Genomic DNA, 186,431 nt, shown 5'->3' on the forward strand with positions numbered 1-186,431 from the left:
CGCGCTGGGCCATGGATGGCCCTTCGCGGCGGCCCACGGAGCAATGCCTGCGTTCGGGCATGCCGAGCCCTAGCGAGGCACCGAGTGGTGGGGCATATAGCGTTTTGCTTACTTTTGCGCTTTTCAAAAGTGAGCCGCTGTAAGAGCGGAACCCTAAGTGGCCGTTACCGCAGAAACGGATATACACACCAATCCACCAATAAATGCAGCCAAAAAAAAATGCCCACATCTCTCGACACAGGCATTTTCCTCAGCGAACAGATCACCCGCTCCGCTACTTCACCACCTTAAGACTAGGCCTACCGCTAGGCCGCGGCGGCTCGTCATCCGGTGGTGGCAGGTCGTCATCCGGCTCGAACTCTTCTTCACCGTCCAACGGCGCTTCCAGCTCAAACACCATGCCCTGGCCATTCTCCCGGGCATAAATCCCCAGAATCGCAGCAACTGGCACGTACAGGGTGTGCGGCACACCACCGAAGCGCCCTTCAAAGCTGACGGCGTCATTATCCATGTGCAGGTGACGCACAGCGGCTGGCGACACGTTCAGGACAATCTGCCCATCATTGGCAAAACCCTGCGGCACCTGCACCGACGGAAATTCGGCATTGACCAACATGTGCGGGGTGCAATCATTGTCCACAATCCACTCGTAGAGCGCGCGGACCAGATAAGGTCGACTGGAGTTCATAGCGGCTCCCTAAGCCTTAGCGCATGTCACGTTCGACACCAGACAGACTCGCCTGGAAAGCCTCACGCGCGAATTGGCGCTCCATATAATCAAGCAGCGGCTTGGCAGGCCGCGGCAGTTCGATACCCAGAATCGGCAAACGCCAGAGTATGGGCAATAGGCAGCAATCCACCAGACTTTGTTCCTCACTGAGGAAAAACGGCTTATCGACGAATAGCGGCGATACGCCAGTCAGGCTTTCACGCAATTCCTTGCGTGCCACGACCCGCGCCGGCTCCCTGGTCCGGGAATCCAGGATCAGATCCACCAACCCGCACCAGTCACGCTGGATGCGATGGATCAGCAAACGGCTATTGGCACGCGCGACAGGGTACACCGGCAGCAAAGGCGGATGCGGATAACGCTCATCCAGATATTCCATCACCACGGTCGACTCCCACAATGCCAGGTCACGATCGACCAGCGTAGGCAGGCTGCCGTAAGGGTTCACCTCGATCAGCTTCGGCGGCTGACGGCCCGCTTCGACGTAAATGATCTCGGCGCTGACACCCTTCTCTGCCAGTACGATGCGTACCCGGTGGGAATAGTGGTCGGCGGGGTCGGAGTAACAGGCCAACCGATTGGTCACGCCCATGGCGATCCTCCTCGCTTGTTGAAATTATCGAAAAACGGAAAAACGAGCGCGCCCAGAGGGCGTCTCCCGTAACACCTGGCTGGCCAGGCTCGTTACATTAGAGACGCCCTTGGGCGCGCACGATTAACAGCAACGGCTTACAGCTTTATCAATGCACGTCTTTCCAGTATTCACGCTTGAGCAGGTACGCGAATACGAAGAAGAACGCCAGGTACAGCAATACATAGGTACCGATGCGCTGATGCTCCAGCTTCACCGGATTGGCCGAGTAGGCCAGGAAGGTCACCAGGTTCTTGACCTTCTCGTCGAACTGCTCCGGCGTCAGGCTGCCGGTGTTCGGCAATACAGTCAGCTGGTCGCAGGCTTCATGAGTCAAAGCAGTGCCGGTCAGCGGGTCGAATTGCTTTTTGCCGCCCTCAACGATCTGAACCTGTTTGCAGCCTACCACCTGGCGCCCCTGGAGGCCGACCAGTACGTTAGGCATGCCGACGTTCGGGAAGACCTTGTTGTTCACGCCCCATGGACGCGCAGGATCTTCGTAGAACGAACGCAGGTAACCATAAAGCCAGTCAGTCCCACGTACACGGGCGACAAGGGTCAGGTCCGGCGGCGCGGCACCGAACCAGGTCTTGGCATCCGTAGGCTGCATGCCGATGGTCATGTGATCGCCCAGCTTGGCACCGGTGAACACCAGTTTCTCGAGCATCACTTCATGAGGAATGCCCAGGTCATCGGCAACACGCTCGTAGCGCTGGAACTTGGCACTGTGGCAACCCATGCAGTAGTTGGCGAACGTACGTGCGCCGTCCTGCATGGCAGCTTTGTCGGAAACGTCGATGTCGACCTTTTCCAGCTCTGGACCACCGTGTTCAGCCGCGAAGGACAATACAGGCATGGCAGCAAGAATCAGTACAGCAAATAGCTTTTTCATCAGCCAGTCACCCTTTCCGGAACCGGTTTGGTCTTCTCGAGCCTTGTGTAGAACGGCATCAGAATGAAGTAGGCGAAGTACAGGAAGGTGCAGACCTGCGACAGCAGCGTCCGACCCGGCGTTGGCGCCAGCACACCCAACACACCCAGGATCACGAACGAGATGCAGAACACCACGAGCCAGATCTTGCTCAGCCAGCCTTTGTAGCGCATCGACTTGACGGGGCTGCGGTCCAGCCACGGCAGGACGAACAGCACTGCGATGGCCGCGCCCATGGCGATAACGCCCATCAGCTTGTCCGGGATCGCCCGCAAAATCGCGTAGAACGGCGTGAAGTACCAGACCGGGGCAATGTGCTCAGGGGTCTTGAACGCGTTCGCCTGCTCGAAGTTCGGCTTCTCGAGGAAGTAACCACCCATTTCCGGGAAGAAGAACACGATGGAACAGAAGATGAACAGGAAGACCACCACGCCGACGATATCTTTCACGGTGTAGTACGGGTGGAAGGCGATGCCATCCAGCGGTACGCCGTTCTCGTCCTTGTGCTTCTTGATGTCCACGCCATCGGGGTTGTTCGAGCCGACTTCGTGCAAGGCCAGGATGTGCAGAACCACCAGGCCAAGGATCACGATCGGCAGGGCGACCACGTGCAGGGCAAAGAAGCGGTTCAGGGTAATGCCCGAGATCAGGTAGTCACCGCGAATCCACTGGGTCAGGTCGTCACCGATGACCGGGATCGCACCGAACAGCGAGATGATCACCTGGGCACCCCAGTAGGACATCTGGCCCCACGGCAGCAGGTAGCCCATGAAGGCCTCGGCCATCAGCGCCAGGTAGATCAGCATGCCGAAGACCCACACCAGCTCGCGAGGCTTCTGGTACGAACCGTAGAGCAAGCCACGGAACATGTGCAGGTAGACCACGATGAAGAACGCCGAAGCGCCGGTGGAGTGCAGCAGACGCAGGATCGAGCCGTACTCGACGTCGCGCATGATGTATTCGACGGAGGCAAACGCTTCTTCCGCCGACGGGGTGTAGCTCATGGTCAGCCAGACACCGGTGACGATCTGGTTGACCAGAACGAGCAGCGCCAGGGAGCCAAAGAAGTAGAAGAAGTTGAAGTTCTTCGGAGCGTAATACTTGCTGAGATGGTCTTCCCACATTTTGGTCGCGGGAAAGCGCGCATCAACCCAATCCATGAATTTGCTCATCACGCTTTCTCCGTATCGACGCCGATGACAATGATGTCGTCGGTCTCATAGGAATGCGGGGGAACTGGCAGGTTCAGAGGCGCAGGCTGCGACTTGTAGACGCGACCAGCCAGGTCGTAGTGGGAGCCGTGGCAAGGGCAGAAATAACCACCGACCCAGTCCTTGCCCAGGTCGGCAGGTGCCACTTCAGGGCGGAACGTTGGCGAGCAACCCAGGTGCGTACAGATCCCGATCAACAGCAAAACCTCTGGCTTGATCGAACGCGTTTCAGGATTGACGTATTCCGGTTGGACCGAGTTCTTGGAGGACGGGTCGGACAACTGACCCTCGATCTTTTTCAGATTCCCCAGGATTTCCTCTGTACGGCGGACGATGAACACCGGCTGGCCGCGCCACTCAGCAATCATCTGCTGGCCTGGCTCGATCTTGCTGACATTCACTTTCACCGGTGCACCTGCGGCTTTCGCCTTGGCACTGGGAAACCATGACCCCACGAACGGGACCGCAGCCCCCACCGCTCCTGCAGCACCCACCACGGATGTGGCTGCTACCAGGAAGCGACGCCGGCCTGCATTCACGCCGTCATTGCTCATTCAGTCCTCTCCCATCAGCTTTGTGGCCTGTTAGATCAGGCGTCTACTAAGTAAAAATCTGAACTTATAAAAATTTTGCCGAATGGTAATGAAAAGCCCCAATTCTGACAAGGTAATTACCAAGCGGCCAAACCGCCAAGCCTTGTAGTATAGGGGCTCTACGAATGTGGCAAGTTGTCACAGAGCAATTCTTTTGCCCATAAAAAAACGCCCAGCTCCGTGAGGAACTGGGCGCCTTTTGAAAGCGGAAGCGAAATTAACGCTTCGAGTACTGCGGACGCTTACGCGCTTTACGCAGACCGACTTTCTTACGTTCAACTTCGCGAGCATCGCGAGTTACGAAGCCGGCTTTGCGCAGAGCACCACGCAGAGTCTCGTCGTAATCCATCAGGGCGCGAGTGATGCCGTGGCGGATTGCGCCAGCTTGACCACTTACACCACCACCGATAACGGTGACGTAGATGTCGAATTTTTCGACGGTCTCGGTCAGTTCCAGCGGCTGACGAACTACCATGCGGGCAGTTTCGCGGCCGAAGAAGTTATCCAGGGAGCGGTTGTTGATGGAGATATTACCAGTGCCCGGACGCAGGAAAACGCGTGCGGTTGCAGTCTTGCGACGGCCAGTGCCGTAATTTTGAGTCGCCGACATAATGAACTATTCCGTTAAAACTTCAGTTCTTGGGGCTGCTGAGCAGTATGAGGGTGAGCAGCGCCCGCATAAACCTTCAGCTTACGATACATGTCGCGACCCAGTGGGTTTTTAGGCAGCATGCCTTTAACCGCGGTCTCGATCACGCGCTCAGGGGCTTTGGCGATCAGCTTTTCAAAGTTGATCGACTTGATGCCGCCAGGAAAACCGGAGTGGGAGTAGTACATTTTGTCAGTGGTTTTAGCGCCAGTAACACGTACTTGCTCAGCGTTGATCACGACGATGTAGTCACCGGTGTCAACGTGAGGGGTGTACTCAGGCTTGTGCTTGCCACGCAGACGGCTCGCGATTTCGGTGGCCAGACGACCCAGGGTCTGACCAGCAGCGTCGACGACAAACCAGTCGCGCTTTACTGTTTCCGGTTTAGCAGTAAAAGTTTTCATTCTTTATAGCCTCAGGGGCCGCCCTGTAAATTAGACGGCGGATCTTACTGAATAGTGCGTACTTTGACAAGTCAAAGGCAGCCGGATACAGACGCTTTCGGGGGCTCGGGTCGGCGCGTCCGTTCAACGGCAAGATTCTTCGGCGGCGGCGCATCACTTCCACTGCAGAAAGAGGTGCGCAATTATGCAGATTGCGAAAAATATTTCAACCTGCTTTTATGATTGTTTTGCCCAAGGAGTTCCCGATGGACTATCGCCCGCTAGGCCGTACCGATCTGAACGTGAGTGCCCTGTGCCTCGGAACCATGACCTGGGGTGAGCAGAACAGCGAGGCCGAGGCCTTCGCCCAGATCGAACGCGCCAAGGGTGCCGGCATCAATTTCATCGACACCGCCGAGATGTACCCGGTGCCGCCCAAGGCCGAAACCTACGCCACCACCGAGCGCTACATCGGCAATTACTTCAAGAGTCGCGGCGATCGTGCCGACTGGATCCTGGCGAGCAAGATCGCCGGCCCCGGCAACACTATCGACTACATCCGCGACAAGAACCTCAAGCACAACCGCCGCCACATCGTCGAAGCCGTGGACGCCAGCCTCAAGCGCCTGCAAACCGACTACATCGACCTCTATCAGTTGCACTGGCCGGAGCGCAGCACCAACTTCTTCGGTCAACTGGGCTACCAGCACAAGGCCGACGAAACGTTCACCCCGCTGGAGGAAACCCTCGAAGCCCTGGACGAACAGGTTCGCGCCGGCAAGATCCGCCATATCGGCCTGTCCAACGAAACGCCGTGGGGCACCATGAAGTTCCTTGCCCTGGCCGAGGCCCGTGGCTGGCCGCGAGCGGTGTCGATCCAGAACCCGTACAACCTGCTCAACCGCAGCTTCGAGATCGGCCTGTCGGAAATCGCCATTCGCGAGCAATGCGGCTTGCTGGCTTATTCGCCACTGGCGTTCGGCTTCCTGTCGGGCAAATACGAAAACGGCGCACGGCCAGCCAAGGGCCGCCTGACGCTGTACAGCCGCTTCATGCGTTACTTCAACCCGCAATCGGAAGCGGCGTGCAGCCGTTATGTGGCCCTGGCCCGCGAACATGGCCTGGACCCGGCGCAGATGGCCCTGGCGTTCGTCACCCGGCAGCCGTTCGTGACGAGCAACATCATTGGCGCCACCACGCTGGAGCAACTGGACAGCAACATTGCCAGCTTCGACCTGAAGCTGTCGGACGCAGTGCTGGCGGGGATCGAGGCGATCCACAAGGATCAGCCCAACCCGGCCCCTTGATCGATTCATAGGCCCCATCGCGAGCAAGCTCGCTCCCACAAGGGTTCTGTGCTGGTTACAACACAGTGATCAGACACAAATCGCCTGTGTGCGAGCTTGCTCGCGATAGCGGCCCCAAGTTCACCACCGCATCAAAGCGACCGCGCAATGATCTCCTTCATGATCTCATTGGTCCCGGCATAGATCCGCTGCACCCGCGCATCCGCCCACGCCCGGGCAATCGGGTATTCCCACATGAAGCCGTAGCCGCCATGCAACTGCACGCACTCGTCGAGCACCTTGCATTGCAGGTCGGTGCCCCAGTACTTGGCCATCGCCGCCGTCGGCACGTCCAGCTTGCCTTGCAGGTGCAATTCCAGGCAGCGGTCGACGAAGACCCGGCCGATCTGGATTTCGGTGGCCATTTCCGCGAGCTTGAAACGGGTGTTCTGGAAGTCCGCGATGGATTTGCCGAATGCCTTGCGCTCGCGGGTGTAGTCCAGAGTCCATTGCAGCGCCGCTTCAGCCGATGCCAGGCCGCCGATGGCGACGGTCAGGCGCTCCTGGGGTAGCTCCTGCATCAAGTAGGCGAAGCCCATGCCGGCCTGCCCCAGCAGGTTCTCCTTCGGCACGCGGACATCCTGGAAGAACAATTCCGACGTGTCCTGGGCCTTCATGCCGACTTTTTCCAGGCGTTTGCCCTTTTCAAAACCCAGCGTGCCCGCCTCCACCAGGAACAGGCTGGTGCCCTTGGCGCCGGCCTTCGGATCGGTCTTGGCGACCACGATCACCAGGTCCGCCAGGAAACCATTGGTGATGAACGTCTTCGAGCCGTTGATGACGTATTCGTCGCCGTCCAGCACCGCCGTGGTCTTCACCCCTTGCAGGTCGGAACCGGCGCCCGGCTCGGTCATGGCGATGGCCGTGACCATTTCGCCGGACACCAGTTTCGGCAGGTACTTGTGTTTCAGCGCCTCACTGCCGTAATGCAGAATGTACGGCGCGACGATGTCGGAATGCAGCGAGAACCCGATCCCCGTCAGCCCCAGGCGGCCGATTTCCTCGATCACCACCGTGCTGTAGAGAAAATCGGCGTCCAGCCCCCCATAGGCTTCAGGAAGGTGCGAGCACAACATGCCCGCCTCCCCTGCCTTGTTCCAGAGCTGGCGATCGACATGTCCCTGTTTTTCCCACTGGCTGTGGTACGGCACGGCTTCTTTTTCGAGGAAGGTTCGTACGCTTTCGCGAAACAATTCGTGCTCGGGACTGAACAGTGTTCTGGGGATCATGGCGCACCTTTGGTTTTTGTTGGGCGTGGTTATCCGACAGAGCCTAAGCCTGCGGGGTACGACAGGACACTGGACACATCCGACAAAAAATAAGACGATCCAGCCGTCTGGTGACCACTTTCCCCTATAAAAATAAAGATGAATTATGTCTATGCACGCCTCCACGCCCTTGCGGCGCGTCAGCATCCTGGCAATCGACCGGGTCTTCGCCTCAACCCTCATGCAAGCCAAGGATTTTTTCCACCTGGCCAGCCTGCGTTATGGCAAACAACTGGGCCACGGCCTGACGCCGGCTTTTGAAACCCGACTGGTCAGCCCCGATGGCAAACCGGTGAACAGCTTCAGCGATGTAATCATGCCGGTGGACGGTGGCCTGGAAAACACCGATGTCATCATCCTGCCGGCCTTCTGGGATGATTTCGCCACCCTCTGCCAACGTTATCCCCAGGTCCTGCCTTGGCTGCGAGAACAACACGCGCGCGGCGCGGTACTCTGCGGCGAAGCCACCGGGGTGTTCTGGCTGGCGGAGGCCGGGTTGCTCGACGGCAAGGAAGCCACCACCTACTGGCGCTTCTTCAATGCCTTCAAGGAACGCTTCCCCCAGGTACACCTGAACCAGGACAAGCACCTGACCGACGCCGACAACCTGTTCTGCGCCGGCGGCACGACCTCAGCCTGCGACCTCTACATTTACCTCATTGAACGCTTCTGTGGCGCCAACGTCGCCCAGGCCGTGGCGCGGGACATCTTGTATGAGGTGCAACGCAGCTATTCGCCAGGACGGATCGGCTTCGGCGGGCAGAAACTGCACCAGGACGTGATCATCCTCCAGATCCAGCAATGGCTCGAAGAGCACTTCGCCGATAAATTCCGCTTCGAGGATGTTGCCCGGGAACATGGCATGAGCATCCGCAATTTCATGCGCCGCTTCCAGACCGCCACGGGCGACAAACCGCTGCATTACCTGCAACGGCTGCGGATCGAAACCGCCAAGGGCCTGCTCTCCGGCAGCCGCAAGAGCATCAAGACCATCAGTTATGAAGTTGGCTATGACGACGCGAGCTTTTTCGCCCGGCTGTTCCGGCAACATACCGACCTATCGCCGAACCAGTATCGGCAGCAGTTTCAGCAGGCGGCGTAGCCCGAGGGCTGGCAAGCTCCCTCCCACAGGGTTATGCCGTGAACGGCTGATTCCACGGGCACAAAAAAGGCCTGCAATCGCAGGCCCTTCTTTTTTCCGAATTGCCCTACGGCTTATGCGCCCGCGCCAGGAATTCGTGGGACTGCATTTCCAGCAGGCGACTCAGGGTCCGCTGGAATTCGAAGGTCAAGCGGCCGCCGGTGTAGAGGTCCTTGAGTTCGACTTCGGCCGAAATGATCAGCTTCACGTTACGGTCGTAGAACTCGTCGACCATGTTGATGAAACGGCGGGCGATGTCGTCGGTGGTGACGCTCATCTGCTCGACATTGCTCAGCAGCACGGCGTGGAAGATCTTGCCCAGTTCGATGTAATCGTTCTGGCTGCGGGGGCCGTCGCACAGTTCGCGGAAGTCGAACCAGGCCACGTCATCGCACGTACGCACGGCGCGGATTTCGCGATTTTCGATGACCAATACATCATTTTCCACGGCCTGGGTGCATTCCGGCGTCAGGGCGCGGAAGCTCTTGCGCAGGCTTTCTTGGGCAGCGGCATCCAACGGAAAGTGGAACAGCTCCGCTTGTTCGAGGTGACGCAGGCGGTAGTCGACGCCGCTGTCGACGTTGACGATTTCAGTGTGCTCCTTGATCAGCGCGATGGCCGGCAGGAAGCGCGCCCGCTGCAGGCCGTCCTTGTACAGGCCGTCCGGCACGATGTTCGAGGTGGCGACCAGGGTCACGCCGTTCTTGAACAGTTCTTCCATCAAGGTGCCCAGGATCATGGCGTCGGTGATGTCGGACACGAAGAACTCATCGAAGCAGATCACCCGGGTCTCGTTGGCAAAACGCTTGGCGATGATGGTCAGCGGGTTCTTCTCGCCGCCCAGGGTCTTCATTTCCTCGTGCACGCGCTTCATGAAGCGGTGAAAGTGCGTGCGTGTCTTTTCCTTGAACGGCAACGCCTCGAAGAAGGTGTCCACCAGGTAGGTCTTGCCACGGCCCACGCCGCCCCAGAAATACAGGCCCTTGACCGGTGCCTGGTCTTTTTTGCCGAACAGTTTGCCCAACAGGCCCGGCTTGTTGTTCGAGGCCGCGACCAGGTCGTCGTACAGGCGCTGCAAATGCCGCACCGCCGTTTCCTGGGCTGCGTCGTGGAAGAACTCCGGGCGTTTCAGATCAGCTTGATATCGTTCTAGGGGCGTCATATTCGTTAGCAAGGCAACAAAAACGGGCCGTCACTGTAGCGACGGCCCAGAGGAATGGCAATCGGCCCTTACTCGGGCCGATGGTCGGATGACGTGCCGGATCAGTCCTGGGCAGGCGTCAAGGCAACACGCAGCGCATCGACGGCGGCATCCCGCGCGGCGCTGTCAGCAAAAGCCGGGCTATTCGCCACGCACTCGCCGTCGAGCCAGACGCTGAAACCCAGGTCGTCGCTGCGTACGTCCAAGGGCTGGCCGGACTGCAATTGCTTGGTCACCTGCCCCGCGGTCTTGCCGTCGGCAAAATGGTTCGACAGCAACAGTTGCTCGCCGTCGGCGGACAGCAGTCGGAAGCGGAAACTGCCGTCGTCTTCGCGAAAACTGACGAAGCGTGCTGTCTTGGCGGCTTTCTTCTTGGTGCTGGCGGCCACCTGGACCTGGCTGACAAACGAACGCAGGCCAACAGCCTCGCGCAGTTCGTTGAGGAACGGCGTTGCCACGGCCCGGGCTTTTTTCGCGCCCAGTTGCAGGATGTCTTCAAGGTCCGATGGACGCTCGATGAACTGGTGATAGCGCTCGCGCGCTTCACCCAGCTCGCCGTCGAGCAACTGGAACAGGCGGTTCTTGGCTTCGCCCCAACCCAGGCCCTGCAGCAGTTCGTTGCGGAACTCGGCAGACTGTTCGGCAGTGGCGAAGGCCTGGAACAGGGTGAACAGATGCGAATTGTCCGGATCCTTGGCTTCGCCCGGGGCACGCGAGTCGGTGACGATCCGCGAGATCGCGTCCTTCATGTCCTTGGCGCTGCTGAACAACGGGATGGTGTTGTCGTAGCTCTTGGACATCTTGCGGCCATCGAGGCCCGGCAGCGTGGCGACGCTTTCTTCGATCAGCGCCTCGGGCATGGTGAAGAACTCCTTGCCCTGGCCGAACAGGTGGTTGAAGCGCTGGCCGATGTCGCGGGCCATTTCCACGTGCTGGATCTGGTCGCGACCGACCGGCACCTTGTGGGCGTTGAACATCAGGATGTCGGCGGCCATCAACACCGGGTAGCTGTACAGCCCCATGGTGATGCCAGCGTCCGGGTCTTCGCCGGCCTCGACGTTCTTGTCCACCGACGCCTTGTAGGCGTGGGCACGGTTGAGCAGGCCCTTGGCGGCGACGCAGGTCAGCAGCCAGGTCAGCTCCGGGATCTCGGGAATATCGGACTGGCGATAGAACGTCACGCGGTCCACATCCAGGCCACCGGCCAGCCACGTAGCGGCGATTTCCAGGCGCGAACGCTGGATACGCAGCGGGTCATCGCACTTGATCAGGGCGTGGTAGTCAGCCAGGAAGTAGAACGAATCGGCGTTGCTGTCGCGGCTGGCGAGGATCGCCGGACGGATGGCGCCGGCATAGTTGCCCAGGTGCGGGGTGCCGGTGGTGGTGATGCCGGTCAGGATACGGGTACGCGTCGTCATGGGTTATCGCTTGTCAGACTGCTGTCAATTCGAGAGGCGCGGCAGGATCAGATCCTTGAGATCGGTCAGCTTGCCATGAAAAAAGTGTCCGCATTCTGCCACTTTCAGCAGCTCATGGGGACGTTGGAGCGTGTCGGACCATTCGTAAACCAATTGCGGATCGACCACTTCGTCGGTTTCCGGCTGGATCACGGTCAACTGGCCGCTCATCGGCAAGGGCGACTGCTCGTCCAGGCGCATCACCGCCGGGGCCACCATGAACAGGTGCTTGACCGGCTGCCCCTGGGCTTCCAGGCGCCCGCCCAGGCTGGCGGCGACGAAGCCACCGAAGGAAAAGCCGAACAGTGTCAGGGGCAATTGCGGGTATTTCTCCCGCAGCCATTGCGCGACAGCCTGGGCGTCGTCCACTTCTCCGGTGCCCATGTCATGATTGCCGGCACTGGCACCTACGCCACGATAATTGAAACGCAACGTAACCAGGCCAGCATCGCGGGCAGTGCGTTGCAGGGTCGAGACCACTTTGTTGAGCATGGTCCCACCCTGCACCGGGTTCGGGTGGCAGATCAGCGCCAGGCCACGGGGAGCCTCGCTGTCCAGGTACAAGGCTTCCAGTTGGCCCACCGGGCCATCGATGACTACAGGGGTTTCGCGCATAAGCAAGGGAAAGAACTCCGTGACCTCGAATAGGATCGACTCGTCTAGCTAAAGTCTGTGCCTGGCATGATTGCGATGTTCTTCGCGGTATACAGCGCAGGTCCGAGCCGTTAACGTAAAGCAAAGCCGTTTATAGAGGAAGGACTCGTGGAACACTCGCTCTTAGTTTGGTTGTTGCCGACTCTTGCCCTGGTTGCCGGTGTCGCCATTGGATTCCTGCTTGCCCGACTGCTGCCCAACGCGGTGCCCAACAGCACGCAACGTCAGCTGGACGACATCCAGGAACGTTTCGACAGTTATCAGAATGAAGTGGTCACTCACTTCAACAGCACCGCGTCCCTGGTGAAAAAACTCACCCAGAGCTACCAGGAAGTCCAGGATCACTTGTCCGAGGGTGCCAATCGCCTGGCCCTGGATGAGCAGACTCGCCAACGCCTGCTGGCTGCCCTGCACGCCGATTCAGCGCAGGCTCCACGGGAACGCCTGACCCCGCCAAAGGATCAGGAACCGCCCCGGGACTACGCCCCCAAGGCCCCGAATTCGCCCGGCATGCTCGATGAGCATTACGGTTTGAAGAAGTAATCGCCAAGCAACAACCAAAAGCCCGCCCGATCACATGATCGGGCGGGCTTTTTTATGGGTTTCAGATCCGTTGTGGAGAGGGAGCTTGCTCCCGCTCGATTGCACAGCAATCGCAAAAAAGGGACCGCTTCGCGGCCCAGCGGGAGCAAGCTCCCTCGCCACGGGGTGTTGTTGTCCTGAAGTATTTTTTCTCAGCTTAAGCCAACACCTCACCCGCCACTTGATCGACAGCACCTTTGGTGATGTCGACGATCAAGTCCGCATCCTCGCGGGTCAGGATCAATGGTGGGGCGAAGCCCAGGATGTCACCGTGGGGCATGGCGCGGGCGATCATGCCGCGTTCCAGGCAAGCCGCCGAGACTTTCGGGCCGACCTTGAGTGCCGGGTCGAACGCCGTGCGCTGTTCACGGTCGGCCATGAATTCCACCGCCGCCAGCATGCCATCACCGCGCACCTCGCCCACCAGCGGATGACCTTCAAGGGTTTCACGCAGGCGACGATTCAGGTAGCCGCCAACATCCTCGGCGTTGGCCGTGAGGTTTTCCCGTTCAAGAATGTCGAGGTTCGCCAGTGCCGCCGCCGCGCAAATCGGGTGCCCGGAATAGGTCCAGCCATGGCCCATGGCCCCTTCGGCCTGGGAGGCTTTTTCAATCACGCTCCAGACCTTTTCCCCGATAATCACTGCCGACAAGGGTGCATAGGCACTGGTCAGGCCTTTGGCGGTGGTGATCAAGTCCGGCTTCATGCCGTAGCGCTGGCTGCCCATCTTCGAGCCGAGGCGGCCGAAGGCGCAGACCACTTCATCGGCGATCAACAACACGTCATATTTTTTCAGCACGGCCTGGATCGCATCCCAATAACCGGCCGGGGGAACGATGATGCCGCCGGTGCCCATCAGCGGTTCGCCGATGAACGCCGCCACGGTGTCCGGGCCTTCGGCGAGGATCATTTTTTCCAGCTCATCGGCGCAGTAACGCACGAACGTCGCTTCGTCCATGCCCGCCGGGGCCTTGCGATACCAGTGGGGGCACACGGTGTGCTTGACCCCTTCCACCGGCAGGTCGAAATGTTGGTGGAAGGTCGCCAGGCCGGTCAGGCTGCCGGTCATGATGCCCGAGCCATGGTAGCCACGGTCGCGGGAGATGATTTTCTTCTTCTGCGGTCGGCCCAGCACGTTGTTGTAGTAGCGCACCAGCTTGACCTGGGTTTCATTGGCATCGGAGCCGGACAAGCCGTAATAGACCTTCTTCATGCCCTCCGGCGCCCAGTCCATGATGCGGCTGGACAGCTCGATGATCGCCTCGCTCGAATAGCCGACGTAGGTGTGGTAGTAGGCCAGTTCCTTGGCCTGCTTATAGATGGCGTCGGCCACCTCGGTGCGGCCATAGCCGATGTTCACGCAGTAGAGGCCGGCAAAGGCGTCGATGAACTCCCGGCCTTCATGGTCGCGAATGCGAACGCCTGACGCACTCTTGATGATCCGCCCCTTGAGCGCGCCGCTGGCGTGGTCGTGAGCGTGGGTCGAGGGGTGCATGAAATGCGCACGGTCTTGTTCGAACAGCGTATTGAGTTCTTGGCTCATGCGGGCTCTCCTGGGAACTGGCCTTGATGGTGCAGGCAGAAATATTTGGTTTCGACAAAGGGCTCGAAGCCGTCGCTGCCACCCTCGCGGCCGAGGCCCGAGGCTTTCATGCCACCGAAGGGAATCGGGTGGCCGGTGAACTTGACGCCGTTGACCGCGACCATGGCATGGTCGAGACGGCGGATCAGCGGATAAATGACGTCCAGGCGGTTGGAACAAATATAGGCCGCCAGCCCGTACTCGGTGTCGTTGGCCATTTCGATGGCTTCGTCCAGGGTGTCGAACGGCATCACCCCGGCAATGGGCGCGAAGTTTTCTTCACGGTAGATGCGCATCTGTGGCGTGACATCGGCCAGCACAGTCGGTTGGTAGAACAACCCGCCCAAGGCATGGGCCTCACCGCCCACCAGGCGTTGAGCGCCAAGGGCCAGCGCATCGGCGACGCGGTCAGCGGTCGCATCGAGCGCCGCCTGGTGCATCAACGGCCCGACCTCCACGTCCTGCTCCTGTTGATCGACCATGGCCGGCCCGACGCGCAAGGCGCGCACCGCTGCGGCGAAACGACTGAGGAATGCCTGGTATACCGGGCGCTGCACCATGATCCGGTTAGCCGCACAGCAGTCCTGGCCGGAGGTCTGGAATTTCGCCTCCACGGCGACTTTCACCGCCAAGGCCAGGTCGGCATCGGCGCAGACGATAAATGGCGCGTTGCCGCCCAGTTCCAGCGCGACTTTCTTCACGTCATGGGCTGCCGCCTGCAACACCAGCTTGCCCACCCGGGTCGAGCCGGTGAAGCTCACCGAGCGTACGCGACGATCCTTGACCAGGGTTTCCATGGCCATTTGCGGCTCGCCCAATACCACGTTGAAAACCCCGGCAGGAAAGCCTGCCTCCTCGGCCAGTTGCGCCAGGGCCAGTGCCGAGTAAGGGGTTTCGTGGGCCGGCTTGATCACCACGGTGCAACCGGCGGCCAGGGCGGCGGCGGCCTTGCGGGTGATCATCGCCGACGGAAAATTCCACGGCGTCAGCAGCGCACAGACGCCTACTGGCTCCTTGATCGTACCCAGGTGCGCACTCGGGATATGGCTGGGGATGTTCTGCCCGTACAGGCGCCGGGCTTCCTCGGCGAACCACGGGATGAAGCTGGCAGCGTAGGCGATTTCGCCACGGGACTCGGCCAATGGCTTGCCCTGCTCCAGGCTGAGAATGTGCGCGAGGTCTTCGCTGTGTTCGACGATCAATGCCGCCCAGCGCCGCAGCAGTGCGCCCCGGCTCTCCAGGCTCTGCTCACGCCACGCCGGGAATGCGCGATGCGCCGCGTCCACCGCCGCGACAATCTGCGGCTGATCGAGCATCGGCACATGGCCGATGACCGTGCGGGTGGCGGGGTTGTGCACAGCGATACTGTGGCCGCTGTCGCTGTGGACCCAATGGCCGTCGATGTAGCAAAGCGCCTTGAACAGTAGCGGATGTTGGTAAGTCATGACGTTCACTCCAGAGCGTGTGCGTGAAGCCATGCTAGGGCAGCGGCGCTTGGGTAATCGGCTGTTTGCCGTGGGGCAAACCCTGGTTTTTTTCTGAATCGAGGGCGGCAAAAACAGGTTTTCTGCGGTGCTCAGGACGGCTCGGCCAACTCCGCCGGCAAGGCGCCGCTGGTCTTGATGGTCTTGGTGACGATGTAGGTGAAGTAGCGTTCGATGCCGAGGTCTTCCAGCAGCAGTTGATCGACGAAACGCTGGTAATAGTCGACGTCCGGTGCCTGGATCATCGCCAGGTAATCGACCCCGCCCCCGGTGGCGTAACAGAACGCCACTTCTGGCGCGGCGATCATGCGTTGCTCGAACCGGCGCATGTCCTGGGCGGTGTGGCGGGCCAGGGTGATCTCCACCAGCACCTGTTGGCGCTTGAACACCGCGCCCCAGTCGATCTGCGCCCGGTAGCCGTTGATCAACCCGGCCACCTCCAGCTTGCGCACCCGTTCCCAGGCCGGCGTCACCGACAGGCTGATGGCTTCGGCCAGGCTCGACTTGGTGATCCGTCCATCTTCGGCGAGGATTTGCAGGATCTTGAGGTCGTAGCGATCGAGTTTGTGCATGGGCGGCGCTCTCCAGTCAGTTCAGGCATCACACCGATTACTGTGGCGAGGGAGCTTGCTCCCGCTGGGGCGCGCAGCGGCCCCGATCTCGGTTCCGTCTGCCCCAGGCCGAAAAGCGACGACTGCTTCGCAGCCGAGCGGGAGCAAGCTCCCTCGCCACAGGGGGTGTGTCAGTTGAGGTGTATCAAGCCAACACATCGGCAATCACCACCAACGTATCGCCACACTGCACCAGCCCCGGAAAATGCCGGGCCGCCAGCAGGCCGCTGCGGGCGGCGCGGTATTCGACTGGGGCGATGCCGCTGCGGGTCGTGTCGTAGATGCGCGCCACCACCTCGCCCAGGGTCACGTGGTCCCCCAGGTCGCGGCACATTTCCAGCAAGCCATCGTGCTCGCTGGCGATGAAGCAACTGGCGTCCGGCATGTCGAGCACCAGCGACGGCTGCAACTCGATCGTGCCCCGCAGGATGCCGGCGTGAATCAACAGGTTGCGCACCCCACGCTCGGCAATCGCCACGCTGCGGGCCGTCGACGAACCGCCGCCGCCCAGCTCAGTGGTGACGAACACCTTGCCCTGGGACTCGGCCGCCGTGTCGTACATCGCCCCGGCGTCCAGCTCCAGCATGCGCATGCAATACGGCGCGTTGAACGCCAGCATCCCGGCCTCGCAGCGCGCTTGCTGCTGTTTGTCCGGCAAGACGTGGCAGGCGGCAAATGGCAGGAAATCCAAGGTCCGCCCGCCGGAGTGAATGTCCAGGACAATGTCGGCCAAGGGCAGCAGCGTGCGATTGAAATAGTCGGCGATTTTCTCGGTGACGGTGCCGTCCGGCCTACCGGGAAAACTGCGGTTCAGGTTGCCCTTGTCGATGGGCGAAGTCCGGCGTCCGGCGTGGAAGGCCGGGGTGTTCATGAACGGCACGATGATCACCCGCCCACACACGTCTTCAGCCGTCAGTTGCTGCGCCAGCTTGCTCAGGGCCACCGGGCCTTCGTATTCATCACCGTGGTTGCCACCGCTGAGCAGCGCCGTCGGACCGCTGCCGCGCTGGATGACCGTGATGGGAATCATCACCGCGCCCCAGGCCGAATCGTCCCGTGAATACGGCAGCTTGAGAAAGCCGTGCTGCACGCCTTCGCGGGTGAAGTCGATCGTGGCGCTGATGGGATTATTAGGCTGATCGGGCATGGCTCAATCCTTCACGAACAATTGACGGGGCACGTTGCACAGCGTCTCGACGCCAGTCTCGGTGATCAGGATGCTTTCGGTGATTTCCAGGCCCCAATCGTCCATCCACAGCCCCGGCATGAAATGGAAGGTCATGCCCGGCTGCAACACGCTGTTGTCGCCGGGGCGCAGGCTCATGGTGCGCTCGCCCCAATCCGGCGGATAACTGATCCCGATGGGGTAGCCGCAACGACTGTCCTTGTGGATGCCGAATTTCTCCAGCACCTTGAAAAACGCCACGGCGATGTCGCCCGTGGTGTTCCCTGGCTTGGCCGCGTCCAGGCCGGCGGCGATGCCCTCGACCACGGCTTTTTCGCCGTCGAGGAAATGTTGCGGCGGCTTGCCCAGGTAAATGGTGCGCGACAGCGGGCAGTGGTAACGCTTGTAGCAACCGGCGATTTCAAAGAAGGTGCCGGCGCCCTTTTCGAAGGGTGAATCGTCCCAGGTCAGGTGCGGCGCACTGGCGTCGGCCCCGGTAGGCAACAGCGGCACGATGGCCGGGTAGTCGCCGCCATGACCGTCGGCGCCGAGGATGCCGCTGCTGTAGATCTCGGCCACCAATTCGTTCTTGCGCATACCCGGTTCGATGCGTTCCAGGATCCGGCTGTGCATGTTTTCGACGATGCGTGCGGCGATGCGCATGTAGGCGATTTCCTGGGGCGACTTGACGGCCCGCTGCCAGTTCACCAGGCCCACCGCATCCACCAGTTTTGCCTGGGGCAAATGCTTTTGCAGCGACAGGTACGCGGCGGCGCTGAAGTAATAGTTGTCCATCTCCACGCCGATGCTCAGCGCGCCCCAGCCACGGGCGATGATCACCTCGCGGGACAAGTAGTCCATGGGGTGGCGCTCGCGGGACTGCACATAGATGTCCGGGTAGCCGACGATGTTATCGGCCTGCATGAACACCGTGCGTTTTGCACCGTTGGCATCCTGGCCACGACCGAACCACACAGGCTCGCCCTCCAGTGCCACCAGCACGCACTGGTGCACATAGAACGACCAACCGTCATAGCCGGTGAGCCAAGCCATGTTCGACGGATCGGTGACCAACAGCAGCTCCAGGCCCTGGGCCTGCATGGCCGCGCGAACCTTCGCCAGGCGTTGGGTGTATTCCTCCCGTTGGAACGGAAGATTGACGACTCTCTCTGACATCCCTCTGCCCTCTGATCAATGACGCACGAATGGAAAATGGTTAGCGACCGAATGGGAAACCCTTGCCCGCCGCCCGTGCCCGCTCGAACGCCAGGTTGGCGATGGCGGTGTCCTGGGCACCGGTGCCAGTGAGGTCGCACAGGGTGACCTGCGCCTCGTCGGTACGCCCGGCCCGCTGCCCTGTCAGCACCTGGCCCAGCTCGTGCAACGCGACCTCATCGCCAACGGTGCCGGCCAACAGGGCGTGATGCAGTTCGCCGAGCACGCGGGTCTGGCTCAGGCGATCGGCGACATAACAATCGACAGCCGCCAGGGCTTGCGGGGAAATCTCGTTCTTGTGTTCCGCGTCCGAGCCCATCGCGGTGATGTGCAGGCCCGGGTGCAGGTGCCGAGCTTCGATCAGCGGCTCGCGGCTGGGGGTGCAGGTGATGGCGATGTCCACGCCTTCCAGCGCGGCGTCGACACTGGCGCATGGCGTGACCGCCAGCCCTGTGTCGCGGGCCAGTTCGGCGCTGAACGCCCGGGCCTTTTGCGCATCGCGCGCCCAGACCCGCACTTCTTCGACGGGCCGCACCAGGCGCAGCGCCTGAAGTTGCAACGCCGCCTGCTCGCCGGCACCGATCAGCGCGACGCTGCGGCTCTCCTCACGAGACAGGCAGCGCGCCGCCACCGCACCCGCCGCCGCCGTGCGTACGGCAGTGAGATAACCGTTATCCAGCAACAGCGCCTCCAGCAGACCAGTGCGCGCCGACAGCAACATCATCATGCCGTTGAGGCTGGGCAGGCCGAGCTTGGGGTTATCGAAAAAACCCGGACTGACCTTGATGGCGAAGCGTTCCAGGCCCGGCAGGTAAGCAGTCTTCACGTCCACTTCACCGTTATGTTCGGGGATGTCCAGCCGCAGGATCGGCGGCATCGCCACAGCCGCCGTCGCCAACAGCACGAAGGCCTGTTCGATGGCGTCGATGCTGGCCAGGTCGAGGGCCACGCAGCTGCGCAGGTCGGCTTCGCTCAATAGGGTGACTTCACTCATGACAGGCTCCGTTAGGGGTTATCAGGCGTTGGCGCCAGCGATCACGCGGGCATGGTGTTCGGTGTCGACGTTGCGCCCGCTGACCACCAGGACAATGGGGCCGCGCGGCTCGACCAGGCCGTCGAGCAGCGCCGCGATGCCCATCACGGCAGCCCCTTCGAGCACCAGGCGTTCGTGGTGATAGGCGTGGCGGATGGCATTGGCGATAGAGGCTTCCGAGAGCAGGTGTACGTCATCGCTCAGTTGCCGGGTCATGGCGAAGGTGTAGCGGTTGTCCAGGCCGATGCCGCCACCGAGGGAGTCGGCCAGCGTCGGCAGTTCTTCGATGTCCACGGGCTGCCCCGCGGCGAGGCTGGCGTGCATCGCGGCGCCACGGGCCATGCTGATGCCGTGGACTTGAATCGCTGGGTTCGCACTTTTGAGGGCCAGGGCAACACCGGCGAACAAGCCGCCACCGGACAACGGCACCAGGACCTGGGCCACCTCCGGTTGCTGCTCGAGGATCTCCAGGCCGAGGGTGCCCTGCCCGGCGATGATCGCCGGATGATCGAAGGGCGGCAAAAAGGTCGCGCCCTGCTCCCGGGCGATGCGCTCGGCCTCGCGCTGGGCATCGTCCTGGGACTGGCCGACGATGCACACCTCGGCGCCCAGGTCGCGAATCGCCTGCACCTTGTTGGCCGGCACCAGGTTCGACAGGCAGACCATCGCCTTGACGCCTTGTTGCGAAGCGGCATGGGCCAGTGCCCGGCCATGATTGCCGGTCGAAGCCGTGACCACGCCTTGGGCCTTTTGCTCGGCGCTGAGCTGCGCCACTGCGTTGCTCGCCCCGCGCAGCTTGAAGCTGCCGGTGATTTGCAGGGCTTCGAGCTTGAGGTACACCGCCACGCCCATCAACCGCGACAAACTCGGGGAGTGCTCCATGGGTGTACGTCGCACCAGCGACTCGATGCGCTGGCGAGCACGGTAGATATCCTGAAGCTGCAACACTGCCATGACCGCGTCCCGAGCTGATGTGTTGCGCGCAGTCTAAGAGGGCTGGATTGTGGCGATGAATGTACTAGGGCAATTTAATTTGCATTCATTGCCGCCGGGAGCGATGAACAAAATCCATCAGGCGCCCCCTACCCCTGTGGCGAGGGAGCTTGCTCCCGCTGGGCTGCGCAGCAGCCCCTTCTCAACGGTCACTCAGTTGACATGGTCCACCATGTCGCCGGTTGTAGGGCCGCTGCGCGCCCCAGCGGGAGCAAGCTCCCTCGCCACAAAAGCGCTCACACATTCGCTTGCGCAGCGGGCGATGTGGGGCATCAGAAATCATGAATCTGCGGGTACTGGTTGAAGATCTGCCGCATGCCGATCAGCGCATGGCGCATTTCTTCATCGCTGCATTCGGCACCGACGCAGACCCGCACCGCGCGGGGCCTGGGGGTGCCGCGGACGGTGAACGGATCGGGGGAAGTCACAGCGATGTGCTTGTGCCGCAGGGCCCGCACCAAGCTGTCCACTTCCCAATGGGACGGGATGCCAACCCACGCATTCAAGGCATGCGGGTGCTGGCCCAACACGTGCTCGCCCATGTACTCGGTGACCATCGCCTGGCGCCCGGACAGCAAGCGGCGCTGCAGATGCACCAACGATTCGGCGCGTCCATCGCGAATCCAGCGGGTGGCGATCTCCGAGACCATGGGCGTGGCCATCCAACTGTTGACCCGCAGGATGCTCTCGGTGCGCAACGCCAGGCGCTTGGGCACCACCAGGTAGCCGATGCGCAGCCCCGTGAGCACCGACTTGGTCATGCTCGTGCAATAGAACGACAGCTCCGGCAGGTAATGGCTGATGGGCGGCGCCCGGCGTTCGTCCAGCAGCGGGCCGTACACATCGTCTTCGATAATGTGCACACCGAAGCGCCGGGCAATCTCGGCGATTTCCCGGCGGCGGGCGTCGGGCATCAGGCTGGTGGTGGGGTTGTTCAGGTTTGGCGTGCACACCAGCGCGGTGATGCGCTCGTTGCTGCACATGTCTTCGAAATGCTCGGGGTCGATGCCATAGCGGTCCATCTCCAGGCCCTTGAGGGTGAAACCCAGCACCTGGGAATTGCCGATCACGCCGTGGTCGGTCAAGCCTTCGCAAAGCACCACATCATCAGGGCCCGCCAGCGAAGCGAGAGCCAGGAAAATCCCGTGGGCCGCACCATTGGTGATCAGCACATCGTTACGGTCGACTTTCAGCCCTTGCCGACCGATCCACTGCGCCGCCGCTTCGCGATGGGATTCGAAACCGGCGATGGGGCGAAACGCATGAATCCACGGCTGATCCTCTTCAGTACTCAGCGCCGCGCAGGTATCACGCCAGGCCTGGTCATGCTCGCGGGTGTGCAGGATGCGGGTGATGGAAAAATCCACCAGCGCTCGCTCGGGACTGTCGAGAATGTACGTCGCCACCCGGTCGCTCATGCGCCGCGAGACGAAGCTGCCACGCCCGACTTCACAGCGCACCAGGCCCTGGCGCTCCAGTTCCTTGTAGGCGTTGGTGACGGTCTGCACGCTGATGCCCATGGCGTCGGCCACCTGCCGTTGCGGCGGCAGGCGCTGGTCATTGGCCAGGGTGCCCTGTTCGATATCGTCGGCAATGGCCTGCACCAGAATCTTGTATTTGGATTCACCGCTACGGGCGAGGTCCAAGGCTGACTTCCACTTATCCATGACAGCTGCAACCGGCGTGTTTAGGGGTGCGCACAGCATTGCGCGGCCATCGCGGCAAAGCAATTGTCCTAGTGCAATACAATCGATGCCGGGGCTTTTGTATGCTCGGTCCAAGGTCGTCATCCAGGCGGGTTCATCACCCTGACAAAAAGCCGGATCGACCTGTACCGGTGCCGCTCCCGATCCATGGCCCAGCCTGGATCAGCCGCAGTACGCTTTGCTCTTGTAACACTGCCTCCTACCACAGAGCCGTCAAACGACGGATCCACAAGAAACAGGAGATTTTATCGATGAGCAATTTTCTTCCCCGCACAGGCGCGCCCTTGCGTCGGCTTTTGCTGACCTGTGCCGTGCTTGGCCTGGCCGGCGGCGTCCAGGCGGCGACCTTGGATACCGTCAAAAGCAACAGCAGCATCCGGATCGGCTACGCCAACGAAACCCCGTTCGCCTTCACCGAAACCGACGGCACCGTGACCGGTGAATCGCCGGAAATCGCCAAGATCATCTTTGCCAAGATGGGCATCAAGCAGGTCAACGGCGTGCTGACTGAATGGGGCTCGCTGATTCCCGGCTTGCGCGCCGGCCGTTTCGACGTGATTGCCGCCGGCATGTACATCACCCCGGCGCGTTGCAAGCAGGTGTTGTTCACCGACCCGCAATACCAGTTGCCCGATGCCTTGCTCGTGGCCAAGGGCAACCCGAAAAACCTCCACAGTTATGAAGACATCGCCAAGCAACCGGACGTGAAGCTGGCGATCATGGCCGGCACGGTGAACCTGGCGTACGCTCGAGATTCCGGGGTCAAGGACGAGCAGATCCTCCAGGTTCCCGACACCACCGCACAGTTGCAAGCGGTGCGCGCCGGTCGCGCGGACGCCGCCGTCGGCACGCAACTGACCATGAAAGGCCTCGCCGGCAAAGGCGGCGAGAAGGTCGAGGCGATGACCGAATTCAAGGACGATCCGTCCCACATCGGTTACGGCGCCCTCGCCTTCCGCCCCGAAGACAAAGACCTGCGCGACGCGGTCAACGCCGAGCTGAAGAAATGGCTGGGCTCCGAAGAACACCTCAAGACGGTTGCGCCGTTCGGTTTCGACAAATCCAACGTGACCAGCAAAACCGCGGCCGAGCTCTGCGCTCAGCCATAGTCGAAACTGACGTGCCGAAACAGGCGTGACGCGCGCTGCGTGATGCCTGTTCCCCTGCTTCATCGGATATCGGGTCGAACCATGGGCGAATTACTTCCGTTATTGATTCAAGGGGCCTGGGTCACGCTGCAGGTGACCTTCTTCGGCTCGCTGCTGGCGATTGTCGCCGCGGTCTTGGCGGCCCTCGGGCGGCTGTCGCCGTGGCGCGCGCTGCGCTGGTTCAGCATCACCTACATCGAAGTCTTCCGTGGCACCTCGCTGTTGGTCCAGCTGTTCTGGCTGTTCTTCGTGTTGCCACTGCCGCCGTTCAACGTCGAACTGAGCCCCTACGCGGTGGCGATCGTCGGCCTGGGCCTGCACATCGGCGCTTATGGGGCCGAGGTCATGCGCGGTGCCATCAGCTCGGTGGCCAAGGGGCAATACGAAGCTTGCACGGCGCTGAATTTCAGTAGTTTCACGCGCTTCAAACGGATCATCTTGCCCCAGGCCTTGTTGGCAGCGATTCCGCCGGGCACCAACCTGCTCATCGAGCTGCTGAAAAACACCTCGCTGGTGTCGCTGATCACCTTGTCCGACCTGAGCTTCCGTGCCCGGCAACTGGACCAGGCGACCTTCCAGACCCTGGAGATCTTCAGCCTGGCCCTGGTGATGTATTTCATCCTCGCCCAAGCCATCAACTTCGGCATGCGCCACGTCGAGCGACGACTGAGCCGGGGCCGGATGCGTGGAGGTCTGTCATGACGCTGTTCGATTGGTCCTACGCCGCACACATCCTGCCGGACCTGCTGCGCGCCTCCCTCAACACCGTGGGCATTACCCTGATCGGCTTCCTGATCGCGATTGTCCTGGGGCTGTTCCTGGCGATTGGCCGGCGCAGTCGCACATTCTGGCTGTCGTGGCCGGCCGCCGCTGTGATCGAGTTCATCCGCAGCACGCCGCTGCTGATCCAGGTGTATTTCCTCTACTACGTACTGCCCAACTACGGCTTGAGCCTGACGGCCATGCAGGTCGGCATCCTCGGCATCGGCCTGCACTACGCCTGCTACATCGCCGAGGTCTATCGCAGTGGTCTCGACGCGGTGCCACGAGCGCAGTGGGAGGCGGTGACGGCATTGAACATCGCGCCGTACGACGCCTACCGCAACATCATCCTGCCCCAGGCGCTGCGACCGATCGTGCCGCCGCTGGGCAACTACCTGGTGGCGATGCTCAAGGACACGCCGGTGCTGTCGGCGATCACCGTGGTGGAAATCATGCAGCAGGCCAAGAATATCGGTTCCGAGAATTTCCGTTACCTGGAACCGATCACCATGGTCGGCCTGTTCTTCCTCGCCCTGAGCCTTGCCTTGGCCTATCTGGTACGGCGCCTTGAAACGCGCATGGAGCTACGCTAATGACTTTACCTCTGTCCACGCCCACCGATTTGTCCCGGCGCAGCACGCTGGCGTCGCAGCAGGAGGCCCCGGCCATGCAAGATCCCACACCGTCCCGGCCGATCGTGAGTTTCCAGGACGTGACCAAAAGCTATGGCAGCTTCACCGTGCTCGACCATCTGAACCTGGATGTCGCCCCCGGTGAAAAGGTCGCGATCATCGGCCCCAGCGGCTCGGGCAAGTCCACGCTGCTGCGGGTGTTGATGACCCTGGAAGGCATCAATCAGGGCCAGATCCGCGTAGAGGATGACTCCCTGACCCACATGCCCAACCGCAACGGCGTGCTGGTGCCGGCCAACGACCGACACATCCGCCGGGTGCGCGGCAAGATCGGCATGGTGTTCCAGAGTTTCAACCTGTTCCCCCACATGACGGCGCTGCAAAACGTGATCGAGGCGCCGGTGCAGGTGCTGGGCATGAACCCGAAAGAAGCCCGGGAGCGCGCCGCCGACCTGTTGGAACTGGTGGGGCTGGGCAACAAGCTCGACCATTATCCGTCGCAGTTGTCCGGCGGCCAGCAACAGCGGGTGGCGATTGCCCGGGCGCTGGCAATGCGGCCCAAGGTGATGCTGTTCGACGAAGTGACCTCGGCGCTTGACCCGGAGTTGTGCGGCGAAGTGCTGAATGTGATCCGCAAACTGGGGGCCGAACATAACCTGACGATGCTGATGGTGACCCACCAGATGGGCTTCGCCCGGGAGTTCGCCGACCGGGTGTGCTTTTTCTATAAAGGGCAGATTCACGAACAGGGCACTCCGGCGCAGATCTTCGAACATCCGCAACAAGAACGGACGTGCGCGTTTTTGAGTGCGGTGAAAGAGGCGAATTGATCCCATCAAATGAGCTGAGTACACCTTATTGTGGCGAGGGGATTTATCCCCGTTGGGCTGCGAAGCAGTCCTGAGCTCAAACACCTCGGTGTGTCAGTCCGATTGAGCGGACAGTTTGGGGGCTGCTTCGCAGCCCAGCGGGGATAAATCCCCTCACCACAGGGTTTGGTATCAGCCTGAAGGGAAATGGCAGCCATAAAAAAACGGGGACCATGTCTGCATGGCCCCCGTTTCATTTACTGCCCAGCGATCAAGGGTACTGCTGGTAAGTCTGCCCCTGCTGCTGCGGCGCCTCCTGATATTGCTGGCCGGGAATCGCCTTGAGGTTGACCTCGACACGACGGTTCTGCGCACGGCCATTGACGTCGGCGTTGCTGGCCACCGGGTTGTCCGGGCCGGCGCCACGGGCCGACAGGTTGGCACCGCTCACGCCCTGGGACGTCAGGTAGGTCGCCACGCTCTGCGCACGACGCTGGGACAGGTCCATGTTGTGCTGGCGGCTGCCGGTGCTGTCGGTGTAGCCGACGATTTCGATCTGGTTCTGGTTGAACTCCTTGAGGGAGTTGGCCAGGTTGTTCAGCGGCTGGTAGAAACTGGACGCGATGTTCGCCGAGTCGGTGGCGAAGGTGATGTTGCCCGGCATGATCAGCTTGATCTGGTCGCCCTGGCGCTGCACTTCAACGCCGGTATTGGCCATGCTGGCGCGCAGCTTCTTTTCCTGCTGGTCGGCGTAGTAGCCGTAACCGGCCGCAGAAGCCCCCACCACCGCTGCACCGATCAACGCGCCCTTGCCACGGTTATCGTGACCGATGGCCGCACCGGCCAACGCCCCCGCCAGTGCACCGAGGCCGCCATACTTGGCGGTTTTGCTCATGCCCGAAGATTCGGTAGAGGCCTGGCCCTGATTGTCATAGGGGTTAGGCGACGCACAGCCGGACAACAAGGCCACAGCAGTAGCGACAACGATCAAGCGACGCGAGGTGAACATGAAGATGCTCCTGGGTTTTCAGTCTGAATGCCAAAGTGTAGGCAATCGACTCTGGCAGGCGTTGGAACGCGGCAATCGTTAAAAATTCCGTCGCGCTGCGTTGCGCTTCGCCCGGCTGACCGATAAAAAACCGGCGTCCGGGCGAATGCCCCTCACCCCTGCGCCAGGCAGCGGCTCACGCCCCTGACAATCATCTCCACTTCCCGTCCATCGATCGTCAACGGCGGCAGCAGGCGGATGGTCTGGCCTCGAGTGATATTGATCAGCAGGCCGTGGTCCCGGGCGGCGCGAAGGGCCAGATCGCGGACCGGTTGCTTGAGTTCGATGCCGATCATCAACCCCTGGCCGCGGATCGCCAAGACATTCGGGGTGTCCGCCAACTCGATGCGCAGCCGGCTCAGCAATAGGTCGCCCTGGTGCCTGGCGTTGTCCACCAACGCTTGTTGCTCAATGATCTCCAGCACCGTGCAGCCGACCCGACAGGCCAGCGGATTACCGCCAAAGGTGCTGCCATGGCTGCCAGGGGTAAACAGCTCGGCCGCCTTGCCCCGCGCCAGGCAGGCACCAATGGGTACGCCATTGCCCAGGCCTTTGGCGAGGGTCATGACGTCCGGCACGATGCCCTCGTGCTGGAACGCGAACCATTGGCCAGTGCGACCGATGCCGGTCTGGATCTCGTCGAGCATCAACAACCAGGCGCGCCGGCTGCACAGTTCACGCAAGGCCTTGAGATAGCCCGGCGGTGCGAGTTGCACACCGCTTTCGCCCTGGATCGGTTCTACCAGTACTGCGACGATGCGCTCGGCATGAGCTTGCTGGATCGCTTCAAACGCCGCCAGATCGCCGAACGGCACCTTGATGAAATCCCCCGGCAACCGATTGAAACCCAGCCGCACGGACGGGCCGTCACTGGCGCACATCGTGCCCAAGGTGCGCCCATGGAACGCATTGTCCATGACCACTACCAACGGCTGTTCAATGCCTTTATGCCAACCATAGAGGCGCGCCAGTTTCAATGCGGTTTCGTTGGCCTCGGCGCCTGAGTTGTTGAAAAACGCCCGCTCCAGCCCAGACAGCTGGGTGAGCTTTTGCGCCAGGCGTTGTTGCCAATCGATGCTGTACAGGTTCGACGTGTGCAACAGCAGGCCGGCCTGCTCGCTGATGGCGGCCACCAACCGTGGGTGGGAATGGCCGACATTGGTCACCGCCACGCCCGCCACCGCATCGAGGTACTCGCGGCCATCCTGGTCCCACAGGCGCGTACCCAAACCATGGGTGAAACTCAGCGCCAGGGGTTGGTAAGTGGTCATCAGGCAGGCAGCGGTCATGGCATCAAGCTCCATTGGGTTGGTTTTTTCCAGTATGGTTAGCCACCAAGACTGGATAAACGCTGCTTTACTTCAATCATTTAAAAGCCGAGCTTGATAATGGACTTGTTCCAAGCAATGACCGTTTACGTGAAGGTAGTAGAAACCGGAAGCCTGACGGCGGCGGCCCAGGCGTGCGAAATGTCCACCACCATGGTGGGTAATCATCTTCGTGCACTGGAGCAACGTCTCGGCGTACGCCTGATCAACCGTACGACGCGGCGCCAGCGCCTGACTGAGTTTGGCTCGACCTACTACCAACGTTGCCTGGAAGTGCTGGGGCTGGTGGCCGATTCCGAGCGCCTGGCCGAACAGACCCAAGGCGAGCCCAGCGGCACCCTGCGCATCACCGCGCCGCTGACCTTTGGTACCGAACGCCTATCGCCGGCGCTGGCCGAATTCAGCCAGCGCTTCCCCCAGGTCAAGCTCGACGTGATGCTGACCAATCAGCGGCTGGACCTGCTCGAACATGGATTCGATGTCGCCATTCGCCTCGGCCATCCCGACCCGAAACTGATTGCCCGTCCGTTGGTGGACTACACCCTGACCATCTGCGCCTCCCCTGCCTACCTGGCCCGGCGCGGCACACCGGAACAACCGGCGGACCTGCAACGACACGACTGCCTGTCGTTCGCCTATTCGGCAGCAGACGAATGGCGCTTCGCCCAGGAACACTGGCCCATCAACGGCCCGGACGGCGAGATCAAGGTCCCGGTAAACGGACCGATGCTGATCAACAGCTCCTCGGGCCTGCATCGCGCCGCCTTGGCCGGGATGGGCGTGGTGATGCTGCCCGATGCGCTGGTGGCCCAGGACCTGAAGGATGGTCACCTGGTGGCGTTGTTGCAGGACTATCAGTTGCCCCATCGCCCAATGAGCCTGATGTACGCGCAGGACCGCTACCGTTTGCCGAAACTGCGCAGTTTTGTCGAGTTCGCACTGGAGAAATGGGGCAAACCCCAACCCAATGATGCTGTGGCGAGGGAATTTATCCCCGCTGGGTTGCGCAGCACCCCCAAGACTGTCGGTTCACATCGCAGGTGATGTCGGGTTTGATGATTTTTGGGGGGCCGCTACGCGCCCCTGCGGGGATAAATCCCCTCGCCACCAAAGCAAACCCCGTCTGAACATCCGCCGCTAGTTCCCCACTCCCCCCATCAGCTACTCTTCCTCCTTGGACGAGCATTTTGATATCAAGGTTGATGAGGAAACGATGATGGGAGATGCCTCGAACATCGATATGCTGCGGTTCGACCTGTCCGATCTGGACGAAGGCGTACTGCACACCATCCTGGAACTGGTCAGCGATGGCATCTGGGACTGGAATGCCAACACCGGCTTCGTCTACCGCAACCCCGGCTGGTACACGATGCTTGGCTACCTGCCTCATTCACTGGACAACAACGTGCTGACCTGGGAGAGCGTGATCCACCCGGATGACTATCCACGGGTCATGGCGTTGTTCGACGACTACCTGGAACAACGCTCCCACGGTTACCAGGCCGAATACCGCTGCCGCAAGCGCGATGGGGCCTACATCTGGATCGAGGATCGCGGCTACGTGATCGCCCGTAATCCGGACGGCACGGTGGCGCGCATGATCGGCGCCCATCGCAGTATCGACGACAAAAAGCGTCTGTTCGAACAACTGGAACAGCGTAACCAATCCCTGGAAGTCATCATTGAAGAACGCACCCGCGAACTGTCCCGGGTCAACCATCAGTTGCAGATCCAGCTCGACGAGAATCGCCGGCTTGCCGAAACCGATGCGCTGACGCGGGTCGCCAACCGTTATCGCCTGGACCAGGCACTGCCGCTGGCCTGTGAGCGGGCACAGCGTTTCCGCGAGCCGTTGTCGCTGATCGCCATGGACGTGGATGATTTCAAGGACATCAACGATCGCTACGGCCACGCCTTTGGCGACGCAGCGCTGGTGCAAGTGGTGCAGAGCGTCAAGCGTTGCCAGCGCGACGGCGATTTGCTGGTGCGCTGGGGCGGTGACGAATTCATCATGATCTTGCCCAATACCACCCTGGCCGACGCCCGCCTGCTGGCGGAAAGCATTCGCCGGGGTCTGTCCGACCTGCTGCCGGTGGGCGACTTCCAGATCACCATGAGTTTTGGCGTGGTGCAGCGACTCGAGAATGAACAGCACGCGACGTTGCTGCACCGGGCGGATCAGGCGCTGTATCGCTCCAAGATGTCGGGCAAGAATGTGATTTGTGAATGAACCGGGCCCAAAAAAGAATGCAGATATGAGGCGCTGGCAACGGTCATAGGCTGTATCCCTAGCAATCAGGCTTTCACCCTTGCCGATTCGATCCCCCTCCTTCCCACGCCTTTACCTGGGCTGCGCCGGCTGGTCGCTGCCCCGGGAGCACTGGCCGGCCTTTGCTGTCGACGGGACTCATTTGCAACGCTATAGCAGCCGATTCCCGGCCGTGGAAATCAACAGCTCGTTCTACCGCCCTCACCGTCCCGCCACGTATGCAAAGTGGGCAGCCAGCGTGGCCCGGAATTTTCGTTTCTCGGTCAAAGTGCCCAAGCAGATCACCCATGAACGGCGACTGATCGACTGCGAAGGACTTGTGGATGAATTCCTCGGGCAATGCTCGCAACTGGGAGAACAGCTTGGCTGCCTCTTGATTCAGTTGCCTCCGTCGCTGGCCTTCGATGCCGCGGTGGCCAGGGCGTTCTTCAAGGCCGTGCGAGACCGTTATCAGGGTTACGCAGTGCTTGAGCCGCGACACCCGAGCTGGCTCGAGCCCCAGGCCGCAGCGATGCTGCAAGACGAATGCATCGGCCGTGTCGCCGCCGATCCGTCCCCCTTGCCCGGCGGCGATCAACCCGCTGGCTGGCCTGGCATTCGCTACTACCGCTTGCACGGTTCTCCACGGATTTACTACTCAGCTTACGAAGACGCCTGGCTGGAGCGCCTCGCCCGAGCATTGAAAGCTGACCCCGACACGCCGACCTGGTGCATCTTCGACAACACCGCCAGCGGCGCCGCGACGAGCGATGCCTTGCGATTGATGGACCTGATGCACAACTGAAACCCGCTACCGACAACAAATGGTCAGCTGCTACCGGTCCGCCCGTGACAACACCGCCCGCGTCCAATAGATTAGGCGACCGGAAAAAAGCTCAATGCCTTTCTCGCCTCATCCCGCTAACAGAAGTAGTGAAATTTCAATGTCCGATTCCAACACCGCTGAATCCGTAGTCACCCTGTCGTCCAAAGCGGAATACGAAAACTCCATCAATCTTTCACAGCATCTGCCCCAGGCCAAAACCATCAGCGAAATGGTCCTCGATGCATTCCAGTCGAACCGCGAAAGCGACCAGATCCGCGAACTGCGCAACGCCATCCGCCAGGCTCACGATGCGTTCGACGACGACAAGGCCTACGAACTGATGGGCCAGCTCAAACAACTCAAAGACGCCGAAGCCGCCGATTTCGCGGCCCTGGAAGACCTGAGCAGCCGCTTCCCCATCAGCCGTATCCTCTCCAGCTACAAGGACGACCCGTCGTTTCAGGAACTGGTCTACGGCCTGGCCCTGAAAGTACTGAACCAGACCCATCAGGCCATCAGCAATCCGAGCGGCAGCAAGGGCAAGGCCTCACGCGCCAAGAAAGAAGCCGAAGTGTTTGTCATCAGCAAGGACGGCATCAGCGTCACCCTGCCCCTGCGCACACCACGCTCCAAGCCGAACGTCGACCGCGAGGCCTTCGAGTTCCTGGGCTTCAACTTCGTAGGCGAAGGCGACGAAGCCGAGCTGGAAAGCGAAACTTTCCTGGACAATGACGGCACCGAACAACAGGCCACCCGCAAAAGCATCGTCACCGCCCTGCAACAGCAGAAGGCATTCGACGGCTACAGCATCGCCCAGCAATAAGCCATCGCCCAACGATCGTTCCCACGCTCCGCGTGAGAATGCCTCCTCGGACGCTCCGCGTTCGGCTTCTTGGGACGCCGAGCGTCCCTGGCTGCATTCCCACGCAGAGCGTCCAGGCAACGCCCATGAAAAAGCCCCGCTCTTCTCTCAAAGGCGGGGCTTTTTCATGGGGATGAGGAGATCGTCTCAAACAGCTCCGAGCCGCTCGACCATGTCTGGAAATTTCTCGACCAGCCTGATCAGAAGAGCCGCCTGGGCATTGGGTTTGGACTTCTCCTGCTCCCAGTTCCTAAGGGTGCCAGGACTGGTCCTGATGCTCTTGGCAAAAACGGCCTGAGACATATGGAGCTTGTCGCGCAACGCTACGATTTCTTGCGCCGACACCTCGGGAACCGGTTTGTCTTCGATCGATATCTGGCGAAGGGTAATCTTGCCCTCACGGTGAGCAGCCATCTCCTCGACGCCTTGCATCATCTCGGCAAACAGATCACGTTTTTTCATAAGGTACCTCGCACTTTCAACTCTGCTTCTATGGCGCGCTTGAGCGTCTTCTCTTGCTCGGAGGTGAGGTTTTCCAACTCGTCCTTGTCATAAATCGCGAACATCCAGAACTGACGATCATTCATGAGCCAATAGTAAATGACTCGCAACCCACCTCGCTTCCCTTTGCCACGGCGTTCATCGAACCAGCGCAGCTTACGAAAGCCGCCGGTACGTGGCATGACGTCCCCGACCTCAGGATGCTGCAGCATATAGGACTGAAGCAGGCGATATTCATCGTCAGTCAGGTAATGGCCAACCGTGGCGGTGAACGTAGTCGTTTCAAAAAATAGGGTACGCATGGCAGAAACTATAGGCAAATTGCTTATAGTTCAACAAACCAAAATCTATTGCGACGAATGACAGCCAATCCATGCCCCACCTAGACAAAAAACCCCGCGCTTCTCTCGAAGGCGGGGCTTTTCGTGCAGCTTCTGAAGCTTAAGGCGCGTACGTCAGCAGCAGCTCACTCGGCACTTTGAAGTCCAGGGACATCATGACGCTCAGGGCGGTGATGGTGAAGATCGAGAACACGAACAGCTTGCGTGCCCAGACCGTGTCGTCCACCGCCTTGTAGCCGGTCCAGGCCATGTACAGCCAGTACATGCCCATGGCGGCGGCGACGGCGAGGTAGCTCATGCCGGCGTAACCGCTGAAAGTCAGCATCAAGGTCGCCACCAGGAAGGCCAGGATGTAGAGCAGGATGTGCTTCTTGGCCACGCGGATGCCGCGCTTGACCGGCAACACCGGAATCGACGCTGCCAGATAGTCATTGAAGCGGAAGATCGCAATGGCGTAGGAATGCGGCATCTGCCACAGGCTGAACATCACCAGCAGCGTCAGCGCCGCCATGTCGAAGCTGTTGCTCACCGCCACGTAGCCGATCACCGGCGGCATCGCCCCCGACAGGCTGCCCACCAGCGTGCCGTGGACCGACTTGCGCTTGAGGTACAGGCTGTAGAGGCCGACGTAGATGACAAAACCGATCACCGCGAACAGCGCCGCCAACGGATTGGCCACCCAGTACAACAGCGCCACACCGGCCACGCCCAGCACCGTGGCGAATGCCAGGGCCAGTTGCACCGGAATCAGGCCTTGGACCAGCGCCCGATTCTTGGTGCGCTCCATCTTGATGTCGATATCGCGGTCGATGCAGTTGTTGAACACGCAACCGGACGCCACCACCAGGGAAGTGCCGATCATCGCCGCCAGGAAGATGGCCAGATCGACATGCCCTTTCGAGGCCAGGAAAAACCCGCCTGCCACAGAAAGCACGTTACCGAAAATGATCCCCGGCTTGGTGATTTGGATAAAGTGCTTCAGGGACATCCGGACTTTCCTCAGTGCGCCATCATGTTGGTGTGGATGCTGAACATGATCCACAACGACAGGCCGACCAGCAGGACAATCACGATCGCGGCAAAGACAAACGCGACCACGTTGTTACGTTGGGCGGCGGAGCGGTCCAGGTGCAGGAAGTACACCAGGTGCACCAATACCTGGACCACGGCGAAGATCAGGATGATCCACAGGGTCAGGCTCTTGGGCAGCGACGGGTACATCACCAGGCCGAACGGAATGACGGTCAGGATCACCGACAGGATGAAACCGATGGCGTAGGACTTGACGCTGCCGTGGCCGGCGTCGTGGCCATCATGGGAATGTGCGTTAGCCATTTACAGGGTCCCCATCAGATAAACAACGGTGAATACGCAGATCCACACCACGTCCAGGAAGTGCCAGAACAGGCTCAGGCAGCTCAGGCGCGTCTTGTTGGTGGCGGTCAGGCCGTTTTTGTGGACCTGGTACATCATGATCGCCATCCAGATCAGGCCGCTGGTCACGTGCAGGCCGTGGGTGCCGACCAGGGTGAAGAACCCAGACAGGAAACCGCTGCGGCTAGGACCGAAGCCTTCGGAGATCAGGATGTGGAACTCGTTGATCTCCATGCCGATGAAGCCGGCACCGAACAGGAAGGTCATGGCCAGCCAACCCAGTACCTGGGTTTTCTTGCCCTTGAACAACGCCAGCATGGCGAAGCCGTAGGTGATCGAGCTGAACAGCAGCAGCGCGGTTTCGCCCAGTACGTACGGCAGTTCGAAGATGTCGTGGCCCGATGGGCCACCGGCGACGTTGTTAACCAGCACCGCGTACGCTGCGAAGATCGACGCAAACAGAATGCAGTCGGTCATCAGGTAGAGCCAGAAACCGAATACGGTCATCTCGCCCGAATCGTGGTGATGGTCATCGTGCCCATGGTCATGACCATGGGCGTGTCCAACAGTGGTCACTAAGTTCGACATGGTTTAAGCCTGTTCCAACGAGGTTTCAACACGGGTGGCGTTTGCGGGGACTTTCCCGGCCGCGACCAGACGTTTGTGCTGCTCGGCTTCGATGCGCTCGATGACATCCACCGGCACCATGTAGCCCTGATCGTCACGGGCAGCATGGATAGCGAAATACACCACGGTGCCGACCAGGCTGGCGATGGCCAGCCACCAGATGTGCCAGATCATCGCGAAACCGAACACGGTCAGCAGCGCGCCCATGACCACACCGGTAGCCGTGTTGTTGGGCATGTGGATCGGCTCGTACTTGGCCGGGACCGGGTACGCGGTACCGTTTTCCTTGGCTTCGGTGAACGGGTCGATGACGTCTGCTTTTGGCAGCACGGCGAAGTTGTAGAACGGCGGTGGCGAAGAGGTCGACCATTCCAGGGTATGGGCATTCCACGGGTCGCCGTGTTCGCACATGTTCTCTGGCTTGTTGCGATCGCGCACGCTGACATACAACTGGATCAGCTGGCAGGCGATACCAACAGCGATCATCACCGCACCGAACATGGCGACGTACAGGTACGGCACCCACTCAGGGTTGGTGGTGGTGTTCAGGCGACGGGTCATGCCCATGAAGCCCAGTACATAGAGCGGCATGAACGCGACGAAGAAGCCGGTGATCCAGAACCAGAACGCTGCCTTGCCCCAGCCCTCGTGCAGCTTGAAGCCGAAGGCTTTCGGGAAGTAGAAGGCGAAGCCGGCGATGTAGCCGAACACCGCACCGCCGATGATCACGTTGTGGAAGTGCGCGATCACGAACAGGCTGTTGTGCAACACGAAGTCAGCACCCGGGATGGCCAGCAATACGCCGGTCATGCCGCCGATGGCGAAGGTCACCATGAAGCCCAGGGTCCACATCACGTGGCTGGTGAAACGCAGACGGCCCTGGTAGATGGTGAACAGCCAGTTGAACAGCTTCACCCCCGTCGGGATCGAAATCAGCATCGTCGCCAGGCCGAAGAAGGCGTTGACGCTGGCACCCGAGCCCATGGTGAAGAAGTGGTGCAGCCAGACCATGAAGCCCAGTACCGAGATCGCGCCGGAAGCGTAGATCATCGAGTGGTGGCCAAACAGTTTCTTGCCGGAGAAGGTCGAGATGACTTCGGAGAAAATCCCGAACGCTGGCAGGATCAGGATGTACACCTCAGGGTGACCCCAAGCCCAGAACAGGTTGACGTACATCATCGGATTTCCACCCAGTTCATTGGTGAAAATGTGGAAATCCATGTAGCGGTCAAGCGTCAGCAGGGCCAGGGTGGCGGTGAGGATCGGGAAGGAAGCGACGATCAGCACGTTGGCCCAGGTGCAGGTCCAGGTGAAGATCGGCATGTCCATCAGCTTCATGCCCGGGGTACGCATCTTCACCACGGTGGCGAGGAAGTTGACCCCCGTCAGCGTCGTACCCAATCCGGAAAGCTGTAGCGCCCAGATGTAGTAATCCATCCCCACGCCCGGACTGTATTGCAGGCCCGACAGCGGCGGATAGGCAACCCAGCCGGTCTTGGCGAACTCACCAACGCCCAGGGACAGGTTGATCAGCACCACGCCGGACACCAGCAACCAGAAGCTCAAGGAGTTCAGGAACGGGAAGGCCACGTCACGGGCGCCGATCTGCAGCGGCACTGCGAGGTTCATCAGGCCGGTGAAGAAGGGCATCGCCATGAAGATGATCATGATCACACCGTGGGCGGTGAAGATCTGGTCATAGTGTTCAGGCGGCAGGTAGCCAGGCGAACCCTCGGTGGCCATGGCCAGCTGGGTACGCATCATGATGGCGTCGGCAAAACCACGCAGCAGCATGACCATGGCGACAATGATGTACATCACGCCGATTTTCTTGTGGTCGACCGAGGTCAGCCACTCGGTCCACAGGTAGGTCCACTTCTTGAAATAAGTGATGCCTGCAAACAATGCCAGACCACCGAGCGCGATGATGGCGAGGGTCACCATGACAATCGGCTCGTGGAACGGGATCGCTTCCCAACTTAATTTACCAAACATCGTTTACTCCTCTGCCCCGGCAGCTGAATGCGAGCTCATGTCCATCCCTTCCATGTTGTGAGCCACTTCCTTCTCGTTCTTCTCGTGGTGCATCGGCTTGCCCGGATTCATCCCTTCATACTTGTCGATGATGGTCTGGAACAGGTTCGGCGTAACCGACGAGTAGAGTTCGACTGGGTTGTTCTGGCTCGGCTTGGAAAGGGCTTCGTATTCAGCTTTTTCAAGCTGTTTAGGTGCCTTCTTCACATCGTTGACCCAGGCGTCGAAATCTTCCTGGGTCGTGGCGATTGCTTTGAACTTCATGCCGGTAAAGCCCGCGCCGCTGTAGTTGGCGGAGATACCGTCGAGTTCGGCGTTCTGGTTGGCGATCAGGTGCAGCTTGGTCTGCATGCCCGCCATCGCGTAGATCTGGCCGCCCAGGCCCGGGATGAAGAACGAGTTCATCACGGTGTCGGAAGTGACCTTGAAATTGATCGGCGTGTGGGCCGGGAACACGATCTTGTTGACCGTGGCGATGCCTTGTTCCGGGTAGATGAACAGCCACTTCCAGTCCATGGAGACCACTTCAATGGTGATCGGCTTGACGTCCGAATCCAGCGGACGATAGGGGTCCAGGGCGTGGGTCGACTTGTAGGTGATGTAACCCAGGGCAATGATGATCAGCACCGGGATGGTCCACACCGCCACTTCGATCTTGGTCGAGTGCGACCACTTCGGCGTGTAGGTGGCATTGGTATTGGTTGCGCGGTACTTCCAGGCGAACAGGAAGGTCATGACGATGACCGGCACAACGACCAGCAACATCAGCAGCGTAGCGGTGATGATCAGGTTTCGTTCGTCCAGGCCGACCTGGCCCTTGGGATCGAGCAAGGTCATGTTGCAGCCTCCCAGCAGCAACGTGCCGAGCAGCGGCAACAAGCCTAGTAATCGGGGGTACCTGTTTTTACTCATCTCACGACCTCTAAAGCAGCTTGCGCAATGCAGTTGGGTTTTGATCGCCAACACTTCACCCTGCCAAGGGTTGGCATTTTCTTGGATTGAATAAGGGCTGCCCGTCGAACGTCAGCGGCAGTTCGACACATCCTGGGCCAGCAGTGAGTTCTTATTCGTTGGTCAAAGGCCTAGTTCAAGCCCAATTCCATTTGGTGCGGGTAGTTGGAGGCACCGACACCTGGGGTCGCATGGGGCGCTGGCGCCCTTCGACCACTCTCGTGCTCAAGCTTGAGCCGGGTCGGAAAATCGGTGCGGGCGATTGTAGTGAGCTGACGCGCTGTAGACCATGTCTCATCTCGAAATAATTTTTATCCGATCCGGCAACAATCTCTTGCCGATATTGCAACGAGCCAGCATGTTATCGAAATTCATTCTCAACAAGAACCCCAAAAAACGTAGGCCTACTACGCCCGATTTAGACAGCTCGAGAGGATCATCAAGAGGTTTTTTGCCCGGCAAGCGCCCAGTTTTCGGGGCCTGCGGCGCCTGACGCGGCGCTGTTAAAAATGCCTGCTGCAGGCGATACCCTGATTGCGAAACCAGACATTTTTTTGTTACAGGAAAGCGTGCTTTATCTCCCTCGCAAGGGCTGAGCGCCGCAAGATATGTGACAACGTGTCGCACATTGCCGCAGGTCATTCTTGCCTCGGATCAAGGACGCTCCGGCTTGAGCGTGAAACGTGAAACGCCCCGGCTCTCCAGAAGAGAACCGGGGCGTTTCATCGAGGCGTTTCAGCGAAGCGGTTTGCGGTTACGTGACACCAGCAACGGCACCAGCACCACTGTCAACACAAAGGCCACCAGTGCCCACTGTGCCAGGGACAGCCCCAGGATCGGTGGGTAGGGGGTGGAGCAAAAGCCGTCGACCTGGAATCCCAAGGGAAAGATCTTCGCCAACGGCAGGTCATCGACAATCGGTTGCAACACGTCGATGCCGCAACTGACCGCCGGGAAGAACTGGGTGTACACGTGATGCCCCGCCACACCGGCACCGGCCAGGGCGCTGAGCACCACGAGGCCTTCGAAGATCGTCAGGCTGCGGCGGGTGCGCATGGCGGCACCGATGAAGGCGAAGATTGCGATCAGCAACAGCGCATAGCGTTGCAAGATACACAGCGGGCACGGCGCCTCACCGAGGGCCACCTGCATATACAGCGCACCGCCAATCAGCGCCAGGCAGATCAGCCCCAGCAGCACCAGATAGCGCCGCTCACGCCCTAACCGCATCATTTCCTCACTCATTGCGTTTCCCTTTGTCTGCATGGATCGACGCGCGGCACGGCAACATTCGGGCGCGCGGTCGGATGCCCGAAGTCTACACGCAGACCATGACAGTGAACGAGCAGCGGGCGTCGACATTGAAGGGGAATAGACCGCAAGAAGGTTAAGTGCGGATTAATTCTGGCAGTTGGACAAGGATGGACCTGCCGCCGCCATCGCGAGCAGGCTTGCTCGCGAAAGCGATGGGTCAGCTTGCATCAATGTTGGATGTGCCGCCGTCTTCACGAGCAAGCCCGCTCGCACAAGGGATCTGTGGCGGGCGTGGAGACCTTATTCCAGCGCTGCCGCCGGGCCGAAGAATTCGTAACGGCTCTGCTGCTCCGGCACGCCCAAGGCCTTGAGGTGACGCTTGACGGCACCCATGAAGCCCTTCGGGCCGAGGAAATAGGCGTCCACGTCACGTTGCTGCGGCAGCCATTGCGCCAGTTGTTCCTGGCTCAGCAGCCCCACCTTGTCGGCCGCCGGGCTCAAGCCGTCGTCTTCGTCGTAGCAATAGAAGCGCTTGAGCTGCGGATGCCGCTTGGCCAGGTCGTCGATCCAGTCGCGGAAGGCATGGGCACGGCCGTTGCGCGCGCAATGAATGAAATGCACCGGCCGCTCGGTTTGCAGCGCCGCCTGCAACATGGCCAGGGTCGGTGTGATGCCGACGCCGCCACTGATCAGCACCAGCGGTTTGTCGCTGGCAGTCAGGTAGAAATCCCCGGACGGCGGGAACAACTGGATGCGGCTGCCGACGTCGAAATGATGATGCAGGTGGTTGGACACCCGCCCGCCCGGCTCGCGCTTGACGCTGATACGGTATTGACCGTTGTCCGCCAGGGCTGACAATGAGTAGTTGCGGCGTACTTCCTCGCCATCGAGCATGAGCTTCATGCCGATGTACTGGCCCGGCTCGGCCAACAGGATCGGGCCCTTGTCCGCCGGTTCAAAGTAAAACGAAGTGATCTCCGAGCTTTCCTGGACCTTGGCTGTCAGGATGAATTCACGCTCGCCACGCCAGCCGCCCGGCGCCTGGGCCTTCTTGTCGTACATGCCAGCTTCGGCGCCGATCAAGATATCGGCCAACTGGTTGTAGGCTGCGCCCCACGCCGCAATCACTTCGGGTGTGGCGATCTCCGCGCCCAGCACTTCGGCGATTGCTCGCAGCAGGCACGCACCGACAATCGGGTAATGTTCCGGCAGGATCTGCAGGGCAACGTGCTTGTTGACGATCTTCGCCACCAGGTCGCCCAATTGATCGAGTTGGTCAATGTGCCGCGCATACATCAACACACCGTTGGCCAAAGCCCGCGGCTGATCGCCACTGGCCTGGTGAGCCTGGTTGAACAACGGGCGTACCTGCGGGTATTCGGACAGCATCATGCGATAGAAGTGAGTGATCAGCGCCTCACCACCACTTTCAAGCAACGGAACGGTGGAACGAATGATGGCGCGTTCTTCTCGACTGAGCATAAGGTGACTCCTGGCGTATGACCGATAACAGTTAGGTAAGTCTTATCAGTTTCCATGCCATTAATTTTTTTATTGAATATCAGTCAGTTACATACAATGTAGTCATATCGACACGGTTCATCTTATAGTCGTTAAGACTACATGGAGTCATTATGACCGCAACCGCCCTGCTGACCTCCCTACTGCCACTGGTGGCCGATCTGTCCCGCGAACTGCCTGAAGGCGAACGTTATCGGCGCCTGCTCGGCACCTTGCGAACCCTGCTGCCCTGCGATGCGGCGGCGTTGTTGCGCCTGGACGGCGACTGCCTGGTGCCGCTCGCCGTGGATGGCCTGAGCACCGATACACTGGGCCGGCGATTCCGGGTCAGCGAACACCCGCGCTTCGAAGCGCTGCTGGCCAACCCACAGCCCACCCGCTTCGCCGCCGACAGCGGCCTGCCCGATCCCTACGACGGACTGGTCGAGGGGCTCGCCGAGCATCTGGAGGTTCACGACTGCATGGGCTGCCCGCTGTTCGTCGACGAGCGGCCCTGGGGCCTGCTGACCCTGGATTCGCTGGATCCGGAGCGCTTCGAGCCCATCGACCTGAGTGCCCTGCAAGCCTTCGCCAGCCTCGCCGCCGCCACGGTCAGCGCCGCCGAGCGCATCGAGCGCCTGGCCCTGAAGGCCGAGGACGAGCACCGCCGCGCCGAGGTCTATCGCCAGGCCAGCGGCCAGCAACCTCGCGACATGGTCGGCCAGAGCAAGGCCCACAAACGCCTGGTGGAAGAGATCACGCTGGTGGGCAGCAGCGACCTGACGGTATTGATCACCGGCGAAACCGGCGTGGGCAAGGAACTGGTCGCCCAGGCCATCCATGCCGCGTCGAAACGTGCCGAGCAGCCACTCATCAGTCTCAATTGCGCCGCCCTGCCCGATACCCTGGTGGAAAGTGAACTCTTCGGCCATGTACGAGGCGCCTTCACCGGGGCCACGAACGACCGGCGCGGCAAGTTCGAACTGGCCGACGGCGGCACCTTGTTTCTCGACGAAGTGGGCGAGTTGTCCCTGGCCGTCCAGGCCAAGTTGTTGCGGGTACTGCAAAGCGGCCAACTGCAACGCCTGGGCTCGGACAAGGAACACCGGGTCGATGTGCGCCTGATCGCGGCCACCAATCGCGACTTGGCCGAGGAAGTGCGCAACGGCCGTTATCGGGCCGACTTCTACCATCGCTTGAGTGTGTACCCGCTGCAGGTGCCGGCGCTGCGCGATCGTGGACGTGATGTGCTGCTGCTCAGCGGTTTTTTCCTGGAGCACAACCGTTCGCGCATGGGCCTGGGCAGCCTGCGCCTGACCGGCGACGCCCAGGCCGCGCTGCTGGCCTACGACTGGCCAGGCAATGTGCGCGAACTGGAACACCTGATCGGCCGCAGCGCCTTGAAGGCCTTGGGCCGGTGCGCGACGCGCCCGAAAATCCTCAGCCTCAGCGCCCAGGACCTGGATTTGCCCCAGGCGCCTGTGGACAACCCCACTCCTTCGTCCATCAGCCCGGCGTCGACCGCGCAGGGCGTAACGGGGGACTTGCGCGAAGCGGTGGACGAGTTCCAGCGCACGCTGATCGCTGCCTGCCTGGAGCGTCACCAACACAACTGGGCCAGCGCCGCCCGGGAGCTCGGGCTGGACCGGGCGAACCTGGGGCGGATGGCCCGGCGGTTGGGGCTGAAATAATCCCGTCTGTTGCCGCCGACCGCTGTTGTGGCGAGGGGATTTATCCCCGCTGGGTTGCGAAGCAGCCCTGAAACCTCTCGCCTCGGAGTGCCAGACTAAATGCGTTCAACCTTTCTGGGGGGGTTGCTACGCAACCCAGCGGGGATAAATCCCCTCGCCACAAATAAATCCCCTTGTCACAGATAAATCCCCTTGCCAGAGATAAATCCATTCACCACAAGGTGTGTACTCACAGGTCATTGACTTGAAATTGACTGTCGGCGGCTTTCGCCCTAAAGCCTGCCCCCGACAAGTCGATAACCCAATATCAAAAGCTGTTTTGGCGAGCGGTATGCTCGCCCCACCTTTTTCCACAGAAGGTTTTTATGTCTTCCAACAAAGCCCGCGCAGATTCACTTTCGCTTCTGCTGTTTACCTTGCGCAGCGGCAAGCTGATGGCAATCAACCTGCTCAAGGTCAGCGAAATCATTCCCTGCCCACCATTGACCAAGCTGCCGGAGTCGCATCCGCACGTCAAAGGCATCGCCACCCTGCGCGGGACATCGTTGTCGGTGATCGACCTGAGCCGCGCCATTGGCGAGCGACCGCTGGAAGACCCGGATGGTGGCTGCCTGATCGTCACTGACGTCAGCCGCTCCAAACAGGGTTTGCATGTGCAGGCCGTGAGCAAGATCGTGCATTGCCTGACCACCGACATCAAACCACCGCCCTACGGCTCCGGCGGTGTGCGTTCGTTCATCACCGGCGTGACCTCGGTGGACGGCACGCTGGTGCAGGTGCTGGACATCGAAAAGGTCATCCACGGCATCGCGCCAGCGCAGATCGAAACCGCGCCGACCGAACTGAGCATGGAAGACGCCGAGGTGCTGGGCAACGCACGGATCCTGGTGGTCGATGACAGCCAGGTCGCGCTGCAGCAATCGGTACACACCCTGCGCAACCTGGGCCTGCAATGCCACACCGCCCGCAGCGCCAAGGAAGCCATCGAATGCCTGCTGGACCTGCAAGGCACGGCCGAACAGATCAACCTGATCGTCTCCGATATCGAGATGTCCGAGATGGACGGCTATGCCCTCACCCGGACCCTGCGCGAAACGCCTGACTTCGCCCACCTCTACGTGTTGCTGCACACCTCGCTGGACAGTGCCATGAACAGCGAAAAAGCCCGGCTGTCGGGTGCCAACGGCGTGCTCACCAAGTTCTCTTCACCGGAACTGACCAAGTGCCTGATCACGGCGGCCAAGGCCGTTGCCGAGCAAGGTCACTGAGTCATCTCGGTTGCTCGCTTCTGCGTTCCAGCGCGGGAGCGATCACCGTCCGACAACCTCAGGCATACTCTTGTCCTGGCTTCCCGGAACAAGGCTCCCTGATGAAAATCCGTCTGTTGATTCTCCTTGGTCTCACCGTCCTGGCCTCCCAGGCTCATGCCTCCAGCCCGGACGCCTGGGCCACCCACGATAAAGCCGTGCTGGCCAGTTGCATCAAGGCCAGCAGCTTGAAGAGCGCTGAGCCGGTGGGTAGCGCCGCTCAATTCGACGACCGGGTCGGCTACACCGCGCTATTGCTGCAAGGCCAATATCCGCAGGAACACATGAAAGGGGCGATCGGCACCGAGTTGTGCCTCTACCGCAAAAAAACCAAAACCGCCTACGTGACCGAGTGGGACTCGATCCACCCTGCCGCTACCGACCGGTGAGTGGCGCATAACTTGCTTCGCACGGTCCATCACGGCGTTTTTCTGTCGCCGTCCCCAGCTTTCTGCGACCGGGCGCTCAATGAACACAACGTTTTCCTGTGTAGGGTGCGGCAAATGCTGCACCGATCACCACGTCCCCCTGACCCTCGACGAGGCCCGGATGTGGGCGGACGACGGCGGCCAGGTGATTGTCCTGGTGGAAGCCTTCCTGCCCAATGGCCTCGGCCTGCCGGCAGGGCAACGCGAGCATGCCGAACGACGCTCGGCGGTGGTCCGTAGCGGCACAAGCGACGCGCTGGTGGCGATCACGCTCGCCGCTTATAACGTGGGTCGTTGCCATAATCTGGACGACGAAAACCTGTGCCGCATCTATGAGCGCAGACCCTTGGTGTGCCGCATCTATCCCATGGAAATCAACCCACACATCCCGCTCAATCCCGCCGCCAAGGATTGCCCACCGGAGTCGTGGGAAACGGGGCCGCAGTTGATACTTGGCGGTGAATTGGTGGACCAGGAACTGGCCCGGTTGATCGAGCGTTCACGCCAGGCCGATCGTGAGGAAATCGCGATCAAGGAACGCATCTGCATGTCCCTGGGTATCCACACGACGGCGTTGAAGGGCGACGGATTCACGGCCTACCTGCCGAACATGGCTGCGTTTGCCGCCGCCATCGATCAAGCCCGCTCTCGGCCGTTGGACCAAGCGGCTGGCGAATGGCAGTTCCACCTGTCCGGCGAGGATGTGGCCAACCAGGTCTCGGCCAGCGGCGCGCGGGTGGTCACTGAAGCACCCGTCACCTACGCGTTCATTTCCCTGCGAGCCGCCTGAGTCTGTAAAGATCCCCCAGAGGACTGGCGGCGCTGCGATTACACCCTCCCCTCTCGCCTAACCCGCGCCATGAATGTTAGCGTGCTTGGTATTCCCTGCAGATGAGCCTTGCACGATGAAAAAAACCGTACTTGCCTTCAGCCGTATCACGCCCCCCATGATCGAACGCCTGCGCCAGGACTTCGACGTGATCGTCCCCAACCCGTCGAACGGCGACATCAACGCGCAGTTCAACGAAGCCTTGCCTCACGTCCACGGGCTGATCGGTGTCGGTCGCAAGCTCGGCCGCGAGCAACTGCAGAGCGCCACGAACCTGCAAGTGGTCTCCAGCGTGTCGGTGGGCTACGACAACTATGACCTGGCCTACTTCAATGAGCGCGGGATCATGCTCACCAACACCCCCGACGTACTAACCGAAAGTACCGCCGACCTGGCCTTCGCCCTGCTGATGAGCAGCGCCCGGCGCGTGGCCGAACTGGACGCCTGGACCAAGGCTGGCCAATGGCAGGCGACAGTCGGCCCGCAACTGTTCGGCAGCGATGTACATGGCAAGACCCTGGGTATCGTCGGCATGGGCAATATCGGCGCGGCCATTGCCCGGCGTGGCCGACTTGGATTCAACATGCCTATCCTCTACAGCGGCAACAGTCGCAAGACTGAACTGGAAAACCAACTGGGCGCACAGTTTCGCGAATTGGATCAGTTGCTGGCCGAAGCGGACTTCGTCTGCCTCGTCGTACCGTTGAGCGAAAAGACCCGCCACCTTATCGGTCAGCGTGAACTGGGCCTGATGAAGCCGAGTGCCATCCTGGTCAACATTTCCCGGGGCCCTGTGGTAGACGAACCAGCGTTGATCGAAGCGTTGCAGAACAACCGCATCCGCGGTGCCGGGCTGGATGTCTACGAGAAAGAGCCATTGGCCGAATCGCCGCTATTCCAGCTGAAAAACGCCGTGACCCTGCCCCACATTGGCTCGGCGACTCACGAAACCCGTGAGGCCATGGCCAATCTGGCTGTGGATAACTTGCGCAGTGCCTTGTTGGGCGAGCGACCAAAGAACCTGGTCAACCCGCAAGTCTGGAAGTAAACCTTCCGCAAAAGTCCCCGGCGGAACACACCGTGGCGAGGGAGCTTGCTGTGGCGAGGGGATTTATCCCCGTTGGGCTGCGCAGCAGCCCTGATCCGGCTGATGTGGTCGACCTGACTCACCGAGCTGTCAGGGTTTGGGGCTGCTCCGCAGCCCCACGGGGATAAATCCCCTCGCCACAGCAAGCTCCCTCGCCACGGGGTTATCGCCAGGCGTTCTGTCTCAGCGGGCACCCAGCGCGACATTCGTCGCCACCGGCCGCGGCTTGCGGAACACCAGCACGTTCCCCAGCATCACCAGGACCAACCCGACCAGCGCCGGCGCGGTCCACTGATACCCTTCGGCAAACGCCGAGACATTCAACGCCACCACCGGGAACAACACGGTGCAATACGCCGCCCGCTCCGGGCCCATGCGTCCCACCAGCGTCAGATAGGCCGTAAAGCCGATCACCGAACCTGGGATCACCAAGTACAACAGCGAGCCGATGTAGCGTGTGCTCCATTCCATGTCGAACGGGATGCCTTTGAACGCACACCACACCGCCAGCATCGACGCGCCATAGGCCATGCCCCAGGCGTTGGTGGTCAACGGCTTGAGGCCCGCCTTCTGCTGCAGGCTCGACAGCATGTTGCCCGCCGAAAAACACAACGTCCCCAGCAGCGCCAGTGCCAAACCGAGCACCGTTTGCGGGCTTGCGCTGTGGCCGGCCAGTTCCGGCCAGAACAGCAAGGCCAGCCCCGAAAGCCCCAGGCCGCCCCCCAACAGCACGTTACGGGCAATCCGCTGACCGAAGAACACGCGGGCATTGAGGGCGTTCCAGAGCGTGGCGGTGGAAAACACCACAGCGACCAACCCACTGGGAATCCACTGGCTGGCAGTCAGGAAGCACATGAAATTAATGCAGAACAAGCACAGGCCCTGGGCAACGCAAATCAAATGGCCGCGCCGATTCATCACCTGCAAGCGCCGGCTGAGCAAGAGCATCGCAAACAGGATCAGGGCTGCAAGGCCGAAGCGATAGACAATCGACACGGGAATGGCGACGACGCCCAACTGCAATTTCAGGGCAATCCAGGTGGTGCCCCAGATGAGCACGGTAAGCAGGTACAACGAGAGGTTCATGGTGACGGCTCCTGACAATGACGCTCAGTGTCCCGCTGCCATTGACCCGGCGCTTGCGTAAACTTGCGGTTTTGTCGGCTGACAGGCTGGCACGGATCGACCGACAGAGTAGGATGCAAGCGTTGGAGAACCGATCATGTCCACACTGCAAACCCTACAAGTCTTTCAAGCCCTCAACAGCTCGCCCAATGCTCGCCTGGAGCACAGCGCCGAGCTCGGGGACGGCATGGCGGCCGCTTTGTGGAGCAACCACCACGACGCCCGGGACTACGAGGCGCCAACGCACCATACGCTGTCGTGCTACATCGCTGGCGGCACCGGTACGTTTCGCCGCGAGCGGCCCGATACCACAGGGGCGCCGGGCAAACTTTGCGTACTGCCCGCCGGACATGAATCGGCCTGGGTCATTAACGGCGACATTCGCCTCGCCCATCTGTATTTCAGCGCTGAACAATTCGCCCTTGGGTGCATCACGCTACTGGACCGCGAACCCCGGCAGGTGCAACTGCACGAAGAGACCTTCCTCGACGACCCGCGACAGGCACAGCGTTTTCGCCAGTTGATCGCGCTGAACTGGGACGAACCCGGTGAACGCCTGCTGACCACCAGCCTGGCCCATGACTTGCTCAATCACCTGCTGCTCAGCCAGGTCGGCCAACGCCAGGGACTTCGCCTCAAAGGCGGCCTGGCCGCTCATCAGCGGCGGTTGCTGGTGGATTACGTCGACAGCCACTTGGCCGATGCCATCAGCCTCGGCCAATTGGCGGCGTTGTGTGCGTTGTCCGAATACCACTTCGCGCGGATGTTCCGCGAGAGCTTCGGACTGCCTCCTCATCAATATGTGCTGGCCAGACGCTTGACCTGCGCGCGGCATTTGCTGCGCACCACCTCACAACCGCTGGGCGACGTGGCGCTGGCCTGCGGATTTGCCAGCGCCAGCCACTTCACCAATCGTTTTCGCCAGACCTTGGGGGCAAGCCCCGGGGAATATCGACAGGCATTCTTGCGCTAGGCACCACCGCGCTCCGGTCAAATGAAACAACCAGGCACTGATCCCGATTGCCGTAGCCACTGCCGCGCCCCTACAATGCGAACAATTCTTGTTCTCTAGCACAGCTTAGCGCTGTCGGGATGTTCCTCGTTGCCGCCTGCACACACCGTCGAAGTGCTCTACAACGCCCATCACAGTTGGCTCAACAGCTGGTTGCGAAGAAAACTCGGCTGCCCCGACAGTGCCGCCGACCTGACGCAGGACACGTTCATGCGCGTACTGACGACGCGCGATCCGCAGCCTGTCCTGGAACCCCGCGCGTTCCTTACGACTATTGCCAAGCGCGTACTGTTCAACCATTACCGCCGCCAGGACCTGGAGCGCGCCTACCTCGACACCCTCGCCCAACTGCCGGAGCAGGTGGCGCCGTCGGAGGAAGAACGGGCAATCATCCTGCAAACCCTGACGGAACTGGATCAACTGCTCGATGGGTTGCCGCGAGCGGTCAAGCAGGCGTTTCTGCTGGCCCAGGTCGATGGCCTGACCTACAACGAAATCGCCCGTGAACTGGGGATTTCCCTGGCAACGGTCAAGCGCCATCTGAACAAGGCAGCGATGCGCTGCTACTTTGCTTTATGACCCCGTCGATCAATGGCGCACCTGACGTCAGCGCCCAAGTTGCCGAGCAGGCCGTGCACTGGCTCCTGGAAATACAGCAAGGTCCACTCGACACCCGCCAGCAGCAAGCCTGGGAGCAATGGCTCGATGCCCATAGCGAACATCGCCGCGCCTGGGAACATATCCAACGGGTCAATCAACGGCTGCGTAGCGTATCCCCTGCGCTAGCCCATGCGGCCCTCAATGCACCGAAGTCCGCCATGCGGCGGCGGGCACTCAAGACGTTGCTGGTACTGGGGGCCGGCTCAACGTTGGCCTGGGGCCTGCGTGAGCGCCAATGGCTGCCACCCTTGATGGCCGATTTCCGCAGCCCGGTGGGCGAACGGCGTCGCCTGATGCTGGATGACGGCAGCCAGTTGCAGCTCAACAGCGGCAGCGCGGTCGACGTTCGCTTCGACGCTCAACGTCGCTTGATCCGCCTGCTGGAGGGTGAACTGTTGTTGACTGCGGCCCGGGACCCCAGGCCCCTGTATGTACTGACCGCCCATGGCCGGCTGGAAAGCCGCAACGCCCGGTTCAACGTACGTGAATATCCGGAACACACCCAAGTGGCGGTGTTTGACGGCGAGGTGGACATTCGCAGCCGAAACGGCCCGTCGTCGTTGCTGGGCACATCACGGCAACTGAGCCTTGGCATCAACGGCGCCGGGCCCGCCACGGCGCTGGATGCCAACAGCGGTGCCTGGACGGAGGGCATGCTGATAGCCGCGCACATGCGCCTGGCGGACTTTCTCGACGAACTCGGCCGGTATCGCCGCGGCCAATTGCGCTGCGACGAGGCGGTCGCCAACCTGTTGATCTCCGGAACTTATCCGCTGGACAACAGCGAACGAATCCTCGATCTGCTGGAGGTCAGCCTGCCGGTAAACGTACGCCGCTTTACTCGCTATTGGGTCTCGGTCGAGGCTCGCGCTTGAACCATGATCGTCTTGCCAGAAAAAAACACGCAACCGTGAGCCGTTTTCCCGGACTCGGGTGACAGAGAAGGAAAGCCACTTCGATACAACCTTCTCGGGATCCTCATCCATGCCGCAGCAACCTACCCGCCTCACCCCGCTCGCCCGTACCGTGCGTCAATGGCTCCTGGGGGCCAGCTTGAGTTTCGTCGCACTGCCTTGTGTACAGGCTGCAGATGCCAAGGCCTATCACATCGCGCCGTCATCACTGGAAAATGCCCTCAATCAGTTCGGGCGGGAGGCCGGGGTGTTGATTTCCTTCGGCTCGCAGACGACCGCTGGTCTGCAGAGTCGTGGCCTGGAAGGCAGCTACAGCCCAGAGCAAGGGCTCAGTGCGCTGCTCGAAGGCACAGGCCTGCAAGCCCGGCCCGAGGGAGATAATGCCTTCAGCCTGCAGCCGGCCACCACCACCGCGCTGGACATCGGCACCACCACCGTGGTCGGAGACTGGCTCGGCGACGCCGCGCAGGCCAATGTCTTCGAACACCCCGGCGCCCGTGACGTTATCCGCCGTGAAACGTTCGAACGCCAGGGTGCGACGCAGGCGCGGGATGTGCTCAATCGCATTCCCGGCGTCAATGCACCGGAAAACAATGGCACCGGCAGCCATGACATGGCGCTGAACTTCGGTATTCGCGGGCTCAACCCTCGCCTGGCTTCACGCTCCACGGTGCTGATGGACGGCATCCCGGTGCCTTTCGCACCTTACGGCCAACCGCAGCTATCGTTCGCGCCGGTCAGCATGGGTAACATGGACGCGGTAGATGTCGTGCGCGGCGGCGGCGCGGTGCGCTACGGCCCACAGAACGTCGGCGGCGTGGTCAACTTCGTGACGCGGGCGATTCCCGATGCACCCACGATAAAAGGGGGCTTGCAGACCGAGACGAGCCCGTCCTCCAGCCATGACGGCTTCAAGACCTCCTCCAATCTGCTGGCCGGCGGCACCGCCGACAACGGCTTGGGCGGTGCCCTGCTGTATTCCGGCACCCGCGGCGGCGACTGGCGCGAACATAGCGACACACAAATCGATGACCTGATCCTCAAGGGCAACTACCAGTTGGACGAGGCCAACAGTTTCAATGCCATGGCCCAGTATTACGAAGGCGAGGCCGACATGCCCGGCGGCCTGAATGTGGCCGACTACGATGCCGACCCGTATCAATCCACGCGTCCGAACGACCGCTTCTGGGGCCGTCGCACCCTGGTCAATGTCGGCTACCGCTACCAACAGGACCGCCGGGAATTCACCGCCAGCACGTTCTTCACCAAGACCTTGCGCAGCGGCTACCTGGACCAAGGCACCTTCCTGTCCCTGTCACCCCGTGAATATTGGGTACGCGGCCTGGAAACCCGTTTCGCCCAGGGTTTCGACCTCGGCCCGACCAGCCACGAGGTTGGCATCGGCTATCGCTACATCAACGAGGCCGGCCACGAACTGCGATACCGCACGCCGATCGCCAGCAACGAATTGCCGACAACCTCCAGCCGCAACGACCGTGATACGCGCGGGGGCACCGAGGCCAATGCATTTTTCATCGATGACCGGATCGACATCGGAAAATGGACCATCACGCCGGGTGTTCGCTACGAAATGATCGAATCCCAGCAGACCAACAACCTGACGAATGTGAAGTACAAGGGCGACTACAACACGGCCTTGCCGGCATTGAACGTGCTGTATCACCTGACCGATGAGTGGAATCTGTATGCCAACACCGAAGGCTCGTTCGGCAGTGTGCAGTACAGCCAGATGCCCAACCGTGTCAGCAGCGGCGAAGTGAAACCGGAAAAGGCCCGCACCTGGGAGCTTGGCACCCGCTATGACGATGGCAACCTGCGGGCGGAGATCGGCGCGTTCCTGATCAACTTCGACAACCAGTATGAAAGCAATCAGACCAACGATTCGGTGATCGCCCGAGGCGAGACTCGCCACCAAGGCATCGAAACCAGCATCAACTACGCCCTTGATGGCCTGAGCCCTGCACTGGCCGGTTTCGACGTGTATGCCACGTATGCCTTCGTCGATGCCACCATTCGTGAAGACGGACCGAACAAAGGCAACCGCGTGCCATTCTCTTCGAAGCACAAAGGCACACTGGGCGTGGGTTATACGGACGGGCCGTGGAAGCTGAACCTGGACAGCACCTATCAGAGCGCGCAGTTTGCCGACAACGCCAACACCCGGGCTGAAAGCGCCGACGGCAGTACCGGCAATATCCCCGGCTACATGCTGTTCAGCAGCCGCGCTGCCTATGATTTCGGCCCGCAACTGTCGGACCTGAACGTGGCGGTGGGCGTGAAGAACATCTTCAATACCCAATACTTCACCCGCTCGTTCGACGACAACAACCGAGGCAAGTACGTGGGGGAACCGCGCACGGTGTATGTGCAGACGTCCGTGGCGTTTTGATTCGGGGCTACGGTGAACCGCTGAAACAAGACGGGCCTGCGATTGCAGGCCCGTTCGGTGAGTGACTTCAAGCGATCGGGCTCAGCCGTTGAGGGCGGCCCGTTCGTTCTCCAGGAATTCTTCTTCCAATAGCGCATCGGCCAAGGCAACGGATTCGGTCGGTGTCGCAACGGCGGCGCGCTTGCCGCGCAGTTTGCCGAACAAATGCTCCAGGGCATTTTCAAGTTTGGTGGCCGCGCCTTCGATCGCCAGTTCCAGCGATTCGGCCTTGTGCGTCACGGAAATTGGCTGATGACCCTTCGGCCGTGCTTCAAGCTGGCAACGCAGGTCATGGGGACCCGGCTTGTCGCCGTTCTCGTCTCGCAAATGAACCTCAACCCGTGTCAGGTCCTCTTCATAACGTTCGAGCGTGCTTTCGATGGTAGTACGTACCCACTCCTCCAGTCGGATGCTGCTTTGAATATGGTTATCGCTATTGACTTGGATTTGCATAGTTCATCCCTTATTTCAGCTAGCTCGCCGGGGGCCGTCGACGTTGATGCAACGGCCCCTTGAATACAGAGTCGGGCTGGCGGAAGAACAATTCAACCCCTAAAAAAAGATAAATATTCATACGCAAATAAAGCCAGACAACAGGCAAAAGCGCTGTTAATGTCGGGAGTTGCCCCTGCCCTGCCTACCCACCGTAAATCGCCTCCCCACCTGCACCGTCAGCGAACATCCGCGCGTTATTGCCCCGAAACGGGCAGCGACCACAGCCGCATTCCAGAGCGTTCGGCGCCCAGGCTCCGTGATCATTGTCCGACAGTTTTTCCGGCATGCCACTTGCTAACTCCCTGTAGGAGCTGTCGCAGGCTGCGATCTTTTGATCCTGAGGCCTGCCTGGCCCCTGGAATCTTGAGCTGAACACGATCATGGAATGGCCGGTGGTCCGGCGTTGCGAACTAATCCCGATCATGGCCGGTCAACAACTGCACGTTCAATCAGGCGGTGACGCATCATGGACAACCCTTTTCAGATCATTACCGACGCCTTTGCGCCGCATTATCAAATCAACCTGAGCATTCAGGGCCTGGACGGCAGCATCATGCTGACCCTGTCCAAGAGCGGGCGCATCGTCGCCAAACGCATGATCAGCGCCCTGCAGCGCAACGACCCGGAGCGTCTCAAGCGCCTGGTGCAAAGCATTCAGTTCGGCATCGCCATTGAGCAGGGCCACAGCGCCGTGGCCATCCTCGAAGCCATGACCGGCGGTGACAGTATCAAGCTGCCGCCACCGCACGCACAGGGGCCGGCGCCCTCTGCCGCCGGGATCTAGATTTCTCCTTTCTCCACCTCGGCATGTTCGCTGGAACCCGCGCCGACCTTGCGGTGCGGGTGCTCGATCTTCACCGAGGGGAACTGCGACGAAGCGTAGCGCACCACCAGGATCGCAAACGCCAGCAGCAGGATGCCACCGCACAAGTAGATGATCCCCAGGTCTGGCGGGCTGTGATGGGAAACGTTGGAAATCAGCAGCCGCGTCAGCGCCGTGATCGCCACGTAGATCAAAAACCGCACCGGCATGTGGTTGGTCTTGAAGTAGATCCCGACCATCGCCCCCAATTCCAGATAGATGAACAGCAGCAGGATGTCATCGATCTTGATGTGTCCTGCTTCGATCATCTGCAAGAATTCCATCACCGCCGCCCACGCGGTCACCGCACCAATGGCGAACAGGGCCAGGTAATGGAAGGTCTCGACGAACAGGTTCCCCAGGGACTCGGCCAGTTGATGGACGTTCTGGCGCAGGGTCTCGGCCCAGTTGATTTTCACGATGTAGTTTCCTTAGGTCGACTCGACCGGATGATGCGGGTTGGACGTGACGGTTGTTCTGCATGCAGAAAAAAGGCCAGCGACTGAAGGTGAGATGGCGATAGGCTGGTATCCGGCACTTTTGGGAGCTTCATTCGCCGTATCGCGAGCAAGCTCCCACACCAGCTTTTCTCCCACAAGCTTTGCCCTCACATGCCGAAACCGGTCTACATTAAAAAGCCACTATCCAAAGCAACAGGATTCGCTTATTCTTTTGCCTGTATATAAATACAGTAGTCACAAAGACAACCAATGTGAAGGCATGTGAGGTGGTGAATGGCCGTCGAAGTGGTATACCGCAGCAGCCGAGATCTGGAGCGCTTGTTCATGGATAAAGCCGAAGCTGACCGTCATGACAAAATGCTGGAACTCGCCGAATTGCTGGCAGAAGTGTTGCAAAAAGCCGTTCCATCGCTGAGCGAGCAACAGGTCGAGGAAGCCGGGATCTACATGGCGAAGAATCGTGATGTGTTCGCCAAGGCGTTCAAGAGCCAGCCGGACGCCTTGTCCGAACTGCTCAATCCGTCGAACGAATAACTAAAAAGATCGCAGCCTTCGGCAGCTCACACAGGGAATACACCGTGCGGGAGCTGCCGAAGGCTGCGATCTTTTCAGTAATAACGGCGCGGATCCGAATCGATCAGGCTCGCCAGCTTGGTCAGGGCGAAACGCAGTTCGTCCTGGCTGGTGGGGGACATCAACACCAGCCGTACACAGCGAGTGGTGCCTGAGCGCTCAGCCTGGAACTGGGTGCCGCTGAGCACCAATACGCCGTTGGCCCGGGCGAGCATGGTGAACTCATCGCTGGTCCATGGCTCCGGCAGCGTCAACCAGACGTGATAGGAATATGGCTGGGTCTTGAGCTCGAAATTGGCAAAGATTTCCCGGGCGATCGCTTGTCGCCCCGCCGCCTCGTTGCGCTGGATGCGAATCAGTTTCTTGTCCAGGCCTTCGGTAATCACATTGCTGGCCAACTGCGCGGTCAATGGCGACGGCATCCAGACGCTGCTGCGCACCATCGAGGTCAGGCGCGACAGCAGTTTTGGCGGGCTGTAGATATAACCGACGCGAAGCGCCGGCATGACCGATTTCGACAGGCTGGTCAGGTACACCGAACGGTCCGGCGCAAAGGCCGACAGCGGCTTGATCGACGGATCGGTGGCCAGGAAGCCATAGATATCATCGTCCAGGATGATGAAGTCGAATTCCTCGGCAAGCGCGGCGATCTGGGCCCGGCGCTTCTGCGACATGATCGCCGCCGTCGGATTCTGGCAAGTCGCCACGCAGACCAGCATCGCCGGCTTCTCTCGCAGGCACAGCTCGCGCAACGCTTCGGGAATGATGCCTTCGTCATCCATTGGCACGCCACGCAGGCGACGCTCAAGACCGTGGGCCAGGGAAATGATGCCCGGGTAGCAAAGCGCTTCGCAGAGCACCAGGTCACCGGCGTTGGTCAGGGCGCTCATCGCCACCATCAAGCCATGCTGGGCCCCTGCCGTAATCACCACTTGCTGCCATTGCGCGTCGGGCAATGAATGACGCAACCATTGCGCCCCCGCCTCGCGATGCGCCGGGTGACCGCCATCCGGCGCGTAATCCAGTGCGCGAGCGAAATCGGTGCTCTTGGCCATGCCCACCAGGGCGCCACGCAACCAGTACTCCAGGGTTTCGCTGTAGGGCTTGATGATCGAAAGATCGAGCAGTTCGGATTGCCCCAGGTTCAGTGGCGCGGCGGCACTGTTGCTGGCCGGCAGCTCCAGCTGCTTCTGGTTGAGCACGTAAGTGCCACGCCCCACCTCCCCCTGCACCAACCGACGCCGATGGGCCTCGCTATAGGCCCGACTGATGGTGCCCGGCGTGACATTCAAGGTGGTGGCCAACTCCCGCAAGGTCGGCAGGCGATCGCCCTCGTTCAGCACGCCGTTGTTGATATCGCGCGCCAACGCATCGGCAATCGACAAATACATCGGTTGGCTGAACTCGCTTAGCTGGGGAACCCACATGAATGATCACTGCCCATCGTAGAAATGATGAATATCCGAGCATATCACATGGAGGTTAGGCAACTAATAATTCGACACAATCGACACATTGAATCGATTGATACGATTATTGAATCGTTTTTCAATGCGACATGAAGAAAAATTTATTAGAAATAATATTATTTAAAATCAAATAGTTAATTCATAAAAATCGCAAAAATAGCCTGTCATGGCAGAAAAATATCTCGTAACAATCCCGCTCCCTATTGAATCAACTCAATTCATTCAAATACACTGATCTCGAATCGAAGCAATCGACTCAATCATTCACTGCGCGCTTCTGTCGCGCCAAGTCGAGACATCATGGACACATTCAGAAAGGATCTATCTCTGTCGGCGATCATCGCGGGCTTCATCGCCGTGATCATTTCCTACGCAGGCCCACTCATCATCGTGTTCCAGGCAGCCAAGGAAGCGCACCTGCCCAATGACGTGGTGTCTTCATGGATCTGGGCCATTTCCATTGGCAGCGGGATTACCGGCCTGTTCCTGAGCTGGCGCCTGCGTGTTCCGGTCATCACCGCGTGGTCGACACCGGGTGCAGCGTTACTGGTGTCGATGCTGCCCACCGTGACCCTGCCCCAGGCCATCGGTGCCTATGTGGTGGCGTCGATGATCATCGCGTTGGTCGGCCTGTCCGGTGCGTTCGACAAACTGATGAGCCGCCTGCCCAAGGCCATTGCCGCCGCCATGCTCGCCGGGATCCTGTTCCGCTTCGGCGCCGAGCTGTTCACGTCGATCAAACTGCAGCCGGCGCTGGTGTTGGCGATGATCGCGGCGTACCTGATCTTCAAGCGCTTTTCGCCACGCTACGCGATCCTGTCGGTGCTGATCGTCGGTTGCGCGGTGGCCGCCTCGTTCGGTGAACTCAACAGCACCTCGATCACCATCGCCGTGGCCCAACCGGTCTTCATCGCCCCTGAATGGAACTGGCATGCAATCATCAACATCGGCCTGCCCCTGGCGCTGGTGACCTTGACCGGCCAGTACGTGCCAGGCATGGCGGTATTGCGCACCTCGGGCTACAACACGCCAGCACGCTCGATCATTTCGGTCACCGCGATTGGCTCGATCCTGATGGCCCCGTTCGGTTCCCACGGTTTGAACCTGGCGGCCATTACCGCAGCGATCTGCACCGGCCGCGAAGCCCACGAAGACCGCGACAAACGCTACATGGCCGGGATCGCCTGCGGGGTGTTCTACATTCTGATGGGTACCTTTGGCGCCACCCTGGCCTCGGTGTTCTCCGCACTGCCGAAAGAATTGATCGCTTCCCTCGCCGGTCTCGCCTTGTTCGGCGCGATCAGTGCCGGGCTGACCGGCGCCATGGCTGACGAGAAACAACGCGAAGCGGCACTGATCACCTTCCTGGTAACGGCTTCGGGCATGAGTTTCCTCGGCCTGGCCGCCGCGTTCTGGGGCTTGATCTTCGGCCTCGTGGCGCACTTCGTGCTGACCTACACCCGCGAACGCAAAGCCGCCGTTATTGCCGAGGGCAGCCGACCATGACCACTCGTTACGACTTCATTGTGGTGGGTGGCGGCATCGCCGGCGTGTCTGCCGCTTATGAGTTGGCAGCCCATGGCAGCGTCTGCCTGCTCGAACAGGAACAGCAACTGGCCTATCACACCACGGGGCGTTCAGCCGCGATCTCGATGGAAAGCTACGGCAACCAACAGATCCGCTCACTGACCTGCGCATCCCGGCGCTTTTTCGAGAACCCGCCCGAGGGCCTGGCCGAGCATCCGCTATGGTCGCCCCGGGGCGCGCTGATCGTGGCCCAGGCGGCACGGGTGGACAAACTCAAAGCGCGTTTCAGCGCCGTCCTGGGGCAAGTGCCCACGGCCGAGCTGCTCGACGACAAGCAAGTGCAGGAGCTGGTCCCCTACCTCGCCGAAGGCGCCTGGAGCGCCGGGATCTACGAGCCCAGCGCCTTCGATCTGGATGTGCATGGCATCCACGGCGCCTACCTCGGTGGGCTGCGGGCCCGCGGTGGCGTGATCAAGCGCGAGACCGAAGTGCTGCGCGGCGAATATCGCGACGGGCACTGGCGCTTGCACACCCAGGACGGCCAGCAATTGCAAGCAGCCATCGTGGTCAACGCCGCCGGTGCCTGGGCCGATGAATTCGCCGAGCGCTGCGGCGTGCCCAAGGTCGGTGTCCGACCATTGCGGCGCACCGTACTGGCGGTCGATCCACAGTGCGACGTGCACCACACGCCCTACCTGGGCACGGTCGACGAGGACATTTTCATCAAGCCTGAAGCCGGGCGGCTGATCGTCTCCCCCTGCGATGAAAGCCCTTCGTTGCCCTGCGACGCACTGCCGGAAGAGCTTGACCTGGCCATCACCATGGATCGCCTGCAAAACACCACGCGCCTGCGTCCGCGTTCGATCATCAACAAATGGGCGGGCCTTCGAACCTTCGTCGCCGACCGCTCGCCGGTGCTCGGCCAGGACCCACAGCAAGAGAGTTTTATCTGGCTCGCCGCCCTCGGTGGCTACGGCATCCAGGCTGCGCCCGCCATTGCACGCCTGTGCAGCCATGCGGCGCTGGGCATCGCGATGCCGGACGACCTGGCGGCGCTGCAGCTCAACTATCAGCATTTTTCCCCGGCCCGTTGCCGCGATGAGGAATTTTCCAGCCAGGCCGTCAAGCAGGTTGCCGATTTGCACTAACCCCCATCCCACTTAACAAGGAACGTCACTATGCAAACCACCGCTCAAATCCAGCCCGCCGCCAAACCTTTCCTGGGCGAAGAGAACGTCATTTTCACCGACAAGGCGCCATTGCCGCTGGGTACCTATTCCCAGGGCATCAAGGTCAGCCACGGGCAGACCATCTACCTGTCGGCACAGACCCCGGTCTCGGCGCTGAACAACGAAGTGCTGGCCAAGGATTTCGAAGGCCAACTGCGCCAGACCCTCGACAACCTGGTGCAAATGGCCGAAGCGGCAGGTGGCACCCTGGCGAACGTGGTCAAGGTCACGGCGTTCATCACTGACTTGAGTGAGTTCCCGACCCTCAACCGCGTCATGGAAGAGTACTTCACCAAGCCCTACCCGGCCCGCACCACCGCGGGCGCCAGTGCACTGGCACGCAACACCCTGGTTGCCATCGACGCCATCATGGTGATCTGAAACACCTTCTGTCAGCGGAGTGCCCGTCGGTCTGGTGAGCTGGACCGACGTTGGCAAGGAAAGCACCAGCACAGCGTACTTTCGGAGGGTGACATGAAAAATTCGTACAGAGAGTATGTATTGCAGTGCCTGGTTTGCGATCGAAGCTACCAGCCCCATGAGGTCAGCTATTACTGCCCTCATTGCAAAGTCGATGGTGCCCTGGACGCGCTTTACGATTACCCGGCACTCAAGCGCGAATGGTCCCGGGACAGCCTGGCCCATGACCACGCCCGTGGCATGTGGCGCTATGACCGCTTGATGCCGTTGAGCTCGACGCAGTTCATTCCACCGTTACTGGTGGGTAACACGCCGCTGTACTCGCGCCCGGAATTGCTCGGCAAGGGCGCCCGGATCAAAGTCTTCGTAAAAGACGAATCGCGGCAACCGACCGGGTCGTTGAAGGATCGCGCCAGCGCCCTGGCGGTAGCCCACGCCCTGCAATCCGGTGCACGCACCGTGGCAGTGGCCAGCACCGGCAATGCCGCTTCGGCATTGGCCGGGATGAGCGCCAGCCTGGGCTTGCACAACGTCATTTACCTGCCCAAGAGCGCGCCCCGTGAAAAGCTCGCGCAGATGCAGGGCTACGGCGCCGAGATCGTGCTGGTCGACGGGCAATATGACGAAGCCTTCGAACAATGTCTCAACGCCTGCCAAGAGCACGGCTGGTACAACCGCACCACCGGGATCAACTCGTACATGAGCGAAGGCAAGAAGACCGTCGCCTTCGAGATGTGCGAACAACTCCACTGGCAAGTGCCGGACCTGGTGTTCGTGCCCGTCGGCAACGGTTGCATCCTGGGCTCGGTCTACAAAGGCTTTTTCGACTTGCTGCAATTGGGCTGGATCGAACGCATCCCTCGCCTGATCGGCGTGCAGGCCGAGCACAGCAACTTCATGTACCGCGCCTGGCGCAACGACCGCTCGATGCAGAAAACCGAGCGCCGCCCCCCCACCAGCCTGGCCAGCAGCATCAATGTGGCGCTGCCGCGTGATCGCCTCAAGGCCATGCGTGCGGTCACCGCCAGCGGCGGTGAGTTCATCTGTGTCAGCGATCCGAGCATTGTCGCCGCCGCCTCGAGATTGGCCGCCAGCACCGGCGTGTTTCCAGAAGCCGGCGCCGCCAGTGCCTTCGCCGGTCTGCTCAAGTACGCCGAAACACACCCCGACACACCGCAAACCGCCGTGATCCTGATCACCGGCAGCGGTTTGAAAGACACCTCCATTTTTCTATCCGACTCGACCAAAAGCCAGCCACGGGTGTTGCCGCATCACGTGACTGCGCCGCTGGCCGAGGCGCTTATCTAGGGAATCGCACCATGAGCCTGCAAAATTTCGACCCCACCCTTGCCCGCCTGATCGACCGCGAGCGCAACCGCCAGGAAACCCACCTGGAGCTGATCGCTTCGGAAAACTATGTCAGCGAGGAAGTGCTCCAGGCCCAGGGTTCCGTGCTCACCAACAAATACGCCGAAGGCTATCCGGGCAAGCGTTACTACGGCGGCTGCAAGGTCGTCGATGAAATCGAGAACCTGGCCATCGAACGCGCTCGCAAGCTGTTCAACTGCGAATACGTCAACGTGCAGCCGCACTCCGGCTCCCAAGCCAACCAGGCGGTTTTCCTGGCGGTACTTGAACCCGGCGATACCATCCTGGGCATGTCCCTGGCCCATGGCGGCCACCTGACCCACGGCGCCTCGGTGAATTTTTCCGGCAAGATCTACCGGGCATTTTCCTATGGCCTGGACACGGAAACCGAAACCCTCGACTACGAAGAAATGGAAGCCCTGGCCAGGGAACACCGGCCGAAGATGATCATCGCCGGGGCCTCGGCCTATTCGCGGACCATCGACTTCCAGCGCTTTCGCAAGATCTGCGATGAAATCGGTGCCTACCTGATGGTGGACATGGCGCACTACGCCGGCTTGATCGCCGCGGGCGTCTATCCGTCGCCGGTTGGCATCGCCGACTTCATCACCTCCACCACCCACAAGACCTTGCGCGGCCCGCGCGGCGGCCTGATTCTGGCCAAGGCGCAATATGGTGCCCTGCTCGACAAGACGATTTTCCCGGTGTACCAGGGCGGCCCGCTGATGCACGTCATCGCCGCCAAGGCCGTGGCGTTCAACGAAGCCTTGGGCGACGGGTTCAAGCATTACCAGCAGCGGGTGATCGACAACGCCCGCGTCATGGCCGACGTCCTGACCCGACGCGGCTTGCGGGTGGTGTCCGGCGGTACCGATTGCCACATGTTCCTGCTCGATCTGCGCTCGATGAACATCACCGGCAAAGACGCCGAAGCGTTGCTGGAAAGCGCCCATATCACCTTGAATAAAAACGCGATCCCCAACGATCCGCAGAAACCGGCCATCACCAGCGGCATTCGCATCGGCACGCCGGCGCTGACCACCCGTGGCTTTGGTGAGGCGGAATGTGCCGAAGTCGCGAACTTGATCGCCGACCTGCTGGAACAGCCGGACAACGCAGCACGCCTGGACAACACCCGGCGTCGAGTGATGCATTTGTGCGAATGCTTTCCGGTGTATCTGTTGAGGTAAGCCAACATCCGTCGGTTAAGCGCAATGCAATAGAGGCGAGCACAAACCGTGGCGAGGGAGCTTGCTCCCGCTGGGCTGCGAAGCGGCCCCATTGGATCACCGCGACCGTTCAGGCAGACCGCGCCAGCCGGTTTTACGACGGCTGCGCCGCCGAGCGGGAGCAAGCTCCCTCGCCACAGGGTTGGTGTTTTGTTGGCGGGAATAGTCAGTCTGGGAGCACCAGAAAAAACCTGTGGGAGCGAGCTTGCTCGCTCCCACAATTGGCTTTTCAGCGGTACAACAAACGCTCCGCCAGCTCATCGGCCACCCGGGCCGGTGAGCGCTTCTCCGCCTGGGCATGGGCAAAGACTTCCGTGAGCCGGGCACCGATCTTCGACAAGTGCGCGGTGATCGTCGACAGCTCTTCGCCGCGATGTTTCAGGGCGACGTAGATCAGGCCACCGGAGTTGATCACATAGTCCGGCGCATAGAGGATTCCACGTCTTTCCAACTGGTCGGCCACTTGCAGGTTGCTCAACTGATTATGGGCCGAGCCGGCAACGGCCGAGCAGCGCAGTTGTGCCACGCTTTGGCTGTTGAGCACCCCACCCAGCCCGCAAGGAGCAAGGATGTCGCAGGGCGTGCTGAGCAGCGCGTCGTTGGCGATCGGATGGGCGCCGAGTTGCTCCATCGCCAATTGCACCTTGCCTGGGTCAATGTCACTGACCAGCAGCTCGGCACCTGCGGCGTGCAGTTGTTCGGCCAGGGCATAACCGACGTTGCCCAGGCCCTGGATCGCCACCCGCAGGCTTTCGAGGTTATCGCTGCCCAGGCGGGCCATGGCGGTGGCACGAATACCGGCAAAAACCCCCATCGCCGCGTGGGGCGCAGGGTCTCCCGAGGCGGTGGTGCTGGTGACATGGCGAGTCTGCTGGGCGATGCAATCCATGTCGGCCACTGACGTGCCGCTGTCGATGGCCGTGATATAGCGACCGTCCAACTGCTCGATACAACGACCAAAGGCTTCGAACAACGCTGCCCGACTCTCGACATGGGCGGGGCGCATGATCACCGCCACCCCGCCACCCACCGGCAAGCCGGCCAGCGCCGCCTTGTAACTCATGCCTTGGGCCAGGCGTACGGCATCGGCCACGGCACTTTCGTCGTCGGGGTAGGCAAGATAACGACAACCCCCCAGGGCGGGCCCCGGACGACTGCAATGAATGGCAATCACCGCCTTCAACCCGGTTGCCGGGTCTACGCTTAGGTGCAGCGATTCAAGGCGGGAGCTTTGCATGAGAGCAAACATCGAAAGGCTCCCGAATCACTTTTGTTTGTTTCGCCAGTATAGGCGCGCAGTCGAAATTTGCTGGAGCACGCAGGAATAAGTCGCCACGGTGCTCAGTCTTTTTCGGCATAACCTGTCATAGCCTCTGTCCGAGACTGGACGAAAATCCACGGCAGGGCTAAAACGGGAGCGTAGCCCGGAGAGTTCGATGAAACCGCGCCAAGCCTTTTTTGATTGTCTGCACCGCTCCCCACCGGCGCTGTTCGAAGCGGCGCTGTGGATCGCTGCCGAACATGATCGCGAGGTCGACGTACCGGCCTTGCTGAAGGATTTCAAGGAGCTGCAACAGCGGGTCAGCCATGGCCTGCCGATGCTGCCTGTCAGCGAACTGGGCCAGCCCTTGCTGCGACGGCTCAATGACTTGGGCTTCGCCCAGGACGACTTCACGCCTCTGCGACCACGAGCAGCGTTGCTGGACAAAGTCCTGGCACGCAAACGCGGGCAGCCCCTGGCTCTCGGGCTGATTGCCCTGGAACTGGCCCGAGGCCTGGAAATTCCGATGGTCGGTGTCAATTTCCCCGGACATTTCCTGTTGAAGGTACCCGGCGCCGATCACCTGCTCGATCCGTGCGGCGGCCGTCGGTTGTACCCCAATGACTGTCGGGAACTGCTACAGCGCCAATACGGCGCGAACATGCAGCTCAAGGCTGAACACCTGGTCAATGCCGAGCCGATGCAGATGCTGCAGCGCCTGTCGCGCAACCTGCGTCAACTGCATCTGGCGAACGACGATTACATCGCCGCCTTGATCGACGCCGAACGGGTACTGGAACTGGGCAACGCCAGCGCCGCCGACTACCTGGCCCGCGCCAGCCTGTACCAGCGACTCGATTGCCCCAACGCCGAGCGCTTCGACCTGGAGCATGCCCTGATGCTCAGCGACGATCCGATCCAGCGAATCCGGTTGACCGAGCGGCTGGGGCATTTGCCGCCGAATTCGGTTGTGCACTGAGCCGGGGACTTTGTTCAGGAGCGATGACGGCCCTGTGGCGAGGGAGCTTGCTCCCGCTCGGTTGCGCAGCAACCGCCGAAAAGCTTGGGGACGCTTCGCGTCCCAGCGGGAGCAAGCTCCCTCGCCACAGGGGATCACCTGGTTTTCAGAACCGTGTGAAGCCCTCAGGGGGTATCCGGCTGATTCGCCGGGTGCGCCTGTTGGAACGCTGGATGCCCAGCCGCCAATGCCGCGACCCGACGAATCCGTGGATACGCCTGCAAAGACACATTGAACCGCTCAGCCGCGTACAACTGCGGGATCAGGTACACATCCGCCAGCCCCGGCGCTGCACCGAAGCAATAGCCGTCGTCACCCATCAACTGCTCCACGGCCGCCAATCCCTGGCTGATCCAGTACCCGATCCACTCCGTCACCTGCGTTTCATCGTGGCCCCACTGCCGCAATTTGTTGAGCACGCTGACGTTGTGCAGGGGGTGAATATCGCAACCGATCAGCGCGGCGACGCCACGCTCATGGGCGCGCACCGTCAGGTCGGCGCTGAGCAGCGGCACCTGTGGATAACGCTCCTCCAGGTATTCGATGATGGCGGGCGATTGCACCAGCAGCGCGCCCTCATCGGTACGCAACGCCGGCACCCGGCCCTGGGGGTTGATCGCCAGATAGGCCGGCTGGCGATGCTCGCCCCCTGGCGCAGCGATCAAGTTGACGGGCAAGGTCTGGTAATCCAGCCCCTTGAGCGCCAACGCAATGCGCACCCGATAGGACGAGGTGGAGCGGTAGTAGGTGTAGAGTTCCATGCCCTGCCCCTCAACGCGCCGGCAGGATCTTGCCCCGGCACTCGCCGAAGCCGATGGAGGCGAAACCCTCGCGGCGGCAACGGGCCCGCAAGATGATTTCGTCACCGTCCTCGAGGAATCGGCGCACTTCGCCAGACGCCAGTTCGATCGGTTTTTTACCGCCTTCGGTGATTTCCAGCAGGCTGCCGAATTGATGGTTTTCAGGGCCCGACAAGGTGCCCGAGCCAAACAGGTCGCCGGCCTGCAACTGGCAACCGTTGACGCTGTGATGCGCGACCATTTGCGCCACGGTCCAGTACATGTACTGGGTGTTGCTCAGGGTCAGGCGCTGGGCCGGCAGGTTTTGCTCGCCCATGGCCTCGGTCAGCAACAGGACTTCCAGTTCGATGTCGAAGGCACCACCGGCCTGGTCACGCTTGTCCAGCAGATACGGCAGCGGTTGCGGATCGCCTTGCGGGCGTGCCGGTTGCGGGCGACGGAACGGTTCCAGGGCTTCAGCCGTTACCACCCATGGCGAAATACTCGTCAGGAAACTCTTCGACAGAAACGGCCCCAGGGGCTGGTATTCCCAGGCCTGGATATCCCGGGCCGACCAGTCGTTGAGCAGGCAGAACCCGCCAATGTGCTCGGCGGCATCGCCGATGGGGATCGGTTCGCCCAGGGCATTGCCCTTGCCGATCCAGATGCCCAGCTCCAGCTCATAGTCCAGCCGTGCACACGGGCCGAACGTCGGCTCGGTCTGGCCGGCCGGCAGGGTCTGGCCCTTGGGACGACGCACGTCGGTGCCGGACGGGCGAATGGTCGAGGCGCGACCGTGGTAACCGATGGGGACGTATTTGTAGTTGGGCAGCAACGGATTGTCGGGGCGGAACAGCTTGCCGACATTCTGCGCATGCTCGATACCGACGTAGAAGTCGGTGTAGTCGTTGATCCTGGCCGGCAGGTGCATCTGGCAGTCGGCAGCGAGGAGCAGCAGTTTCGCGCCCAGGGCTTCGACCTTGCCCCGCAGGGGGCTGTCCTCGCGCAGCAGTTCCAGCAGTCGCTCACGCAGGGCAACCCGGGCGCCTCGGCCAAGGTCGAAAAACCCATTCAACTGGCCGTCGGCCATGGCTTCGACAGCTTGGCGTGCCGCGCCGTCAAACAAGCCCGCGTGCAGCGCCGCCTGCAAATCGAAAATCCGCTCGCCAATCGCCACGCCGCTGCGCAGGGCACCGCCATCGACACTGAAGATACCCAATGGCAGGTTCTGCAACGGGAAGTCCGCATGGCCGTTGGCACAGGCGACCCAGCTACGGGCAGGGGAAAGTTGAGTCATGGGTTATCTCCGGGTCGGGTCGAACGTGACAGGCAGCGAGGCCCAACATGCATCGTAGTCGGTTTGCAGTTGCGGGCAGTCCAGGGCGAAACGGCTTGGACGCAGCACCTGGCTGGTCTCGAACATGAACGCCATGGTGTTGTCGATTTTCACCGGCTGCAGTTCAGCATTGATCGCCTTGGTACAGGTCTCGCCGTCCGGGCCATGGGCACTCATGCAGCTGTGCAAGGACGCGCCGCCCGGCAGGAAACCTTCGGCCTTGGCATCGTAGGCACCCTGGATCAGGCCCATGAATTCGTTCATCAGGTTGCGGTGGAACCACGGTGGACGGAAGGTGTTCTCTGCCACCATCCAGCGTGGCGGGAAAATCACGAAATCGAGGTTGGCCAGGCCGTGGACGCTGGTGGGCGAGGTCAACACGGTGAAAATCGACGGGTCTGGGTGATCGAAACTGACCGTGCCGATGGTGTTGAAGCGGCGCAGATCATATTTATACGGCACGTTGTTGCCGTGCCAGGCCACCACGTCGAGGGGCGAATGATCCAGCTCGCAACCCCATAACTCACCGAGGAATTTCTGCACCAGTGAGGTGGGTTGCGCGAGGTTCTCGTAATGGGCGACCGGTGTCAGGAAGTCCCGTGGGTTCGCCAGGCCATTGCTGCCGATGGGCCCGAGATCCGGCAGGCGCAGCGGCGCTCCGTGGTTTTCGGCGAGGTAACCACGGGCCTGCGGGTCGAGCAGTTCAATGCGAAATTTCAGGCCCCGGGGCAGCACGACGATTTCCAGCGGTGCCAGTTCCAGCACGCCCAACTCGGTGGCGATCCGCAGCCGTCCCAGTTGCGGCACGATCAACCATTCACCGTCGGCATTGAAAAATACCCGCTCCATGGAACGGTTGGCGCGGTACTGATAAAGGCTGATGCCGGCCGGTTTGTCCGCACCGGCATTAGCCGCCATGCACACCAGCCCGTCGATGAAATCGGTAGGCTCGGCGGGGATCTCCAGCGGGTTCCAACGCAGGCGATTGGGCGTGACCTCGCCCAATGGGCCACCCGCCAGTTGCCGTTCGAGCTTGGTGAAGGCCGGGTGATTGGCAGACGGTCGGATGCGATACATCCAGGTACGCCGCGCTTCGCTGCGAGCCATGGTGAACGCCGTACCGGAGAACAACTCGGCATAGAGACCGTATGGGACTTTCTGCGGCGAGTTCTGGCCGACGGGCAAGGCGCCGGGCAAGGCTTCGCTGGCAAATTCATTGCCGAAGCCTGATTGGTAAGCCAGGTCCGACGCTGGGGAAACGAGGTTCATGGAGCCTCCAGGAATGCGGCCCGTCACTCAACGGAGTGGTTGAGGCGTACCGGGTTGTTTTTATCGTAATTCAATTACGCATAACGTAATTTGCTCGACAGCGACCGTCAAGCTATAAAGACGCCCATTCGCCTCAGGACCCAGCGCCTCCATGGAAACCCCGCTCAGCAACGGTAAACAGAAAGTCCGCTCGGCCGAAGTCGGCACCGACATCCTCAAGGCCCTGGCCGAACTGTCGCCCTCCACGTCGCTGTCGCGGCTGGCCGAACACGTGCAAATGCCGGCGAGCAAGGTTCATCGGTATCTGCAAGCCTTGATCGCCAGCGGGTTTGCCGAGCAGAACGCCGCCACCAACCACTACGGCCTGGGCCGCGAGGCCCTGCGCGTAGGCCTGGCAGCGCTCAACGGCATGGACGTGCTGCAAGTGGCCGCCCTGCCCCTGGCCGAATTGCGCGACGACTTGAACGAAACCTGCTTCCTGGCGGTGTGGGGCAACCATGGCGCGACCGTGGTGCGCATCGAACCCGCCGTGCGGGCCGTAACCGTGGTAACGCAACTGGGCTCGGTATTGCCACTGCTCAGTTCGTCCACGGGGCTGGTATTCAGCGCTTATCTGCCGGAGCGCGAGACCATCGGCTTGCGCGAACAGGAAGTACAAGGCACCGAGCACCACGCCCTCGCCGACGACCGCGCTTATGCCGTGTTGTGCGAGCAGATTCGCAGTCGCGGCCTGCACCATGTGCATGGCTTGCTGATGCCGGGGGTGGATGCCTTGTCCGCCCCGGTATTCAATGCCGTCGGCCAAGTGACGGCGGTCATGACCATCGTTGGCCCGACCTCGCTGTTCCATGCCGACGAGCACGGCCCGGCGGCGCAACGCCTGCTGGCAGCGACCCAGGCCGTGAGTTGGCGAATGGGCTATGAAGCGAGTTCGGAATCAGCCCAGGAAATCCGGGACAATCTTGATCATTAGATCATTGAGGTGAGCGGGGGCCAGTCGCGGATGGAGATGACGGTCATCCCCACTGAAGGGCACCATGTAAATAGCTTGGTGATCGCCTTTGGAGTGGTAGGGAATCTCATTATTGTCGAAATGGCCCAGTAGATAGTCGACCAGCGGTTCAGAAGAAGACACCACGCGCTCACCTGCGCCATGGGTTACAAAACCGGTGACGTAGACTTTATCCAGATCGACCCCGGACAAGTGCAGTTTCAATGCACCATGAACATCCTCAACGGACAAAGGCTTGATGGAACGCCAAGATAAATCCATTGCAGGTTTTTCAGTCAGTTGGATGACGATATCCGAAACGATTTTTTCGAACGCGATCAAATCCAGCGCACTGACCCGGTCTTCAACGGCAAAAGAATAACGCTTGTTGAACACGTTACTGACGCCTTGTTTGTAGTTGGGCACCCGCTGTTTTTCAACCCAGGCCAACGCTTCATCGAACAGGGTTTCGGACGAACCAACTTCGGGATTCGGAAAGTCTGCCAATGTATTCAGATAATTGCTGAACGGATTGACACCCAGCGCTTCCAAATAGCGCCCCAACAACACCTGCACGGCAAAATCCACACGGGTATTCTTCAGTGCGAGCAGTTTTTCAGAGTAAGAAGAAAACAACTTGGTATTCATAAGACATCCTTGTCATGTCATAGACCGAACTTCCTGTTCGATCCGCAGGCTTAGTTATACATCAGACAAACCCCATACTGTAAAAAGACAAATGTAAGCGTGCGTAAAGACCTTCGGGAGTTGTTTTCAATCTAACCCATCACCCCCATGACTTTAGCCTTCGCAACTGCTTGAGTACGCCGCTGCACCCCCAACTTGCTATGTATGCGACGCGCATGGGTTTTTACCGTGTGCAACGATATGAACAGTTGCTCGGCAATTTGTTGATTGGAATGACCTTGTGCAATCAACTGCAGAACTTCCAGCTCTCGGTGACTGAGTAACGTATCTTCGGCGCCAGCCGTTGATGGTTCGATGGGCGCTGCCGATTGCGTCCAGTGGCCCAGCTCGGGCTGGCGCAAACGCAGCTCGCACAAGGCTTGCTGGGCCCGCCAGCACGTGACTCGCTTGAGCCCTTCTTGCAGGAGTGTCCGGGCCTGGGAGCGATCGCCGGACAACCAGACAACCTCCGTCAACACCAGATGCAGTTCGGTCTCCAGGCTGTGCATTTCACTCTGCTGTGCCCGGGTGATCATGGCTTGCAGGCACGCCTGCGGCTCCTGTGCCCGTTGCAGGTAGACCTCGGCCAGCACCAGCAGGTATTCAAGTCGCGCAATCAATTCCAGCGTCGCGGGAGGTGCGTGCTTGGCCTGCGGCCCACGAAAGTGGCGCAAGACGCGGGTCAAGGCTTCATGGGCCAATTCCGCCCGCCCCTGTTGCAACCAGAACTGACAGCTGGTTTGCAATAACACGCCACGGTAAACGGTGTCGGGGATGTGCCGCTGCTGCATGATCCGCTCGGCATCGCGCAGTTGCATGAAGGCCTCGCCATAATCGCCTTGGTTGGCAGCCAGGCTGGCCTTGCCGAGAAATCCGTAGAGCACCTGTTTGTCCAGGCTGTGCAGGCCTGTTTCCAGACCCGCTTGAAACTGCTCGGCGGCGCGCTCTTCAAACCCCATGCGCAACGCCAGGCGCCCGCGCCGCAGGGCAATACGTCCCAACAACGGGGAAAAGTCCTGGCCTGGTTTATCCAGCAGCGCCTGGACAGCGGCCAGCAGATGATCGGCCCGATGAGGCGCGCCACGTTGTTCCAGGACTTGGGCGTGATCCAGTTCCAGCAATCCTTCGAACACCAGCGAACCCTGTGCGCGCGCCAGGCACAGCGCCTGGCGGTTGATCCGATGCGCGGAAGCCAGTTCGCCTTCAAGCAGCGCCTGCTGCGTCAGCCCACCCAGGCACAGCAAACGTTGGGCCCAGGCCTCGGGGTCCAGGCTGGCCTGGGCCTGGAGAAAGTGCTCGCGCGCCTGTTCGCCATCGCCCGAGAGGTGCAGCAACCAGCCTTGCAAGACCTGCCACCTGGCCAGCAGCTGTCGCTGCCGGCAGGCCGAAGGCTGCGGCATGAACCTGGCCAACTGCTCAATGCATGTCGACGCCTGGTTGAAGCGTCCGGCGAACAACAGCGCAGCGGTGACCAACCCCACCGATTGTGGCGTACAGAGGGTCAGCGCTTCACCTTGTTGATCGTGCAGGCCCAGCAACAGCACCACGTTGCGACGCTGCAAGACGTGCTCGAAGCTCAGATGCTGCAAGAAACTCACGGCAGTCTCGAACTCCTCGGCCAACATGGCTTGCTCGAACGCCATTTGCCAGTCCTGCTCGGCAGCAAACCACTGGCAGGCCCGTCGATGCCAGGAACGCCCCTGCGGCCAGGGCTCTTCACGTACCAGCCGGGCCAGCGCCGGAAAAATCTGCAACCAGTCCGACGTCTGCTCCCATGGTTCGATGAAACATCCCAGGTCCAGTAACAATGGCAGGCATTGCACGCCCACGGTGTCGCCGAACAGATGCTCGCATAGCCGGGCATTGAAGCGCGGTAGATGCGCCAGCACATGCCAGGCCTGCGCCAGGTCTGGAGTCAGCGCGCTGAACAGTTCGTACTCCAGATAGTCGACCAAGGTCCCCGGCCGTCCGGGCGTTGCATGTTTGCGCGCCCAATCGCAACGTTCCAGCAGCGTGATGCGCACCCCGGCACACCAGCCGCCACTACGTTGAATCACCTCGCGGGCAGTGCGGGCAGCCTGGGGGCCGGGCAGATGACGCAGCAATGGCAGGACATCGTCCGGGGTAAAGAACAATGCCTGCGCATCGAACTCGTGCAGTTCGTCATCGAGCAACAGCCGCGGCCAGTTGCATTGGGGACGGCGGCGGCTATTGAGCCACAGGTGCAACGCTGGACTGCTGGTGTTCAACAGACGGTCGAGCAACTGGTCCAGTTCGGGATTCGGCACCCGACAGTAGTCATCCAGGAACAACCACGTAGGTGTCTGCAAACGCGCCAGGTGGGCCAGCAGTCCCGCTTCATCAAGCATCGGCAACCCGAGGGCCTGGGCCAGGCGCTCGCACATTTGCACCGCGCTCAACGCCGCGCCCCCCAATGGCAACCAATGCAACCGACACCCGGCGGGAGCCTGCAGGAAGCACTCGGCGAACAATGCACTCTTGCCACTGCCCGCTGGCGCGCAAAGCAGTTTTACCCGCGCTTCGGACGTCAGCAAAGACTCACTCAGGGACCGCCGCGGCACGTGCGTCGAGGACAGGCGAGGCAACAATCCTGGACGGTCCGGACACGGGGTCATGGCGGTCATGTGGGTGATCCTGTTTATTGTTATTTCACCACCCTAGTCCTGTGTCGCCGAGCTTTGGAGAAGTATTCAGCGCGCTGATTGGCGCTCATAAAGAAACGACCGGCAGGAGCGCTGCCGGTCGTCATGTCGGGTTCAAATCAGACTCGGTCCCGTGGCGAGGGAGCTTGCTCCCGCTGGGTTGCGCAGCAGCCCCAAAACGGTCCACTCAATGCACCTGATACATCGAGCCGTCTGGTTTCAGGGCCGCTGCGCGCCCCAGCGGGAGCAAGCTCCCTCGCCACAGATGCGGTGTCCGTCCGAAGGGTTAGCGAACCCCGGTCGAGCGCAGCGCTGCCGGTGTGTAGTCGGCGGCCCGGGCTTCGAAGCCGTACTCATAGCTGTGTTTCTCTTCGTTCTTCATGCCCAGCGCGATGTAGCGGCCGGCAATGATGTCGTAGAGCGCCTCCAGGGTGTAGCCCGGGTTCTGATGGTCGTAGTAGAACTGGGCATGACCTTCGGCCACCCGCCACAGTTGGCCGCGACCGTCGTAGTGATCCACCAGCGCCGCCTGCCAGCTGTCCTCGTCGATGTACATGTGGCGCTTGGCATAGATGTGCCGCTCGCTCGGCTTGACCGTCCCGACCACTTCCCAGACCCGGTGCAATTCATAGCGAGTCAGGTCCTGATTGATATGGCCGGCCTTGATCACATCGTCGTACTTGAGGCTGGGCGAGTCGAGCTTGTAGCTGTTGTACGGGATGTACATTTCCTTTTTGCCGACCAGCTTCCAGTCGTAGCGATCCGGCGCACCGGAAAACAGGTCGAAGTTGTCGGAGGTGCGCAACCCGTCGGCGGCGGTGCCCGGGCCGTCGTAAGCCACTTGCGGGGCACGACGCACCCGGCGCTGGCCGGCGTTGTAGATCCAGGCCAGGCGTGGCTCCTTCACTTGGTCGAGGGTTTCATGCACCAGCAGTACGTTACCGGCCAGACGTGCCGGGGCAGTGACCTCCTGCTTGAAATAGGTCAGCACGTTGCTGGCCTTTTCCGGGTCGGCGTCCTTGATCAGGAACGGCACGGCGATTTCTTCTTCGAAGCGGATCGGCGTGAAGCTGCCATTGGTCTGCGGCGTCACCTGGGTGATGACCCGGCGCAGGTTGCCGCCGTGATAACGGGTGACGTGGTTCCACAGCACTTCCACGCCGCTCTTGGGAATCGGGAAGGCGTAGTAGCGGTTGCCGGTGAAATTGGCCAGGCCATTGCCGTCGTTGATGGCGTTCACGTTGAGGGCGCTGCGCTTGGCCGACTCGTAGATTTCCGGCGGCAGGCCCACGCTGCGGTGGGTCGGATAGACCGGGATCTTGTAGGTTTCCGGGTAGCGCTTGAACATCGCGACCTGGCCTTCGGACAGCTTGTCCTTGTATTTGTCCACGGTCGCGGCGGTGATGGTGAACAGCGGTTTTTCATTGGCGAACGGGTCGGCCAGAAAGCCCTTGCTGTCCACGGCACCGGCGTTTTTCGGGATGCCGCCGGTCCAGGCCGGAATCGAGCCATCGGCATTGCCGGCTTTTTCCGCGCCCAACGGCGTAAGGCTGGTACCCAGTTTATTCGCTTCATCCGGCGAGACCGCCGCCATCACGTTCGCGGCCAGCAGGCTCAGGGCCAGGGCACCGCATTGCAGGATCATCTTGCGCATTGGGTTTTCCTTGTCAGCCAGATCAGAAGTTCACGCCGAAGCTCAACGCGAGGAAGTCGCGGTCTTCGAGAACGTTGTAATCGCCGCCAAAAAAGTCGGTGTAGCTCAGGCTGGCGGTGTAGGTGTTGCGGTAGTCGGCATCGACACCAACGCTGATGGCCTTGGCGCCTTCGTTGAACAGACCGTTGGGGCCATAGCCGGCCACGTCGTGGGACCAGGACACGTTGGGCTTGAAGTTCACCCCGCCGATCACGTTGGAGTAATCGAGGATGGCCCGGGCGCGATAGCCCCAAGACGTCGAGGTGACGAAACCATCGGTGTCGCCCTGGAAGCCGTATTGGCCGTAGACCGAGTCACGGCCATAACGCAGCTTGTCCTTGGACTCCAGGCCACCGACATGCACGACCGCCGCTTCGCCAACCAGCGTCAGGCGATCAGCCCCCAGCACCTGATCGAAGAAGTGCGTCAGGGTGCTCTGGACCTGGGTCACTTCCTTGCGCCGGTAACCGGTGTTGTCGGCACCCGGCGCGGTCGCGATGGGCGAGGCCGCGCCACCGACAATCGGGTTGAGCAGCGCCAGGGTCAGGTCGTTGGTATTGACCTGCACCGGCGCGTTGGGACGGTAGCTGACTTCCCCGGTCCAGGCGGTACCGGTGGGTAACGTCGTGGAGAAACTGGCACCGTACAGGCGGATGTCTTCCGGGTATTCAAGGTAATACTGACCGCGTCCCAGCATGACGCTTTGCGCCAGGCCGCTGCCGCTGCCTGGGGCCAGAATGTTGGCAATCGAGATCATTCCCGGCAAGGCCGCCAGCGTAGAGGAACCTGCGGTGATGGTGCCAACAGTAGGCGTGCGGCTGTGGTAATTCATGAAGTACAGGCCGTACTCGGTATCATCGCCGAGCCAGCGCAACGCGGTACCCCACTGGCCGGAGTCACGGGCATCGCGGTCGCCACTACGGGGAATGATCACCCCTTCGCTGGACACCTGGATGCCCTGGCCGAATGCCTCGGTCAATGGCACGAACGGCGCAATCGCCGGGCTGCCCACCGTGTAGCCACTGGTGCAACCATCGGCCACCACATCGTTGCCGAAGAACGTGCCGCAGTTATCCACCACGGTCTGGTCCCACTCCAACTGATAGAAGCCTTCGATGGTGAGCTTGTCGGTCAGTCCCTGGGAGGCGAACAGCATGTTCACGGGGATCAGGCCTTCCTTGATCTCCGCACCAGGGCGACGGAACGCGGACACGTCCACCGGGTTGATGCTGTTGATCGAGTTGCCGATGAAGGTACTTTCCCCCCAACTGACCACCTGCTTGCCGGCGCGCACGGTGCCCGGCAAATCGGCGATGGAATAGTTGTGATAGACGAATGCATCGAGAATCTGCGCCCCCGAGGACTTGGCGCCTTCCTTGCGATTGCTGTCGCTGATGTCCTTGAACTCGCGGCCTTCATCCTTGAGTTCGAAGTCATACCAGTACTTGCCACGCACGAACACGCCGGTATCGCCGTACTTGAGTTCGAGGTCGTGCAGGCCTTTGAAGATTTTGGAAAAGGTCTCGCCCTTCTTGAAATTCAGCCGCCCATCATCACCGGTGGACGATTGGCCCCGACCGCCGTTGACCGAGCCAACCAAGTCGTTGTCGGCATCGCGCATGCCCCAGCTTGCGCCCACGGACAACGACGAATCGAACTGACCCTCGATCTCGCCAATGTTGAATGAAACGGCCTGCGCCTGGGCACAGCAACCCAAGGCCACCGCGACGGCCAGCGCCTGCGGCTTGAAGATGGCGCGCATTGTTATTGTTGTCATGCGTCTTCCCCGGTGAGTGACAGAGGCTTCACCCTACTGCCGCACGCCAGGGGCGATAAGCGCACCAAGGAGGTATTCGCGCTGTACCTAAAAAGGATTACAGCCCATGCGGCGCAGGCCTTTGCGCCGTGCATGGATGGACTGGATGATGGGTCATCAGCGCCGCGCATACCCATGCCCAGCCTTCGACTGTTACGCGCCCTGCAACGGTGCATGTCTGAATCCGGGCTGTTTCCCGCGGGGCTCGATGCCTATGCTGGCCGGGCTTTCAGGGCAACGGGCCTGCAAGCACAAGCCTCATGGCATCCCTCATGCCTGGCACACCGTCTTCGGATGGATTGGCGTATCGGTCCATCATCCCGTGTTTACCGACGTTGGTTTGTAGCTCCTTTGCAACGTCACGCTTAGGCCGCTGCTTTTTGCAGCGGCCTTTTTTATGTGCGCCTATTTCCGAGTTAAAACTTCTTGTTTCCTACGTTGTTGTCGGAAAGGCTCACCTGCCTGTTTTAAGAGAACGAACTTATAGTTTCCTTGGTCGCCCAGGATGGGTGACTACGCAAATAGCCATGAACGACTGCACGTATTGAATCACGGCATGGCTATTCAGATTCGATTCGAAAGGAACTCGATATGCAGCAAGAAAAAAATCTACTTGTAAATAGAGGTATACCTCGCACGCCTTCGTCACCTGACGGGTTTGGGTTTAACGCAAGGCGCGTGTCAGGCCCAGACCACTCTGATCGTGCATACGATGCCGTTGATTATGCTCTTGATTGGCTAGATGAAAGCAACACTTCTACCGAAGAGCTCTTCAAAGAAAATGTCAGGAATATCACTCATATAACCAACGCCGAACTCGCCAAAACAAGAGCAGCCGTTGCTGCGGTGGTCCCTCGTGGAACCGATGCAGCCGAAATTGAATTACGAACACTCAAGCTACAACTGTTCAAAGCGAGAAAAGATCATCAAGAACACATAGCGATAGCCAATCTTTATTATGGTCATGATCCACTGACTCACAAAACTCAAGACGCTCGTTATAAGGGGTTCGAGCTCATTGGCCGTCGTGGAGGTGAAAGGGCTTACTACAACGCAATTTCCAAGTGGAATGTTTCTTATGCTGCGGCGTACGAGGCAAAATTCCTGGCTGAGCAGATCAAGCTATTGGATGCTCGCTTAACCGCACACAACAAAGCCATTGCCCAGGCAAACGCAAAAGCAGCCGCGGAGGCTCGGGCAAAGGCTCAAGCTGAAGCCAAACGCGTGGCTCAGGAACAGGCGCGCAAGGCCGCCGAAGCCGAGGCTAAACGCGCGGCTGAAGAACAAGCACGGATTGCACGGATTGCCGCAACAGTAGCTGCTAAACAAGCCCACGATGCCGCCATGGCCTTATGGGAGGCCGAAAGGTGGGCCGCTGCTGAAGAACTGGAGGCGGAGGAAGCGAGGCGTCAGGCAGAAGTCAAAAAGGCACGTCAACCAGCCCGGGCTACCCGTACATTTCCAGTATCGGGCTCCGCCGCAGCCGCCGGCCCAGTATTTACAATCGCAGGTGGGACCTTCGCCCCCAACCGGGTGACCGCCTCGGGCATCACGGATGAGTTACGCACCGCGGTTTCGGCGATCCTAAAAACAGTTACCGCAACGGCATTACCCACTGTTGCATGGTTTGCGTCACTGATTGACCCGTCGGAGCTGGGCAACGAAGAACGCTACGCCCTGAGTGTTCCGCTGTCAGAACTAGCTCCAGCCAACACCGATGATTTGCTGGCAGTCGCAACATCGAAGGGAGAGGTCAATCTCCCGGTGGTGCTGGGTTCCATGACCACCGACGACGAGATGATGTTCGTCGTCGCGAGTGCCGACGGAACATCGGTGCCCTCCAGCGTGCCGGTCAGGCTTGCAACACTCGACCCTCACAGCAACGTCTACAAATCCTACAGTCCAGATGGCTCATCCACCTTGATGACCTGGACGCCTATCGTAAAAGAGACGGATGCATCCACGACACTGCCATCGATCGTGCCGAAGATCGACCTCTATGAGGGCGGAACCCCCTGGGCCATAACCAGAGGGGTCGATAAGGATCCGGAGCTGGAGGATTACGATTTTGGTAGTGGGTTCGTCACGGTGTTCCCGGTTGAGTCGGGTATTCCGCCCATCTATACCGTCTTTAACAACTCTTCTGAATGGGCTTCCACGGAAGAGGCACGCAAGGCAGCCGAAGCCGAGATCCTAGGCGTAGCCCAGGCACAAGCACTGGAACAAGTCCTGGCGGGCCGCGCCTATCCTATACCGGGCGCGGCGGCCGCAGCCGGTCCGGTGTTCACGCTTGTCGGCAGTAGCCTGGCCATAAGTTCGGAAGCGACCTTGGCCATCCAGGCCGCGCTACGAGCCGCAGTCGCCATGGCTGTCGAATCGCTTACCGCAGTGGCAGCGCCGACCTTGGCGGGTTTTGCGGCGCTGCTCTATTCACCCAAGCTGGCAAACGGTGAATTACCCGAGCGATATGCGTTCAGCACGCCACTCTCGGAGCTCGCACCGACACATCACCACGACTTGCATGCAATCGCGGCGGCCGACGGATTCGTTGACTTGCCGGTACGCCTCACTTCTCAAGCAACCGTGGATGGTCAATCCGAAATCCTCGTGATCAACACCGACGGTGTAACCCACCCGTCAAAAACCAGAGTGGTGCCGGTTACCTATAACGCACAACAGAACCTCTACATCGCTACAACTGAACAAACCCCACCCAGAACCTTGACGTGGACGCCGGTCGTTCAACCCGGAAACAGCTCCACGGCCCTTCCCGCCGAGCCGCCCGCCCCGCCTGTTTATACAGGCGCATCGGTAACGCCCATAGAGGGAAGGATCGATCCGTTTCCCGAAATAACCGCAAACAGCTTCGATGATTATGTTTTCGTTTTCCCAATCGACTCAGGCCTGCCGCCTCTGTACGTCATGTTCAGGGATCGACGGGAAGACCCTGGGGTTGCGCTGGGAATGGGGGCTCCGGTTTCAGGCGTGTGGACGGATGCAGCATCGAAAGGTGAAGGGGCACCCATTCCGTCGCAGATTGCGGATCAGTTGAGGGGAAAGGAGTTTAGGCGTTTCAGGAAGTTTCGGGAGGCTTTTTGGAAAGCCGTCGCTGGCGATCCTATACTTTCGCAACAATTTAATTCACGTAATCTAGTAGAAATGAAAAAAGGTCGTTCTGCCTATACCAAGGAGACTGAACAGATTGGCGCACGAACCAAATATGAGCTTCACCATAAACAATACATTTCTTTAAATGGTGGAGTTTACGACATTGACAATATCACTCTCGCCACCCCTAAAAGACATATTGAAATTCATAGAGAGCACAAACAATGAAGAAATCGATAACCGAAATAACTGAAAAAGAATTTCTCGCCTTCATAATAAAAATTTCAGAAGGAAATTTTCCTTCTGAAAAAGCACATAACAACGCAGTCTTGGATTTCAAGCGTATCTCAGAGCACCCCGCAGGATCAGATCTTCTATTTTATCCAGAGCCTGGCAAGGAAAGCTCTGAGGCGATAGTCGACGAGATAAAAAACTGGCGTGCAGCCAACGGTAAACCAGGCTTCAAGCAACCCTGACGCTCCAGATATTTGAACGCCCCTTGCTGCTGAATAATCGGCAGCAGGGGTCTCTCGACTCCGGCGTCATGATGTACCGAACCCAGCAGCATTTTGACCATCCACTCCTCATCGGTAAGAAGCAATGCACCTCCTATATCCTAGCGACCCATTTTATAAAAAACGTCCTGACGAGCAGTACGCTGAAGAGTACGAAGCGGTAATGACTGCGGGACTGAGGACTGTGCTGTTCTCTTTTGAAGATTTCGAAGCGGGCCTTTTCAAGACTTCTGCGTCCCTCACGCCCGGAGACTCGATTTTGTACCGCGGGTGGATGCTGACACCCGACGCTTATGCTGCTTTGGTTAACCAACTGCGTGAAAAAGGCGTCATTGAAGTCACCAACGCCACGCAATACCAACATTGTCATCACTTGCCACAGTGGTATCCGTTGTTGGCTGCCTGTACGAGCGAAACGGTGGTGCTGGACAGCGATGCAAACTTCGCTCAGGCACTTGAGGACCTGCAATGGCCAGGCTATTTCATCAAGGACTACGTAAAGTCACTTAACACCGGTGGTGGCAGCCTGGTGGACACTCCCGAAGGCATAGCGCCGCTTGTTGAAGAGATGCGCCAATATCGGGGACAGATTGAGGGCGGTATCTGCGTCAGACGACGAGAGGAATACCTTGAAGAAACCGAGCGTCGTTATTTTGTACTCCAAGGGCAGGCCTACGGCGTCACCGATGAGATTCCTGAGTTGGTGACCGAGTGCGCACGGCTGATCGACAGTCCTTTTTTTTCGGTCGACGTAGTACTCAGGTCAGACGGTGTGCTGCGAGTGGTCGAGCTCGGTGACGGGCAGGTATCAGACCGCAAGGAGTGGCCCGCCGCGCGCTTTGCCTGGATGTTGAGCCGTGCGGAATAGGTCTGTGCCCTTTCGAGCCCGTCGCGACGGCCCGCGTGAACAAGTATTGTCCATGAGTACGCTTGCCGCGCCTGGCGGCAACCGGCCCGGGCGGTGATATTTAGATAGCGTAGCGCTGCAAGTTCGCCATCATTTCTTTCAAGGCTTCCAGATTGTCATTCGGGTGCACCGCATGCTCGAAGTCGCAGATCTGCTGCCAATGGGCGGCGACGTCTTCGGGCGAAAACCCTTTGCGCGGATCAAAGCCCGCCCCCAGGCTGCGTTCCCAGCGCACCTTGCCCATCCAGCCGCCGCCCACTTCGAACAGGCCGGAGGTTTCCTGGCAGGTTTCACTGGCCAGGTACACCACCAGCGGGCTGACGAGTTCAGGTTTGAGTTGCTCGAATACCTGCGGCGGGATCAGGCCTTCGGTCATGCGCGTGCCGCCGGTGGGGGCGATGGCGTTGACCAGGATATTGTTCTTGCGCCCCTCGATGGCCAGGGTGCGGGTCAGGCCATACAGGCCAAGCTTGGCCATGCCGTAGTTGGATTGGCCGAAGTTGCCGTAGATGCCGGACGTGGACGCGGTGAAGATCACCCGTCCATAATTCTGTTCACGCAGGTGCGGCCATGCGGCGCGGGTGACTTTGTAGGCGCCTTCGACATGGACGCGGTAGACCAGGTCCCAATCGGCGTCGTCCATTTTGTGAAAGGTCTTGTCCCGCAGGATCCCGGCGTTGTTGACCACCACATCAACCCGGCCGAACGCGTCGAGGGCATTTTGTACCAGCTTGTCGCCATCGGTCACCGAGTCGTGGTTGGCCTCGGCGATGCCGCCCGCCTCGCGGATTTCGGCGACCACCCGGTCTGCTGCCGAGGCATTGGCCCCTTCCCCTTGAGCCGAGCCGCCAAGGTCGTTGACCAGCACTTTTGCGCCTTGTTTGGCGAACAGCAGCGCATGGGCGCGGCCCAGGCCCCCGCCAGCTCCCGTGACGATCACGACTTTATCTTCGAAGCGCACAGACTCACTCATGGCAGAACTCCAGCAGGCGGACAGGACAATGGGCACGAGTGTCCGGCACAAGTCGACCGGTCACAATCAACACGGTTGCAAGTGAATGGTGGGCGATAAGGTGAGGGGATGATGCGGGCCCAAGCCACAGCGGCCTATTCGATTTTCCTGCTGGCAGAGGCACCGCTATCGCGAGCAGGCTCGCGATAGCGGTCTTTCAATCAGAATAGATGCTGGATGTGCTGACGCGTTCGCGAGCAAGCTCGCTCCCACAAGGTATCGTCATGAACAGGCCATTTTTCTGTGCGGCGCGGCGATGGCTTCGCGAAACGCCAGGTAATGCTTGAGCACCTGCACCGGCGCCTCGGTGTGCGGGTAATGACCAATGTCGGGCAACAACACTGTGTCCGGGCTCGGGATCAGGGCCTCGTAGCGCGCCACCATGTGTTCTCCGGAAATCGGGTCGACCGCGCCGTCAATCACCCGCAACGGCACGTCGCCGCGCTGCATCGCCTGCACCCAGCGATCCCGCTGCACACGGCGTTCGGGAATATAGGCAATGAGCTTGTGCATGATCCGCGGACCACGATGGGCTTCTACCAGACTCCAGAAATCATCCAGCTCGCTTTCAGTGGGGGTGGTCCGGGGGCCGAAAATCTGCCGAAAGCTGCTGACCAGGCTTTCCCGGGAGAACGCCCGCCCCAGCAGCCACCCCAGGGGGCTGAGCAAAAGTTTCTGGGCCCAGACTGGGCGGTGAGTTTCCGGGAACAGGCCGCCATTGAGAAAGACGCAACTGGCGAGATGGATGCGCGCTTCGTAATGCCGCGCCAGCAGTTCCTGGGCCACGCTATCACCGTAATCGTGGGCCAACACATGCAGCGCGCCCCTCACATTCAGGTGCGCGAGCAGGGCCTGTTGCAGATCGGCTTGCTCCAGCAGGCTGTAGACGTGATCCGTCGGTTTGGCGGAGTCGCCGAAACCGAGCATGTCACACGCGATCACCCGGTAACGTTGCGCCAACGGTTGCCACAGGTAATGCCAATCCCAACTGGCTGTGGGGAACCCGTGGATCAGCAGCAGCGGCTCGCCCTGCCCGGCCACCCAGTAACGGATGGCATGACCTCGGAACATGAAGATCTGGCTGCGCTGGCGCCAGATACGCAGGGGAATCTGGGCCAGGGGCATCAGCTTCGATACCCGGCGTCTTGTTGATCGAGCTTGCGTAACAACGCCGGCCAGGCCAACGCGCCGCCCATGCCCTGGGCGCTTTTGGTCACCCCGGCGATCATCGCCCGGGCGCCAGCCAGGATCTGCGGCTCGATGGCAATCAGCTCGGCCCCGCCGCTCTGCGCCAGGACCTGGATGTCACAGGCCCGCTGAAAGGTGAACATCATCAGGAAGGTATCGGCGATGGTACCGCCGCAGGTCAGCAAGCCATGGTTGTGCAGCATCAGGAAGTTGCTCTCGCCCAGGTCCGCCTGCAGGCGAGCCTTTTCTTCGTGATTCAAGGCCACACCTTCGTAGGCGTGATAGGCCAGGCTCGACAGCACGAACAGCGATTGCTGGCTGATCGGCAGCACCCCCTGTTTCTGGGCCGATACCGCCACGCCAGCAGCGGTGTGGGTGTGCAGCACACAGGCCACATCATGGCGTACCTCATGCACCGCGCTGTGGATGGTGTAGCCGGCCGGGTTGATCTCGTAGGGGCTGTCCATCAACTTGTTGCCGGCCTGATCGACCTTGACCAGGCTCGAGGCGGTGATTTCATGGAACATCATCCCGAACGGGTTGATCAGGAAATCCTCGGTACCGGGAACCTTTGCGGAAATATGGGTGAAGATCAGGTCATCCCAACCGTGCAGCGCAACAAGCCGATAACAGGCGGCAAGGTCCACCCGGGTTTGCCATTCGGCCGCACTGACCTGATCTTTGATGCTGAGTGTCGTTTGGACGGGCGCTACGCTCACGGCTCTGACCTCTGGTTTCTTGTTATATGTTTCGATCGAAACGTCGTACGCAAGAAAATCAGTCTAGTCAGCTCTTTCAGAGGCGGTAGTTGCGTTCGCAGCCAGCTTACTGGCCGAACGAGTCAGCGCATCCGCTTCAAGGGCGCAACGTGTCAATCAACTCAGCAAGCCATGGCTCGGCGTCGGTTTCCGGCGTGACGCTCTCGCTGGCATCCAGACGCAGCATCGGCAGCACCTCACGTACGCCCAATTCGACGAACAGCTCGCACATCTGCTCGCCACCGGCGCAGAAGGTATCCCCGTAGCTGGCGTCGCCCAGGCCGATCACCGCGCCAGGCAAACCGCGAAAGAACCCGGGCAACTGGTCGCGGATGACCGAATACAACGGCATCAAATTGTCCGGCAACTCACCCATGCCGGTCGTGGAAGTCACTGCCAGCACGGCCTGCGGTGCGAATGCCTGCACATCCGCCAGGGTCGCACGAGGGTCGTGCCAGGATTCAAAGCCTGCCTCGCGAAGCAGTTTGGCGGCGTGCCGGGCGACTTCTTCGGCGGTGCCATACACTGAGCCGGAAAGAATGGCGACTTTCATCGATCTGATCCTGAACCTGAAAAAAGAGCCAGGATAGTAACAGTTGCACCTGTCAGGCTGCGAATGGCTCTCAACGGCCCTAATGGCCAGTGGACAGCCTATCGATTTCTTTTAGAATGCTGCTTCTACAAGGATGTTCAAAGGGTTCTCCCCATGATCAACGCTCAACTGATGCAACTGGTCATCAATGCTTCGAACGATGGGATTGTCATCGCCGAAAAAGAAGGTGAAGACAATATCCTGATCTACGTGAACCCGGCCTTCGAACGATTGACCGGTTATCACCGCGACGAAATCCTCTATCAGGATTGCCGGTTCCTGCAATCGGGTGATCGGGACCAGCCCTCGCTGGAGCCCATTCGCAAAGCCTTGAAAGAGGGCGGTACCTGTCGTGAGGTGCTGCGTAACTACCGCAAGGACGGCACGCCGTTCTGGAATGAGTTGTCACTGTCCACGGTAAAAAACCAGGCTGACGGGCATACCTACTTCGTGGGTGTGCAAAAAGACGTCACGACCCAGGTCAAGGCTCAACAACGCGTCGCCCAGCTGGAAAAGGAACTGGCCGAAGCGCGGCAGACAATTGCCCGACTCGAAGCGACGGACGGTTCAAACAAAACCACGAATTAATGGTCAGTCACTACAATCACCAGTGAACACGTAAATTATCATTTCGAGCAGATCATGCAGCGCGATGCCCTCCTGACGCAGGATGAACTGGATTTCATCCGGACCATGCAACACAACCCGCAGTTGAACGAGCGGGATGTCACGTCGAGCTTGCTGGTAAACGGTGGGTCGCAGATCCGTGACTTGCTGACACGTCTGGCGGCAAATGAGCAGGTTACGTTGCAAGCCAATTTCGAAAACCAACAAATGACCTTTCCGCTGCATCTGGTGGAAGACGAATTCCATGCGATGCACCTGCGCTTGGGTGTGCCAAGCATCTACGAGGACGGACCGAAGATTCGCCCATGGCGCCTGGCGCTCGAAGAGCCGGTGGCGCTGGAAAACATCAAGGGTCAGCCGGGACCGCTGTGGGTCCACGAAGTCTCCTGCAAGGGCGTACTGCTGGAAAACCGCAGTCGGACCAAACCGCCGAAGCAGTTTGCCTTGTGGTTCAGCCCATCAGGCTACGAGAGAATTTCGCTGCGAGGCAACTTCGAACGGGAAACCGATCGCGGCCTGTTTGCCTACCACCTGAGCCAGAATGACCAGGACGAGACCGAGCGCTTGCGCCAGTACATCCTGCAGCAACATCGCCTGACCCATCCGACCATGCACCTCTAGTATCCTGTTTCGCAAACACGTTTCTTTTTGACGAGTGGCTGGTGTCGTCAGGCAAGACGCCGCGACGAGTCATAGCCCGCTATGGCGAGGAGCGGCAACGCAGCATGACGGCAACAGACGCCGTCAAAAAGGAACAGTACTTGCGATACAGGACACACCATTCAGGTATCCAGGTTGCCTGCCAGAAATTGACGCAGGCGCTGGCGCATCACTGTCCCCTCATTCCCCAGGCAACCGACCGGCGATCCAACCAGGCTCTCCTGTGCCAGATCGGATGCATCACCGGCCAGCATCAAAGGACAATCCAGGCTCATTGCCAATTTGCCCAGGCGCTTTGGCAAGTCTGGAGCCGGCGCATGATTGGAAACCAGCACCAATGCCACCGGCTGGATCTTCTGGCACACCAGGGTCAGTTCCTCGAACGGCAGGCCGATCGACAACAGCCTGACGCCCACTTCCGCCTTGGACAGGAAAAGCCCCGTGACCAGCAACTCCAGTTCATGGCAATGATCGGCAATCGCGCAGGCCAGGACACGCGGCGACGTACCTTCGCGCTTGAACAAGAGCCGCTGGATGATGCGCGAACGCAGGAAACCATCAAGAAACACCCATTCGCTGGTTTTCCCAAACGTCTGCTGGCGTTGCAATAGTTGTCGCCAAAGCGGCATCAGGATGTCCTGGAAGACGATCGGCACGGTATAGGTGGAAAAGACCTGCCCATAGACACGATCAAGCTCCACATCGTCAAAGTTGCTAACCGCGTCCGCCACCTGTTGTTGCCAGTGGGCATGATCGGCCCTGACCTGATCGGATGAAATCAGCGTGGAGACCGGTTGCACCGACTCGGTCTTCGCCAGGATCCTTCCCACTTTGCTGACGGCCACCCCGCGCTCGATCCAAGCCAGGATGCTGCGCACTTTTTCAATATCGCCCAACGAGTACAGGCGATGCCCACTTTCGGTGCGTGTAGGTTGGATCAAACCGTAGCGCCGCTCCCAGGCACGCAGGGTCACGGGGTTAACGCCGGTCATGCGCGCGACTTCGCGAATGGGAAACAGGTCTTCCCGTCTGAAGGCGCCTGATGCCTGGAAAACGAAGCCATCCTCTGTGATTACACTCATTTTGGCAGACAATTCCGGCTGGGAAATTGGATCCTAGTTTACCCCTCCCCGGACATGTCATGACAAGGACAAACGTACTCGATGTGCGTTTTTGTTGTTTTACGCACAATCAGGAATAATCCTTGCCTGTTTTTTGGCGACCAGACGCTGCCCACCACCCCGGGGGCGTCCCCCGCGAACCTCCTACCCGGAGTGCCGCGCCTGTCTTACGGAGATGCATAATGTCTACCTCACCCGTCACCCTGATGGTTGCCCGCCGCGTCGCCCATGGACGCTATCAGGATCTGATCGCCTGGTTGCGCGAAGGCGAACAATTGGCAACCGATTTTCCCGGCTACCTGGGCTCAGGCGTGCTCGCGCCACCGCCCCAGGACGATGAATTCCAGATTATCTTCCGTTTTGCCGACGAGCAGACGCTGCACGCCTGGGAACACTCTGCCTCCCGCACGGCCTGGCTGGGACGGGGCAGCGATCTGTTTGCCCATCCCTCCGAACACCGCGTGCGCGGCATCGATGGCTGGTTCGGCGCGGCCGGTCAGCGTCCGCCACGCTGGAAACAGGCCGTGGCCATCTGGCTGGCGTTTTTTCCCGTCTCGCTGTTGTTCAATTTCCTGTTGGGGCCGCTGCTGGGCGAACTGGGCCTGTTGAGCCGCGTGTTTATCAGTACGCTGATCCTGACGCCACTGATGGTCTACCTGTTTATTCCGATGTCGACCCATCTGCTGGCGAACTGGCTCAACGGCGCGCCACAGCGGACGTTGCCGGCCAAGCCTTTCACACAGAATCAGTGATTTAACCGGGATGCCGCCTTCGCGAGCAAGCCCGCTCCCACAGTAGATTTGTGTCGTTCACATCATTTGTGTTCGACGATAATCCTCTGTGGAAGCGGGCTTGCTCGCGAAAGCGGTTTATCCGTTAACGCTGATGTCGGCTGGCGCACCCTCTTCGCGAGCACGTCGGATCGACGCTGTCACAGATTCGCCTGTCGCAATCTTGCGTCGCTGTTATAGTTTTGCTCTAGCCGTGAACCGAGCCGTCCTATGTCCAGCGCCACCGCTCCGATCCTGATCACTGGCGCAGCCCAGCGCGTCGGCCTGCATTGTGCCCGGCGATTGCTGGAAGACGGGCAACCGGTGATCGCGACCTACCGGACCGAACGTCCAGGCGTGCAAACGTTGCGGGACCTGGGCGCGGTCATGCTGTTTGCCGACTTCTCCAGCGAAGCGGGGATCCTGGCCTTTATCGAGCAACTCAAGCAGCACACCGACCGGCTGCGGGCCATCGTGCACAACGCCTCGGCCTGGCTAGCCGAGGGCCCGGGCTGCGAAGCCGCGGCCTTCAACGCCATGTTCGGCGTGCACATGCTGGCGCCTTACCTGATCAACCTGCACGGCGCCGAGCTACTGCGGCGTTCAACCCCGGCGGATATCGTGCACATCAGCGATGATGTAACCCGCAAGGGCAGCGCCCGGCATATCGCCTATTGCGCCACCAAGGCCGGCCTGGAAAGCTTGACCCTGTCGTTCGCGGCCAAGTTCGCCCCGGCGATCAAGGTCAACGGCATCGCCCCGGCCCTGCTACTGTTCAACCCCGAAGACGACGCAGCTTACCGCGCCAAGGCCCTGGCCAAGTCCGCACTGGGCATCGAACCCGGCAGCGAAGTGATCTACCAGAGCCTGCGTTATCTGCTGGACAACCCTTATGTCACCGGCACGACCCTGACCGTCAACGGCGGGCGGCACGTCAAATAGCCTTGTTTCGAGGATGCACCATGACGCTATCCCTGCCCCAGAACTATCGCGAGATCCTCATCGGCCTGGGGGAAAACCCCGAACGCGAGGGTCTGCTCGATACCCCGGTCCGTGCCGCCAAGGCCATGCAGTACCTCTGCCATGGTTATGAACAAAGCGTCGAGCAGATCGTCAACGGCGCGCTGTTCGCCTCTGACAGCGATGAAATGGTGATCGTCGCCGACATCGAACTCTATTCACTCTGCGAACATCACCTGTTGCCCTTCATCGGCAAGGCCCATGTGGCTTATATTCCTACGGGCAAGGTCCTGGGGCTGTCGAAGATCGCCCGATTGGTGGACATGTTCGCCCGCCGCCTGCAAATCCAGGAGAACCTGACCCGGCAAATCGCCGACGCGGTGCAGCAGGTCACCCAGGCCGCCGGCGTGGCGGTGGTGATCGAGGCCCAGCACATGTGCATGATGATGCGCGGTGTCGAAAAACAGAACTCGACCATGAACACCTCGGTGATGCTCGGCGTCTTTCGCGATTCCAGCACCACGCGCCAGGAGTTCCTGCAATTGATTCGACGGAGCAAGTAAATGCCACAACTTCAGCCAGCCATGGCACGCATCAAGGTCAAGGACCTGCGCCTGCGCACCTTCATCGGCATCAACGAAGATGAAATCCTCAACAAGCAGGATGTGTTGATCAACCTGACCATCCTCTACGCCGCCCAGGAAGCAGTACGCGACAACGACATCGACCACGCGCTGAACTACCGCACCATCACCAAGGCGATCATCGCCCACGTGGAAGGCAACCGCTTCGCCCTGCTCGAACGCCTGACCCAGGAATTGCTCGACCTGGTCATGACCAACGAGTCGGTGCAATACGCCGAAGTCGAAGTCGACAAACCCCACGCCTTGCGATTCGCAGAATCAGTGTCGATTACGCTCGCAGCAAGTCGGGCGACTTCGTAGCAGCTGCAAGCCTCAAGCGGTAAGCTTCAAGCCTGACCACCGCAAATCCAAACTTGCAGCTTGAAGCTCGCCCCTTGAAGCTGCCTCGCAGAGATCCCCATGAACGACCAACAACGCCTCGAACTCGAAGCCGCCGCTTTCCGTCGGCTGGTTGCCCACCTGGACAGCCGCAAGGATGTGCAGAACATCGACCTGATGAACCTCGCCGGCTTCTGCCGCAACTGCCTGTCCAAGTGGTACAAGGCCGCCGCCGATGAACGCCAGATCGAGGTCAGCCTCGATGACGCCCGCGAAGTGGTCTACGGCATGCCGTACGCCGAGTGGAAAGCCCAATACCAGAAAGAAGCCAGCGCCGAACAACAAGCGGCGTTCGCCAAAGGAAAACCCGATGCCTGATCTCAATACCCTGCGTACCCGTCTCAAAAGCGGCGAACATGCCTTCGCCGACACCCTGGCCTTTATCGCCGCCGGTTACGACTACCAGCCCCAGGCCTTCAACAACGGTGGCGTGCAAAACGCCGCGGGGCAGAACGAAGGATCCTGCAAGACGCTGGGCCTGGCGCTGCTTGAGGGCTTGAGCGATGAAGAAGCGCTGCTGGCGTTTGGCGAACACTACCGTTCGGTGCTGGCCACGCCTGACGGCAACGATCACGGTAATATCCGCGCGCTGATGACCCATGGGTTGGCCGGGGTGAAGTTCGAGGCGCCGCCGCTGCAACGGCGCTGATCGCACCTTCCATTACGACGAGGCCCGCTGTTGTGGCGAGGGAGCTTGCTCCCGCTGGGCTGCGCAGCAGACCCAAACAGTCAAACTCAATTTGCCTGACACACCGCGTTGCCAGGTTTGGGGGGCCGCTTCGCGCCCCAGCGGGAGCAAGCTCCCTCGCCACAGGCTGAGTCCAAGTGAGCGGCGCCTCACCACATCCCGACTTTTAAGATTGACCCGGCAACTTTATTTCGTTTGCCGGGCCCCTCTGCTCGCGGCTTAGATAACGGAAATTTCTCCATCGTCCGGGCCGTCTTCCATGAGCAGCGAAACCATCAGCCAATCGATCTCCATCGTGCATCCCGTCAGCCTCAGCCACGGCAAGAATGCCGAGGTCTGGGACACCGACGGTAAACGCTACATCGATTTCGTCGGCGGCATCGGTGTGTTGAACCTCGGCCATTGCCATCCGCGCATCGTCGAGGCGATCCGTGAACAGGCCACCCGGTTGACCCATTACGCATTCAATGCCGCCCCCCATACACCGTACATTGAATTGATGGAACGGCTGACGGCGTTTGTCCCGGTGGATTATCCGGTCAGCGGCATGCTCACCAACAGCGGCGCCGAGGCAGCAGAAAACGCCTTGAAGATCGTACGCGGCGCCACGGGCCGTACCGCCGTGATTGCGTTTGATGGCGCCTTTCACGGCCGCACCCTGGCGACCCTCAACCTCAACGGCAAGGTCGCGCCTTACAAGCAGAAAGTCGGCGTATTGCCCGGGCCGGTGTATCACCTGCCGTACCCCAGCAAGGACAACGGTGTCACCCGCGAAGAAGCCTTGAAGGCCATGGAGCGGCTGTTCAGCGTCGAAATCGACGTGAATGACGTGGCCTGTTTCATTGTCGAACCGGTGCAGGGCGAAGCCGGCTTCCTGGCGATGGATGTGCCCTTCGCCCAGGCCCTGCGGCAGTTCTGCGACGACAAGGGCATTGTACTGATCGTCGATGAGATCCAGTCCGGCTTCGGCCGCACCGGCCAGCGCTTTGCCTTCTCACGGCTCGGCATCGAACCTGACTTGGTCCTGCTCGGTAAAAGCATTGCCGGCGGCGTGCCCTTGGGCGCGGTGGTGGGACGCAAGGCGCTACTGGACAACCTGCCCAAGGGCGGCCTGGGCGGCACCTACTCGGGCAACCCCATCGCCTGCGCCGCCGCCCTGGCGACCCTGGATGAAATGACCGACGCCAACCTGCATGCCTGGGGCTCGCAACAGGAGGAGGCAATCGTCAGCCGCTACCAATCCTGGCGCAACCGTGGGCTGACGCCCTACCTGGGCCGCCTGACCGGCGTCGGCGCGATGCGCGGCATCGAGCTGACCCACGCCGACGGCACCCCGGCTTCGGCACAATTGACGCAACTGCTGGCCCTGGCGCGGGAATCGGGCTTGTTGCTGATGCCCAGTGGCAAGTCGCGACACATCGTGCGGCTGCTGGCGCCATTGACGACCGAGCCGAACGTGTTGGAGGAAGGCTTGGATATTCTGGAGGCGTGCCTGGCGAAGCTGGTCTAGACATCCCCACTCACCCTGTGGGAGCCAAGCTTGCTCGCGATGACGGCGGCACATTCAAAAATGACTGCACATGACCCACCGCAATCGCGAGCAAGCTCAGCTCCCACAGGAGACCACTGATAAACATCCCCCCATTAAAAAACCGGCCGAAGCCGGTTTTTTAATGCCTGATAGATCAGAACGAAGCGTTCTGCAGGCCATCCAGGTAGCGCTCGGTGTCCAGGGCTGCCATGCAACCGGCACCGGCCGAGGTGATCGCCTGGCGGTAGACGTGGTCGGCCACGTCGCCGGCCGCGAAGATACCTTCGACGCTGGTGGCGGTGGCATTGCCGTCGCGGCCGCCCTTGACCACCAGGTAGCCGTCCTTGAGTTCCAGCTGGCCTTCGAACAGCGAGGTGTTCGGGGTATGGCCGATGGCGATGAAGACGCCGTCAACCTTGATCTCGTCGAAGCTGCCGTCGTTGTTCTTCAGGCGGGCACCGGTCACGCCCATGTTGTCACCCAGCACTTCGTCCAGGGTCGCGTTGAGCTTGAGGATGATCTTGCCTTCGGCGACGCGGGCGTTGAGCTTGTCGATCAGGATCTTCTCGGCGCGGAAAGTCTCGCGACGGTGGATCAGAGTGACCGTGCTGGCGATGTTGGCCAGGTACAGCGCTTCCTCGACCGCGGTGTTGCCGCCACCGACCACCGCCACAGGCTTGTTGCGGTAGAAGAAACCGTCGCAAGTGGCGCAGGCGGAAACGCCTTTGCCCATGAAGGTTTCTTCCGACGGCAGGCCCAGGTAACGAGCGCTGGCACCGGTGGCAATGATCAAGGCATCGCAGGTGTAGGTCGCGCTGTCGCCAGTCAGGGTGTATGGCTTGGCGGCGAAGTCCACGGCATTGATGTGGTCGAAAACGATCTCGGTCTCGAAGCGCTCGGCGTGTTCCTTCATGCGCTCCATCAAGGCCGGGCCGGTCAGGCCATGGACATCGCCCGGCCAGTTATCGACTTCGGTGGTGGTGGTCAATTGACCGCCGGCCTGCATGCCGGTGATCAGCAGTGGCTTGAGGTTGGCACGGGCCGCATAAACCGCAGCGCTGTAACCGGCAGGGCCGGAACCGAGAATAATCACTCGCGAATGACGCACTTCAGACATGACCTGCTCCTGTTGACCGGACCTTGCGGGCCGGAACGCCGGGTGAGCGGCGTGAATAAAAAGGACCGTTGACGCACTTGGGGAAGGCTTGGGTTCGACAGTCCTGGAAAAGAATGGGTGCAGCGTATCGAGGGAGCGAAGATTAAGGAAATACGGATTAACAATCCAGCTCATAGGTGAGCTCTATCCCCCGCGGCCCTTTCAATAGGCGCCTTCGCCTCAAGAAACGTTGTTACACGCCATGTCGCCGCTTTCCCGGGCGGGGCAAAGCCGGTAAGGTCGGCGCGTTCACCTTCGCTCGGAGCCACCTATGCCCGCCCCCGTCCTGTCCGGCCCGCAATATTTGCGAGAGGGCCTCAAGCTGGTCTTGAGCCCGGGCCTGCGCTTGTTTGTACTCTTGCCCCTGGCGATAAACCTGGTGCTGTTCGTCGGATTGATTTACCTGGCCGGCCACCAGTTCAGCCTGTGGGTCGATACGCTGATGCCGTCGCTGCCGGACTGGCTCAGTTTCCTCAGCTATGTCCTCTGGCCCCTGTTCGTGGTGCTCGTCGTGCTGATGGTGTTTTTCACCTTCACCATGCTCGCCAACGTCATCGCCGCCCCGTTCAACGGCTTTCTCGCGGAAAAAGTCGAAGTGGTCATCCGTGGCACCGACGACTTCCCTGCCTTCAGTTGGGCCGAGTTGATTGCCATGATCCCGCGGACCCTCGGGCGGGAAGCGCGCAAGCTTGGCTATTTCCTGCCCCGCGCCCTGGGGTTGTTCGTGCTGTCGTTCATCCCCGTGGTCAACCTGGTGGCGGCACCGCTGTGGCTGCTGTTCGGCGTGTGGATGATGGCGATCCAGTACATCGACTACCCGGCGGACAACCACAAGCTGGGCTGGAACGAAATGCTCGCCTGGCTGCGGGAAAAACGCTGGCAGAGCCTGGGTTTTGGCGGCAGCGTGTACCTGGTGCTGCTGATCCCGGTGGTGAACATCCTGATGATGCCGGCAGCGGTGGCCGGCGCGACGTTGTTCTGGGTCCGTGAGCAAGGTGCCGAGACCGCGTTGGCCCGCCAGGGCTGAGCCAGTCACAAATCCATCATCCTGGCGTCACAATGACGAAATGGCCCCGGTCGACACTGGGGTCATGACCACACCTCTGCACATTACCCTGATCACCGAAACCTTCCCGCCGGAAATCAATGGCGTGGCCAATACCCTGGGCCGCCTGTACGACGGCTTGCTCGCCCGCGGGCATCAAGTCGAGCTGATACGACCGCGCCAGGTCGACGACCAACGCCAGGCCAGTGACGAGCAGTTGCTGCTGTGCCGGGGCTGGCCGCTGCCGGGCTATCCGGGTTTGCAGTGGGGCCAGGCGTCGATGCACAAACTGCTCAGACGCTGGAAACGCCATCGTCCGGACGTGCTGTACATCGCCACGGAAGGACCGCTGGGTCTGTCGGCCCTGCGCGCAGCCCGACGCCTGGGTATCTCGGTGGTCAGCGGCTTCCACACCAACTTCCAGCAATACACCCAGCAGTACGGCCTTGGGCTGTTGAGTCGCGTGCTGACCCATTATCTGCGTTGGTTTCATAACCGCTCCAGCCTGACCCTGGTGCCCAGCCTCAGCCAGCGCCTGGAACTGGAGCGACGACATTTCGAGCGCGTGGCGTTGTTGTCCCGCGGCGTGGACAGTCAACTGTTTCACCCGGTCAAGCGCTCGTCGAGCCTGCGCCAAGCGTGGGGCCTGGGCGACGACGACATCGCCGTGCTCCATGTCGGACGCTTGGCACCGGAAAAAAACCTGGGGCTGCTCAAGCGCAGTTTCGACACGCTGTGCAGCGCTTTCCCGGGGCGACGGATGAAGCTGGTGGTGGTCGGCGACGGCCCGCAGCGGTCCGAGCTGGAACAGGAATTGCCCGAAGCGATCTTTTGCGGCTCGCAACGCGGTGAGGCGCTGGCCAGCCACTATGCGTCCGGGGATGTGTTTGTCTTTCCGAGCCTGACCGAAACCTTCGGCAATGTGGTGCTGGAGGCGCTGGCGTCCGGGCTGGGCGTGGTGGCCTACGACCAGGCCGCCGCCGCGCAGCACATTCGCCATGGGTACAACGGTGTGCTGGCAATGCCGGGGGATGAAGAAGCGTTCTGTGAGGGGGCCCGTTGGCTGTTGGAAGAGCGCGAGGCCTTGCGTTGCGTGAGGCTCAATGCGCGCCAACATGCCAGTCGCCAAGGTTGGGCGGCGGTGATCGAACAATTCGAGGCGCAGTTGCGTGGGGTTTGTGTCGGCGAATCAGTGATACCCGCTGCGCCGACAGTGCGCTGAGTCTTCGGCAATATTGAAATCGCCATCGCGAGCAAGCTCGCTCCCACAGGGGATCTTTGTCGAACACCAGACTCATGTTCGCTGAAGATCAAAATGTGGGAGCGAGCTTGCTCGCGATAGCGTCAGATCAGGCGCCGCTTAAACCAGGCTCATCAACGCCTCGCGACTGAACGGCAAGATCTCCTGCTCCCGTCCTTCGCGCACTTTTTGTGCCCAGTCCGGATCCACCAGCAGCGCACGCCCCACCGCCACCAGGTCGAACTCCTCGTTATTCAGGCGCTCCAGCAATTTCTCCAGGCTGGCCGGTTGCGCGACTTTGTCGGTGTTGACCATGAACTGCAGGAACTCGCCATCCAGGCCGACGCTGCCGACGGTGATGGTGGGCTTGCCGGTGAGCTTGCGGGTCCAGCCGGCCAGGTTCAGCTCGGAGCCTTCGAACTCCGGCTCCCAGAAGCGCCGTGTCGAGCAGTGGAAAATATCCACGCCCGCCTCGGACAATGGCTTGAGGAATTCGCCCAGGGTTTCAGGGGTCTGCACCAGACGCGCGGTGTAGTCCTGCTGTTTCCATTGGGAGAAGCGGAAAATGATCGGGAAACCTTCGCCCACCGCCGCGCGCACGGCACGAATCAATTCGATCGCAAAGCGCGAACGGTTGGCCAGGCTGCCGCCGTAACCGTCGGTGCGCTGGTTGCTGCCTTCCCAGAAGAACTGGTCCACCAGGTAGCCGTGGGCGCCGTGGATTTCCACCCCGTCCATGCCGATGCTTTGAGCGTCTTTTGCCGCCTGGGCGAACGCGGCGATAACCTCGTCAATGTCCGCCTGGGTCATGCCGTGGACCACCACCTGGCCGTCCTTGAGCTTTTCGCTCGGGCCATAGCCCGGCACGCTGGCGTCCGGCTCGGTGCCGATGCGTCGCACACTGCCCACATGCCACAGCTGTGGAACGATCTTGCCGCCTTCGGCGTGTACCGCATCAACCACTTTTTTCCAGCCGGCCAACGCGGCGTCACCATAGAAATGCGGCACGTTCGGGTAGCCGTTGGAAGCCTTGTGCCCCACCGTCGTGCCCTCGGTGATGATCAGGCCAACCCCGGCCGCCGCACGACGACGGTAATACTCGATCACCTTGCTGTTCGGCACGCCGCCCGGCGAAAAGGAACGGGTCATCGGCGCCATCACCACGCGGGTCGGCAGCTCGAGCGTGCCGAGGTGGAAGGGTTTGAACAGGGCTTTTACAGGCATGGGGGCACTCCACGGGACAAGGTCGCAGGTCGATATGACGGCGATAATATGTGCCGTGCCGAGTGCTGGGTAGCACTATTGATTGGAATGATTAAGGATTAAAAGGAATCGCAGCGGTGTTTGCTCAACCATGAAACCCTGTGGCGAGGGAGCTTGCTCCCGCTCGGTTGCGCAGCAACCGCAAAGAAAAAGGGCTGCTACGCAGCCCAGCGGGAGCAAGCTCCCTCGCCACAGGGGGCACGCCGGGCTTTCAAGCCAGCGCTTTTTCGATCGCCTGGATCACCGTGGGGTCATCCGGCGCCGTGCGCGGCGAGAAACGCGCCAGCACCCGGCCGTCCTTGCCGAGCAGGAATTTTTCGAAGTTCCAGGTAATGTCCCCGGGAAACTCGGCCCCCTCGCCCGCCAGCAGGCGGTACAACTGGTGACGATCATGGCCGTTCACGTCCAGTTTGCTGGACAGCGGGAACGTCACGCCGTAGTTGAGGCTGCAAAAGTCCTGGATTTCCTGCTCGGTTCCCGGTTCCTGCCCGGCGAACTGATTGCAGGGCAGGCCCAGCACGCTGAAGCCCTTGGCCTTGTATTGCTGATAGAGATTTTCCAGCGCCGCGTATTGAGGCGTCAGGCCACATTTGGAGGCGACGTTGACCACCAGCACGACTTGCCCCTTGAACGGCGCCAGAGCAAGCTCCTGACCATCCAGGGCTTTGAGTTTAAGGTCGTGGAAAGCACTCATGACGAACTCCAGGTTTGCGGATCTTTTCGAAACAGCCATGGTTGATGCTAACAGCAACCGACTAAAAAGGCGCCGTATGGCGCCTTTCCAGTTCACTGGTCATTTGAGCGTAGCGCACAAATCAGTGGTGATGGCCGCCTTCGCCATGGACGTGACCATGGGCAATTTCTTCTTGGCTGGCGTCACGGATGTCGACGATCTTGACTTTGAAGTTCAAACGCTGGCCGGCCAACGGGTGGTTGCCGTCAACGGTGACGTCGTCGCCTTCCAGGTCGCGAATGGTGACGATCTGCATCTGGCCATCGGGGGCGGAAGCGTGGAACTGCATGCCCACTTCCAGCTCATCAACGCCTTCGAACATGCTGCGGCTCAGGGTGCTGACCAGTTCGGCGGAGTACTCGCCATAGGCGTCTTCCGGCTCGACGGTAACGTTCAGGTCGTCACCGACCGTTTTGCCTTCCAGGGCTTTTTCCAGGCCCTGGATGATGTTGCCTGCGCCATGCAGGTAGACCAGCGGAGCGCCGCCGGCAGAGCTGTCGATGACCTCACCAGCGTCGTTGGTCAGGGTATAGTCGATGGAGACAGCCTTATTGGCGGCGATCAGCATGGGGCGAGACCTTTTGCATAAGAATGAAGAACGGACAAGTCTAAACAAGGATTTGCCCGAAAGCGAACGGAACCCGGACAAACGGACTTGCCCGAACAGACCGACGGTCACCGGCTTCCATCAGGACGAGGACGGGCACTGGGTGGCCGAGCTTTCCTGTGGCCATACCCAACACCTGCGCCACCAGCCACCCTGGCAGTCCCGGGCCTGGGTACTGGACCCTGCGCAGCGCATTGAAAAAATAGGCCAGCCCTTTGACTGCGGCTGGTGCGCACAGGCCCCGGTTAGCGATAACCTTGGCGACTGGAATTGATGGTAGATGACCAGTCATAGGTCACACCCTTGCCATGCTCCCTTAGAGAATCCGCATGCAAACTTTTTTTATCGCGCCCACCGATTTTGGTGTGGGCCTGACCTCCATCAGCCTCGGGCTGGTGCGTACCCTTGAACGAGCCGGGCTGAAAGTCGGCTTTTTCAAACCCATTGCCCAACCTCACCCCGGCGACACCGGGCCGGAACGCTCCACCGAGCTGGTAGCCCGCACCCATGGCCTCAAGCCGCCGCAGCCCCTGGGCCTGGCGCACGTCGAGCGCATGCTCGGCGACGGCCAACTCGATGAGCTGCTGGAGGAAATCATTACCCTTTATCAGCAGGCGGCCATCGGCAAGGACGTGCTGGTCGTCGAAGGCATGGTCCCGACCCGCAACGCCAGCTACGCCGCCCGGGTCAACCTGCACCTGGCCAAGAGCCTGGACGCCGAGGTCATCCTGGTGTCGGCACCGGAAAACGAAGTGCTGACCGAGCTGTCTGGCCGGGTAGAGTTGCAGGCGCAGTTGTTTGGCGGGCCGAAGGACCCGAAAGTTCTCGGGGTGATCCTGAACAAGGTCCGCACCGACGAAAGCATGGAGGCGTTTTCCGCACGGCTCAAAGAGCACTCGCCCTTGCTGCGCAGCGGCGATTTCCGCCTGCTCGGTTGCATCCCGTTTCGCCCCGAACTCAATGCCCCGCGCACCCGCGACGTGGCCGACCTGATGGGCGCGCAGGTGCTCAATGCCGGCGACTACGAAACCCGGCGCATGAGCAACATCATCATTTGCGCCCGCACCATGCGCAACACCGTGGAACTGCTCAAGCCCGGCGTGCTGGTGGTGACCCCCGGCGATCGCGACGACATCATCCTGGCCGTGAGCCTGGCAGCGATCAACGGCGTGCCGCTGGCCGGGCTGCTGCTGACCAGCGACACCCTGCCCGACCCGCGCATCATGGACTTGTGCCGCGGCGCCTTGCAGGCGGGGTTGCCGGTTCTGTCGGTCAGCACCGGCTCCTATGACACCGCTAACCTGCTCAACGGCCTGAACAAGGAAATCCCCATTGATGACCGTGAACGTGCAGAGATCATCACCGATTTTGTCGCCAGCCACCTGGACGCCAAGTGGCTGCACCAGCGCTGCGGCACGCCACGGGAAATGCGCCTGTCGCCAGCGGTGTTCCGCTATCAGTTGATCCAGCGCGCCCAGGCCGCCAACAAACGTATCGTGCTGCCCGAGGGCAGCGAACCTTTGACCGTCCAGGCTGCCGCCATTTGCCAGGCCCGGGGCATTGCCCGCTGCGTGTTGCTGGCAAAACCGGCCGACGTCGAAGCGGTGGCCCGCGCCCAAGGCATCGAACTGCCGCCGGGGCTGGAGATTCTCGACCCGGATTCGATTCGCGAGCGCTACGTCGAACCCATGGTGAGGTTGCGCAAGAGCAAGAGCCTGAACGCGCCGATGGCCGAGCAGCAATTGGAAGACACCGTGGTCATCGGTACCATGATGTTGGCCCTGGATGAAGTGGACGGTCTGGTATCGGGCGTCATCCACTCCACCGCCAACACCATCCGCCCGGCGTTGCAACTGATCAAGACCGCGCCAGGCTGCTCCCTGGTGTCCTCGGTGTTTTTCATGCTGTTTCCCGAAGAAGTGCTGGTCTACGGCGACTGCGTGATGAACCCGCACCCCAGCGCTGCGGAGCTGGCGGAAATCGCCCTGCAAAGTGCCGACTCGGCCGCCGCGTTCGGCATCATGCCGAGGGTGGCGATGCTCAGCTACTCCAGCGGTGAGTCGGCCAGTGGCGAAGAAGTGGAAAAAGTTCGCGAAGCCACCCTGCTCGCCCACGAGGCCCAGCACGGCCTGTTGATCGATGGTCCGCTGCAATACGACGCCGCCGCCAACGAAACCGTGGCACGGCAATTGGCGCCCAACAGCCAGGTGGCCGGTCGGGCGACGGTGTTCATCTTCCCGGACCTCAACACCGGCAACACCACCCACAAGGCCGTGCAGCGCAGCGCCGATTGCGTCAGCCTCGGGCCGATGCTGCAAGGCTTGCGCAAACCGGTGAATGACTTGCCGCGCGGCGCCCAGGTCGACGACATCGTGTACACCATCGCCTTGACCGCGATCCAAGCCGCCAACCGACCTTTGGACATTTAAATGCTGGACTTTCTGCCTGCCCCCTTGCGCGGCGTCATTGCCTCGCTGCTGCTGGCGCTGAACACCATCGCCTGCTGCACACCGCTGTTCATCGTGGCGATCTTCAAGCTGTTGCTGCCCTTCCCCGCTGCCCAGCGCTTCACTGACTGGTTGATGGGCCACATCCACGAAGCCTGGATCAGCAACAACAAGGCCTGGATGAACCTGCTGCGTCGTACCCGTTGGCACCTCAGCGGCCTGGAGGGCCTGGACTACCAGCATTCGTACCTGATCACCAGCAACCATCAGAGCTGGGTCGATATCATGGTGTTGCAGTACGTGCTGAACCGACGCATCCGGCCGTTGAAGTTCTTCCTCAAGCAGGAACTGATCTGGGTACCGGTGATCGGCCTGGCCTGGTGGGCGCTGGGCTTCCCGTTCATGAAACGCTACTCCAAGGCTTACCTGGAAAAGCATCCGGAAAAGAAAGGCAAGGACCTGGAAACCACCCGCAAGACCTGCGCAAAGTTTCGCGACAATCCGGTGGGTATTTTCAATTTCGTCGAAGGCACGCGTTTCACCGAAGGCAAGCATGCCCAGCAGCAGTCACCGTTTCGCTACCTGCTCAAACCCAAGGCCGGCGGCATCGCGTTTGTGCTCGACGCCATGGGTGAACAACTGGAGTCGATCATCAACGTGACGATCCATTATCCGGGCGGGCGTCCGGGGTATTGGGATCTGCTGTGCGGCAAGATGGACGAGGTGGTGGTGCATTTCCAGGAACTGAAGATCCCACCGCAGTTCATTGGCAAGAACTACGATCAGGACGGCGTGTATCGCCTGGAGTTCCAGGGCTGGATCAACCAGTTGTGGCAGGACAAGGATGCGTTGCTTGCGCAGATGCACCGCGAGTATCCCTCTAAGTCTTGAGGTGTCTGTACTGGCCTCATCGCGAGCAAGCCCGCGATAGCGTCCCTCCAGACAACAAAAAGCCCGCCGATGATCACTCACCTGCGGGCTTTTACTTGCCGCTTGCAGCTAAAAACTTACAGCTGCACCTCTTTATATCGCCCCACGCTTGCGCAGCAGGTCCAGGACCTGCTTGACGCTTTCTTCCAGTGTCAGCGACTGGGTGTCGATCACCAGGTCGGCATCCAGCGGCACGTCATACGGGAAGGATTCGCCTGGGATGTTGTCGCCAGCGGCGGCATACAACCCTTGCGGATCACGCTGGGCGCACACCGCTGGCGAGGCCTGGACGTAGACCGTCAACAGACGCTCCTTGCCGATCAGGTCCTTGGCCTGCTCACGCCCTTCGGCATTTGGCGCAACGAACGCGGCGAGGGTCAGCAGGCCGGCTTCGTTGAACTGACGCGCGACGTGAGCCGCACGGCGCCAGTTCTCGGTACGTCCGGCACGATCCTGCGGCAGCCCCTTGTTCAGGTCATGGCGCAGGTTCTGGCCATCGAGGACGAAGACCGCACGCCCCATGTCGAACAACTTGCGCTCCACCGCATAGGCCAGGGTGCTTTTACCCGCGCCCGACAGGCCGCTGAACAACACCGTGGCCGGCTGCTGGCCGAAGCGCTGGGCACGCTCTTCCACCGACACGTGGGCCTGTTTGCCGTGGTGCGTGCTGCTGCCGTGAGCCAGCGGCTGGGCGACGATCATGCCGGCACCGACTGTGCCGTTGGTCAGGCGATCGATGACGATGAACGCACCGGTGGTGCGGTTGCTCTCGTAACCGTCCAGGGCAATCGGCGCATCCAGGGCGATCTTCACCTTGCCGATTTCGTTGAGCTGCAACGCGCTGGCCGGACCTTCTTCAAGGGTGTTCACATCCACCTTGTTGACGATGCTGGCAATCGAGCCCGGCACGTAACTGGTGGCGCGCTTGATGTCGTATTTCTTGCCCGGCAACATCGGCTCTTCGGCCATCCACACCAGCATCGCTTCGAAGCTGTCGGTGACCGGCGGCACGTTGTCGGCATGCACCAACAGGTCGCCACGGGAGATGTCGATCTCGTCTTCCATGGTCAGCGTGACTGCCTGGCCAGGACCAGCGTGTTCCAGCTCGCCTTCGAAAGTGACGATGGATTTCACGCGGCTGCTCTTGCCCGACGGCAGCACCACCACTTCGTCGCCCTTGTGCACGATGCCGCTGGCGAGGGTGCCGGCGAAACCGCGGAAGTTCAGGTTCGGACGGTTGACGTACTGCACCGGGAAACGCAGGTCGGTGAAGTTACGGTCGCCCGCCACTTCCACCGTCTCGAGGATTTCCATCAGCGACTGGCCGGTGTACCACGGCGAGCGCTCGGATTTGTTCACCACGTTGTCGCCCTTGAGGGCCGACATCGGCACGAAGTGCATGCTGGTGGGCTTCATCTTCAAGCCTTCGGCGAACTTCAGGTAGTCGGCCTTGATCGACTCGAACACACCTTGGTCGAAGTCCTTGAGGTCCATCTTGTTGATGGCGACGACGATGTGCTTGATGCCCAGCAACGAGGCGATGAAGCTGTGACGTCGGGTCTGGGTCTGCACGCCATAGCGGGCGTCCACCAGGATGATCGCCAGGTCACAGGTGGACGCACCGGTGGCCATATTGCGGGTGTACTGCTCATGGCCCGGGGTATCGGCAATGATGAACTTGCGCTTGGCGGTGGAGAAATAGCGGTACGCGACATCGATGGTGATGCCTTGTTCGCGCTCGGCCTGCAGGCCGTCGACCAGCAACGCCAGGTCGATGTCGTCACCGGTGGTGCCGACTTTCTTCGAATCGCGGGTGATGGCTTCCAGGTGATCTTCGTAGATCATCTTGGAGTCGTGCAGCAGGCGCCCGATCAGGGTGCTCTTGCCGTCGTCGACGTTACCGCAGGTCAAAAAGCGCAGCAGCTCTTTACGCTCGTGCTGGCCCAGGTAGGCGAGGATGTCCTCGCTGATCAAATCAGATTGGTGCGACATGACAACCCCTTAGAAATAACCCTGACGTTTTTTATCTTCCATCGAGCCTGCGCCATCGTGGTCGATGACCCGGCCCTGGCGCTCGGAAGTTCGCGTCAGGAGCATTTCCTGGATGATGTCCGTCAGGCTCTCGGCCTCGGACTCCACCGCGCCCGTCAACGGGTAGCAGCCAAGGGTACGGAAACGCACTTTCTTCTTGACGATACGGGCTTTGTCTTCATCCGACAGGTGCTCGAGGATGCGCTCGTCGTCAATCATGATCAGCGTGCCGTTCTTCTCGATCACTTCCCGCTCGGCGGCAAAGTACAGCGGCACGATCGGGATGCCTTCGAGGTAGATGTACTGCCAGATGTCCAGCTCGGTCCAGTTCGACAGCGGGAATACGCGGATCGACTCGCCTTTGTTGACCTTGCCGTTGTAGACGTTCCACAGCTCCGGGCGCTGGTTCTTCGGGTCCCAGCGGTGCTTGCTGTCGCGGAACGAGTACACGCGCTCCTTGGCGCGGGATTTCTCTTCATCGCGACGGGCACCGCCGAACGCGGCGTCGAAACCATATTTGTCCAGGGCCTGCTTGAGGCCTTCGGTCTTCATGATGTCGGTGTGCTTGGCACTGCCGTGGGTGAACGGGTTGATGCCCTGCGCCACGCCGTCCGGGTTCACGTGGGTGATCAGGTCCAGGCCCAGTTCCTCGACCATGCGATCGCGAAACTTGTACATTTCCTGGAATTTCCAGCGGGTGTCGACGTGCATCACCGGAAACGGCAGCTTGCCGGGGAAGAACGCCTTGCGTGCCAGGTGCAGCATCACGGCGGAGTCTTTACCGATGGAGTACAGCATCACCGGGTTATCGAACTCGGCGGCCACCTCGCGGATGATGTGGATGCTTTCCGCCTCCAGCTGTTTCAGATGCGTCAGTTTGTCGACCATGGCTACTCACGAAAACTTTCTTATGAACGGCCAGCGGGCCGTGTTCGAGCGGGGAATCCTAGCACAGCGACCTCTTCTAATCAGGGCGCCAACTAGATCGAAACAGCATATGGATATGCCTGGTGGTTCGGGTATTGCAGTGAACGCTGTGGGAGCAAAGCTTGCTCGCGATAGCGGCGTCGCCTGTGCCGACGTCATCGCGAGCAAGCTTTGCTCCCACAAGGGATCTGAGTGAGTCAAATGGGATTCGGGCAATCGATGAAGATGTGCTCCAGGGCAAAGCGTCGCGCCAGGTAATCGCCCAATGCCTGGACACCGTAGCGCTCGGTCGCATGATGCCCGGCGGCGATGAAGCTGATGCCGTTTTCCCGCGCACTGTGGAACGTCTGCTCCGACGCCTCGCCGCTGAGATACAGGTCGACGCCGGCCAATACCGCCTGATCGATATAGCCCTGGCCGCCACCGGTGCACCAGCCAACCCGGCGGATCATCTGCTCGCCTTCGATCAACAACGGCTCACGCCCCATGACTTCCTGGACCTTGCGCGCGAAATCCCGGGCCGTCATCGGTTCGGACAGGGAGCCGACCAGGCCGACGATCTTGGGATTGTCCGGATCCAGCGGTCCCTCGACAGTGATGTCCAACTGGCGGGCCAGTTGCACGTTATTGCCCACCTCCGGATGCAGGTCCAACGGCAAGTGATAGGCCAACAGGCTGATATCATGCTTGAGCAAGGTCCTGAGACGACGCTGCTTCATGCCGGTGATGCAAGGGTTTTCGCCCTTCCAGAAATAACCGTGATGCACCAGCACCAGGTCGGCCTCGGCCTCGACGGCAGCGTCAAGCAAGGCCTGGCTGGCGGTGACACCACTGACAATGCGCATCACCTGGGGTGCACCTTCGACCTGCAGGCCGTTGGGGCAGTAATCGGCAATCCGGCTGCTGGCCAGGTAACGGTCCGCTTCTTCGACCAGGGTGTTCAGGGCTACCGCCATGAAAAGACTCCTAAATATCCCGTTCAGAGGCACGCGCGGCCTCGTATAATGCGCGACATTATGGGCGGTCTCATACCGCCTGCAACCTTTGTAGGACGTGCTTAATGCTCAAGGCGCTGCGTTTTTCCGGCTGGCCGCTGTTGGCCGGCGTGCTTGTCGCTCTACTGATTATCCAGCGCTACCCGGAATGGGTCGGCCTGCCAAGCCTTGATGTCAACCTGCAGCAGGCGCCGCAAACCAAGGCTGTGCAACAGGGGCCGGTGTCCTACGCCGACGCCGTGACCACCGCCGCGCCAGCCGTGGTGAACCTGTACACCACCAAGGTCATCAACAAGCCCAGCCATCCGCTGTTCGAAGACCCGCAATTCCGGCGGTTCTTCGGCGACAACTCGCCCAAGCAGAAGCGCATGGAGTCGAGCCTGGGATCGGGCGTGATCATGAGCCCGGAAGGTTATATCTTGACCAACAACCACGTCACCAGCGGCGCCGACCAGATCGTGGTAGCCCTCAAGGACGGTCGTGAAACCCTGGCGCGAGTGATCGGCAGCGACCCGGAAACCGACCTCGCGGTGCTGAAGATCGACCTCAAGAACCTGCCGGCCATCACCATCGGCCGCTCAGACAGCATCCGCATCGGCGACGTCACCCTGGCCATCGGCAACCCGTTCGGTGTCGGCCAGACCGTGACCATGGGCATCATCAGCGCCACCGGACGCAACCAGCTGGGCCTGAACAACTACGAAGACTTCATCCAGACCGACGCCGCGATCAACCCGGGCAACTCCGGCGGCGCGCTGGTGGATGCCAACGGCAACCTCACTGGGATCAACACGGCGATCTTCTCCAAGTCCGGCGGCAGCCAGGGCATCGGCTTCGCCATTCCGGTGAAGCTGGCGATGGAGGTGATGAAGTCCATCATCGAGCACGGCCAGGTGATCCGTGGCTGGCTGGGTATTGAAGTCCAACCGCTGACCCAGGAACTGGCGGAGTCCTTCGGCTTGTCCGGGAGGCCCGGTATCGTGGTGGCGGGAATTTTCCGCGACGGCCCGGCGCAGAAGGCCGGCCTGCAACTGGGCGATGTGATCCTGAGCATCGATGGCGAGCCGGCCGGCGATGGCCGCCGCTCGATGAACCAGGTGGCGCGGATCAAGCCCACCGACAAGGTAACGATCCAGGTCATGCGCAATGGCAAGGAACTCAAGCTCACCGCTGAAATCGGCCTGCGCCCACCGCCGGCACCGGTGGTGCTCAAGGAAGAGCAGTAGCCGCGGGCAACTTCCCGGGTGGCCAGTCCTCCTGAATGCAGTTCATTTCAGAAAAATGACCTGTGGCGAGGGAGCTTGCTCCCGCTCGGCCGCGAAGCGGTCGTAAACCGGCGGGTGCGGTGTGTCTGATGCTCCGCATTGGCAGGTTTTGGGGCCGCTTCGCGGCCCAGCGGGAGCAAGCTCCCTCGCCACAAAAAATCCTATCCGCTCCGCCAAAGTGATCCCCCTGGCAAACCCATCCAGATTTCACTTGAAATTACAGATAGCATAAATTCTCATTAGCAGTGTTATATTGTTTCAACTATAAGATTTGGAACAACATAACATGTCATCTCTAACACGGATGTCTTTCGCCAGCCTGGCCTTCGGCCTTTTGGGCGATCCGGCCTACGCCGAGGAAATCCAACCGCTGGAACTGGACGCCATCAGCGTGACGTCCGACTACGAATCCCCCTCCGGCCCCGTCACAGGCTATCGCGCCACCCGCTCCGCCAGTGCCACCAAAACCGACACCGCCCTGCGCGACATCCCGCAATCGATCAGCGTGATTCCCGCCAGCGTGCTCAAGGACCTGGGCAGCACCAACGTCGAACGGGCATTGGAATACGCCGGCGGTGTATTGAAGCAGAACAACTTCGGTGGCCTGACGCTCTACGAATACAGCGTGCGCGGCTTCACCACATCGGAATTCTACAAGGACGGCTTCAGCGCCAACCGCGGTTATCCAAGCACCCCGGACGCCGCGAACATCGAACGCATCGAAGTACTCAAGGGCCCAGCCGCCAGCCTGTATGGACGGGGCGATCCCGGCGGTACGGTGAACATAGTCACCAAGAAACCCCAGCCCGAAGCCTTCACCACCTTGCAAACCAGCGCTGGCAGTTGGGATCGCTACCGCACTGCGCTGGACGTCAACACGCCACTGGACACCGAAGGCAACCTGCTGTCGCGGGTCAACCTGGCGGTCGAGGACAACAATAGCTTTCGCGACCATGTCGGCAGCAAACGTGTTTTCGTTGCGCCTTCCATCAGTTGGCAACTGAACCCCGATACGCGGTTGCTGGTGGAAAGCGAAATCGTGCGCCACAGCTCGACGTTCGACCGCGGCATCGTCGCTCCGAACAATCGCTGGAGCGGCGTTTCCCGCTCGACGTTCCTGGGCGAGCCCAACGACGGCGACATCGACAATCACAACAACATGCTCCAGGCCGCCCTCGAGCATCAGCTCAACGACGCCTGGCAGTTACGCTTGGCCAGCCATTACAAGCAGGGTGAACTCTGGGGATTCGCTTCCGAAGCACGCCCGTTGAATGCCGACGGCCACACGGTGAACCGCCGCTACCGCGAGCGCGACAACAATTGGCACGACAGCATCACCCAACTTGAATTGCGTGGAATGTTCGACCTCGGCCCCTGGCAGCACGAACTGTTGATCGGCACGGAATATGAGGACTATCGCAAGAACGAGCGCGTGACCACCATCAACGGCAGCGCTTATCCCATCGACATTTATCAACCGATTTACGGCCAGCCAAAACCTGATGGCAAACGCACCGGCCCCGATTTTTTCGAACATGTACAAAGCCGCGCACTGAACCTGCAGGACCAGATCGTCTTCACCGACAAGCTGCGGGGCATGCTCGGCGTGCGCTATGAGCATTTCGAGCAAAGCATCGACGACCACAACACCCACCTCACCAGCCGCCAACGCCACGACGCCCTGACGCAACGGGCCGGCCTGCTGTATCAGTTGACGCCCGAGGTCGGCCTGTTTGCCAACGCCTCCACCTCGTTCAAACCCAACAACGGCCTGGATGCCGGCGGCAAGACTTTCGATCCCGAGGAAGGGGTCGGCTATGAAGTGGGGATCAAGAGCGAGTTGTTCGACGATCGCCTGAGCACCACCCTGGCGGCGTTCCATATCGAGAAGGAAAACGTCCTGAGCCCGGTCGCCGGCACCGACTTCAGCCGCGCCATTGGCAAGGCCCGCAGCCAGGGCATCGACTTGCAGTTGACCGGGCAGGTGACCGACGCCGTGCGGGTGATCGGCGCCTATGCCTACATCGACGCCGAAGTGACCAAGGGTGACCCGGGAAACCCCACAGGCAGCCGGATCCTCGGCGTCGCTAAACACAGCGGCAGCCTGCTGGGGGTCTACGAATTCCAGGATGGGCACCTGCGCGGCTCGGATGTTGGCGCGGCGTTCACTTACGTCGGCGATCGCTCGGGCGAAGCCGGCAAGGATTTCGAACTGCCGGCCTACCACACCGTGGACCTGCTGGCCCATTACAAGGCCAGCGATGACGTCACCGTGGGCCTGAACCTGAATAACGTCTTCGACGAAAAATACTACGAACGCTCCTACAGCAATTACTGGGTCACTCCCGGCGATCCGCGCAACTTCACTGTCAGCCTCACCCTCGATCTATAAGGAAGTCAGCATGAAATACCCCAAGACCTTCGCCCTGCTTGGCCTGCTCCTGGCCACACAGGCCTCGGCCCATGGCCTGTGGTCCGAACAGCGTCGCGGCAACGTCGAAGTGATCTACGGCCACGGTGCCGAAGACAATGCCTTCAAGGCGCAGAAAATCAGTGGTGCCTGGGCCTATGACCTGGGCGGCAAGATGATCCCCGTCACCGTAGAGCGCCTGCCGGACCACGCCCGCCTGCAACCGCTCAAGCCGCCAGCGGTGCTGGCCGTGGCGCTGGACAACGGCATGTGGTCCCAGACGGCCGACAAGAAGTGGATCAACGAAGGCCGCAGCAAAGTACCCGGGGCGATCGAATCGACCCATACGTTCAAATACAGCCTGGCGATCTATGAGCCGGGGGCGAAACTGCCGGCGCTTGCACCGATCAAGTTCGTGATCCTGCCGGAAGTCGACCCGCTGACCGTTGGCCCGGGCCAGTCATTGCCGGTACGGGTGCTGCTGGACGGCAAACCCGCGGCTGGTGTGAAACTGGTGGGCGACTACCGCAGCATGCCGAACACCGTATCGACTGAAACCGACGCAGAAGGCCGGGCCAAGGTGCTGGTGCGCAACGAAGGCTTGAATGTGATCGCGGCGCAGATGGAAATTGCGCTCAAGGACAACAAGGACGTGGCCACCCGTGGCGTGTTCACCTCATTGACCTTCCTGGGTGAGCCGCATCACGAGTAACGCCCAGAACCTAATGTGGGAGCGAGCTTGCTCCGGGCGGCGATCCGACGATAAGGCCGGCACAATCACCGCAACGCTCAAGCCGGAGTCAAGCACTCCGGCCCATTGAGTTTCGGATCATTGACCATATTGGCCAATACCCGCTCGCGCAATGGCGCCGGCTCGCTTGCCAGCAGCCCTTGCAAAGCATGCAGCGGTGTCTCGGGGTCGAGCCACAGGCGCTGGCCTTCTTCGTCCAGAATCAACGGCCGGCGCTGGCCCGCCGCCGGTTGAGTGATGACCGCCGTGCTCAGCCACACCTGTTCCTGCACCGGATACGCTTCCCAGATCGCGGCGAAAAACAGCGACGAACCCTCCCCCGGCGTCAACCAGTACGGACGCTTGCGCGTACCGCCGCGCCATTCATAGAAACCATTGGCCGGCAGCAGGCAACGGCGCAGGCGCAAGGCCTCGCGGAACATCGGCTGCTCGGCCACGGTTTCGGCCCGGGCATGGGCCGGCGTGCGGGACAGGTCGGTCAACCAAGGCGGCGTCAGGCCCCAGCGCGCCCGGGCCAGTTCGCGCTGGCCCTCGGCGTCGGCCCGCAGGATCAGCACCGAATCGTTGGGCGAAATGTTCCATTGAGCCTTCTGATCGGCGGGAAAACCGGGCAGGGCCGCGAAGGTGGGGTTCCAGCGAAACAGGGCATAACGTCCACACATGGGGCAACACGACTCTTGATCGAACAAACGGCCGCCAGCCTAACAGACCAGCGTACCGGGATAGCTGTCCGGTTCATCGCCGGGCAACGGCAGTGCGGCATTGTACGCGGCGATCAACTCCCGGGCGTATTGCGCCTGGTCATCTTCCACCGCCAGTCCCAGCAAGCCCTGCATGGGCAACTCCCCCGCACCGCCCAGCAAATCGCGCCCCACCAGATGCGCCGTGATGCCTTCACTGGCAAGCATGCCTTGCAACAACTCGCCTTCCATCAGGTTTTCCAGCTCGTAGATTCGCTGCATCGGTGTCGCCCCGTCAGTCGTTTTCGCTGAAGACCTCGAGATGCCATTCCTCACCATGGACCTGCAACACAAAGGTGATTGGCCGGCAACAGACCTGACAATCCTCGATGTAGTCCTGATCACCGCCGGACAAGTCCAGGGATGTCTCTACGTCCTCCCCACAATACGGACATTCATAATGAGCGCTTTCCAGCATCGCGGTCTCCCAGGTGACTTGTGCGTATAATCGCCGGTCTATTTGCAGGGCTATTTTTGTCTGGCTTATCTTCCAGACCGTGCCCTGTCGTTTTTTCGTTAGAACCTTTACTTACCCTAGCCGTTTCCAACAAGAGAGCATGATGGGCGAATTCGATGCCATCCGACCTTACGACGACAGCGAAGTCCCAGCGGTGCTGGCACGACTGCTCGGCGACAAGGCGTTTCTAGATATCCTCACCCACTTCCGCTTCCCACGCCTGGCCGGCGCCTTCGGCTGGATGCTCAAACCCCTTATAGCGCAAAGATTGCGCCGTGAGTTCGCCGGAGTGACGTCGGTCGCCACGTTGCAGGACAAAGTGGAGTTCTATGTCGACCACACCATCGAGCGCGCCACCGACGGCGTGACCTATACCGGGGTGGAGCAATTCAAGTCCGGCAGTGCGTATCTGTTCATCGCCAACCACCGCGATATCGTGATGGACCCGGCCTTCGTCAACTACGCCGTATACCACGCCGGCCTGCCGACCCCGCGCATCGCCATTGGCGACAACCTGCTGCAAAAGCCCTTTGTCAGCGACCTGATGCGCCTGAACAAGAGCTTCATCGTGCACCGCTCCATCACCGGGCGGCGGGAAAAAATGGCGGCGTACCAGTTGTTGTCGGCGTACATCAACCATTCGATCCGCAATGATTGCGCCTCGATCTGGATCGCCCAGGCCGAAGGACGGGCCAAGGACGGTGACGACCGGACCGAATCGGCGATCCTCAAGATGTTCCACATGAGCCGCAAGGACGAGCCGTTCGGCGAAGTGATCCAGTCACTGAACCTCACCCCGGTGTCGATCAGCTACGAATACGACCCGTGCGACCAGGCCAAGGCCCGCGAGTTGTACATCCGCGCAACCACCGGCACCTACACCAAGGCTCCGGGCGAGGACGACGTGAGCATCGCCAAGGGCATCACCGGCTACAAGGGCCGGGTCCACGTGAACTTCGCCGCGCCCATCACCGAGCTGTTCGAGGACACCAAGCAACTGGCCCAGGAGATGGATCGGCAGATTCTCGGCGGCTACCGCCTGTTCCCGGTGCATTACCTGGCTTATGCCCAATGGGACGACGCCGACCCGCAGTTGCAGGTGCCCAAGGCGGCCGAGGTGTTCGGTGCCGAGGAGCTGGTCAAGGCCCAGGAAGAATGGCAACGCCGGCTGGACGCTTGCCCGCCGGAACACCGGCCGTTCCTGGTGCTGCAATATGCAACGCCGGTGCGTAATCAGTATCGGGTCAAGGCGGGGTTGGCGCTTTAAGCGACAGGTCTGAGGACACGGGTTCCCTGTGGCGAGGGAGCTTGCTGTGGCGAGGGGATTTATCCCCGCTGGGCTGCGCAGCAGCCCCAAACCCTGACAGCTCGGTAAGTCTGGTCGATCACATCAACCTGATCAGGGCTGCTACGCAGCCCAACGGGGATAAATCCCCTCGCCACAGGCCACCATGCCCCGATCAAAACGGTTATCTCATCAGAACTGCGTACTGATCCACGACATCAGCAACGCCAGCGCCAGGCAGCCAAAGCCAAACCGGTAGAAAAACCGGTTCATCCGCTGAGTGGCCAGATCCAGCAGCGCTTCGAAGCGTTCGTTGCCATCGCGATTGCGCGCTTCAAGGCAAGCCCGCGCCCGTTGCTCACGGCGGCGCGTCGCATGCAGCACCCAGCCGCCCGGGCAGGCAAACAGCAACGCAAGCAAGTTGATCAGTTTGGCGGGGTGGGCGGCGAACAACGAAAGCAGATGCAGCGACATCACGAACCTCAAGCGAAAAACGGACAGGACACGTCCGTGGCCTACGAACAGGGCGCGGATTCTACCGAAAGCCTGCCGCCCTGCACCGTTTTTTCCGACCAGTAACGATCGGCTGGGATAATGGCCTGGTGACTTCGTGGCGAGGGAGCTTGCTCCCGCTGGACTGCGCAGCAGCCCCAAAAAAAGCTTGCACGATTAACCTGACACACCGAGACGCTAGTCGGGGGCTGCTGCGCAGCCCAGCGGGAGCAAGCTCCCTCGCCACAGGCTCCGTAATCAATCCTCGGGGTAATTTCCCCCGTCACGGTTTCGTCATCTGATTAGGCCACTCTGTCGCCCTTCAAACCTGCCCGGAACCCCTCATGTTGCACGCCGAAAACCAGGATCGCCTCTATCTCATCAGCCCAAGCGACGAACAACAGAACCTCGTCGACAGCCTGTCCTTCAACGTGCAGGACCGACATTGGCTGGTGTATTGCGCCCTCGGCGGTCATCAACATGCCGACCTTCCAGAGACCGACCTGCTGACCGGGATCAGTGTGCTGGAGTTCTATTCCCAGGCCGCCTGAGAACATCGCCCATAAAAAACCCCTGTGGGGCAAGCTCCCACAGGGGTTGTGAGGTTTGTTACTTATTCAGCCAGCACTTGCCCAATGGTCGGATCCTTGAACAGCCGGGTCAGGGCATCGCTCAAGACGTCGCTGACCAGCTTGGTGTTGGTGTCCTGGTTAGGCGCCATGCCGAAACGCTGGTCCAGGGAAGCACCGTAACGACCGCTGTAGCGGCGGTTGGCGTTCTGCACGTCGGAGCGGAAGGTCGCGCCGATGGTGGCTTCGGTCACGTACATGCCTTCCTTGGGCGACTGATACTTGAGCTCGGCCAGGGTTACGGTCAGTTGCGGTGCATTCAAGGCATTGGCGGTCGGCGTGAAGCCCAGCAAACGCACGGCAGCTTCAGCCTGGGCCTGCAGCTTGGGCAGGATCTGCGCGCCCTGCACCGTGATCACACTGGTTTCCGGATACAGCCCGCCACGGGTACCGAGCGTCGGCGACGGACGACCGTCCACCACTCGCACCACCACCGGCTGGCCACGACCCACAGGCGCCAGTTGGGCATTGAGCTTGGGCTCCGGGTTAAGTTGTTGCGGGCTGTGGGCGCAGCCGACGAGGGTCAGACTGGTCACAGCGATCAAACCGAACAACAGGCGTTGCAACATGCTCTTCTCTCCAGAATCGGGCACAAACAGGCCGGCAGTATAGCGGTGCGCCATCGCCGTGAACTAGCGTCGCACGATGAATACTGAAATGTCTGACACGGGCCGTGGTTGCCGGTTCCTGTCACCCCATTGTCACGGTCCTTACACCGGCATGTCATAGCCCGCTGTCAGGCTTGCCCCAAGCTCCCTGACCCGGTATCCGCTCATGCGCTTCCTTATTTCCCTGTTCACCCCTCGCCCTCATCACCGCAGCTTCGCCTTGCTCGATCGCAACGGCCATTGCCAGGCGTTCAAACAGTGCAGCCTGCAACCCATGGGCGAAGGCTGGGTGGAAATCGAAGAGATCCGTCTCAACTGGCTGCACCAGCCATTGCCCGCCAGCGCCCGCGTGCAACCGCTTCCTGCCCGCGCACGTAACCGGCAGCTGTTGACCATCTGACCGGACGGCTAATAAAAGTCATTAAACACGACCATTTCCCTGCGTTTCTTCGATACAATCTCCCCCCGATTATAAGGACGTCTCCTGATCGGGCCTCGCAACACCGCTGATGCGCTGGTATTGGCACCCCGCAACGCCCACAGAGAGCCGCCCACACAGATCGAGTGAAGCTGGCGCGCTTGCTGTTCCTCCAGGCAAATCACCACTTTTCGCGAATCTGCAGAGCTGTCATTACGCTCGGTCACTGAGCTGTCTGCCCGTTTTGCCTGTCATGTACTACATGGGGGCAACCAAACCGGGCGCAGTGCCAGGCTGGGACAGCCCTTTTTTGAGGTTCACGTCTTCAAAAGAGCGTGAAAAAACGGGTTTTCACAACTTCACGAGAGTGTGGCGAGCAAATGAAGAGTTTTGCGTCTGAACAAGCACCATTAGCGTCTGAAACAGCCCAACGACACAGGACCGGATATCGCTCAAGAACCGGCGCCTGAAGCCTGTCCGCTACGGATTTGGTTGCACGAACGGATGTCTCGGCCATAAGTCGAATTGCCTGCCCGGCGCTTAAATGAGTTCATGTGACTCTTGAGGCCAGGCTGCATGCATCCGCAGTAGGTGCGAAAAATTGCGAAGATTCGGACATGGCGATCCTGGCCATGGATAACTGGGGCGCAACTGACCTGCCCCGCCACTCCTGGCCGCTATGCCGACAATTTGGTGCTGCAGATTTTGGAGACGCGTTAAATGGCGCATAACGAAGCAGTCGATGTAGTTCTGGTAGGGGCCGGCATCATGAGTGCCACCCTGGCCGTACTGCTCAAGGAGCTCGACCCCGCGATCTCGCTGGAAGTCGTCGAGCTGATGGATTCCGGTGCCGCGGAGAGTTCCAACCCGTGGAACAACGCCGGCACCGGTCACGCCGGGCTGTGTGAGCTCAATTACACGCCCCAGGCAGCCGACGGCAATGTCGACATCAAGAAAGCCGTGCACATCAACACCCAGTTCGAGGTGTCGAAGCAGTTCTGGACGTACCTGACCAAAAAAGGCACGTTCGGCTCCTCCAAGTCCTTCATCGCCCCGGTGCCACACCTGAGCTTCGTGCAAGGCGAGAAAGGCGTGTCGTTCCTGAAGAAGCGCTTCGAGCTGATGCGCCAGCATCACGCCTTCGCCGACATGGAATACACCGAGGACAAGGCCCGGATGGCCGAGTGGATGCCGCTGATGATGCCTGGCCGGCCGGCCGATGAGGTCATCGCCGCCACTCGCGTCATGAACGGCACCGACGTCAACTTCGGCGCCCTGACCAACCAGTTGCTCAAGCACCTGACCAGCGCCCCGGACACTCAGGTCAAATACTGCAAGCGCGTCACCGGTCTCAAGCGCAACGGCAGTGGCTGGACCGTAAGCATCAAGGACGTCAATTCCGGCAGCAGCCGCGATGTCGACGCCAAGTTCGTGTTCCTCGGTGCCGGCGGTGCGGCGTTGCCGCTGTTGCAAGCCTCGGGCATCGAGGAAAGCAAGGGCTTCGGCGGCTTCCCGGTCAGTGGCCAGTGGCTGCGTTGCGACAACCCGGAAGTGGTCAAGCACCACCAGGCCAAGGTCTACAGCCAGGCCGCCGTGGGCTCGCCGCCGATGTCGGTGCCGCACCTGGACACCCGTGTAGTCGATGGCAAAAAATCCCTGCTGTTCGGGCCATACGCCGGTTTCACCACCAAGTTCCTCAAGCACGGTTCGATCATGGACCTGCCGCTGTCGGTACGTGCCGGCAACATCGGCCCGATGCTGGCCGTGGCCCGGGACAACATGGACCTGACCAAGTACCTGATCAGCGAAGTGATGCAGTCCATGGAACAGCGCCTGGAATCCCTGCGTCGTTTCTACCCCGAGGCGAAAGCCGAGGACTGGCGCCTGGAAGTGGCCGGCCAGCGGGTGCAGATCATCAAGAAAGACCCGAAGAAAGGTGGCGTCCTGCAGTTCGGCACCGAACTGGTGGCGGCCAAGGACGGCAGCCTCGCCGCCCTGCTCGGCGCATCGCCGGGTGCTTCGGTGACCGTGTCGATCATGCTGGAACTGATCGAGCGCTGCTTCCCGGACAAAGCCAAGGGCGAGTGGGCTGCCAAGCTCGCAGAGATCTTCCCGGCCCGGGAAAAAGTGTTGGAAACCGACGCGGCGCTGTATCGAAAAATCAACGCGCAGAACAACATTGCGTTGGAGTTGGTTGAAGACAGCAAGGCTCAAAGTTACGCCTGATACTGTGTACTGATAAAAAGCCTCCCGTGCAAACAGGAGGCTTTTTATTACCCGTATTATGACTTCATACTGAACTTGACGCGTGTTCCGCCATGACGAACATAATCATCGTCATCTTCAACCTCTAGTAACTCCGCAACACAGGCACCTGCCGGTTTCGCTTCAACCCAGCGACGATAAGGCATTGTCTGTCCGTCACTCACCGGCACGCCAGGAATATGCCCGAAACTGAAATGGCAGGTGCGGTTTCCTTGGGTGTAGGTAAATGACTCCCGCTCGGCACGCGCCTGGGGCAGATAATAGGTTAGCTCCTGGCGTTCCCCAGGACTTATCGAAAAGCTGTGGCCCGCATTTTCCGGGGCCAGAGACCACGTGAAATCGCTACCCGGCACAATGACCGCTGACGTTGCGTTGAATATTTCCACATTGACGATCTCATCGAACGCATTGGAAACCGAACTTGCCAGACAGCCGATCAGGGCCAATAAACACCCAGCGATACATTTACCTTTATCTTCCATGATAAATAAAACTCCATTTAGCGATTGAAATGAAACCCCTTGGTTTCAACCCAAAAGTAATGGAAATCCAGATAAAACAAAACAGCCCGAATGGTGACATAACCTTTCGGGCTTAGTTGAGTACGTCATGAAATAGTGATGCAGACATTCAAACGCCGCGGCGGCGCGGACATGACATTAACGCGATCAGCCACGCGCCTTATTGATCAGTTCAATGTATTCCTCGGCGTTACGCTGGTCCTGGATCAACGCCACGAAATCCTTGCCTTGCTCATCCTTGCCATTAAGGTCGTAACCGGCCTCGACGAAAAACGTCAGGAACCGCTCGAAGTCATCGACCCGCAGCCCACGGTAGGCCTTGATCAGTTTGTGCAGCGACGGCGACGTGGCATCGACCGGTTCGAAATTGAGGAACAGCTTGACCTGTTCATCGCCAATCTCGTCGCCAATCACTTGTTTCTTGTCTTTACGCATTGCCGGCTCCAGCTCGCACAGTTCACGGGGCGGGCAGTTTACCCCCGGCAGGCCTCGCGGCTCAACGCGGGCGTTCGGCACCGGTGTGCAGGTCGGCCCAGATATGACCGTTGGCGTAGGTGAGAAACTGCACATAGACCGTGTTGTTGCGCAGCAGATCGATGACCACCCGGTACTGAGCCTGAGGATAAGACAGCGTCAGGGTCTTGCTCGCCTCGTCGAAAACCGGTTTCTTCAGGCTTTTGCTTTCGCCGTCGAAGTTAAGGATCACCTGGCTGAGGGTCGCGCCCTTGTTCATCGGCTTGCCCTTGAGACGGACCAGCAAGGGCGAAGTGACCGGAATCGGTTGCTGGTTGGACTGACGCTGGTTACCCAGCACCACCGAATACTCGGTCACTTGCAGCAACTGCTGCTGTTCAGGCTGCTCCTGGCGCACCACCAGGTCATCAGGCGGTAGGAACTGGCTGTGCATCGGTGCAGCCACGACCGCCAAGGGCAGGCTGGAGATCAACAGCAAAGTAGCGCTACGGCGGATCGATACACGCATGACAAGCTCCGGGGTCTTGGCCGAGCACTCTAGCATGAGCCTGGATGGTAAAAATAACGATCCAGATCAATACATCCGCGCAACGAGCACGGCATACTCAAAGAGCCATCAGCCCCGGCCTACCGGCGCATGCCTTTGTGGCGAGGGAGCTTGCTCCCGCTGGGTGGCGCAGCCGCCCCATAATATTGCGAGCGCTACGCACTCGAGCGGGAGCAAGCTCCCTCGCCACAGGGCCAGTGCCAGTGTCCCCCTTGCGAGGAGTATTCATGTCTTTCTCCGCCCCACCGTTGTTTGCCGCCTGGCGCCAGGCCTGGCGCGCCGGTTACACCCTGGAGCGCCTGCGTGGCGACCTGGTGGCCGGGCTGACCGTCGGCATCATCGCCATCCCACTGGCCATGGCCCTGGCGATTGCCGTTGGCGTGCCACCGCAACATGGCTTGTACACGGTGTTGGTGGCCGCGCCCTTGATCGCCCTCACCGGCGGCTCGCGCTTTAACGTCAGCGGGCCGACGGCGGCATTCGTGGTAATCCTGCTGCCCATCACGCAACAGCACGGCCTGGGCGGCCTGTTGTTGTGCACCATGCTCGCTGGTCTGATCTTGATCACCCTGGGCCTGATGCGCGCCGGACGGCTGATCCAATACATCCCCTACCCGGTGATTCTCGGCTTTACCGCCGGGATCGGCGTGGTCATCGCCACCTTGCAACTGAAGGATCTGCTGGGGTTGACCACCGCCGGGCAAGCCAAGCACTACATCGAACAGTTGGGCGAACTGATCGTGGCGCTGCCCAGTGCCCGGCTCGGCGATGGCATCATCGGCGTCACGTGCCTGGCAGTGCTGTTTGCCTGGCCACGCTGGGTACCGCGGGTTCCCGGGCATTTGGTTGCCTTGCTGGTCGGGGCGCTATTGGGACTGGCGCTGGAGCGCGGCGGTTTGCCGGTGGCGACATTGGGTGAGCGTTTCAGCTACATGGTCGATGGCATCAGCCACCCCGGTATCCCGCCGTTTTTACCGAGCTTCGAGTGGCCATGGAACCTGCCAGATGGCCAGGGGCGCCCCTTGACGCTTTCCTATGATCTGATCCGCCAATTGCTGGGCCCGGCCTTCGCCATTGCCATGCTTGGCGCCATCGAATCGCTGCTGTGCGCCGTGGTGGCGGATGGCATGACCGGCAGCAAGCATGACCCCAACGCCGAGCTGATCGGCCAAGGCCTGGGCAACCTCGTGGCGCCGCTGTTCGGCGGTATCACCGCCACGGCGGCCATTGCCCGCAGCGCGACCAATGTGCGCAGCGGCGCCTCTTCACCGCTGGCCGCGATCATTCACAGCCTTGTGGTACTGCTGGCGATGGTGTTGCTGGCGCCCCTGTTCAGCTACCTGCCCATGGCAGCCCTGGCGGCGCTACTGGTGATAGTGGCCTGGAACATGAGCGAAGCCGGACACGTGTTGCATACCTTGCGCATCGCCCCGCGCAGCGACGTACTGGTGCTGCTGACCTGCCTTAGCCTGACCGTGCTGTTCGACATGGTCATGGCCGTCGCCGTCGGCCTGCTGCTGGCCGCCGGGCTGTTCATCAAGCGCATGAGCGAACTGACCGACAGCGCCGAACTGCCTCGCCACTTCCACCAGGCCCTGCTGGACATGCCCGAGCATGTGCGCTGCTACGCAATTCGTGGGCCGCTGTTCTTCGGTGCGGCAGAAAAAGCCCTGGACGTGCTGCGCAAGTTCGATCCGGGGGTGCGCGTGGTGGTGGTGGAAATGAGCGCCGTGCCCATGCTGGACATGACCGCGCTGGCTGCGTTTGAAAACATCCTGAAGGATTACCGCAAGCAGGGCATCGGCCTGATCCTGGTCGCGACGGCGCCCAGGGTGCGCCTGAAGCTGCGCCGCGCCGGTATTCATCGCGAGCAGCGGCAATTGGCGTATGTGCAGACCCTGGAGCAGGCGCGGGTCAAGAGCGAGCAGTGGTTGGCCAGCGGCAGCACCGCTCAGCCACGACTTGCTTGAACTGTGGCGAGGGAGCTTGCTCCCGCTGGGCTGCGCAGCAGCCCCAATTGCAGGTGGGTGCTACGCACCCAAGCGGGAGTCGCCACAAAAGCTCCGTGCCGACGACTGATTCGGTGCTCAGTCGAACTGGGCACGCATCCAGGCCCGGTACTCGGCGACGCCTGGCTCGCCTTCACGAGGCGCCCAGTGGGCCAGTTCGCCCTCGCCCACGGGGCGGTAGGGGCCGGCTTTGCATTCGAACATCAGGCTGTCGGCTTCCAGCACCACCAATCCGTGATACACGCCGGCCGGAAGGTCGACGCCGAGGCAATCGCCACCGGCCTGCAGGATGCGCTTGTCCACCACCGCGCCGGCTTCATCGAAGATCAATACCCCCAGCCGGCCCTTGAGCACCAGCAAGGTTTCGGCCTTGTCGGCGCTCAGATGGCGGTGCGGCGGGATGTAGGTCGAAGGCTGCAAGCCCACCGCCATGCGGTGGCACGGCTCATCCATTTCGTGGAAGTTATGGTGCTGCCGTCCGCGAGGGCTGGCCGCGGCTTTTTCGGCCAATCCATCGAACAGTGCATGATCCAGAAAGCTTGGCCGGGTCATCGACTACATTCCCTTGACGGCGAAAATGCCATTGGCGTTGCGCCAGTAACCTTTGTAGTCCATGCCGTAGCCGAAGATGTAGCGGTCGATGCACGGCAAGCCGACGAAATCGGCTTTCAAGTCCGGACGGGCCTTGCGGTCGTGGTCCTTGTCGATCAGCACGGCGGTGTGCACGGCGCGGGCACCGGCGTGTTTGCAGAAGTCGATGATGGCGCCCAGGGTGTGACCTTCGTCGAGGATGTCGTCGATGATCAGCACGTCGCGGTCGATGAACGAGACTTCCGGCTTGGCCTTCCAGAACAAGTCACCGCCGCTGGTTTCGTTGCGATAACGGGTGGCGTGCAGGTAGGACGCTTCCAATGGGAAGTTCAGATAGGTCAGCAGCTTGCCGGAAAAAATCAGCCCGCCGTTCATGACGCAGAACACCACCGGATTGGCATCGGCCAGCTGTTCATTGATTTGCGCACCGACACGGGCGATGGCCGCTTCGACTTCGGCTTCGGTGTACAGGCAGTCAGCCTCTCGCATGATTTGACGGATATGCTCGAGATCAGCGGACATGGCGCTCTCCAGGGGTGGCAGGGTTCGGAAAAGCCGGCAAAGGTACGCATCCCGCCCGGCCAGATCAAGCGTTTGTGGACTAACGTTCTGTATTGTCTATAGGACAACACCCTCGGATAGATTAATCTAGGCCGGTTTTTTTGCCCGCCGCCGGAGCCTTCCCCATGCCCATCCTCGAGATCCGCCATCCGCTGATCAGACACAAACTCGGCCTGATGCGCCGCGCCGATATCAGCACGAAGAACTTCCGTGAACTCGCCCAGGAAGTCGGTGCCCTGCTCACCTACGAGGCCACCAAGGACCTGCCGCTGGAGTCCTATGAAATCGACGGCTGGGCCGGTACGGTCCAGGTCGAGAAGATCGCCGGCAAGAAGATCACCGTGGTGCCGATCCTGCGCGCCGGCATCGGCATGCTCGAGGGCGTACTGAGCCTGATTCCAGGGGCCAAAGTCAGCGCCGTGGGTGTGGCTCGCAACGAGCAGACCCTGCAGGCGCACACCTATCTGGAAAAACTGGTGCCGGAAATCGACGAGCGCCTGGCGATGATCATCGACCCGATGCTCGCCACCGGCAGCTCCATGGTCGCCACCATCGACCTGTTGAAAAAAGCCGGTTGCCGGGACATCCGCGCCATGGTGCTGGTCGCCGCGCCCGAAGGCATCAAGGCCGTGCAAGACGCCCACCCGGACGTGACCATCTACACCGCGTCCATTGACCAGAAACTCAACGAGCACGGCTACATCATCCCGGGCCTGGGCGATGCCGGCGACAAGATCTTCGGCACCAAGCAGAAGGACGCTTGAGCATGCAGGATGAGTTCAACGATCCGCTCTGGCGCCAGGTGCTGTCCGGCGCGCAGATGCTGTTCGTCGCCTTCGGCGCGCTGGTACTGATGCCGCTGATCACCGGGTTGGATCCTAACGTGGCGCTGTTCACGGCCGGCCTGGGAACGATCCTGTTCCAAATCGTCACCGGGCGCCAGGTGCCAGTGTTCCTGGCTTCGAGCTTTGCCTTCATCACGCCGATCATCCTCGCCAAGGGCCAGTTCGGCCTGGCCGCGACCATGGGCGGCGTGATGGCGGCAGGTTTCGTCTACACCTTCCTGGGCCTGGCGGTGAAGATCAAGGGCACCGGGTTCATCGACCGGCTGCTGCCGCCGGTAGTGATTGGCCCGGTGATCATCTCCATCGGCCTGGCCATGGCGCCGATTGCCGCCAACATGGCGATGGGCAAGGCCGGCGACGGCACCGAGCTGATTCATTATCAGACCGCGATGATGATCTCGATGCCGGCGCTGCTCACCACCCTGATCGTGGCGGTGTTTGGCAAAGGCATTTTCCGCCTGGTGCCGATCATTTCCGGCGTGCTGGTGGGCTTTGCCATGGCGTTTTTCTTCGGCGTCGTGGACACCGCGAAAATCGCCGCCGCGCCGTGGTTCGCCCTGCCGGCCTTCACCGCACCGGAGTTCAATTGGCAGGCGATCCTGTTCATCGTCCCGGTGGCGCTGGCGCCGGCCATCGAGCACATCGGCGGCGTGATTGCCGTGGGCAGCGTGACCGGTCGCGACTACCTGAAAAAACCCGGCCTGCACCGCACACTGCTCGGTGACGGCATTGCCACCACCGCCGCCGGCCTGTTCGGCGGCCCGCCCAACACCACCTATGCCGAGGTGACTGGCGCGGTGATGCTAACCAAAAACTATAACCCGAAGATCATGACCTGGGCGGCAATCTTTGCCATCAGCCTGGCATTCATCGGCAAGTTCGGTGCGCTGCTGCAAAGCATTCCGGTGCCGGTGATGGGCGGGATTCTGTGCCTGTTGTTCGGTTCGATTGCGGCAGTGGGCATGAACACCTTGATCCGCCACAAGATCGACCTGGGCGAGGCGCGCAACCTGGTGATCGTTTCGGTCACGCTGGTGTTCGGCATCGGTGGTGTGCTGGTGGGCACCGGCACTGGGCCGGACGATTTCGGCCTCAAAGGCATCGCGTTGTGCGCGGTGGTGGCGATCGCGCTGAACCTGCTGCTGCCGGGCAATGACAGTTGGAAGCACAAGAAGGCGGATGAGCCGCTGCTATAAATCAGCCTGCTCTTCTATTGTGGCGAGGGAGCTTGCTCCCGCTGGACTGCGAAGCAGTCCCGCTGTTGTGGGCGCTTCGCACCCAAGCGGGAGCAAGCTCCCTCGCCACAGGTTTTGTATTACAGCGCGATCGGCGCCCGCTCACACAGCGTGCTCAACGCCTTGGCCCACTGCGGCTCATCATTGAGGCAAGGCACCAGCACCAACTCCTCCCCTCCGGCCTCACGGAACTGCTCGCGCCCGCGATCACCGATTTCTTCCAGGGTCTCGATGCAGTCGGCAACGAACGCCGGGCACATCACCAGCACCTTCTTCACGCCACTTTTAGCCAACTCTTCCAGGCGTGCTTCAGTGTAAGGCTCGATCCACTTGGCACGGCCCAGTCGCGATTGGAACGATACCGACCAACTACCATCCGCCAGCCCCATCTGCTCGGCAAACAGTTGCGCGGTGCGAATGCACTGGGCGCGGTAACAGGTCGCCATGACCTCCGGCGGCGCGTTCTTGCAGCAGTCGGCGTCTTTGAAGCAATGGAAGCCCGTTGGGTCGAGCTTGGTCAGGTGCCGCTCCGGCAAACCATGGAAACTCAACAACAGGTGATCGTGTTCCTGCATCAGGTACGGCTTGGCGCTGGCCACCAGGGCGTCAACGTATTCGGGCTGATCGTAGAAGGGCTGGAGAATCGAGAACTGCACATCGAGTCTCTTTTCCCGCACGACCCGCTTGGCCTCTTCGATCACCGTGGTCACGGTGCTGTCGGCGAACTGCGGATACAACGGCGCCAACGTGATCTTCTTGTGACCCTGGCTCGCCAGCCGCACCAACGCCGACTCAATGGACGGCTCGCCATAACGCATTGCCAGTTCTACCGGTCCCTGGGTCCACTGCGCGGTCATGGCCTGTTGCAGCCGGCGGCTGAGCACCACCAACGGCGAACCCTCCTCCCACCAGATCGAGGCATAGGCATGGGCCGACTGCTCGGGACGCTTGATCAGGATCAGCGACACCAGCAAGCGCCGCACGGGCCATGGCAAGTCGATGACATAAGGATCCATCAGGAATTGATTGAGGTAGCGGCGCACATCGGCCACCGAAGTGGAGGCAGGCGAACCCAGATTCACCAGAAGCAACGCGTGATCGGTCATGCAACGTCCTATTTCAAAGGCGGCTGGACAAGTCTTCCAAGGCCGCGGGCAAATCAGTGAACCGGAATGTGAAACCCGCCGCCTGCAATCGGGCCGGCGTGGCGCGCTGGCCGCCGAGCAACAGCAAGGACAGCTCCCCCAGCGCGACTTTCAACGCAAGCTCCGGCATCGGCACCACGGCTGGCCGATGCAATACATGCCCCAGGGCCTTGGCAAAATCGCGGTTGCGCACCGGGTTCGGAGCGCACGCATTATAAGGACCGCTGGCATCAAAGCGGTGCAGAAGAAAATCAATCAGGGCGATTTGATCGTCAATATGAATCCACGGCATCCACTGCCGACCATTGCCGATACGCCCGCCCAGCGCCAGTTTGAACGGCAGCCGCAGCCGCGACAAAAAGCCGCCCTCGGCAGACAGGACCAGGCCGGTACGAACCATCACCACGCGTATGCCCAACGCCTCGGCCCGTTGCGCGGTTTCTTCCCAGGCGATACACAACTGACTGGCGAAATCTTCACTCACCGGCCCCGACTCCTCAGTCAACTCACGCTCGCCACCGTCGCCATACCAGCCCACCGCGGAACCGGAAATCAACACCTGCGGTTTCTGCTCGCAACGCTCCAGCCACGCTAGCAAAACTTCCGTCAGCGTGATGCGACTGCTCCACAACAACATCTTGCGCTTGTGACTCCAGGGCCGGTCGGCAATCGGCGCTCCCGCGAGGTTGACCACTGCGTCCACCGGCTCGACAACTTCATCGAGCCTGGCAACGCCTCGTACATCTGCCCCACAGATTTTCGCCACCTCTTCGGGCCGGCGACTCCATACCGTCAAGCGATGTCCCTGCCCCAACCAGAGGCGGCAGAGCTGACGTCCGATCAAACCAGTACCGCCGGTCAGCAATATGTGCATGAGATGTTCCTCGCAACGCGTTTTACCCGGCCCATTAGTCTATTTTTATAAGCAGGGATTTTTCGTATCGGACAGGGTCTGTGTTTAACAATAGGACAAGCTGTCCAAACGCGAACGGTAAAACTTATACCAGAAACCCGAATTGTACAGGTTTAAACGACGGCGTAGTCTGTACAGAAAGGTAAACGAGGCCCTCATGACTGTACCTATCGCAATCATCGGCACCGGCATCGCCGGACTTTCAGCCGCCCAGGCCCTGACGGAGGCCGGGCATATCGTTCAACTCTTCGATAAAAGCCACGGCAGCGGCGGACGCATGTCGAGCAAACGCAGCGACGTCGGCGCATTGGACATGGGCGCGCAATACTTCACCGCCCGTGATCGCCGCTTTGTCACGGAGGTCCAGCGCTGGCAAACCAACGGCTGGGCGGCGGAATGGAACCCGCAACTCTACAACTTCCAGAACGGACAACTGAGCCCATCGCCGGACGAGCAGACCCGTTGGGTCGGCACGCCGCGCATGAGCGCCATCAGCCGCGCCTTGCTCGACAAGTTGCAGGTGCAGTTTTCCTGCCGGATCACCGAGGTGTACCGCGGCCAGGAACACTGGCATTTGCAGGACGCCGAAGGTTTCACCCACGGCCCCTTCGGCCAGGTGGTGATCGCCACGCCCGCGCCCCAGGCCACCGCGTTGCTGGCGGCCGTACCGAAGCTGGCCGCAGTGGCCGCCGGCGTGAAGATGGACCCGACCTGGGCCGTGGCGCTGGCCTTCGAAACACCGCTGGATACGCCCATGGAAGGCTGCTTCGTACAGGACAGCCCCCTGGATTGGCTGGCGCGCAACCGCAGCAAGCCGGGACGCGACAACACGCTCGACACCTGGGTACTGCACGCCACCAGCGACTGGAGCCGGCAGCACATCGACCTGTCCAAGGAAGCGGTGATCGAACATCTGCACGGCGCCTTCGCCGAACTGCTGCACAGCGCGATGCCCGCACCGAGCTTCAGCGTGGCCCATCGCTGGCTCTACGCCCGCCCCGCCGGCAACCACGAATGGGGCGCCTTGGCCGATGCCGACCTGGGCCTGTATGTGTGCGGCGACTGGTGCCTGTCCGGCCGGGTCGAAGGCGCATGGCTCAGCGGCCAGGAGGCCGCACGCCGCCTGCACGCAAGCCTGCAGTAAGCGCATCACCCATCGATATTCGCTGCTGTCGAAAGAGACAGCAGCCTGCCTGCGACACAGATTGACGTCGCCTCGCCACACAATCCGGTTGACTTGTGCACGTTCGGATCTATGATGAAAATATTGTACAGAAACACAAATCTGTACAAGATTTAGCAATCAGAGGTCGCCTATGTCCAGCACAGCCATCGCCAAACCCAGAATCGCCATCAGCGCCTGCCTGATGGGGGCTGAAGTTCGCTTTAACGGCGGGCACAAGCAATCGCAGTTGTGCAGCCGCACCCTCGTCGACTATTTCGATTTCGTGCCGGTGTGCCCCGAAGTCGCCATCGGCCTGGGTATCCCCCGGGAGCCGATTCGCCTGGTGGGCGACCCCAAACATCCCGAGGCGCTCGGCACGGTGAATCGCGAGCTCAACGCGACCCGGCCACTGGCCGACTACGCAAAGCAAATGGCTGGGGAACTGGATGACATCTGCGGCTATATCTTCATGCAGAAATCGCCGTCCTGCGGACTGGAGCGGGTCAAGGTTTATGACCACAACGGCGTGACCCAGGACGGCGGCGGCCGCGGGATCTATGCCCAGGCCTTCTGCGAACGCCACCCCGACCTGCCGGTGGAGGAAGACGGTCGCCTCAACGACCCGGTGCTGCGCGAGAACTTCCTGACCCGGGTCTTCGCCTATGCCGCCTGGCAACCTTTGCGTCGCGACGGACTGAGCCGTCGCGACCTGATCGAATTCCACTCGCGCTACAAATACCTGCTGATGGCCCACAACCCACTGCAATACAAGGCCCTGGGCAATTTGCTGGGCAACATGGGCAAGGCCGACCCCAATGAGTTGGGCCCACGCTATTTCAGCGCATTGATGGCCGCCTTGAAGAAATGCGCCACCCGTCGCACCCACACCAACGTGCTGCAACACCTGAGCGGTTACCTCAAGCGCGTCATCGACGCCGATGACAAACAGGAAGTACAGCATCTGATCGGGCAATATCGCCTCGGCATCGTGCCCTTGGTGGTGCCACTGACGTTGCTCAAGCATCACCTGCGCCAGCACCCCGATCCTTACCTGACGCAGCAGGTCTACCTGCAACCACACCCGGAAAACCTCAGCTTGCGAAACGCTATTTGATGAAGAACGAACCCGACTCCAGCGCCAGCGAAGACCTGGGGGCCGACTTTGCCAAGGCCTTGGCGCAAGGCTGGCTGCCCATACGCGAGGTCGCCCGGCAAACCGGTGTCAACGCCGTCACGCTGCGAGCCTGGGAACGCCGTTATGGCCTGATCGTGCCGCACCGTACCCCCAAGGGCCACCGACTGTTCAATGCCGACCATGTGCAACGGATCCTGAGCATTCTCACCTGGATCGACCGTGGCGTTGCGGTGAGCAAGATCAAGCCTTTGCTGGACACACCGCAGCCACCGACCGAACCCACACAGGTACCGGAGAATGACTGGCAGCGACAGCGCCACGCCTTGGTGCTGGCGGTGACGCAACTGGCCGAGCGCCAGATCGATGACCTGGTCAACCAGGCGATGGCGCTGTACCCACCCTGGACCGTGTGCGAGCAGTTGCTCTTGCCGTTGCTGGCCGAGTTGCACCTGCGCTGGCAAGGCCAGTTCGGTGCGCAGCTGGAACGGGTCTTCCTGTACTCGTGGCTGCGCAGCAAGTTCGGCAGCCGGATCTACCACAACAACCGTCAGTTGCGCGGCGCGCCACTGTTGCTGGTCAATCATTCGGACTCGCCCCAGGAGCCGCACTTATGGCTCACCGCCTGGCTGGCCAGCAGCGCCGACTGCCCGGTGGAAGTGTTCGACGGCCCTCTACCGGCCGGCGAACTGGCCCTGGCGGTCGAGCGCCTCAAGGCCCGCGGCGTCCTGCTGTATTCCAGTCACGCACTCAACCTGTCCCAACTGCCCAGGCTGCTGGGCGGAATCGATTGCCCGATCGTCATTGCCGGCCCGGCTGCGTCGATCCACCAAGCCAGGTTATCCACAGGCGTGTCGATGATTGACGTGTCCTGGGCCGAAGACCCGTTATCGGCTCACCGCGAACTGAGTCGCCGAGAACTCCTTTAGATGGAAGACAGCATGCAACTGATCTGGCTGCGCAGCGACTTGCGCCTACACGACAACACCGCCCTCACGGCGGCCGCAGCCCAAGGCCCCTGCGTGGCGGTGTACCTGACCAGCCCCGAACAATGGCGCGCCCATGACGACGCACCGTGCAAGATCGATTTCTGGTTGCGCAACCTCAGCGCGTTGAGTGCGGCCCTGGCCGAATTGAACATTCCATTGCTGATCCGCGCCGCTGCGCATTGGTACCAGGCACCGCAGGTACTGCTCAAGCTGTGTCGCGAACTGAACGTCGACGCCGTGCATGTCAACGAAGAGTACGGCCTGAATGAAACACGACGCGACGCCGAAGTCGCCCGCACGCTGAATGACCAGGGCGTTGAATTTCACAGCCACCTCGATCAATTACTGTTCAAGCCCGGCAGCGTGCTGACCAAGACCGGCAATTATTTCCAAGTGTTCAGTCAGTTCCGCAAAGTCTGCTACAGCCGTCTGCACCTCTCATTGCCGAGCCTGGTCGCCACGCCGGCCCGGCAGGCCTCCACCGGCATTGCCCGCGACCCGGTGCCGACACAAGTCGATGGCTTCGCCCCGCCCAGCGAAGCGCTACGAGCCCTCTGGCCCGCCGGGGAAACCGAAGCCCGTCGGCGCCTGGACACCTTCGTCGACCAGCACATCGACGATTACCAAGGTGAACGGGATTACCCCGCCAGGCCCGGCACCAGCCAGCTCTCGGCCTATCTGGTGGCCGGCGTGGTGTCGCCGCGCCAGTGCCTGCACGCCGCGCTGCAAGCCAACCAAGGTGAATTCGAGAGCGGAAATGCCGGCGCTGTGACCTGGATCAATGAATTGCTCTGGCGCGAGTTTTATAAACACATTCTAGTGGGCTATCCACGCGTGTCGCGCCATCGTGCGTTTCGCCCCGAAACCGAGGCGCTGGCATGGCGCAAGGCCCCCGCAGAATTGGAAGCCTGGAAGCAAGCACGCACCGGCCTGCCGATTATCGATGCAGCCATGCGTCAAATGCTGGAGACCGGTTGGATGCACAACCGCTTGCGGATGGTCGTAGCCATGTTCCTGACCAAGAACCTGTTGATCGATTGGCGCGAAGGCGAGCGCTTTTTCATGCAGCACCTGATCGACGGCGACCTCGCCGCCAACAATGGCGGCTGGCAATGGAGCGCCTCCACCGGCACCGACTCGGCGCCCTGGTTCCGCATCTTCAATCCGTTGAGCCAGTCGGAAAAATTTGACCGCGAGGGCTTGTTCATCAAGCACTGGTTACCTGAACTGAACGATCTGGACAGGCAACAGGTCCATAGCCCAAATACCCAGGGCGGCTTGTTTGGCGCCGTGGATTATCCGGCACCGATTGTCGACTTGAGCCAATCCAGGGCGCGTGCGCTGGCAGCGTTCAGAAACCTGCCAGCGCGACAGGATGCAGCCGTTGAAGGGATGGGCGATTAGCGAACACGAAATTGCCGGTCTAGGGGATGCATCATTTACCCGATAACATATAGTCTTACTAATCGTACGGACTCTACTGAAAAGCCACGGATCAGTAGGCTGTCCAATCGAAAGGAGAAGGGAATGGGTCTCAGACTGCCACGGCGCTATTGGCTCACCGGGGCTGGCAACGGAATCGGCGCTTCGTTGGCTGAAGCGATACTGGAGACAGGTGCATACCTGGCCGTCAGTTCGCGCTCGACCCGATCATGCGAAACCCTTTCGGTACGTTATCCAGGACAAGTGCTAGCCGTGCCCGGCAATTTGACCGACAGCCGGGCCGTGCGCGAGATCGGCGAACAGATCACCCGGCAATGGGGCGCCCTGGATCAGGTGATCGTCAATGCCGGGACGGCTGAGTACGTTGACGGGCAGCCGGCTGATCACACATTGATCGAGCATATTGTGCGCAGCAATCTGCTGGCTGCCAGTTTCTGCATCGAAGTGGCCATGCCCTTGTTGCGCGCCGGGACCGAGCCTCATCTGGTGGGTATTGCCAGCCCGGCGACTTACCTGCCGCCATCGCAAACCGAAGCGGGTGGCAGCGGGATACGTCATCTGTTCGAATCGGCTCGGGCAGACCTGGCGCGCGCGGGTGTTGACGCGACGTTGGTACACCCTGGCTACGACGGCCCATTGCAGGGGGCCGAAGACAGCTTCCCAACCCCGGCCCACTGGTCGGCGGACGAAGCAGCGCGACATGTGCTGAATCAGTTGGTCGAGCGCCCACGGGAAGTCGCGCTCCCCATTGTGTCCATGACCACACTCTGGCCTTTGCCTTCGTCGACCGAAACCGTGCCGCCCGACATTGACTCATGCCAGGCGAAAAACGGCTATCCGATCAAGGGACAACCCTGAGCCGCCGATTGCCTTACACTGCGCGCCATGAAAACCATCCCTGTCCATGAAATCCCGGCACCGGCAGTCACGTGCTCGACGTGCGCGGCGTGCTGCTGCCAGTTGGAAGTGATGCTGATCACCGACACCGGGGTTCCGGAGCGTTTTATCGACACGGACGACTGGGGTGGGGAAGTGATGCTGAGGCTTGATGACGGTTGGTGCGCGGCCCTGGATCGCGACAGCATGATGTGCACCATCTACGAAAAGCGCCCGCTGATCTGCCGGGAGTTCGAGATGGGCGCACCGGAGTGCCTGGAAGAACGCCAAGGGATTGCGACGGCGTATCGGTAGGAAATAGACCCGATTTTTGTGGGAGCGGGCATGCTCGCGAAGCGTCGGATCAGCCAGCACTGAAGCGATTGACGCTACGCTTTCGCGAGCAAGCCCGCTCCCACAGTATTTAAGTGTTACAGCGGCATCGTGTAGTGCAGCGAGTAGCTTTCTACACCATCGTTGGTCGACTTGATGCCGGCGTTGGAGTAATGAGTGGCGCGAATGCCCACTTCATGTCCACCGTTGAAGCGCAGGCCGAAGCCGATACGATCTTCAAATTGGAAAGCCGTACCGAGCTTGTTGTCTTCCACTTCGGTATTGGCGAACAACGCCACACCGACACCCGCCTCGATGTAAGGCTTCACGTTCTGGCCGGAAAATTCATACACAAACACAGGCGAAAACGACAGGCTGTGATTGCTGGATGTCTCGTCCCCTTCCCAGTAGGTATAGGCACCGCTCCAGTAGCCGGTCAGGCGACCGACATCACTTTGCAGCCAACTCTTGTCCCAGTCGAACTGCATGCCCAGGCGATAGGTCATGGTCGAATCGCTGGTCTGGCCAACCCCAAATTCCACACCCGCTGCTTGTGCAGTGTAAGTGTGCCCCAACAATGCAGCCGCAAACGCGGCGAAGCAGAATAAGCGCTTCATTAGAAACATCCTTTTCCGAACAGACTTAGTTGATTTTGTTACAAACAGACAAAGCTATAGAAATCTGCCCCCAAACAGAAGTTCAGCCCGTTTCACACAGTTTTCACATTTTTCTTACAGATCGAAGCTTCGCACAACGCCGGACGAATGCCATAGCGTAGGTAGGATTTTTCTTAAATGTATCGGGTCTGCACTCGTCCAGAAATACGTTTCGCCGGCTGGTCCCTCAGCCAGCAGCTCTCGCTCAGCCAAAAGACGCTGAAGTTGCCGGGCCACGGCGGCACCGGTGTCGATCAGGCTGATGTGCTCCGGAATCATCCGCGCGAGCAATGGCTTGAGGAACGGATAGTGCGTGCACCCCAGGATCAGCGTATCGCAGCCGGCTGCCAGCAAGGGGTCGACGTAATGTTGCAGCAATTGATACAAGGCCGGACTGTGCAAATCACCCGTCTCGATCAGTTCAACCAGGCCCGGACACGGTTGCGTGATGACTCGTACATCGGTGGCGAAACGGTCGAGCAAAGCGGCGAACTTGGCGCTCTGCAAGGTGCCGGTGGTGGCCAGCACACCGACGATACCGCTGCGGGTCGCGGCAGCCGCCGGCTTGACCGCCGGCTCCATCCCGACGATGGGCCAATGAGGGAAATCACGGCGTAGATCGGCAACGGCAGCAACCGTTGCGGTGTTGCAGGCGACAACCAGCGCCTTGGCGCCCTGGCCCAGGAGAAAGTCGGCAATGATCGCGCAGCGTTGCCGGATGTATTCCGGGGTCTTCTCGCCGTAGGGAATATGCCCACAGTCCGCCACATACAACAGCGACTCATTGGGCAGCAACTGGCGAATTTCCCCCAGCACCGACAACCCGCCGACACCCGAGTCAAGCACACCAATCGGCGCTTCACTCATGTTGGCCACCGCAGACGCTGCAACCTGGGTCGCGCTTGACCCGCAGTTCACGGAAACGCGTGCCCAGGGCATCGATCAACAGCAAGCGCCCCACCAGCGGCTCACCGAAACCGGCCAGCAACTTCAAGGCTTCAAGGGCTTGCAGGCTGCCCACCAATCCCACCAGCGGTCCGATCACACCGGCCTCGCTACAGGTCAGCTCGGCTTCGCTGCCGTGACCATAAAGGCAGTGGTAGCAAGGGCTTTCGGGGCGGCGTGGGTCGAACACCGACAACTGCCCTTCCAGACGAATCGCCGCGCCACTGACCAGCGGCTTACCCGCCGCGACACAGGCCGCGTTCACCGCTTCGCGGGTCGAGAAATTGTCGGAGCAGTCGAGCACCAAATCCACTGTCGCGACTGCCGCGGCCAGGCTGTCTTCGTCCATGGCCACCCGGTGAGGCATCAGCCGAACCTCAGGGTTGATCGCCCCCAGGCGTCGCATCGCCGAATCGACCTTGCTCAGACCGACGCTGTCCGTGTCGTGAATGATCTGGCGTTGCAGGTTGGTCAGGTCGACGGTGTCGAAATCCGCCAGGTGCATCTCCCCCACCCCAGCGGCGGCCAGGTACAACGCTACCGGGGCGCCGAGACCACCAAGGCCGATGATCAGCACGCGGCTTTGCTTGAGACGCAATTGGCCGTCGATGTCGACGTGCTGCAACAGAATCTGCCGGCTGTAGCGCAACAACTCCTGATCGTTCAGCACGGCAGGCACCCCAGGCTGATGCGCTCATGACCACCCAGGTCCTTGCGGCTGTGGATTTCGACAAAGCCTTGGGTGCGCAGCAAATCGCGCACTGCTTCGGCCTGGTCGTAGCCGTGCTCGAGCATCACCCAGCCACCCGGCTCAAGGTGAGCCGGGGCCTGGGCAACGATCTGGCGCAAATCATCGAGCCCGTCCGGCCCGGCAACCAGGGCGCTGGATGGCTCGAAACGCACGTCACCCTCGGCCAGATGCGGATCGCTGGCTGCAATGTACGGCGGGTTGCTGATGATCAACTCGAAACGCGTGTCTTCCAGCGCACTGAACCAGTGGCTGCTCAGCACCGTGACGTTGTGCAGATCCAGGCGCTGGCGATTGCGTTCGGCCAGGGCTACGGCCTCCAGCACCCGGTCGACCGCGGTGACTTTCCAGGCAGGGCGCTCGCTGGCCAATGCCAGGGCAATTGCACCGCTGCCGGTGCCCAGGTCCAGGACCCGGGCCGGTGTGGCCGGCAACAACGCCAGCGCGGTTTCCACCAGCAGCTCGGTGTCGGGACGCGGGATCAAGGTATGAGGCGCGACTTCCAGGTCGAGTTTCCAGAAGCCCTGTTGCCCGAGGATATACGCCACCGGCTCGCCGGAGCGACGCCGCCGCAGGTATTCGGAGAACAGCAACGCTGCCTCACTGGGTACGATCCGCTCGGGCCAGGTGTGCAGGAAGCTGCGGGACTTGCCCAAGGCTGCGGCAAGCAACAACTCGGCGTCCAGCCGTGCCGTGGGCGAATCCGGCAACTCGGCGGCGCGTAACAGACTGGCGATGATGGTCATTTATTCACCTGTGCTTACTCGCCAATCGCCGCCAACTGGTCGGCCTGGTATTCGGCCAGCAACGGCTCGATCACCGCATCGACCCCACCGGCAAGGATCTCGTCCAGGGAATACAGGGTCAGGTTGACGCGATGGTCGGTGACCCGGCCCTGGGCGAAGTTGTAGGTACGGATCCGCTCGGAACGATCCCCCGAGCCCACCAGCAATTTGCGCTCACTGGCGATGGCATTGGCAGCGGCGCTGGTCTGCTGGTCGTTGAGCTTGGCCGACAACCAGGCCATGGCCCGCGCGCGGTTCTTGTGCTGGGAACGTTCTTCCTGGCACTCGACCACGATGCCCGAGGGCAAGTGCGTGATGCGGATCGCCGAGTCAGTCTTGTTGACGTGCTGGCCGCCCGCGCCGGAGGAACGGTACGTGTCGACCCGCAGGTCCGCCGGGTTGATCTCGATGGCTTCCTGCTCGTCCGGCTCGGGCAATACCGCCACGGTGCAAGCCGAGGTGTGGATACGCCCTTGGGATTCGGTGGCCGGCACGCGCTGCACGCGGTGGGCGCCGGATTCGAACTTGAGCTTGCCGTAGACATTGTCGCCTTCGACCCGGGCGATGACTTCTTTATAGCCGCCGTGCTCGCCTTCGTTCTCCGACAGGATCTCCACGCGCCAACCGCGACGCTCGGCATAACGCGAATACATGCGGAACAGGTCGCCGGAAAAAATCGCCGCCTCGTCGCCGCCGGTGCCGGCACGGATCTCGAGGAACACGTTGCGCCCGTCATTCGGGTCCTTGGGCAGCAGCATGCGTTGCAGGTTGCTTTCCAGTTCGAGCAACTGCTCCTTGGCTTCGCGCACTTCTTCCACGGCCATTTCACGCATGTCCGGGTCGCTGTCCTTGAGCAGCGCCTGGGCGCCTTCGAGGTCGTCCTGCACTTTGAGCAACTGTTTATAGGTGGCGACAATCGGCTCGACTTCCGCGTATTCCTTGGAATAGGTGCGGAACTTGTTCTGGTCGGCAATGACTTCGCCATCGCCCAGCAAGGCGGTCAATTCTTCGAAACGGTCCTGGAGGATATCCAGCTTGTTGAGCAGTGACGCTTTCATTGCGGTTTTTTATCCGAAAAGCTATCCGGTGAGCCCTCACCGAGGGCGAAGAGTTCCTGGGCCATGGCCAGCGCATCGAGGCGGCCTTCGGCGGTCAGTTTCTTGAGCTGGACACTGGGGGCGTGGAGCAATTTGTTGGTCAGGCCGCGAGCCAGTTGCACCAGCACCTCTTCGGCACTGCCGCCGTTGGCCAGCAGGCGCTGGGCCTTTTGCAGCTCCTCGTCGCGCAGGCGTTCGCTCTGTTGACGATAGGCCTTGAGCACATCCACCGCCGCCAGTTCGCGCAGGCGGACCATGAAGTCGTCGGCGCCGATGGTGATCATCTCTTCCGCCGCCTGGGCCGCGCCTTGTCGGCTCTTGAGATTCTCGGCGACCACCTCGTGCAGATCGTCGACGCTGTAGAGATACACGTCGTCCAGCTCGCCGACTTCCGGCTCGATGTCCCGGGGGACAGCAATATCCACCATGAAAATCGGCTTGTGCTTGCGCAATTTCAGGGCACTTTCCACCGCGCCCTTGCCAAGGATCGGCAACTGGCTGGCGGTGGAACTGATGACGATGTCGCTGTGCACCAGCTCCGCGGGAATGTCCGACAACAGCACCGCATGGGCGCCGAACTGCTCGGCCAGGGTACTGGCCCGCTCCAGGGTCCGGTTGGCGACGACTATACGCTTGACCCCCAGGTCGTGGAGATGGCGGGCGACCAGGGTGATGGTCTCACCGGCGCCGATCAGCAGCGCCTGGCTGCGTTGCAAATCGCTGAAGATCTGTTTCGCCAGGCTGACAGCGGCAAACGCCACGGACACCGGGTTTTCGCCGATGGCGGTGTCGGTGCGCACTTGCTTGGCGGCATTGAAGGTGGCCTGGAACAGACGGCCCAACAGCGGACCGACGGTGCCGGCCTCGCGGGCCACAGCGTAGGCCGACTTCATCTGGCCGAGAATCTGCGGCTCGCCCAACACCAGCGAATCGAGGCCCGAGGCGACGCGCATCATGTGACGAACGGCCGCATCGTCTTCATGCACATAGGCACTGGCGCGCAGTTCTTCGAGGCTCAGATCGTGATAGTCGGCCAGCCAGCGCAGAATCGAATCCGCCGAAACGTGATCCTGTTCTATATAAAGCTCGCTGCGATTGCAGGTGGAGAGGATCGCAGCTTCGCGGCTGTCGGTGAGTCGGCAGAGCTGCTGCAGGGCCTCAACCAGTTGCTCAGGCGTAAAGGCCACGCGCTCGCGGACGTCTACTGAAGCAGTCTTGTGGTTAATACCGAGTGCAAGGAAGGCCATTCAAGGTCGCTGATAGTGACGTGAAGCCGGCAATTGTCCTACTTCGTCAGATTCAGAACAACCACTCGATCTCTATCGCCCTGCCCTGGCTTGTAAATCGACGGGGCGGTTATGTTTGACCCAAGGCTTGTGTCATGATGATCCGACCGCAGGTTAGTCGTCCTCTTCCTATATGAATAGATCTTCCGCGTTGCTCCTCGCCCTTGCCTTGCTCAGCGGCTGCCAGTCCATGGCCCCCGTTTCGACGGACGGTACGCCGCCGGTCGAAGACAGCGTGCAGGCACCTGAAAAACCCAAGGTCTACGGCTCGTTCAGCGAAGAAACCATCTTCAGCCTGTTGAGCGCCGAACTGGCAGGCCAGCGCAATCGCTTCGACATTGCGCTGGATAACTACGTGACCCAGGCCATCAATACCCAGGACCCGGGAATCTCCGAGCGGGCATTTCGCATTGCCGAATACCTGGGCGCCGACCAGCCCGCGCTGGATACCGCGCTGATCTGGGCCAGGAATGCCCCCGATGACCTGGAAGCGCAGCGCGCCGCCGCCGTGCAACTGGCCCGGGCCGGGCGCTACGACGACTCCATGGTCTATATGGAGAAAGTCCTGCTGGGCAAGGGCGACACCCATTTCGACTTCCTGGCCCTGTCCGCCGCCGATACCGACCAGGAAACCCGCAACGGCCTGATGAAAAGCTTCGATCGCCTGTTGCAGCGCCACCCGAGTAACGGCCAGCTGATTTTCGGCAAGGCCCTGCTGCTGCAACAGGATGGCGACACCCAGGGCGCCCTCACGCTGCTGGAAGACAACCCGCCGGAAGCCGGCGAAGTGGCGCCGATCCTGCTGCGTGCCCGCCTGCTGCAAGGCTTGAACCGCGGCGACGAAGCCTTGCCGCTGCTGGAAAAAAGCATCAAGAAATACCCGGACGACAAACGCCTGCGCCTCACCTACGCCCGCATGCTGGTGGAAAACAACCGCATGGACGACGCCAAGGTGGAGTTCTCCAGCCTGGTCCAGCAATACCCGGAAGACGACGAGTTGCGCTATTCCCTGGCGCTGGTCTGCCTGGAAGCCAAGGCCTGGGAAGAGGCCAAGGGTTACCTGGAGGACCTGATCGCCCGGGAAAGCCACGTCGACTCGGCCCATCTGAACCTGGGGCGCATCGCCGAGGAACGCAATGACCCTGAGAGCGCACTGATCGAGTACGCCCAGGTTGGCCCGGGCAACGACTATCTGCCGGCGCAGTTGCGCCAGGCCGATATCCTGATCGGCAATGGCAAGACCACCGAAGCCCAAAGCCGCCTCGCGGTGCAACGCGACTCCCAACCGGACTACGGCATCCAGCTGTACCTGATCGAAGCCGAGACCTTGTCGGCCAACAACCAGGGCGACAAGGCCTGGAACGTGTTGCAACAAGCCTTGAAGCAGTACCCGGACGACCTGAACCTGCTGTATACCCGCGCCATGCTGGCGGAGAAACGCAATGACCTGGCCCAGATGGAGAAAGACCTGCGCCTGATCATCCAGCGCGACCCGGACAACGCCATGGCCCTCAACGCCCTGGGCTACACCTTGTCGGATCGCACCACCCGCTATGACGAGGCCAAGGTGCTGATCGAACAGGCCCACCAGATCAATCCGGAAGACCCGGCGGTGCTCGACAGCCTTGGCTGGGTGAATTTCCGCCTGGGCAATCTCGACGAAGCCGAACGCCTGTTGCGCCAGGCCCTGGAGCGCTTCCCCGACCAGGAAGTCGCCGCTCACCTGGGCGAGGTCCTGTGGGCCAACGGCAAACAACGCGAAGCCCGGCAGATCTGGAGCAAGTTCCTCAAGGACCAGCCCGACAGTCCCATTTTGCGCAGCACCATCAAACGCCTGACCGGATCCGAGACTCTTTAAGATTATGTTTTTGCGCCATCTCATCGTTTTCAGCTTCATTGCCCTGCTCGCCGGCTGCGCGGGCTTCGGCGCCCGTGAATCCGTCCAGGGCCAGGGCAACCAGGCCCAATGGCGCGAGCACAAGCAACAACTGAGCGGCCTCGACGGCTGGCAGATCGACGGCAAGATCGGCATTCGCGCCCCGAAAGACTCCGGCAGTGGCACGCTGTTCTGGCTGCAACGCCAGGACTACTACGACATTCGCCTGTCGGGCCCACTGGGTCGCGGTGCGGCCCGCCTGACCGGTCGGCCGGGCCAGGTATCGCTGGAAGTCGCCAACCAGGGACGCTACGAGGCACCCACGCCCGAAGCGTTGCTGGAAGAACAACTGGGCTGGAAGCTGCCGGTTTCCCACCTGACCTGGTGGGTTCGCGGGCTGCCGGCACCGGACAGCAAAAGCCGTCTGACCCTCGATGCCGACAGCCGCCTGTCCAACCTGGAACAGGATGACTGGCAGATCGAGTACTTAAGCTATGCCCAGCAGAACGGCTATTGGCTGCCCGAACGCATCAAGCTGCACGGCAGCAACCTCGACGTCACGCTGGTGATCAAGCAATGGCAGCCGCGCAAGCTGGGGCAATGACATGAGCGCCGCACGCCTGACCCTGCCCTCCCCGGCCAAGCTCAACCTGATGCTGCACATCCTCGGTCGTCGTCCGGACGGCTACCACGAGTTGCAGACGATTTTTCAGTTCCTGGACTACGGCGACGAAATCACCTTTGCCGTACGCGACGACGGCGTGATTCGCCTGCACACCGAATTCGAAGGTGTTCCCCACGACGACAATCTGATCGTCAAGGCCGCGAAAAAACTCCAGGCGCAATCCGGTTGTACGCAGGGCATCGATATCTGGATCGACAAGATCCTGCCCATGGGTGGTGGCATCGGTGGCGGCAGCTCGAATGCGGCTACCACGCTGCTCGGTCTCAACCACTTGTGGCAGCTGGGTTGGGACGCGGATCGCCTGGCCGCCCTGGGCTTGACACTGGGCGCCGACGTGCCGGTTTTCGTGCGTGGCCACGCCGCTTTCGCTGAGGGCGTAGGGGAAAAACTCACCCCGGTGGACCCTGAAGAACCCTGGTACTTGGTACTGGTGCCGCAAGTCTCTGTAAGTACAGCAGAAATTTTTTCAGATCCACTGTTGACACGTAACTCTCCTCCCATTAAAGTGCGCCCCGTTCCCAAGGGAAACAGTCGAAATGACTGCTTACCGGTGGTAGCAAGGCGTTATCCAGATGTTCGTAACGCTTTGAATTTGTTAGGTAAATTTACCGAAGCAAAACTCACCGGAACTGGAAGTTGTGTGTTTGGGGGCTTCCCAAGCAAAGCTGAAGCTGATAAAGTCTCGGCCCTTCTGACAGAGACCCTTACAGGGTTTGTAGCAAAAGGAAGCAACGTTTCGATGTTGCATCGCAAGCTGCAAGACCTGCTCTAAAAGGAATCGAGTGCTGGGCACTCGCAGCAACAGATACAGGGGCGTCGCCAAGCGGTAAGGCAGCAGGTTTTGATCCTGCCATGCGTTGGTTCGAATCCAGCCGCCCCTGCCATTTTCCTATACTCATCCAGGTATACCCTCAGCCTTCAGGTACTGCGCGTGTCCAAGATGATGGTCTTTACGGGGAACGCTAACCCCGATCTGGCTCGGCGTGTTGTACGTCAGCTGCATATCCCTCTCGGTGACATTTCTGTCGGTAAGTTTTCCGACGGCGAAATCACTGCCGAGATCAATGAAAACGTTCGCGGTAAAGACGTTTTCATTATTCAGCCGACTTGCGCCCCGACCAACGATAACCTGATGGAACTCGTCGTGATGGCTGATGCCTTCCGTCGCTCCTCGGCTACTCGTATCACTGCTGTTATTCCTTACTTTGGTTATGCCCGTCAGGATCGCCGCCCGCGTTCCGCACGTGTGGCAATCAGCGCAAAAGTCGTGGCTGATATGCTGACCGTAGTCGGCATCGACCGTGTCCTCACGGTTGATTTGCATGCTGACCAGATTCAGGGTTTCTTCGATATTCCCGTGGATAACATCTACGGCTCCCCGGTCCTGGTGGATGATATTGAAGATCAGCGCTTCGAAAACCTGATGATCGTGTCCCCGGACATTGGCGGCGTCGTGCGTGCACGAGCAGTTGCCAAATCCCTGGGCGTGGATCTGGGTATCATCGACAAACGCCGTGAGAAAGCCAATCACTCCGAAGTGATGCATATCATCGGCGACGTCGAAGGGCGCACCTGTATTCTGGTCGATGACATGGTCGATACCGCCGGCACCCTGTGCCATGCGGCCAAGGCCCTGAAAGAGCATGGCGCTGCCAAGGTCTTTGCCTACTGCACACACCCTGTGCTGTCGGGTCGAGCGATCGAGAACATTGAAAATTCCGTGCTGGACGAGCTGGTGGTCACCAACACCATCCCGCTGTCCGCTGCAGCACAAGCCTGTGTGCGTATCCGCCAACTGGATATCGCACCGGTTGTTGCCGAGGCGGTTCGCCGCATCAGCAACGAAGAATCGATCAGTGCGATGTTCCGCTAAGGGCCTTGCCCTTTCCAGGACATCTCGTTGACGAAAAGCGCCCCGCCCCGGCATTACCTGTCGGGGCGGGGCTTTTTTGCCCATATCGCCTTAAGCGCTGGTCGCAAGCGCTGGGGTGAATGTGGTTACTTTGGAGATACAACATGAACGATTTTACTCTGAATGCTGAAGTGCGTTCCGACCTGGGGAAAGGTGCGAGCCGCCGCCTGCGTCGTCTCGCAAGCCTGGTTCCAGCTGTAGTCTACGGTGGCGAGAAAGCCCCTGAGTCCATCAGCATGCTGGCCAAAGAAGTTGCCAAACTGCTCGAAAACGAAGCGGCCTACAGCCACATCATCGAGCTGAACATCGGCGGCACCAAGCAGAACGTCGTGATCAAGGCCCTGCAACGTCACCCGGCCAAAGGCCACGTGATGCACGCTGACTTCGTACGCGTAGTCGCCGGCCAGAAACTGACCGCTATCGTGCCTGTGCACTTCGTTGGTGAAGCTGCTCCGATCAAGAAAGGCGGCGAAATTTCGCACGTTGTTTCGGAAATCGAAGTGACCTGCCTGCCGAAAGACCTGCCTGAATTCATCGAAGTCGACCTGGCTAACGCCGAAGTCGGCACGATCATTCACCTGTCCGACCTCAAGGCTCCTAAAGGCGTTGAGTTTGTTGCTCTGGCACACGGCGATGACAAGGCTGTTGCCAACGTCCACGCTCCACGTGTTGCTCCAGAAGCTACTGAAGAAGGCGCTGCAGAGTAATTTCACTCTGTCGCCGGAGTGGCCGGAAACATCGCGGACTGGAACGTAGCGAGACAGCGGGCGAGAACGCGAAGTTTACTTAACGGTAAATCCGCCATTTTCGTCCACTGCCGCAACACCGCCTGATTGCGACATCGTTATCCACACTCCAGGAAGGGCCCCTATCGTGACTGCCATTAAACTGATCGTTGGCTTGGGAAATCCAGGCGCTGAATACGAACAGACCCGGCATAACGCAGGGGCCCTTTTTGTTGAGCGCATCGCGCAAGCACAAGGCGTCAGCCTGGCAGCCGATCGCAAGTATTTCGGCCTGACCGGTCGCTTCTCGCACCAGGGTCAGGATGTTCGCCTGTTGATTCCCACCACCTACATGAACCGCAGCGGCCAGGCCGTAGCGGCATTGGCCGGTTTCTTTCGCATCAAGCCTGAAGAAATCCTGGTGGCCCACGACGAACTCGACCTGCCTCCGGGCGTTGCCAAGCTCAAGCAAGGCGGCGGCCATGGCGGTCACAACGGATTGCGCGACATCATCGCGCAACTGGGTAATCAGAATACCTTTCACCGCCTGCGGCTCGGCATCGGCCACCCAGGCGTTGCCAGTATGGTTTCAAACTTTGTCCTGGGTCGTGCGCCTCGCGCCGAACAGGAAAAACTCGATGCCAGCATCGACTTCGCCCTCGGCGTGCTGCCGGATATCCTCGCCGGTGAATGGAACCGCGCGATGAAAAACCTGCACAGCCAGAAGGCCTGACACTTATCCGAGGGGAAACACCATGGGATTCAATTGCGGCATCGTCGGCCTGCCTAACGTCGGCAAGTCCACCCTGTTCAACGCCCTGACCAAATCCGGTATCGCGGCCGAGAACTTCCCCTTCTGCACCATCGAGCCGAACAGCGGCATCGTGCCGATGCCCGACCCACGCCTGGACGCCCTGGCGGCCATCGTGATCCCGGAGCGCGTGCTGCCGACCACCATGGAATTCGTCGACATCGCCGGCCTGGTGGCTGGCGCCTCGAAGGGTGAAGGCCTGGGCAACAAGTTCCTGGCCAACATCCGTGAAACCGATGCCATCGCCCACGTGGTCCGCTGCTTCGAAGACGAGAACGTGATTCACGTTTCCAACAGCGTCGACCCGAAACGCGATATCGAGATCATCGATCTGGAACTGATCTTCGCCGACCTCGACAGCTGCGAAAAACAGCTGCAGAAAGTCGCTCGCAATGCCAAGGGGGGCGACAAGGACGCCGTCGCCCAGAAAGCCCTGCTCGAGCAACTGATCGCTCACTTCACCCTGGGCAAGCCGGCACGCAGCCTGATCAAGAACATGGGCGCCGATGAGAAACAGATCATCCGCGGCTTCCACCTGCTGACCACCAAACCGGTCATGTATATCGCCAACGTTGCCGAAGACGGCTTCGAGAACAACCCGCTGCTGGACGTGGTGAAAGCCATCGCCGAAGAAGAAGGCGCGATGGTCGTACCGGTCTGCAACAAGATCGAAGCGGAAATCGCCGAGCTTGAAGATGGCGAAGAAAAGGACATGTTCCTGGAGGCCCTGGGTCTTGAAGAACCCGGCCTGAACCGCGTGATTCGCGCCGGCTATGAAATGCTCAACCTGCAGACCTACTTCACCGCTGGCGTAAAAGAAGTCCGCGCCTGGACCGTTCGCGTCGGAGCCACCGCGCCACAAGCCGCGGCCGTGATCCATACCGACTTCGAAAAAGGCTTCATCCGCGCCGAAGTCATCGCCTATGACGATTTCATCCAGTACAAGGGCGAAGCGGGTGCCAAGGAGGCTGGTAAATGGCGTCTGGAAGGCAAGGAGTACATCGTCAAGGACGGTGATGTGATGCACTTCCGCTTTAACGTCTGACGGTTTTCCGTGGCTCTCCACGGTACTTGATGGACCTCAGCCCCCCGTTATCGTTAAGCGATACGGGGGTTTCGCGTCTAAGCCCCACCATCCCCATCCATTGAGATCCGAGCGTTGCCAGTAGAGATTCACATAACCGACATTCAGCCCGTACAGTTGTGCTTTCGACCTAACTGCTCCTCCAAACCGAATCCAGTACGAATGTCGCTGTTGATAAGCTCGCCCAGTGCTTTATCGACGGCTGCCAATGCGCCCTCCATGTAGCCGCCTTGATCGCCACCTACCTCGCTGCCGATCAAATGAAATATATCGCTCCATGGTGAATCGAGCGACAGCGTGAACTCATGCCGTCCGTGCCACCCCAGCGAAACCTGATCCTCGTCTGTCGCAGTAAATGGATCGGTTGCCCAGTCGTGTATGAAGTCCTCAATTGGATTGAGCGCTTCATCGCCAAAGAGACGCTTCAGTTGTTCCCGGCATAACGCCTTCAAATCCGACATATTCATGCTTTGGCGTCGAGCCGCATTCATACTTAGAAAACCGAAGAGTGCTGCCCCGCTTTCATTACAGGCGTCGTGAACTTCACCTAGTGGGCCAACACCGCTGAACGCATCGCCCGAGAGATCGTGCTCACGCCAGAATGGCCTGGCATATCGTGCAACGTATTTAGCGTGTGACGCCATCCATGTCGGCATGCTGTTCATCTGCTGCAATTTTTGCCGAGAGAGGGGCGGCGTAAAATGAATTTTCCCTATTAGCCGAGGAGGTATAGCCAGCCAAATCTGTGAGTAAATCGAAGAGTGAACTCGGCCTTCAGAGAGCGTTAAGCGTATAGCCTGATCGTCGATTTGGATGTCCGTCAGCGCTGCATCGACGTGGACAGATGCTTGTGGCAATGAAGCCGCGAGCGCTTTAACCAAGCGGCCTGTTCCCCCTTCTATACGCATCGAAACGTTGCCCGAGCGATACCCCTCTCTACGAACCAGATCAGTGGCCCAGCGCTCTACCAGCGCATCCCCTTCTTCGTGTTGCTGAAACGTAGGTAAGCCCAACTCCTCGACCAGGCTTTGCATGCGAGGCTGGCAGTCTGGCCAGAACCACGTCGGCCCGAGATCAAAGCCACCCACCTCCGTTGAAAGAATTCTTCCACCAAGTCGACCTTGTGCTTCGAACAGATCGAAGTCTATGCCAAGACCACGAAGGCGATAGGCTGCATAAACACCAGCCAGACCTCCTCCAATGATGGCAATTTTCTGTGTAGTCATGGGTGCCCTCCGGGACGAAAAAAGGGCGCCATCCGGCGCCCAGTTATATCAGTGTTTCTCGAAGGCAGACACGGCATCGAATACCCGCGCGGTGTAAGTCAGTGCCGCCCCAGCATTGAGCGAGATGGCTACGCCCAGCGCTTCAGCAATTTCTTCGCGGGTTGCACCATGCTTGAGCGCAGCCTGGACGTGGGAGGCAATACAGCCGTCACAACGTGTGGTGATTGCCACGGACAAGGCGATCAGCTCATGGATCTTCGGCTCCAGGTGCTTAGCCGGGGCGCTGCCGATGGTGTGGAGGCCACGCATGGTTTCCGGGGCCAGTTTGGCGAACTCACTGACGTTACCCATCAGGCCCGCAAAATACTCATTCCAGTTCATCATGTTGCATCTCTCCCGATTAGTTACGACCGGCAGTCACGCCGCCATCGACTGGCAATACAGTGCCGGTGATCCACGAGGCTTCATCCGAGGCGAGGAACAACATCGCTTGGGCCACATCTGCTGGCTGACCGTTGCGGCCAAGCGGGTGGAAAGCGTTGAAGGTCGGTAAGACTTCCTTGACCTGATCAGCGTCCATGAAGGTCCCGTAGACCGGAGTTTCAACCACTGCGGGCGCCACCGTGTTAATGCGGATGTTGGAGCCGGCCAGCTCAAGCGCCAAGTTGCGAGTCAGGGCGTGGACGCCCGCATTCGCGGCGGAATAGGCAGCCGAGGGCGTCGCGCCGATGGCCTGGATCGCCCACAAAGAACCGGTCTGGACGATTGCGCCGCCGCCGCGCTTCAGCATGGCTTTTGCCGCAGCCTGGGCCATGAAAAACTTGCCTTTGAGGATAATGTCCAGAAACGCGTCATATTCCTCCGGGCTCACCTCAAGAAATGGCTTAGGGTTGAAGATGCCGGCGTTGTTGATGAGGATGTCTACGCCGCCGAAGCTGCTCGCTGCGAGGTCAACCAGTGCTTGCGCGGTGGCAGGCTTGGCGATATCCCCCGCATGAAAGCGGACCTTTTGACCCGAGGCATCAATTTCCTGGGCAACCTGGGCCAGTTTCACAGCATCTCGACCACCGATGACAACACTGGCGCCCGCTTCAACGAGCCGTTTGGTTACTTCCTTACCAATGCCTGAACCACCGCCGGTAACAATCGCAACCTTGTTAGAAAAACTATTCATGCTTTGATCTCCTCAGTGACACTGAGCGCAAGGGGTGAGAAACAACTACGCCTTGGAATTGACCCTGTTTCTGCTATCTTCTGGGTACTAATTCGTTGGCTTGGTGTGCATTCTTCACGGCTGCGCTCACAGCGACAACGCAGAAGATTTTGTTTTAAGAGATAGAAAAACTATCAATGACCACTCCCGCTTATCTAAACGCCCTGCGTGCATTCGAAGCCGCCGCGCGGCACCAAAGCTTCTCCGCAGCCGCCGCCGAACTGAACGTCACGCCAGCCGCCGTGGGGCAACAGGTCCGTAACTTGGAGTCGTGGCTGGGTATTTCCCTGTTCACGCGCGCGAGTAGCGGTACTGCGCGCCTGATGCTCACGGACGTCGCCCGAGTGGCCTTGCCGGATATCAGAGAGGGGTTTGATCGGCTGTCGATTGGTCTCGCCCGGCTAAAGGATGCCAGCGTACATGCCGGGCTTACGGTCACGGTGAGCCCGGCCTTCGCATCCAAGTGGCTACTGCCACGAATCGAGCGCTTTCAGCAGGACCACCCGGATCTGGATGTACTGCTGGACACGAACGCTCGATCCGTGGATTTTCAGGTCGAGCGCATCGATGTCGGAGTGCGATACGGTGCAGGAAAGTGGCCAGGTCTCATCGCCGTGCACTTGATGGATGAGGTGATGTTCCCCGTCTGCGCGCCCGACTTCCCTCTGCTCAAGGACGGCAAGCTGATAGCCGAGGCTTTGGCCGATTGCACGCTGATCCATGATCTATCCATGGCCAACGATCGTGACTATCCCACGTGGCGAATGTGGCTGGACGCCTCTGGTTTTACGCACATCAAGTCTGACCACGGATTGCGGATCAACAACTCGGCTTCAGTCCTGCAAGCCGCGATAGACGGCCAAGGCTTGGCGCTCGCCCGCAGCGTGATGGTGCGCGATGATTTGTCGACGGGCCGCCTGATACGGCCGTTTGCGGACAAAGGGCTGGACTGCCCGTTGACCCAAGCCTATTACGTCGTCTACCGCGCTGAGTGCAGTGAACTACCGAAAATCCAAGCCTTCCGGGACTGGTTGATTGCCGAGGCAGAGCAAGCCGGATCACACGCCTAGATCTGGCGAAGCATCCTTGATCCAGACGCGAGCACCTTGCGTGCCCGCTTTCACCACAAAGTGTTCGCCCTGCGGTAAACGCAACCAACTGAGTGGTTGCAGCAGGAAACCTTCGCCTATCAATTCGCCCTCCAGCACCAGCAACTCCAGTCCTCTGTGATTAGCTCGAGTCTGCTGGGTTCCAGCCGGTATAGCCTCCACCCAGACGCGCTCATGCTCACTCTCGTACAGAAGCTGATTGTTTTGAGTTCCAATACGCAAGACTACCGGGTGCCGGTCTGCGGGATGGAACTGGCGCAAGCGAACAAAGATTGTGCAGCCGCAGCTCGCTCCTGGAGCGTGCCGGCTGCCAGGAGGATTACGTACATAAGTACCTGCGGGATATCGGCCGTGTTCATCTTCAAAGACCCCCTCCAACACCAGGAACTCCTCTCCGCCCGAGTGAACATGCGCGCTGAACGCACTGCCGGGAGCGTACCGCACCATTGAAGTTGCCCGCGCCTGTTCGCCACCGACCCGATACAAAGGGCGCCGATCCACTCCTGCGATCGGGCTATGAATCCATGGCAGCGTAGAGCTATGCACAATTGCCCTTTTTTGGCGGTCGTCGTTAACAAGCTCCTTCATCACAACTCTGCCCTGCCACCATCGACGACTACTTCAGCACCCAGCATGTAGCTTGAAGCATCACTGGCTAAAAAGAGCACCGCCGCCGCAACTTCCTCAGCGCGCCCCATACGGCCGATGGGCGCTTGCGCACCCACTCGCTCGGCATAAGCACGGTACTCCTCTTCACTTTGGTTTGGCTGATGGTGAATCGGGGTTTCGATAGCACCGGGGCTGACCGCGTTGACTCGAATGCGGCGCTCCAACAACTCTGCCGAGAGGGTACGCGCGAAACAGCGGACAGCAGCCTTGGAAGCCGATAACAGCGTCCGGCCCGGAGCACCAACCTGATTGAGCCAGGATGTGGAAAGGATGATAGAGCCGCCCGGGCGCATGATCGGTTCAATGGCTTGTACCGAGAAGAAAACGCCCTTCACGTTGATATCCATAAGCCTGTCGTACTGCTCTTCGGTCGTGCTGGACAGCGGCGTTCCAAACGCGACTCCAGCATTGGCGAAGAAGATGTCCAAGCCGCCGAACTCCTGCTCGACAACCTTCGCCATTTGCCGGAGTTGCTCGCTTGAACTTACATCAGCGACCAACGTGATAACACCTGGGCCAAGCTCTCTGCGCGCCGCCGCCAATTTATCCGCATCGCGGCCGGTGATCGCAACGCGCGCACCGTGAGCCAGAAACACCTTCGCCGTGGCCAGGCCGATGCCTGAGTTACCGCCAGTGATCAACGCTGTTTTACCGGTGAGCATATAAGACTCCTGTTGCGAGCTGGGCTATGTAGGGGGCTGCATTCAGCTCGAATGAAGTCATGGTGTGAAAACAAACGCCGCATCGCGACTGATTAAATCTACGCATCCGACATAGAAAATCTTCGTTGTGGAGAACCCTACTGATCTCCAAAGATTCTATTAGCTCTGAATTGTTGAACTCAATTTCGGCAACTACAGAGCAAGTCAGTAAAGTTTTTCTATTGGTTGGAGCGTTTGCCTGATGACTGCGATAACTGACCCAGACCGCAATGAAACCAGCCGTTCGATCTGGGCATTGCAGGCGATTCTGTGCCTGGTTGCCTTCGCAGCAAATTCGATTTTTTGCCGCCAGGCACTGATGAACGGTCAAATTGACCCCGATTCATTCACGGCGATTCGGTTGCTCAGTGGCGGGGCATTTTTGCTGCTCTTGATCAGGCGTCGTAATCCTCGTCCAAGCATCGGCGGTAGCTGGAGGGGTGGCCTTTCTCTTTTTCTTTACGCCTACCTTTTCTCCATTGCCTATGTTCAGCTAGGTGCAGGCGTGGGCGCCCTGATCCTGTTTGGAGCGGTGCAAATCACGATGTTCATCCTTTCCTGGCAAGAAGGAGAGCAGATTCAGAAAAAAGTGCTGATAGGCATGATAACGGCGTTCTGCGGTCTGCTTGCAATGTTGCTGCCGGGCGCTGATGCGCCGCCTATTGGCAGCGCATTGCTCATGGCGATGTCGGGAGTGGCGTGGGGCATTTACTCGGTGCTCGGCAAAAGGTCCGCCAACCCGCTCGCCGACACCACGGGCAATTTTGCAAGAAGCCTTCCGTTGCTGTTTTTGCTTGGCCCCGGCATGGCTTTCGGAAGTGGTGCTCACATGAGTTCGCCTGGCGTGCTGTACGCGCTGGCTTCAGGTGTATTGGCGTCAGGTTGCGGCTATGCGCTCTGGTACGGCACGGTTAAGCAAATCAGCTCGCAGCAAGCGGCAACCCTTCAATTAAGCGTACCCATCATTGCTGCGCTGGGGGGCGTCTGGCTCTTGAGCGAGCCTATGTCGATCCGCTTGTTGATGGTCTCAGCCGTGGTACTGGGGGGCATCGCGCTGGCTTTGCCGGCGAACCGTCACCACGGCAATTGATCCATACGAACCATCACGCATGGGCAGCCTGCATGAGGCTGTTTATTAGATTTTTCTTGCCAGTATCGGCCGCCAGTAGCCCTTACCGCAGAAACGGATACACACACCCTCCCAAACCGTCTCTATCGCACCCAGAGATCATCGGCTCTTTGAAATCACGCCATCCATATACTGATTCAAATCGCGAAAATCCTTAACACTCCAAGAATGCGGCGGTAGCTTCACACCATTCTCTCGCAAAGTCCTCGGAATCAAATCCCCATTGGGTCGCAGTATTATCGACGACACAATGACACCCGGATAATCACTCAATCGTTTCTTGAAAGCGGACGTTGTAAGGTCAGGCGTAGGAGGATTGCTCTTATGAGCCAACGGCCCTGTCCCCTTGATATCCGCCCCATGACACATGGCACATCTCTGTAGATAGAGATTTTTCCCATTGGCATTATCCGCAAAGGCCAGTGATGTTTGAATGAGCGATAAAAGCCCTAGCGAAGCGATGACTGATATTTTCATTATGCTTTCGGCACATACCAATTTTTATGGGCGCAACTCCCTGCGGGAGCAAACTCATTCCCACAGGTTTTAGATGCCGGGATTGTTGTCCGCTCGCACAATCCGACTAGAACAGATAGCCCATGTAGATCGCCGCGCCACCACCGGCCTGCAGGCCAGCATTCACCCCGGCCATGACCACCGCGCCCTTGGCCGAGCGCGCCAGTTGCCGGTTGACCGTGGTCGAAGCGATGAGCGAGGTTGCCGGGTTGGAGCTCAGGGCCACCGACAGCGCCAGCAACTTGGGATCGAGCCCGAACAGCAGGGCCGTGGCCGAACCGCCGATCCCCAAGCCCACGCCCACTTCGGTATACATGCAAGGGCCGGTGATATCGTCACTGGTCAGGTCGCGGTCGACCAGGGCGTCGCTGACAAACACCTTGCCAGTGCTGGGAAACGCCTCTGCCGCACCGGCCGCAGCCACACCCTTGCCCTTGATCTGGATATTGATCTTGCCGAAACGCGGCAGCCTGGCGCCAAACCCGACACCCACACCGACCCCGCCATAACGGTAGCTGACGTCTTCGCCCTGGGGCGAGCGCAGGATAATCGAGCCACCACTGCCCGCCACCATGACCACGGTCAGGCCACCACCGCTAGCGGTCTGGTACTGCCAGCGACTTTCATTAACCGGGAGTGGGATGTTGTAGCTCATACGTTCAAAGTCCTTTATGTGAATGAACCGCATCGCGACCGCGTTGGCGGGTGGCTTTCAGCAGGCCGACAAGGGTGAACACCAGGCCGATAACACCCAGTACACCGGAAGTGCCCCACAGTGCCGCCGGGGCATCGACGATAGCGCTGGCCGTCGGCTGCTCGGGCAGGTAATGCACCCGCACCGGCTGGTCCTTCTGATAGCCGAAGATAAACCCGCCCTGGGGGTAGGAAATTTTTTCACCACTGACGGTGGTGAAGGCGATCTCGGGATGCGAACCACCGGCATTCAAGTGGCTGACGATGCCATCGGCGGTCTGTGCCCGGGCGAGGAAGTCGCGACGGTCGAGGGTGAGATTGACGGCAATGCCCAGCAAGCCAATGCCGATCAGCGCAAAAAGCAGGCCCAGCAGTATCGTCCCGGTGCGTGACGGGGGGTTGTTAGCCATAGCTTGTCCCGGTATTCGTCCATGAAAGAAGGCGGGGAGGATAACAAAAAGCCTGCTATGTCGTAATGCGGTTCATTCGAGGTTTGTGATCGCCGTGGCGAGGGAATTTCCGCCCTCGCCACGGATGCCCATTAGCCTCTTTTGACCTTGAAGCGTCCCAACACCCGCTGCATCAGGGAAGCTCGCTCTGAAAGGTCCTTGGCCGCCACTGCACACTCTTGCGAATTCGACTGGTTTTTCTGCGTCACTTCATCGATCTGTTCCAAGCCGATGCTGGCCTGCTGCAAGCCGGAAGCCTGCTCGCTGGAGGCCTGGTAGATCAGCGAAACCAGGTTGGAAACCGCGCTGGTTCCACTGACGATGTTCTTCAGTGATTCGGCGGTCCGGCCGGCGATGATCATGCCACGCTGAGTCTTGCTCGATGAATCGGCGATCAGCGCGGCAGTCTGCTGGGCGGCCTCGGCACTGCGGGCGGCCAGGCTACGCACTTCATCGGCGACCACGGCAAAACCGCGCCCAAGCTCACCCGCCCGGGCAGCCTCGATCGCCGCGTTCAAGGCCAGCAGGTTGGTTTGGGCGGCGATGTTGTCGATGGTGGTGATGATCGCAGTGATGTCCTTGCCCGAGTTGTCGATTTCGGCCATGGCGGCTATCAGTTCGCTCATCAATTTGTCGCTTTCCCCGGCATCGGCCCGCGAGGCCTGGGATTGCTCATCGGCCTTCTTGGCGTTGGCGGCATTGTCCCGGGTCTGGGCGGCCATCTGCGTCATCACCGCGCTGATTTCGGTGATGGACGAGGCGGAATTGGAAGCTCCGTCCGAGAGTGACTGACTCAAGTCGGTAACCTGCGCCGAGCTGCCGGTGATCTGGGTGGCGCTGATTTGAACCTCGGAAATCAGCTGGTTCAGGTTGCTGACCATTTTCTCCAATGACTTGCCAAGGGTGTCATGGGGCGAAGACAAGCGGACCTCCAGATCCAGGTCACCTTCGGAAATACGCTCGGCCACCCGCACCTGCCGTTGCAGGCTTTCAGACATGTCGTTGAGGGCCACAGACAACTGCCCGACTTCATCTTCGGATTTCTGCACCAGGCGACGAGAGAAATCCCCCAGGCTGATGGTGGCGGCCAAGGCGGCGGCTTCGCGAATCGGCCCAACGATTTTTGCCGCGGCATACCACAGGGCAGCCAGGGCCAACAACGAAATGACCAACCCTACCGATACCTGCCAGATGCTGTTGTTGAGGCTGCGCGCTTGCAGTTCCTGCTCCAGGGCGATGGCCTGGCTCATGACCACAGCCTTGGGCAGGCGAATCAACACCGCCCAGGGCTTGCCCGTGCGACCGAGCGCAATGGGCATCAGCACTTCGATGTTCTGTGTTTGCGCATTGAGCAGGCCATCACCCCGACCGCCCTGGATATCGCGGAGCACTTTTTCCCATGAGTTCGGCAACAACGCCTTGATCGGCTGGCCAATCAGGTCGGTCCGCTGGCTGTCCGCGACCACCAAGCCCTGGTTACTCAAGATCGAAACCGTGCCTTTGCCGCCGTAGAGATCGGCAGACATCTGCTCGCTGAGTTTCTGGATAAACGCGATATCGAAGTCAGCCCCGACCACACCGTAGAACTTGCCGTTGGATACGATGGGCACCGACAAGGTGGTCAGCCAGACGTTTTTCCCCTGGACCACATAAGGAATGGGGTCGAGCACGCTTTCCTTGAGGGTGTCGCGCGGGCCGCTGTACCAGCCGCCCTTGGGCACACCGTTGGGATGACGGTCCGGGGAGTCATACTCGACCAATGGTTGCACCGCGACGTGGCCATCGGCGCTGCGCGTCCAGTAAGGCGTGAAGCGCCCGGTCAGCGGGTTATTGCCATCCTCTGCATTGCGGAACGCCGGATCCTGCCCGTCCAACGCATTCGGTTCCCAGCAGGAATAGGTGCCGTTGAAGTCCGGGTTATCCTTGAGGACGCTGAGCAGTACGCTGTTGATCTGTTCACGGCCCAACGCCAGGGGGCTTTGCGAGGCCTTGCTGGCGGCAAAGGCATTGGCCATGGTGCGGGCTGCATCCAGCGCATTCTGCAACTTGGCCTGGATGGCGTTGGCCCGGGACTCGGCCAGGTTCTGGATTTCCCGGATCGCTGATTTTTCAACCAGTGCGCTGACCTCGGTCGAAACATATTGCTCGTTGGCCCGGGCGCTGAAGAGCCCGTAGACAATCAGGCTGATGGATGAAACAAACAGGCATACGCCTGCCGTGACACAAATGCGTGCCTGCAATGACTTGAACTTCATATCATTCCCCGCCTGATTCTATTTATGGCCAACGTCAAAAGACGGCAGCATCTAACGTATGCACGACACGGCATGACAATCGATTACGGCTGCTACGCCGTCCCCGAGGCAAACACCTTGGAAGAACTTGGCGATACAGCTCTTTATAAGAATTTCAATATGGCAGGTGGGGGGCGCAACCCCTGTCCGCCCGCAGCGCAGAAGAGGTCATCAAACCAAGAATCGAAGGCCTTATGTCCGGGACAATAAGGGCGATAGCTGGAAAGAATGTGAAAACCTGCTTTTTCAGTCACCACAGGGGTCACCCTTGAATAATGCTGCAGATTCCCTTCCAACCATTAACCACAACAGCAAATTAACACGACCAACCTTTATACAAATACCCACTTAAGGCTTATACAAACCAATACTTTAGTCGCAACAGCAACGTACTCATCAAGTACAAGATTCACAGCGTTTCAAGTTTGGACTCACTCCTTGCACGGCACTGGCCACCACCGCGCAAAAGGGAGGGCTCAGGCAAGATATGGGCGCCGGGCTACACTCCATGCGCGCCCAGCAAGGCACAACGCTCGAACGCCTTCTTCCGCATAGATAGGGAGATTCTCATGCACCGTCTCGCAAACCACGGATATACGAAGAGACCCGCCCCCGCCATTTGTGCAGTGCTGCCAGCCACTGGCGACATTGAACGGCACCTCCCTGGCTGAGCATTCCCTCGGCTACCTCAAGTCCGGGAACGATGATTCGCTCCGGGACTTCGCAACCCGACACTTGAAAAGACTTCCCGATCAATGCATCGGCGTAGCAGGCACCGGCGCGCCGGACTCTTGGGAGCGCAGCCGTACCCATGCACTGCGCTCACTCACCTCCGAAAACAACCGCAAGGCGTCCACCCAATGTCGTGAAAAGGAGATCCACATGAACAACCTGAGCGATATAACGCTGGCAACATCCACCAACCCCAGCGCCTTCCTCACGGTCCCGCTCGGCGATCCGGTCCAGGCTGACAACGGCAACATTCCACCCAACACGCGGATGCTGCCCGGCCAGTGGGCGGCAGCGGCCGACAACAGTTACGTGTTGCTGCTGCAGCCTGACGGCAACCTGGTGCTGTACCAGGTCGTCACAGGCCCCGTGGCGGCCAACAGCTCGTTCACCGGTAGCGCGATCTGGGCCACAGGCACCAACAATGGCGCCTACTTCGATGTCCAGACCGATGGCAACCTGGTCCTGGGTACCAGCGACGGCAACGTGGCATGGTCACCCTACACCAACGGCATCGACCCACAGGAACTGCTCGTCCAGACCGACGGCAACCTCGTGCTGTACAACACCCTCAACCAAGCCTGCTGGGCCTCAAGCAGCAATCACTATCAGGTTTGGCCGCCGACTCGCTGGGTCAATGTACAAAGCCACCTCGTTGCACCCGAGAAAGGCGTGCCCTTTGTACTCACCGCCAGTTCAGACGGCGTGACGCTGAGCCCTTTCGTGGCCGGTTCGCCCAACCAGATCTGGCAAGTCACCGCCGATGGACGGCTGCTCAGTGGCCTGCTCGCCGGGTTGGTGCTGGGTCAGGATACCGACAGCAGTACGCCAATCAACACCACACAGAGCGTACCCGTCCCGGTCGAGCAAACCTGGCTGTGGAGAACGGGACTCGGCCCCACGGCCATCCAGAACAGCGCTTCGAATCAGTATCTGAGTGTCGATATCACGGGGGGCTCGGTTCAGATGCAAGACACCGACACCTCGAGCCAATGGTACTTCATGCCTACCACGCCCCTGGACAGCATCATGGCCTTGCCGGCGTCCGACCCGGCCTTCCCGGCCTTTACGCCTGACCAACAGGCTGTCTATGACTGGATCAACAACAAACTGGCGGCCATGAACAATCAGCCCCATTTGATCCTGCGCGAGCAGTACACCAACGGCGCCAGCACCCTGGACAATTACCGGCAAGACATGCTCGGCCTGGACTACAGCGCGTTCCCACCGCAAGTCTGGCACCCCGTAGTGGACCAGTTGAAGTTGGAGCTCAGCGCGGCGAGCGCCGTCAACAGCCTGTTCGCCTGCTACACCAGTTTCCACACCCTGCTGTTCGAGGACCAGGGGGCGTTGCTCTCCGAACTTGGGCTGGATGCCGGGTTCGAGGACGGTGACTCGACCAATATCGGCGGCATCATCCTGGCGGTGCTCTCGGGCGTCATCTACACGGTGCTCTCGGCTGAAACGATGGAAGGCGACATCAATTATTTCGCCGTCGCGGCCAACGTTCTCCAGAGCGGTATCAATGTGGCGGTCGCGGCCCAGACCTCGAACGTTTCTCCCAGCCTGTTCCAGGTAGCCTATGCCGACCTGTGGGGACAATTGAGCGCTACCTTCGAAGGATTGCTGGACACGTTCGACACCATGGAAACCACGATACTGACCGACTGGGCCAAGCTGAAAATCACCTATACGCTGATCGCTTCCACTGCGCCCGACGGATTGTTCTGGAACTCCGGTGAAACTGGAAATATGGTGAAAGCCGCCAAGCAGGGCTACGTGCTGTCGGTGATGCAAATGCTGCTGCCGACCAAATTCCAGATCTATCAATACCTGGACGTCAATAACAACCCCATCGACGGTGTGCCCGCCTATGCGCAGTACATCACACCCGCGATCGACGGGACCTACTTCAAATACTGGATCGCCGATTCGACGGATTGGTCAATCTATCCGCAAGAAATCGCGCTCACCCAAGTCTGGGACAACGGCGGCTCGAAGGACGACTTTTTTAACAACAGGAACGGTTGGGCATTCGCCATGACGCGGCCCTACACCTACAGCGGCAACGCCGCCAATTACCTGGTAATCGCGCTTACCAACCTGAGCCCGAACACGCTGGTGGCCACGGTGTTCAATCCGTCCCCCACCTCCGCTGGGCCGTCCCCACAAACCCTGTATCCCTACGAGACCGTGTTGATCGAGGCCGAAGCAGCATTTCCTGGTGGCGTAGCGCTCACGCTCTCGATCTTCGACCCTTCCCGTGGCAACTACTTCGACGAGCCAATCGCCTCGTTCGATGCCTTTCAGGATTACTCTGGGTTTGCGGCCGGTAATGTGCGCACCGCCAACGCCACGACGGCGGGCGATTATCAACTGTCGACTCCACTGTGCAACTCGGGCGGGTACAAGCAATACCCCGGCGCCATCCAGGCCAGTATCTACCGTCCTTGAAGGGTGAATCGCAGGCATAAGGAGCGGGAATTGCGCTAGAAGAAAAAGCCGTGTTGACAGGCGGGCTTGCTCCGAAGGCGCTGGGTCGGTTTGCAATGATGTTGGATGTGCCGACGCCTTCGCGAGCAAGCTCGCGTTGGCGTCGGCTCAGCTACATGGACCTTCGCGCCTCAAGCCTTTCGAGTCCTCGGCAAGAAAATCGCCAACACCCCGAACAGCGGCAGGAACGAGCACAACCAGTACACATACTCGATGCCGCGGATGTCCGCCAGGTGCCCCAGCAGCGCGGCGCCAATCCCGCCGAAACCGAACATCAGCCCGAAGAACACGCCGGCGATCATCCCGACGTTGCCCGGTACCAGCTCCTGGGCATACACCACGATGGCCGAGAACGCCGAGGCCAGGATGAAGCCGATGACCACGCTGAGGATGCTGGTCCACAACAGGTCAACGTGAGGCAGGATCAGGGTGAACGGTGCCACGCCGAGGATCGAGAACCAGATCACCGCCTTGCGCCCGATCCGGTCGCCAATCGGTCCGCCGAAGAACGTCCCCGCCGCCACTGCCCCGAGAAACAGGAACAGGTGCAATTGCGAAGAGGCCACCGACAAGTCGAACTTCTCGATCAGGTAGAACGTGAAGTAGCTGGTGAAACTGGCCATGTAGAAATACTTGGAAAACACCAACAGCCCCAATACCACCAGCGCACTCAAGACCCGGCCTTTGGATAAGCCATGCGTGGCCGCTTGGCCTTGCTTGAGCTTGAACAAGTTCAGGTGGTTGGCGTACCAGCGGCTGATGCGGTACAGCACGAACAGCGCTAACAGGGCGAACAAGCCGAACCAGGCCACATTGCCTTGCCCATAGGGAATGATGATCGCCGCCGCCAGCAGCGGGCCGAACGCTGAGCCGGCGTTACCGCCCACCTGGAACGTCGATTGCGCCAGCCCATAACGGCCGCCCGAGGCCAATCGCGCCACCCGCGACGCTTCCGGGTGAAAGGTCGACGAGCCAATGCCGATCAATCCCGCCGCCAACAGGATCAAGGCAAAACTGCCGACCATGGACATCATCACAATGCCGATCAACGTGCATACCGTCCCGGCCGGCAGCAGCCAGGGCTTGGGGTGCCGGTCAGTGTGATAGCCGACCCAAGGCTGCAACAAAGAGGCGGTCAACTGGAACGTCAGCGTGATCAAGCCAACCTGAGTGAACGTCAGGCCATAGCTGTCCTTGAGCATTGGATAAATCGAGGGCAGCACGGCCTGGATCAAGTCGTTGATCAGATGCGCCAGCGCCACGGCGCCGATGATCCGCATGACCAACGGGCTGCTTTGCGCAGTGGTGGCAACGAGTGGGGTCTCGGCCTGGGTATTGCTGATAGCCATGGGAGTTTCCATACGACAGAGGGTGCACACGGGCAAGGCGTCAATGTGCCATTTTTCGGTGCAGCAAGGCTATCCCCTTAGCTAGCTATCGACCTCGAAAAATTGTCGAAATCCAAGGTGATAGCCCAACGCCATGGTCTGAATCTTGCCTTGTTAACGGTCTACAACACGGCTCCTTACAAAGGAGACCGAGAATGGGAAGTTTCGCTACAGAGCTGGCCTACCGAGCCGATTTGGACAAACTTTCGAGGCCTTTTAAAAGAGCACCTGTTTCGACACTTGTGTAGAAAACGCACAAAAATAGTGCAAGGGTGTTCAGGGGAGTATGGGCATGCAGGCTTTTTTATCACCTGGAATCAGGTTGTTGGGGCATTTCGGCTTCGCCCGCAAATTCCAATTGCTGTTCCTGCTTTTTATCCTGCCGCTCATGGGCAGCCTATGGCTTATCGGCCAGGACTATCGCGACAAACTCAGCCTGATTTCCGGGGAACGCGCCGGGGTGCGCCAATTGCTGGCCCTGGATAACCTGGACAACCTGCTCACCGCGCAGCGCAACCGCGCAGCCCGCTGGCGTGCCACCGAAACCAATCGGCAGCCGACACCCGCGACGCTGGCCGCCATGGCAGCGTATGACGCAGTGCAACCGGCCCTTACCCAGGCCGCCAGTGACCTGGGCAACGCCCTGCAAACCGAAGGCGCCGAAGCCGATACCCTCGCCCGCTATCAAGCCCTGCAAACCAGCCTCAACGGTCTGGATTCGAAAAGCCTGGGCAGCGTGGGCTGGTGGCCGGATGGCTACGACCGCTTCACCGCCGCCCTCAGCGCCCTGCAAGCCTTGCGCGAACAGATGGTCATGGACAACCGCCTGACCCTCGCCTCCTGGCTGGAAACGTATTTGCTGACTCAGATTTCCACCCAACAGACGCCGGACCTGATCGAACGGGTCGGTCGCCTGGCCAGCGTTGGACAAGCCTCCGTGGTATCAGGCCAGTTCACGTTGCAGAGTCGCCTGCAACTGCGGGACCTGCGCAGCCGTATCGGCGACGCCCGGGACCAGTTGGTCAAGACCGGGGCGCTGCTGGAAACCCGCCTGCCCAGCGATCTGCAAACCTGGGCCGGACAATACCAGGGCAGCCTCAAGCACTTGGATGCTGGCCTGAAAGTGTTGGATGACGGCGTGTTCGGCGGTTCCATCAATCTCAAGCCCGAAGACTTCGAAAAACACATGGACGCCCTCCTCGCCGACCTGGCGACCCTGCGGCAACAGTCACTGGTGGCACTGGATACGCGGCTGGACCACTACCACGGTTCGGCGATTCGCCAGTTCACCCTGGTGGCGACGGTACTGGGCTGCCTGCTGCTGGCGGCGCTGTATCTTTTTGTTTGCCTGCAAGCGTCGATCCGGCGCAGCGCCAGCGGCATTACCCTGCTGGCCGAAGCCCTGCGCGACGGCAATCTCAGCCTGCAAGTGCCGGTGCAAGGGCGCGATGAACTGGCGGCCATCAGCACCGCTCTCAACGTCGCCGTGGTGCAATTGCGCAACAGCCTGCTGGGGGTCGACCACGAAACGTTGCAGTTGAGCAACGCTGTACGCACCCTCAATACCCATTCCAGCGGCGCCCTGGGCGAAGTCGAGGCCCAGCAGATGCAGATCAGCCAGATCGCTGCCGCCGCGACACAACTGGCCGCCACCTCCCAGGGCGTGGCAAAGAGTTGTGAACAGGCCTCCGATAGCGCCCAGCAGACCCGCCGCATCGCCACCGACAGCAGCCACGACAGCCAACGCACCACAGCCAGTATCCAGCAGCTCAACCAGCGCCTCAACGAAACCGCCGCCGCACTGGGACGGGTCAGCGAGCAGGGGCAACAGATCCAACTGGTGGTCGATACCATTCGCGGCGTGGCCGAGCAGACCAACCTTTTGGCCCTCAATGCCGCCATCGAAGCCGCTCGCGCCGGGGAACAGGGCCGTGGTTTCGCAGTGGTGGCCGACGAGGTGCGCAGCCTGTCGCAACGCACCCAATCCTCCACACAACAGATTGCCGCCACCGTCGACAGCCTGCGCGCCACGGTCAACGAAGCCGTCAGCCTGATGGAAGCCGCCTGCGGCCAGGCCCAGACCGACGCCCAAGCCGTCACCGGTCTTGGCGAACGGCTGGGAGAAATTGCCAGCGCGGTGCAAAGCGTCACCGATACCCTGGCGCAAATCGCCACCGCCGTGGATGAGCAAGCCAGCACCGCCGACGAGGTCAGCGGCAATATCCAGCAGGTCGACCAGGCAGCAATGCGTTTGCTTGAAGGCGCAAGGGCCGTGAACCTGGCGGCGGATACCCTGAGCCAGGGAAGCCGGGCTCTGAGTGCCAACACAGGGAGATTTCAGCTCGGTTGATAGCGATTTGCTGCGAGGATTGTTAAGCGGTTGAAAGCGCAGAGAAATATTTCAGATTTACGCTTGACACATCTTCGTTACCGGCGAATAATGCGCGCCACTTGGCTACATAGCTCAGTTGGTTAGAGCATAGCATTCATAATGCTGGGGTCCGGGGTTCAAGTCCCTGTGTAGCCACCAAGTCCTGTTCAACGATGTTTTCGAACGTCTTTGAACAACAAGAAGCCCGCCTAGTGCGGGCTTTCTTGTATCTGGAAATCCATTCCGCTCTACGCGCATCCTTCACATCCTGTATGCCCCCCATGTCTGCCTCAGTAGAAGCATACATGGATGAAGCGCAGCGATATCAAACGCCGTCCCCTCTCCGATAGCCGCCAAGAAAGCTAGGAAAGCTGCGGAGATAGAAGCCACAAACGAACCCCTTGAGGCCTTGGCTCGTAAATGGCATTCCTCTCGCTTGGGCGGCTGGGATCTCGACACAGCGAAGAGGATTCTCGGAGCCTTGGAACGTCACGTGTTCCCTTCTCTAGGAAAACATTGATGAGGGACGTCTAAACGCCCCATGTCGCAGTGGCGAAGCTCATAGAAAGCCTTACGCCTTGAAAAAATCACAACACTGGAGATAATGATAAGAATTATCATTCAGTACACTCCAATGACCCACATTGCGCTCGCTTCTTCCAGTGCTCGGCAGACGGTTCTGCACAGTCTTTTTGGCGACCATCATGGTTGGTTGCTGAGTCGCCTGCGGGCGCGGCTTGGTTGTACTCATGATGCCGCTGACATGGCTGCCGAAGTGTTCGTTCAGGTTGTCGCTTTACCTGAGCCGCAGGCGATACGCGAACCTCGGGCGTTGCTTACGACCATTGCCAAGCGATTGATGTACGACAGTTGGCGACGGCGCGATCTGGAGCGTGCTTATCTGGAAGCGTTAGCGTTGCAACCTCAAATGTTTGAGCCCTCTCCCGAAGTACGTGCTTTGGCGATTGAAGCGCTCCTTGAAATCGATGCCTTGCTCGCCGGTCTTTCTGCGCGAGCCCGTACTGCATTTCTGTGCAGTCAGGTGGACGGAATGAAGTACGCCGACATTGCCGAGTTGATCGGGGTCTCGACCATTCGAGTACGTCAATACGTGGCCAAGGGTTTGAAACTGTGCTGCCAGAATCTGATGCGCAAATGAAGCACACACGCTCCGCAGTCGATGAAGCTATCGAGTGGACGGCCTGTATGCGCTCAGGCGAAGTCATGGCCGACGAACAAAAGGCGTTTGACGCCTGGTTTGCCAACCCGACGAATGCGCAGGCATGGGAGAAAGTTCAGGTCCATTTGGAGGCAACCTTCCCACCCCTCTTGCGTGGCTCGGACTCACAGGTACGCCGGGTGCTGCAAACCCCTGATCTGCAGCGACGTCGCTTGCTTCGTGGGGCGCTGGTGTTCGGCGGTGTCGGCATCGGTGCAACACTGATTGGCCGGCAGAGTACGCTGTTCTCTACTATCGGAGCCGATTTGCGGACCGCTACGGCCCAACGGGGTGATTTCAATCTGTCGGATGGCAGCAAATTGCGGTTGGATGCACGCAGCGCGGTGGATATCAATTTTACTGATAGCGAGCGCAGCCTGCTGCTGCGTGCCGGAAAGCTGATCATTGAGGTCAGTGACGACCCTCGGCCTTTCGTAGTGCAAACGTCCCACGGATTTGCACGCGGCGCTGGCGCTCGGTTCATGGTTTCGCTGCAGGGCGATTCGACCCATGTATGGGGCATGCGGTCCAGCCTCTGCATCGGTCGCCTCAACGATCGTTGTTCAGCACTCCAAAGCGGCGAAGGTGCCCGACTCGACTCGAAAGGCATCACGCCACTGGCGGCTAATCGTAAAGGTGAGAGCAGTTGGGAGAGCGGCAAACTAAGTGTGGATGACTGGGCGCTTGGGGAAGTGATCGAGGCATTGCAGCCTTACCGACGCGGGGTGATCCGCATCAGTACGGCAGCGGCCCGGCTTCGTGTTTCCGGCCTGTTCTCCTTGGATAACAGTGAGCGTGCACTGAACTCGCTGGAGCAGATTCTGCCCGTACGCATCGAGCAGTACCTGGGGTTCTGGACCCAGATCGAACTGCTCGGCTAAGTTTTTTTCATCTGCCCTGTATCGCTTTTTCAGTCTCGTTGGACATAGGCATTAACCGCTAATAAAAGCGCAGCCGCCAACACGGAGTTACCTATGTCCAATCGTTTTAACACTACGCGCAGGCTAACGTCTGTGTGCTTTTCTGTATTGCTGGCTCAAGGATACGCTTCGACCAGCTTTGCGGAGTCGGCTTCGACGCAAAGCCAATCGCTACAAAACTTCGACTTGCCAGCCGACTCCCTGGTGGCAACCCTCGACCGCATAGCCCGCCAAAGCGGTCACGAAATCGTGTATGTGCCGAATCTCGTTGCCGGGCTACGTGCTCCGGCCATCAAGGGAACAATGAATGCCGAGCGAGCGGCACAAATCGCGATTGAAGGCAGCGGATTGTCAGTACGCACGACCTCGGATGGAACCTTGACGCTGGACGCCCTCGGCAGCATGACGCTACCGGCACAGTCGATCGTCGGAATGCAGACCGAAGCACCCACCGTGTCGGTGGGTACCAAAGTCCCGTTGCGTCTTCGAGAGGTGCCGCAGACGATCAACGTGATTGGCCAGGAGCGTATTCAGAAGCAAAATCTCTATACCCTCGAAGATGCTCTGGGCAAGGTCGGTGGTGTAACCGTGCAGCGAATCGACGCCAGCCGTCTAAGTTTTTTCTCCCGGGGTTTCGAAATGACCTCGCTGCAATTGGACGGTACGCCGACCACCATGGACAACAGGGTGTTCCTGTCACCCGACCTGACCATGTATGACCGCGTCGAGGTACTCAAGGGCCCGTCTGGCAGCCTGACCGGTGCAGGCGGCCCCGGCGGTAGCATCAACCTGATACGCAAGCGACCGTTGGCCGAGGCAGCTGCTTCGGCGGAAATCAGCGCCGGTTCCTGGGACGACTATCGGGGCATGGTTGACGTCACCGGCCCGTTGACCGAGAGCGGTAATGTGCGGGGACGCCTGGTGCTCAGCGAGCACGACGAAGGTTACTACTACGACAGTGGCGGCAAGCGAGAGTCGAATCAAGTCTATGGCATTGTCGATATAGACCTGACGCCAGACACAGTCTGGACAATCGGTGCGAGCAATCAGAACACCGACATCCGTGGCGCCCAACGCTCCCTACCGGCCTATCGTTACACTAATTCAGCCGGTGAAGCCGCGATGTCACTGCCGAATGCATCGCGCAAGAACTTTTACGGTGAAGACTGGAACCGCGACTACTTCTGGAGTACCGCAGTTTTCACCGAACTCGAGCATCAGTTGGGCGATGGCTGGAAGACCAGGTTGTCGCTGCGGCACGCCGATAACAATTACGATTTGACACAGGCTTACGCACGTAATGGCGGCGGCATCGACCCTGCGGACAACTTGGTGTCAATGAACTCGATCATGTTCGATTACCGCGAGAAACAGGACGAGGCTGACGTATATGTCGATGGTCCGTTCAACTTCCTCGGGCGTGAACATACAGTGCTGGTGGGCGCCAACTATTCGCGCTCCGAGTTCGCCTCCAACGGCGGCTACTTTTCAAATTTCCTAGGGGACGTTGATCTCGTTAACCCGCAGCCCGACTTTGCCTACCCGGCCTTTCCTGATTCGGACAAGTTGCCGACCAGTGTTGCCAACACCCGCGCAAAAGCGCTTTACAGCAACATGCGCTTGAGCCTTTCCGACCCTCTGACGCTGGTACTCGGCGGGCGCGTGACCTGGCTTGAGATGCACCGCAGTCAGCACCAACCCGAGGCCGGCTCACCGTCGGAAAAAAGCGGCGATAGTGTGTCGCAGAAGTTCACTCCGTTCTACGGGCTGATCTACGACCTCAATGATAACTACTCGGTGTATGCCAACTATTCCGGCGTATTCCAGCCACAGGCTGTCAGCAATCTGGACATCAACAACAACATCATAAAGCCGCTGGAAGGCAAGCAACATGAACTGGGTATCAAGGGCGAATTCCTCGATGGCGCACTGAACGCCTCGTTGGCAGCGTTCCAGATCGAAGAAGAGAATCGCGCAATTCCGGATATGAACGATCCGAATGCACGGGCCGTGGTTGCCAGCGGCAAGGCTCGGACCCGTGGGTTCGAGGCTGAGCTGAGTGGACAGATGACTCCCGACTGGTTCCTCAGCGCGAACTTTACCCATACCTACAAACGCTATAACAGCCCCAACGAGCAGTTGCAGACCTACCTGCCGAAAAACATGTTGCGGGTGTGGAGCCTGTACAAACTGCCCGGCGAGTTGGAGAAGTGGAGTGTCCAGGGTGGCGTCAGCGTTGTCAGCGAGACCTATAATAAGCTGGATGTCCCTGGCATCGGCATGAACGGCACCAAACTCCGCCAGGGTGGATACGCTCTGTACGATGCGGGCATTGGCTACCAGATCACGCAAAACTTCTCCGCTGATCTGCTCGGCACCAACCTGACCGACAAGAAGTACTTTCAGCGGATCAACACTTTCCAGGACGGGAATATCTTCGGTGACCCCCGTGCCGTGTCCATGACACTGCGCGCCAAGTTCTGATTACGATTGCCTGTCACTCACCCGGCATACTTCGGTATGCCGTTTTTTATCGGCTACACGCTCTGCGATCCGGGAGTTGGGGTGAGACAAACAGCGTCAAAACAACCAAGGAAAAACCTAGGCCCACAGCGTACCGCGTGGCTGGTGCTGGTGTTGCTGCTCAGTTACCTATCGTGCTGGGCGCTGAACGGCTTTTTGGCGTTGTGCCTAGTGCATTGGCGTGTGCAGCCCAGTGAAGCGGTGCTAACCAGTTCGATCACCAGTTTCTTGCTCTTTCCATGGCTGGTGTTGTGGTTGTTCAGTGCGCCACATGCAACGCGCAACGGCTTGCTGGTGGTGAGTGCACTGCTGGCGATGTGGGCAAACACCCGCTATCTGGCGGGAGGCGCCTGATGTTCACGAGTGTTCGGCAGGCGTTGCTGTGGATGCATCGATTTGTCGGCATCGGTTTTTCCGGGCTGCTGCTGATCGCATTTTTCATGGGTAGCCTGGCGGTTTATGACCGTGAGCTGGATAGTTGGATGCTGCCGCACATTCGCCTGGCACCAATTGACACGCCCTTGTCACTGGATCACCGGGTGGTCCCCCACATAGCCGGCTTGACGCAGGGCAAACCGCTGATGCAGTGGTACGTGGAGCTGCCCGATGAGCGCCGGCCAGTGGTGCGATTTCAAGCCTGGACCAAGGACCGTCAGGGCTTCAGTCGTTTTCTGGCGCCGGCCGGGGACCGCGCGCTGCCCGAAGCCGGAAGCCTCGGCGGCGACTTTTTCTACCGAATGCATTACACCCTCAATATCAACTTCTGGAACATCGGTGCGCGCCTGCTGGGCCTTGCCGCCATGCTGGGCATAATCGCGTTGATTGCCGGCGTTTGTATCCATGCGCGCCTGTTTCAGGATCTGTTTACATTGCGAGCCGATAAGTCGCCCAGGCGGCTGTTGGACATGCACAACCTGACCGGTGTGTTTACCCTGCCTTTTCAAGTGGTCATCCTGTTGTCGGGAGTGCTGATCCTGTTCCCGCTGTATCTCCCTGCCGGCATCCTGGCGGTGTACCTGGACCAGCCCGGTAAGTTCGGTCAAGAGGCGGACGCAGCCTACAGTCGCCCGGCATCGGGCATACCGGGGTCATTGGCCTCGCTGGACCGGATGATGGCGCAAGCCCGATTGCACTGGGGCGATGGCGAGCCGGCGTTTGTCCGGGTCTGGCACCCCGGGGATGCCAATGCCTACGTCGAGATCAGTCGCTCCTTGGCTGACCGCATGAGCCAGGATGGGCAAACCCTGTACTTCGATGGCGCCAGCGCAAGGCTGCTACATGAGTCCCGATTGCCGGCCGCCGCCGCGAGCTTCAAGTTTCTGGCCGGATTGCATGTGGCGCATTTTCAGCAGCAGTGGTTGCGCGCCTTGTATTTTTTTGCCGGTTTGAGTGGTTGCGTGATGCTCGGCAGTGGCCTGTTGTACTGGCTGGAAAAGCGCCGCCTGCAGCACGCTGCCGGGCAATGGGGCGTGGTGTCGATGACACTGCTCAGCAGCGCGCTGATCACTGGAATGCCACTGGCCACCCTGGCCATGCTAGTGGTCAATCGATGGCTGCCGATCGACCTGGTTGACCGGGCCCAGTGGGAAACCACAGCATTTTACTGGGTCTGGGTGCTGGCGGCTGTGCATGCCCTGTTGGTTATCTTGCGCTCGGCGCAATCACGGGCGCCATGGGCCGCGCACCTTTTGCTGATCAGCGCGTTGGCGCTACTGGCTGTGCTCTCCAATGCTTGGAGTACGGGCGATCATCTCTGGCGGGCAATGAACCACAAGCTATCGGCGGTGGCGGGGGTGGATCTGGCGTTGATGATCATCGCGTTGCTCGCGGGAATCATGGGTAGGCGCTTGCTCCGTCACAAGCGCTCGGCAAGGTGACAAATGGCTTATTGGTTATCGAGCATCGCTGCGGTCTGCTTAATGGTATTGGGGCTCTGCGCATTGGCGCTAAGTCAAATCACTCACTTGCGCAGGGTTACGCTTCAACGGCAGTTACTCGGAACACGCGTGTTACGTTGCGGCGCAACGCTGTTGCTCGCATCAAGTCTACTGATGAGCCTGTCAAGCCAAGGGTTTGTCATGGGAGCGGTAATCTGGACTCTGTCTATCGCTCCCTCAGGTATTGGCGTGACGATCATTCTCTGTTGGTACAAGCATGAGAGAAAAAAGTAGTCAAAAGGCGGCAGCTTGTAATGCCTGCATGTATGCCTGAGTAAAATTAAAAGCACTAAACTATTTAGATACAGTGCGTTTAGGAATCTTGTTCAAATGACTGTGTACACCAAGTACTAAAAAAGGGGCTGCTGCGCAGCCCAGCGGGAGCAAGCTCCCTCGCCACGGTGCAGCTGGGCAAGCCGGAAATCAAGGCGACCAGCCTCGTGTTGATTTGCGCCCCACGCCTCGCATCGCTACAGTCGTTCTCTATACCCCCAAAGTCCACGGATGGAGCGACACGTGCTTACAGATCTGAAACCGAACCTCCATCGCCTGTCAGCCGTTTCGCTGCTGGCTGTCGCTCTAACACTCGCGGCCTGTAAGGCGCCACCCTCCTCCACAGCGACACCGGCATTGCCCGCTCCACCAGAGGTCGTCTCCGGCTTCCGTACCGATCTGCAGACCCGCTACGCCGACAAGCACATGGCGGCCGCGGCCAACCCGTTGGCGGCCGAGGCCGGGCGGGAGATGTTGCGACGCGGGGGCTCGGCCATCGACGCGGCCATTGCGATGCAGGCCGTGCTGACCCTGGTGGAACCACAATCCTCCGGCATCGGCGGTGGTGCATTCATTGTGTTGTGGGACGGCAAGGCTGTGAGCACTTATGACGGGCGCGAAACGGCACCGGCTGGCGCCACCGAAAGGCTTTTCCTGCAACCCGACGGCAAACCCATGCCCTTTACGGCGGCGCAGATCGGCGGTCGTTCCGTGGGTACACCGGGGGTGTTGCGCGGGCTGGAATTGGCCCATCGCAAACATGGCCGCCTCAAATGGGCGACGCTGTTCGAGCCGGCCATCACGCTGTCGGAACAGGGCTTCGCGATCTCGCCCAGACTGCACTCGCTGATCGCCGCCGACGCCTCCCTGCCGGGTTCGCCAGACATGGCCGCTTACTTTCTCAATGCCGATGGCAGCCCGAAGGCGGTTGGCACCGTGCTGAAAAATCCAGCATTGGCCGGCGTGCTCAATCGCATCGCCAACGAAGGCCCCGACGCGTTGTACAAAGGCCCGATCGCCGACGAGATCGTCGCCAAGGTACAAGGCCACGCCAACCCCGGCAGCCTTTCGCTGAACGACCTTCAGGGCTACACCGCGCGGGAACGAGCACCGTTGTGCACCGACTACAAGCGCTGGCAAGTCTGCGGCATGCCACCACCGTCTTCGGGCGGGGTTGCCGTGGCGCAGATCCTCGGGACGTTGCAGGCCCTGGAACAGCGCGACAGCCCCGCAGCCCTCGCACCTTTGAAACCCGTCAAGACCGACAAGCCCGCCGGCATTGAACCCACCCCAGACGCGGTGCACCTGATCGCCGAAGCCGAGCGGCTGGCCTATGCCGACCGCGCCCAATACATTGCCGACCCCAATTTTGTCGCCGTGCCGCTCAGCGGCTTGGTCGATGCCGGGTACCTGGCCAGCCGCGCCAGCCTGATCGGCCCTCGTAGCATGGGCGTCGCCAAGCCCGGCACACCACCGGGCATCCAGGTGGCCTACGCCCCGGACCGTTCCCCCCTGCGTATTTCCACCTCGCAAGTGGTGGCCGTGGATGACCAGGGTGGCGCCGTGTCCATGACCACGACCGTGGAATCGGCGTTCGGCTCACACTTGATGGTCCAGGGCTTCATGCTCAACAACCAGATGACCGATTTCTCGTTCATCCCCGAAGAGAATGGGCAAAAAGTCGCCAACCGCGTCGAACCGGGCAAGCGCCCACGCTCGTCCATGGCACCGACGCTGATCTTCGATCGTCGGGGGGAATTGGTGGCCGCTGTCGGCTCCCCCGGTGGCTCTCAGATCATCGAATACGTCGCCAAGTCAATGATTGGCCTGTTGGATTGGGACCTCGACCCGCAAACCGCCATCAACCTTCCCAACTTCGGCAGCCGCAACGGCCCTACCGAACTGGAGCGGGGCCAATTCAGCCCGGCGCTGATCCAGGCGCTGAAAGACAAAGGCCATGAGGTGAGCGAAATTGACATGACCAGTGGCACCCAGGCGATTGTCCGGGTGCGCGATGCGCAAGGGAAAACCACACTGGCTGGCGGGGCGGATCCACGGCGTGAGGGTCAAGCGCTGGGGGATTGATCAACCTCGCTCTGGGGCTGATAGACCAGTAGATCGGCGGGCTGACATTGCAGATAACTGCAAATGGCTTCGAGGGTCGCCAGGCGTATACCCTTGACCTTTCCTTGCTTGAGCAAGGAAAGGTTGGCTTCGGTAATGCCTATGGCGGCGGCGAGGTCCTTGGATTTGACCTTGCGTGTCGCCAGCATTACATCGAGTTGAATCACGATAGGCATGGGGTTCTCAAACGAAAGTTCGGTTTTCTGAGTCGACTTCACTGGCTTGGGACAGGATCCGGGCAATGATCGCAATACAGGCCGCAAGAAACAAAGCCACAAAGGAGGGGGCGGTAATACTGAGGGTCAACAATCGTTGGCCAACCGGCGCATGGATTGTCATCAGCAGGCTGAGAAACGGCTCGCACAGGAAATCCAACAACACCCACAGCGCAACCGCGCGCCCGACCTTGCCCAGATAGACAGCCGCTTCGCTGGAAAAATACTGGCCATGGGCATACCGCTTGAACAACTGCCGCAAGTTGGCCAGGCCAGCCACCAACGCCAACAAAGGAATACTCGACAGCAAAATGCCGCCTAGCGATTGCCAGCCGGTCAAGTGCAGCGCCTCTTCGGACAAACTCGACAGCTGTCGTTCGGTCAGGGCAAATCCCAGGCCGTATCGTGACGCAACATCAGGAAAGAGCCAGGCCACGGCATTGACGGCCATCATCGCGACGATGAAGAAAAGCGTTATGGCAGCCATGCGCTGGCTGTACAGGGCAAGACGATTCGTACGCATGTTGAGGCTCCAACAAAATAAGAGGAGCCCAGAACATAGTCATGAAATTATCGCAAAACAATAATTAATATGTAAAAAACAATAATACTCGAAGCTTAGGTCGATAGCTGATTGGCAAACTGGCTCACCGCATCGACCACTTTCTTCGCCCCGTCCTGGATCTCGACGATCACCGTTCCCGCCTCGGCTGCCAAGGCCAGGCCGTGTTCGGCCTGGTGCTGGCCGTCGGTCATCAGGGCCACGGCGTTGCGGGCCATGTCCTGGTTCTGACGGACCACGCCAACGATTTCATCGGTCGCCTGGCTGGTACGCGATGCCAGTTGTCGCACTTCATCGGCCACCACCGCAAAGCCGCGACCTTGCTCGCCGGCCCGGGCCGCTTCGATCGCGGCGTTGAGCGCCAGCAGGTTGGTTTGTTCGGCGATGCCGCTGATGGTCTTGACGATGGTACCAATCACCAGGGATTGCTCATTCAGCGCCTCGATGCCTTCGCCAGCGGTTTGCATGTGCCGGGCCAGGTCGCGCATCACGTCCACGGCCTGGGTTACCACCGTCGTGCCGCGCTGGGCGCTGTTGTCGGTCTGCAACGAGGTGCTGTAGGCGATGTTGGCCGCCTCGGCGACGGCTTTTTCCTGGTTGACCTGGTCGGTGATGTTGGTGGCGAACTTGACCACTTTGTAAAGCCGCTCATTGGCATCGAGCACCGGGTTGTAGGAGGCTTCCAGCCAGACCTCACGACCACTGCTGTCGATACGCTTGAAGCGGCCGGCCACGAATTCACCACTGTTCAGGCGCTTCCAGAACTGCTCGTAGGCCGCGCCGTTGTATTCCTCAGGTTCACAAAACATGCGGTGATGCTTGCCCTTGATTTGCGCAAGGCTGTAACCCATGGCGTTGAGGAAACGATCATTGGCCGTCAGTACGTGACCGCCCAGATCGAATTCAATCACCGCCGTTGAACGCACCAATGCGCCAATGAGGTTTTCATGCTCGCGGGACGCCTCGATGGTGCGGGTCAGGTCATTGGAGTACATCGAAAAAAAGCGGACCCGCCCGTCAGCCCCTCGTACGGGCTGGAGGATCGAACGCAGCCAGGCTTCCTGGCCATTGCCTCGCAGCAGGCGCACGGCGCCGGAGAAGTGCTCGCCACGGGTCAGCGCCGACTTGAAGCGAACCTGGAACTCATTGGTTTTCAAATACCCAGGGACCAGCTCATCCACAGGCCGGCCAATCAAGTCCTGGCTCTTGTAGCGCATCTCGTCGAGAAAATTCTGATTGACCGATTGAATCCGTCCATCGGCGTCCAGGGTGAGGCCAAGCATTTCGCGATCCAGGCTTTCCTTGACTTGCGCAAGGCTGGACAGTTCTTGGCGAAGAGCCAGTAGCTCCTGCTTCAGGCGGTTGTTGAACATGGGCAGCTCCGACAGCAGGAGAATTGAATGCTGTTCCCTTGCCATCGGCCCGGCGTTTTTTTTCTAAAGAGCACCTCGAGCCCGCAGTGAAAATATTCCAGGACACCCTCGAACCCGATAAGCCTCCCATGGTCACTGGATTGTTCTACTGTTGCGCCTGATCCTTGAAGCCTTTGCCGCCATCAATACCCATAACCATAAAAACGAGGTAATTGCCGTGACCACCGACATCGAAGACAGCCGTTCCGCCCGCTTCGCCTTGCGCTGTTCCAGTTTCGCCGAACGCTGGTTTCCCGACTCCTGGGTCTTCGTCGCGCTGGCGGTGCTGGTGGTCGCCGTGGCGACACAATTTATCGGCGCCACGCCCACGGCGGCGGCCATGGCGTTCGGCGACGGCTTCTGGAGCCTGATCCCGTTCACCATGCAAATGGCCTTCGTGGTGATCGGCGGATACGTGGTCGCCAGTTCTCCACCGGCCGTCAAATTGATTGATCGCCTGGCACGACTTCCGACCAACGGTCGCTCCGCCGTGGCATGGGTGGCGCTGATCTCCATGGTCGCGTCGTTGCTCAACTGGGGCCTGTCGTTGGTGTTTGGCGGTTTGCTGGTGCGCGCCCTCGCCCGGCGCACCGACTTGAAAATGGACTATCGCGCCGCCGGGGCCGCTGCTTACCTGGGCCTGGGCGCAGTGTGGGCCCTGGGCTTGTCTTCTTCGGCAGCGCAATTGCAGGCCAACCCGGCCAGCCTCCCGCCTTCGATCCTGTCGATTACTGGCGTCATTCCCTTTACCCAGACCATTTTTCTCTGGCAGTCCGGGGTCATGTTGCTGGCGCTGATCGTGATTTCCCTGATCGTCGCCTACGCCACCGCTCCCGGGCCGAACAGTGCCCGTGACGCCGCCGCTTGTGGTATCGACCCCAGTTTCAGCATGCCGGCGCTGCAGCCCCGTACCCGCCCAGGGGAATGGCTGGAACACAGTCCACTGTTGATCATCGCCCTGGTGCTGCTGGCGGCCGGCTGGCTGTTCCACGAGTTTTCGACCAAGCCTGCGATCAGTGCCATTTCCGGGCTCAACACCTATAACTTCCTGTTCATCATGCTGGGCGCCTTGCTGCACTGGCGGCCGCGCAGCTTTCTCGACGCCGTGGCCCGTGCAGTGCCGACGACCACCGGCGTGTTGATCCAGTTTCCATTGTACGGCTCGATCGCCGCGTTGCTGACCACGGTCAAAGGCAGCGATGCCCAGACCCTGGCCCACCACATCTCGACCTTTTTCGTACAAATCGCCTCCCATGACACCTACGCCCTGTTGATGGGTGTCTATTCCGCGGTACTGGGCTTTTTCATTCCTTCTGGCGGCGGCAAGTGGATCATTGAAGCGCCTTACGTCATGCAGGTGGCCAACGACCTGAACTATCACCTGGGCTGGGCGGTGCAGATCTATAACGCCGCCGAAGCGCTGCCGAACCTTATCAACCCCTTCTACATGCTGCCGTTGCTCGGGGTTCTGGGGCTGAAGGCCAGGGACCTGATCGGTTTTTCCTTCGTGCAGTTGCTGGTGCATACGCCGTTGGTGCTGGTGCTGCTATGGGCGCTGGGGACGACATTGAGTTATTTGCCGCCAGTGATGCCATAAAGCCATAAAAAAGGGCCGATATTTCCATCGGCCCACTTCTTCTTCGGCCCGGTCTGTTTCAGTATGGATGCGCCCTGTTTTGAGGGGCCCACACGCTGAAAAGGATCTGAGCATGTCCAAACTCGCCGTACTTTCTTTTGCCGCCCTGGCCTTCAGTGCCGCCGCCCACGCCACCGACATTGACGTACAACTGGGCAGCACCGAACGCGTCACTCGACTCTTCGCCTACCCCAACAACTGCAACGTCATCTGCTTTCGCGACTGGACCCTGGAGCAGACCGTCGAGCACTACCTGACCCAAAGCGTGCAGCGCGACGGCTACGGCACGGCCAAGGTCCACGTCAAAATCGATAATGACAAGGTCTATGCCAGCATCAGTGGCGTACCGAAGAGCTACGGCCAACCGCTCAAGGCCCTGCTTGACGCCGGGGACCTGGCGTACAACGGCGCATCCAAACTCAACAGCGACAAGAAATGGTCCTATAACTGGTACCTGTTCCTGCCGCTTGGCATGGCCCTGGAAAACCGCAAGAGTGTCGAGTTGCTGCACTTCCCGCCGGATTACTCCCTGACCCAGGCCCAGGACTACCTGGAGTCGGCGACCACCGATCGTTGGGCCACACTGCTGACCGTCAACGGCATTGCGGTTGAACAGACGCCGGCCTACCAGACCATCATCGACATTGCGCCCATCGCAGCGCCGTCCAATGCTGGCAGCACACTGGAGGGGCTCTATAGCTACTTCAACGATTACCAAACCACCATGGTCACACAGGTCACCCAAACCGCCAGCGGCGCCGCATTGCCGATGGTCGCCTTCGGAGCGCCCGTTCGGAACTGGATCAAGACTCAGTACGGCCAGACCGTGAATGTGCTCAGCTTGGCGACCATCACAACCGGTAGCGGGGTCAAGGTTCCGGTCCTGGGCTCCAACCATCCGAGCTACATCTGGTACGCCGCCGACAAGGACAACTACGATGGAGACGAAGCCAAGGCTGATGCCGCCGGCCTGAAAGTCATGGGCCAGGACCTGAGTGCTGCATGCTGGCAGGCCGGCATGGGCAGCAAGCCGGGCACCGACCCGAACACCCAGCTGAACCAGTGCACGCAGACCTGGCAGGTCACGCAGAAGGAGAAAACCTGCGAGTTGTTCTACACCTCGGTTCGGAAACTGAGCGAGGAAGACGCAGCGAAAAAATGCGAAACACCGGCGATCAAGTCGCAACTTCCGCAACTGAAGGTACCCATGCCGCTGCCAGCCGAGGCGGTCTAAACCTTGAGGCGTTTTCCCGCGTAGGCTGGCGCTGACGCGGGAAAGCGCCTTTGGCACCTGTCAGAGTCGACAGTAGATGACGCCCCCGACTTGGGCGAAGCTATCAAGGTTTTTTCAACGACCGCCGGCAGGATCGCCAGCGCCAGCAAGTCGAGTGTTTAGCACCGACAAGGACTGTCATGACCACGTTCATCACAGATAGCGCCTGTTCACAGCACCGGGATTGCATCTACCCGGAAAAACAACTCAGCACCCGCTTGGGCTACCCCTCGGTGCACGACTTCGAAGTGCATCACACGACCGACGGCCGCGGCAACGGCAACGGCAACGGCAACGGCATCATCGCCCGTAAACCATTCGCTCCCATGACAAGGATGTGCAGGGTTTCGGGGCTGTTGGTGAGCCGACGGCGCCTGCACACGTTGCAGATCCTGCCGGACGTGCACATGTATGACCCACGCTTCGCCGGATTGCTGCTGCATTCCTGCAACCCGAATGTCTTCCTCGACATGAGCGAACTGTGGTTGTGGTCACTGGCCCGTATAGATGAAGGCGACTGCCTGACGATGGACTACGCCAGTACCGAACAGAAACTGTATCGACAGTTCGCCTGCCGGTGCGGTTCGTACAACTGTCATGGCTGGATTACCGGCTATGACGAACCGCCCAATGAACAGGGAATGAAGTTTCTACGGCACTGGCGCCGTCAATGTCACCGCGACTGACGAACCGGACTCAGGGCGCGCCGACCGGCCGCAGCCGATACTGCGGCGGCAGCTGTTCGAAACCGCTGATCGTGGTGTCCAGGCTCTTCCAGCGTCCGTCCTTGATGCCGTAGATGCAGCCATGGATCGACAGTTTCTGCCCGCGGTGCCAGGCGTTCTGCACGATGCTGGTATGGCCGACGTTGGCCACCTGCTGGATCACGTTCAGCTCGCACAAGCGGTCGACACGTTCCTCCTCGGTCGGCAATTGGCCCAAGGCCTCGCGATGCTCGTAGTACAGGTCGCGAATCGAACGCAGCCAGCCGTCGATCAGGCCCAGTTGCCGGTCCTGCATCGAGGCACGCACACCGCCACAGCCATAATGGCCGGTGACCAGGATGTGTTTGACCTTGAGCACGTCCACCGCGTACTGGATCACCGACAGGCAGTTGAGGTCCGTGTGCAACACTACGTTGGCCACATTGCGGTGTACGAACAGATCGCCCGGCAGCATGCCAACGATCTCGTTGGCCGGCACCCGCGCATCGGAACAGCCAATCCACAGGTACTCCGGGGTTTGCTGACGAGCCAGCTTGGAGAAGAAGTCAGGATCTTCCTGCTTGATCGCATCGGCCCAACGCGCGTTGTTATCAATCAGATCTTGTAATTCGTTCATGCTGTCTAGCCTCGATTGAGAGTGCGCAACTATGACAAACGACCGTCGGTCAAGGTCACGTCGGCGATGCATTGGAATTCCTGGATGCGCTGCCGGTCGACACCAGTAAGGCCCACAGTATGAGGAATTGCCATGAATGATTCACGACGCCCTTTCGATGCGGTGCAACCGGAACCCATCGACGACAATGAAGATCGCATGGGCTCGATGCATGAACTGGAATTCGACGAAGAAGAACCCAGCGCGAAAATCGGCGATGAACTGCCGGACAACGAGCGCGAACAACTGATGCCGCGTGAGCGCGTTCGTGAAGCCGGCCTGACGGGGGCTTCGACGGACGATCACCAACCGACCGACGACGACATGAGCCCGGAAACGCTCATTCGCGAAGACGGCGCCCGGGACGCCCACGAGACCGGGGACGACGAACAGGCGGACTGGGACCTGAGCGTGGTGGGTGAAAATGATATTGGCGGGGGCGACGGGCTGGACGAGGCGGAAATGGCCGATATCGATCCTCTGGATGGCAAGCGTTGACCCGACCCTGTGGAAGCTTGCTCGCGATAGCGGTAGATCAGTTTGCATCGATGTCGAATGTACCGCCGTCTTCGCGAGCAAGCTCGCTCCCACATGGGGTCGCGGTGCTTCAGTCCACCAACGTGCAGGCCATGACCACCGCATCCTCACGCCCGCCCACCGCCGGGTAGTAATCCCGGCGCCGGCCCACTTCATTGAAGCCATAGCGCTCATACAGCCGGAACGCCGTGCGGTTGCTGTCTCGCACTTCCAGGAAGCACTCTCGGGCCTCGGCCTTGTAGGCAATCGACATCAAGTGCTCCAACAGGCGCAAACCCAGGCCACGGCCCTGGTTTTCCGGTTTGACGGTGATATTGAGCAGGTGCGCCTCATCCAGGATGATCTGCACCACGCCATGGCCCACTTGCTGCTGGCCTTCGAACATCAGCCAGATCTGGTATTTGCCCAGCCCGTCGAGAAAGATTCCCCGGGTCCACGGGTGGCTGTAAGCGGCGTATTCGATTTTCAGTACAGCGTCGAGGTCCGCCTCGGTCATCGGGCGGAACGATACAGCGTCACTCATTCGATTCTTTCCAGCGCGCCATCAGCCGGCGCATGGCTTGCCAGACATCAGCCTTGCGCTGTGGCGTTTCCATTAACAGTTCCAACCCGGGCAACGCCCAGGCCGAGCCCAGGCCTTCGACCTGCAGTTCGCGATTGAACGCTTCGGCATCCGCCTCGCCGGCAAACTTCACCGCCGGCAGGCCGATCAGCCACAGGCACACGCAGGGCTCGTCTTCGAGCCGCGCTGAAACGAAGCCCTGGACGAAATCCCGCGCCGCTTCGGGCCCCTGGTCCATGGTGCCGCGCGACAACAGCGGCCAACGCACCGGCTCGCCAATGATCTGCGGGCTATCCGGCAGACCGGCGGCGCGCAGCATGTCCTTGAGCAGCAAGTAGGCTGGATCGCGGCTTTGGAACGGCTCGCCCGTGGGCAACTCCACCAACAGCAGGCAACGTCCCGCCCGCAACAACTGAAGGGCGAAACGCGGCGGTGCGACATAGGGCGCCTTGACCGGGGCCGGCTTTTCATCGGCCTCCTCCACCGGCTTGGCGTTGGTACGGGTCGAGGCCAGGCTCGGGCGTGGCACCTCGACTTTCGGCCGCTCGGCCACCGGCTCGGCCACGGTCTTGGCCACGGGCGCCGTCACGACCGGCACGCTCTCTACCGGTTCGGGCGCTTCCAACAGCTCGGGCCGCGACGGGGCGGCGAACGGCAATTCGGTACGCGGCAGCCAGTTGACCACCTGCATGGCGGTCAGATAGGCGCGGCGGCGGGACTCGATAAGCAAGGGTCGGCCACTTGTGGATAACTGAAAGTGGGAGGGATTCTACCGCCCTTCGAGGCGGATCGCTTCCCTGTTGAGCCAATAGTTGATCGATAGCGAACGACAGTCCGTCCAAGGGGTGAATCGCAACCGGCCCGATGCAGTACAATCGCCGCTTTTAATTGCCAACCCGACGGCCATTGCGATGATCGAACCCAAGCGCGTCTTGCGCGCCCTCGCTGAACACTGGGCATTGCTGGAACCTTTGTGCGAGCACTTCGACCAGGGCACCCTGAGCCTCAACGAATTGCGTTCACAGCTGGCCGCCCAACAACTGGACAGCACGCCCCAGGACATCACCAGCCTGCTGGATGTGTGGATCCGCCTGGACATTCTCGTACCGGTGGCGAAAAGCCCGAACCGCTTCGAGCTCAACGCCCAGATCCATGACTTCCTCGCCTACCTGCGCCGCGAACACCGCCTGGGCCTGTGCCTGGAGATCGAAGCCTACCTGCGCCACCTCGAGCGCCTGGCCGGCTATATCCAGGACGCCTTCGACATTCGCGACGGCAACGACCTGGCCCGCCAACTGCGCCTGCTGGACATGCGCGTGCGCGACGTGCTCAAGAAACTCGCCAACGACGAACAGGCCCTGGTGGCCGTGGCCGAGCGGGCCAAGACCAGCGACCGGCAGATCCCGCTGCGCCAGCGTTATGCCGAAGTGCTGGCGACCTGGGACGAATACGTCGAACCGATGATCCAACTGGTGAACGCCGACGGCGCCTTCGAGCAAGGCGTGCGCAAGGTCGAGAACGTGCTGTTGCGCATGCTCACCGAACAGCAACGCCTCGGCCACCTGGTGGACGACGACATGCTGCTGCGCACCCACGCGCGCATCCTCGAAATGCAGACCAGCGCCCAACTGACCCTGCGCCATGCCCGCGAATTGCTCCTGCCACTGCGCGAAGAGGCCCGCCGTCACAACGCCGTGACCCGTGGCGCCGCCCTGGCCCTGGCCGCCATTCGTCGCAAAGGCATCGATGCCGTACCGCAGGCCGCCATGCCGCTGTTCACCCGGCCGCAAAGTACGTTCCTGGGCAGCGCCAGCCAGGTCGAAGCCTATGTCTATGCCCTGGCCCGCTTCGAACCGAAACCGGCGCGCTTCCCCAAGTCCCACAAGACCCACAAGGGCGGCGAGGCGCCGCGCGCACCACGCACCGTGCGCGAGATGGTCGAGCGCTGCGAAGACGCGTTGCCAATGCCGGACCTGATGACCTGGCTGCTGGAGCAGGAACCGGACGGCGCCACCGACGAACTGCTGTACTGGTTCTCGCGCCTGTCGCGGGAAAAACGTTTCAAGCGCGAGCGTCTGGAACGCCGCGACTATCACACTCACGAGCATCAGGTCAGCCTGCGCTCCTTCGCCCTGCTCTCGGCCGGCGACACCGCCGCCGAGGATTCTGCGAGCATCCCCCATGCATCTTGATCTATCCGAACTGTCCCAGCTGGCACCGATCTTTCGCGAGCTGTTCAAGGGTTACCACGTCAGCCGCCGCGACCCGGAGCTGTACGCGCAACTGTCGAACTTCCAGGACCAGTACCGCACGCTGTTCAAGGCCTTGGGCTTCGAACTGGTGTGCGACACCCGTGGCTTCTATTACTTCGTGCCGGACCTGGCCGCCGCGGCGGTGAACAAGACCGCCCAGCGCCTGGCCCTGTTCACCTTTATCCTGGTCGAGCACCTGGCCGACCAGGGCCGCGACCCGATTGCCGTGCTCGACGGCGGCAGCCTGGGCCGCGATGAGCTGCCTTCGCTGCTGGAAAAGTACCGCGACCTGTTCATCCAGGCCGAAGTCCAGACCCAGGAAGAACTGGAAGAGAAAATCATGCGGCGCATGACCCAACTGGGTTTCGCCAGCGAAGACAACGGCGTGTACCGCTTCCTGCCGCCGATGCATCGCTTCCTCGACGTGTGCCTGTCGGTCCAGCAGGACCGCGACCTGGCCGCCAGCCTGCACAGTGTGCTGCCGCTGCCCGCGCCGGTGCTGATCGACGAAGACAGCGACGAGAAACTGCTACAGACCGATGATCCGCTGGACCTCAGCGAATTCGAAGGTGAAAGCGAAGAAGACGCACTGGCCCGTGCCATTGCCGAAGAACAGGAGACCGACGCATGAGCAAGGAACGCTACGGCATCCGCCGCTTTGCCCTTTTGAACACCGCCGGCTACAGCCTCGGTTTGTTCCCGCTGGAAGAACCGCTGTCGGTCTATGGCGCGAACAACCTCGGTAAATCCGCCTCGATCAACGCCTTGCAGTTCCCGATCCTGGCGCGCATGTCGGACATGAGCTTCGGCAAGTACAGCCTGGAACAGTCCCGGCGTTTCTACTTTGCCTCGGACACCAGCTACATCCTGGTGGAAGTCGCCCTGCCCCACGGCCCGCACGTGATTGGCGTGGTCGGTCGCGGCCCTGGCGGCGGTTTCGGTCACCAGTTCTTTGCCTACGCTGGCAAGCTGGACTTGGCCCACTATCAGAAAAATGACACCTGTCTGCGTCAGAAAGAGTTGTTCACCAACCTGGAGCGCGAAGGCCTGAAAGCCTACGAACTCAAGCCGGATGAGCTGCGGCGGCTGTTGGTAGGCGGTCATACGTCCATTCCGCTGGACCTGACACTGATCCCGCTGCGCTCCACCAGCGAGCAAAGCCTCAAGACCTTCCGCGCGCTGTTCATCAACCTGCTGCACATGCGCGAAATCACTGCGGCCAAGCTCAAGCAACTGTTCCTCGACGCGTTCGAGCACAGCCTGCGCTCCGGTAGCGTGGACTACATCGCCGCGTGCGAAGAAGCCTTCCGCGACGTACGCCGCATGGAGCAGGACTACAACTCCCTGGTCGCCGCCGGCCCGTTGGTGGAAGCCCTGGCCAATGGCGTGAAGCAGCGCGACATTCTGCGCGGCAAACTGCATCGCCTATCGCCATTGCTCGACTCGTTGCTCGGCACCTGGTCGGACTACGCCAGTGCCCGCAAGGAAGAGCTGACCATCCAGGCCGAACACTACCGCAACGAACAGGATTCGCTGCAGAACGACCAGCGCGGCGGCACTCAGGAGCTGATGCGCCTGGAACGGGAAATCAGCGGCATCCAGCGCTGGCTCGGCGAGCTGTCGGTGCTCAAGCATCGGTTTGCCCTGGTGGATGACGTCAAGGTCCTGGAGCAGCAACTGCTCGCCGCCAAGGACGCCCACGACGAACTGGCCGGCGCCCTGGCCCAGTCCCGGCAATTCAGCGCCGAAGACCTGGAAGAGCGTCTGCGGGATCTGGAAAAACGCCTGAAGTCGGTCAAGCAGCAACTCGATCACGCCGACAACAACAGCTACGCCCGCCTGCGGGAAGAGTTCTCGCAGCAGGACGTCGAACGCCTGATGCGCCTGTTCAACAGCGCCCTGTTCAGCCTGCCATTGGGCGAACACGGCATCGCGCTGGACGAGAATGGCGAGTGGGTCAAATCCATGGAGCTGATCCTCGACGGCTTCAAGGGCGAGCGTTTTGAAGTGCCGGGCCTGTCCATCGACCTGTCCCACATCGAGCCACCTGCCCTGCAAGCCCTGGCCGACCGAGCCGCGCTGCGCGACCAGAAAGAACGCCTGGAAAAAGAACTCAAACAGCTCAAGACCCAGCAAGCCGTGGCCGCCGACCGCGCCGCGAGCAAGACCCAGACCGAAGCGCTGTACCAGCAGGTCCTGGATGCGCAAAAAGCCCTGGAAGACTTCCGCCGTACCCAGACCTTGAGCGCCGAGGAAAGCGAGAAGCTCGAACAGCTGGCGCAAATGGAAGCCGCCCAGGACGAACTCAAGCGCTCCAGCGATGCCTTCACCGAGCGCGTCCAGCAGTTGTCCGCCAAGTTGCAGTTGGTGGGCCGGCAGATCGCCGACATGGAAGCCAAGCAACGCACCCTCGACGACGCCCTGCGCCGCCGCCAACTGCTGCCGGCGGACCTGCCGTTCGGCACGCCGTTCATGGACCCGGTCGACGATTCCATGGACAACCTGCTGCCGCTGCTCAATGACTACCAGGACAGCTGGCAAGGGCTGCTGCGGGTCGACGGCCAGATCGAAGCGCTGTATGCCCAGGTGCGCCTCAAGGGCGTGGCCAAGTTCGACAGCGAAGACGACATGGAGCGACGCCTGCAACTGCTGATCAACGCCTATGCCCACCGCACCGACGAAGCCCTGACCCTGGGCAAGGCGCGCCGTGCGGCGGTGACCGACATCGCCCGGACCCTGCGCAACATCCGCAGCGACTACGACAGCCTCGAGCACCAACTGGCGTTGTTCAACCGCGAAATCAACAAGCGCCAGGTGTCCAACCTGCAGAGCTTCCGCATCGTCCTGGCGCCGAACAAGGAAGCGCTCAAGCACATCGACCAGATCATCCACAGTGCCGGCCAGTACGAGGAAGGCGAGACGCTGTCGGTGTTCGACCTCAGCCAGAGCGCCGAGCAGGACAACAAGAACGAAGAAGCCAAGGAGTACCTGGCGCGGCTGGTGGCGGCGAACCACAACCAGCTCGGCCTCAAGGACCTGTTCGAACTCGCGTTCGAGATCACCAAGGTCAATGGTCAGCCCGTGATCCACACCGACATCGACGGCGCGGCGTCCAACGGCACTACCATGACCATCAAGGCGCTGACCAACATGTACTTGTTGCTGCACCTGATGGACCGCGAACAGGCCGGCCGCGTGCGCCTGCCGTACTACCTCGACGAAGCGGCGGACATCGACGAGAAGAACCAGGCGGCACTGCTGGAAACCAGTCTGCAACTGGGCTTCGTGCCGATCCTCGCCAGTGTGAAGCCGCAAGTCTGCGCCAGTGTCGCCATCGACTTGGAAGGCGGCAGCGGGCCGAACGGCATCTACATAGACGAAGCGGATTGGAAATACATCCGTCGTCACGATGCGGTGAAGGCCACGGTGAATGTCCAGGCCGACGAGCCGGAGCTGGATCCGGTGTGAGGTGAGTAGCCGGGCATGAAAAAGGCCGCGATCTAATGGATCGCGGCCTTTTTCATGGTTAATGCATAATCTGTGACGAGGGAGCTTGCTCCCGCTCGGCCGCGCAGCAGCCGCTGGCTTTAGGACCGCTACGCGGTCCAGCGGGAGCAAGCTCCCTCGCCACGGGTATTGCCGACCATTATGCTTACTTGCCGAGACTGATCTTTGGCGCCCAGGTCAGCCATTCATCTTCAAACTTATCGAACAACGGGAAAGTCTGCTCCGGTCGAGCCGGATTGCCCATTCGTTCGCCATCCGGCGTTGCGAACGCAATGCCACCCTGGATAAGCGTTTCAAGCGACTCGGTTCGCACCGTCGCGCCCTTGAACAGCCCGAAGTCCAGACCGAAGCCACTGCTATTCCAGAAACGTGTGCCGCTGCGCACCAGCGGCGCGTACTTGGGCTCGATCAGGATATGGATCAACACCCGGTCCGCGGTCTGGCCCAGTTCATAACCCGTGACCTTGCCCACCGTAATCTCGCGGTAGGTCACCGGTACGCCGATCTTCAACGAACCTCGGCGGGCCGCGCTCAGCACCAGGCTCAATCCCGCTTCGGGCACAGCGCTTTGCGGTGGGTTGGCCAGGGCCACGAAGTTTTTCTGCGGCCCGAGGTTTTTCGCCGAAGGCTGCACTTCAATGTATTGGCCGGTGACCAGCGTTTCCAGGTTGGAGGTCTTCATCAACCCCAACTCCGGCTTGACCACCCAGAACTGGGACCCGACCCGGGCGATGCGCTCGGGCACTTCGGTGATACGCGCTGTGAGCAGCACCGATTGCATATCGGCACTGAGATCAACATCCTCGACCTTGCCCACATCCAATCCTTTGAATCGGATCGGTGTACCACTGCGCAAACCATCGGCGCGATCGACCTTGATCGTGACCTCAGTGCCTCGCTGTTGTGCGGCTTCGTGATCGGTGAACAGGCGGAAACGCGGAATACGTCTTTTCAGCGGCACATTCGGTTCCGGCGTTTCAAAGGCAATCCCGCCGGCCATCAGGCTTTGCAGGGACTCGCTCTTGACCTGGATCCCGCCGGTCAAACCGCCCGTGAGGGTGATCCCACTGGCGTTCCAGAACCGGGTCGAGCCGTTGACCAGCCCTTCGTACTCCTTCTCGATGTGCACACCGATGATCAGTTGTTTCTTCTTGCGGGAGAACTGATAGCTCTGCACCGACCCGACCTTGACCTGCTTGTAGAGGATCGGACTGCCGACCTCCAGCGATCCGAGGTTTTCGGTCAGCAGGACCAAATGCAGCCCCGGGGAACGCAAGTCCAGCGGTGGAGCTTTCGCCCGAGCTTCGAACTCGCGTTGCGGCGCGCCGCCCTTGTCACCCGGACGCACGGCAATGTAATTGCCCTTGACCAAGGCTTCCAGGCCGGTGATACCCGCCAGGGAGATGGATGGCTTGACGACCCAGAACTGCGTGCCGGTTACCAGGTAATCTTCGGCCAAGGGGTCCAGGGTCAATTCAGCCGTGGCGCTGGCCAGGTCCGAATCGACCTTGAGGTTCTTCAGGCTGCCGACCTGGATACCTTTGTACATGACCGGCGTACGACCAGCCTGCAACCCTTCGAAATCGCTGAGTTTGACTTTCACTCGAATGCCCGCCGCAGCGGCGTCAAAGTCTTCGTAAAGACGGAACGGCAGGCTTGGGTCCGTCGGCGGGCTGTCCTTGCGGCTTTCCGGCGTGGCGAAGGCAATCCCTCCGGCCACGATGCTGGCCAGGGACTCGCTGCGCACTTTGACGCCCGAGAGGTTGGCATCGATGCTGATGCCACTGGCGTTCCAGAAACGCGTGTGTTTGCGCACCAGGCTGGCATAGGTCGGCTCGATGAAGATTTTGATCTCGACCTTGCTCTGATCCTCGGACAGCAGGTAACTCTTCACCTGACCGACCTGAATCTGTTTGTAGAACACCGGGCTGCCACGGTTCAGCGAACCCAGCCGATCAGCCTTGAGGGTCAGGTGCAAACCCGGCTTGGCGTCCGACAGCGGCGGCTCTTCGGCCAGGGCCTTGAACTTACGGGTCGACTCCCCTTCACCTGGGCTGATAGCCACATAGTTACCCGATACCAGGGTTTCCAGACCCGTGATCCCGGCCAGGCTCACGCTCGGCTTGACCAGCCAGAAACGTGTTCCGGTCTTGAGGTATTGCTCGACGTCCTTGTTCATCTCGATGGTCGCGACCACTCCCTTGGAGTTGCCTTCGTCATCGAGGGTAAGGGCCGTCACTTTGCCGACCGTCATCCCTTTGTAAACGACTTCGGTTTTGTTGACCTGAATGCCCTCTCCGCTCTCAAAGCGCACGTTGATCTCGATTCCGGTTTCGTTATAAGCCCGCCAGCCAAGCCAGCCGCCGATGATCAAGGCAATCAACGGCAGGACCCAGATGGCCGACCAGTTCGAAGCCGGTCGAGTTTTAGCGGTAGGCAAATCAGTCATGGTCGTCATCCGACTCCGTGTTATCCCAAATCAGTCGGGGATCGAAGGTTACTGCGGCAATCATTGTCAAAATCACTACGCTGGCGAAAGCGATCGCGCCGAGACCGGCTTCAACACTGGCGAGCCGTCCGAAATTCACCACGGCCACCAAAATGGCGATCACGAAAATATCCAGCATCGACCAGCGGCCAATGAACTCGATGAAACGGTACATAAGGATGCGTTGCTGCGCCGACATAGGCTGATGCCGCTGCACGGAAAACAACAACAAGGCGATGCCCACCAGTTTGAAAGTGGGTACAACGATGCTGGCGATGAACACCACGGCGGCAATAGGAATCATGCCGTGTTGAACCAGCTCGATGACGCCAGCCATGATGGTGCTCGGGGCGCCCTGGCCCAGCGAGTTGATAGTCATGATCGGCAACATGTTGGCCGGAATATAAAGAATCGCGGCCGTGATCAACAACGCCCAGGTCCGCATCAGGCTGTTCGGGCGACGGGGGTGAACCAGCGCGCCGCAGCGAGTACAGGTTTGGTTGTCGACCTCAGCATCCTGCCGATTCAACTCGTGGCACTCCGTACAGATCAGAATCCCTGCATCAATCGCCCGCATGGGCATCCTCTCCTGATAACGCCTGCCAGATCTGATGGGGTGACATCACCACCTCCAGCCAGACCTGGACCAGCAACAAACTGATGAAGCACACCAGGCCAAGGCCTACAGTGATAGCCGCCATGTCTGCCAACTTGACGATGGCCACCAACACGCCCATGAGGTAGACCTCAAGCATCCCCCAGTCTCGTAGATGGTGATAAATGCGATACAGCAACAAACCGTAACTACGGCCAAAGTCCAAGCGAATGGACAACAGCACCACCAACTGACAGAGCAACTTGAGCAGCGGAATGCCCATGCTGCACAGGAACACCACTGCCGCGATGCCTTGCATGCCGGTATCAAACAGACCGACCACCCCACTCCAAACGGTGTCCTGGGAGGACTGCCCAAGCAGATTGAGCTCCATGATGGGTAAGAAGTTGGCCGGCACATATAACAGCAGGGCGGCGATCACCAACGCAAGACTGCGTTCGACTACATTGTGCCGGTGAGCATAAAGCTCATAACCGCAGCGGGGGCACTCGGCTTTTTCGCCATGGGCCAGTTGGGGCTTGCGCATCAACAAGTCGCACTCATGACACGCAACCAAATCGCCCAGAGGAAGATCTGGCAACCTATCAGTGTCTGACGGATCGGGCATAAACAGCTCAGGCTCAGCTAAGGTGGGACTATTCTAGTGCTCCAGCTCGAAAATAACTGTGCAAATTTATTACGAGCGTTCGCAGACTTTTATGATGGGCAAAACAAAACCCCTACCTGCATCAGCAGATAGGGGTTTCGGAATTTAATCTTGACGATGACCTACTCTCACATGGGGAAACCCCACACTACCATCGGCGATGCATCGTTTCACTTCTGAGTTCGGGATGGGATCAGGTGGTTCCAATGCTCTATGGTCGTCAAGAAATTCGGTAGCCAGCGCGTGCCTTGCGGTCACGTTCCAGCGAATGGGTATGCGATAGTTTGTGTGTTGCTGTCGAGTCTCTCGAACTTTCGGTTCGTTTCGTCTTCACACACCGCAATCTGGTCTCTTTCGCCTTCGGCTTG

Annotated in this window: 178 protein-coding genes, 2 tRNA genes, 1 rRNA gene and 4 pseudogenes; 90 read left to right on the forward strand and 95 right to left on the reverse strand. The window is 60.3% G+C overall.

The genetic code is table 11. The annotated features are described in order from the left end of the window. Positions 1–274: 274 nt before the first annotated feature. The 7 genes from BM300_RS10765 to rplM form a co-directional block, all read right to left on the reverse strand. Complete coding sequence (locus tag BM300_RS10765; RefSeq protein ID WP_053124982.1) at positions 275–688, reverse strand: ClpXP protease specificity-enhancing factor; 414 nt, start codon at positions 686–688, stop codon at positions 275–277. Between the two features lie 16 nt (positions 689–704). Beyond that, positions 705–1,322, reverse strand: coding sequence for a glutathione S-transferase N-terminal domain-containing protein (locus BM300_RS10770; protein WP_092462842.1), 618 nt, complete (start codon positions 1,320–1,322; stop codon positions 705–707). Positions 1,323–1,470: 148 nt separating this feature from the next. Next, on the reverse strand, positions 1,471–2,253 hold the full coding sequence (locus tag BM300_RS10775) for a cytochrome c1 (protein WP_092223698.1): 783 nt from the start codon (positions 2,251–2,253) through the stop codon (positions 1,471–1,473). Further along, the gene (locus BM300_RS10780) at positions 2,253–3,464 is read right to left on the reverse strand and encodes a cytochrome b (protein ID WP_063324476.1); all 1,212 of its coding nucleotides are present in this window, start codon (positions 3,462–3,464) and stop codon (positions 2,253–2,255) included. The genes BM300_RS10775 and BM300_RS10780 overlap by 1 nt, the downstream gene beginning before the upstream one ends. Continuing rightward, positions 3,464–4,057, reverse strand: coding sequence for a ubiquinol-cytochrome c reductase iron-sulfur subunit (gene petA, locus BM300_RS10785; RefSeq protein ID WP_003205363.1), 594 nt, complete (start codon positions 4,055–4,057; stop codon positions 3,464–3,466). Before petA ends, BM300_RS10780 begins: the two co-directional genes overlap by 1 nt. Before the next feature lie 256 nt (positions 4,058–4,313). Next, positions 4,314–4,706 carry a 30S ribosomal protein S9 gene (gene rpsI, locus BM300_RS10790; protein WP_003205364.1) on the reverse strand — a complete coding sequence of 131 codons (393 nt, stop codon included), beginning with the start codon at positions 4,704–4,706 and terminating at the stop codon, positions 4,314–4,316. 14 nt (positions 4,707–4,720) lie between these two features. Next, positions 4,721–5,149 carry a 50S ribosomal protein L13 gene (gene rplM / locus BM300_RS10795; protein ID WP_003205365.1) on the reverse strand — a complete coding sequence of 143 codons (429 nt, stop codon included), beginning with the start codon at positions 5,147–5,149 and terminating at the stop codon, positions 4,721–4,723. A 245-nt stretch (positions 5,150–5,394) separates the two neighbouring features. Between rplM and BM300_RS10800 the strand changes: the two genes are divergently transcribed. Further along, positions 5,395–6,435, forward strand: a complete 1,041-nt coding sequence (locus BM300_RS10800) for an NADP(H)-dependent aldo-keto reductase (protein WP_092149508.1) — start codon at positions 5,395–5,397, stop codon at positions 6,433–6,435. Positions 6,436–6,566: 131 nt separating this feature from the next. Here BM300_RS10800 and BM300_RS10805 read toward each other — a convergent pair whose 3' ends face one another. Next, positions 6,567–7,703, reverse strand: a complete 1,137-nt coding sequence (locus BM300_RS10805) for an acyl-CoA dehydrogenase family protein (protein WP_092223700.1) — start codon at positions 7,701–7,703, stop codon at positions 6,567–6,569. A gap of 244 nt (positions 7,704–7,947) precedes the next feature. Between BM300_RS10805 and BM300_RS10810 the strand changes: the two genes are divergently transcribed. Then, a complete protein-coding gene (locus BM300_RS10810) occupies positions 7,948–8,844 on the forward strand; it encodes a GlxA family transcriptional regulator (RefSeq protein ID WP_170862044.1) in 897 nt (298 codons plus the stop codon). 106 nt (positions 8,845–8,950) lie between these two features. Here the strand turns inward: BM300_RS10810 and zapE are convergent, their stop codons facing one another. From zapE to BM300_RS10825, 3 genes are all read right to left on the reverse strand, one after another. Further along, on the reverse strand, positions 8,951–10,045 hold the full coding sequence (gene zapE / locus BM300_RS10815) for a cell division protein ZapE (RefSeq protein WP_092346002.1): 1,095 nt from the start codon (positions 10,043–10,045) through the stop codon (positions 8,951–8,953). Positions 10,046–10,146: 101 nt separating this feature from the next. After that, positions 10,147–11,502 carry a tryptophan--tRNA ligase gene (locus tag BM300_RS10820; RefSeq protein WP_092149495.1) on the reverse strand — a complete coding sequence of 452 codons (1,356 nt, stop codon included), beginning with the start codon at positions 11,500–11,502 and terminating at the stop codon, positions 10,147–10,149. Positions 11,503–11,526: 24 nt separating this feature from the next. Beyond that, positions 11,527–12,156 (reverse strand): alpha/beta hydrolase, encoded by a 630-nt coding sequence (locus tag BM300_RS10825; RefSeq protein WP_063324470.1) that lies wholly within the window; start codon positions 12,154–12,156, stop codon positions 11,527–11,529. A 147-nt stretch (positions 12,157–12,303) separates the two neighbouring features. Between BM300_RS10825 and BM300_RS10830 the strand changes: the two genes are divergently transcribed. Further along, a complete protein-coding gene (locus tag BM300_RS10830; protein WP_046063603.1) occupies positions 12,304–12,738 on the forward strand; it encodes a Z-ring associated ZapG family protein in 435 nt (144 codons plus the stop codon). Between the two features lie 196 nt (positions 12,739–12,934). Here BM300_RS10830 and BM300_RS10835 read toward each other — a convergent pair whose 3' ends face one another. The 8 genes from BM300_RS10835 to BM300_RS10870 form a co-directional block, all read right to left on the reverse strand. Next, positions 12,935–14,320 (reverse strand): aspartate aminotransferase family protein, encoded by a 1,386-nt coding sequence (locus BM300_RS10835; protein ID WP_092462844.1) that lies wholly within the window; start codon positions 14,318–14,320, stop codon positions 12,935–12,937. Next, on the reverse strand, positions 14,317–15,804 hold the full coding sequence (locus BM300_RS10840; RefSeq protein WP_092462846.1) for an NAD-dependent succinate-semialdehyde dehydrogenase: 1,488 nt from the start codon (positions 15,802–15,804) through the stop codon (positions 14,317–14,319). The genes BM300_RS10835 and BM300_RS10840 overlap by 4 nt, the downstream gene beginning before the upstream one ends. Positions 15,805–15,935: 131 nt before the next feature. Next, complete coding sequence (locus BM300_RS10845) at positions 15,936–16,415, reverse strand: Lrp/AsnC family transcriptional regulator (RefSeq protein WP_092462848.1); 480 nt, start codon at positions 16,413–16,415, stop codon at positions 15,936–15,938. A 184-nt stretch (positions 16,416–16,599) separates the two neighbouring features. After that, positions 16,600–17,601 carry a N(2)-acetyl-L-2,4-diaminobutanoate deacetylase DoeB gene (gene doeB / locus BM300_RS10850; protein ID WP_092462850.1) on the reverse strand — a complete coding sequence of 334 codons (1,002 nt, stop codon included), beginning with the start codon at positions 17,599–17,601 and terminating at the stop codon, positions 16,600–16,602. A gap of 3 nt (positions 17,602–17,604) precedes the next feature. Then, the gene (gene doeA / locus BM300_RS10855; protein WP_092223707.1) at positions 17,605–18,795 is read right to left on the reverse strand and encodes an ectoine hydrolase DoeA; all 1,191 of its coding nucleotides are present in this window, start codon (positions 18,793–18,795) and stop codon (positions 17,605–17,607) included. A gap of 40 nt (positions 18,796–18,835) precedes the next feature. Beyond that, on the reverse strand, positions 18,836–19,828 hold the full coding sequence (locus BM300_RS10860) for a cyclodeaminase (RefSeq protein ID WP_092346012.1): 993 nt from the start codon (positions 19,826–19,828) through the stop codon (positions 18,836–18,838). A gap of 21 nt (positions 19,829–19,849) precedes the next feature. Next, positions 19,850–20,821 carry a hydroxyectoine utilization dehydratase EutB gene (eutB, locus tag BM300_RS10865; protein WP_092462852.1) on the reverse strand — a complete coding sequence of 324 codons (972 nt, stop codon included), beginning with the start codon at positions 20,819–20,821 and terminating at the stop codon, positions 19,850–19,852. 311 nt (positions 20,822–21,132) lie between these two features. Continuing rightward, positions 21,133–22,527 (reverse strand): MocR-like ectoine utilization transcription factor EhuR, encoded by a 1,395-nt coding sequence (locus BM300_RS10870; RefSeq protein WP_092149468.1) that lies wholly within the window; start codon positions 22,525–22,527, stop codon positions 21,133–21,135. 290 nt (positions 22,528–22,817) lie between these two features. On the opposite strand from BM300_RS10870, the gene ehuB reads away from it, so the two are divergent. The 4 genes from ehuB (at position 22,818) to ehuA (ending at position 25,938) form a co-directional block, all read left to right on the forward strand. Next, positions 22,818–23,675: an ectoine/hydroxyectoine ABC transporter substrate-binding protein EhuB gene (gene ehuB, locus BM300_RS10875; RefSeq protein WP_092223713.1), complete on the forward strand. Its 858-nt coding sequence runs from the start codon at positions 22,818–22,820 to the stop codon at positions 23,673–23,675. 81 nt (positions 23,676–23,756) lie between these two features. Then, positions 23,757–24,416: an ectoine/hydroxyectoine ABC transporter permease subunit EhuC gene (gene ehuC / locus BM300_RS10880; RefSeq protein ID WP_092149462.1), complete on the forward strand. Its 660-nt coding sequence runs from the start codon at positions 23,757–23,759 to the stop codon at positions 24,414–24,416. Beyond that, positions 24,413–25,069 carry an ectoine/hydroxyectoine ABC transporter permease subunit EhuD gene (gene ehuD / locus BM300_RS10885; protein WP_092462854.1) on the forward strand — a complete coding sequence of 219 codons (657 nt, stop codon included), beginning with the start codon at positions 24,413–24,415 and terminating at the stop codon, positions 25,067–25,069. Before ehuC ends, ehuD begins: the two co-directional genes overlap by 4 nt. Further along, positions 25,069–25,938 carry an ectoine/hydroxyectoine ABC transporter ATP-binding protein EhuA gene (ehuA, locus tag BM300_RS10890; protein WP_371914657.1) on the forward strand — a complete coding sequence of 290 codons (870 nt, stop codon included), beginning with the start codon at positions 25,069–25,071 and terminating at the stop codon, positions 25,936–25,938. Before ehuD ends, ehuA begins: the two co-directional genes overlap by 1 nt. A gap of 250 nt (positions 25,939–26,188) precedes the next feature. Here the strand turns inward: ehuA and BM300_RS10895 are convergent, their stop codons facing one another. Both BM300_RS10895 and BM300_RS10900 read right to left on the reverse strand, forming a co-directional pair. Next, on the reverse strand, positions 26,189–26,926 hold the full coding sequence (locus tag BM300_RS10895) for a YiaD family glycine zipper/OmpA-like lipoprotein (RefSeq protein WP_063324469.1): 738 nt from the start codon (positions 26,924–26,926) through the stop codon (positions 26,189–26,191). A 152-nt stretch (positions 26,927–27,078) separates the two neighbouring features. Next, the gene (locus tag BM300_RS10900) at positions 27,079–28,254 is read right to left on the reverse strand and encodes an aspartate aminotransferase family protein (protein WP_092149456.1); all 1,176 of its coding nucleotides are present in this window, start codon (positions 28,252–28,254) and stop codon (positions 27,079–27,081) included. A 99-nt stretch (positions 28,255–28,353) separates the two neighbouring features. Between BM300_RS10900 and BM300_RS10905 the strand changes: the two are divergent. From BM300_RS10905 to BM300_RS10920, 4 genes and pseudogenes are all read left to right on the forward strand, one after another. Then, positions 28,354–29,250: pseudogene (locus BM300_RS10905) on the forward strand (LysR family transcriptional regulator); the annotation flags it as partial. A gap of 259 nt (positions 29,251–29,509) precedes the next feature. Further along, positions 29,510–30,523, forward strand: a complete 1,014-nt coding sequence (locus BM300_RS10910) for a sensor domain-containing diguanylate cyclase (protein WP_092223715.1) — start codon at positions 29,510–29,512, stop codon at positions 30,521–30,523. A 79-nt stretch (positions 30,524–30,602) separates the two neighbouring features. Beyond that, entirely contained in the window at positions 30,603–31,346 is a 744-nt protein-coding gene (locus BM300_RS10915; protein WP_092462856.1) for a DUF72 domain-containing protein, read from the forward strand. A gap of 139 nt (positions 31,347–31,485) precedes the next feature. Then, positions 31,486–32,190 carry a hypothetical protein gene (locus BM300_RS10920; protein WP_072348620.1) on the forward strand — a complete coding sequence of 235 codons (705 nt, stop codon included), beginning with the start codon at positions 31,486–31,488 and terminating at the stop codon, positions 32,188–32,190. 186 nt (positions 32,191–32,376) lie between these two features. Here the strand turns inward: BM300_RS10920 and BM300_RS10925 are convergent, their stop codons facing one another. From BM300_RS10925 to hmpA, 10 genes are all read right to left on the reverse strand, one after another. After that, the gene (locus BM300_RS10925; protein ID WP_063324464.1) at positions 32,377–32,691 is read right to left on the reverse strand and encodes a helix-turn-helix domain-containing protein; all 315 of its coding nucleotides are present in this window, start codon (positions 32,689–32,691) and stop codon (positions 32,377–32,379) included. Further along, positions 32,688–33,032: a toxin gene (locus tag BM300_RS10930; RefSeq protein ID WP_092223719.1), complete on the reverse strand. Its 345-nt coding sequence runs from the start codon at positions 33,030–33,032 to the stop codon at positions 32,688–32,690. The genes BM300_RS10925 and BM300_RS10930 overlap by 4 nt, the downstream gene beginning before the upstream one ends. A gap of 139 nt (positions 33,033–33,171) precedes the next feature. Then, on the reverse strand, positions 33,172–34,059 hold the full coding sequence (cyoE, locus tag BM300_RS10935; RefSeq protein ID WP_003178131.1) for a heme o synthase: 888 nt from the start codon (positions 34,057–34,059) through the stop codon (positions 33,172–33,174). A gap of 11 nt (positions 34,060–34,070) precedes the next feature. Then, positions 34,071–34,406, reverse strand: a complete 336-nt coding sequence (gene cyoD, locus BM300_RS10940) for a cytochrome o ubiquinol oxidase subunit IV (protein ID WP_014340102.1) — start codon at positions 34,404–34,406, stop codon at positions 34,071–34,073. Then, positions 34,407–35,033, reverse strand: coding sequence for a cytochrome o ubiquinol oxidase subunit III (locus tag BM300_RS10945; protein WP_063324462.1), 627 nt, complete (start codon positions 35,031–35,033; stop codon positions 34,407–34,409). It lies immediately after the preceding gene. 3 nt (positions 35,034–35,036) lie between these two features. After that, positions 35,037–37,067: a cytochrome o ubiquinol oxidase subunit I gene (cyoB, locus tag BM300_RS10950; RefSeq protein WP_092149448.1), complete on the reverse strand. Its 2,031-nt coding sequence runs from the start codon at positions 37,065–37,067 to the stop codon at positions 35,037–35,039. A 3-nt stretch (positions 37,068–37,070) separates the two neighbouring features. Beyond that, positions 37,071–38,018 carry a ubiquinol oxidase subunit II gene (gene cyoA / locus BM300_RS10955; protein WP_057451773.1) on the reverse strand — a complete coding sequence of 316 codons (948 nt, stop codon included), beginning with the start codon at positions 38,016–38,018 and terminating at the stop codon, positions 37,071–37,073. A gap of 333 nt (positions 38,019–38,351) precedes the next feature. Continuing rightward, the gene (locus tag BM300_RS30150) at positions 38,352–38,699 is read right to left on the reverse strand and encodes a hypothetical protein (protein WP_139199636.1); all 348 of its coding nucleotides are present in this window, start codon (positions 38,697–38,699) and stop codon (positions 38,352–38,354) included. A gap of 93 nt (positions 38,700–38,792) precedes the next feature. Continuing rightward, a complete protein-coding gene (locus tag BM300_RS10965; RefSeq protein WP_033062546.1) occupies positions 38,793–39,302 on the reverse strand; it encodes a disulfide bond formation protein B in 510 nt (169 codons plus the stop codon). A 309-nt stretch (positions 39,303–39,611) separates the two neighbouring features. Continuing rightward, positions 39,612–40,793 carry an NO-inducible flavohemoprotein gene (gene hmpA, locus BM300_RS10970; protein WP_092223721.1) on the reverse strand — a complete coding sequence of 394 codons (1,182 nt, stop codon included), beginning with the start codon at positions 40,791–40,793 and terminating at the stop codon, positions 39,612–39,614. 152 nt (positions 40,794–40,945) lie between these two features. Here hmpA and norR point away from each other — a divergent pair, with 152 nt between their 5' ends. The 5 genes from norR (at position 40,946) to BM300_RS10995 (ending at position 46,114) form a co-directional block, all read left to right on the forward strand. Continuing rightward, positions 40,946–42,502, forward strand: a complete 1,557-nt coding sequence (gene norR, locus BM300_RS10975) for a nitric oxide reductase transcriptional regulator NorR (RefSeq protein ID WP_092462857.1) — start codon at positions 40,946–40,948, stop codon at positions 42,500–42,502. 365 nt (positions 42,503–42,867) lie between these two features. Continuing rightward, positions 42,868–43,770 carry a chemotaxis protein CheV gene (locus tag BM300_RS10980; RefSeq protein ID WP_057451776.1) on the forward strand — a complete coding sequence of 301 codons (903 nt, stop codon included), beginning with the start codon at positions 42,868–42,870 and terminating at the stop codon, positions 43,768–43,770. A gap of 101 nt (positions 43,771–43,871) precedes the next feature. Beyond that, entirely contained in the window at positions 43,872–44,198 is a 327-nt protein-coding gene (locus tag BM300_RS10985) for a hypothetical protein (RefSeq protein ID WP_072344311.1), read from the forward strand. A 79-nt stretch (positions 44,199–44,277) separates the two neighbouring features. Beyond that, a complete protein-coding gene (locus BM300_RS10990) occupies positions 44,278–45,027 on the forward strand; it encodes a YkgJ family cysteine cluster protein (protein ID WP_092223725.1) in 750 nt (249 codons plus the stop codon). Positions 45,028–45,142: 115 nt separating this feature from the next. Next, the gene (locus BM300_RS10995) at positions 45,143–46,114 is read left to right on the forward strand and encodes a 2-hydroxyacid dehydrogenase (protein ID WP_063324456.1); all 972 of its coding nucleotides are present in this window, start codon (positions 45,143–45,145) and stop codon (positions 46,112–46,114) included. Positions 46,115–46,336: 222 nt separating this feature from the next. Here BM300_RS10995 and BM300_RS11005 read toward each other — a convergent pair whose 3' ends face one another. Beyond that, the gene (locus tag BM300_RS11005) at positions 46,337–47,239 is read right to left on the reverse strand and encodes a DMT family transporter (protein ID WP_092462859.1); all 903 of its coding nucleotides are present in this window, start codon (positions 47,237–47,239) and stop codon (positions 46,337–46,339) included. Positions 47,240–47,375: 136 nt separating this feature from the next. Here BM300_RS11005 and BM300_RS11010 point away from each other — a divergent pair, with 136 nt between their 5' ends. The 4 genes from BM300_RS11010 to fecA all read left to right on the forward strand — a co-directional run bounded on the left by BM300_RS11010 (position 47,376) and on the right by fecA (position 52,274). Then, the gene (locus tag BM300_RS11010; RefSeq protein WP_092462861.1) at positions 47,376–48,251 is read left to right on the forward strand and encodes a helix-turn-helix domain-containing protein; all 876 of its coding nucleotides are present in this window, start codon (positions 47,376–47,378) and stop codon (positions 48,249–48,251) included. 129 nt (positions 48,252–48,380) lie between these two features. Next, on the forward strand, positions 48,381–48,869 hold the full coding sequence (locus tag BM300_RS11015; protein WP_092149430.1) for a sigma-70 family RNA polymerase sigma factor: 489 nt from the start codon (positions 48,381–48,383) through the stop codon (positions 48,867–48,869). After that, the gene (locus tag BM300_RS11020) at positions 48,866–49,825 is read left to right on the forward strand and encodes a FecR domain-containing protein (protein WP_092149427.1); all 960 of its coding nucleotides are present in this window, start codon (positions 48,866–48,868) and stop codon (positions 49,823–49,825) included. The genes BM300_RS11015 and BM300_RS11020 overlap by 4 nt, the downstream gene beginning before the upstream one ends. 109 nt (positions 49,826–49,934) lie before the next feature. Beyond that, a complete protein-coding gene (fecA, locus tag BM300_RS11025) occupies positions 49,935–52,274 on the forward strand; it encodes a TonB-dependent Fe(3+) dicitrate receptor FecA (RefSeq protein ID WP_092346030.1) in 2,340 nt (779 codons plus the stop codon). Between the two features lie 81 nt (positions 52,275–52,355). Here the strand turns inward: fecA and BM300_RS11030 are convergent, their stop codons facing one another. Continuing rightward, complete coding sequence (locus tag BM300_RS11030) at positions 52,356–52,766, reverse strand: HPF/RaiA family ribosome-associated protein (RefSeq protein ID WP_092223736.1); 411 nt, start codon at positions 52,764–52,766, stop codon at positions 52,356–52,358. Positions 52,767–53,274: 508 nt separating this feature from the next. On the opposite strand from BM300_RS11030, the gene BM300_RS11035 reads away from it, so the two are divergent. Further along, complete coding sequence (locus BM300_RS11035; protein WP_063324449.1) at positions 53,275–53,592, forward strand: DUF3509 domain-containing protein; 318 nt, start codon at positions 53,275–53,277, stop codon at positions 53,590–53,592. Here the strand turns inward: BM300_RS11035 and BM300_RS11040 are convergent. Then, positions 53,589–54,089, reverse strand: coding sequence for a phosphate-starvation-inducible protein PsiE (locus tag BM300_RS11040; RefSeq protein ID WP_063324448.1), 501 nt, complete (start codon positions 54,087–54,089; stop codon positions 53,589–53,591). The genes BM300_RS11035 and BM300_RS11040 overlap by 4 nt on opposite strands. A 315-nt stretch (positions 54,090–54,404) precedes the next feature. Between BM300_RS11040 and BM300_RS11045 the strand changes: the two genes are divergently transcribed. Beyond that, complete coding sequence (locus tag BM300_RS11045; RefSeq protein WP_063324447.1) at positions 54,405–54,665, forward strand: YebG family protein; 261 nt, start codon at positions 54,405–54,407, stop codon at positions 54,663–54,665. A 74-nt stretch (positions 54,666–54,739) separates the two neighbouring features. Here BM300_RS11045 and BM300_RS11050 read toward each other — a convergent pair whose 3' ends face one another. Next, positions 54,740–56,131 carry an aminotransferase-like domain-containing protein gene (locus tag BM300_RS11050; protein WP_058543599.1) on the reverse strand — a complete coding sequence of 464 codons (1,392 nt, stop codon included), beginning with the start codon at positions 56,129–56,131 and terminating at the stop codon, positions 54,740–54,742. A gap of 342 nt (positions 56,132–56,473) precedes the next feature. On the opposite strand from BM300_RS11050, the gene BM300_RS11055 reads away from it, so the two are divergent. The 5 genes from BM300_RS11055 (at position 56,474) to glyA (ending at position 61,907) form a co-directional block, all read left to right on the forward strand. After that, complete coding sequence (locus BM300_RS11055) at positions 56,474–57,679, forward strand: benzoate/H(+) symporter BenE family transporter (protein WP_063324446.1); 1,206 nt, start codon at positions 56,474–56,476, stop codon at positions 57,677–57,679. Next, the gene (locus BM300_RS11060; RefSeq protein ID WP_092462863.1) at positions 57,676–58,848 is read left to right on the forward strand and encodes an NAD(P)/FAD-dependent oxidoreductase; all 1,173 of its coding nucleotides are present in this window, start codon (positions 57,676–57,678) and stop codon (positions 58,846–58,848) included. The genes BM300_RS11055 and BM300_RS11060 overlap by 4 nt, the downstream gene beginning before the upstream one ends. A 30-nt stretch (positions 58,849–58,878) precedes the next feature. Further along, positions 58,879–59,310 (forward strand): Rid family detoxifying hydrolase, encoded by a 432-nt coding sequence (locus BM300_RS11065; RefSeq protein ID WP_003205417.1) that lies wholly within the window; start codon positions 58,879–58,881, stop codon positions 59,308–59,310. Between the two features lie 93 nt (positions 59,311–59,403). Beyond that, complete coding sequence (gene thrC, locus BM300_RS11070; RefSeq protein WP_092223742.1) at positions 59,404–60,657, forward strand: threonine synthase; 1,254 nt, start codon at positions 59,404–59,406, stop codon at positions 60,655–60,657. Between the two features lie 11 nt (positions 60,658–60,668). Next, the gene (gene glyA / locus BM300_RS11075; RefSeq protein ID WP_063324443.1) at positions 60,669–61,907 is read left to right on the forward strand and encodes a serine hydroxymethyltransferase; all 1,239 of its coding nucleotides are present in this window, start codon (positions 60,669–60,671) and stop codon (positions 61,905–61,907) included. A 268-nt stretch (positions 61,908–62,175) separates the two neighbouring features. Here the strand turns inward: glyA and BM300_RS11080 are convergent, their stop codons facing one another. After that, positions 62,176–63,195, reverse strand: a complete 1,020-nt coding sequence (locus BM300_RS11080) for a Glu/Leu/Phe/Val dehydrogenase family protein (protein WP_003205422.1) — start codon at positions 63,193–63,195, stop codon at positions 62,176–62,178. A 187-nt stretch (positions 63,196–63,382) separates the two neighbouring features. Between BM300_RS11080 and BM300_RS11085 the strand changes: the two genes are divergently transcribed. Continuing rightward, the gene (locus tag BM300_RS11085; RefSeq protein WP_063324442.1) at positions 63,383–64,186 is read left to right on the forward strand and encodes a SirB1 family protein; all 804 of its coding nucleotides are present in this window, start codon (positions 63,383–63,385) and stop codon (positions 64,184–64,186) included. Positions 64,187–64,350: 164 nt separating this feature from the next. On the opposite strand, the gene maiA is transcribed toward BM300_RS11085, so the two are convergent. The 3 genes from maiA to hmgA are packed head-to-tail and all read right to left on the reverse strand — an operon-like array spanning position 64,351 to position 67,609. After that, the gene (gene maiA, locus BM300_RS11095) at positions 64,351–64,986 is read right to left on the reverse strand and encodes a maleylacetoacetate isomerase (RefSeq protein WP_092462867.1); all 636 of its coding nucleotides are present in this window, start codon (positions 64,984–64,986) and stop codon (positions 64,351–64,353) included. A gap of 10 nt (positions 64,987–64,996) precedes the next feature. Continuing rightward, positions 64,997–66,301, reverse strand: a complete 1,305-nt coding sequence (gene fahA / locus BM300_RS11100) for a fumarylacetoacetase (RefSeq protein WP_092149403.1) — start codon at positions 66,299–66,301, stop codon at positions 64,997–64,999. A gap of 3 nt (positions 66,302–66,304) precedes the next feature. After that, positions 66,305–67,609 carry a homogentisate 1,2-dioxygenase gene (gene hmgA / locus BM300_RS11105; RefSeq protein ID WP_092149400.1) on the reverse strand — a complete coding sequence of 435 codons (1,305 nt, stop codon included), beginning with the start codon at positions 67,607–67,609 and terminating at the stop codon, positions 66,305–66,307. 151 nt (positions 67,610–67,760) lie between these two features. On the opposite strand from hmgA, the gene BM300_RS11110 reads away from it, so the two are divergent. Next, positions 67,761–68,582 (forward strand): IclR family transcriptional regulator, encoded by an 822-nt coding sequence (locus BM300_RS11110; RefSeq protein ID WP_092149397.1) that lies wholly within the window; start codon positions 67,761–67,763, stop codon positions 68,580–68,582. Here BM300_RS11110 and BM300_RS11115 read toward each other — a convergent pair. The 4 genes from BM300_RS11115 to BM300_RS11130 all read right to left on the reverse strand — a co-directional run bounded on the left by BM300_RS11115 (position 68,547) and on the right by BM300_RS11130 (position 75,420). Beyond that, a complete protein-coding gene (locus BM300_RS11115) occupies positions 68,547–69,248 on the reverse strand; it encodes a hypothetical protein (RefSeq protein ID WP_092462877.1) in 702 nt (233 codons plus the stop codon). The genes BM300_RS11110 and BM300_RS11115 overlap by 36 nt on opposite strands. A gap of 131 nt (positions 69,249–69,379) precedes the next feature. After that, positions 69,380–71,932, reverse strand: coding sequence for a LuxR C-terminal-related transcriptional regulator (locus BM300_RS11120; RefSeq protein WP_092462879.1), 2,553 nt, complete (start codon positions 71,930–71,932; stop codon positions 69,380–69,382). A 304-nt stretch (positions 71,933–72,236) separates the two neighbouring features. Next, positions 72,237–73,604 carry a DUF1329 domain-containing protein gene (locus BM300_RS11125; protein WP_063324435.1) on the reverse strand — a complete coding sequence of 456 codons (1,368 nt, stop codon included), beginning with the start codon at positions 73,602–73,604 and terminating at the stop codon, positions 72,237–72,239. A gap of 22 nt (positions 73,605–73,626) precedes the next feature. Further along, positions 73,627–75,420, reverse strand: coding sequence for a DUF1302 domain-containing protein (locus BM300_RS11130; RefSeq protein ID WP_092462881.1), 1,794 nt, complete (start codon positions 75,418–75,420; stop codon positions 73,627–73,629). Positions 75,421–76,050: 630 nt separating this feature from the next. Between BM300_RS11130 and BM300_RS11135 the strand changes: the two genes are divergently transcribed. The 3 genes from BM300_RS11135 (at position 76,051) to BM300_RS11145 (ending at position 79,950) form a co-directional block, all read left to right on the forward strand. After that, positions 76,051–78,795, forward strand: a complete 2,745-nt coding sequence (locus BM300_RS11135; RefSeq protein ID WP_092149385.1) for an S-type pyocin domain-containing protein — start codon at positions 76,051–76,053, stop codon at positions 78,793–78,795. Continuing rightward, the gene (locus BM300_RS11140) at positions 78,792–79,043 is read left to right on the forward strand and encodes a bacteriocin immunity protein (protein ID WP_092149382.1); all 252 of its coding nucleotides are present in this window, start codon (positions 78,792–78,794) and stop codon (positions 79,041–79,043) included. Before BM300_RS11135 ends, BM300_RS11140 begins: the two co-directional genes overlap by 4 nt. Positions 79,044–79,167: 124 nt before the next feature. Beyond that, complete coding sequence (locus BM300_RS11145; RefSeq protein ID WP_092462882.1) at positions 79,168–79,950, forward strand: ATP-grasp domain-containing protein; 783 nt, start codon at positions 79,168–79,170, stop codon at positions 79,948–79,950. A gap of 100 nt (positions 79,951–80,050) precedes the next feature. Here the strand turns inward: BM300_RS11145 and BM300_RS11150 are convergent, their stop codons facing one another. From BM300_RS11150 to BM300_RS11165, 4 genes are all read right to left on the reverse strand, one after another. Next, positions 80,051–80,962, reverse strand: coding sequence for an SDR family oxidoreductase (locus BM300_RS11150; protein WP_092462884.1), 912 nt, complete (start codon positions 80,960–80,962; stop codon positions 80,051–80,053). 261 nt (positions 80,963–81,223) lie between these two features. After that, on the reverse strand, positions 81,224–82,126 hold the full coding sequence (locus tag BM300_RS11155; protein ID WP_092462885.1) for an alpha/beta fold hydrolase: 903 nt from the start codon (positions 82,124–82,126) through the stop codon (positions 81,224–81,226). Next, positions 82,126–82,908 (reverse strand): class II aldolase/adducin family protein, encoded by a 783-nt coding sequence (locus tag BM300_RS11160; RefSeq protein WP_063324430.1) that lies wholly within the window; start codon positions 82,906–82,908, stop codon positions 82,126–82,128. Before BM300_RS11160 ends, BM300_RS11155 begins: the two co-directional genes overlap by 1 nt. A 136-nt stretch (positions 82,909–83,044) precedes the next feature. Then, positions 83,045–83,500, reverse strand: coding sequence for a flavodoxin (locus BM300_RS11165; RefSeq protein WP_063324429.1), 456 nt, complete (start codon positions 83,498–83,500; stop codon positions 83,045–83,047). 153 nt (positions 83,501–83,653) lie between these two features. On the opposite strand from BM300_RS11165, the gene BM300_RS11170 reads away from it, so the two are divergent. Then, on the forward strand, positions 83,654–84,127 hold the full coding sequence (locus BM300_RS11170) for a PAS domain-containing protein (protein WP_063324428.1): 474 nt from the start codon (positions 83,654–83,656) through the stop codon (positions 84,125–84,127). A 54-nt stretch (positions 84,128–84,181) separates the two neighbouring features. Continuing rightward, the gene (locus tag BM300_RS11175; RefSeq protein ID WP_092462887.1) at positions 84,182–84,787 is read left to right on the forward strand and encodes a hypothetical protein; all 606 of its coding nucleotides are present in this window, start codon (positions 84,182–84,184) and stop codon (positions 84,785–84,787) included. Positions 84,788–84,948: 161 nt separating this feature from the next. Here BM300_RS11175 and BM300_RS11180 read toward each other — a convergent pair whose 3' ends face one another. Continuing rightward, positions 84,949–85,908 (reverse strand): MerR family transcriptional regulator, encoded by a 960-nt coding sequence (locus tag BM300_RS11180; RefSeq protein WP_092223760.1) that lies wholly within the window; start codon positions 85,906–85,908, stop codon positions 84,949–84,951. A 221-nt stretch (positions 85,909–86,129) separates the two neighbouring features. Here BM300_RS11180 and BM300_RS11185 point away from each other — a divergent pair, with 221 nt between their 5' ends. The 7 genes from BM300_RS11185 (at position 86,130) to BM300_RS11215 (ending at position 90,897) form a co-directional block, all read left to right on the forward strand. Further along, on the forward strand, positions 86,130–86,699 hold the full coding sequence (locus BM300_RS11185; RefSeq protein ID WP_092149367.1) for an antibiotic biosynthesis monooxygenase: 570 nt from the start codon (positions 86,130–86,132) through the stop codon (positions 86,697–86,699). 249 nt (positions 86,700–86,948) lie between these two features. After that, on the forward strand, positions 86,949–87,659 hold the full coding sequence (folM, locus tag BM300_RS11190) for a dihydromonapterin reductase (RefSeq protein ID WP_092149364.1): 711 nt from the start codon (positions 86,949–86,951) through the stop codon (positions 87,657–87,659). A 20-nt stretch (positions 87,660–87,679) separates the two neighbouring features. Further along, the gene (gene folE / locus BM300_RS11195; protein ID WP_092149361.1) at positions 87,680–88,240 is read left to right on the forward strand and encodes a GTP cyclohydrolase I FolE; all 561 of its coding nucleotides are present in this window, start codon (positions 87,680–87,682) and stop codon (positions 88,238–88,240) included. Continuing rightward, on the forward strand, positions 88,241–88,621 hold the full coding sequence (gene folX, locus BM300_RS11200) for a dihydroneopterin triphosphate 2'-epimerase (RefSeq protein ID WP_063324422.1): 381 nt from the start codon (positions 88,241–88,243) through the stop codon (positions 88,619–88,621). A 99-nt stretch (positions 88,622–88,720) separates the two neighbouring features. After that, positions 88,721–89,017: a DUF1244 domain-containing protein gene (locus BM300_RS11205; RefSeq protein WP_063324421.1), complete on the forward strand. Its 297-nt coding sequence runs from the start codon at positions 88,721–88,723 to the stop codon at positions 89,015–89,017. Next, entirely contained in the window at positions 89,010–89,348 is a 339-nt protein-coding gene (locus BM300_RS11210; RefSeq protein ID WP_063324420.1) for a HopJ type III effector protein, read from the forward strand. The genes BM300_RS11205 and BM300_RS11210 overlap by 8 nt, the downstream gene beginning before the upstream one ends. A gap of 298 nt (positions 89,349–89,646) precedes the next feature. Then, on the forward strand, positions 89,647–90,897 hold the full coding sequence (locus tag BM300_RS11215; protein ID WP_092462888.1) for a 2-aminoadipate transaminase: 1,251 nt from the start codon (positions 89,647–89,649) through the stop codon (positions 90,895–90,897). A gap of 175 nt (positions 90,898–91,072) precedes the next feature. Here the strand turns inward: BM300_RS11215 and trxB are convergent, their stop codons facing one another. Continuing rightward, a complete protein-coding gene (trxB, locus tag BM300_RS11220) occupies positions 91,073–92,035 on the reverse strand; it encodes a thioredoxin-disulfide reductase (protein ID WP_030139882.1) in 963 nt (320 codons plus the stop codon). 310 nt (positions 92,036–92,345) lie between these two features. On the opposite strand from trxB, the gene cysZ reads away from it, so the two are divergent. Then, the gene (gene cysZ, locus BM300_RS11225; protein ID WP_063324418.1) at positions 92,346–93,101 is read left to right on the forward strand and encodes a sulfate transporter CysZ; all 756 of its coding nucleotides are present in this window, start codon (positions 92,346–92,348) and stop codon (positions 93,099–93,101) included. 40 nt (positions 93,102–93,141) lie between these two features. Further along, the gene (locus BM300_RS11230) at positions 93,142–94,341 is read left to right on the forward strand and encodes a glycosyltransferase family 4 protein (RefSeq protein ID WP_092149519.1); all 1,200 of its coding nucleotides are present in this window, start codon (positions 93,142–93,144) and stop codon (positions 94,339–94,341) included. Between the two features lie 138 nt (positions 94,342–94,479). Here BM300_RS11230 and BM300_RS11235 read toward each other — a convergent pair whose 3' ends face one another. From BM300_RS11235 to BM300_RS11245, 3 genes are all read right to left on the reverse strand, one after another. Continuing rightward, positions 94,480–95,583 (reverse strand): NADH:flavin oxidoreductase, encoded by a 1,104-nt coding sequence (locus BM300_RS11235; protein ID WP_092462890.1) that lies wholly within the window; start codon positions 95,581–95,583, stop codon positions 94,480–94,482. A 250-nt stretch (positions 95,584–95,833) separates the two neighbouring features. Then, entirely contained in the window at positions 95,834–96,316 is a 483-nt protein-coding gene (locus tag BM300_RS11240; protein ID WP_072344396.1) for a glutathione peroxidase, read from the reverse strand. A 121-nt stretch (positions 96,317–96,437) separates the two neighbouring features. After that, positions 96,438–96,923 carry an FKBP-type peptidyl-prolyl cis-trans isomerase gene (locus BM300_RS11245; RefSeq protein ID WP_003205467.1) on the reverse strand — a complete coding sequence of 162 codons (486 nt, stop codon included), beginning with the start codon at positions 96,921–96,923 and terminating at the stop codon, positions 96,438–96,440. Here BM300_RS11245 and BM300_RS11250 point away from each other — a divergent pair. Genes BM300_RS11250 through BM300_RS11260 form a run of 3 tightly spaced genes read left to right on the forward strand, consistent with a single transcriptional unit; the run spans position 96,892 to position 100,300 of the window. Next, entirely contained in the window at positions 96,892–97,236 is a 345-nt protein-coding gene (locus BM300_RS11250) for a DUF3565 domain-containing protein (RefSeq protein WP_072344588.1), read from the forward strand. The genes BM300_RS11245 and BM300_RS11250 overlap by 32 nt on opposite strands. A gap of 55 nt (positions 97,237–97,291) precedes the next feature. Then, positions 97,292–99,391 (forward strand): phosphate acetyltransferase, encoded by a 2,100-nt coding sequence (gene pta / locus BM300_RS11255; RefSeq protein WP_063324414.1) that lies wholly within the window; start codon positions 97,292–97,294, stop codon positions 99,389–99,391. Beyond that, entirely contained in the window at positions 99,392–100,300 is a 909-nt protein-coding gene (locus tag BM300_RS11260; protein ID WP_072344415.1) for an acyltransferase, read from the forward strand. 132 nt (positions 100,301–100,432) lie between these two features. Here the strand turns inward: BM300_RS11260 and cysN are convergent, their stop codons facing one another. The 3 genes from cysN to BM300_RS11280 form a co-directional block, all read right to left on the reverse strand. Continuing rightward, complete coding sequence (gene cysN, locus BM300_RS11265; protein WP_063324412.1) at positions 100,433–102,331, reverse strand: sulfate adenylyltransferase subunit CysN; 1,899 nt, start codon at positions 102,329–102,331, stop codon at positions 100,433–100,435. A 9-nt stretch (positions 102,332–102,340) separates the two neighbouring features. After that, entirely contained in the window at positions 102,341–103,258 is a 918-nt protein-coding gene (gene cysD / locus BM300_RS11270) for a sulfate adenylyltransferase subunit CysD (protein WP_003178041.1), read from the reverse strand. A gap of 236 nt (positions 103,259–103,494) precedes the next feature. Further along, positions 103,495–104,253, reverse strand: coding sequence for a Nif3-like dinuclear metal center hexameric protein (locus BM300_RS11280; RefSeq protein ID WP_092149529.1), 759 nt, complete (start codon positions 104,251–104,253; stop codon positions 103,495–103,497). A 104-nt stretch (positions 104,254–104,357) separates the two neighbouring features. Between BM300_RS11280 and algW the strand changes: the two genes are divergently transcribed. The 3 genes from algW to BM300_RS11295 all read left to right on the forward strand — a co-directional run bounded on the left by algW (position 104,358) and on the right by BM300_RS11295 (position 108,679). Next, positions 104,358–105,518, forward strand: coding sequence for a Do family serine endopeptidase AlgW (algW, locus tag BM300_RS11285; RefSeq protein WP_014340162.1), 1,161 nt, complete (start codon positions 104,358–104,360; stop codon positions 105,516–105,518). A 325-nt stretch (positions 105,519–105,843) separates the two neighbouring features. Then, positions 105,844–107,949: a TonB-dependent siderophore receptor gene (locus BM300_RS11290; protein ID WP_092462891.1), complete on the forward strand. Its 2,106-nt coding sequence runs from the start codon at positions 105,844–105,846 to the stop codon at positions 107,947–107,949. Positions 107,950–107,959: 10 nt separating this feature from the next. Then, a complete protein-coding gene (locus BM300_RS11295) occupies positions 107,960–108,679 on the forward strand; it encodes a DUF4198 domain-containing protein (RefSeq protein ID WP_092462893.1) in 720 nt (239 codons plus the stop codon). A 77-nt stretch (positions 108,680–108,756) separates the two neighbouring features. On the opposite strand, the gene BM300_RS11300 is transcribed toward BM300_RS11295, so the two are convergent. Genes BM300_RS11300 through BM300_RS11310 form a run of 3 tightly spaced genes read right to left on the reverse strand, consistent with a single transcriptional unit; the run spans position 108,757 to position 109,876 of the window. After that, on the reverse strand, positions 108,757–109,380 hold the full coding sequence (locus BM300_RS11300; RefSeq protein ID WP_063324407.1) for an SOS response-associated peptidase: 624 nt from the start codon (positions 109,378–109,380) through the stop codon (positions 108,757–108,759). 39 nt (positions 109,381–109,419) lie between these two features. Continuing rightward, positions 109,420–109,680, reverse strand: a complete 261-nt coding sequence (locus BM300_RS11305) for a putative signal transducing protein (protein ID WP_092149538.1) — start codon at positions 109,678–109,680, stop codon at positions 109,420–109,422. A 13-nt stretch (positions 109,681–109,693) separates the two neighbouring features. Next, the gene (locus BM300_RS11310) at positions 109,694–109,876 is read right to left on the reverse strand and encodes a CPXCG motif-containing cysteine-rich protein (RefSeq protein ID WP_092149541.1); all 183 of its coding nucleotides are present in this window, start codon (positions 109,874–109,876) and stop codon (positions 109,694–109,696) included. A gap of 139 nt (positions 109,877–110,015) precedes the next feature. On the opposite strand from BM300_RS11310, the gene BM300_RS11315 reads away from it, so the two are divergent. Continuing rightward, entirely contained in the window at positions 110,016–111,182 is a 1,167-nt protein-coding gene (locus BM300_RS11315) for a 1-acyl-sn-glycerol-3-phosphate acyltransferase (protein WP_092223772.1), read from the forward strand. A gap of 210 nt (positions 111,183–111,392) precedes the next feature. Here the strand turns inward: BM300_RS11315 and BM300_RS11320 are convergent, their stop codons facing one another. After that, complete coding sequence (locus BM300_RS11320) at positions 111,393–111,674, reverse strand: hypothetical protein (protein WP_063324405.1); 282 nt, start codon at positions 111,672–111,674, stop codon at positions 111,393–111,395. Positions 111,675–112,036: 362 nt separating this feature from the next. On the opposite strand from BM300_RS11320, the gene BM300_RS11325 reads away from it, so the two are divergent. Further along, complete coding sequence (locus tag BM300_RS11325) at positions 112,037–112,243, forward strand: hypothetical protein (RefSeq protein ID WP_003185312.1); 207 nt, start codon at positions 112,037–112,039, stop codon at positions 112,241–112,243. Positions 112,244–112,305: 62 nt separating this feature from the next. Here BM300_RS11325 and BM300_RS11330 read toward each other — a convergent pair whose 3' ends face one another. Further along, positions 112,306–112,890: a YajG family lipoprotein gene (locus BM300_RS11330; protein ID WP_003205489.1), complete on the reverse strand. Its 585-nt coding sequence runs from the start codon at positions 112,888–112,890 to the stop codon at positions 112,306–112,308. Between the two features lie 205 nt (positions 112,891–113,095). On the opposite strand from BM300_RS11330, the gene BM300_RS11335 reads away from it, so the two are divergent. Together BM300_RS11335 and mqo are read left to right on the forward strand one after the other, a co-directional pair. Further along, positions 113,096–113,329 (forward strand): hypothetical protein, encoded by a 234-nt coding sequence (locus BM300_RS11335; protein WP_092149544.1) that lies wholly within the window; start codon positions 113,096–113,098, stop codon positions 113,327–113,329. A gap of 738 nt (positions 113,330–114,067) precedes the next feature. Next, a complete protein-coding gene (gene mqo, locus BM300_RS11340) occupies positions 114,068–115,573 on the forward strand; it encodes a malate dehydrogenase (quinone) (protein ID WP_063324403.1) in 1,506 nt (501 codons plus the stop codon). 56 nt (positions 115,574–115,629) lie between these two features. On the opposite strand, the gene BM300_RS11345 is transcribed toward mqo, so the two are convergent. The 3 genes from BM300_RS11345 to BM300_RS11355 all read right to left on the reverse strand — a co-directional run bounded on the left by BM300_RS11345 (position 115,630) and on the right by BM300_RS11355 (position 117,115). Beyond that, positions 115,630–116,094: a hypothetical protein gene (locus BM300_RS11345; RefSeq protein ID WP_063324402.1), complete on the reverse strand. Its 465-nt coding sequence runs from the start codon at positions 116,092–116,094 to the stop codon at positions 115,630–115,632. 186 nt (positions 116,095–116,280) lie between these two features. After that, complete coding sequence (locus tag BM300_RS11350) at positions 116,281–116,568, reverse strand: PA4642 family protein (RefSeq protein WP_092149547.1); 288 nt, start codon at positions 116,566–116,568, stop codon at positions 116,281–116,283. A 61-nt stretch (positions 116,569–116,629) separates the two neighbouring features. Next, on the reverse strand, positions 116,630–117,115 hold the full coding sequence (locus BM300_RS11355) for a hypothetical protein (RefSeq protein ID WP_063324400.1): 486 nt from the start codon (positions 117,113–117,115) through the stop codon (positions 116,630–116,632). Between the two features lie 266 nt (positions 117,116–117,381). Between BM300_RS11355 and dauA the strand changes: the two genes are divergently transcribed. Then, positions 117,382–119,124 (forward strand): C4-dicarboxylic acid transporter DauA, encoded by a 1,743-nt coding sequence (gene dauA / locus BM300_RS11360; protein ID WP_092462895.1) that lies wholly within the window; start codon positions 117,382–117,384, stop codon positions 119,122–119,124. A gap of 117 nt (positions 119,125–119,241) precedes the next feature. Here the strand turns inward: dauA and BM300_RS11365 are convergent, their stop codons facing one another. Next, positions 119,242–119,715, reverse strand: a complete 474-nt coding sequence (locus BM300_RS11365; protein WP_092149556.1) for a WbuC family cupin fold metalloprotein — start codon at positions 119,713–119,715, stop codon at positions 119,242–119,244. Between the two features lie 3 nt (positions 119,716–119,718). Next, on the reverse strand, positions 119,719–120,276 hold the full coding sequence (locus BM300_RS11370) for a hypoxanthine-guanine phosphoribosyltransferase (RefSeq protein ID WP_053125250.1): 558 nt from the start codon (positions 120,274–120,276) through the stop codon (positions 119,719–119,721). A 164-nt stretch (positions 120,277–120,440) separates the two neighbouring features. Between BM300_RS11370 and upp the strand changes: the two genes are divergently transcribed. Beyond that, positions 120,441–121,079 (forward strand): uracil phosphoribosyltransferase, encoded by a 639-nt coding sequence (gene upp / locus BM300_RS11375; protein WP_003185330.1) that lies wholly within the window; start codon positions 120,441–120,443, stop codon positions 121,077–121,079. Positions 121,080–121,081: 2 nt separating this feature from the next. Continuing rightward, positions 121,082–122,356, forward strand: coding sequence for a uracil-xanthine permease family protein (locus tag BM300_RS11380; RefSeq protein ID WP_092149559.1), 1,275 nt, complete (start codon positions 121,082–121,084; stop codon positions 122,354–122,356). Between the two features lie 119 nt (positions 122,357–122,475). On the opposite strand, the gene hemH is transcribed toward BM300_RS11380, so the two are convergent. Together hemH and BM300_RS11390 are read right to left on the reverse strand one after the other, a co-directional pair. Then, complete coding sequence (gene hemH / locus BM300_RS11385) at positions 122,476–123,501, reverse strand: ferrochelatase (protein WP_092223775.1); 1,026 nt, start codon at positions 123,499–123,501, stop codon at positions 122,476–122,478. A gap of 13 nt (positions 123,502–123,514) precedes the next feature. Next, a complete protein-coding gene (locus tag BM300_RS11390; protein WP_092462897.1) occupies positions 123,515–124,414 on the reverse strand; it encodes a TIGR01777 family oxidoreductase in 900 nt (299 codons plus the stop codon). Between the two features lie 196 nt (positions 124,415–124,610). On the opposite strand from BM300_RS11390, the gene BM300_RS11395 reads away from it, so the two are divergent. From BM300_RS11395 to BM300_RS11420, 6 genes are all read left to right on the forward strand, one after another. Then, a complete protein-coding gene (locus BM300_RS11395; RefSeq protein ID WP_092149567.1) occupies positions 124,611–125,597 on the forward strand; it encodes an NAD(P)/FAD-dependent oxidoreductase in 987 nt (328 codons plus the stop codon). Positions 125,598–125,769: 172 nt separating this feature from the next. Further along, on the forward strand, positions 125,770–126,732 hold the full coding sequence (locus tag BM300_RS11400) for a YbgA family protein (protein WP_092149570.1): 963 nt from the start codon (positions 125,770–125,772) through the stop codon (positions 126,730–126,732). Further along, positions 126,732–127,679, forward strand: coding sequence for a MerR family transcriptional regulator (locus BM300_RS11405; protein ID WP_092223783.1), 948 nt, complete (start codon positions 126,732–126,734; stop codon positions 127,677–127,679). The genes BM300_RS11400 and BM300_RS11405 overlap by 1 nt, the downstream gene beginning before the upstream one ends. Positions 127,680–127,691: 12 nt before the next feature. Continuing rightward, positions 127,692–129,143, forward strand: coding sequence for a deoxyribodipyrimidine photo-lyase (gene phrB, locus BM300_RS11410; RefSeq protein WP_092462920.1), 1,452 nt, complete (start codon positions 127,692–127,694; stop codon positions 129,141–129,143). Between the two features lie 123 nt (positions 129,144–129,266). After that, complete coding sequence (locus BM300_RS11415; protein ID WP_092462899.1) at positions 129,267–130,040, forward strand: SDR family NAD(P)-dependent oxidoreductase; 774 nt, start codon at positions 129,267–129,269, stop codon at positions 130,038–130,040. A gap of 27 nt (positions 130,041–130,067) precedes the next feature. Beyond that, positions 130,068–130,373, forward strand: a complete 306-nt coding sequence (locus BM300_RS11420) for a YkgJ family cysteine cluster protein (RefSeq protein WP_003205513.1) — start codon at positions 130,068–130,070, stop codon at positions 130,371–130,373. A gap of 116 nt (positions 130,374–130,489) precedes the next feature. On the opposite strand, the gene BM300_RS11425 is transcribed toward BM300_RS11420, so the two are convergent. The 6 genes from BM300_RS11425 to hemA form a co-directional block, all read right to left on the reverse strand. Next, positions 130,490–131,008 carry an acyloxyacyl hydrolase gene (locus BM300_RS11425; protein WP_092149578.1) on the reverse strand — a complete coding sequence of 173 codons (519 nt, stop codon included), beginning with the start codon at positions 131,006–131,008 and terminating at the stop codon, positions 130,490–130,492. 114 nt (positions 131,009–131,122) lie between these two features. Beyond that, positions 131,123–131,914, reverse strand: a complete 792-nt coding sequence (gene murI, locus BM300_RS11430) for a glutamate racemase (RefSeq protein ID WP_092149581.1) — start codon at positions 131,912–131,914, stop codon at positions 131,123–131,125. Next, positions 131,907–132,662, reverse strand: coding sequence for a molybdopterin-synthase adenylyltransferase MoeB (locus BM300_RS11435; RefSeq protein ID WP_092462922.1), 756 nt, complete (start codon positions 132,660–132,662; stop codon positions 131,907–131,909). Before BM300_RS11435 ends, murI begins: the two co-directional genes overlap by 8 nt. Continuing rightward, positions 132,656–133,486: a peptide chain release factor N(5)-glutamine methyltransferase gene (gene prmC, locus BM300_RS11440; protein WP_063324388.1), complete on the reverse strand. Its 831-nt coding sequence runs from the start codon at positions 133,484–133,486 to the stop codon at positions 132,656–132,658. The genes BM300_RS11435 and prmC overlap by 7 nt, the downstream gene beginning before the upstream one ends. 14 nt (positions 133,487–133,500) lie before the next feature. Beyond that, the gene (gene prfA, locus BM300_RS11445; RefSeq protein WP_072409343.1) at positions 133,501–134,583 is read right to left on the reverse strand and encodes a peptide chain release factor 1; all 1,083 of its coding nucleotides are present in this window, start codon (positions 134,581–134,583) and stop codon (positions 133,501–133,503) included. Continuing rightward, a complete protein-coding gene (hemA, locus tag BM300_RS11450) occupies positions 134,580–135,869 on the reverse strand; it encodes a glutamyl-tRNA reductase (RefSeq protein WP_063324386.1) in 1,290 nt (429 codons plus the stop codon). Before hemA ends, prfA begins: the two co-directional genes overlap by 4 nt. Positions 135,870–136,041: 172 nt before the next feature. Here hemA and BM300_RS11455 point away from each other — a divergent pair, with 172 nt between their 5' ends. From BM300_RS11455 to ychF, 8 genes are all read left to right on the forward strand, one after another. Beyond that, positions 136,042–137,766 (forward strand): tetratricopeptide repeat protein, encoded by a 1,725-nt coding sequence (locus BM300_RS11455; protein WP_092462900.1) that lies wholly within the window; start codon positions 136,042–136,044, stop codon positions 137,764–137,766. Positions 137,767–137,770: 4 nt separating this feature from the next. Continuing rightward, positions 137,771–138,388, forward strand: coding sequence for a lipoprotein insertase outer membrane protein LolB (gene lolB / locus BM300_RS11460; protein WP_003205525.1), 618 nt, complete (start codon positions 137,771–137,773; stop codon positions 138,386–138,388). A 1-nt stretch (position 138,389) separates the two neighbouring features. Then, positions 138,390–139,241 (forward strand): 4-(cytidine 5'-diphospho)-2-C-methyl-D-erythritol kinase, encoded by an 852-nt coding sequence (gene ispE / locus BM300_RS11465; RefSeq protein WP_092149596.1) that lies wholly within the window; start codon positions 138,390–138,392, stop codon positions 139,239–139,241. A gap of 37 nt (positions 139,242–139,278) precedes the next feature. After that, positions 139,279–139,353: transfer RNA gene (locus BM300_RS11470), tRNA-Gln, on the forward strand. A gap of 47 nt (positions 139,354–139,400) precedes the next feature. After that, the gene (locus tag BM300_RS11475; protein WP_003205529.1) at positions 139,401–140,342 is read left to right on the forward strand and encodes a ribose-phosphate pyrophosphokinase; all 942 of its coding nucleotides are present in this window, start codon (positions 139,401–139,403) and stop codon (positions 140,340–140,342) included. Positions 140,343–140,485: 143 nt separating this feature from the next. Continuing rightward, positions 140,486–141,088, forward strand: coding sequence for a 50S ribosomal protein L25/general stress protein Ctc (locus BM300_RS11480; RefSeq protein ID WP_014340196.1), 603 nt, complete (start codon positions 140,486–140,488; stop codon positions 141,086–141,088). A 166-nt stretch (positions 141,089–141,254) separates the two neighbouring features. Continuing rightward, complete coding sequence (pth, locus tag BM300_RS11485) at positions 141,255–141,839, forward strand: aminoacyl-tRNA hydrolase (protein ID WP_003205533.1); 585 nt, start codon at positions 141,255–141,257, stop codon at positions 141,837–141,839. Between the two features lie 22 nt (positions 141,840–141,861). Further along, the gene (gene ychF, locus BM300_RS11490) at positions 141,862–142,962 is read left to right on the forward strand and encodes a redox-regulated ATPase YchF (protein ID WP_092149599.1); all 1,101 of its coding nucleotides are present in this window, start codon (positions 141,862–141,864) and stop codon (positions 142,960–142,962) included. A 143-nt stretch (positions 142,963–143,105) separates the two neighbouring features. On the opposite strand, the gene BM300_RS11495 is transcribed toward ychF, so the two are convergent. Genes BM300_RS11495 through BM300_RS11505 form a run of 3 tightly spaced genes read right to left on the reverse strand, consistent with a single transcriptional unit; the run spans position 143,106 to position 145,401 of the window. Beyond that, entirely contained in the window at positions 143,106–144,227 is a 1,122-nt protein-coding gene (locus BM300_RS11495) for a flavin monoamine oxidase family protein (RefSeq protein ID WP_092223787.1), read from the reverse strand. Positions 144,228–144,275: 48 nt separating this feature from the next. Beyond that, a complete protein-coding gene (locus BM300_RS11500; RefSeq protein ID WP_092149605.1) occupies positions 144,276–144,611 on the reverse strand; it encodes a carboxymuconolactone decarboxylase family protein in 336 nt (111 codons plus the stop codon). A 16-nt stretch (positions 144,612–144,627) separates the two neighbouring features. After that, entirely contained in the window at positions 144,628–145,401 is a 774-nt protein-coding gene (locus BM300_RS11505) for an SDR family NAD(P)-dependent oxidoreductase (RefSeq protein ID WP_092149608.1), read from the reverse strand. Positions 145,402–145,577: 176 nt separating this feature from the next. Between BM300_RS11505 and gcvA the strand changes: the two genes are divergently transcribed. After that, positions 145,578–146,510: a transcriptional regulator GcvA gene (gcvA, locus tag BM300_RS11510; RefSeq protein ID WP_063324380.1), complete on the forward strand. Its 933-nt coding sequence runs from the start codon at positions 145,578–145,580 to the stop codon at positions 146,508–146,510. On the opposite strand, the gene BM300_RS11515 is transcribed toward gcvA, so the two are convergent. Then, positions 146,499–147,137, reverse strand: a complete 639-nt coding sequence (locus BM300_RS11515; RefSeq protein WP_092149611.1) for a cupin domain-containing protein — start codon at positions 147,135–147,137, stop codon at positions 146,499–146,501. The two genes, gcvA and BM300_RS11515, sit on opposite strands and share 12 nt — an antisense overlap. Then, positions 147,137–147,880: an SDR family oxidoreductase gene (locus BM300_RS11520; RefSeq protein WP_092149614.1), complete on the reverse strand. Its 744-nt coding sequence runs from the start codon at positions 147,878–147,880 to the stop codon at positions 147,137–147,139. Before BM300_RS11520 ends, BM300_RS11515 begins: the two co-directional genes overlap by 1 nt. 238 nt (positions 147,881–148,118) lie before the next feature. Between BM300_RS11520 and BM300_RS11525 the strand changes: the two genes are divergently transcribed. Further along, a complete protein-coding gene (locus BM300_RS11525) occupies positions 148,119–149,009 on the forward strand; it encodes a DMT family transporter (RefSeq protein ID WP_371914658.1) in 891 nt (296 codons plus the stop codon). A 138-nt stretch (positions 149,010–149,147) separates the two neighbouring features. Here BM300_RS11525 and BM300_RS11530 read toward each other — a convergent pair whose 3' ends face one another. From BM300_RS11530 to BM300_RS31690, 5 genes and pseudogenes are all read right to left on the reverse strand, one after another. Then, complete coding sequence (locus BM300_RS11530; RefSeq protein WP_092462904.1) at positions 149,148–149,525, reverse strand: c-type cytochrome; 378 nt, start codon at positions 149,523–149,525, stop codon at positions 149,148–149,150. Between the two features lie 106 nt (positions 149,526–149,631). Beyond that, positions 149,632–150,219 (reverse strand): hypothetical protein, encoded by a 588-nt coding sequence (locus BM300_RS11535; RefSeq protein WP_014340199.1) that lies wholly within the window; start codon positions 150,217–150,219, stop codon positions 149,632–149,634. A 4-nt stretch (positions 150,220–150,223) separates the two neighbouring features. Continuing rightward, a complete protein-coding gene (locus BM300_RS11540; protein ID WP_170862043.1) occupies positions 150,224–150,667 on the reverse strand; it encodes a DUF3592 domain-containing protein in 444 nt (147 codons plus the stop codon). Positions 150,668–150,798: 131 nt separating this feature from the next. Continuing rightward, on the reverse strand, positions 150,799–151,704 hold the full coding sequence (locus BM300_RS31685) for a methyl-accepting chemotaxis protein (protein ID WP_371856169.1): 906 nt from the start codon (positions 151,702–151,704) through the stop codon (positions 150,799–150,801). Continuing rightward, positions 151,699–152,961, reverse strand: a pseudogene (locus tag BM300_RS31690) (HAMP domain-containing protein); the annotation flags it as partial. The pseudogene BM300_RS31690 and the gene BM300_RS31685, both read right to left, overlap by 6 nt. A gap of 921 nt (positions 152,962–153,882) precedes the next feature. Between BM300_RS31690 and BM300_RS11550 the strand changes: the two are divergent. Continuing rightward, on the forward strand, positions 153,883–156,183 hold the full coding sequence (locus BM300_RS11550) for a calcium up-regulated protein (protein WP_092346078.1): 2,301 nt from the start codon (positions 153,883–153,885) through the stop codon (positions 156,181–156,183). 170 nt (positions 156,184–156,353) lie between these two features. Here BM300_RS11550 and BM300_RS11555 read toward each other — a convergent pair whose 3' ends face one another. Beyond that, positions 156,354–157,571 carry an MFS transporter gene (locus BM300_RS11555; RefSeq protein WP_092462907.1) on the reverse strand — a complete coding sequence of 406 codons (1,218 nt, stop codon included), beginning with the start codon at positions 157,569–157,571 and terminating at the stop codon, positions 156,354–156,356. Between the two features lie 331 nt (positions 157,572–157,902). Here BM300_RS11555 and BM300_RS11560 point away from each other — a divergent pair, with 331 nt between their 5' ends. The 10 genes and pseudogenes from BM300_RS11560 (at position 157,903) to ggt (ending at position 168,938) form a co-directional block, all read left to right on the forward strand. Next, positions 157,903–159,960 carry a methyl-accepting chemotaxis protein gene (locus BM300_RS11560; RefSeq protein ID WP_063324372.1) on the forward strand — a complete coding sequence of 686 codons (2,058 nt, stop codon included), beginning with the start codon at positions 157,903–157,905 and terminating at the stop codon, positions 159,958–159,960. Between the two features lie 103 nt (positions 159,961–160,063). Then, positions 160,064–160,140, forward strand: a tRNA-Met gene (locus BM300_RS11565). A gap of 181 nt (positions 160,141–160,321) precedes the next feature. Continuing rightward, a pseudogene (locus BM300_RS31695) lies at positions 160,322–160,495 on the forward strand (integrase); the annotation flags it as partial. A 120-nt stretch (positions 160,496–160,615) separates the two neighbouring features. Next, entirely contained in the window at positions 160,616–161,140 is a 525-nt protein-coding gene (locus tag BM300_RS11575; protein ID WP_092149682.1) for a sigma-70 family RNA polymerase sigma factor, read from the forward strand. Beyond that, positions 161,137–162,081, forward strand: coding sequence for a FecR domain-containing protein (locus BM300_RS11580; RefSeq protein ID WP_092149638.1), 945 nt, complete (start codon positions 161,137–161,139; stop codon positions 162,079–162,081). The genes BM300_RS11575 and BM300_RS11580 overlap by 4 nt, the downstream gene beginning before the upstream one ends. A gap of 93 nt (positions 162,082–162,174) precedes the next feature. Continuing rightward, positions 162,175–164,604: a TonB-dependent siderophore receptor gene (locus BM300_RS11585; RefSeq protein WP_092462909.1), complete on the forward strand. Its 2,430-nt coding sequence runs from the start codon at positions 162,175–162,177 to the stop codon at positions 164,602–164,604. Positions 164,605–164,640: 36 nt separating this feature from the next. Continuing rightward, complete coding sequence (locus BM300_RS11590) at positions 164,641–164,997, forward strand: hypothetical protein (RefSeq protein ID WP_256572681.1); 357 nt, start codon at positions 164,641–164,643, stop codon at positions 164,995–164,997. Continuing rightward, a complete protein-coding gene (locus tag BM300_RS11595) occupies positions 164,997–166,520 on the forward strand; it encodes a PepSY-associated TM helix domain-containing protein (RefSeq protein WP_092346082.1) in 1,524 nt (507 codons plus the stop codon). Before BM300_RS11590 ends, BM300_RS11595 begins: the two co-directional genes overlap by 1 nt. Before the next feature lie 3 nt (positions 166,521–166,523). Then, positions 166,524–166,814: a DUF3325 family protein gene (locus BM300_RS31700; protein ID WP_092346084.1), complete on the forward strand. Its 291-nt coding sequence runs from the start codon at positions 166,524–166,526 to the stop codon at positions 166,812–166,814. Between the two features lie 270 nt (positions 166,815–167,084). Next, positions 167,085–168,938, forward strand: coding sequence for a gamma-glutamyltransferase (ggt, locus tag BM300_RS11605; protein ID WP_092462911.1), 1,854 nt, complete (start codon positions 167,085–167,087; stop codon positions 168,936–168,938). Here ggt and BM300_RS11610 read toward each other — a convergent pair. The 4 genes and pseudogenes from BM300_RS11610 to BM300_RS31710 all read right to left on the reverse strand — a co-directional run. Beyond that, a complete protein-coding gene (locus BM300_RS11610; RefSeq protein WP_063324371.1) occupies positions 168,920–169,153 on the reverse strand; it encodes a helix-turn-helix domain-containing protein in 234 nt (77 codons plus the stop codon). The genes ggt and BM300_RS11610 overlap by 19 nt on opposite strands. Before the next feature lie 7 nt (positions 169,154–169,160). Then, a complete protein-coding gene (locus tag BM300_RS11615) occupies positions 169,161–169,715 on the reverse strand; it encodes a DUF2975 domain-containing protein (RefSeq protein ID WP_092462913.1) in 555 nt (184 codons plus the stop codon). A gap of 95 nt (positions 169,716–169,810) precedes the next feature. Then, entirely contained in the window at positions 169,811–170,242 is a 432-nt protein-coding gene (locus BM300_RS31705) for a methyl-accepting chemotaxis protein (protein ID WP_370873836.1), read from the reverse strand. A 108-nt stretch (positions 170,243–170,350) separates the two neighbouring features. Further along, positions 170,351–171,172: pseudogene (locus BM300_RS31710) on the reverse strand (PAS domain-containing protein); the annotation flags it as partial. Between the two features lie 172 nt (positions 171,173–171,344). On the opposite strand from BM300_RS31710, the gene BM300_RS11625 reads away from it, so the two are divergent. From BM300_RS11625 to BM300_RS11635, 3 genes are all read left to right on the forward strand, one after another. Further along, complete coding sequence (locus tag BM300_RS11625) at positions 171,345–172,763, forward strand: short-chain fatty acid transporter (protein WP_092462924.1); 1,419 nt, start codon at positions 171,345–171,347, stop codon at positions 172,761–172,763. A 112-nt stretch (positions 172,764–172,875) separates the two neighbouring features. Continuing rightward, a complete protein-coding gene (locus tag BM300_RS11630; RefSeq protein ID WP_092462915.1) occupies positions 172,876–174,036 on the forward strand; it encodes a hypothetical protein in 1,161 nt (386 codons plus the stop codon). A gap of 179 nt (positions 174,037–174,215) precedes the next feature. Then, entirely contained in the window at positions 174,216–174,761 is a 546-nt protein-coding gene (locus tag BM300_RS11635; RefSeq protein WP_092462917.1) for an SET domain-containing protein, read from the forward strand. A gap of 10 nt (positions 174,762–174,771) precedes the next feature. Here BM300_RS11635 and can read toward each other — a convergent pair whose 3' ends face one another. Beyond that, positions 174,772–175,416, reverse strand: coding sequence for a carbonate dehydratase (can, locus tag BM300_RS11640; RefSeq protein WP_058546018.1), 645 nt, complete (start codon positions 175,414–175,416; stop codon positions 174,772–174,774). Positions 175,417–175,548: 132 nt separating this feature from the next. On the opposite strand from can, the gene BM300_RS11645 reads away from it, so the two are divergent. After that, on the forward strand, positions 175,549–175,953 hold the full coding sequence (locus tag BM300_RS11645; protein WP_092223815.1) for a serine kinase/phosphatase: 405 nt from the start codon (positions 175,549–175,551) through the stop codon (positions 175,951–175,953). A 109-nt stretch (positions 175,954–176,062) separates the two neighbouring features. Here BM300_RS11645 and rimI read toward each other — a convergent pair whose 3' ends face one another. Then, on the reverse strand, positions 176,063–176,515 hold the full coding sequence (gene rimI, locus BM300_RS11650; protein ID WP_047229376.1) for a ribosomal protein S18-alanine N-acetyltransferase: 453 nt from the start codon (positions 176,513–176,515) through the stop codon (positions 176,063–176,065). Then, positions 176,508–177,284, reverse strand: coding sequence for an energy transducer TonB (locus BM300_RS11655; RefSeq protein ID WP_092223817.1), 777 nt, complete (start codon positions 177,282–177,284; stop codon positions 176,508–176,510). Before BM300_RS11655 ends, rimI begins: the two co-directional genes overlap by 8 nt. Before the next feature lie 181 nt (positions 177,285–177,465). Here BM300_RS11655 and mksB point away from each other — a divergent pair, with 181 nt between their 5' ends. The 3 genes from mksB to mksF are packed head-to-tail and all read left to right on the forward strand — an operon-like array spanning position 177,466 to position 182,274. Beyond that, entirely contained in the window at positions 177,466–178,746 is a 1,281-nt protein-coding gene (gene mksB, locus BM300_RS11660; protein ID WP_063325220.1) for an Mks condensin complex protein MksB, read from the forward strand. Then, on the forward strand, positions 178,736–179,437 hold the full coding sequence (mksE, locus tag BM300_RS11665; RefSeq protein ID WP_063324364.1) for an Mks condensin complex protein MksE: 702 nt from the start codon (positions 178,736–178,738) through the stop codon (positions 179,435–179,437). Before mksB ends, mksE begins: the two co-directional genes overlap by 11 nt. Beyond that, positions 179,434–182,274, forward strand: a complete 2,841-nt coding sequence (gene mksF / locus BM300_RS11670) for an Mks condensin complex protein MksF (protein WP_092149673.1) — start codon at positions 179,434–179,436, stop codon at positions 182,272–182,274. The genes mksE and mksF overlap by 4 nt, the downstream gene beginning before the upstream one ends. Before the next feature lie 184 nt (positions 182,275–182,458). On the opposite strand, the gene BM300_RS11675 is transcribed toward mksF, so the two are convergent. The 4 genes from BM300_RS11675 to rrf all read right to left on the reverse strand — a co-directional run bounded on the left by BM300_RS11675 (position 182,459) and on the right by rrf (position 186,288). Next, positions 182,459–184,762: a PqiB family protein gene (locus BM300_RS11675; protein ID WP_092462926.1), complete on the reverse strand. Its 2,304-nt coding sequence runs from the start codon at positions 184,760–184,762 to the stop codon at positions 182,459–182,461. Continuing rightward, entirely contained in the window at positions 184,755–185,378 is a 624-nt protein-coding gene (locus BM300_RS11680; protein ID WP_063324362.1) for a paraquat-inducible protein A, read from the reverse strand. Before BM300_RS11680 ends, BM300_RS11675 begins: the two co-directional genes overlap by 8 nt. Continuing rightward, the gene (locus tag BM300_RS11685; protein ID WP_092223821.1) at positions 185,365–186,024 is read right to left on the reverse strand and encodes a paraquat-inducible protein A; all 660 of its coding nucleotides are present in this window, start codon (positions 186,022–186,024) and stop codon (positions 185,365–185,367) included. The genes BM300_RS11680 and BM300_RS11685 overlap by 14 nt, the downstream gene beginning before the upstream one ends. 148 nt (positions 186,025–186,172) lie before the next feature. Continuing rightward, positions 186,173–186,288, reverse strand: a 5S ribosomal RNA gene (gene rrf / locus BM300_RS11690). Positions 186,289–186,431 lie beyond the last annotated feature (143 nt).

Source organism: Pseudomonas sp. NFACC46-3, assembly GCF_900114515.1.
GTDB lineage: Bacteria > Pseudomonadota > Gammaproteobacteria > Pseudomonadales > Pseudomonadaceae > Aquipseudomonas > Aquipseudomonas fluorescens_Q.

Bases quoted from the DNA above. Each gene is read 5' to 3' on its own strand.
- BM300_RS10765 (WP_053124982.1), bottom strand. From the start codon at position 688: ATGAACTCCAGTCGACCTTATCTGGTCCGCGCGCTCTACGAGTGGATT.
- BM300_RS10770 (WP_092462842.1), bottom strand. From the start codon at position 1,322: ATGGGCGTGACCAATCGGTTGGCCTGTTACTCCGACCCCGCCGACCAC.
- BM300_RS10775 (WP_092223698.1), bottom strand. From the start codon at position 2,253: ATGAAAAAGCTATTTGCTGTACTGATTCTTGCTGCCATGCCTGTATTG.
- BM300_RS10780 (WP_063324476.1), bottom strand. From the start codon at position 3,464: ATGAGCAAATTCATGGATTGGGTTGATGCGCGCTTTCCCGCGACCAAA.
- petA (WP_003205363.1), bottom strand. From the start codon at position 4,057: ATGAGCAATGACGGCGTGAATGCAGGCCGGCGTCGCTTCCTGGTAGCA.
- rpsI (WP_003205364.1), bottom strand. From the start codon at position 4,706: ATGTCGGCGACTCAAAATTACGGCACTGGCCGTCGCAAGACTGCAACC.
- rplM (WP_003205365.1), bottom strand. From the start codon at position 5,149: ATGAAAACTTTTACTGCTAAACCGGAAACAGTAAAGCGCGACTGGTTT.
- BM300_RS10800 (WP_092149508.1), top strand. From the start codon at position 5,395: ATGGACTATCGCCCGCTAGGCCGTACCGATCTGAACGTGAGTGCCCTG.
- BM300_RS10805 (WP_092223700.1), bottom strand. From the start codon at position 7,703: ATGATCCCCAGAACACTGTTCAGTCCCGAGCACGAATTGTTTCGCGAA.
- zapE (WP_092346002.1), bottom strand. From the start codon at position 10,045: ATGACGCCCCTAGAACGATATCAAGCTGATCTGAAACGCCCGGAGTTC.
- BM300_RS10820 (WP_092149495.1), bottom strand. From the start codon at position 11,502: ATGACGACGCGTACCCGTATCCTGACCGGCATCACCACCACCGGCACC.
- BM300_RS10825 (WP_063324470.1), bottom strand. From the start codon at position 12,156: ATGCGCGAAACCCCTGTAGTCATCGATGGCCCGGTGGGCCAACTGGAA.
- BM300_RS10835 (WP_092462844.1), bottom strand. From the start codon at position 14,320: ATGAGCCAAGAACTCAATACGCTGTTCGAACAAGACCGTGCGCATTTC.
- BM300_RS10840 (WP_092462846.1), bottom strand. From the start codon at position 15,804: ATGACTTACCAACATCCGCTACTGTTCAAGGCGCTTTGCTACATCGAC.
- BM300_RS10845 (WP_092462848.1), bottom strand. From the start codon at position 16,415: ATGCACAAACTCGATCGCTACGACCTCAAGATCCTGCAAATCCTCGCC.
- doeB (WP_092462850.1), bottom strand. From the start codon at position 17,601: ATGCCCGATCAGCCTAATAATCCCATCAGCGCCACGATCGACTTCACC.
- doeA (WP_092223707.1), bottom strand. From the start codon at position 18,795: ATGTCAGAGAGAGTCGTCAATCTTCCGTTCCAACGGGAGGAATACACC.
- BM300_RS10860 (WP_092346012.1), bottom strand. From the start codon at position 19,828: ATGAGTGAAGTCACCCTATTGAGCGAAGCCGACCTGCGCAGCTGCGTG.
- eutB (WP_092462852.1), bottom strand. From the start codon at position 20,821: ATGGCAGTGTTGCAGCTTCAGGATATCTACCGTGCTCGCCAGCGCATC.
- BM300_RS10870 (WP_092149468.1), bottom strand. From the start codon at position 22,527: ATGGATAAGTGGAAGTCAGCCTTGGACCTCGCCCGTAGCGGTGAATCC.
- ehuB (WP_092223713.1), top strand. From the start codon at position 22,818: ATGAGCAATTTTCTTCCCCGCACAGGCGCGCCCTTGCGTCGGCTTTTG.
- ehuC (WP_092149462.1), top strand. From the start codon at position 23,757: ATGGGCGAATTACTTCCGTTATTGATTCAAGGGGCCTGGGTCACGCTG.
- ehuD (WP_092462854.1), top strand. From the start codon at position 24,413: ATGACGCTGTTCGATTGGTCCTACGCCGCACACATCCTGCCGGACCTG.
- ehuA (WP_371914657.1), top strand. From the start codon at position 25,069: ATGACTTTACCTCTGTCCACGCCCACCGATTTGTCCCGGCGCAGCACG.
- BM300_RS10895 (WP_063324469.1), bottom strand. From the start codon at position 26,926: ATGTTCACCTCGCGTCGCTTGATCGTTGTCGCTACTGCTGTGGCCTTG.
- BM300_RS10900 (WP_092149456.1), bottom strand. From the start codon at position 28,254: ATGACCGCTGCCTGCCTGATGACCACTTACCAACCCCTGGCGCTGAGT.
- BM300_RS10910 (WP_092223715.1), top strand. From the start codon at position 29,510: ATGGGAGATGCCTCGAACATCGATATGCTGCGGTTCGACCTGTCCGAT.
- BM300_RS10920 (WP_072348620.1), top strand. From the start codon at position 31,486: ATGTCCGATTCCAACACCGCTGAATCCGTAGTCACCCTGTCGTCCAAA.
- BM300_RS10925 (WP_063324464.1), bottom strand. From the start codon at position 32,691: ATGAAAAAACGTGATCTGTTTGCCGAGATGATGCAAGGCGTCGAGGAG.
- BM300_RS10930 (WP_092223719.1), bottom strand. From the start codon at position 33,032: ATGCGTACCCTATTTTTTGAAACGACTACGTTCACCGCCACGGTTGGC.
- cyoE (WP_003178131.1), bottom strand. From the start codon at position 34,059: ATGTCCCTGAAGCACTTTATCCAAATCACCAAGCCGGGGATCATTTTC.
- cyoD (WP_014340102.1), bottom strand. From the start codon at position 34,406: ATGGCTAACGCACATTCCCATGATGGCCACGACGCCGGCCACGGCAGC.
- BM300_RS10945 (WP_063324462.1), bottom strand. From the start codon at position 35,033: ATGTCGAACTTAGTGACCACTGTTGGACACGCCCATGGTCATGACCAT.
- cyoB (WP_092149448.1), bottom strand. From the start codon at position 37,067: ATGTTTGGTAAATTAAGTTGGGAAGCGATCCCGTTCCACGAGCCGATT.
- cyoA (WP_057451773.1), bottom strand. From the start codon at position 38,018: ATGAGTAAAAACAGGTACCCCCGATTACTAGGCTTGTTGCCGCTGCTC.
- BM300_RS30150 (WP_139199636.1), bottom strand. From the start codon at position 38,699: ATGACCTGCGGCAATGTGCGACACGTTGTCACATATCTTGCGGCGCTC.
- BM300_RS10965 (WP_033062546.1), bottom strand. From the start codon at position 39,302: ATGAGTGAGGAAATGATGCGGTTAGGGCGTGAGCGGCGCTATCTGGTG.
- hmpA (WP_092223721.1), bottom strand. From the start codon at position 40,793: ATGCTCAGTCGAGAAGAACGCGCCATCATTCGTTCCACCGTTCCGTTG.
- norR (WP_092462857.1), top strand. From the start codon at position 40,946: ATGACCGCAACCGCCCTGCTGACCTCCCTACTGCCACTGGTGGCCGAT.
- BM300_RS10980 (WP_057451776.1), top strand. From the start codon at position 42,868: ATGTCTTCCAACAAAGCCCGCGCAGATTCACTTTCGCTTCTGCTGTTT.
- BM300_RS10985 (WP_072344311.1), top strand. From the start codon at position 43,872: ATGAAAATCCGTCTGTTGATTCTCCTTGGTCTCACCGTCCTGGCCTCC.
- BM300_RS10990 (WP_092223725.1), top strand. From the start codon at position 44,278: ATGAACACAACGTTTTCCTGTGTAGGGTGCGGCAAATGCTGCACCGAT.
- BM300_RS10995 (WP_063324456.1), top strand. From the start codon at position 45,143: ATGAAAAAAACCGTACTTGCCTTCAGCCGTATCACGCCCCCCATGATC.
- BM300_RS11005 (WP_092462859.1), bottom strand. From the start codon at position 47,239: ATGAACCTCTCGTTGTACCTGCTTACCGTGCTCATCTGGGGCACCACC.
- BM300_RS11010 (WP_092462861.1), top strand. From the start codon at position 47,376: ATGTCCACACTGCAAACCCTACAAGTCTTTCAAGCCCTCAACAGCTCG.
- BM300_RS11020 (WP_092149427.1), top strand. From the start codon at position 48,866: ATGACCCCGTCGATCAATGGCGCACCTGACGTCAGCGCCCAAGTTGCC.
- fecA (WP_092346030.1), top strand. From the start codon at position 49,935: ATGCCGCAGCAACCTACCCGCCTCACCCCGCTCGCCCGTACCGTGCGT.
- BM300_RS11030 (WP_092223736.1), bottom strand. From the start codon at position 52,766: ATGCAAATCCAAGTCAATAGCGATAACCATATTCAAAGCAGCATCCGA.
- BM300_RS11035 (WP_063324449.1), top strand. From the start codon at position 53,275: ATGGACAACCCTTTTCAGATCATTACCGACGCCTTTGCGCCGCATTAT.
- BM300_RS11045 (WP_063324447.1), top strand. From the start codon at position 54,405: ATGGCCGTCGAAGTGGTATACCGCAGCAGCCGAGATCTGGAGCGCTTG.
- BM300_RS11050 (WP_058543599.1), bottom strand. From the start codon at position 56,131: ATGTGGGTTCCCCAGCTAAGCGAGTTCAGCCAACCGATGTATTTGTCG.
- BM300_RS11055 (WP_063324446.1), top strand. From the start codon at position 56,474: ATGGACACATTCAGAAAGGATCTATCTCTGTCGGCGATCATCGCGGGC.
- BM300_RS11060 (WP_092462863.1), top strand. From the start codon at position 57,676: ATGACCACTCGTTACGACTTCATTGTGGTGGGTGGCGGCATCGCCGGC.
- BM300_RS11065 (WP_003205417.1), top strand. From the start codon at position 58,879: ATGCAAACCACCGCTCAAATCCAGCCCGCCGCCAAACCTTTCCTGGGC.
- thrC (WP_092223742.1), top strand. From the start codon at position 59,404: ATGAAAAATTCGTACAGAGAGTATGTATTGCAGTGCCTGGTTTGCGAT.
- glyA (WP_063324443.1), top strand. From the start codon at position 60,669: ATGAGCCTGCAAAATTTCGACCCCACCCTTGCCCGCCTGATCGACCGC.
- BM300_RS11080 (WP_003205422.1), bottom strand. From the start codon at position 63,195: ATGTTTGCTCTCATGCAAAGCTCCCGCCTTGAATCGCTGCACCTAAGC.
- BM300_RS11085 (WP_063324442.1), top strand. From the start codon at position 63,383: ATGAAACCGCGCCAAGCCTTTTTTGATTGTCTGCACCGCTCCCCACCG.
- maiA (WP_092462867.1), bottom strand. From the start codon at position 64,986: ATGGAACTCTACACCTACTACCGCTCCACCTCGTCCTATCGGGTGCGC.
- fahA (WP_092149403.1), bottom strand. From the start codon at position 66,301: ATGACTCAACTTTCCCCTGCCCGTAGCTGGGTCGCCTGTGCCAACGGC.
- hmgA (WP_092149400.1), bottom strand. From the start codon at position 67,609: ATGAACCTCGTTTCCCCAGCGTCGGACCTGGCTTACCAATCAGGCTTC.
- BM300_RS11110 (WP_092149397.1), top strand. From the start codon at position 67,761: ATGGAAACCCCGCTCAGCAACGGTAAACAGAAAGTCCGCTCGGCCGAA.
- BM300_RS11115 (WP_092462877.1), bottom strand. From the start codon at position 69,248: ATGAATACCAAGTTGTTTTCTTCTTACTCTGAAAAACTGCTCGCACTG.
- BM300_RS11120 (WP_092462879.1), bottom strand. From the start codon at position 71,932: ATGACCGCCATGACCCCGTGTCCGGACCGTCCAGGATTGTTGCCTCGC.
- BM300_RS11125 (WP_063324435.1), bottom strand. From the start codon at position 73,604: ATGCGCAAGATGATCCTGCAATGCGGTGCCCTGGCCCTGAGCCTGCTG.
- BM300_RS11130 (WP_092462881.1), bottom strand. From the start codon at position 75,420: ATGACAACAATAACAATGCGCGCCATCTTCAAGCCGCAGGCGCTGGCC.
- BM300_RS11135 (WP_092149385.1), top strand. From the start codon at position 76,051: ATGCAGCAAGAAAAAAATCTACTTGTAAATAGAGGTATACCTCGCACG.
- BM300_RS11140 (WP_092149382.1), top strand. From the start codon at position 78,792: ATGAAGAAATCGATAACCGAAATAACTGAAAAAGAATTTCTCGCCTTC.
- BM300_RS11145 (WP_092462882.1), top strand. From the start codon at position 79,168: ATGCACCTCCTATATCCTAGCGACCCATTTTATAAAAAACGTCCTGAC.
- BM300_RS11150 (WP_092462884.1), bottom strand. From the start codon at position 80,962: ATGAGTGAGTCTGTGCGCTTCGAAGATAAAGTCGTGATCGTCACGGGA.
- BM300_RS11155 (WP_092462885.1), bottom strand. From the start codon at position 82,126: ATGCCCCTGGCCCAGATTCCCCTGCGTATCTGGCGCCAGCGCAGCCAG.
- BM300_RS11165 (WP_063324429.1), bottom strand. From the start codon at position 83,500: ATGAAAGTCGCCATTCTTTCCGGCTCAGTGTATGGCACCGCCGAAGAA.
- BM300_RS11170 (WP_063324428.1), top strand. From the start codon at position 83,654: ATGATCAACGCTCAACTGATGCAACTGGTCATCAATGCTTCGAACGAT.
- BM300_RS11175 (WP_092462887.1), top strand. From the start codon at position 84,182: ATGCAGCGCGATGCCCTCCTGACGCAGGATGAACTGGATTTCATCCGG.
- BM300_RS11180 (WP_092223760.1), bottom strand. From the start codon at position 85,908: ATGAGTGTAATCACAGAGGATGGCTTCGTTTTCCAGGCATCAGGCGCC.
- BM300_RS11185 (WP_092149367.1), top strand. From the start codon at position 86,130: ATGTCTACCTCACCCGTCACCCTGATGGTTGCCCGCCGCGTCGCCCAT.
- folM (WP_092149364.1), top strand. From the start codon at position 86,949: ATGTCCAGCGCCACCGCTCCGATCCTGATCACTGGCGCAGCCCAGCGC.
- folE (WP_092149361.1), top strand. From the start codon at position 87,680: ATGACGCTATCCCTGCCCCAGAACTATCGCGAGATCCTCATCGGCCTG.
- folX (WP_063324422.1), top strand. From the start codon at position 88,241: ATGCCACAACTTCAGCCAGCCATGGCACGCATCAAGGTCAAGGACCTG.
- BM300_RS11205 (WP_063324421.1), top strand. From the start codon at position 88,721: ATGAACGACCAACAACGCCTCGAACTCGAAGCCGCCGCTTTCCGTCGG.
- BM300_RS11210 (WP_063324420.1), top strand. From the start codon at position 89,010: ATGCCTGATCTCAATACCCTGCGTACCCGTCTCAAAAGCGGCGAACAT.
- BM300_RS11215 (WP_092462888.1), top strand. From the start codon at position 89,647: ATGAGCAGCGAAACCATCAGCCAATCGATCTCCATCGTGCATCCCGTC.
- trxB (WP_030139882.1), bottom strand. From the start codon at position 92,035: ATGTCTGAAGTGCGTCATTCGCGAGTGATTATTCTCGGTTCCGGCCCT.
- cysZ (WP_063324418.1), top strand. From the start codon at position 92,346: ATGCCCGCCCCCGTCCTGTCCGGCCCGCAATATTTGCGAGAGGGCCTC.
- BM300_RS11230 (WP_092149519.1), top strand. From the start codon at position 93,142: ATGGCCCCGGTCGACACTGGGGTCATGACCACACCTCTGCACATTACC.
- BM300_RS11235 (WP_092462890.1), bottom strand. From the start codon at position 95,583: ATGCCTGTAAAAGCCCTGTTCAAACCCTTCCACCTCGGCACGCTCGAG.
- BM300_RS11240 (WP_072344396.1), bottom strand. From the start codon at position 96,316: ATGAGTGCTTTCCACGACCTTAAACTCAAAGCCCTGGATGGTCAGGAG.
- BM300_RS11250 (WP_072344588.1), top strand. From the start codon at position 96,892: ATGGAGACAGCCTTATTGGCGGCGATCAGCATGGGGCGAGACCTTTTG.
- BM300_RS11245 (WP_003205467.1), bottom strand. From the start codon at position 96,923: ATGCTGATCGCCGCCAATAAGGCTGTCTCCATCGACTATACCCTGACC.
- pta (WP_063324414.1), top strand. From the start codon at position 97,292: ATGCAAACTTTTTTTATCGCGCCCACCGATTTTGGTGTGGGCCTGACC.
- BM300_RS11260 (WP_072344415.1), top strand. From the start codon at position 99,392: ATGCTGGACTTTCTGCCTGCCCCCTTGCGCGGCGTCATTGCCTCGCTG.
- cysN (WP_063324412.1), bottom strand. From the start codon at position 102,331: ATGTCGCACCAATCTGATTTGATCAGCGAGGACATCCTCGCCTACCTG.
- cysD (WP_003178041.1), bottom strand. From the start codon at position 103,258: ATGGTCGACAAACTGACGCATCTGAAACAGCTGGAGGCGGAAAGCATC.
- BM300_RS11280 (WP_092149529.1), bottom strand. From the start codon at position 104,253: ATGGCGGTAGCCCTGAACACCCTGGTCGAAGAAGCGGACCGTTACCTG.
- algW (WP_014340162.1), top strand. From the start codon at position 104,358: ATGCTCAAGGCGCTGCGTTTTTCCGGCTGGCCGCTGTTGGCCGGCGTG.
- BM300_RS11290 (WP_092462891.1), top strand. From the start codon at position 105,844: ATGTCATCTCTAACACGGATGTCTTTCGCCAGCCTGGCCTTCGGCCTT.
- BM300_RS11295 (WP_092462893.1), top strand. From the start codon at position 107,960: ATGAAATACCCCAAGACCTTCGCCCTGCTTGGCCTGCTCCTGGCCACA.
- BM300_RS11300 (WP_063324407.1), bottom strand. From the start codon at position 109,380: ATGTGTGGACGTTATGCCCTGTTTCGCTGGAACCCCACCTTCGCGGCC.
- BM300_RS11305 (WP_092149538.1), bottom strand. From the start codon at position 109,680: ATGCAGCGAATCTACGAGCTGGAAAACCTGATGGAAGGCGAGTTGTTG.
- BM300_RS11310 (WP_092149541.1), bottom strand. From the start codon at position 109,876: ATGCTGGAAAGCGCTCATTATGAATGTCCGTATTGTGGGGAGGACGTA.
- BM300_RS11315 (WP_092223772.1), top strand. From the start codon at position 110,016: ATGATGGGCGAATTCGATGCCATCCGACCTTACGACGACAGCGAAGTC.
- BM300_RS11320 (WP_063324405.1), bottom strand. From the start codon at position 111,674: ATGTCGCTGCATCTGCTTTCGTTGTTCGCCGCCCACCCCGCCAAACTG.
- BM300_RS11325 (WP_003185312.1), top strand. From the start codon at position 112,037: ATGTTGCACGCCGAAAACCAGGATCGCCTCTATCTCATCAGCCCAAGC.
- BM300_RS11330 (WP_003205489.1), bottom strand. From the start codon at position 112,890: ATGTTGCAACGCCTGTTGTTCGGTTTGATCGCTGTGACCAGTCTGACC.
- BM300_RS11335 (WP_092149544.1), top strand. From the start codon at position 113,096: ATGCGCTTCCTTATTTCCCTGTTCACCCCTCGCCCTCATCACCGCAGC.
- mqo (WP_063324403.1), top strand. From the start codon at position 114,068: ATGGCGCATAACGAAGCAGTCGATGTAGTTCTGGTAGGGGCCGGCATC.
- BM300_RS11345 (WP_063324402.1), bottom strand. From the start codon at position 116,094: ATGGAAGATAAAGGTAAATGTATCGCTGGGTGTTTATTGGCCCTGATC.
- BM300_RS11350 (WP_092149547.1), bottom strand. From the start codon at position 116,568: ATGCGTAAAGACAAGAAACAAGTGATTGGCGACGAGATTGGCGATGAA.
- BM300_RS11355 (WP_063324400.1), bottom strand. From the start codon at position 117,115: ATGCGTGTATCGATCCGCCGTAGCGCTACTTTGCTGTTGATCTCCAGC.
- dauA (WP_092462895.1), top strand. From the start codon at position 117,382: ATGTCTTTCTCCGCCCCACCGTTGTTTGCCGCCTGGCGCCAGGCCTGG.
- BM300_RS11365 (WP_092149556.1), bottom strand. From the start codon at position 119,715: ATGACCCGGCCAAGCTTTCTGGATCATGCACTGTTCGATGGATTGGCC.
- BM300_RS11370 (WP_053125250.1), bottom strand. From the start codon at position 120,276: ATGTCCGCTGATCTCGAGCATATCCGTCAAATCATGCGAGAGGCTGAC.
- upp (WP_003185330.1), top strand. From the start codon at position 120,441: ATGCCCATCCTCGAGATCCGCCATCCGCTGATCAGACACAAACTCGGC.
- BM300_RS11380 (WP_092149559.1), top strand. From the start codon at position 121,082: ATGCAGGATGAGTTCAACGATCCGCTCTGGCGCCAGGTGCTGTCCGGC.
- hemH (WP_092223775.1), bottom strand. From the start codon at position 123,501: ATGACCGATCACGCGTTGCTTCTGGTGAATCTGGGTTCGCCTGCCTCC.
- BM300_RS11390 (WP_092462897.1), bottom strand. From the start codon at position 124,414: ATGCACATATTGCTGACCGGCGGTACTGGTTTGATCGGACGTCAGCTC.
- BM300_RS11395 (WP_092149567.1), top strand. From the start codon at position 124,611: ATGACTGTACCTATCGCAATCATCGGCACCGGCATCGCCGGACTTTCA.
- BM300_RS11400 (WP_092149570.1), top strand. From the start codon at position 125,770: ATGTCCAGCACAGCCATCGCCAAACCCAGAATCGCCATCAGCGCCTGC.
- BM300_RS11405 (WP_092223783.1), top strand. From the start codon at position 126,732: ATGAAGAACGAACCCGACTCCAGCGCCAGCGAAGACCTGGGGGCCGAC.
- phrB (WP_092462920.1), top strand. From the start codon at position 127,692: ATGCAACTGATCTGGCTGCGCAGCGACTTGCGCCTACACGACAACACC.
- BM300_RS11415 (WP_092462899.1), top strand. From the start codon at position 129,267: ATGGGTCTCAGACTGCCACGGCGCTATTGGCTCACCGGGGCTGGCAAC.
- BM300_RS11420 (WP_003205513.1), top strand. From the start codon at position 130,068: ATGAAAACCATCCCTGTCCATGAAATCCCGGCACCGGCAGTCACGTGC.
- BM300_RS11425 (WP_092149578.1), bottom strand. From the start codon at position 131,008: ATGAAGCGCTTATTCTGCTTCGCCGCGTTTGCGGCTGCATTGTTGGGG.
- murI (WP_092149581.1), bottom strand. From the start codon at position 131,914: ATGAGTGAAGCGCCGATTGGTGTGCTTGACTCGGGTGTCGGCGGGTTG.
- prmC (WP_063324388.1), bottom strand. From the start codon at position 133,486: ATGACCATCATCGCCAGTCTGTTACGCGCCGCCGAGTTGCCGGATTCG.
- prfA (WP_072409343.1), bottom strand. From the start codon at position 134,583: ATGAAAGCGTCACTGCTCAACAAGCTGGATATCCTCCAGGACCGTTTC.
- hemA (WP_063324386.1), bottom strand. From the start codon at position 135,869: ATGGCCTTCCTTGCACTCGGTATTAACCACAAGACTGCTTCAGTAGAC.
- BM300_RS11455 (WP_092462900.1), top strand. From the start codon at position 136,042: ATGAATAGATCTTCCGCGTTGCTCCTCGCCCTTGCCTTGCTCAGCGGC.
- lolB (WP_003205525.1), top strand. From the start codon at position 137,771: ATGTTTTTGCGCCATCTCATCGTTTTCAGCTTCATTGCCCTGCTCGCC.
- ispE (WP_092149596.1), top strand. From the start codon at position 138,390: ATGAGCGCCGCACGCCTGACCCTGCCCTCCCCGGCCAAGCTCAACCTG.
- BM300_RS11480 (WP_014340196.1), top strand. From the start codon at position 140,486: ATGAACGATTTTACTCTGAATGCTGAAGTGCGTTCCGACCTGGGGAAA.
- ychF (WP_092149599.1), top strand. From the start codon at position 141,862: ATGGGATTCAATTGCGGCATCGTCGGCCTGCCTAACGTCGGCAAGTCC.
- BM300_RS11495 (WP_092223787.1), bottom strand. From the start codon at position 144,227: ATGACTACACAGAAAATTGCCATCATTGGAGGAGGTCTGGCTGGTGTT.
- BM300_RS11500 (WP_092149605.1), bottom strand. From the start codon at position 144,611: ATGATGAACTGGAATGAGTATTTTGCGGGCCTGATGGGTAACGTCAGT.
- BM300_RS11505 (WP_092149608.1), bottom strand. From the start codon at position 145,401: ATGAATAGTTTTTCTAACAAGGTTGCGATTGTTACCGGCGGTGGTTCA.
- gcvA (WP_063324380.1), top strand. From the start codon at position 145,578: ATGACCACTCCCGCTTATCTAAACGCCCTGCGTGCATTCGAAGCCGCC.
- BM300_RS11515 (WP_092149611.1), bottom strand. From the start codon at position 147,137: ATGAAGGAGCTTGTTAACGACGACCGCCAAAAAAGGGCAATTGTGCAT.
- BM300_RS11520 (WP_092149614.1), bottom strand. From the start codon at position 147,880: ATGCTCACCGGTAAAACAGCGTTGATCACTGGCGGTAACTCAGGCATC.
- BM300_RS11530 (WP_092462904.1), bottom strand. From the start codon at position 149,525: ATGAAAATATCAGTCATCGCTTCGCTAGGGCTTTTATCGCTCATTCAA.
- BM300_RS11535 (WP_014340199.1), bottom strand. From the start codon at position 150,219: ATGAGCTACAACATCCCACTCCCGGTTAATGAAAGTCGCTGGCAGTAC.
- BM300_RS11540 (WP_170862043.1), bottom strand. From the start codon at position 150,667: ATGGCTAACAACCCCCCGTCACGCACCGGGACGATACTGCTGGGCCTG.
- BM300_RS31685 (WP_371856169.1), bottom strand. From the start codon at position 151,704: ATGTCTGAAAGCCTGCAACGGCAGGTGCGGGTGGCCGAGCGTATTTCC.
- BM300_RS11550 (WP_092346078.1), top strand. From the start codon at position 153,883: ATGAACAACCTGAGCGATATAACGCTGGCAACATCCACCAACCCCAGC.
- BM300_RS11555 (WP_092462907.1), bottom strand. From the start codon at position 157,571: ATGGCTATCAGCAATACCCAGGCCGAGACCCCACTCGTTGCCACCACT.
- BM300_RS11560 (WP_063324372.1), top strand. From the start codon at position 157,903: ATGCAGGCTTTTTTATCACCTGGAATCAGGTTGTTGGGGCATTTCGGC.
- BM300_RS11575 (WP_092149682.1), top strand. From the start codon at position 160,616: ATGACCCACATTGCGCTCGCTTCTTCCAGTGCTCGGCAGACGGTTCTG.
- BM300_RS11580 (WP_092149638.1), top strand. From the start codon at position 161,137: ATGAAGCACACACGCTCCGCAGTCGATGAAGCTATCGAGTGGACGGCC.
- BM300_RS11585 (WP_092462909.1), top strand. From the start codon at position 162,175: ATGTCCAATCGTTTTAACACTACGCGCAGGCTAACGTCTGTGTGCTTT.
- BM300_RS11590 (WP_256572681.1), top strand. From the start codon at position 164,641: ATGCCGTTTTTTATCGGCTACACGCTCTGCGATCCGGGAGTTGGGGTG.
- BM300_RS11595 (WP_092346082.1), top strand. From the start codon at position 164,997: ATGTTCACGAGTGTTCGGCAGGCGTTGCTGTGGATGCATCGATTTGTC.
- BM300_RS31700 (WP_092346084.1), top strand. From the start codon at position 166,524: ATGGCTTATTGGTTATCGAGCATCGCTGCGGTCTGCTTAATGGTATTG.
- ggt (WP_092462911.1), top strand. From the start codon at position 167,085: ATGGAGCGACACGTGCTTACAGATCTGAAACCGAACCTCCATCGCCTG.
- BM300_RS11610 (WP_063324371.1), bottom strand. From the start codon at position 169,153: ATGCCTATCGTGATTCAACTCGATGTAATGCTGGCGACACGCAAGGTC.
- BM300_RS11615 (WP_092462913.1), bottom strand. From the start codon at position 169,715: ATGCGTACGAATCGTCTTGCCCTGTACAGCCAGCGCATGGCTGCCATA.
- BM300_RS31705 (WP_370873836.1), bottom strand. From the start codon at position 170,242: ATGCGCGACCTGGCCCGGCACATGCAAACCGCTGGCGAAGGCATCGAG.
- BM300_RS11630 (WP_092462915.1), top strand. From the start codon at position 172,876: ATGTCCAAACTCGCCGTACTTTCTTTTGCCGCCCTGGCCTTCAGTGCC.
- BM300_RS11635 (WP_092462917.1), top strand. From the start codon at position 174,216: ATGACCACGTTCATCACAGATAGCGCCTGTTCACAGCACCGGGATTGC.
- can (WP_058546018.1), bottom strand. From the start codon at position 175,416: ATGAACGAATTACAAGATCTGATTGATAACAACGCGCGTTGGGCCGAT.
- BM300_RS11645 (WP_092223815.1), top strand. From the start codon at position 175,549: ATGAATGATTCACGACGCCCTTTCGATGCGGTGCAACCGGAACCCATC.
- rimI (WP_047229376.1), bottom strand. From the start codon at position 176,515: ATGAGTGACGCTGTATCGTTCCGCCCGATGACCGAGGCGGACCTCGAC.
- mksB (WP_063325220.1), top strand. From the start codon at position 177,466: ATGATCGAACCCAAGCGCGTCTTGCGCGCCCTCGCTGAACACTGGGCA.
- mksE (WP_063324364.1), top strand. From the start codon at position 178,736: ATGCATCTTGATCTATCCGAACTGTCCCAGCTGGCACCGATCTTTCGC.
- mksF (WP_092149673.1), top strand. From the start codon at position 179,434: ATGAGCAAGGAACGCTACGGCATCCGCCGCTTTGCCCTTTTGAACACC.
- BM300_RS11675 (WP_092462926.1), bottom strand. From the start codon at position 184,762: ATGACTGATTTGCCTACCGCTAAAACTCGACCGGCTTCGAACTGGTCG.
- BM300_RS11680 (WP_063324362.1), bottom strand. From the start codon at position 185,378: ATGCGGGCGATTGATGCAGGGATTCTGATCTGTACGGAGTGCCACGAG.
- BM300_RS11685 (WP_092223821.1), bottom strand. From the start codon at position 186,024: ATGCCCGATCCGTCAGACACTGATAGGTTGCCAGATCTTCCTCTGGGC.